The organism is Vibrio algivorus, from assembly GCF_030161215.1.
GTDB classification, from domain to species: domain Bacteria; phylum Pseudomonadota; class Gammaproteobacteria; order Enterobacterales; family Vibrionaceae; genus Vibrio; species Vibrio algivorus.
Window position 1 is genome coordinate 57,672 of sequence record NZ_BSPV01000006.1, and the last position, 230,686, is coordinate 288,357.

Genomic DNA, 230,686 nt, shown 5'->3' on the forward strand with positions numbered 1-230,686 from the left:
AACCCGCTAGAACGTAGGGTTTTTACACTAACACCTTGTGCCAAAATCGCAGGGTTAGCAAATAAATCTAACCGTGATTTAGCTCGCGTCACACCTGTATAAATTAACTCTCGGGTTAAAATTTGATTCATTTTATTCGGCAATAGCATCACAGTGTGAGCAAACTCACTGCCTTGTGATTTATGAATTGTCATTGCAAAGGCTAATTCATGTTTAGGTACTCGGCTCGGCAATACCCCTTTAATTCGCCCATCGGGCATTTCAAAAAATACACGTAACCGTGGTATTTCATCACTTTCATCTAATAGACAAATACCGATATCACCATTGTGTAGCCCTAGTGCGCTATCATTTTGACTAATCATCACTGGCCTGCCAACATACCAAAGCTCATTTTCAACTGGGTTGATTAACTTATTGCGAGCCAATGAACCTTCTACTAATTGGTTCATACTCTCCACTCCAAATTCTCCTTCTCGTACTGCGCATAATAATCTCGCTTGAGAAAAAGCTTTTAAGACGGCTTGAGCTTTTTGTTCCATCATAGCTTTGGTTGGCGCATCCAACGGAGCAAATAAATCCCCTTGAATGGCAGAGCAACCATCCGAATTGAGGGATTGGTTGAGCTGCTGGCAATAAGGTAAATAAGAGTCTGTCATCATCTGACATAACGTACTTTGTGCTTGAGCAAGATCTAGGCTTTCTAAGGAGTCATCAGTTAAAGAGTGACTACTTGATAAAGGCGCTTTAATAACATGCAAATGAATATCTTCAAACCCTTGTTGCCAAACCTTTTCCACTTGTTTCACTGATCCAGCATTAATCGCTTTTGCCAGTTGTCCGATCCCAGATCGCGCATGGAAGCGATAGCTTTTTTGCAGCATACATAGGCTATCGGCAATTTCGTTGCTTTTCGGAGCATCAGCATCAACCAGTGCCTGATAACCGGTTAGATCAGCAAGAATATGGCTAAACTCAGCTTGATAGCCTAACGAAGTAAACTGGCAGATATCGCCTAGAATTGCCCCAGCCTCAACCGAAGCTAATTGGTCTTTATCACCAAGTAAGATCAAACGAGCATGACTCGGTAACGCTTGCAGCAACCGGAACATCATAGGCAAATCGACCATAGAAGCCTCATCGACCACTAAGATATCTAAATGTAATCGATTCGATTGATTGTATTTATACTCAACCGTATTGGGTCTAGCGCCTAACAAACGATGGATAGTACTGGAATGCGCCGGCATCATAGCTTTGATCTCATCGCTGACTGGTAATTGTTCAATAGCCAACCCAATTGACTCCGTCAAACGCGCGGCGGCTTTACCAGTTGGTGCCACTAATTTAATAATGGGTACTTGTTTGGTGCTCGATGCTTGTGAAGATGATTGCTGTGAAACTAATCGCTGCTGAGATTGAGTAATTAATGCAGCCAACAATTTGGCAACCGTAGTAGTTTTACCGGTTCCCGGTCCTCCAGAAATCACAGAAAATTGGCGAGTTAACGCCACAGCCGCAGCCACTTTTTGCCAGTTCAAACACACAGATAAAGGCACTAAGGTATCAAGTTCATTAAGCTGTTCAACTTGCTGCGCTTGAGTTACCACGGCATCAATGCGGTTCCAATCTAGCCCATCAGTTTGTACGACATCGAGCATTTCACACACCAAACGCTGACGTTCAATCAAACTAACATGTTCACCACTTTGTAAACCATCCCAAAGATAATGGTAATCACGAGAAAATAATTCATCGAGCGATTGTTTCATCGCCGCAAACGCATTTGGCTCAATGCTTAATGTTTTCGCTCGTGCCATAAAGCCATCCGCCACTCGTGATTCATAATGCCAATAGCGAGTTAAGTACAGGCGATCTTGTTCAAGCACTAATGGCAATGGTAGCGGTAGTGGTTGTAAACTGGCTTGACTAATTTGTGCTAATCCAATCACTGCACCAGATTGTGCAGCATATTTCTCGACCAACGTTAACCAATTTATGCTTTGTAATTGAGATAATACATCAGCAAAACGGCTTATTAACTCTGGATATTGGCGAGTCCAAAAAGGTAAAGATAAGATCTCGTGAATATTCAGTTCATTTAAGCGTAAACAAATATGACCACGGCCAAATTCATAACTGACAAGACCAGAAAGTAGCGCGATATGATCCGCTTGTTGACGAAGTTTTAGGCTAGCGTCGTGATGGCTTAACAAACATTGTTGATGGATAAAGCGAGCAAACTGGGCGTCAATCGCACGAATTGCGTTCAGTTTTTCAAGTGATAGCAACAGGTCTAGTGCTGAATTGTCAACGGCAGTTGACGATTGCATGGTCTGGGTCATTATGCCAACTCTCCATCTAATAAGCGGTCAAATTGCTGCAAGAAAGCCTCGCTTGGTTTAGCTGAAAATACTCCGTATAAAGGAGGGATGTCATCTATTCCCTCATCTTGGCGAGCTTGGTTACTATCTTGTTTCGCAGTAAAACCACGTAAAAACAGATAATACACACCACCAAAATGCTGCTGATAATCGTAATTAGCAATCCGACTCTTTAAGAAACGGTACAACGCTAAAGCATAAATTTGATACTGAAAATCATAACGATGTTCAATCATGGCGTGATTAAGGTTGTCAGGATGATAATCTTCGATCGAATAACCAAGATGATTCGATTTCCAATCCAAAATGTAATACTTACCTTGATGCTCAAAAACTAAATCAATAAAGCCTTTCAACATACCTTTCGTCGGCATAAACCCTAAATCACCAGTAACTTTTGACAGTTCATCATGATCTTTTACCAAGCGGTTAAGCTGACTAGATAATAATGATTCAACCGGCAGTAAGAATTCCATTTCCACCAACCTTTGAGTTGAGTCTTTATCCCCTAAGCGCAGTCCATCACCATCTAAAGGTATTTGCATTACTTGAGTGATCATCGCTTGAATCGCAGGTAACCAGCGCAGATCATATTGCTCTTGTTGCAATAGTTCGGTAATGATCTGAGTGTTTTCTGGGCTGGTTGCTGCCTCGGTAAATTCGATCTCTTCGAAAATCGTATGCAGGAAAGTACCAGGTCTTGCACCTCGTGGAAACTCAAACATCGACCAAGGATCGACACTATTTTCCTCAGTCAATTCAGTAAGCGAGATAGGCTCTAGCTCACTACTACTTTTTACACTGTTATTTTCCTCTGCATCAGAATCTATCGGCTTTTGAGCATCAATCGCCGCATCAAAATCAGCAGCTTCACCTTGGTTATGCGCGACATGGTGACCTTGTTTAACCAGACTTGAATAACTGGTCATACGCCATTGGCGATCAATCGAAGCACCGAAGCGTTTGGCTTGCAAGTTAGGCTGCTCTGTTTGAATCGGTGAAAAACGCTCGCTTGGTTGTTGTGGAAAGTCCAACATCTCAACGCTCGTCACATTGTTGACCAATTGCTGACACGCTACCATTAAACCAGCACTTTCTTTGGCTTGATGATGCTGAAGGATCGCGCCAAGCGCACTTAAATGAGCGGTCGATTCATCCTTTTTACTGTTACCTTTTTTCAAGGGGGCAAGACCAATAATGCAACCGTACACTGCACGAGTAAGTGCAACATAAAGCAAACGCAGATCTTCGGCTAAGCGTTCTTTTTCTGCCAACGCTAAACCGTCATCGGGTTTGGATAAATCTAAAATAGTCTGCTGCTTATCGGCTTGATAATACTTGGCCACTTTGGCGGCTTTAAAATTATTAGCAAACGGTAGAAATACTAAGTCGTATTCCAAACCTTTTGATTTATGAATAGTAATAATTTGCACCAAGTTACGCTCAGATTCTAAACGTTGAATTTGCTCGCTAATTTCGCCATCGTTCTGTTCAATATTTTCGGCCAACCAACGAATAAGTGCACTTTCCCCTTCTAAAGATAAGCTGGCTTGTTGCGCCAATTCGGATAAATGCAGTAAGTCAGTTAACTTGCGCTCACCATGAGTTTCTAATAACCAACGCTCGGCAATCTGTCTTTGGCTTATCACTGCGCGCATCATTGGTAAAACGCCATGCTTTAGCCATAGTTGATGGTACTGCTCAAATTCATTGACTACGCTTTCCCAAGCATTTTCATCATGATTAAACTGATCAAGTTGCGCCATATTCAAAGCAAACAAATCACTGGCAAGAATCGCGCGCAATGAATATTCATCACTCGGGCTGGCCACTGCCATCAGTAATCGCAATACATCTTGTGCGACTTCACTATCAAACACGCTGTCCCGATTGGAAAGATAAACACTGGCAATTCCTTGATTAGCCAATGCTTCTTTAATTAATTTACCTTCTCGCCCCGTACGCACTAGCACCGCAATATCACCGGCTTGAATCGGATGCGCTTGAGATTTCTTATCAAAAAATTGTGCTTGTTGCTGCTGGGAAGCACTCAAAATATAATGAATTTGATAAGCGGTGTACTCAGCCATCTGATGATTATAATCTTGCGCCGCAACAGGTTGGCTAGCATCAGGTTGGTATAGCCATAAACCAATCGCCGGTTGAGTTTTACCATTTATCGTCCAATGCATATTGTCGGCTTTTGGGCTCGCTTTCACTGGAAGGAACGGAATATCATCATCGTAGAGAAATGGCCTATCATCAAAACTGAAAATGCCATTTACCCCTTGGATCACCGCTTCACTTGAACGCCAATTGGTGTCTAAGGTGTAATGTTCCGTTACTTCATTACGTGCCTGAATATAGGTAAAAATATCCGCGCCACGGAAACCATAGATTGCCTGCTTAGGATCACCAATCATAAACCAACCGGTTTGTGGCGCATTTAAGTAGATTTGGCGGAAAATCTGATATTGTTGCGGATCAGTATCTTGAAATTCATCGATCATGGCCACTGGATAAAGTTGACGAATACGGCTAGTCAATAAACCGTCTTGATCTTGTACTATCGCTTGCTCAAGCTGACTGAGTAGATCATCAAAAGACAGTTGTGCTTGACGCTGTTTCGCTTGTGCTAATAACAGACGACAACCTTGGATCGCTTGATATTTAAAAATCAGATCAAATTCAGGCTGATTGTCGAGCAATTCGTCGATCGCCACAAATGCAGCATTTTCAGCGACTGGACCTTTTTTAGCATCAGTAGCAGAAGTTAACGTGCTTTGTGCAAAACGAATTAGTTTATCGCAAATTTGGCCATCAATTCGCTCACTAGCCGCCCAGTCATGCACTTCATCTAACCAAGCTGGAAGACGAGTTTTATTGTATGGGTTACGCTTAATGCCCGAATCATCAATCAATCTAAACAGATCGTTACGGCTGGCATTCCAAAGCAACTTCACCTTTTCAATACGATCTAGGTGCTGCTGATAAAGAACCGGTAAATCGACATCTAGCTTAATGTTCGGAAAACTTAACGCTGGGCCTGACAGGTAGTGACCAACCTCACTTAATAGCTGCTCAGGACTACTCCATAACGATTGAATTTGCGCGGCCAATACCGTCGGCAACGGATAAAAATGACGACGCCAGTAATCGCTTACCACCTGTAATTTTAACTGACTTTCATCAGTGACAAATTCATTTTGAAAGCGACTCCCCGATTCAAAGGCATTTTGGGTGAGCATTCGTTGGCAAAAACCATGAATAGTGAAGATCGCCGCTTCATCCATTTGACGCTCAGCTTGCAGTAATATTTCAATTGCCGATTGTTTATTTTCCGTTTCAGCCAAGAGCGGCTCAAGTACAGGGTCGGTGGTTTCACCACGAGAAAACGCTATACGAGCTTCATGAATACGTTGGCGAATTCGACCACGCAGCTCTGCGGTGGCCGCTTCGGTAAAAGTTACGACTAAAATTTGATCAACGGTTAATGGTATTTGATGTGCCGCGCCATCTTTGCCGTGCCCAAGCAATAAACGTAAATATAATGCTGCAATGGTAAACGTCTTGCCAGTACCAGCAGACGCTTCAATTAAGCGAGCACCATGCAGTGGAAAAGTCATACTGTTGAGAGATTGCGCCATTAACTTTGTCCTAATTAGAATTCTTCGTTGATATTTCGTGAGGCATTTCTCACTTTGCGCCATGAATTGTCTTGGACAGCAAAACAAAACAGATTGTGAGAATGTACTCACATTTTTTATGCCATGTTCAGCTTACTATCCCGGCCATATCGGGCCACGGCCAATGGCTTATAAAGTAATACCCGTCTAATAACGATCTACTTACGTTACCGGCATTGTTCCTAACTCAGTGTTGCTAATGATAAAAAAGTAGACAGAAACAAAACGATCACCTCGACTCTCCGCCGCCCAGCAAGCGCCCTACACTATAATGACTTGCTGGCGGCATTTCTTTTTCTGAATCATTCACATGCTTATTCATCACGAGTCATCATCACTAAGATCTTGGCAATGTTCCATCAGTGGATATAACCATTGCTGCGCTTTTTGAAGTAATGATTCAGCAAGCTCGCGATCCCACTCTTTCCAAACTCGTTGAATATAGTGATCACTACCTTCTCCTAGCGAAACAAAATTATCGTTAAAGGTATTTTCCATTGCTTGATAAGCTTTTTGTCTAACGTCTTCATCCTCAAAACCAAGCCATTGTCCTTGCTTATCATAACCTTGCTCTATACCAGCAAAAGCGCATTTTGGAGCAAACCACAAGGGTTCATCCATACCTTGATAGTAGGCTTCCAGTAAAGATTTTAAATAGTGTTTGGCTTGTTCTGAACTTAACGGTTGTAACTCAAGCTGCTGAACCTTACCTTTTCGCACACCAAATAAGTGACTAGAGAGTGAGTGCCCACTTGCGTTTAAGCATAAATGTTCAAGCCAGTAGCCTAATAAATTCGCACTGTGAATTCCGCCACTCCGATAACGCAACATACCTCGTTGATATTGCCCTGTCAGCCAACCTGCTAGGTGATGGGTTTGTTTGCCACCACCTAGCGTTAATTCAAATTCAATAGCGATCTCCACATCGGCTTTAGGTTCGGCAAGATAAGGCAATAAGCGGGAAACTAAAGGTTGGATATTTGCTAATAAGCTTTGTGAGGCCAATTCACCAAAGCCCGACATCGGCAATTGCCCTTTCGCTTGATACTGCTGCAAATACGCTTTAGCGCAACTCTCAAAGTTTTCTAAGTTAGGCTCTGGTGATTGCAGCCATTGTTCAAGTAAATTTTCGCCAAACCAGTAATTATCAAGGCCATTAATGACAAAAGGTTCATCATCAATTTGATTGACCGATAATGGACTAATATCTAAATAACTCTTTAAACGTTGATTGAAGAAGTACTTCACTGGCAAGCGCCAAAAACGTAGCAATTCTTGCAGTTCAAGCCAATATTGCCCGTTGGCCTCTTTATCCAACTGTAAATAATAAGGCTCTAGTGGCTGAATAAATGGCAGTGTCTGAGTTTCACTTGCTGGCTGCTGACTCGCTTGCTGTACGGCTGGCAACCATTCTTTAGCATAACTCGCGAGCGCGGCATCACTACCATCAAACGCTTTGATACTGAAAGGCACTAAAGGATGAATATGCGTTAAATGTTCCACTAACGCATGACCAGATTGATCGCTTGGTAACTCTTTATGCTGAGAAAGCGTGTAGTTTTGTTGGCAATATTCCAATAATTCCGCCACCAGCACTGATGGCTCTTTATCGCTGTTATCTTGAATCGAACGGCCTACATAACTGATATATAAATACTGCTGAGCAGATAACAAAGCCTCTAAAAATAAGTAACGATCGTCATCTCGACGAGATCGGTCACCATGGCGGGTACGTCCGTTAATCAGATCAAAGCCTTCTGGCGCAACACTACGCGGATACAAACCATCATTCATCCCGAGCAAACACACTGCTTTAAAAGGAATGGAACGCATTGGCATCAAGGTACAAAAATTCACTTGCCCGGCTAAGAAGCGCTGACTGACTCTGGCATTCGAAAGGTGATTTTTCAGATATTGTTCGAGCACTTGCGGAGAAATCTTTTCATCTTGAGAAATACCAGCATCATGTAATTGTTGGCTGAGTTGTTGAATACATTCTCTTATTGAGCCAAGCACGACCTCGCCTTCTATCTCTACTAAAAAAAAGTCTTCTAGCATCGACAACAAATATTGCTGCCAATTAGAAAACGACTGTGCTTGAGATAAACAGTCGCGATATTGCTGTAATAAGCTAACAAAACTCGCTAATTTACCAGCAAGCTCTGCATCTAGGCCTTGCACTTCATCAAAGGCGGCAATCTGCTGCTCACCCATTTGATACAAGCCGGCCGATTCTGGCATAGCATAGCCGAGTAACATTCGCTCAATACCAAATAACCAAGTGTTTTGCTTATGACTAGGTAGTTCAAATTGTGGTGCGGTTTTCTCATCTAACCCCCAACGAATGCCTACTTGTTGGATCCATTGTGTGACTCGTTCAAACTCATCATCACTAATCGAAAAACGCTGCATCACCGCTGGAACTTCTAATAACTCAAGCAACTCAGTTGCCTGACAACGGCGCATTGGTAACGACATCAGGCGCATAAAGGCAAGTAGAATTGGGTTTTCTTGATCAACGCTGCGGTCAGAAATCGAATAAGGGATATAGCGCTCACCAGAGGCATTACCAGCACTATTCCCAAATACGGCCTGAATCGCATGACTGTAAGCGTTAATATCCGCTACCATCACAATAATATCGCGCGGGTTTAAGTCCGGATCGGCATCAAACATCGCCAATAAACGGTCATGCAGCACTTCAACTTCACGCATTGGACTATGACAAGCATGCAATTGTATTGAAGTATCATCTAGTGCAACCACTGGCTTATAACGACTTGTCGTCGCGGATAATTCGTCATCTTGGTGCTCGCGTAACTCTAAAATATCCTGCTGAATCGCATGCAATAAATTATCCGGTTTGCTTTCAATAAAGGCATCAATTTCATTAGCTTCCAGCTGAGATAATAAATACAGATTATCGCGACCTAATTTACCCATTGAAGCAAGTAGGCTATTCCCCACCGCGTCTTTGATATGCAAGGTTTCAGATTCTGTTAGCGCATTTTGTTCAATAGAACCTTTTAGCCAAGCCGATGATTGTTCGCTATGCACTATTTGACGAGATTTAGCAGCCAATTTGGCTAGGTATTTGCGATCGCGTACTTCTCCCCAATAGTAACGACAAGGGTTAGTAAACATTAGGTGTACATCGATATGTTCACCCAGAGCACGTAACGCATCCATATAACGAGGTGGTAATGCAGTAATACCAAACACAAATAAACGCTTAGGCAAACTCGCTTGTTGACTTAAATCGCCAACGTAGCTCTCCAGCATATCAATAAAGTGTTCATACAAATTGGCACGATGATAAGGCGATTGACCTAGCGAGACTGTTTGATCGTATAAGGCTTGCCATAAAATAGGCTGCCAAGGGTGCTCACCATTGAGCTCTTTAACGGTTTCTCCCGCCTCCCACGCAGCGATCCATTCAGGGCGATAAACTAAATAACCATCAAAAATATCGGCAATTTTTTCAGCTAATTGATAACGCTTAGACTGATCTTCATCCTGTTCTAAATAACGCTTTAACGGTGAGAATTCTTCACGTTCTAGTTGAGTTGGCAGTATTTGCATTAACTTCCAGGTCATTGCATCTTTATTGAATGCACTACGCTTAGGAACATCAGGCAAAACTTGTGTAAACAAATTCCAAATGAAAGTCGCAGGAAGAGGAAATTCGAGATTAGCTGCCACACCAAATTCTTTAGCAAGCTCCATTTTTAGCCATTGCGACATACCGGGGCTTTGTACCAAAATTTGTTCTGATTGGAATGGATTGTCCAACGGGTTTAAACGGATAAGTTCGACCAGTAAAGACTTTAAAACATCAACTTGATTGGAATGGTAAACAGTAAACACAAGGCACTCACGCTACGGGGTTTAGATACCCACAGGTTAGCATAAGTGCTTTGTTTAATTGAAATGTTTAGCTGAAATTATTCTTTCAATTATAAGCTCTCTAAAGTGTGAGAATTATGCTCTGAAACAAATGCTTTATGTGGAGTATAAAACATCCAGTAACGCAACCCTACATAAGCCACAATCAAAGTAGCAACCACTAGTTCTATCACTGCAAGAAACTGTATTTGATGGGCATATTGAGTTAATACTTCCATCGTTGACATCCAATGAGAAGTTTTAAATAACGCGGTAGCACCAATTACCATTGGAAAAGTAAAAGCGGCATAACCTGGGCTAAATGGTAGTTTCAGCAAAGTAAAAAATGAAAGATAAATTAGAATCGTCATCAAGATCGCAATCGACATTAATACCATCACTAGCAGTAATGATGGTTCAGAGCTGAAGGTCAAATAGCCAGCTAATGATAAGCTTGCAGGTGCAGCCATAACCGCCAAGGTTGGTTTTGCTGCATCAGGGACTTCTTGGCAGAAAATAAAGCGATAAATCATGATTGGCAACATCACTGCATAGCATGCTATACCAAAAACCAATACAGAATAAGCAATCCAAGAAAGTGCTGGGGTACCTGAGTACGAAACATCGGCCACAATGATACCAATCGGCGGTACAAACCAACTCGGCACCATATGGTGGACTTCAAATTCTTTTGCTCTGTGGTAAATAAATGTGGTTAAGAAAATAATATGTAGCGCTACCGCGAATAACCACAAACTGTCACCTAAAACTGGGTTAAAATGACCAATTGAGCTTGATACTATCATTGTTGCCATTGAGAATGTCGGCACGACACTGCCGACCACTGGATGGGCAAGATCATTGGCGAGCAATTTCGGGTGAAAGATAAACTTAATGGCTAAGATCAATAATAAAACCGACGCAATCCCTGCACTCCAGTGTTGAGCATGGCCGTTAAGTGTTAGGGCATTTTCCCAACACCAGCCTAAACTAGCGATACCGAGTGCCAAACCTGCCATTGGGGTTGGTGCACCACTTACTAAGTTTTTAAATGTCTGATTCATGATTACCTCACGGGGTATATGTTACCGATGCAGTAATAATAAACTTGCTCATTGTTTAGATATATCTAATTATATTTAACGCGCGTTAATAAAAACAAAACGAGATAAAACCTATGGCGAGCAATGTCACCCTCAAACAACTCAAAGTCTTTACTGCTTTAACTCAACAGGAAACCTTAACTGAAGCTGCCAAAAAGTTATTTCTGTCTAAAGCCGCGGTGAGCTTGTCATTAGGTGAACTAGAAAAACAACTCGGCCACGTATTATTTGACCGTGTGAATAACCGTTTAGTATTAAATCAAGAAGGCAAGCGCCTACTGCCTTTAGCCGATGAGTTACTACACCGCAGTGAAGATATACAACATATGTTTACCTTTGATCAGGCATTACACGGGCAATTAAAAATCGGTGCCAGTGATACGGTTGGCAACCAAGTTGTACCTTATCTACTACGTGATTTTCGTCAGCATTCACAACATCAACAGCAAAGCTTATTAATTTCCAATACCAGTTTAATTTGTGACAAGTTAACCGACTACGAACTCGATCTCGGCTTAGTTGAAGGTAAAGTGCAATCCGATCAGTTGTTAATGCAGCCTTGGAACCAAGATGAAATGTGCATCATCTGCGCACCTAGTCATCCTTTGGCAAAACAAGATACGGTACTTGCGAGAGACTTTGAAAATACTCAGTGGTTATTACGTGAAGCAGGTTCGGGAACTCGAGAATTTTTCTTACGCACCGTGGCACCACGTATTGAAATCTGGACCGAATCATTTCAATTAAATACTACAGAAGCCATTATTAACGCCACCTCTGCTAATCTTGGCCTAGCATGCTTATCTCGCTTAGCGGCTCAATCGGCTCTTGAAAATAGTCGCGTAGTAGAACTTAAAGTCCCCCTTGATATGACTCGTCGTTTTTGGCTATTAGTACATAAAGAAAAATACCAAAGCCCACTACTCAAAACCTTTATGCAGTTTTGCACTGATTGGAAAATGCTCGAATCATTGAAAAGCAGTGCCAAATAGTAGATAACTACTGGACATTAGTCACAAATAACTGTATAAAAAAACAGTTAAATTCATTCAAAAATTGCATACGAGGATAACCATGGCTGTAATCGTCAAGTACGTGGTGGAACGCAACGGAGAAGAAAAGATGACTTTTACTTCCAAGGCTGAAGCTGACGCTTATGACAAAATGTTGGATATGGCGGACGAGCTTTTCACTTTGTTGGAAAATAGCAAGATTATTGAAGATGATAACCAAAAAGAAGAGTTATCTATGTTCCTTGCCCAAAACAAAGATGAAGTACTCTTTGCACTAGGTGCGAAACGTCGCCCTACTGAGAAAAAAGCCAAAACACCAAAAGCAACTGAAGATAAAGATAGCGAAGCCGCTTAATCTTTAATCTCGTTCTAAAATTTTAATACCCAAATATGAGTTAAAAACATCTAGTTTTTTTACATATTTGGGTATTTTTACTATCACTTTTTACAACCCTTACAATTCTTTACAAAGCCATGATTTCTTTATGGATAAAGCTTAGCGCCTGTCACACTACTCTTATTTTCAAACTGCTATTGTAATTCCCTAATTCGCCCACATAAATAAACTAAGCGATCAGACAATACCCAAAATCATTAACGTTGCAGTGAATAAATGCCGTCAACAAAGCAACAGCTAATAATGCAAGGGTATACAACTTTTAGTTCTCATATTTTTTTGTCAGACTGAGGTTGCTTATGAAGTTTCTTTTACGCACATCAACCCTTATGTTGCTGTTGCTAACACGTACACCAGCGGTCGCTCTCGCGGCTCAATTGACGCAGTCGTCTTCTCAAACGCGTCCGCAAATCAATGAAGCTTGCCCACAAGCCTTTAAACATTCCTTAAGTGGCTTATACAGCATTCCTGATATTGCCCCACAACACTTCCAGCAATTTAGCAACGACTTTGAGGTCCTGTATCAACGGGCACCGATTGCTCAAAATGAGCTAGAAGTTTTATGTAAAAGTATCGCGCTGAATACCCAAACTACGCCTTTATTTTCAGGTGTGAAATCAAAAGAAAGAGCCAGCATAAAAATAGACAAAGAGTTAAATGGTGAAGCAAATAAAATCACTGATTTAGCAAGAGCGACTATTGTTTCCCAAAATATACCGAGCTTAGTGACGGCTTTTGAACAACTGCAACAACAAGCGACGATTATTGAAGTAAAAAACCGCTTTAAAAATCCCAACCCTTCTGGGTATCGTGATTTAAAAGTACTTGTCCAACTGCCTAAGTCGCAACTCATCACCGAAGTTCAATTTCACTTAGAAGAAATTGCCAAGATAAAAAATGGTGAAGAACATATTCTTTACGAACAAATTCAGCATATAGAACGCACCGCAATGCTTGAAAACCGAAATCTCAATGAGATTGAAAAAGGCAAGGTAGATCAACTTAGAAATCAATCATTAAGCTTATATCATGATGTTTGGCAATATTACTTAACGCCACCCGCTTTAGATCAGGCAGCGTAAGTGACAAATAGAATGGGGAGCGATATCAATCCCTTTAATTAATCACCTCTTAAAGAAAGCACCCTAAGTTGTATACAATTTTAATTTAAATTGTTTACACAAATCAATTAGAGTGCTATTACTATTTGCATCGTTCAATAATCAACCAACTCATCCTATGAAATCCTCTTCTATTGATTACACGCCATTAGGGCTATTTGCGTTTAGCTTGACCAGTATATTGGTGAATTTACATGGGCTCGGGTTATTTCCACTAAATGCATTAATCATTTCAATGGCACTTATTTTTGGTGGAGGAACTCAGCTTTTTATCGGATTGGTCGAGTACAAACAAGGTCATACTTTTGTGGGGATCACTTTTAGTGCCTACGGGCTCTATTGGCTGTCTTATGTCGGGATCTTATTATTTCCTTTATTGAATGTTTCTCTAACACCTCCAACAGCATTAATTGGGTGTTATTTCCTGTTATGGGGAATATTTACTAGCATCATGGCTATCATCGCTCGTCAATTAAGCTTGATAGATTTCGTCATTTTTACCTCTTTAGCACTTTTGTATCTTCTGTTAGCACTGCATCAATTTATTCCATCCCCATCCATTAATACAATGGCAAGTTTGGTTGGGATCTTATGCGGTTGTTGTGCTTTTTATTTAGCGGTTGCAAAAATACTCCAACAAGAACTAGGCGTATATTTTCTGCCCATTGGAATGAATCTTTTAACAAAGACCAAAGAATGACAAGCAAACATGAATAATAATGCACACCAATATTGATTATTTTCCTTTCAAGCCTTTCCACACTGGCTAGCAATCATTATGATTGGAAATAGCATTTATACCCAAGTGCCTTCAAGATGCAAAATTCAGAGCTATTATCCAAATCTTTTTCAATTTGCCTTGTCTAAAGCTTGTTTTATTGTTGCTGAAACTCGCACCTTGAAGTTACTTAGGTATACAATTCAATCGGTAAATTTGCGTTTACCCTTTACTTTATATGGAGAGATTTTTAAATGGCACATTTCGCACTTGCCTTTGGTACGGCTACCAAAAACCGTGATGGTAAAATCATCGAAGCATTTTTTCCAAGCCCTGTATTAACCCCATCAGACGCACTTGTTGCAGCGATAGCACAAGTTTCAGGATACTCAGAAGGCAACCAAGCGATTGAAATCAGCAATGAGCTTGCTGGTGAACTATCGACTGCATTTGCAGCAAATGGTGACATTGCTAATGCCGATTTTGCCGAAAAAGCCGCTCAATCTTCTCAGCCTCTAGTGTTAGTTATTCTTGCTAAAGATGAGCAACCAAGCTCAGTTGCGGAAGGTTTCCTAAAACTTCAACTTATTTCACATCGTTTAGCTAAACCACATGGCATCGTACTTGATGGTATCTTTGGTCTACTTCATAACATTGCATGGACGAACCAAGGCCCTATCGACTTACCAGAACTAGCAAGTCGCCAAATTGAAGCTCGCTTAAATGGCGAAACTCTCACTGTCGATTGTGTTGATAAATTCCCGAAAATGGTTGATTACATTGTTCCAACTGGTGTTCGTATTGCTGATACCTCCCGAGTACGTCTTGGTGCACACGTCGGCGAAGGCACAACTGTAATGCACGAAGGTTTCATCAACTTTAATGCTGGTACAACAGGTGTGAGCATGGTTGAAGGTCGTATCTCTGCTGGCGTTATGGTTGGCGAAGGTTCGGACATCGGTGGTGGTGCTTCAATCATGGGTACACTATCTGGCGGTGGTAAAGTTGTGATCTCAATTGGTGAGAACAGCCTACTAGGTGCCAACGCAGGTCTTGGTTTCCCACTAGGTGATCGTTGTACGATTGAGTCAGGTCTTTACATCACAGCTGGTACTAAAGTGACTATGCTTGACGCTTCAGGTAATGAAGTAGAAGTTGCCAAAGCGCGCGATCTCGCTGGCAAACCAGACCTACTATTCCGCCGTAACTCTGTAACCGGCAAGATTGAATGCTTAACCAATAAATCTGCGGTTGAGTTAAACAGCGAGCTGCATTCAAATAACTAATTATATTGGTGTTTGATAATAGAAAAATAGCTTTAGGGTTATGCTAGGTTAAATACCTACTAACCTGAACATGATAAAAAGCTGTACAGTTTAACCAATTGAAATCCCGTCACTTTAGCGGGATTTTTTATATCTAAACCAAGGAAGGGTTACTATATTCTAAAAGCTTTTAGAACATTATAGGCCAAATACTATAGTCGCTGTACAAGCCTATTTTTATGAGCAACTTTTTCAATTGAAGCAAGATCGAGTACACTACTCTGATAATCTCCTCATTAAATATTGTCTATGACCGTTTCTTCTTTTACACCTCACTCACAACCGATCATCACATCACTACTGGATACTGATGCTTATAAATTGCATATGCAGCAAGCGGTATTTCACCAATATCCTAACGTTGAAGTGGTCGCTGAATTTCATTGCCGAAGCCAGGAAGATTTGCGTCCATATTTCGAAGAAGTATTACAGCAAATTGATCACTTATGTCAGCTGAGGTTTCAATCCGAAGAGCTAAACTACCTTGCGCAACTCCCCTTCTTTGAAAACGATTACCTTGAGTACTTATCTTCATTTCATTTTCAACAAAGTAACGTCGAAGTACGTAAAGGTGACAATCAACTACAAATAACAATTCGCGGTAAATGGTTAGATGTGATTTTATGGGAAGTACCACTGCTAGCAATTATCAGTGAAATTCGAGGACGAACTCGTTACCCACAAGCTAATGTTGAACAAGCGAGCCAGCATTTACACCACAAGCTAAAATTACTCAAACAAGATAAATCAACCCTAGATATGTCTGGCTTTTCTTTAATCGATTTCGGTACTCGTCGTCGTTTATCTAAAGCAGTACAAGCTAATATTGTCGACCAGTTGATAGAGTATTTCCCTCAATTTGATGGCACGTCGAATTACTACCTAGCCTTTAGCAAAGGATTAAACCCCGTCGGCACTCAAGCTCATGAATGGTTTCAAGCACATCAGCAATTAACAGGCGATCTTGCCAGCTCACAACAATTAGCATTGCATAATTGGATAAAAGAATACCCTGATACATTAGGCATTGCGCTGACCGATTGCATAAACATGGATGCTTTTCTGCGCGATTTCACTCCAAGTCTTGCTAATACATTTCTGGGCTTACGCCATGACAGTGGTGACCCAATTGAATGGGGAGAAAAAGCAATTGCTCACTATGAGAAACTGGGGATAGATCCTAAATCTAAAGTGTTGGTGTTTTCAGATGGGTTATCACTTGCCAAAGCTATAGAGATATACCAACATTTTGCCCAACGCATTCAAACCAGCTTTGGAATTGGTACTAAATTAACCTGCGATATCCCAAATGTGGATAGCCTCAACATCGTACTTAAACTCACCGCCTGCCAAGGTAAACCCGTGGCGAAAATTTCCGATGAACCAGGAAAAAGCATGTGCCGTGATGAAGCATATTTACAAACATTGAAACAAGCTTTTCATTTAGCAAGCTAAGCCATTATTTGTGCATATTCACAAATTTATTACTTCATTATGACGAAAAAAGCCGACTAGGTTAATGTTTTAATATACATACTTTTCTATCGGCTTTTTTATGCACCTAGATACCCAACTTGCCCAGCAAATCGTTGATCGGACCATGGCTATTATCGATACCAACATCAACGTTATGAATGATCGAGGCATCATAATCAGTAGCGGAGAACCTGATCGAATTGGGCAATTGCACGATGGCGCTTTGCTAGCAATCCAACATGGTGACACCACTGAAATTACTCGACAAACTAGTCAGAACTTAAAAGGGGTTAAGCCGGGCATTAACTTAGTCCTAAAGCATGATGACACTATTATTGGTGTGGTAGGCATAACCGGAAACCCTGATGAGATCCGCAACTATGCAGCCTTGGTCAAAATGACTTCAGAGATGATCATCGAGCGATCATTATTGATTGAACAATTACAATGGGATAAACGCCATATAGAAGAGTTTATTTCTTCTTGGGTGAATAATGAATTAACCAAAGAGGCGCTTGAAAGCTGGGCACAACGCTTATCGATTAATATTGAACAACCACGAGTTGCCGTGTTAATTGAAATCAGCGAAACCTCTAACCAAAACCAGCTCGATACCATCAGGAAAATAGTGGAATTGCTTGAATACCCTGAGCGCAATAACTTAGTCGCTGTCGTTGCAATGAACCAAATCCTGGTTCTTAAGCCATGCCAACAAGCGGCTGAACGTTGGGACTACACTCTTGAAAGTAAACGTATTGATCAACTCATTCATAAGCTACAACAACACGACATTCACCACCTTCATATTGCACTAGGCGAATACTTTCCTTCCGTCATGGATATGCCCCTATCATTTCAAAGTGCTCAACAAGTACTCACGTTAGGCAAACACTACCAACCGAAACAAACCAAACATCTGTTTGAAGAACTGCGCATGCCAGTGCTTCTTTCACCATTAAAAGAAAACTGGCAAGGTGCACAGTTATGTAACGCGATTATTAAACTCAAAAACCAAGATCGTTCTGGTCAATTAATCAAAACTTTATACAGCTTATTTGAACATCAAGGAAACCTGTCTCAATGCGCTAATAGCTTGTATATCCATAGAAACACCCTACGCTATCGATTAAATAAAATTGAAAGCATTACTCAAATATCCCCACATAACTTCACCGGATTAGTCGAACTCTATATTGCTTGCCAGATCACACAATAATCGAAAAACTAGTCAAACGAACAAAATCAGTACAATTTATCGACATGTAATTTGGCTAAGTGTCCAAAGTAATTTTGGAAGACTTCATTGATAATAATAAAACTACGAGATCCCAACCCAAAATCGGAGAAACCGATCCTCTCGTAGCATAATAATTAAAACATGGAGTTACCCTACGATGAGTCTGATATTAATCCTCTTAGCCGTAATCGCGTTTATCGTCATTACGACTACAAAATTTAAAATTCACCCTTTCTTAGCACTGTTAATGTCTGCATTTATAGCAGCATTTGCCTACGGTCTACCTCCTGAGTCTATTGCAAAAACGATTGCTTCTGGCTTTGGTGGTATCTTAGGTTACATTGGTTTAGTCATTGTGCTAGGTACTATTATTGGCGTTATTTTAGAGAAAAGTGGCGCTGCAATTACTATGGCTGATAGTGTTATTAAGTGCTTAGGGCAAAGATTCCCCACCTTAACGATGTCTATCATTGGCTACTTAGTATCCATTCCTGTTTTTTGTGATTCGGGGTTTGTTATTCTAAACTCCTTAAAAGAATCATTAGCAAAACGCATGCAAACTTCTAGCGTTGCAATGAGTGTCGCTCTAGCCACCGGTTTATATGCTACCCACACCTTTGTACCACCAACTCCAGGTCCTATTGCAGCAGCTGGTAACCTAGGTTTAGAGTCAAATTTAGGTCTTGTGATTGGTGTAGGTATTTTTGTTGCAGCAGTCGCTGCTATTGCAGGTATGCTGTGGGCGAGTCGCTTCTCAGATGTAGAACCTGATGGTATTGAAAACGACGATCTAACGCCTGCTGAAAATCAAGACTGGCAAACACTGAAAGCATCATACGGAACTCTTCCATCACCAACTCAAGCTTTTGCACCTATTTTTGTTCCTATTGTCTTAATTTGTTTTGCTTCTATCGCAAACTTCCCTAGCCAACCACTTGGCAGTGGCAATTTTCAAGCAACTCTCGCTTTTCTCGGCCAACCTTTAACTGCGTTGTTTATTGGACTTTTATTAGCAACTCGCCTTCTAAAGTCAGAACAAAAAATTACTGAGTTTAGCGAAAGGATTAGCCAAGGTATTGTAGCTGCTGCTCCTATTCTACTCATCACGGGTGCTGGCGGTGCATTTGGTGCAGTTTTAAAAGCAACACCACTTGGCGAATATTTAGGGACTACTCTTTCAGCTTTAGGCGTCGGTATCTTTATGCCATTTATTGTGGCAGCTGCACTCAAATCGGCTCAAGGTTCTTCAACCGTTGCCTTAGTGACTACCTCTGCACTAGTTGCTCCTTTATTGGCTCAATTAGGCTTAGATTCAGAAATGGGGCGAGTATTAACCGTTATGGCGATTGGTGCTGGTGCGATGACGGTCTCTCATGCCAATGACAGCTTCTTTTGGGTCGTATCCCAATTTAGCCGTATGAGTGTAGGCTTGGCATATCGAGCTCAAACCATGGCAACCCTAGTTCAAGGTGTCACTGCTATGTTGTTAGTTTACTTATTAAGCCTAGTGTTACTTTAACTTTTACTTGAGGTCCTAGTATGAAAATCATTATTGCTCCCGATTCGTTTAAAGAAAGCTTAACCGCTAAGCAAGTTTGCCAAGCCATTGAAACCGGGCTGAAGCGAGTTTGGCAGGACGTTGAGTATGTACATATCCCACTAGCTGATGGTGGTGAAGGGACGGTGCAATCTTTAGTCGATGCGACTCAAGGAGAAATTATTGATTGTGTTGTAACAGGGCCTCTTGGCCACCAAGTCAACGCTTTTTATGGTCGACTAGGTGGCGAATTAGACCACACCGCTGTGATTGAAATGGCAGCGGCAAGTGGTTTACATCATGTACCGATTGCTCAGCGCGATCCAAAAATCACCACCAGCTTTGGCACTGGAGAGCTGATTGCACATGCGTTAGAAAATGGTGCTAAGAAATTGATAATTGGGCTAGGAGGAAGTGCTACTAATGACGGTGGAATGGGCATGTTAGAAGCATTAGGCGTTAAGTTTCTCGACAGTAACAGCCATCTTATTTCTGGTAATGGCATTGGCCTTACACAAATTAAATCGATCAATATTGACGGTCTACATCCTCAGCTTGCCGATTGTGAAATCGTGATTGCCAGTGATGTGGATAATCCACTGTGTGGAGAACACGGTGCGACAGCGACCTTTGGCAAACAAAAAGGGGCAACAGAAGAAGACACCAAGTTGCTCGATAACGCTTTAAGTGACTATGCTGACTTAATTGCTTCTCAACTGGAAAGGCAAGTTAAAGATAAAGCAGGATCTGGGGCTGCCGGCGGGCTTGGTGCGGCCTTCTTAGGATTTACCTCTGCCACTTTAAAACCGGGGATCGCCATTGTATTAGAAACGCTATCAATTGAAGATCATCTACAAGATGCTGATCTGGTGATTACCGGTGAAGGTAGAATTGACTGGCAAAGCGCCCACGGAAAAACCCCCGTTGGGATTGCTCAAGCGGCAAAGAAATTTTATCTTCCAGTAATCGCACTGGCAGGCTGTGTCGGCGATAACTACCAAGCGGTTTACGATCATGGTATTGATGCAGTGTTTGCAGCGATTCCAAGACCATTTGATTTAGAAGCCGCTTTTGCTGAAGCTGAAGTTAACATGGCGAATTTGGCAGAGAATGTGGCGAGAACAGTCAGGATAGGAATAAAAAGATAATCGGTTTTCGGTACTCGATTCGCGCTTTTGCTTTTCCGAGTTACGAGCAGCAAAGCGCCCGAGATTCGAGTATTAATAACGCCCTTCACTCTACTGTCATAAACTATAGTCAATATACCCAAATATTTTCTTTATCATTTTGACTTCATGTTCGACTTATTTAAAATCTTCTTTCTACTAGGCTGGGTAAGCTTTGGCGGCCCAGCGGCTCATATTGGTTACTTTCGTACTGCATTTGTTGAAAAACGACAATGGCTCACTGAGTCCGAATACGCTCAACTCATTGCTTTAAGCCAATTTTTACCTGGCCCAGGCTCTAGCCAAATTGGTTTTTCAATTGGTTATCAGCGTGGTGGTCTATTAGGCGGAATTGCCGCCTTTCTTGGATTCACCACACCTTCTATCGCATTAATGATCGCTATCGCTGCATTTAGCCAACAATGGTTAGATAACACTTGGATACAAGGTGTTATTCATGGGCTCAAATTATTAGCTGTCGTGGTAGTGTTTGATGCAACTTACACTATGTTCAAACAGTTTTGCCAACACAAACGACATCAAGCTTTATGTGTATTCACAACTTGTGTGTGCTTACTGTGGCCCTCTGCCATTAGCCAAATTATTTGTTTAGTCATAGCAGCAGGCATTGGCTATTTTTATAATGCCACTTCTATCCCAAATACTGTCACTAAGCACCCCGCAAGCAACACCTCAACAGCAAATTCAATCAACCTATCTCTATCGGAAAAATTGGCGTTAACGCTTTTTGTTGGTTTATTCTTGTTCTCCATTTCTTGGCCAACAACCAATATGCTCACAAGTATGCTGCAAGATTTTTTCTCAGCAGGTAGCCTAGTGTTTGGTGGTGGCCATGTCGTGTTACCACTATTGCAATCGACCGTGGGTAGCCAATTATCCAATGATACTTTTATGGCTGGTTATGCCGCCGCTCAAGCAATGCCAGGCCCAATGTTTACTTTTGCCACTTACCTTGGCTATGTATTGCTACCGAACATGCCAATTATTGGTGCGTTATTAGCCACACTAATGATCTTTCTTCCGGGGTTTTTATTAATTATTGGATTATTGAAACAATGGCAGAACTTTAGCCAACGTAGTCATGTGCTACCTATGGTCGCGGGCGTAAATGCCGCAGTAGTCGGCTTATTAATGGCAGCTTTATATCAACCTATCTTTGTATCGGCCGTGGGCCATTCACTCGATATGCTGGTGGTGGTCTCTGGTATTTTTGTATTACGTAGTATTAAAGTTCCGATTATTGCTCTTGTTACTTCATTTGCGACTGTCGGTTGTGGGATATCAGTATTTACTTATTAATATCTATACCCAAGTGACTTCAAAAACCTTACCTGATAGAAATAGTTACAATCAAATTGATGTTTCACTTCACAACATTTCACTGGTTGGACCTTAGTATTATTGTTCTTTGATCATTAATAGCCTAAAAGTGTTAATAACTTGTAATAAAAGGCGGAAATGATGACTGAACTTAATCAACAACAAAAAAATAACGCTCAATTTCCCCATGAAATGATTTTAAAATGGGCAGAAGAGCGACCTAATGATGTTTACCTCACTCAGCCAATTAACCGTGAAATTAAAGAATTCACTTATCGCGAAGTGGCCGATCAAGCGTTGAGCCTAGTGTCGGCATTAAGAGGTTTAGGTCTAGAGCCTAAAGATAAAGTTGCCTTACTTTCGAAGAACTGTGCAGAGTGGTTTATTTGTGATTTAGCCTTAATGCTAGGTGACTACGTCAGCGTACCTATTTTCCCTACTGCGGGCAGTGACACCATTGAACATTGCCTGACTCACAGTGAAGCTAAAGCGATAATTGTCGGTAAACTCGATGATGATGTAGCCACGCTAGAAGTGTTAGGCAAGCATCAGCAACTCATCTCTATTTCTTTACCTTATGACAGTGCACCAACATGCCAATATAATTTCAATACTTTAATTGACAGCCACCAACCTAGCACAGAGCGACCTCAGCACAACGACGAGACGCTGATGTCTTTAGTGTACACCTCAGGCACATCTGGCTTACCTAAAGGTGCAATGCTGACTTATGGCGGCTTCGCGTGGTGTGCATCAAAAATTGTCGAGCACATTGGTTTGCAAGAAAACGACCGACTATTTTCTTATTTACCACTCGCCCATATTACCGAACGTGTCTATGTTTTTGGTTCTTCTGTATTAGGAGGAGTACCAACCAGCTTTGCAGAAAGTCTTGATACTTTTATTGATGATGTTAAAGCTCACAAGCCGACTTTATTTATTTCTGTGCCTCGTTTATGGACAGTTTTCCAGCAACGTATTTTGGAAAAAATGCCACAGAAAAAACTCAACATCCTACTTGCAATACCTTTCTTAAATAGCATTGTGAAGAAAAAGATCATTGCAGGGTTAGGATTAGAAAATGCTCGCGTTTTAGGTTGTGGCTCTGCGCCGATTTCCCCTTCGTTATTACATTGGTATCGTAGTGTTGGAATGAATATTACCGAAGCATGGGGCATGACGGAAACCTTCGCTTATAGCACCATTAACTACCCATTCCGCGCTGATAAAATCGGTACAGTTGGCGCAGTAGGTCCAGGGGTTGATGTTCGCATTGCCGATGACCAAGAGATCATGGTTCGCGGTAAAGGTTTATTCGCTGGCTATTATAAAAATGATGAAGCAACAAAAGAGTCCTTTGATGATGAAGGATGGTTGCATACAGGCGATATTGGTAGCCTAGATGATGAGGGTTATTTATCGATTGAAGGACGTAAAAAAGACACGTTCAAAACCGCCAAAGGCAAGTTTGTCTCACCAGTGCCAATTGAGAAAAAAATCTTTGAGCATTCTCGAGTCGAAATGATGTGCTTAATTGGCTTAGGCTTACCAGCACCAATTTTACTGGTTATTCCTCATTCATTTAAGAACTTTGATCGTGATCGATATGAACGCAAAACAGTTAAGATAATCAATCAAATCAATGACGGTTTAGAATCACACGCCAAGATCAAAGGGGTTCTGATGATTAAAGAACCGTGGAGTATCGAAAATGGAATTCTAACGCCTACTCTAAAAATCAAGCGTCATGTACTAGAGAAAAAATATCACGACGTTGGAGCCAATTGGCCAAGTGATAAGTTTGTTGTTTGGGAGGAGTAACCTCGGGTCTCGGGTCTCGGGTCTCGGGTCTCGGGTCTCGGGTCTCGGGTCTCGGGTCTCGGGTCTCGGGTCAAATTTTTCCAAGCTTCCATTTACTGTCAATATCTTATTGTTCAAAATATTCTTATATTCCCTCTCCTACTTGCTATACTCGGCACATCTTATTTTATTGCAGGCTTGTCCTAACATGACCCAAAGTAACAACCCTCTACATGGAATTACTCTTGAAAAACTTTTAACGGAATTAGTACAACACTATGGCTGGGGACAATTAGGCCAGATGATTAACATTCGCTGTTTTCAATCGGATCCAAGTATTAAGTCGAGCTTAAAGTTTTTACGTAAAACTGAGTGGGCAAGAACCAAGGTTGAACAGTTGTATATTGATTTGAAAAAATAGTTGCGAGTTGCGAGTTGCGAGTTGCGAGTTGCGAGTTGCGAGTTGCGAGTTGCGAGTTGCGAGAAAAGTTTAAATGCTCGCAAATTATGTCAATGATATTTCTAAATTTTTATCCAGCAATCCCTTTAGGAGATCCTGAACTACGCTCCTACGTCGCTTTTCAGGATGATGCTTTTTGTTATTTCTACGCTCTGCTTTTCGGCTCTCGAGCAAAGCGTTCTCGTATCCCGAAACCACTTCGAGCAGTGAAACGCCCGAGATTCGAATCGCATTTTTCTTAACATTTCTGCGGTCTAAAAAACAAAAAACCCGCTATCTCTAGCGGGTTTTTATTAAGCTTTAATCAGCGAAAAGAATTATTTCTTCTCAGCTTCTTTACGTGCTTTAACGTCAGCAATTACTTGCTCTGATACGTTTGCAGGACATGGTGCGTAGTGTGCGAACTCCATAGAGAACTGACCACGACCAGAAGTCATTGTACGTAGAGAACCGATGTAACCGAACATTTCTGAAAGTGGTACGTCAGCCTTGATGCGAACACCTGTAACGCCAGCTTCTTGGTCTTTGATCATACCACGACGACGGTTAAGGTCACCGATAACATCACCAACGTGATCTTCAGGAGTGAACACATCTACAGCCATGATAGGCTCAAGAAGTTGAGCACCAGCTTTAGGCATAGATTGACGGAATGCACCTTTCGCTGCAATTTCAAATGCTACTGCAGATGAATCGACTGCGTGGAAACCACCATCAAATAGTTCAACTTCAACGTCTAACGTTGGGAAGCCAGCTAGAACACCGTGGTCCATCATGCCAGCAAAACCTTTTTCGATTGCAGGCCAGAATTCTTTCGGTACGTTACCACCAACAACGGTAGATTTGAACGTAAAGCCTGAGTTTTGCTCGCCAGGCTTAATACGGTAATCAATCTTACCGAATTGACCAGAACCACCAGACTGTTTCTTATGCGTGTAGCTATCTTCAATTTCTTTAGTGATAGTTTCACGGTAAGCAACCTGAGGTTGACCAACGATTAGATCTACACCGTAAGTACGCTTCAAGATGTCTACTTTGATATCTAAGTGAAGTTCACCCATACCTTTAAGGATGGTTTCACCTGAATCTTCGTCAGTTTCAACTTGGAAAGATGGATCTTCTGCAACCATTTTACCGATCGCGATACCCATTTTCTCTGAGCCGCCTTTATCTTTAGGCTGTACAGCAATCGAGATTACTGGAGTTGGGAATACCATTGGTTCTAGAGTTACTGGGTGCTTAGGATCACATAGAGTGTGACCAGTTTGCACGTTCTTCATACCAACGATAGCAATGATGTCACCTGCTTGAGCGAAAGATAGCTCTTTACGGTCATCAGCTTGCATCTCAACCATACGGCCAACACGCTCAGTTTTACCTGTAAACGAGTTCAAGATGGTGTCACCTTTGTTCAATTTACCAGAGTAAATACGAACGAAAGTTAGGGCACCAAAACGGTCATCCATGATTTTGAATGCTAGCGCTTTGAAAGTTTCATCAGCAGAAACGATAGCGTGATCGCCAGTTTCGTTGCCTTCTTCATCCATAAGAGGTTGAGGATCAACTTCAGTTGGAGAAGGTAGGTAATCAACAACCGCATCAAGTACTAGTTGCATACCTTTGTTTTTAAACGCTGAACCACAGTATGTTGGGAAGAACGCTAGATCACGAGTACCTTTACGGATACAACGTTTGATTTCTTCAACAGAAGGCTCTTCACCTTCCATGTAAGCCATCATTAGTTCGTCGTCTTGCTCAACAGCCGTTTCGATCATCTCTTCACGGTATTGCTCAACATCGTCAACCATGTCCGCAGGAACATCTTCAACAGTGTAGTTTTCTGGAAGACCAGTTTCGTCCCAGATGTACGCTTTACGAGAAAGAACGTCTACAACACCTTTGAAATCATCTTCGATACCGATTGGTAGAGTCATGATTAATGGAGTTGCGCCAAGTACTTTACGTACTTGCTCAGTTACACGGTAGAAATCTGCACCCATACGGTCCAGTTTGTTTACGAAAATGATACGTGCTACTTCAGATTCGTTCGCGTAACGCCAGTTAGTTTCTGATTGTGGTTCAACACCACCAGAACCACAGAATACACCGATACCGCCGTCAAGAACTTTAAGAGAACGATATACTTCTACTGTAAAGTCAACGTGTCCCGGGGTGTCGATAACGTTGAAACGGTGGTCTTTCCAGAAACAACTTACCGCTGCTGATTGGATTGTAATACCGCGCTCAGCTTCCTGCTCCATGAAGTCAGTAGTTGATTCGCCATCATGTACTTCACCCGTTTTGTGGATAGTACCAGTCAGCTTAAGGATACGCTCAGTCGTGGTAGTTTTACCCGCATCAACGTGCGCAAAAATACCAATGTTTCTGTATTTTGATAAGTCAGTCATTGTCTTACTCTATTAATAGGATATAAAGTTCGCGCAGAGTATAACACAATCTGTCAAGACTGATATCCCCTGCGTGCATTTGGATAAAAAATCTTTTTTCACTCGAGTGATACCTGAGTAACTTCGTCATTAATCCGTTAGCTTTTTCTCAAACTCTCGCTATTCTAATGGCTTCACATTATTCTATTTTAAATATATTCAAGCAAAGGAAGCGCATGAGTCAGTGGTTAAAAAAATGGATAATACGAATATTAATCTCTTTTTTCGTTTTTAGCATCGTCATCACTTTGCCACTTAAATTTATCAACCCGTTCGTATGGAGCTGGAAAGTGCAACGTGCTTGGTTTCCACCGGAACAATATCGTCACTACTCCCTCAGTGACTGGGTAAATTTAGACAATATCTCCCCATATATGCAACTGTCAGTGATCGCTTCAGAAGATCAACGTTTTCCAAAACATTACGGTATTGATTTTGTTTCAACTCAAAAAGCCATTGCAGACATGATTTCTGGCGAGCGCTTTCGTGGTGCCAGTACTTTAACCCAACAAACGGTTAAAAATTTATATCTCTGGCCAGGTAAAGATATCTTCCGCAAAGCGCTGGAAGCCTATCTCAGTTTATTGGTTGAGTTGGAATGGGGAAAATCTAGAGTTCTAGAAATTTATCTCAATATAGTCGAATTTGGCCCAGGCATTTTTGGCGTACAAGCTGCCAGCCTACATTATTATGGAATTCCAGCCAGCCAATTGTCGATGTCACAAGCCGCTCGATTAGCCGCAGTGCTTCCCAATCCATATAAGTTTCATGTGCAAAACCCAACACCTTATGTCTGGCAACGTGTCGATTGGATAGAAACTCAGATGAATCAGTTGGGATTAGGGTATTTGAAGGAAATGGATTGATGGGTTCCTGGTTCCTGGTTCCTGGTTCCTGGTTCCTGGTTCCTGGTTCCTGGTTCCTGGTTCCTGGTTCCTGGTTCCTGGTTCCTGGTTCCTGGTTCCTGGTTCCTGGTTCCTGGTTCCTGGTTCCTGGTTCCTGGTTCCTGGTTCCTGGTTCCTGGTTCCTGGTTCCTGGTTCCTGGTTCCTGGTTCCTGGTTCCTGGTTCCTGGTTCCTGGTTCCTGGTTCCTGGTTCCTGGTTCCTGGTTCCTGGTTCCTGGTTCCTGGTTCCTGGTTCCTGGTTCCTGGTTCCTGGTTCCTGGTTCCTGGTTCCTGGTTCCTGGTTCCTGGTTCCTGGTTCCTGGTTCCTGGTTCCTGGTTCCTGGTTCCTGGTTCCTGGTTCCTGGTTCCTGGTTCCTGGTTCCTGGTTCCTGGTTCCTGGTTCCTGGTTCCTGGTTCCTGGTTCCTGGTTCCTGGTTCCTGGTTCCTGGTTCCTGGTTCCTGGTTCCTGGTTCCTGGTTCCTGGTTCCTGGTTCCTGGTTCCTGGTTCCTGGTTCCTGGTTCCTGGTTCCTGGTTCCTGGTTCCTGGTTCCTGGTTCCTGGTTCCTGGTTCCTGGTTCCTGGTTCCTGGTTCCTGGTTCCTGGTTCCTGGTTCCTGGTTCCTGGTTCCTGGTTCCTGGTTCCTGGTTCCTGGTTCCTGGTTCCTGGTTCCTGGTTCCTGGTTCCTGGTTCCTGGTTCCTGGTTCCTGGTTCCTGGTTCCTGGTTCCTGGTTCCTGGTTCCTGGTTCCTGGTTCCTGGTTCCTGGTTCCTGGTTCCTGGTTCCTGGTTCCTGGTTCCTGGTTCCTGGTTCCTGGTTCCTGGTTCCTGGTTCCTGGTTCCTGGTTCCTGGTTCCTGGTTCCTGGTTCCTGGTTCCTGGTTCCTGGTTCCTGGTTCCTGGTTCCTGGTTCCTGGTTCCTGGAGGACAACTTCGCTTGCTTACCATATTAAAGCAAGTGAAGTTTTCTATTTTTATTACTGTAAATATTCAGCGACACCACCTAGGGACTAGGAACCAGGGACTAGCATCCCATCTCTTAGAAACCAGCCCCTAGAAACCTTATTCTTACAATTCCTCAAACGCTTCAATGGCTTCCGATAACTTCTTCACGCCATGGATCTGCATGCCAGCAATCCCACCTTTTGGCATGTTAGCGGCAGGGACTATCGCTTTTTTAAAGCCGTGTTTGTAGGCTTCCATCAAACGCTCTTGGCCACTTGGTACAGGACGAATTTCACCCGCTAAACCAACTTCACCAAACACCACGACATCTTTAGGTAATGGACGGTCTTTAAAGCTAGATAGCAGCGCCATTAATAATGCTAAATCAGCACTGGTTTCGGCAACCTTAACCCCACCAACCACGTTGACGAATACGTCTTGATCCGCCATTTGCAAGCCGCCATGCTTGTGAAGCACAGCTAACAACATTGAAAGACGGTTTTGATCAAGCCCCACTGCAACACGGCGAGGATTGGAAAGCTGTGAATAATCGACTAACGCTTGAATCTCAACCAAGATTGGACGAGTACCTTCCCATACCACCATCACTGAACTACCAGAGGTTTCTTCATCACCACGTGATAAGAAAATAGCTGAAGGATTACTGACTTCTTTTAGGCCTTGCCCCGTCATGGCAAATACACCAAGTTCATTTACCGCCCCAAAACGGTTTTTATGACTACGCAAAGTTCTAAAGCGGCTATCTGCGCTACCATCAAGTAATACAGAACAGTCAATAATATGTTCTAGCACTTTTGGGCCAGCTAAGGTGCCATCTTTGGTGACGTGCCCCACCAAAAATACCGCAACATTATTTTGCTTGGCATAACGAGTCAGGGTTGTTGCCGATTCACGGACTTGAGAAACACTGCCCGGTGATGATTGAACATCAGCAACGTGCATCACTTGAATAGAATCAATCACCATAATTTTAGGTTGTTCTCTTTCTGCTATCTGGCAAATCTTATCCACATTGGTTTCTGAAAGCATTTTCAAGTGTTCTTTAGGCAAACCAAGACGTGAGGCACGCATTGCCACTTGTTGTAGAGATTCTTCACCTGTGACATATAAGGTTGGCATTTGTGCTGCTAAACGACATACAGTTTGCAATAATAATGTACTTTTACCTGCACCTGGATTACCACCAATCAATACCGCTGCACCAGGAACAATCCCACCACCTAGTACACGGTCAAACTCTTTAAAGCCTGTCGAAAAACGTGGTACTTCTTGCAAATCAATTTCTGATAAGTTCTGCACTTGTGCATCAGACACCGAACCAGCATAACCAGATAAACGCTCATTACGCGCCACTTGAGGTGAAGCGGCTAAACGAACTTCTGTAATTGTGTTCCATGCACCACAGGCATTACATTGCCCTTGCCAACGTGGAAAATCCGCACCACAGTCATTACAGACATACGCTCGTTTTGCTTTACTCGCCATGAAGAAAGTACCTAAATTAATTGAAGATATTGGTTAATTGAATATAAGTGGTTATGCGTGGCTCGGCTTTTAATCTGTCGTCATTCAGTACATGAGCCTAAGCGAAGAAGATACGGAATCTCCTACAACATGTTGAGACTCAAATCGTGGAAGGAGATCCTGAACTGCGCTCCTACGTCGCTTTTCAGGATGACATTTTGTTCCATCTATTGAGAAACTCTATTTTCCGAGTAAGGAATCCGCTTTTCAGCTCCCGAGCGAAGCGTCCTCATAACACGAAACACGCTTCTCGAAACAAACCTTTTCCGAGCTGCTAGCAGTGAAACACCCGAAACTCGAGCAACGATCCCGCTTTTCGGCTCTCGAGCGAAGCGTCCTAGCAACACGAAACACGCTTCTCGAAACAAGTATTTTTGCTGTTACTACGGAATCGCCTTCCACCCTACACGCTTCTGCTGAACAAGTGCGGCAGATAATATACATAACACCCCGCCAAGGCCGGCATACCGGATCGCGGTTTTAGCTTGTTGTTCAACTTTAGGTTTCGCATGATAAGCCACCCCTAAACCGGCGGTTGCCATCATAACTAGATCGTTCGCGCCATCACCTACTGCAATAGTATTATGCTGCTCAACTTCGTATTCATCGGCAAGGGTCACTAAAATATCCGCTTTGGTTTCTGCTGATACAATATCGCCGAGGACTTTACCCGTTAATTTACCATCGACAATTTCTAAGGTATTTGATTGGGCGTAGTCTAACTCTAATGTTTCTTTTAGGTAGTCAGAAAAATAGGTGAAACCACCTGAAGCAATCGCAGTTTTCCAGCCTAACTGTTTTAAGGTAGTCACAAGCTCAGCTAAATCAGGCATTAAAGGCAAATTTTCACGCACTTGAGCTAAAATAGATTCATCCGCTCCTTTTAATGCGCCAACTCGCTCTCTTAAACTTTCTTCAAAATCCAGCTCACCTTGCATTGCTCGCTCAGTGATCTCGGAAACTTGCTCACCGACACCTGCCAACTTAGCAATTTCGTCAATACACTCAATTTGAATTGCAGTGGAATCCATATCCATCACAATTAAACCCGGCTTGGTTAATTCAGGCAGTACGCTGATAGATGCACAATCCAAACCAAGTCCATGAATAAATTCAACCATTTCAGGAATAAGCTCACCGCCCATTAATGCGACTTCATAATGCCCTACTTTCCATGAATCAAGCACAGGATTGAAGCGCCCTGTAAACACGTCAATTCGATCAAAATGACCAATCGCTAAATGTTCACCAAAAATGATCCATTGAGCTTTTTGTTTGTCTAAACTCGAATACAAACGAGATTCTGGCAACCTCTTAACCAACGACATACTTCGTTGAATTTTTAAACTACGTTGGGGAATGCTGAAAGATGCTGACACGTCCATGTTTTTGCCTTTTTTATCCAAATAATTAGAATTTATGCCATTGCAGTATTAGTATATTCAAGAGACTGAAACTCGTACCTTTAAGTTACTTGGGTATATTACCCAAACTGCAATGGTTAGGTTTTATGCGTTATATCACAATAATGCATAGCAACTTACCCTATTGCAATTTATTAACGCAAGCCCCAAACTAACAATTCACTTCTTTTCGTTAGTTATTACGATATAAAGGAAACTCTGATGCAAACTTCGCTGTTTTCTTGGCGTGCTTTTTTACGCTTTGTCGCGATCATCCTGCTAGGCGGAATGTTTACTTATACCATCATCAATAGCTTTGTGATTAGCCGTGATAATGAACACATCCAAACTCAGCAACTTGAAACCTTAACCAACCTTTTAATCTCGCAAGCAGCACTCAGTGCAACCGATATAATTGCTAATGATGATCAGGATAACTTACTCAAACTGGCCAACCAAATAGCCTCAGACGAATTAGTATTTGATGCCACTATTTATAATGCTGAAGGGATCAAACTGGTTGCCAGCGATGATGCCAAAGATGCTAGAGAAATTCTTGGTTTAGACACCCCATTAAAAACCGCTTCCATCGGCCGAGAGCAATTAGTTAAACCCATTTTTCATGAAGACACCATCATCGGCTTTATGAGGATTACTTTTGAAAAAGGCAAAGTTACCGCGATATCCGATCACCGCTATCGTAATAGTGATCACTTAATGTATATGATGCTGATCTTAAGCTTTATTGGGGGCATTCTATTATGCTTATTACTGCTTTATAAGCCAAAAGATCAAGTCGAAAATATTTTACTTAAAGATTTATAGAAGAGTTTCGAGTTTCGAGAAAAAATCAAACCTCTTGATGGTTAAATATCAAGAGGTTTTTTTAGCATTGAATATCGATTATACCAATCACACTAATTAGATGTTCAGATAGTTAGTACGATTAGTATTAATGCTTACTTGTCACCAAGTAGTACAGAATCTAGAGCAATATGAATCATATCGTTAAATGTAGTAGCACGCTCATCAGAGGTAGTTTGCTCACCATGTTTAATGTGATCAGATACGGTACAAATTGCTACTGATTTTGCACCATACTCTGCTGCAACACCGTAGATACCAGCCGCTTCCATTTCTACACCTAGAATGCCGTACTTATCCATTACTTTGAACATATCTGGATCTGGCGTGTAGAATAAATCAGCAGAGAATAAGTTACCTACTTTCACATCAATTCCACGGGCTTTCGCCGCTTCTTCTGCATTTTTAACCATTTGGTAATCGGCAATCGCTGCAAAGTCGTGATCTTTAAAACGCATACGGTTTACTTTTGAATCGGTACAAGCACCCATGCCAATCACTACATCACGCAGTTTGATGTCATCGCTTACTGCACCACAGCTACCCACGCGGATCACTTTTTTCACACCAAAATCTTTGATTAACTCAGTTACATAGATAGAGCAAGAGGCTATACCCATGCCGTGTCCCATTACGGATACTTTACGGCCTTTGTAAGTACCTGTGTAACCGAACATATTGCGTACGTTACAAACTTGTACAGCATCATCTAAAAAGTTTTCAGCAATGTATTGTGCACGTAATGGATCACCTGGCATCAGTACTACGTCAGCAAAATCGCCCATTTCAGCATTAATATGTGGAGTTGCCATGTTTGTATATCCTTTATTTTTGAGGCGCTGGTTCCTAGTTTCTAGGCCCTAGGAAAAGAAGAAGCATGTCACTTCCTCTTTCAGCAGCTTTCTTTGTTTACATAATAGAAATAATGAATCGCGAGTGGCCAGCTAATTACCTAGAAACTAATCACCTAAAAACTAGGGACTAGAAACTCGCAACCTTGAATTATAAAAACGACTTACCGTATTCCATATCAGACGTACCAAAGTACTCTGCTAAGCTTTGGCCAATATCAGCAAAGGTATCGCGACGACCTAATGATCCCGCTGGGATTTTAGGGCCTGATACTAAAACTGGGATATGCTCGCGAGTATGGTCACTTCCTGGCCAAGTTGGATCGCAACCATGGTCAGCTGTCAAAATTAAGACATCATCCGGTTGGAGCATCGCTTGAATTTCGGGTAAACGCTTATCGAAATACTCTAGTGCTGCCGCATAGCCTGCCACATCACGACGATGGCCGTAAGAAGAGTCGAAATCGACAAAGTTAGTAAACACGATAGTGTTATCACCAGCTGTCTTCACTTGCTCTAAAGTTGCATCAAATAATGCTTCTAAGCCTGTTGCTTTTACTTTTTTCGTAATACCGCAACCTGCGTAGATATCTGAAATCTTACCAATCGAGATCACTTCACCATTTTTTTCATCAACCAGTTTTTGCAGCACGGTTGCTGATGGTGGCTCAACCGATAAATCACGACGATTACCAGTTCGAGCAAATTCGCCAGGCTTATCACCGATAAATGGACGCGCAATCACTCGACCAATATTATATGGCTCAAGCTCTTCACGTACGATTTGGCATAGCTCAAGTAGGTTATCTAGACCGTAAGTTTCTTCGTGACAAGCAATTTGGAACACTGAGTCAGCAGAAGTGTAGAAGATTGGTTTACCGCTCTTCATATGCTCTTCGCCAAGCTCATCTAAAATCACAGTGCCTGATGAATGACAGTTACCTAGGTAGCCTTTCAGATTCGCTCGTTCAACAATCTTGTCGAGTAACTCTTGAGGGAAACTATTTTTCTCATCGGTAAAGTAACCCCAATCAAACAACACTGGCACACCAGCAATTTCCCAGTGACCTGATGGAGTATCTTTACCTGAAGATAACTCCGCTGCGTGAGCATAAGCACCTGTGATTTCGGCATTTTCATCAAGTCCAATCGGGAATGTTCCTGTTGATTCTTGAGCAGTTTTACCTAGTCCTAATTTCGATAAGTTAGGCAGACGCAAAGGACCACTGCGGTTTTCATTATCCGCTAAACCTTTATCACATTGCTCGGCAATATGGCCTAATGTATCGGCACCTACATCACCAAATTTATCAGCATCTTGCGTTGCGCCAACACCAAAAGAATCCAATACTAAAATAATCGCACGTTTCATGGTTGATACTCCTGCCAAACAGTGATCGTTATAGATCTTCTGCTCGGATTTGACGATAAACCTCTGGTGTCGGTTGATAAATATCATCAGACACCGTGATCGCTTGTTGTAATTCGTTAGCCGCTTGCTGCCATTGCGCTTCACTTCTGGCATGAATCATTGCTAATGGGGTGCGACTATCGGCTTGTTCACCTAGACGGATAAATTGATCAAAACCAACTGCATAATCAATGCTATCTGACGCCACTTTACGTCCACCGCCCATTGATACTACCGCCATACCTATTGCGCGAGTATCCATAGCGGTTACTGTGCCAGCTTGGTCTGCATATACAGGTTTAATCACTTCAGCTTTAGGTAAATAAGCTTCGTAGTTTTGTACAAAATCTCTCGGGCCACCAAAACCCGCAACCATTTTTCCAAAACATTCCGCTGCTCGACCATTATCTAGAACAGCTTGTAATTGAGTTCGAGCATCATCGGTACTCTCTGCTAAGTGACCTAATACCAACATTTCGGCGCATAAAGTCATAGTCACTTCAAGTAAACGAGGATTACGAACTTCATCGCGAGAGTTCTTCTCGCCCGTTAAAAATTGCACTGCTTCTTTCACTTCTAGCGCATTACCTGCTGATGAAGCCAATACTTGATTCATATCGGTAAGAATAGCAGTGGTCTTAGTACCTGCACCATTTGCCACAGCAACGATAGACTGGGCTAACGCTTCTGAAGCCTCGTATGTTGGCATAAATGCGCCAGAACCTACTTTGACATCCATAACCAACGAATCTAAACCTGCTGCTAGCTTCTTAGATAAGATGGAGGCGGTAATCAGAGAAATATTATCTACCGTTGCGGTGATATCGCGCGTGGCATAAACGCGTTTATCAGCCGGTGCTAAATCGCCTGTTTGACCAATAATCGCGACACCTGCCTCTTTGGTCACATCACCAAAAACTTCGTTAGAAGGCATGATGTTATAACCAGGAATCGATTCTAATTTGTCCAGTGTACCACCAGTATGGCCTAGGCCACGCCCAGAGATCATAGGGACAAAACCACCACAAGCGGCAATCATTGCACCTAACATTAATGAGGTCACATCCCCGACGCCGCCAGTTGAATGCTTATCGACGATTGGGCCTGGAAAGTTCATATGTGACCAATCGATCACCATACCGGAATCTCGCATCGCACACGTTAATGCAATACGCTCATCCATATTCATTTCATTGAAGAAAATGGTCATTGCAAATGCAGCAATTTGACCTTCTGAAATCGTGTCATTGGCAACACCTTGGATAAAGAAGTTAATTTCTTCAGCCGTAAGCACTTCACCATCACGCTTTTTTCGAATAATTTCTTGAGGAAGATACATAGTTATCACCCATTCAGATACGAGAAGAAAAGTAATACTTTGGCTACTTAGGCAACCAAAGTATTACTATCAATTAGGTAAGATTAGTAGCCGCCTTCCGCCGCTTTTTCACCTTTGCCTAACGTATTTAAAAGGTTTGCTAGTAGGCTTGATGCACCAAAGCGATAGTGCATATTATCGGCCCAGTCAGCGCCAAGGATCTCATCAGCCATTGCAAGATAAGCTTGAGCATCTTCAGCGGTACGTACGCCACCAGCAGGCTTAAAGCCAACGGTTTTCGCTACGCCCATATCACGGATCACTTTAAGCATGATTTCGGCGGATTCTGGCGTCGCATTCACTGGTACTTTACCGGTTGAAGTTTTGATAAAGTTTGCGCCTGCTTCAATTGAAATTTCTGAAGCACGTTTAATCAAGGCTTCTTCTTTAAGCTCACCGGTTTCGATGATCACTTTCAGTAGTACATCGCCACACGCTGCTTTACATTGCTTAACAAGCTCAAAACCTGTTTTTTCATCACCTGCAATTAATGTGCGGTATGGGAAAACCACATCAACTTCATCAGCACCGTAAGCAATAGCTGCTTTGGTTTCAGCAACCGCAATCTCAATATCATCATTACCGTGAGGAAAGTTAGTCACGGTTGCAATGCGGATCTCAGGAGTACCTTGTTCACGCAGCGTTTTCTTCGCAACTGGAATAAAACGTGGGTAAATACAGATGGCAGCAGTATTGCCAACTGGTGATTTTGCATCCTTACAAAGGGCAATCACCTTCTCATCGGTATCGTCATCATTTAATGTGGTGAGATCCATTAATTTTAGTGCACGTAAAGCTGCTGCTTGTAAATCGCTCATTTCTATCTCCGATATCAAAAAATTATTATGACAACTGTTCCTTTCACACTACTTCAAATACAAGTAACACGTTTAAAGTGTAGTGCGATTCTCTGCACTCTCCTCAAAACAATCTGTTTTAAGAAGTTGCCAGGATCAAGTTGTCTGAAATGAACGGACTTGGTTCCTTGAAGACTTAGCTCGTCAACTAATTAAGTTGATTAGTATAGCGAGCTAATTGCAATCCCTGTCACCGCACAACCAATTCACCAGTAAAGCCGGAGTTTGGCTGCAAACACATCATGTGTTGTGAATATATCTCACTAACAAGCTTATTGAATCCTTAATAAGCTCGATGGACAAATTAAATGAACATACATCGCTAGTGTGAATTTACTGATGATTATACTGATTTATTCCGTGAGGTCAGTCACTATCCTGAACGCAAACGGTTTGTATCTCAAAAAGCCTTAATTCCCATTTAAAAAATTGTGACTTTAACCAGTGGTACTTAGACGCAAAAAGCCGTAGCAAGTTAATGCTACGGCTTTACATTACATATTAATGGCGTCTATATAAAAAACCTTAACTTACATTGCTGATAGAGTTAAGAAGAAACCTGCAATCGTTGCTGCCATTAAGTTAGATAACGTACCTGCGGCAATTGCCTTCATACCCATACTTGCAATCTCAGAACGACGGGCTGGTGCTAGACCACCAAGACCACCTAAAAGAATCGCAATTGAAGAAAGGTTAGCAAAACCACATAGAGCAAATGAGATGATTGCTTTAGTCTTCTCAGACAATACAACTTGTGCGCCTTCTGCTAAGTAAGGAGCAAAGTTAGAGTAAGCAACAAATTCATTCAAAATAGTTTTTTGGCCGATGAAAGTACCGGCTATAGTTGCTTCAGACCAAGGAACACCGATTAACCATGCTAATGGAGCAAATAGGTAACCAAGGATAAGCTCCATGCTTAATTCAGGCATACCAAACCAGTTACCAATACCACCAAGAGCGCCGTTAACCAATGCAATTAGGCCAACGAAAGCCAATAGCATTGCACCTACATTTAACGCAAGCTGTAAACCAGATGATGCGCCGTTTGCTGCTGCATCGATAACGTTAGCTGGCTTATCTTCATCAGCTTGTTCGATATCGTCAAGTTGATCGATAGGCTCACCCGTTTCTGGCTTAATTAACTTAGCGAACAGTAGGCCACCAGGTGCAGCCATAAATGATGCCGCAATTAAATACTCAAGAGGAACACCCATTGCAGCATAACCTGCCATTACGCCACCAGCAACAGAAGCTAAACCACCACACATTACGGCAAATAGCTCAGACTTAGTCATTTTAGGTACAAATGGACGAACGACTAATGGTGCTTCTGTTTGACCAACAAAGATGTTAGCCGTTGCAGACATTGATTCTGCACGAGAAGTACCCAGCGCTTTTTGTAATCCACCACCTAATACCTTGATGACAAATTGCATAATGCCAACATAGTAAAGTACTGAAATAAGCGCAGAGAAGAAAATGATAGTCGGTAGTACTTTAAATGCGAAGATGAAACCAACACCCTCAACAGAGAAGTTCACTAAGTTACCAAAAAGGAACCCGATACCTTCGTTACCAAAGTCTATTACATACTGAACGCCATTAGTCATAGCGCTCAATACATCTTTACCCCATGGTACATACAGTACGAATGCGCCAAGTAGGAATTGGATGGCAAATGCGCCACCTACGGTTCTTAAATTAATTGCTTTGCGGTTGTCAGAAAGAAGTACTGCAATTGCAATCAGTACAAACATGCCAACAATGCTCATAACCAGGCTCATGGTATATGGCTTCCTTATTCTTAAGTGAGTTATTTAAAGTGGAGCTCGAAAAAGCGAAGGCGATTATACTCTGACAATACGTAACAAAGTAATACCAAAGTCACACTTATTCATGAAAATTAAATGAAAAACATAATATCGCGTGATCTACATCACCAAACGTTTGCTTTTTTCATATTGACAACAAAGCAAACGGTTGCCTTGCATTCATCAAATTTATTGCTCTATTTGAAATAACTGGCAACTGTTATACCAAAGTTGCTTGGCAATTTCCGATTTTTGCTCTTTACGTAATACGCATAATGAGTCAAATATGTCCAACAAATACGCAGGGTGATTCGGTTGACCTTGATAGCCAGAAATTGGCATATCTGGTGCATCAGTTTCAAGCACTAAACTGTTTAGTGGTAACTGAGCAATCGCCTGGCGAGTTTTATTCGCCCGTTGGTAAGTGATTACCCCGCCCACTCCAATATAGAAGCCTAATTTCACATATTCCAATGCTTGCTGATAACTTCCCGAAAAAGCGTGAATGACACCACCTTTTTGCTGTGGATTATTGCGTAAGCGTTGCAGGATCTTATCGTGAGATTTACGTGCATGGATAATAAGTGGAAGGCCGTATTTAATAGCAAGCTGTAGCTGGCCATCAAATAACAGATATTGCTTTTGTACATTCTGTTCGGTTAACAGTGGAATATCGAGCATAAAATCTAATCCGCACTCTCCTACTGCTACGCATTGTTTAGAACTTTGAGCTAAAGCGGCATCAAGTTTCTCAAGCGACGATTCATTGTGCTGCTCTAGAAAATAAGGATGCAAACCTAGAGAATAATAAAGTGAAATATGTTTAGCTGACAGAGACTGTAAGTGTTCCCAGCCTGATTGCTGAGTCGCAGGAATGATAATTTTACTAACGCCTGCCAGTTGTGCCTTTAATAATTCTTGATTGATATCTGAAAAAACAGGGAAGTCGAAATGGCAGTGAGTATCTATAAAGTTGTAATTAGGCATTAAAATCGTTTTTATCGCTCGGTTTTGTAGTATGTGTAGGATCAGGTCGATAAGCACAGCAACTACGTTTATGCTCTGGCGTTAAACCAAGTTCTTTGCACCATGCATCATAGCGCGCTAGCCAATGTTTTAATTTTGCCAATAACATCTCTCTCTCCAAACACGAAACACGAAACACGAAACACGAAACAATTAAAGCAAAAGGGTTGGCATTTAGCTAACCCTTTTCATTATTACTTGAAGTTACTTGAGGATAAAGATTAGTGCTCACGTGTTGCACGGAACTCAATATCTGGGAAGCGTTCTTTAGCCAAGTTTAAGTTAACCATCGTCGGTGCAACGTAAGATAAATTATCACCGCCATCCAGCGCTAAGTTAGTTTGATTCTTACGTTTAAATTCATCAAGTTTCTTCTCATCATCGCATTCAACCCAACGAGCCGTTGCCACGTTTACACTTTCATAAATCGCTTCAACGTTGTACTCCGATTTTAAACGTGCAACAACGACGTCAAACTGCAGCACACCCACCGCGCCAACAATCAGATCATTGTTTTGCAATGGTCGGAATACCTGTACCGCACCTTCTTCAGAAAGCTGAACTAAACCTTTTAGCAATTGCTTTTGTTTTAGCGGATCACGTAGACGAATACGACGGAATAATTCTGGCGCAAAGTTAGGGATACCCGCAAACTTCAACGATTCACCTTGAGTGAAAGTATCACCAATCTGAATTGTACCGTGATTGTGCAAACCAATAATATCACCAGCATAAGCATGTTCAGCACGCGAACGGTCACCCGCCATAAAGGTTACCGCATCAGAAATGTTGACCATTTTACCGGTACGAACATGGTTCATTTTCATGCCCTGAGTATAAGTACCCGATACGATACGCATGAAGGCAATACGGTCACGGTGTTTAGGATCCATGTTTGCCTGAATCTTAAATACAAAGCCTGAGAACTTTTCTTCTTTTGCTTCTACAGTACGCTCATTCGCTTCACGAGCAAGTGGTGCCGGAGCCCATTCGGTTAAACCTGTTAGCATGTGATCCACACCAAAGTTACCTAATGCTGTACCGAAGAATACTGGCGTTAATTCGCCTTTTAGAAATAGCTCATGATCAAATTCATGTGCTGCACCAATCACAAGCTCTAAATCTTCACGCAATTGCTCAGCGACTTCGCCGCCAATCGCCGAATCAAGATCAGGATTATCTAGACCTTTAATGGTACGCACTTCTTGAATGGTGTGACCTTGGCCTGTAGCGTAAAGAATCGTTTCATCACGGTGAATATGGTACACGCCTTTAAATTCTTTACCGCTACCAATCGGCCAAGAAACTGGTGCACAAGCCATTTTTAATTCGCTTTCCACTTCATCAAGTAAATCCATTGGATCACGAGTATCACGGTCACATTTGTTCATGAAGGTAACAATTGGCGTATCACGTAAACGAGTCACTTCCATCAATTTACGAGTACGGTCTTCGACACCTTTTGCCGCATCGATAACCATCAAACAAGAATCCACCGCGGTTAACGTGCGGTAAGTATCTTCCGAGAAATCTTCGTGTCCAGGAGTATCCAGTAAGTTTACTAGACAGTCGTTGTATGGAAATTGCATTACAGAAGTGGTTACCGAAATACCACGTTCTTTTTCCATTTCCATCCAGTCAGATTTGGCATGCTGGTTTGAACCACGACCTTTAACCGTACCGGCTTTTTGCAAAGCGTTTCCAAATAACAATACTTTTTCAGTAATGGTCGTTTTACCCGCATCCGGGTGAGAGATGATCGCAAACGTACGACGCTTACTAACTTCTGAAAGGAATGGCATGAAGGAAACCTTATAAACTGTTTAGCTTATCGCTGCATTCGCGCAGCAAAATAAATAATGAGTCACAAATGTGAGATGGGCGAATTATACGCAAAATTTGTGATAACTCTAGTTGAAAGCCCAAACTCATTATAGTTTCGGCTTAACCTTTTAATGATCATCCCCAAGAGGCTTCAAGATAAAGAATTCACACCTTGAAGTTACATGAGTATGATTAAGCGAAGGGATTAAAATCATCATCCAAGATTAAATTCATGATAATCGCATCTTCTTTACCATTACTGCTCTTTGTTGCAGGGTAGTAGTTAACACGACGATCAATTTCATTAAAACCAAGCGACTCATACAAATGATACGCGCCACGATTACTTTCTCGAACTTCCAACCAAAGACTCTCGGCATTGGCATTTTCACTATGTTCGATTAAATGCTCAATCAATGCCCGTCCATAGCCTTTACCTTGCTGTCTAGGATCTACCGCAATGGTCAGTAATGTCACTTCACCAACAATATTTTGGCTATACAGATAGCCCACCAATTGTTCACCAGCCCACAAGGCAAATTGATACTTACTTGAGTTAGCTGAATTTTGATGAGATAAGTCGCGGATCATAGATTCAGACCAAGGATGGCTATGAGCCACTTTCTCAATCTGCCAGACGGCATCTAGGTGCTCAGTTTGTAGTGGTGTAATACGGAGGTTATCAGTCATAAGAACAAATCTGCTGCCAAAGATCTCGGCGATTTTGAGTATTGCCATGAATCGTACTGAGTGCAGGAGAATGCAGCAGCTTCAATAATTGCCATTGAGGTAAATGGTCATTGTTTGAGAGCGAACCATCACATCCGGCAAACCACACCCACTTGAGATTATGCTGTTGCAGTTGGGTTAATTGCCCGGGAGTTAAATGTAATGCTTGCTCAGGCTGCAATTTCATACTAGCTAAGACTTTAATGAACAACGTAGCATCTTCACCTTGCGGACAAGATTCTGCTACCAGCAATAAAACGCAGTCATTTGGTAGGATAATACCAGGGGATTGATAACCTTCTAGCTTATCTGGATGAGCTACTTCAAAGGTTGAAATACCCATTTCCTTTAAATAGCTTTGTTGGCGTAATTCTGGTTGGTGTAGCTCTAAATTGGAATCGTCAAGCATGATATTACTAACCTTGGAACTCAGGGCTATATTCTACCAAGCCAGACTTACCTTCTAAAGCATTATCATCTAATGCGATGACTTGAAATGCACCTGAGGTAAATTCCGGCATTTGATTATAAATGGAAGTTAAACCAAATAATTCCGCATCTTTAAAACCAAAGCGCGAATAGTAGTTAGGTTCGCCGAGTACCACACAAGCTGAATACCCAAATTCAAGTAATGAATCAAAACCAGAGCGGATTAACTTTTCTGCAATACCTTGACCTCGGTAAGATTCTTTTATCGCAACGGGCGCTAACCCTTGCCAACCATAATCTTCACCATCAACAGTCACTGGCGTAAATAGAGCATGGCCAATAACTTCACCTTCATCACTACAGGCAACTAACGAAAGTGTAAAACGGCTATTTTCACGTAAGGCACGAACTAATTTCGCTTCTGCTGACGTTGGAAAAGCGGCTTTCAATAATGCATCTATCGTTAAAATATCAGCCGGAGCTTCGGTACGAATTTGCATGGTGTCTCTCATTATGGTTGTAAAATAAGGGAGTGAATTCTATACCGAATCACGCCATCATTCTCACTTTTCTCATATCTATTGTGGGCCAACTCAAAAAGCAGACATTTATTCTGGTTTAAGCGACTGAAGTTTGTAGTGGTTGCTCAACCAAGCCTTGCTGAACAAAGCTCGCTAATTTCTGCATAGTTTGAGTGACTGGCTTAGGTAGTGAATCTAAGTCTAAGCTGTCCATTAAATTCTTAACTTCTAGCCCAAGCTCTGTATCCCCTTCAATTTTTAGACGACGTTGAAAGAATAATGTATCGGGATCTTCTTTGCGGCCAGCAATCAAAACCATGTCATTCAAGCAACCAGAAAAACTAACATCTTGCTGTTGAGGTTTATCTGACACAATCAAATTACCATCATCAAAACTGATCATCCAACTTAGGCCGATATCATTAATCGAAACCTTTAACCAACGATCTTGCAGGAACTCAAAATCACCATCTTCTAACGCTTCATGAAAAACACGCTTTAGCCCTTCCAATAGCACTTTATTATGGATTGATTGCGGAATGAGTTTACTAGGAATAGAGAGTAACGACGCAGCATTAGCCACCGCTTGAGTACGAAAAAGTGAGAACATAATACCTCCATATAAAATATTCCACTTTACATAAATGTTAAATGACATACCTGTGTTGAATCAAAAAACCTCACATTTTTATAAAAAAACCACTTTATGGGTAGAGATATTGGACTGAAACCTGCCTCACATCAATTCTCATGGTGATAGATCCCATAAAATGACGCCCATTCTACAATTTATAAGGGAAAAAAGGATGGAGCTACTTTGCCCTGCTGGTAATTTACCTGCACTCAAAACAGCTATCGATTGTGGTGCTGATGCTGTTTACATTGGATTTAAAGATGACACCAACGCTCGTCACTTTGCTGGCCTTAATTTTAACGGTAAAAAATTAGATAAAGCCGTTCAATACGTACACGACCATAATAAAAAAATTCATGTCGCGTTAAACACATTTGCTCATCCAAATGGCTTTCAACGTTGGACCAATGCAGTCGATCAAGCGGTCGATATTGGTGTCGATGCTCTCATTATTGCCGACATAGCTTTACTCGACTACGCCTCAAATAAATATCCAGAAATGGAACTGCACTTATCGGTTCAAGCCTCAGCCACCAACAGCGCAGCCGTCAACTTCTACGCCAACAACTTTAATGTTAAACGTGTAGTGCTGCCTCGCGTGCTTTCCATGCATCAAGTAAAACAACTCTCACGTAATATCCCGCAAGGTGTTGAGCTAGAAGTGTTCGCGTTTGGCAGCTTATGCATTATGGCGGAAGGCCGTTGTTACTTATCCTCATATCTGACGGGTGAATCACCAAATACAGTCGGTGCTTGCTCCCCTGCTAAATATGTTCGCTGGCAGGAAACCCAGAATGGATTAGAGTCTCGACTTAATGACATTCTTATCGACCGTTATGGCGAAGGTGAAAATGCAGGCTACCCAACACTTTGCAAAGGCCGTTTTGATATCAATATTACTGGTGAAGATCAGCGTTACCACGTACTAGAAGAACCAACGAGTCTTAATACATTATCAATGCTGCCTGAGCTTTTTGCTGCCAATGTCGCTTCTGTGAAAATTGAAGGGCGTCAACGCAGTCCAGCTTATGTAGAGCAAGTTACTCGCACTTGGCGCTCTGCTATTGATCACTACCTTGCTAACCCTGAAGCGTATCAAGTTGAACCCCAATGGAATGCCACCTTAGCTAATGTATCCGAAGGTACACAAACCACACTCGGTGCTTATCATCGTAAATGGCAGTAAATAGGACAAAACAATGACTCAAGCAAACGACTTACAGTATTCACTTGGCCCTATTCTTTATTTTTGGCCAAAAGCGAACGTGGAAAGCTTTTATCAACAAGCAAAAAATAGCCAAGCCGATATTATCTACCTTGGCGAAGCTGTGTGCTCGAAACGTCGTGAAATGAAGCCTGCGCAATGGTTTGAAATAGCCAAAGACTTAGCTCAATCGGGCAAACAAGTAGTATTGTCTACCATGGCTTTATTAGAAGCACCGAGTGAAGTCAATGTAATGAAAAAATACATCGACAATGGTGATTTTGCGATTGAAGCTAACGATGTGTCTGCTATTCAACTGGCATACGAAGCTAAGGTACCTTTTGTGGTTGGCGCTGCAGTCAATGCTTATAATGCCCATACACTTAAAGTTTTTGCCAAACAAGGCATGATTCGCTGGTGTATGCCGGTAGAATTATCTCGTGACTGGCTAAGTAATACCTTAGAACAATGCGATCAAATCGGTATTCGTGAGCAATTTGAAGTAGAAGTGTTCAGCTATGGATATTTACCTTTAGCCTACTCTGCTCGCTGCTTTACTGCTCGCGCCGAGGATAAGGCCAAAGATGATTGTGAAACTTGCTGCATTAAATACCCCACAGGGATTCAAGTAAGCAGCCAAGAAGGGCAAGAGGTATTCAACTTAAATGGCATCCAAACTCAATCAGGCTATTGTTATAACCTAGGCAATGATTTGCAAAGCATGCAAGGATTGGTTGATGTGGTACGTTTAAGTCCTCTCGGTATTGAAACCTTAACTACCTTATCTGATTTTAAAGCCAATCAAGATAACCAAAAGCGCATTATTACCGATAGTAAACAATGTAATGGCTACTGGCATCAATTGGCGGGGTTAGTTCAAAACTAACGTTAATAGCCTAGATCTTTAAGTAAACTAGATCTTTAAATAGCCTAGACCTTAAATATAAGAAAGGCCTCAAAAATATGAGGCCCTTCTTCTATCTATTTCTTTAACCTAAAACCGTATTAAGCACTCAGTTTTGGTGCTTGATAAGTTTGCAGCGGTTGATTATTTGATTCTTGCTGTGGCGTTGGCTCACCTTCTTGAATTTCATTCGCCTTGCTATCTTGATCTTGGCTATCTTTTTGGGCTTCTTCAGCGCGTTCAGCTTGAATAGACTTAAAGATACGACCTAGTTCTAAGAAAGCGTAACGGTGCTCAGAAAACTCATAGACGTTCAATGAAATCGACAGTTTATAGAGTGCAATCGCGTTAGAGTAATCACCTTTATATTGGTAATTCTTCGCTAAATAGAAATACACTTCCGTCAGTTTTTGCGCCAGCTCGACATTATTTTGAGTCGTCATGGCAACCGACTCTAGGACTTCATTTTCACTCAGTTCACCCAGTATCATGCCGACAAGATCCCAACCCCATTGCTCATCTTTTTGTTGATAGCGTTGTTTTAAATCTGCCGTTGCTTGTTCCGCATTGTCTTCACGCTGAATGTAGTACAACCATAGTGCGCGATACGGATCAGAAGTATCTTTCTCGTAATTACTGGTCATATCCTGCAACGCTAAAGGATTACGTCCTGCGTAATACAAAGCAATCGCACGGTTACGCTCAGCATATTGATTATTTGGATCGAGCTCTAAACTTGAATCAAAGGCATCAAAGGCAGAGTCATAATCACTCATTTGGGTAAAATACACGCCAAGCACATTAAAGACTTCCGATTGTGCAGGATTGAGTTTTAGAGAGCGTTCGTAGTCGAGGCGCGCTAAATCAGCTAAACCGACACTATCTAAAAAGCGACCACGTTCAGCAAACATTTGAGCACGTACATTTTGGCTCACATCTTTGCGGGTTAGTAGTTGATTTAAGCGAGCGATCTGAACTTCTTGTTGAATAGAAGGCTGCAATGGAATCGCCATCGGCGGATATGCCCATGAATTAGAAGAGTTACCTTGGTTTGCACAGCCCATTAAAAAAAAGGCAGCAATAAGGCTAAACCATTTAACATATTTCACGAATAACGTGCTCCTCTGCAGTATAACTGTTCTCGTATATTCGAATATCACTTTAGTGACATGGTGTTAGCCACCAATATACACGTTGTTTCTCCTAGTAACCACTTCTTATACCCAAGTAACTTCAAGATACAGAATTCAGAGCTATCATCCAAACCTTTAGGCAAGGAAGATTGGCGAAGGAATGTAGACACCTTTCAAACCAATCTGACACGGCATGAAGGTTTGAATGAAGCTCCCGAAGGGCAAGTTAAAACAAGCTTTATGCGGCGTTAAATTGAACAGAGATAGAATGACTATGATCATATTCAATTTGTCTTGCCTAAAGCTTGTTTTATTCTTGCTGAAACTCGCATCCTGAAGTCACTTGGGTATATAAAGTAGAACAGGAATGAAGTAGGCCCAAACCTATACTCATACTAAAGAACCTTTTAAGTTCAAATGACCTTTTAAACGAGCATAAAAAAAGAGGAGCCGAAGCCCCTCTCTTTATCAGCGTCTAGATTAAGACAACTTACTCAGCTGATGGTTCAGCCGGTGCTTCAGTTGTTTCTACCGCTTCTTTCATACTTAGACGTACGCGACCTTGGCGGTCAATCTCAAGTACTTTAACTTGAACTTCTTGGCCTTCAGAAAGGTAGTCAGATACTTTCTCGATGCGCTTGTCAGCGATTTGAGAAATGTGTACTAGACCATCTTTACCTGGAAGAATCGTTACGAATGCGCCGAAGTCAGCCAGACGAGCAACTTTACCTGAGTAAATACGGCCCACTTCAACTTCAGCAGTGATTTCTTCGATACGACGGATAGCTTCTTTCGCTGCTTCACCTTCGGTAGCAGCAATCTTAATGGTACCGTCATCATCGATTTCAATCGTTGTTCCCGTTTCTTCAGTTAGCGCACGAATAACCGCACCGCCTTTACCGATAACGTCTTTGATCTTCTCAGCAGAAATCTTCATGGTGTGGATACGTGGAGCAAATTCAGAGATCTCTTCACGAGCACCAGAAATCGCTTCATCCATCACTTTAAGGATGTGCTTACGTGCGCCTTGTGCTTGGTTAAGCGCAATTTGCATGATTTCTTTAGTGATACCTTCGATTTTGATATCCATTTGTAGCGCAGTGATACCGTCGTTAGTACCGGCTACTTTAAAGTCCATGTCACCAAGGTGATCTTCATCGCCTAGGATGTCAGAAAGAACAACAAAGTCATCACCTTCTTTTACTAGACCCATTGCGATACCTGCAACAGAAGATTTAATTGGCACACCTGCATCCATAAGCGCAAGAGAAGTACCACACACAGAAGCCATTGAAGATGAACCGTTTGATTCAGTGATTTCCGATACAACACGAACTGTGTATGGGAACTCTTCAACTGAAGGCATAACCGCAGCAATACCACGTTTTGCTAGTTTACCGTGACCAATTTCACGACGCTTAGGAGAACCAACGAAACCAGTTTCACCTACACAGTATGGAGGGAAGTTGTAGTGTAGAAGGAAGTTGTCTTTCTTCTCACCTAGTAAGCTATCGATGATTTGAGCATCACGTTGTGTGCCAAGCGTTGCTGTTACAAGCGCCTGAGTTTCACCACGTGTAAATAGTGAAGAACCGTGAGTACGAGGAAGAACACCAGTACGTACATCTAGTGCACGAACCATGTCTTTTTCGCGACCATCGATACGTGGGTTACCCGCAATAATACGGCTACGTACTACGTTTTTCTCTAAATCGTGGAAAATCGCGTGGATTTCTTTTGGATTTAGTTCTTCATTTTCAGATAAAAGTTTTTGTTTTACTTCATCGCTAAGCTGATGGATGCGGTCATAACGAGCCATCTTCTCAGTGATTTGGTAAGCTTCGATCAATTGAGCTTCTGCTAATTCAGCAATCTTATTTTTAAGCTCAGTATTTTCAGCAGGAGCAGTCCAATCCCAAGCAGGAGTAGCTACTTCAGCAGCAAATTCGTTGATCGCAGAGATAACAACTTGCTGTTGATCGTGACCGTAAACAACCGCTGCTAACATTTCTTCTTCAGTTAGATTATCAGCTTCTGATTCAACCATTAATACTGCACCTTCAGTACCGGCAACCACAAGGTCAAGCTTAGATTCTTTAAGCTCAGTTTCGCTTGGGTTAAGTACTAGCTCACCATTGATGTGGCCAACACGAGCAGAGCCGATTGGACCATTAAATGGAACACCAGAAATCGCTAACGCTGCAGACGTACCAATCATAGTAATGATGTCTGGAGAGATATTTGGGTTAGCAGAAACTACCGTTGCAATTACTTGAACTTCGTTTTTGAATGCATCTGGGAAAAGTGGACGAATTGGACGGTCGATAAGACGAGCCGTTAGTGTTTCGCCTTCAGAAGGACGACCTTCACGCTTGAAGAAACCACCTGGGATTTTACCAGCCGCGTATGTACGCTCTTGATAGTTCACTGTTAATGGGAAGAAGTCTTGACCTTCAACCGCTTCTTTTTTAGCAACAACAGATACGAATACAGAAGTGTCATCCATACTTGCCATTACAGCAGCAGTGGCTTGGCGTGCAATTACGCCTGTTTCTAGAGTAACGGTGTGGTTACCGTACTGGAATTTTTTTACGATTGCTTTCACGTAAAGATCCTTAATTTAATAATTTCAAAGTATATCCATACTCTGTGACTACTTTACCAATCGCGACTAATAGCAGATTTTTCTAATGGTAACTCGCTCAATAATGAAAAGGCGGTACAGGAAAAGGCTGTTATTAGTCGCGACCTTCATGGTCGACATCGGTGACTGTAAAGTTAATCAGCAGAGGTTTATTTTAGTTTTTACGAATAGAACATTCATTAACTAGAACAAACGAGACGTAGTATAAACCACTTAGGCGGAAATGTCTTATTTCAGGGTGAGATAATATCGAAGTTGGCTAGATTGCACGCACAAAAAAGGAGCCGAAGCTCCTTTTTTTAGTATCTGTTTAATTTATCTTTGCTTGTTAAGCAAGCAGCAATATATAAAACAAATGCTTTCTAATCTTGGTATTAAACCAAACGGCGAATTAACGACGTAGGCCAAGACGCTTGATTAGAGCGAAGTAACGATCTAGATCTTTACCTTTTAGGTAATCTAGAAGTTTACGACGACGAGAAACCATACGTAGTAGACCGCGACGGCTATGGTGATCTTGTTTGTGATCAGCGAAGTGACCTTGTAGGTGGTTGATAGAAGCAGTAAGTAGTGCTACTTGTACTTCTGGTGAACCTGTATCGCCTTCAGCTTGTGCGTATTCTGCAACGATTGCTGCTTTAGTTTCTGCATTCAGAGACATAATGCTCTCCTAATAAGAGTGAGTGTATAAATGTGCCAGCCAATCTCTGATTCAGCCGACACGCGAAGCGCGGATTATAGGGAATTAGATAATCCAACGCAAGAGATTTTCAACGCAAGGAATTCGAGACTCATATTTCTTTCGGCCGCTGCGCTTCTCGTCACTCGAGCGAATCACAAGCAGCGTAGCGCCCGCAATTCGATTATCGAAAAACGACCAATCGCTTTGGTGCCACTTTACCATCATCATCAATGTTCGCGACACCAATGAAAGTACGCTCTTCCCCCATAGTCATACGAACCACACCTTCAGTCGGTGCGCCAGAAATTTGCACAGGTTGTCCATGTTGAGCTAATTCGGCTAATTCAGGAATCATATTAACTTCAGGGAGATCTTCTACCGCTGTATCCATTGGCAATAACAGTGGATCAAGCAACTCACGAGGCTCAATATCTTGGTCACGAGCTTGTTCTAACAGGGCTTCAAGTTGCTCAAGAGTCACCATTTTCTCATAAGGATAACGTGCAACACCAGTTCGACGAAGATAAGTCACATGCGCGCCACAACCTAGCATTTCGCCTAGATCATCAACAATAGTACGAATGTAAGTACCTTTTGAACAATGCACTTCCATTTCAACTTCATGACCTTCAAAGCGAATCAAGGTAATCTCAAACACCGTAATTTTACGAGATTCACGTGGAACTTCTATGCCTTGACGGGCATATTCATACAAAGGCTTACCTTGGTATTTCAATGCTGAAAACATCGATGGGATCTGATCTGTCGTACCACGAAACTTGGCAATACAACGCTCAAGTAAGCCACGGTCAATTTTCACTTCACGAGTTTGTACCACCTCGCCATCAGAATCAGAAGTATCCGTACGCTCACCTAGTTTAGCAATCACACGATAACGCTTATCTGAGTCCAATAAGAATTGAGAAAACTTCGTCGCTTCTCCTAGGCAAATTGGCAACATACCAGTTGCTAAAGGATCGAGCGCACCAGTATGCCCGGCTTTTTCAGCAAAATAGATGCGTTTTACTTTCTGCAACGCATCATTTGAGCTGATACTGGTGGGTTTATCTAGTAATAAAACGCCGTCAATAGGACGACCACGACGTCTACGAGCCATTACTCTTCTCCTTCGTCCTCACGACCAGCTTCTTTTTTACGTTTGTTATCTTTACTGACCACTTCGCTTACAAGGTTAGACATGCGCATACCTTCAACGAGAGTATTGTCATAAGTAAAACGAACTTCTGGCGTTAAACGTAGGCGAATACGCTTACCTAGTGCCATACGAACGGCAACTTCGTGCTCTTTTAAAGCTTCTAGGCTAGATTCTGGCGTTTGCTCACCAACACAAAGGAAGGTTACAAATACTTTGGCATAAGCCAGATCTCGTGATACTTCTACATCGGAAATGGTCACCATGCCGATACGTGAATCACGTACGTCACGCTGTAGGATAGAGGCTAGTTCTTTTTGTAACTGTTGTGCAACACGCTGTGCACGACTAAATTCTTTTGACATATCTTTTCTCACATCTGTTCACTCAAATTTTGAGTGTTTCTACAGAAAGAATGGGGAGCACATAATGCTCCCCATGGTGTATTAAACAACCGTTCGTCATATACCTTTGAAAGGTAATGAAACTTGATTAATCAAGAGTACGTTTAATCTCAACGATTTCGAATACTTCGATTTGGTCACCAGCACGAACATCATTATAGTTCTTAACGCCGATACCACACTCGTAGCCATTACGAACTTCTTGTACGTCATCTTTAAAGCGACGTAGTGACTCAAGTTCACCTTCGTAGATAACCACGTTGTCACGTAGTACACGAATTGGGTTACTACGCTTGATAACACCTTCAGTAACCATACAACCAGCAATTGCGCCAAGTTTAGGTGACTTGAAGACATCACGAACTTCAGCAAGACCAATGATCTCCTGCTTAAATTCAGGAGCAAGCATACCGCCCATCGCTTGTTTCACTTCATCAATCAATTGGTAAATGATTGAGTAGTAACGCAAGTCTAAGCTTTCATTTTCAACAGTACGACGAGCTGAAGCATCGGCACGAACGTTAAAGCCAAGAATGATAGCGTTAGATGCTGCTGCAAGTACTGCATCCGTTTCGGTAATACCACCAACACCTGAACCTACGATATTCACTTTCACTTCTTCAGTTGAAAGTTTACGTAATGAATCAGCGATAGCTTCAACAGAACCTTGAACATCTGCTTTCAGTACCACATTAAGCTCAGCAACTTCACCTGCTTCCATGTTAGAGAACATGTTTTCAAGTTTCGACTTTTGTTGACGAGCCAGTTTCACATCACGGAATTTACCTTGACGGTAGTTGGCAACTTCACGCGCTTTACGCTCATCACGAACTACAGTCGCTTCATCACCTGAAGCTGGTACGCCTGATAAACCAAGAATCTCAGCTGGAATAGAAGGACCAGCTTCAGTGATCTCTTGACCATTCTCATCACGCATCGCACGAATACGACCGTATTCCTGACCACAAAGTACGATGTCACCTTTGCGTAGAGTACCTGCTTGAACCAGTACAGTTGCAACAGGGCCACGACCTTTATCAAGACGAGATTCAACAACCACACCTGAAGCCATACCATCTGTTACTGCTTTAAGCTCTAAAACTTCAGCTTGTAATAAGATAGCTTCTAGAAGGCCTTCAATGTTAGTACCTGCTTTCGCTGAGATGTGGACGAACATGTTTTCGCCGCCCCACTCTTCAGGAATAACGTCGTATTGAGCCAGCTCATTTTTAACGTTATCTGGGTTTGCATCTTCTTTATCGATTTTGTTAACAGCAATAATTAAAGGAACATCTGCCGCTTTTGCGTGCTGAATCGCTTCAATTGTTTGTGGCATAACACCATCATCTGCTGCAACGACAAGCACAACGATGTCTGTCGCTTGAGCACCACGGGCACGCATTGAAGTAAATGCGGCGTGTCCTGGAGTATCCAAGAAAGTGATCATGCCATTGTCAGTTTCAACGTGGTAAGCACCGATATGCTGAGTAATACCACCCGCTTCACCTGATGCAACACGGCTACGACGAATGTAATCAAGCGTCGATGTTTTACCGTGGTCAACATGACCCATGATTGTAACCACTGGCGCACGAGGTGTTGCTTCTGTCGTGTTATCACGATCAGATAGAATCGCTTCTTCTAATTCGTTTTCTTTACGAAGTACTACCTTGTGACCCATTTCTTCTGCAACTAGAGCAGCCGTTTCTTGGTCGATCACTTGGTTGATAGTCGCCATAGCGCCCATCTTCATCATGGTTTTGATGACTTCAGTACCTTTCACTGACATTTTATTTGCCAGCTCAGAAACAACAATTGTTTCGCCAATCACAACATCTGCTTTTGCAACAGTGGCATTTTTATCAAAGCCTTGTTGCATAGACGTTGGTTTAGCCAATTTACCTTTACGATTGCGTCCGCCACGAGCGTTACGACCGCCAAAACGGTCATCTTCTTTTTTCGCTGGTTTTTTCTTCTTGCGACGACTTGCTTCACTACGACGGTCAGCTTCATCTTCAGCTGCGCGCGCATGTTTATTTGTCGTTACGTGGTAATCAGAGTTTTCAGATTCTTTTTTCTTCTTCTCTTCTTCAGACCAACGAGCTTCGTTTTCTTCTGCTAACTTACGTGCTTCTTCAACCAATTTTTGTGCTTCTTGTTCTGCTTTACGTTGAGCTTCTTCTTCCTGACGACGCTTCAATGCTTCTGCTTCTTTCTTAGCAGCGTCATGTTGCGCTTTTTCTTCAGGAGAACGTTTTGCGGCCGCTTTTGCTTCTTCAGCTTTCGCTTTTTCCGCAGCTTCACGTTTCGCGGCTTCTGCTGCTTCACGCTTGGCTTTTGCTTCGGCGTCAGCTTTTGCTTTCGCTTCAGCCTCTAACTTTGCTTTTTCTTCTGCTTCACGTTTGGCCGCTTCTGCTGCTTCGCGTGCTGCTAATTCTTCCGCTTCACGTTGGGCTTCTTCATCAACCGCAGAACGTTTCACGTAAGTACGTTTTTTACGGACTTCAACTTGTACTTCTTTGCTCTTACCGCCACCAGCAGACACACTTAATGTGCTTTTAGTTTTGCGTTGCAAAGTTAGGCGAGTCGGTTCTGAGTCACTTGTTGAACCGTTGCCTTTTTTTAGATGAGCAAGAAGTTTTTGCTTCTCATCATCAGTCACACTGTCTGTACTGGTTTTTTTCATACCAGCATCAGCAAGTTGTTCTACTAAGTGCTCAACTGGAGTACCAATTTCTTCACTTAGTGCTTTCACTGTCAGTTCTGTCATACTGCTTTCTCCTTGCTGAAAATTATTCTTCGTCGCCAAACCAGCAAATGTTACGCGCGGCCATAATTAATTCGCCTGCACGTTGTTCATCTAGGCCTTCGATACCTTCTAAGTCATCGGTGCCTTGGTCAGCTAAATCTTCTAAAGTCACTACCCCTTTAGCCGCGAGTTTAAACGCCATTTCGCGCTCTAAGCCGTCTAAAGCAAGTAGGTCTTCAGCAGGCTCTAAACCTTCAAATGATTCTTCTTGAGCAAGCGCTAACGTAGTCAATGCATTTTTCGCACGAGCACGTAACTCTTCAACTAGCTCTTCTTCAAGGCCATCAATTTCAAGTAATTCGTTTACTGGAACGTAAGCGATTTCTTCAAGAGTAGAGAAACCTTCTTCAACCAGTAATTCGGCAAAATCTTGCTCGATATCTAAATGCTTCATAAAGCCTTCGATAGCAGCAACCGATTCTTCTTGGTGCTTACTATTCAATTCAGCTACCGTCATTACATTTAATTCCCAACCAGTAAGTTGAGAAGCAAGACGTACGTTTTGACCGCTACGGCCAATCGCTTGAGCTAGGTTATCAGCTTCAACCGCAATATCCATTGAATGTGAATCTTCATCAACAATGATTGAAGCCACATCGGCAGGAGCCATTGCATTAATCACAAATTGCGCTGGGTTATCATCCCACAGAACGATATCGATACGCTCACCACCAAGCTCGCCAGATACTGCTTGTACACGTGCGCCACGCATACCAACACAAGCACCAACTGGGTCAATACGGCGATCGTTAGTTTTCACTGCAATCTTAGCGCGAGAACCTGGATCGCGAGCTGCTGCTTTCAACTCAATTAATTCTTCACCAATTTCTGGCACTTCAATGCGGAACAGTTCAATCAGCATTTCAGGCTTAGAACGAGTTAAGAATAGTTGGAAACCACGTGCTTCAGGTTTAACTGCATATAGAAGACCGCGAATACGGTCACCTGGACGCAAATTTTCACGTGGTAATTGGTCTTCACGTAAAATCACAGATTCTGCATTATTACCAAGATCAACGATAACAGCATCACGTGTTGCTTTCTTTACAACACCCGTAACTAACTCACCTTCATTATCGATGAATTGTTCAACAATTTGAGCGCGTTCAGCTTCACGTACTTTCTGTACGATAACTTGCTTAGCCGTTTGAGTAGTAATACGGTCAAAAGTTACTGACTCCATATCATCTTCAATGTAGCCACCAAGCTCAATTTCTTCGTTATCGTATTGAGCAGCTTCAATTGAAATCTCTTTCGTTGGGAATTCAACTTCTTCAACCACTAACCAACGACGGAATGTTTCAAAATCACCAGTTTTACGGTCGATTTCAACGCGCACTTCGATTTCGTGTGGGCTCTTCTTTTTTGTTGCCGTAGCTAAAGCAATTTCTAATGCTTCAAAAATACGCTCACGGGGAACAGCTTTTTCATTCGAAACTGCTTCAACAACCGCTAAAATTTCTCTGTTCATTGTTATCGCCTCTTCAGACTTAAAATTTTGGTATCAAGTTAGCTTTAGAAATATTACTTAAAGCAAATTGTTCTTCGTTGCCATCTAGGGTAATGGTAACAATTTCACCCTCAATAGCGGTAATTACGCCTTTCCACTTACGACGGTTATTGACCGCCATTTTCAATACCAAGTTTACATCGTGACCAATGAATTGCTGGTAGTGAGCAGGTTTGAACAGTGGACGTTCTAAACCTGGTGAGGAAACTTCTAAGTTGTATGCAACCGTAATCGGATCTTCAACATCCATCACCGCACTTACTTGGCGGCTAACTTCTGCACAATCATCAACATTGATGCCATTTTCATGATCAATAAAAATACGCAATGTGGAGTGTTCACCAGCTCGGATGAACTCCAAGCCAACTAATTCATAACCAGAAGCCGCCACTGGCGCTTCCAATAATTCGGTTAATTGTTTTTCTAAACCAGTCATACTCTCTCCGGAAATGAAGCTTTCTCCACATCCTGTTGCTTTAACAAATAAAAAAGCTAACAAAACCAAGAAGCTAAACTTAAAGCCGATCGTCCAGAAACAAAAAAAGGGCTTAAAGCCCAATTCAAACACCATGCATTATCCGCATAGTTAATAATTTGATCGGTCTATTTTAACCAACCAAGTTATGCAGATAATAAAAAACCCCGATAAGTCGGGGTTTTTTATTGCTGGACCCTGATATTACTAAGCATATATTTTAGCTTAGCTGTGCCAAAAGTTAGACTTTTAACACGAAAACTTATAACAGCATATCCTATTAAGGATTGGTTGCGGGGGCCGGATTTGAACCGACGACCTTCGGGTTATGAGCCCGACGAGCTACCAAGCTGCTCCACCCCGCGTCCGATTTTGCTTTCTATCTGAGCGCATTATACTCGCTGCTATAGACATTACAAGCTTTACAAACAATGGTGCCGAGAGGGGGACTTGAACCCCCACACCCTAAGGCACTAGCACCTCATGCTAGCGTGTCTACCAATTTCACCATCTCGGCAATATTCTTATTAAGAATAACAGTTGCTAAAGCAACAGTTACTGAGGAATCTCGTCACCATTCTTAGGTGCAGGGATTTCATCAGTAGCAACTTGTTCTTTATCTGTATTCTGCTCAACACTTAACTGTGGTGCAGCAAACTTAGATTCATGCTTAGCCGTTGACATGTGGCCAAGAACCAAACTAATAACAAAGAAAATTGTTGCGAAAATCGCTGTTGAACGGGTAAGGAAATTACCTGAGCCACCAGAGCCAAATACTGTATTTGAGGCTCCAGCCCCGAAAGAGGCTCCCATGTCTGCGCCTTTACCTTGCTGAATCAACACTAGGCCAATTACACCAAGCGCAACCAGTAGATAAATCACAAGTAGAACTGTTAACATTTTTCCACCTATGTTCTAAATTTCTGAGCTGTTGCTTTTGATTAAAAGCAACAACGCACCTCCCTAATGAGGCGGAGTGATACTAACCAAAGCAACACTAGCTGACAAGTGAAAATTGCCAAAAAAGTATAACTTGCGGTTCAAACGATTAAAAAAGGGACAAAATAACAATAAATAGGCCAATGGTAATTCACCACTAGCCTTAAGCTGTTTAGCAATTCTCTTTTACTTTTTCAGCAATTGCATTTGCCGAAGATTCAACTAACTGTGCATCTTCACCTTCAACCATGACTCGGATCAGTGGTTCAGTACCTGATTTACGTAATAGCACTCGGCCTTTATCACCTAACTGAGATTCAACGTTTTTCACTGAGTCTAGTACCGCTTGGTTTTGCAAAGGATCGCTATCACCAGAGAAACGAACATTCACCAAAACTTGTGGATATAACGTCATACCTGATGCTAAGGCACTAAGTGATAGTTTACTACCTACAACTGAAGCAAGTACTTGTAGTGCGGCTACAATCGCATCGCCAGTCGTAACTTTATCAAGCAAAATAACATGGCCAGAGTTCTCTGCACCAATTTTCCAGCCTTTTTCTAACAACTGTTCCATCACGTAACGATCGCCAACTTTTGAACGAACAAAAGGAATACCTAGTTGTTTCAAGCCGTTTTCCATGCCTAGGTTGGTCATCAAAGTACCGACTACCCCACCTTTCAACTCACCACGACGCAGAGCATCTCGAGCAATGATATAAGCAATCTGGTCACCATCAATTTTGTTGCCAAGTTCATCAACCATGATGATTCGATCACCATCACCATCAAATGCTAAGCCAAGATCAGCCTTTTCATCCAATACGCGCTGTTGAAGTGCACGAACATCAGTGGCTCCCACTTGGTCATTGATATTAAGACCATTTGGCTCACAGCCCATTGTAATCACATCTGCACCTAATTCACTGAAGACACTAGGAGCTATATGATACGTCGCACCATGTGCACAATCGACGACAATTTTTAGGCCTTTAAGACTTAATTCGTTAGGGAAAGTGCTCTTACAAAATTCAATATAACGACCAGCAGCATCTACCATACGCTTGGCTTTACCCAACATAGCGGATTCAACGCACTCGATGTCTTTTTCAAGTTCTGCTTCAATCGCCAGTTCAATATCATCTGGTAATTTGGTGCCTTCCGATGAAAAGAATTTAATACCATTATCGTAATAAGGATTATGAGATGCCGAGATCACTATTCCTGCTTCTGCTCGGAATGTTTGTGTTAAATAAGCCACAGCAGGTGTTGGCATTGGACCAGTTAATATCGCTTTTAATCCGGCAGCAGCCAGGCCGGCTTCTAATGCTGATTCAAGCATATAGCCAGAAATACGAGTATCTTTACCTATAATAACTTGTTTGGTGCCTTGTTTGGCTAATACGCGGCCCGCAGCCCAGCCTAGCTTTAATACAAAATCAGGAGTAATTGGGTAATCACCCACTTTGCCACGAACACCATCGGTACCAAAATATTTTCTCGTTGACATGATTTGTCCTTATTCCTCAAACGGCTTAACTAATGAACTATCATTAATTAAATTGAATTATCTATTAGTTTGGATCATTTCAAGAATACGCATGGCATCTTGAGTTTCTTGTACATCATGGACTCGAATAATTTGAGCCCCTTGCTGAGCAGCTAATGTCGCACAAACCACACTACCTATAACACATTCACTGGTTGGCTTACCTAAGGCTTTTGATACCATAGATTTTCTCGACATTCCGGCAAGGATAGGTAATTTATATTGATGAAAATGTTCAAGGTTTGCTAGTAAACGGTAATTATGCTCTAAAGTTTTACCAAAACCAAAACCTGGATCAATAATTATATTTTCGCGTTTAATTCCTGCAGTAATACATTGCTCAATACGCTGAGTCAGAAAATCATCGACATCTTGTAATACATCCTGGTATTCAGGGTTATCTTGCATGGTTTTAGGCTCACCTTGCATGTGCATGATACATACAGGAACATTTGCTTTAGCAACCACATCAAGCGCTCCTGATAAGCGAAGAGAACGCACATCATTAATAATATCTGCGCCACATTCAATGCTTTGCTTCATCACTTCCGCTTTACTGGTATCAATGGAAATCCAGACATCAGATTTTTGACGAATAGCTTTAACCAATGGAATAACACGGCTTAATTCATCTTCTAACGTTACTTCCTTTGCTCCAGGGCGAGTTGACTCTCCGCCGATATCAATAATACTCGCACCCGCTTCTATCATAGCGTCAACTTGTAAGAGTGCTTTATCAAGTTGATGAAACTTGCCTCCATCAGAAAAAGAATCAGGAGTGGCATTTAAAATCCCCATAATTTGGGGACGGCTAAGGTCAAGTTGTTTGTGATTAGAAATTAATTTCATAGCAAAAATAGTACTCAGAGTTGCTTAGGCTAGGTAGAAGACTCGATAACCTCAGCTTTGCTTAAATAAGGTGTAGGTTAATCTGGTGTAGGGTAAAAAGCAAAAAGCCCCGACTTTCATCAGGGCTTGGCTATGCTTATAAAAGATTATGAATCTTTATTTTTTGATTCATTGTCATCTTTTGACTGTTCAGAATCAGGCTTATATTCACCTTTAGTTTCGTCAGCCTTGGTTTCTTCTACCTTAGCTTCTTCTACTTTAGGATCGTGTGCCTTAGCAGTCGGCTCTGCAGGTTTCGCCTCACTATCAGTCCAGCCTTGTGGAGCACGAACGGTCTCTGCGCGATTCATCAAATCATCAATCTGACCTGCATCAATAGTTTCATATTTCATCAATGCATCTTTCATCGCATGCATGATATCCATATTGTCTTCTAAGATTTTCTTTGCACGCTCATAGTTACGATCAATTAATGCTCGCACTTCTTGGTCAATCAGACGAACGGTATCATCAGACATATGTTTAGTTTGTGTAACCGAACGACCTAGGAAGACCTCACCTTCGTCTTCTGCATAAAGCAACGGACCAAGTTTTTCAGAGAAACCCCACTGAGTCACCATCTTACGAGCAATATCAGTTGCACGTTCAATATCGTTAGAAGCACCTGTCGATACTTTTTCTGAACCATAAATAAGTTCTTCTGCCAAACGACCGCCATAAAGACTAGAAATCATGGACTCTAAATGTTGACGAGACATACTTACACGATCTTGCTCAGGTAAGTACATAGTCACACCTAATGCACGACCACGTGGAATAATTGACACTTTATAAACAGGATCGTGCTCAGGAACTAAGCGGCCAACAATCGCATGACCCGCTTCGTGGTATGCCGTTGATGCTTTAGTTTCCTCTGTCAATACCATTGAGCGGCGCTCAGCACCCATCATAATTTTGTCTTTAGCGAGTTCAAACTCAACCATAGAAACATTACGTTTGTTACCACGTGCGGCAAACAATGCAGCTTCGTTTACTAGGTTTGCAAGATCAGCACCTGAAAAACCAGGAGTACCACGTGCAATCAATGACGGCTCAACATTTTCAGCTAACGGCACTTTACGCATGTGTACTTTCAGGATTTGTTCACGACCACGAACATCGGGTAAGCCAACCACAACTTGGCGGTCAAAACGACCAGGACGAAGTAATGCAGGGTCTAGTACGTCAGGGCGGTTAGTTGCCGCAATAACGATAATACCTTCGTTACCTTCAAAACCATCCATTTCAACCAGCATTTGGTTTAGTGTTTGTTCACGTTCATCATGACCACCACCAACACCGGCGCCACGTTGGCGACCTACCGCATCAATTTCATCAATGAAGATGATACAAGGTGATGCTTTTTTCGCTTGCTCGAACATGTCACGTACACGAGAGGCACCCACACCAACAAACATTTCTACGAAATCAGAACCAGAAATAGTAAAGAATGGTACCTTCGCTTCACCTGCAATGGCTTTTGCCAATAAAGTCTTACCGGTACCAGGAGGACCAACCATCAATACGCCAGTTGGAATTTTACCACCAAGTTTTTGGAAACGACTTGGATCACGTAAATAATCAACCAGCTCTTTTACGTCTTCTTTTGCTTCATCACAGCCAGCAACGTCTGCAAAAGTCGTTTTGATTTGCTCTTCACCCATCATACGAGCTTTACTCTTGCCAAACGACATAGCACCTTTGCCACCGCCGCCTTGCATTTGTCGCATGAAGAAAATCCACACCCCAATCAATAAAATCATAGGGAACCAAGAAATGAAGATAGTACCTAATAAGCTTTGTTGCTCAGGTGGTGTACCCGATACTTTCACATTTTGGTTAATAAGATCGTCGAGAAGCTTATCATCATAAACCGGCATATAAGTTACATTGCGAGAATTATCAGTTCGAACAAAGGTAATTTCTCTATCCTTGAACTTTGCCTCACGAACTTGGCCTTGACCAACGTCTTTTACAAAGGATGTGTAATCAATCGCTTTTCCGTTACTGTCCCCAGGCCCAAAGCTCTGGAAAACTGACATCAAAACTACGGCGATTACTAGCCATAAAATTAAATTTTTTGCCATGTCACTCAAGGTGTCAGCCTCTCGGTCACTATTAATTAAAAGTAGATTACTACAGTTTATATCCTGTAGCTACGATATATACCTCACGAGAACGCGCACGTGAAGAGTCTGGTTTACGAATTTTTACAGCTTTAAACATTTCTCGTACATCTTTGACGTACTGGTCAAAGCCTTCGCCTTGGAATACCTTAACCACAAAACTACCATCAGGAGCTAGAACTTGTCGACACATATCCAGTGCTAATTCAACTAAATACATAGCTCTAGGTTGGTCTACAGCAAGATTCCCACTCATATTAGGTGCCATATCAGACATTACAACATCCACCATATCAGGTTGAATGCGTTCTAGTAAGGCTTCTAACACTGCTTCTTCACGAAAATCCCCTTGAAGAAAGCTAACACCTACGATCGAATCCATAGATAAAATGTCACAAGCTATTACTTGTCCATCATCGCCTACAATTTCAGCAGCATATTGAGACCAGCCGCCAGGTGCAGCGCCTAGATCCACCACTGTCATTCCAGGTTTTAAGAGTTTATCTTTTTCTTGAATTTCTTCAATTTTGAAAATAGCACGTGAGCGGTAGCCTCGCTTTTGAGCTTCTGCTACATATTTATCATCAAAATGCTCTTGTAACCAACGACCAGAACTGGCCGAGTGTTTTTTCTTACTCATTTTATTCCTACTGATTATTCAATACTTCCTGCACAGAGTGGCGGGAAGCTTCAGCTACTGCAGAAAACATCACAAGAGCCGTTGCGATCAATATCCCTATAAAAACTATTACGGAAAATATAGTCTTCCACAATAGATGGCGCTAAAATAGATGTTTTCAACCCTTATACTATAAAAAAATGGCCGCACAATGAACCTAAGCACCAAACAAAAGCAGCACTTGAAAGGATTAGCTCACAGTTTAAAACCTGTCGTGCTAATGGGCGCAAATGGATTGACTGAAGCTGTTCTTGCGGAAATTGAGCTTGCACTTGACCATCACGAGCTGATTAAAGTCAAAGTTGCTTCTGAAGACCGTGAAACCAAGTCACTAATTATAGACGCCATTGTTCGTGAAACTAAAGCGGAAAAAGTACAAACCATTGGTAAAGTTTTGGTTTTATTCCGTCAAAGCGAGCAGCGTAAAATTGAGATTCCTCGTAAGTAATCACTTACTTGCTAGCTTCAACTTACTCCAAATATAAGATCGCCTAGCGCGATCTTTTTTTGGTTAATATTTTATTTACAAAAAAGGCCACAGTCACTGCAGCCTTAACTAGGGTCTATTGAGCCTAGAGAATCAAATCACCTTCAAATGTCGATTAAATATAATCTACCTGAGTGATTTCGAAGTCTTTATCCCCACCTGGAGTTGAAATAACCACTTCATCGCCTTCCATTTTACCGATCAAACCACGAGCAATTGGTGAGCTTACTGAAATTTTACCCGCTTTGATATCCGCTTCATCATCACCGACAATTTTATATTTCACTTCTTTGTCAGTATCTATATCAAGCAAGGTTACTGTCGTTCCAAAAATAACTTTTCCAGTATTATCCATTTTAGACACATCAATTACCTGAGCAACAGACAACTTATACTCAATATCGCGGATCTGAGCTTCACAAATGCCTTGTTCTTCACGGGCAGCATGGTATTCAGCATTTTCCTTTAAATCACCTAATTCACGCGCTTCGGCAATTGCTGCCGAGATCAATGGGCGGCGTTTTAATAATGCTTCTAATTCTGTACGTAGTAATTGCTCACCACACACGGTCATTGGGACTTTATCCATTTTAAACCTCACTCCGACTTCAACTCCAAAGAGCGAACCTCAGACAAAAAATACCCACTCAACTTATTGCTGAGTAGGTGCCGTTAGAATATTTAATTGGCAACTAGTGTAATTAAACTTGGTTATTTCGTCACTATAAAAATAAGATCTCAATCACATTTCATTGAAAATACAGGCACTTTTAAAACTTTAATTTTTTTCTAAAACGCAACTATTTTTAGTTAATTTCGCGGCAAAAATCTAAAAAAAACAAACTTGTGACACCCATCACAAAAACAAAACCAACCCAGTAACTAATTGAATAAAATAAAAAACATCAAATTAAAAAGCTAAAAACAGGATGAAAACTTTAAATTTTAGGTATTTTGAGATCATTTGACTACCTTGAACAGGAACTTACACGGTACAACACACGCAGCAATTATTTATGCCAGCTATCAATATATGCACTATATATTAGTTGGATAAAATGAAATCCATGCATGCAACAGTGTGTATACAAGCAAGTTATAGAGTAGTCATTAAACTACCAATATTAATTTAAACGATTCGGATTAATACAACCATTCGTTTTATTTATGTGAATTCATAAATATTGTTTAAAATCAATAAGAAATTCACTACGTTAAAAAAGGAAAATGCAGTAAAATGCGCTCCCATAGGATGGCTTTCATCCTATATGGATAATTAAAAATCAGTTAGGATTAATACAATGAAAAAAACATTATTATCTTTAGCAGTGGCCGCTGCTTCAGTATCAACTGCCGCTTCTGCAGCAACTATCTACAAAGATGACACTTCTACTTTAAATATGGGTGGCCGTGTTGAAGTTCGTGCTAACTTCTCTGATGCGAATAAAACTGATGCAGATGATAACCAATATAAAGATGCTTCTCGTGTTCGTCTAAATATCGGCGGTGAACAAAAGCTAAACGATGACATTTCTTTCATCGGTTTTACAGAATTTGAAGTAACTGAAAACAGCGACCCAGTAGGTGATGACGCAGCTTTCAATACTCGTTACCTATACGCTGGTGTAACTTCACAAACTTACGGTGCTCTAACTTACGGTCACCAAGATAACGCATTTACTTACCTAACGAACTTCACCGATATGGCGGAAGTGTTCTCTGGTTACATCAACGAATACAACGTTGCAACGTCTGACCGTGCAAACAACGTTTTACGTTACGCTTTCAACACTGAAAAGCTAACTATTCAAGCAAGTGTTCAAGGTGACTCTGATTCAGATGGTACTCCTGTCACTCAAAATGCAGATGGTTTCGGTGTTATTGCTGCATACAAACTAACTGACGCTATCGAGCTTGGTTTAGGTTACGCGCAAACTGATGCAAATGGTACTGGTACAGACGTTGTAGACAGTGGCGACAACAACACTTATACAGCTGCTGCTCGTTACTCGAAAAACGGCATCTTAGTTGCTGCAACGTATGAAGGCGGTACAATCTCAACTGCTGATACATCTATTGCAGAAACAGACTTCAACGCTGCTGACCTTTACGCAGGTTACACTTTTGGTGATAACAACGTAAACATGACGTATAACTACTTCAATGCAGATAAAGATCAGTTTGATTCATTAAACATGAACAACGTTGCTCTTGAATATGCCCGTTACTTTGGTGAGCATGCAACTGTATACGGTGCATACCAATTAAACCTTCTTTCTGATGGCGACGCAGCTACTGACGCACAAACTGAAGACCAAATTCAAGTTGGTTTCCGTTACGCATTCTAATTCTGCGCCTCTTAGAGGTTAGATAAGAATCTTCAAACGCCTACTTATTTTAGTAGGCGTTTTTGTTTATACTTTGCGCTCCTCCACTTCATGGATTGAACTATGCGTTTCACCTCTGTTATTACCCTAGCAACTTCTTTTTTGTTCTCTGTTTCAAGCTACACTGCGCCCATCAAACCACATTTTCCAAGTAGTGATATTCTCCCATCAGGCACTCGCGTAGGCTTAATTGCTAAATCACCAAGCTCTACATTGTTGCAACAAAACAATGATCAATTATTTCCACCAGCAAGCACATTAAAGCTCATGACAGCACTAGCGGCTAAAATTGAATTGGGTGATAATTTTCGCTACTCCACACAGTTAGAGCAAAATGGTAAAGATCTCGTAATACGCTTTTCTGGTGATCCGAGCTTAACTTCCTCCGACATTAGCCAGTTACTAAAAAACGCTAATATATCGACGATTAACGGCAATCTTATTCTAAATAACAGTGCCTTTACTGGTTATGAAAAAGCAGTTGGTTGGCCATGGGATATTCTCGGGGTCTGCTACAGTACACCTTCAAGTGCGATTACCTTAAATGGCAACTGTGTGATGGCATCAATTTATACTAATGCAGATGGGAGCACTCGTGTATTCACACCAAAGCATCAGCCCGTTAATGTGAGTACTACTGCAACTGCAATTACGCGCAAACAACAAAAAGAACAGTACTGTGATTTAGAGTTGACTACGACTCCTGCTAACCATTACCGCTTATCAGGCTGTTTAGTGAAACGAGATCAACCACTACCTCTTAACTTTGCTGTGCAAAACTCATTTTTGTATGCCTCAGCAACATTGCACCAAATTTTAGACGAGCAAGGTATAAAGCTTAAAGGCAGTATTCAATTAGCCACGACTCTATCCAACAAACAACAAACCAAGAACACAAAGGTACTAGCGAAACATTTATCAGTACCGTTGCCTGTTCTACTAGAACACATGTTAAAAGATTCCGATAATCTATATGCCAACAACCTAACCAAAACCTTAGGCGAGCATTACTTTAATCAAGCTGGATCTTTTGCTAATGGCACCGATGCAATAAAACAAATTTTAAAGAAACAAGCCAAAGTCGATTTATCTAACGCCATTTTAGAAGATGGTTCAGGTCTTTCTCGTAACAACCGCGTATCACCTAATCAACTATATTCGGTATTAAAGTATATTAAAGCCAATGATCATAAACTGGATTTCATTCGCTTGATGCCAACTGCTGGTATAGATGGCACATTAAAGTATCGCTCCAGCATGAGAAAAGCGCCAATAAAAGGCAATATTGTCGCGAAAAGCGGCTCCTTATTTGCCACTCACAATATGGCCGGTTTTGTACTCAATGACCAAGGCGAGCCAACAACTATGTTTGTGCAATTGATAACGGATTATCACCCTCAAAACAACACCAGCACGATTCCACCACTGACGCAGTTTGAGCAAGCGTTTTATCAGAATTTGATTAAGGCGACGGTGGAGAAAGTTCCTAGTTCCTAGTTCCTGGTTCCTGGTTCCTGGTTCCTGGTTCCTGGTTCCTGGTTCCTGGTTCCTGGTTCCTGGTTCCTGGAGGGGTTGCTTTCTACGCTTACTATATAAAGCAAGCGCAAATGTCTATTTATTTCGGTAACTATTCAGCGACAACTGCCTAGGAACTAGGGACCAGCACCTAGAAACCCCATCCCCTACAAACAAAAACCCACTTTAGCTTCACAACTAAAGTGGGTTTATTTTAACGCTTTAGTAAAGCTACTTGATTAAGACAAAGACTCTTTCACTTTCGCATGCAACTCTTGTACAGACGTTACATTAGAGCGGTTGTCTTCTTTGTGCGCCATACAACTTGCGAAAGCCGCATTCAAGGTAGTGGTGTAGTTCACTTTCTCTTGTAATGCGCCGCGGCGTAGTACTTTTGAGTCTTCAATTGCTTGACGACCAGCTGCAGTGTTTACAATATAGGTGTATTCATTGTTCTTGATACGGTCAAGAATATGAGGACGCCCTTCATGCACTTTATTCACTAAACGAGGGTTAATACCCGCTTCGCCTAGTACGACTGCAGTACCGTGTGTTGCATCTAATTGGTAACCTAGTTTGATTAACTGAGATGCCAACTCGACGACACGCTCTTTATCTTCTTTACGAACAGAAAGTAATGCACGACCACCTTCAGGGTAAACATTACCAATACCCAGTTCTGCTTTTGCAAAAGCTTGAGCAAATGTTTTACCAACTCCCATCACCTCACCAGTTGAGCGCATTTCTGGGCCTAACAGTGGATCCACACCTAAGAATTTGTTAAATGGTAATACTACTTCTTTAACTGAATAGTAAGGTGGAATGATTTCTTTGGTGAAACCTTGTGATGCTAAAGATTGACCAGCCATTACGCGAGCTGCAATTTTGGCTAGTGGTGCACCTGTTGCTTTTGATACAAATGGAACCGTACGCGCTGCACGAGGGTTCACTTCGATTAGGTATACTTTGCCATCTTTCACCGCAAACTGGGTATTCATTAAGCCACGTACACCAAGCTCAAACGCGAGCTTTTCAACTTGTTCACGCATTACATCTTGGATTTCTTGGCTTAAAGTATACGCTGGTAGTGAACATGCTGAGTCACCAGAGTGAACACCGGCTTGCTCAATGTGCTCCATGATACCGCCAATCACCACTTGCTCACCGTCACAAATTGCGTCTACATCCACTTCAACCGCATCATCTAAGAATAGGTCAAGTAAGACTGGAGATTCATTTGAAACACTTACTGCTTCATTGAAGTAACGACGTAAATCTTGTTCGTCATATACGATTTCCATCGCACGACCACCAAGTACATACGAAGGACGAACTACTAACGGGTAACCAATTTCACGTGATTTCTCAATCGCTTGTTCCATTGTAGTCACAGTAGCATTTTCAGGTTGTAATAAACCTAAACGGTCTACAGCAGTTTGAAAACGCTCACGGTCTTCCGCGCGGTCAATCGCATCTGGGCTAGTACCAATAATTGGCACACCAGCCGCTTCTAATGCACGAGCCAGTTTCAATGGCGTTTGTCCACCGTACTGTACGATCACGCCTTTTGGTTTCTCGATACGTACGATTTCAAGCACATCTTCCAGTGTTACTGGTTCGAAGTATAAACGGTCAGACGTATCGTAATCGGTAGAAACCGTTTCAGGGTTACAGTTCACCATGATGGTTTCGTAACCGTCTTCACGTAATGCCAGTGATGCGTGCACACAGCAGTAGTCAAATTCAATACCTTGACCGATGCGGTTTGGACCACCACCCAATACCATGATTTTATCGCGGTCAGTTGGGTTCGCTTCACACTCTTCATCATATGATGAGTACATGTAAGCGGTATCTGAAGAGAACTCAGCAGCACAAGTATCAACACGCTTATAAACAGGGTGGATATTGTATTGCTCACGAGCACGACGAATTTCGCTTTCTGCTACACCAAGTAGTTTCGCTAAACGTGCATCACCAAAGCCTTTACGCTTCATCTTACGTAATACTTCTTCGTTTAGACCTGCGTAACCGCCCGCTTTAACTTCCTCTTCTAGTTTCACTAGCTCTTCGATTTGAACTAGGAACCAACGATCAACATTGGTTAAGTTAAATACGCCGTCAACCGACATGCCAGCACGGAATGCATCAGCGATGTACCAGATACGATCACAGCCAGCTTCTTTTAACTCTTGACGGATCTTAGTCAATGCATCAGGTGCATCTAGATCAACCATCTCATCAAAACCATTACGGCCAACTTCTAAGCCACGTAATGCTTTTTGTAGCGACTCTTGTTGATTACGACCAATCGCCATTACTTCACCAACCGACTTCATTTGAGTAGTTAGACGGTCATTGGCACCAGCAAATTTCTCAAAGTTAAAACGAGGGATCTTAGTCACAACGTAGTCGATGGTTGGTTCAAATGATGCTGGAGTTGCGCCACCTGTGATGTCATTCATCAGTTCATCAAGCGTGTAGCCTACTGCTAATTTTGCTGCGATTTTTGCAATAGGGAAACCAGTTGCTTTAGAAGCAAGTGCCGATGAACGAGAGACTCGTGGGTTCATCTCGATGATAACCATGCGGCCATCTTTCGGGTTAATACCAAACTGTACGTTTGAACCACCAGTTTCAACACCAATCTCACGTAATACTGCTAAAGAAGCATTACGCATTAATTGGTATTCTTTATCTGTTAATGTTTGAGCAGGTGCCACGGTGATCGAATCACCTGTATGAATACCCATTGCATCAAAGTTTTCAATCGCACATACGATGATACAGTTATCCGCTTTGTCGCGAACCACTTCCATTTCGTATTCTTTCCAACCAATCAATGATTCATCAATTAGAAGTTCATTAGTTGGTGAAAGGTCTAAACCGCGACGACAAATTTCTTCGAACTCTTCTTTATTGTATGCGATACCACCACCAGTACCACCCATGGTAAATGAAGGGCGGATGATACAAGGGAAGCCCACCATATCGAGAACTTTGTAAGCTTCTTCCATTGATTTTGCGGTATCAGCACGTGGACACTCAAGACCAATAGACTTCATCGCTTTATCGAAACGAGAACGGTCTTCTGCCTTATCAATTGCATCCGCTGTTGCACCGATCATTTCCACGCCAAACTCTTCAAGTACGCCGTGTTTTTCTAAATCAAGTGCACAGTTCAATGCAGTTTGACCACCCATGGTAGGTAATACCGCATCTGGGCGCTCTTTAGCAATAATGTTACGAACGACTTCCCAATGAATTGGCTCAATATAAGTTGCATCAGCCATTTCTGGGTCAGTCATGATGGTTGCTGGGTTAGAGTTAACCAAAATAACTCGATAACCTTCTTCACGCAGAGCTTTACATGCTTGAGCGCCAGAGTAGTCAAATTCACAAGCCTGACCGATAACAATTGGGCCAGCACCTAAAATCAGTACGCTTTTTATGTCAGTACGTTTTGGCATTTTCTACAACTCCCAATTATTTCTTATGTTGTTCGATTAATTCAATGAAGTGGTCAAACAATGGCGCAGCATCGTGTGGACCAGGGCTTGCTTCAGGGTGACCTTGGAAGCTAAATGCCGGCTTATCTGTACGATGGATGCCTTGCAACGAACCGTCAAATAGTGATTTATGAGTCGCACGTAAGTTATCAGGTAATGTCGCTTCATCCGCGGCAAAACCGTGGTTCTGAGAAGTAATCATTACGACATTACGATCAAGGTCTTTTACTGGATGGTTAGCACCGTGGTGACCAAACTTCATCTTGATGGTTTGAGCACCAGAAGCTAGTGCTAAAATCTGGTGGCCAAGACAAATACCAAAGATAGGTAAACCTTTATCTAAGAAAGTTTTGGTCGCTTCGATCGCGTAAGTACAAGGCTCTGGATCTCCAGGGCCATTTGATAAGAACACACCATCAGGATTTAAAGCTAATACTTCTTCCGCTGACGTTTCTGCAGGAACAACGGTTAATCGACAACCGCGATCAACTAGCATACGTAAGATATTACGTTTAGCACCGAAGTCATAAGCCACAACATGGTAAGGTAATTCGGCGTCATCTTTTGCTTCAGGTAAACCACCCGTTAACGTCCAAGATCCTTGTTTCCAAGAATAAGACTCTTTAGTAGAAACAACTTTTGCCAAATCCATGCCTTTAAGGCCAGGGAATTCTTTGGCTTTAGCAAGAGCCAATGCTTCATCTAACGATTTTTCACCAAAAGAAGAGCCGGCTACGATACAGCCGTTTTGCGCACCCTTTTCACGTAATACACGAGTTAACTTACGCGTATCAATATCTGCGATACCGACGATATTTTGTGATTTTAAGTATTCTGAAAGGGTTTGTTCACTGCGGAAATTTGAAGCTATAAGAGGAAGATCACGGATAACTAAGCCTTGAGCGTGGATTGAAGAGGACTCTTCATCTTCTGAGTTAGTACCGGTATTGCCAATATGAGGATAAGTTAGAGTAACGATTTGCTGTGAATAGGAAGGATCAGTGAGAATTTCTTGATACCCCGTCATCGAGGTATTAAAAACAACTTCTCCAACGGCGGACCCATCTGCTCCAATGGATTGACCGCGGAACACTGTCCCATCTTCTAGGACTAACAGTGCGGAATTACTCAAGATAACCTCCAGAATAAATATGCAAAATAAATGTATAAGCTCTCGCTCTTATCTTTCTAAATAACCATAATTATGGAATTTAGGTAAATTGGCGTTATTCTAGAGATGGTGGATAAATGTGTCAATAGTGTTAGAAAAAGAAATTTATAATAAAAGACAACTTACCCTATTTGTTTCATCAAAGGCTCAAAAATAACAATCTACCCATCTCTCAATAGCATTAACCACGTACAAAGCGACCAAAACATTAAACCAGTATTATTTTCACTCAATTAAAAATTAACTAACTAAATTTCATCAAAAACAGCCAATATAACCTTAAATTTTAAGCATCAAGAAAGATTTACCAACACAAAACAAAATAAAACCAACAAAACATTTTCACGTAATCGTTTCTTTACTCATACTAAAATACAAAAAAACCGCTCATTATCTGAACGGTTTCCAACTAAAATTAATACCTTCGGTATATTTCACTTATTCAAAACTGAATATATATACCTATACCCAAGTGACTTCAAGGTGCAGAATTCAGAGCTATCATCCAAACCTTTAGGCAAGAAAGATTGGCGAAGGAATGTAAGCACCTTTCAAACCAATCTGACGCGGCATAAAGGTTTGGATGAAGCTCCCGAAGGGCAAGTTAAAACAAGTTTTATTCTTGCTGAAACTCGCACCTTGAAGTTACTTGGGTATAAATCACTAGTTACAACTCATTTAACCCTAATACATCTTGCATGGTATAGAAGCCTGATGATTGCTTTTCTAACCAAACAGCCGCTTTAATTGCACCATTAGCAAAAGTCATACGATCAGTCGCTTTATGAGTGATCTCAACTCGCTCACCAATATCTGCAAACATCGCAGTATGTTCACCGATAATATCGCCTGCACGAATCGTTGCGAAACCAATTTCATCTTTGGTCCTTTCACCGGTAATCCCTTCACGAGCATAAACCGCAACATCACTGAGTTTGTTCCCCATCGCACCAGCAATTGCTTCTCCCATACCTAAAGCGGTACCAGATGGTGCATCTACTTTATGGCGGTGATGAGCTTCTATTACTTCAATATCACAGTAATCTCCCATCACTGTGGCAGCTTTCTCTAAAAGCTTGAACATTAGGTTAACACCAACACTATAATTGGGTGCCATCACGATGGCGATTTCCTGAGCGGCTTGATCGATAAGCTGCTTTTCTTCTTCAGAGAAGCCAGTCGTACCAATCACAATTTTTTTGCCATGTAATTTACAAAGTTCGATATTAGCTAACGTGCTGCTAGGCGCCGTGAAGTCAACAATCACATCAAAGCTCGAAATAGACTTTGATAAATCATCAACCAATGCAACGGAAAACTGCCCTTCACCACAAAGTTCACCAATATCAACGCCGATTAATGATGATTCAGGTCTTTCAGAACCGGCTCCGACTTGAGCGTTTGGATTTAAGTGGGTAGCTTTTACTAAGTTTCGGCCCATTCGACCTGCTGCGCCTGCAATCGCAATACGAACCATTGCATCTATCTCCTTTGATGATTTTGTTACAAGGAATGTAGCTTTTTTAGAAAAGAATGGGAAGAAGAAAAGCGAAAAGCAGACGCGAGGTTCGGGGACGTTTCACTCGGGATCTAAGAAGACTGTTGCGTGTTGCGTGTTGCGTGTTGCGTGTTGCGTGAAGAAGACTACTCTGAGCTGAAGCAACTGACAACAAATTAAAATTGCTGTGTTTTATAGATAATGTACAGCGTGATGCTTTTTACTCGCAACACGAAGCGAAGCGCTCTCGGAGCTCGTAACAAAAAAACGGGCCCCAAATGGGACCCGTTTTATCTATGAGAACGCAGCGTGCGTTACTTCTTAGCCAGCTTCTCTTTGATACGAGCTGACTTACCAGAACGCTCACGTAGGTAGTACAACTTGGCACGACGTACTGCACCACGACGCTTAACTTCAATGCTATCAACCATTGGAGAGTGAGTTTGGAAAGCACGCTCAACGCCTTCACCGTTCGAGATTTTACGAACTGTAAATGCAGAGTGAAGACCACGGTTACGCTTAGCGATAACTACGCCTTCGAATGCCTGTAGACGCTCACGGTCGCCTTCTTTAACTTTAACCTGAACTACAACAGTGTCACCTGGTGCAAATGCAGGGATGTCTTGTTTCATTTGCTCTTCTTCAAGAGCTTTGATGATATTACTCATGTGTCTATTTCCTAGATTAAACTGATACTAAATTTATTAGGCTAGTTGCTTCTATCTTTTTTCAAAGACCGCTGCTCACTTATGAACTGCGCCAGCAATTGTTCCTGTTCGTCAGTCAGAGCTAGGTTTTCCAGAAGCTCTGGTCTTCTAAGCCAAGTACGGCCTAGCGATTGCTTTAACCGCCAGCGACGAATGTCCTCGTGATTTCCAGAAGTCAGTACACTTGGCACCGTTTTCTGATTTAACAATTCAGGACGTGTGTAGTGTGGACAATCTAACAAGCCATTGGCAAAAGAATCTTCTTCTGCTGACGCAAAATCTCCAAGTACGCCCGGAACAAACCGAGACACTGAATCAATTAACGTCATGGCTGGGATTTCCCCACCCGTCATTACAAAATCTCCTATTGACCATTCTTCATCAACATAAGATTCGATAATACGCTCATCTACTCCTTCGTAGCGGCCACAAATCAGAATCAAGTTCTCATTGGTTGCCAATTCTTCAACTCCTTGCTGGTCGAGTTTACGACCTTGGGGAGATAAGTAGATTACTTTCGCCTTACCCGGTGAAGCTTGCTTGGCTGCATTAATGGCATCGCTCAAAGGCTGAACCATCATCAACATGCCAGGGCCACCACCGTAAGGTCTATCATCAACAGTGCGATGCTTATCATGAGTGAAATCACGAGGATTCCATGACTCTAATGATAAAAGACCTTTTTTAACCGCTTGACCAGTAACACCATAATCAGATACGGCTCGGAACATGTCGGGAAACAGGCTAATTATGCCAATCCACATTGTGTTTCTCGCTTATCTAGTTAGGTGTCTAGAATCCAGGATCCCAGTCAACTTCGATCCGTTGAGCTGTGCGATCAACGTTTTTGATCACTTGCTCTTCAAGGAACGGAATTAATCGTTCCTTTTGGCCAAAAGCATCTTTTAAGTTCGCTTTTACTACTAGAACATCATTCGAGCCCGTTTCCATCAAATCAGTCACTTCACCTAGGTGATAGCCTTGAGTTGTGTAAACTTGCATACCGAACAACTCACGCCAGTAGAATTCTTCTTCTGACAGTTCAGGTAGTGCGATTGGATCAATCAAGATTTCAACGTTGGCGTACAATTGTGCGTCTTCGCGAACATCTATGCCTTCAAGCTTACAAACATAACCATTATTATGGCGTTTCCAGCTTTCAACTTTATATTGAACCAATTGACCCTTTTGTTTAATAAACCAAGGGCTGTACTCAAAAATACTTTCAGCGTTGTCGGTATAGGAAAAAACTTTAAGCCAACCACGAATGCCGTAAGAAGAACCAAGCTTACCTACAACGATTTTTTCGTTTTGTTGTTCACTCATTGTTTTTACCTTCAACCTTTACAACTACTAATGTGCTAATAATTAAGCCGCTTTTTGAGCGTCTTTAACTAGTTTAGCAACACGGTCAGATACAGATGCGCCTTGACCAACCCAGTGGTTAACGCGATCTAGGTCTAAACGTAGACCTTCTTCTTGACCTTGAGCTGTAGGGTTAAAGAAACCTACGTTTTCAATGTAGCGACCAGTTGCTGCACAACGGCTGTCAGCTACAACGATTTGATAAAATGGACGCTTTTTAGCGCCGTGACGTGCCAAACGAATGGTTACCATGTCGTCCTCTTTTGCTTTCTCAATAATTAAATTAGCCCCAAACCTTGTTTCTGCACTCACAATGTGAGGATAAAAACGACTTGGGGCCTCGTGCCAAAATAAAGCCCCCGAATTTTACTCTTATTCAGAGTCAATGCAAGGGCTTTATATCAAAGTAACTTCAATATTGGTGAAGTTTCACTCAGCATTTAAGTGTGACAGAGTTAACACTTCATGTCACGGAGCGCATTTGGATGAAATAAATTAACGACCAAAACCTCCAAAGCCACCCATGCCGCCACCGCCGCCACCCATCATGCCTTGCATGTTACGCATCATGCCTTTCATTCCACCTTTCTGCATTTTTTTCATCATTTTCTGCATTTGGGTAAATTGTTTTAGCATGCGGTTAACGTCTTGAACTTGAGTGCCCGAACCGGCAGCGATACGTTTTTTACGTGAGCCTTTAATAAGTTCAGGATGTTCACGCTCTTTCATGGTCATCGAATTAATCATCGCTTCCATTTGCGTGAACATTTTATCATCGACTTGATCTTTTACATTGGCAGGTAAGTTACCCATACCTGGCAATTTATTCATCATGCCGGCCATGCCACCCATGTTTTTCATTTGGCCAAGTTGCTCGCGGAAATCTTCTAAGTCAAAGCCTTTCTTCTGCTTGAACTTCTTCGCCATTTTTTCGGCTTTGGCTTTATCAACATTCTTTTCTAGATCTTCAATAAGAGACAGAACATCGCCCATACCTAGAATTCGTGAAGCAACACGATCTGGATGGAAAGCTTCTAATGCATCGGTTTTCTCACCGACACCCAAGAACTTGATTGGCTTACCTGTAATATGACGAACTGACAGTGCAGCACCACCACGAGCATCACCATCAACTTTAGTTAGGATTACACCTGTTAATGGTAAAGCATCACCAAATGCTTTTGCGGTATTCGCAGCATCTTGACCTGTCATTGCATCAACAACAAATAAGGTTTCTACTGGCTTGATCGCTTGATGAAGGTCTTTAATTTCAGACATCATTTCTTCATCTACCGCTAAACGACCAGCAGTATCAAGAATCACAACGTCATAGAATTTCTTCTTCGCATGATCGATGGCAGCGTTGGCTATATCGATAGGCTTTTGGTCTGCACTTGATGGGAAGAAGTCAGTTCCTACTTCGGTCGCTAAAGTTTCAAGCTGTTTGATCGCAGCAGGACGATAAACGTCGGCAGACACCACCAGCACTTTTTTCTTATCGCGCTCGGTTAATAATTTTGATAATTTACCAACACTGGTGGTTTTACCCGCACCTTGTAAGCCTGCCATTAAAATGACAGCAGGTGGTTGGGCCGCAAGATTTAGTGCTTCGTTCGATTCACCCATCACTGACTCAAGTTCAGCTTGAACGATCTTAATAAACTCTTGGCCTGGGGTTAGAGATTTAGAAACCTCAATACCAACAGCACGCTCTTTTACTTGTTTTACGAAATCACGAACAACAGGAAGAGCAACATCCGCTTCAAGCAACGCCATACGGACTTCGCGTAAAGTATCTTTGATGTTATCTTCTGTTAAGCGCCCTTTACCACTAATATTTTTCAGCGTACCGGACAGTCTTTCGGTTAAATTATCAAACATGATTCTGCCTAATTAAACATAAGTTTTATTGAAAAAGCGGAATGAAGACACTGATGATTCAGGGATATTTCAGCTTTTTACTCTATAGTACTAGACAGTATAACGATGCAAGCTCGATGTTTCACTGACTTTCCTATTCTTGGCTATTTTTTCTTCAGTGATAGGGGGTAATTATCTCGTTTAAAATGATAGTATCCTTATTGAGTCTGACTATATACCCGCACCACCCATAAGAGTTATAATCACCTATCTGATGGATTTTTTTAATGAGTAATATGGAAAACTTGCTTTCAATCATTGCTGTTGTTTTATATTTTGCGGCGACTTGCATGATCGTCCCGGGGCTAGTGCACCGCTCTGGCATCAGAATTAAACTGGTATTTAGTTTAGCTATTCTCGCCATCGCTACTCACGGCTGGCTAATTAGCGATCTCATTTTTAACCCTAACGGGCAAAATATGAGTATTCTCAATGTCGCATCTTTAATTGGATTTATTATTTGTTTGGTACTGACAGTTTCGATGTGGAAAACACGTCTTTGGTTTTTATTGCCTGTCGTTTATAGCTTTGCTGCAATTAACCTGTGCGCTGCAAACTTTTTGCCAAGCACCTTCATGACCCATTTTGAAGGAAAAATTGAATTACTGATTCATATCACCATTGCACTATTTGCTTATTCAACACTTACCATCGGAGCTCTATTTGCTCTGCAATTGGCGTGGCTTGATCATCAGCTAAAAAGCAAAAAGTCATTGGTCATTAACCCTAACCTCCCTCCTTTAATGATGGTGGAAAGGCATCTTTTCAAGGTAATACTCATTGGTACGGTATTATTAACAGCAACACTTGTTACTGGAGCTATCTACACTGAAGGTATGTTCTCTTCACCCAATGCTCATAAAAGTGTCCTATCCTTTATTGCTTGGGTTTTATACTGCATTTTATTATGGGGTCATTACCAACAAGGCTGGCGAGGTAAGAGAGTACTTTGGTTATCTATTAGCGGTACTAGCCTACTCACACTTGCCTACTTCGGCAGCCGTTTTGTAAGAGAAATAATTTTAAACTAATTTGTTATCTCTTAATTATCCTTACCTATTGACAGGGTAATAAGATTTAGTCATAACTGCTAACCTCAAATTGTCACGTAGATGATTTGTATCTAATTATAATAATCAAAGGAAAACCTAGGTTTGGGTGAAATATCGACGGGGCTGTTGTTTGCCCTACTTGCAATACTTATTCTCATTTCTGCTTACTTCTCTAGCTCAGAGACTGGCATGATGTCGTTAAACCGTTACCGTTTACGCCATCTTGCAAATCAAGGACACAAAGGTGCTAAACGAGTTGAGTCTCTACTAGAACGACCAGATCGCCTAATTGGCCTAATCTTAATTGGTAACAACCTAGTCAACATTCTTGCTTCAGCCATTGCAACCATTATAGGGATGCGTTTATACGGTGATTATGGGGTAGCAATTGCAACAGGTGCACTCACCTTAGTTATTCTGGTGTTCGCCGAAATAACGCCAAAAACTTTGGCCGCGCTTTATCCAGAAAAAGTATCTTATACAAGCAGTATTTTACTTCGTATATTAATGAAGGTGCTGTCACCGCTCGTGATTCTTGTCAACTTCATCACCAATGGTTTATTACGTTTATTAGGTGTAAGAGCAGAAGACTCAACGGGCGATCCTCTTAGTTCTGAAGAGCTCCGTACCGTAGTAAATGAAGCAGGTAGCCTTATCCCTCGTCGCCACCAAGATATGTTGATCTCCATCTTAGATTTAGAACATGTCACCGTGAACGATATTATGGTTCCTCGTAACGAAATCACTGGCATCGACATTAATGATGACTGGAAGTCGATTGTTCGCCAACTTACTCACTCAGCTCACGGTCGAGTCGTTCTATACCGAGATCAAATTGATGAAGTGGTTGGAATGCTTCGCTTGCGTAAAGCTTATCGCTTAATGCTTGAAAAAAATGAGTTTAATAAAGAAACTTTACTGCGCGCTGCCGATGAAGTGTACTTCATTCCCGAAGCCACACCACTTAACGTTCAGCTATTAAAATTCCAGCGTAATAAAGAACGCATTGGAATGATTGTTGATGAGTATGGCGATATTATCGGTTTAATTACCTTAGAAGATATCCTTGAAGAGATCGTTGGTGAGTTTACCACCTCTATGTCTCCAAGCCTTGCCGATGAAATCACACCACAAAGCGATGGCAGTTACCTGATTGAAGGGAGTGCTAATATCCGTGATATCAATAAAGGCTTGAATTGGAAACTACCTACCGATGGCCCTAGAACGTTAAATGGTTTAGTTCTGGAGCATTTAGAAGATATTCCTGAAAGCTACCTCAGTATTGAAGTGGCGAATCATAAAATGGAATTAATCGAAATTGCTGAGAATAAGATCAAATTAGTCAAGGTCTACCCTTCGAAGAAGAAGCCGAAGAAGGTGCATTAACGTTTCTCGGAACTCGAGCGCTTCGCTTCTCGTTGCTCGAAGCTAGCTTACTCACTCTTCTGATATAAAAATAGCTCTTAATTTTTAACGTTAAGAGCTATTTTATTATCAAACCTGTGCTGTGCGAATAAACCTCTAGACTAGGAACTATCCTAATCTACTTTCAACTCTTGCAACATACTTTCAGGTAGGGCTAGCTCGTCATTTTTATTAACTTGAATGCCCGCTGCAATGATGTTTTTAGCGATCTCTTGAGCTTCATTCAAGGAGTGCATTGAATAAGTACCACATTGATATTCATTCAATTCAGGGATCTTATTTTGGTCTTCAACCTTTAATACATCATTCATCGCTGCAAGCCAAGCGTCTGCTACTTGTTGTTCACTCGGTGTACCAATCAAACTCATGTAGAAACCTGTGCGGCAACCCATTGGTGAAATATCGATAATTTCCACTTCACCACTATTTAAGTTAGCACGCATAAAACCTGCGTATAAATGCTCCAAAGTATGGATCCCTTTTTCAGATAAAATATCTTTGTTCGGAATACAAAAACGCAAATCAAAAACGGTAATAGTATCGCCTTTTGGGGTTTGCATGGTTTTGGCAACACGAACTGCTGGTGCGTTCATGCGAGTGTGGTCGACGGTGAAGCTATCTAATAAAGGCATTGGTAATTCTCCTAATTCTTTTCACACAATTGGTCCAATTAAAAAAACCAACTGCGGTTATCTTCCAGTTCAGCTTGGCACTTTTTCAACTGCCAGCCATAATTTTTTGCGGTTTGCTCTACTCGATGAGCGACTTTAATTAATGAAGGTTTATTCGCGTATGTCTTACGTTTAAACCCACCCCGGCCATCATGATAAGCAAGGTACTGGTTATAAGCATCCCATTTGGAAATACCTAGGCTCTTTTGAGAACCATCCATATACCATCCGATAAACATAATGGCATCGCCAAAGTCATCTCTTGAAGACCAAGAACTCACTTCATCTTGATATTCAGACCAGACAGGATCTTGGGCTTGCGCATAACCATAAGCACTACTGACTCTCCCCCAAGGAATAAAGCCTAAAAAGTAGTAACGTGGCGGCTTAGCATCACCTATAAAAGAGCTTTCTTGTTTCATAAATGCCATAGAAATTTGAATTGGTACACCGTACTCATCATTCATATCTAAGGCATCTTCATACCAATCGGGGTACTGACGAAAAATATCACAGATATTATTTTGATTATCTGGCGGTGGCGTTGCACAGCCAGATAATATTAGGATCATACTAAACAGTATGCTGGAGGATAATCCTCTCCCCCAATTCATGTTATGACTGACCTAAATAAGAAAAATAATCCGCAAGAAAATCATCAAAGCTTAATTGGTCAGCATTTTCCACCTCTTGCTGAGCCTGGCGAGAGCGAACAACTTCCGTTTCCATCATCTGTTGATTATAGACTTGATATTGATGCGCTAATAATTCATCTCGATATTGCTCACCAAGTTGGCAACCGACTTTACCAATACCGCCTGCTTGACGAATATTATTAAGTAAACGACCAGAAATAGTTAATTCAGGATCCTCGATCCATGAACTTAACGTTTGGCATACCGATTGGTAATCATTTCCACCATGTGCCTTATCCATTTCAACCGCAATCTCTTGTAACTGAGTAAACATTAATTTACCCCAGTGAACGAGAGTATTCGGCGCTTGGTCACAGCATAGTTTAAATTCTAATCCTGGCTTACGCCCCTCCAAGATGACATTATTCCAATTACTACGCCAACACTCTAAATCGCCTTCTTTCATTGGTGCAGACTCTTTTAAACCACACCAAGTGACAAATAAATCTAAAAATAAAACTTGCTCTTTATCCACCCCGACAGGGCTGAATGGATTAACGTCTAGTGAACGAACTTCAATATATTCAACTCCGCCACGTTTTAATGCTTCCGACGGTTTCTCTCCACCTTTGGCGACACGCTTAGGTCGAATTGGTGCATAGAGTTCATTTTCAATTTGCAAAACATTGCTATTAAGTTGACGGTGCTCGCCATCAACTTTCACACCGAGCTTAGCAAATCGCTCTGAAGGTTTATGCATAGCAGAGTTAAGCCCATCAAGGTACTCTTGCAAACTATTGAAACCAATATGCAAATCACTTTGAGCGCTATTGGTATAGCCTAGATCACTCAAACGTAGAGCCGTTGCGTAAGGTAAATACAACGTCTTACCTATCTTCTCAAAGTTCAGTCCAATTTCTCGACCTTGTAAGAATGAAGGGCATAATGCCGGTGAAGCACCAAATAGATACGGAATAATCCAGCCATAGCGGTAGTAATTACGAATTAAAGCAAAGTAGTCTTCTGATTTAGTATCCGCTCTTTGCTGTTCATTTTGTTTGCCATATAAGCTATCCCAATAGCTTTCTGGGAAAGAAAAATTAAAGTGCACGCCAGAAATAATTTGCATCAGACTTCCGTATCGGTGCTTCAAGCCTTGACGATATAAATTTTTCATTCGGCCAACATTCGATGTACCGTACTCTGCAAGCGGGATCTTATTCTCATCACTAACAAAACAAGGCATCGACATCGGCCACAACTTCTCATCACCCATTTTCGTCATGGTAAAGTGATGAACATCTTTGAGTTGCTGTAATAATACATCGACATCATTAGAAACCGGGGTAATGAATTCGAGTAAAGATTCAGAAAAGTCGGTGGTAATCCATTGATTGGTTAACGCCGAACCTAAAGTTTGAGGATGAGGTGTTAAGGCAAGGTGATCATTAAGATCATAACGTAACGCTTCACGCTCAATTCCGCGTCCAAATTGCTTAAACGTGTTTGGGTTACTAGCAACTTGCTCAAGGCGTGCAGAAAAGTCGGTCAAAATAGCACTCACTTATTGTGGTTTGCGATCCGAGTAGGATAATCATTCTGGAAAATAATTGCCATCAGGAAAACCTGACAGCAAAGAAAATAAAAGCTAGTTACACTCAGAAAACAATCCTTGATAACGAGCTATATATACCAATCAAAATAAGTAGCTGGGATAAATTAGCGCAGGAAAAAGGCTTGATAACAAGGCATAAAACTTCTGTTAGTAGTGGTTCTACATACACTTTTTTATAAACAGAAGTTATAACGCTATTAGCGAACTTTTTAACAAGCTAAGGTGGCCAGTTACTTATTACGATTGGTATCCTTTAACTTATGGGCACTAGCGCTTAACTTCAAGGTTTTGGACTGGGATTGCTAGTTTTTTCAATTCAGGCATTAACTTTTTAGCATCCCCCACCACAATAATTTGAAAATCTTGTGGCTGAAACCAAGTAGTGGCGGCTTTATCCAACGTAGCTTTATCAACAGTTTTCACTATTTCCGCTTTTTTATCGATAAAATCATCACTCAATGAGTAGTCTAAGATTGAATACAATAAATTGGCTTTCTGCCCAGGAGTTTCATATTTCAAGGCATCTTGTTGACCGACAGCTAGACGCATAAAAGCAAGCTCATCATCGGTCATACCGTCACGGCTGTAGCGCTTCAACTCTTTCAATAATTCTTGAATAGAGGCAGCGGTAGAGTCTGCTCGCACTTGAGCGCTATACAGCACTAAACCTGTTTCTTTAGTTCCATAAACTGCACCACCCGCACCATAGGTAAAGCCTTTGTCTTCACGCAAGTTTTGGTTGATTCGGCTATTAAAGTTACCACCTAAATTATAATTGGCTAGCTGGGTTAAATACATTTCCCCAGTTGCATCATAAGGCATACCAATACGTGCTAGTCGAACAACACTTTGTGGCGAATTAGGCTTATCCACTAAATAAATAGATTGCTTGGTTAGCGGAGAAAACTTGCCCACGCTTGGAATATGCACTTTTTTCCCAGTTAACTTACCTAAAAAGGTCAAAGCTTGTGATGCTTGCGATTGTTCAATTGCTCCAACGACTACCGCTTTCGCACCTACGGGTGTGTAATGGCTACGATAAAATTGTTGCACATCATTTAATGTTAAGCTCTTAAGTGAGTCGACACTGCCTTCTGCATCTCGGCTGAATAAGCTTCCTTTGTATAACACTTGCTTGGTTGCTTGTGATGCAAGCCACGATGGCTGCTGATGTGAATAAATTAACCCTTGAATAGTTTGGTTCTTCACGCGATCAAAGTCTTGCGGATTAAAGGCTGGTTTAAATAGCATTTCATCGGCAATTTTTAAGGTAGCATCAAGATTTTTAGTCAACGAGGTAATCACAATACTAGACTGATAACCACCGGACGAGAAACTCACACTACTACCTAGTTTATCTAACTCTTGTTGCAATTGCTCACTCGTGTGCTCTGTAGTGCCCTCTTGCAGCATTGCGGCAGTTAAACCGGCTAAACCTTCCTTACCCGACGGTACATAACGATTGCCAGCAGGAAAAGACACTTGAATAGCCACGGTTGGCGTTTCGGTCGTTGTTGTTCCAATAACTTGAATACCGTTGTCTAAATTAAAGCGATATAACTGTGGCATAGTACCGGAAACCGCTTGACCGACTTCTGGTACTAGTGAACGATCGAAGTTGTCTTTTGGTTGGCGGATCTCAAGTTGATCATCAGCAATTTTGGGATAGTCAGGCAGATCGCGCTTTGGCGGTGTAAAGGTTGGTTTTTTCACCTCAAGCTGAGTTTGGTTTTTCGGTACAACGCTGAGAACTACTTTATGCTTACCTCCAACAAATTGCTGATAAGCTTGTTCTACTGACTCCGGCGTCACATTCCGAATTTGCTCTAGCTCTGTCTGTAAGCGATCTGGTTGATTATAAAAAGTCTGGTTAGCAGCTAGTTGGGAGACTTTGCCACTTACACTTTGCAGAGCATAAATAGTGCCTGCCTCTGCTTGTCCAGTAATGGCATCTAGCTGTTCTTGTTTCACCCCTTCCGTTTTCACTTGTTCTAGCGCTTGATTTAATGCTTGATAGATAGGTGTTAAATCCCCTTTTTCACCAGAGTCGCCCATCGCATACACATATAAGGTACAAGATAACTCAGCGCAATCTTGGAAAGCTCCTGCATCTATAGCCACTTGGGTTTTCACTAAGTTTTGATACAAGATACTATTTTTACCATCGCCTAGAATAGCAGCTAGCGCATCAATTGACGCTTCTGAGTCAGCGCCTCGATACTGGGTTGGAAACGCCATCATCACCATCGGTTGGCGAATGCGGTCTTCTAGAGTAATAAAACGATCATTTGGTAAGCTTACTGGTTGCTTATCTGCATCGTTAACTTCTGGCCCTTTAGGAATCGTACCAAAATACTTATTAACCCAAGCGAGAGTCTGCGCTTCATCAATATCACCACCTATGGTCAATACTGCATTGTTAGGACCATACCAACGTAAAAAGAACGCTTTTAAATCATTTACATCAACACGGTCTAGATCTTCAACATAACCTATGGTTTGCCATGAATAAGGATGGTTTTTCGGATACAGAGCTTCGCCTATTCTTTCATACACTAGGCCATAAGGACGATTATCATAATTTTGTCCACGCTCGTTTTTCACCGTATCTCGTTGAATTTCGAATTTTCGCTGTGATACCGCATTAACTAAAAATCCCATACGATCCGATTCTAACCACAGCATTTTTTCTAGCTGGTTAGACGGTACCGTTTCAAAGTAGTTGGTGCGATCTCGGTTAGTCGTACCATTTAAACTGCCACCAGCTTCAGTAACGATCTTAAAGTGTTGCTGATCACCAACATGCTCTGAACCTTGAAACATCATATGCTCAAAGAAATGCGCAAAGCCTGAACGGCCAATTTTTTCGCGAGCAGAACCAACGTGATAGGTAACATCAACATGAACAAGTGGATCGGAATGATCGGGAGACAGAATAACCGTTAGGCCATTATCTAATTGATACTTGGAGTAAGGAATAGAGGCCTTATCTGGATCAGCAGGTTGCGATTCAATAAACTGAACACCTTGTGGCAAAGGTGGTGTTTTACTCCCCCATAGAGAACAACCAGACAAAATAAGTAGAGTTAAAACCAGTAACCAGTTTTTCATTTATATCAATCCCTTAAAAATCATCGCAAGACAAGCATAACGCAAGCCTTTACCAAGCATAATCGCTATGAAGCATAGCCATGGGTTCATTCTTAACCAACCTGCGGCAACACACAATGGGTCACCAATCACGGGTAACCAGCTCATTAATAACACCCAATAACCATAACGTTCAATCCAACGCTCTAGTTGTTGACCACGCTTTTGTCTTAATGTTCGGTTTGGCAGCAATAAGCCTAAATAATAATTGGTCATGCCTCCTAGTGTATTACCTAAGGTTGCCACCACAATGACACTATAGAGGGAAATATTATCTAACCTGAGTGCAGCATATAACGTTACTTCTGAACTACCCGGCAGCAAGGTAGCACTTAAAAAACCAGAGCTAAATAAAAACCATAGAGGATGCCCTGCAAGTAGCCCTTGCAAAGCTAAATAAAAATCAGACAACGAAAAGCCTAAGACTGCATATTCAATAAGATTTTGCCACGAGCTCGACCCGTTTCAATTTTTTTATGTGCCGTTACTACGTCTTGATAATTTAAAACTTGCTCAATCTCAACCTTGATCATACCTGCGCTGATCAATTTCACTAACTCTTCAAGCTGAGTGACATCCGGCTCTACTAGTATTCCCATACCAATAATCCCCATCTGAGAAGCGTGTTCACAAACACTCGATGCCGTAATGGTTGGAACAGTGATCACTCGACTCCCTGGGTGCAAATGCTTCATCGCTTGTATTGCCGTATCGCCACCAACCAGATCAATCAAAACATCAATATGACCGATTTCTTTGAGGCAATCAGTATTTGCGTAATCAAGCCCTGTAGCACCTAAAGAATTAACATATTCCAGGTTATCCGCACTGCATGTCGCATAAACTTTTGTTTTAGCAGCAACCGCAATTTGCACCGCAATATGACCGACACCACCAGCACCCGCTAAGATCACTACTGTTTCGCCTGATTGAATTTGAGCCTTTTCCAAGGCTTGTGCCGCGGTTTGACCAGCAAGAGGAATAGCTGCAGCTGCTTTTAGAGAAATATCTTCAGGTACTAGAGCCAGCTCACTTTCAGGCACGCATACATATTGGCTGTAACCACCTCCACGTAGTGGAAAACCAATAAAACCGGTAACCATGTCATTAAGATTAAATTTACGGCTTCCTTCACCCTGCTTTAATACAACACCAGAAATATCATAACCAGGAGTCCATGGTAGATTATTTTTATTGTGCTGAGCCGCCCAGCCTAGCCCTGCTCGGGTTTTTACATCGATAGGGTTTACACCAGCATATGAAACCTTAACTAATACCTCACCTTCTTGTGGTGAAGGTATATCGCTATCTAAAATTTCAAGTTGCTCTGGAGCACCGAATTGAGAAATTACAATCTTTGCATTTGAAGGCATGGGTTGTTGTCCTTTACGTTATGCCATCATTGATGACATCCACATTATTTTTACTTAACTGAAGTTATACCAAGCTAGACAATTAATAAACTGACATTGGTATACGCATATTATCCATACCCAAAGTAATTGGAGTTGCGGTGAGGCGACAAATGATTGGAGAGAATGAACGCCGTCAACAAAGCTGCAACTTCAAGTACAAAGGGTATGCGGGTAACTTTGATTAATTAAATATAAATTACCCTACTATTCATTCAACTAAAAGCAACTTAGAGTCCCTTTAGGGCAAAATGCAAAAAAGCCCCACACAAATGTGCAGGGCTTCAAAATATGGCGCGCTCGGAAGGATTCGAACCTTCGACCGCCTGGTTCGTAGCCAGGTACTCTATCCAGCTGAGCTACGAGCGCGCAAATTTTTTAGTACATCCAACATTATGTTAATTGAAATGGCGCGCTCGGAAGGATTCGAACCTTCGACCGCCTGGTTCGTAGCCAGGTACTCTATCCAGCTGAGCTACGAGCGCGCAGTATTTTCAATTATTCACAACATTCAATGTTTTGAATGATGGCGCGCTCGGAAGGATTCGAACCTTCGACCGCCTGGTTCGTAGCCAGGTACTCTATCCAGCTGAGCTACGAGCGCGCAAAGAATTTTTAAATTGTTCTACTTTTCAGTAGTTAAATCAAATAATGGCGCGCTCGGAAGGATTCGAACCTTCGACCGCCTGGTTCGTAGCCAGGTACTCTATCCAGCTGAGCTACGAGCGCGCAATGATTTGATCTCTAAAAGAGCACGTTGGGAAAACATTTCAGTTGCTAATCTAAAAGTTTCATCAACAAACAAATGGCGGTGAGGGAGGGATTCGAACCCTCGATGCGGCTACAAACCGCATACTCCCTTAGCAGGGGAGCGCCTTCGGCCTCTCGGCCACCTCACCGTCTTGCGGAGGCACATATTACGTTTTACCCAAAATATGTCAAACACTTTCTTGGCAAAAAAACCGAAAAAACGTTCAATAGGATAGTATTCAATCAAATCCGATAAAATATGACCTATTTATTATATTTTAACGATACTTATAAAAAATAAAGGCCAGCCATGCTGACCTTAACTACCACAATGCAAATTAAAAATTACCAGATGGCGCAGAAGTTGTACCTTTCTCCGCTTGAATTCGCATATAAATCTCTTCACGGTGAACCGATACTTCTTTTGGTGCATTAACACCAATACGTACCTGATTCCCCTTTACACCCAGAACGGTCACGGTGACTTCATCACCAATCATCAAAGTTTCACCAACTCGGCGAGTCAAAATTAGCATTGTCTACTCCTTGAGTAATCTCTATTTATTATTTCAATCATGCCATTATCCATGAAAAGTCATATCTAGGTAAATAAACTTCATGGCAAAACATATATTTTTAAGTAATTTGATGCCAATGATTGTTAAATGCTCCACTCTAGTAAGTTAAGCATAAAAAAAATCTATGTTGACACTCATTCCATTTACACAATCAATTAAAATTAAGGGCTTAGCGACCATTAAATCACAATTTTATGATCCAACCGAAATTTTAATTTAGTATAAGCTGACTAGACAGTTTAAGCCACAGTCGTTACGTTTCTGTTTATTTCGATAGTGTTATCCCTTTCTTACCGAAAAGGTTTATTCTCAAGTTATTTATACCCAAGTAACTTCAAGATGCGAGTTTCAGCAAGAATAAAACAAGCTTTAGGCAAGACAAATTGAATATGATCATAGTTATTCTATCTCTGTTCAATTTAACGCCGCATAAAGCTTGTTTTAACTTGCCCTTCGGGAGCTTCATCCAAACCTTTATACAGCGTCAGATTGGTTTGAAAGGTAGCTACATTCCGTCGCCAATCTTCCTTGCCAAAAGGTTTGGATGATAGCTCTGAATCCTGCATCTTGAAGTCACTTGGGTATAGATATATCAAAACTATCGTATATTTTGTCATCAAATCATAAAAAAGGCGACGTATTAACGTCGCCTTTAATACACATTTAATTTTTATTAATTAAAGCTTTTCAGTTATCCAAGCTTCAGCAGCACTCATCGCATCTGGTAGTGCAGCAGCGTCTGTACCACCTGCTTGTGCCATATCTGGACGACCACCACCTTTACCGCCAACTTGTTGAGCAACAAAGTTAACCAATTCACCAGCCTTAACTTGGCCAGTTAAATCCTTCGTCACGCCTGCAATTAAGCCAACTTTATCATCAGCCACATTACCTAATAAGATAATACCGCTACCGATTTGGTTTTTAAGCTCATCAACCATACCACGTAGTGCTTTGTTATCGGCACCATCTAATTGGCTGAGTAATACCTTAATACCTGAGATTTCTTTAACTTGGTTAATCAAGCTCGCTCCCGCTTGTGAAGCTAGCTTGTCTTTAAGCTGTTGAATTTCTTTTTCTAATTGCTTCGCTTTCGCTTGGCTTTCAGAGATCTTTTGCTCATATTGCCCATTTTGTGCTTCAATCGCATCCAGTGCAGCTTCACCGGTTACCGCTTCAATACGACGAATACCAGCTGCAATACCACTTTCAGATGTAATCTTGAATAAGCCAATATCACCGGTATTTGAAGCATGAATACCACCACACAGTTCCGTTGAGAAATCACCCATTGATAATACGCGAACTTCATCATCGTACTTCTCACCAAACAAGGCCATTGCACCTTTTTGTTTGGCAGACTCGATATCCATGATATTCGTTTCAACAACATGGTTGCGACGTACTTGTTGGTTCACCAAACGCTCAACTTCACGTAATTCTGTAGTAGTTACCGCTTCAAGATGTGAAAAGTCAAAACGTAAGTTCTCTGCTCGTACTAAAGAGCCTTTTTGCGTCACGTGCTCACCCAGTACTTTACGTAGTGCTGCGTGTAATAAGTGAGTTGCTGAGTGATTTAAAGTAATAGCATTGCGACGCTCTGCATCAACTTGAGCAGTAGTCTTATCTGATTTCGCCATTACACCTTCAAGCAACTTGCCGTGATGCGCGATAGCATTACCGAGCTTTTGAGTATCTTGTACTTCAAATAAGCCTGAATCGGTTTTAAGAGTACCAGCATCACCACATTGACCACCCGATTCTGCATAGAAAGGTGTTTCACCCAAAATAATGATGGCTTCGGTACCGGCACTGATACTATCAACCTCTTCGCCTTCAACGAAAATTTCACTAATTGAGCTTTCACCGGTTACACCGCTATAACCGCAAAAGTCAGTGTCAACATCTGTTTTAATCACTTTATTGTAATCAGTACCAAATTGACCCGCTTCACGCGCACGTTGACGCTGAACTTCCATCGCTTTTTCAAAGCCATCTTCATCAATCTCGACATTACGTTCGCGCGCCACATCATTGGTCAAATCTGCTGGGAAGCCGTAAGTATCGTAAAGTTTAAATACCGTTTCGCCATCAAGCACTTTCTCACCTTGCTGTGAGTCGATTGCATCAATCGCTTCATTTAAAATTGTCATACCGCGATCTAGAGTACGGGCAAAGTTTTCTTCTTCAATACGCAATACCTTTTCAACTACAGGCTGCTGTTTTTTCAGCTCGTCACCAGCGGTTCCCATTACCTCGGCCAATTTACCCACTAGTTTATAGAAGAAAGTACCTTGAGCGCCAAGCTTGTTACCGTGACGTACTGCACGACGGATAATACGGCGAAGTACATAACCGCGACCTTCATTAGATGGCATTACACCGTCAACGATCAAGAATGAACATGAACGAATATGATCTGCCACTACTCGTAATGATTGATTGTCGAGATCTTCTGTACCGATCACTTCTGCTGCAGCTTTGATCAATGTTTGGAATACGTCGATTTCATAATTCGAGTGCACGCCTTGCATGATGGCAGAGATACGCTCGATTCCCATGCCCGTATCAACAGAAGGCTTAGGAAGCGGCTCCATTGTACCGTCAGCATGGCGGTTAAATTGCATGAAGACGTTGTTCCAGATCTCGATAAAACGGTCACCGTCTTCTTCAGGTGTCCCCGGACGTCCGCCCCAAATATGCTCACCGTGATCATAGAAGATTTCTGTACAAGGACCACAAGGACCCGTGTCACCCATTTGCCAGAAATTATCTGACTCGTAAGCTTTACCACCCTTTTTATCCCCAATGCGTACGATACGATCAGCTGGAATACCTATTTCTTTATTCCAAATTTCAAACGCTTCATCATCGGTTTCGTAAACAGTAACCAATAACTTTTCTTTCGGAAGTTGTAATACTTCAGTTAAGAATTCCCACGCATAAGCAATTGCATCATGCTTGAAGTAGTCACCAAAGCTGAAGTTACCTAGCATTTCAAAAAAGGTATGGTGACGCGCAGTAAAACCAACATTTTCTAAATCGTTATGCTTACCACCAGCACGTACACAGCGTTGAGCGGTTGTTGCACGGGTATAGTTGCGTTTTTCTGCACCTAGAAAACAATCTTTAAATTGGTTCATCCCTGCATTGGTAAATAGCAAGGTTGGATCATTAGCTGGAACTAATGAAGAACTATCAACAATTTGGTGTCCTTTACTTTCAAAGAACGATAGGAACGCGCGGCGAACCTCATCTGTGCTCATGTACATGCAATTCTTCCGGAAATATTCGAGGTATAATTGTCGGCCATTGTAATGGATGACGACTCGTTAGTAAAACAAGTTGCTGTAGGGGTTTATTGATTATTTGAGAGTATTGAGTGGGTATATGCAAAAGCGATTAATCTTCATCATCAAAACTCGATAAAGCATATTGTATTTGGTCAAAGTCAAAGCCACGATATTGCAAAAAACGGACCTGTTTAGCGTAAGCTTTTTGATCGACAGCTTTTTGGCCTTTAAACTTTTTTTCCGCCGTTTCTTTTGCCAGTTCAAACCAATCTTGTGGCTCTTCATCAAACGCTAACTCAATAGTATGGTCAGCAACTTGCTTCATTGACAACTCTTGTTGAATTCGACGCTTACCGTGACCTTTGTAAACATGCTGCCTAACTTGGCTTTTTGCATAGCGAAGGTCATCCATCCAACCATTAGAGATGCAATACTCTAGTGCTTGATTAATTTCTTGCTCTTCAAACTCTTTTAACATTAACTTTTGCTTTAATTCAAACTCTCCATGATCTCGTCGACTAAGCAACTGCACGGCAACTTCTCGCGCTGAGAGTTTCATTTTTTTTCGATACATGGAAAACCATCTAAATTAAGAACTAGGTCTTTGTCACAAAGATATACCCGAAGTAATTGGAGTTGCAGTAAGGCGAGAAGTGAATGAGACCCCACAAGTTTCGCTTGTCTAAATGATTAGGGTGAATGAACACCGTCAACAAAGCTGCAGCTTCAAGTACTATGGGTATAGGTAATAAAAAGCCCTACGCAACTGGTAGGGCTCAATTTTATCTATCGGTTAAATCGGTAAATTAAAACTCATCACCAGATTCAACTTCAGCAGCTTCTTGTAGTTCTTCTTCTGCAACCACAGGTGCTAATAGCATTTCACGAAGTTTAGTATCAATTTCTTGTGCAATCGCTGGATTTTCACGTAAGTAGTTGCAAGAGTTTGCTTTACCTTGGCCAATTTTATCACCTTGGTAGCTGTACCATGCGCCTGCTTTCTCTACTAACTTGTTTTTCACACCTAGGTCGATTAACTCACCTTCACGGTTAAAGCCTTTACCATAAAGAATTTGTGTTTCAGCTTGTTTAAACGGTGCCGCAATCTTGTTCTTAACAACCTTAATACGTGTTTCGTTACCAACCACTTCGTCACCATCTTTTATCGCACCAGTACGGCGGATATCAAGACGAACAGAGGCGTAGAATTTTAATGCATTACCACCAGTTGTGGTTTCAGGTGAACCAAACATCACACCAATCTTCATACGAATTTGGTTAATGAAGATACACATACAGTTAGATTGTTTTAGATTACCTGTAAGTTTACGCATTGCTTGAGAAAGCATACGCGCTTGAAGCCCCATGTGGCTATCGCCCATTTCACCTTCAATTTCTGCTTTCGGAGTTAATGCTGCTACAGAATCGACAACCAAAACGTCAATCGCACCAGAGCGTGCTAACGCATCACAGATTTCAAGCGCTTGCTCACCAGTATCTGGCTGAGAAACTAATAACTCATCGATATTTACGCCTAATTTCTTCGCGTAAATTGGGTCTAGTGCATGCTCCGCATCAACGAATGCACAGGTTTTGCCCGAGCGTTGCGCAGCCGCAATTAATTCTAAGGTTAATGTTGTTTTACCAGAACTTTCAGGACCGTATACTTCTACAATACGTCCCATTGGTAAACCACCCGCACCCAATGCGATATCCAAAGCAAGAGAACCTGTAGAAATAGTTTCTACGTCCATAGTGCGGTTGTCACCCAATTTCATAATTGAGCCTTTACCAAATTGTTTTTCGATTTGGCCAAGTGCCGCTGCTAGAGCCTTTTGTTTGTTCTCGTCCATTCTAATTCCACCTATCAGATGCGTTAAACTTGTTCTTGTAAAGATGGGGTCATTATACTGTTTGTTTGTACAGTGTCCACACCTGTGTATGATTTTTTTACTTTTAAATCTTTTACAACGAATTTATTCCGTTTTGTCCAGCATATCTTCTAAATGTTCTAATGCATGCCAACAAGCTTGTAGCCGAACTTCCTCACGATTACCACTAAAATGCATGGTTTCGATTTCGAGCTCGCCTTGTGAATTCGCCCAGCCAAAGCAAACCGTACCAACCGGCTTTTCATCACTACCACCAGAAGGCCCTGCGATACCACTCACCGATATCGAAAATGTCCCCCTTGAATGTTGCAAAGCACCAAGTGCCATTTCTTTAACTGTCTGCTCACTAACCGCACCATGTTCTAACAAAGTAGTTTCGGAAACATCCAACATTTCCATTTTAGCTTCATTACTATAAGTGACAAAGGCACGATCAAACCAGGAAGAACTTCCAGAGGCATCAGTTATTGCCGTTGCGATTCCTCCACCCGTGCATGATTCAGCGGTCACTAATACTTGCGATTGCTGCTTTAGCTTAATGCCAACTCGTTTACTAAGAATATGTAATTCCGATAAATTCATGCTCAGCTCTCTTTTCTTTGTCATTCATTTTTGTGACGTTACTTAACTTTTTTGTTGTAATTCATTGTTAGAAATCACACCTAGATAATTTAACAACTCTTTCACAATAAGTTTCACTCTATACTCAATCAGTTGTCTTTATAACGAGAAAGGGAAGTGACCATGTTAAAGAAATTTGCTAAACAAACCCTAGTCGCAGTATCACTTGCGGTTTCAATCCCCGTTTTTGCAGCTAGCTATACAATAGGAACCGGTAGCCAGAGCGGTACATACTACCCACTTGGAGGCATTTTAGCCAAAATCTGGAGTGAGAATATTGATGATTTTGATATGCGCGCCGAAGTGACCGCTGCATCAGTTGAAAACACTATCAAGGTTGCAACGGGTAAACAACTCGTTGGTATTGCTCAAGGTAACGTGGTTCTACAAGCCAATGAAGGGGTAAAACCATTCCCAAGAAAGATGGATGTCTCAGTTCTGTTTGCACTTTATCCAAATGCGGTTCAGTTTATGGTGCCAGCTGACTCTGATATTCACTCAATTAGCGATCTAAAAGGTAAACGTATTTCTCTAGGTGCACCAGGTTCGGGTACACGCGTTAGTTCAGTCAATATTTTAAGTACACTAGGTATTAATGAGAGTGACGTAAAACCTCAATCACTAAACTATACAGCGACAACCAATGCGCTCGCCAATGGTCAAATTGATGCTGGCGTGATCGTAGGTAGCTTAGGAGTTGGTGCGATTACTGAATTAGCGCTAACACGTAATATTCGTATTTTGTCTTTTAGCGAAGATGACATGCAAAAGATCATTGCTGCCAACCCATCTTATCAACCATTAGAGGCGCCAGCTGAAACCTATAAAAACGTACCGGCATTTACTACACCAGCAGTATGGAATGTTCTGGTCGTAAATAAGAATATGCCACAAGAACAAGCTTATGAAATGACTAAAGTCGCGTTTGATAACATGAAGAAAATTCGCCAAGTGGTTGGTGTCACTAAATTCACAACACTTGAGAATATGAACAAACTATCCGGCATTGCACTACACCCTGGTGCACAGCAATACCTTGACGAGCAAATGAAAAAATAACTCTACCTTGGTATTTGAAGCGGCATGTTGCTATTGCCGCTTATTTATTCACTATACCCAAGTGAATTCAAGGTGCATGTTTCAGCAACTTGAAGTCACTTGGGTATATAACCCTGTTTTTTCATACGGAGTTTGAAATGACACAATCCAAACCGCTTAGCCAAACCGTCACTGATGGGTTTGTCTATTTTGCTGCGGCGGTCGCTGTTGGCTTATCTGTTTTTCAAGTATGGCAAGGTCTTCAACCCACTTTATCTGCTCCTATTTTTCGACCTATTCACTTAGCTTGGATCCTAACTTTAGCTTTCTTACTCTACCCACTGCTCAAACCCGACAATAAACCGATTGGGCTTTATTTATGCTCACGTCTGATTGATATTGTGTTCATTGTGGCGACTTGCTGGGCCACTTATCAAATCAGTATTTTTGACTACGATGACATCAGCTTTTTACTGGATGGCTTACAACCAATCGACCAACTCGCGGGCGTGATTTTAATCGTCGCACTTTTAGAAGCCACTCGCCGTACCGTAGGTTTTGTTATGGTGTTTATCGCGGGGTTATTTTTAGCCTACGCTTTCTTTGGCGACGCCCTACCAGCAGGTGTTGCTAGTAAAGGTTTTTCACTTGAAGAAGTGATCCGCTTTCATATTTTCTCTACCAATGGTGTATTCGGTGCCCCACTTGCGATTGCCGCTGGGGTCGTGTTTATGTTTGTATTATTTGGCGCATTTTTACAGGTTACTGGGGCTGGGCAATTTTTTATTGATGCCGCCTTTGCAATTGCTGGAAAATACAGAGGTGGTCCGGCCAAGGCGAGTGTTTTGGCTTCCGCTGCACTCGGTTCAATTTCGGGATCTGCGATTGCCAATACTGTAACAACCGGTGCTTTAACTATTCCCATGATGAAAAAACTCGGCTATAAACCGGAGCAAGCAGCCGGCATAGAAGCGGCGGCATCAACGGGTGGGCAAATAATGCCACCAGTGATGGGAGCTGGTGCATTTGTGATGGCGCAATTTACCGGCATTCCATACAGCGACATTTTATTGGTTTCGATTGCCCCTGCGATTCTATACTTTGTAAGCACCCTGCTTTATGTGCACTTAATGGCCTGCAGACTTGGACTTCAAGGTATGAGTGTCACAGATAAAATCGGCGTGGTAATGAAAAATGGCTGGCATTTCTTAGTACCTCTGGTCTTCATTACTACCTTGTTATTGATGAGCTACTCACCAGTGTTAGTTGGCATCGCTGGATGTGCCGCGATTTTAGTGGCGGCGATGTTAAGAAAACACAGTCGTATTACTTTCCCTGTTTTTCTGCAAGGCCTCAAAGAAGGCGCTATTTCGGCAGTTCCGATTTCAATTGCCTGTGCCACTGCAGGAATTGTCGTTGGTGTGGTTGGTCAAACGGGTATAGGGTTGCAATTTACTCAGTTCTTAATTGCTTTATCTGGCGGCTACTTATGGTCTGCATTAGGTTTAATCGCAATTGCCGCGGTGATCTTAGGGATGGGACTTCCTGTAACCGCAGCTTATATCGTATTGTCTGTGATGGCGGTACCTGCGCTCAATGATTTTGGTTTAGGACTATTAACCGCACACATGATCGTATTTTGGTTATCCCAAACCTCCAACGTCACTCCTCCTATTGCATTAGCCGCTTTTGCGGGAGCAGGAATTGCTGGAGCCTCGCCAATGAAGTCTGCCATTCAAGCATTCAAACTGGCGCAAGGCTTCTTTATTATTCCAGCAATGATGGCTTTCTCTGGCTTAATTTGGCTTGATGGTGAACTCACTCACTTTTTTATTGGCGTAATCACCACATTAGGTCTGATCTTTGCTTTTGCTGGAGGGATCGAGGGACGCTTAGCTAAACCATTAAATGCTATTGAACGTAGTTTATTACTGATTCTTGCACTAGGAATCTTATTTACCGACGATATTTATCGCTTAGCTTGTATTGCTTTGGTCGCGGTAATTATGCTGCTCAATGCCAAGCGAATAGAGCCAACCCTGTCTTAAACTAGGTATAAAAACGATAAAACAAACAATACTGGCCCATTTCAACTCGAACTGGGCCATTTTCATTGCTTTCTATGGATATGAAAAATATCATGTTCGGCTATTACTTATTCCCAAAGTTATTGAAGTGACCACTTCAAATACAATGGGTATTGATACTTCAATACAACTGTTTCAACACAACCTCGGGTGGTAAGCGTGGCCAAATCAGAAACTCATACTCCAATGATGCAGCAGTACTTGCGTTTAAAAGCAGAAAATCCAGATATTTTACTGTTTTACCGTATGGGCGATTTCTATGAATTATTCTACGATGATGCCAAACGTGCTTCACAATTATTAGATATATCATTAACTAAACGCGGCGCTTCTGCTGGCGAACCTATTCCGATGGCAGGCGTTCCTTTTCACGCCGTTGAAGGCTACCTAGCCAAATTAGTTCAGCTTGGGGAATCCGTGGCAATTTGTGAACAAGTTGGTGACCCTGCCACCAGCAAAGGCCCAGTTGAACGTAAAGTGGTGCGCATTGTCACACCAGGAACTGTCACCGATGAAGCGTTATTACCTGAACGTATTGATAACTTAGTTGCTGCAATTTACCAGCAAGATGAAAAATTTGGCTATGCTACTTTAGATATGACGTCTGGTCGTTTTCAATTATGTGAACCTCAAACCCTAGAGGCGATGCAAGCAGAACTGCAACGAACCTCGCCGAAAGAGCTATTATATCCAGAAGATTTACAAGCCATGTCTTTGCTTGAAAAATCAAAAGGCCAACGCCGCCGCCCTATTTGGGAGTTTGAACTTAATACCGCCAAGCAACAGCTTAATATGCAATTTGGTACCAAAGATCTCGTTGGTTTTGGAGTTGAACATGCCAAGCTTGGTTTATGCGCTGCTGGCTGTTTGATTCAATATGTTAAAGATACTCAGCGTACCGCTTTACCACATATCCGCTCTTTGACGTTTGATCGCCAAGATGACTCGGTGATCTTAGATGCTGCAACTCGTCGTAATTTAGAAATTACCCATAATTTAGCCGGTGGAACCGATAATACGCTTGCAGAAGTGCTAGATAAAACCGCGACTCCAATGGGTAGCCGCATGTTCAAACGTTGGTTGCATCAACCAATGCGCAATAACGACGCGCTTAATCAGCGCCTTGATGCTATTACTGAAATTAAAGACAACGCCTACTTTTCGGAGCTAAATCCTAGCTTAAAAAGCATTGGAGATATTGAACGTATTTTAGCTCGTTTAGCTCTACGCTCGGCTCGCCCACGAGACTTAGCTCGCTTACGTAATGCCATGCAACAGTTGCCAGAATTAAGCAGTATTACGCAAAATTTCGAACACCATCATCTACAAAAACTGGCTAAAGCTTGCTTACCAATGGATGAGATCTGTTCATTACTCGAACGTGCTATCAAAGAAAATCCACCTGTAGTGATCCGAGATGGTGGAGTGTTGGCTGAAGGGTATCATGCGGAATTAGATGAACTTCGTAACTTAGCCGATGGCGCTACTGAATACCTCGACAAAATGGAAGCAGAAGAGCGCGAACGTCACGGTATTGATAGTTTAAAGGTGGGTTATAACAATGTGCATGGCTTCTTCATTCAAGTCAGCCGAGGACAAAGTCATTTAGTACCACCTCATTATGTTCGTCGTCAGACTTTAAAAAATGCTGAGCGCTACATTATTCCAGAATTAAAAGAACATGAAGATAAAGTACTTAATTCAAAATCAAAAGCTCTAGCGTTAGAGAAACGTTTGTGGGAAGAATTATTTGATTTATTAATGCCGCACCTAGAGCGCTTACAAGAACTGGCCGCCTCTTTATCTCAATTAGACGTATTACAAAATCTTGCTGAACGAGCTGATTCGCTTAACTATTGTCGCCCAACACTAACTGATAACGCTGAGCTCCATATTGATGCAGGGCGCCACCCAGTAGTTGAGCAAGTGCTGGATGTGCCATTTATTGCCAACCCAGTAGAGCTAAATGCTAAGCGCCAAATGCTGATTATTACCGGCCCAAACATGGGTGGTAAATCGACTTATATGCGTCAAACGGCATTGATTGCTTTATTGGCCCATATTGGTAGTTATGTTCCAGCGGACGCGGCAACCATAGGCTCGATTGATCGCATCTTCACTCGAATTGGCGCGCAAGACGATCTGGCATCTGGCCGCTCGACTTTCATGGTAGAAATGACAGAAACCGCCAATATCTTGCATAACGCGACTAAAAACAGCTTAGTACTAATGGATGAAATTGGTCGCGGTACCAGTACTTATGATGGCCTGTCATTGGCATGGGCCAGTGCCGATTGGTTAGCCACCAAGATAAAAGCAATGACGTTATTTGCTACGCATTACTTTGAATTAACTGAACTGCCAAACCAAATTGATCATCTTGCAAATGTGCATTTAGATGCCATTGAGCACGGTGATAGCATTGCCTTTATGCACGCAGTTCAAGAAGGTGCAGCGAGTAAATCATACGGTTTAGCAGTGGCAGGATTGGCCGGCGTACCGAAATCGGTGATCAAACAAGCCCAAGCTAAATTACAACAACTTGAAGCACTCGGGCATCAAAAAGCCGGTAATGAAACGACCGAGCTTAACTCAGCAACCAAAGCCGTTGTGACCGAGCAACAATTGAGTTTAATCCCTGAATTGAGCGAAGTGGAACACGCTTTGGAAAACATAAACCCTGATGACATGAGCCCAAGAGAAGCATTGGATGCCTTATACCGACTTAAGAGCTTAATGGCCTAGGAAAAGCAAAGTTGAATTTCGTTTATCAATATATAAATAACGTCATATTCCGTACATGAGCCTAGGCGAAGAAGATACCGAATCTCCTACTGCATGTTGAGACTCAAATTGTGGTAGAAGATCCTGAACTGCGCTCCTACGTCGCTTTTCAGGATGACGTTTTTGCTAATAATTTATTCACCTGAAACTAGGTACTCGCTTTTTTCGAGATACGAGCCACGAACATACTTCTTCTAGGAACTAGCAACTAGCAACTAAGTACTAGGAACTTTACCAACAAAACAAAAGGGAAGCCCCAGTAGCTTCCCTTTATCAAGTTAATGACGATTTAAATCATTCGTAATCCGCGTCGAACAAAGATTCCATGCTCAAACCTTGTTTCATTAAGATCTCTCTTAAACGACGTAGACCTTCTACTTGGATCTGACGAACTCGTTCACGAGTTAAATTAATTTCACGGCCAACCTCTTCCAAAGTAGATGGCTCATAGCCTAAAAGACCAAAGCGGCGTGCCAAAACTTCTTTTTGCTTCGGGTTAAGCTCATCTAACCAATCAATCAACGACGACTTGATATCGTTATCTTGTGTCGAGAATTCAGGATCAGAGTTATGAATATCAGGAATGATGTCCAGCAACGCTTTATCGCCATCCCCGCCAATAGGTGTATCAACTGAACTTACACGCTCATTCAAACGAAGCATTTTGCTAACATCTTCCACTGGTTTATCGAGTTGGAAAGCAATTTCTTCTGCAGTGGGTTCATGATCTAGCTTTTGTGCTAATTCACGAGCAGTACGCAAATAGATATTCAGCTCTTTCACGACATGGATAGGCAACCTAATGGTGCGTGTTTGATTCATTAAAGCTCGTTCGATGGTCTGACGAATCCACCAAGTAGCATAAGTTGAAAAACGGAAACCACGTTCTGGGTCAAATTTTTCTACCGCACGGATCAGACCTAAATTCCCTTCTTCAATCAGGTCAAGTAGTGCTAAGCCACGGCTGTTATAACGGCGAGAAATCTTAACGACGAGGCGTAAGTTACTTTCAATCATACGCTTGCGTGCTGCTGCATCACCGCGAAGTGCTCGTCGAGCATAAAGTACTTCTTCTTCTGCCGTTAAGAGTGGAGAAAAACCGATTTCACTAAGATAAAGCTGAGTCGCATCAAGGCTTTTGGCCGAAACTTCATACTCTTCTTTTGCTTCTGTTTTTTGTGAAACCGCTTCGGCTTCAAGAGCCTCAACATCAAATTCAGAATCATCGATGTCGTTTATTTTGGTTACTGCATTGCTGATACTCATAAGCGCCTCCCCTTGGCGAATAAAGTTTTAGCAAGACATAACAACTTAATATGTCATTATTGTAAGTCACTTTATTTCAAGATAGCTCTAGTCCAAGTAGCTTTCTGGATTCACTGACTTACCTTTGTATCGAATTTCGAAGTGTAGTCGAACACTATTGGTGCCCGTACTTCCCATCGATGCAATTTTCTGGCCAGCTTTTACAGACTGACCTTCTGTTATCAATAAACTATCGTTATGGGCATAAGCACTGAGATACTCATCATTATGTTTAATAATAATCAAGTTCCCATAACCTCGAAGTGCATTACCAGCATACACCACAACACCTGCTGCAGTAGATACTACGTCCTGTCCTCGTTGCCCTGCGATATCTATCCCTTTGTTACCTTGGTCACCGACTGAGAACTTGCTAATTACTCGTCCTTTTGTTGGCCACACCCAGCGTTCTACCTTGTCATTACTCGATGTCGATTGTGTGACAGGTTTATTATTATTTTGTGTTGCTTGGGGTTCAACATACTCCTTTGGTTGTGATTTCACAACTGGGGAAGTATTCTGTTTTTGTGCCACTTTAGTCGTAGAGGTTGAAGCTACTAGGCTATCTCCAGCTCCCGTACCATCAAATGCTGGCGGGATGTAAACCGGACGCCATAAGTTTAATTTTTGACCTGGATGAATGGTATAAGGAGGCTTTAAATGGTTGAAGCTAATGATGTCATTAACATTTTTATCTGCCAGATAAGAAATTAAATAAACCGAATCACCTTTTTCAACGACGTAATAGCTCCCTTTATAGCTACCACGATCATTTTTAGCAGGATTTAATGAACACGCAGCTAAAAAAGTGAGAAAAAACAAAGCAATTAGTGCATTTCTTATCGACAACAACCTGAGTACCTTTCGTTTATTAGGCCAAATCGCCCGCGATTAGAGGAACAAAGCGAACGACTTCTACCAAAGTAGAAATACACTCTCCTGCTTTTTTTTCGATTTTTATCAATTCTTGATGCTCATCACCTATTGGCACAACCAAAACACCGCCTTCGGCTAATTGTGCAACTAGAGGCTGTGGAAGATGAGAAGCCGCCGCAGTAACAATAATCGCATCAAAGGGACCTTTCGATGGCCAACCTTGCCAGCCATCACCATGCTTAGTTGAGACATTGTAAATATCTAAATGTTTCAAACGACGCTTCGCATCCCATTGTAATGATTTAATGCGCTCTATTGAATAAACATGGTCAACCATTTTTGATAATACGGCGGTTTGGTAACCCGATCCCGTGCCAACTTCTAGTACTCGACTATTGGGCTTTAAATTCAATAGTTCTGTCATTTTTGCCACTATATAAGGCTGAGAGATTGTTTGACCGGCCCCAATAGGCAACGCATTATTATCATAGGCCTGATGACGCATAGCTTCAGATAAAAAGTACTCGCGGGGTAAGCTTCTCATTACCTCCAAAAGTTGGGGATCTTTGATGCCTTTATTCTGTAAAATAGAGACCAGTTGATCTGCTTTTATATTCTTCATTATTGCCTGTAATGTTTATTTTGGGCTAACCCAGTGCTTCATTTTTTCTATCGCTTCATGTGCCGTAAGATCAACGCGTAATGGTGTTATCGACACTTCACCTTTTTCTATAGTATAGAAATCGGTGCCTTCACCAGCATCCGCTTCTTTTCCCGGAGGACCAAGCCAGTAGATATCGGCGCCACGGGGATCTTTTTGCTTAATCATATCTTCCGCATGATGGCGAGCTCCAAGTCTAGTAACTCGAGTCGCACCAAGCTGATCTAGTGATAAATCAGGGACGTTAACGCTGATCAAGTGATTAGCAGGAACGGGATTCTTCACATGCTGCAAAACCAGATCTTTAGCAATTTGTGCCGCAGTATCAAAATGGGTTTTCCCTACCAGAGAAATCGCTATCGATTGAACTCCCAGAAAATGTCCTTCCATCGCAGCTGCAACAGTACCGGAATACAGCACATCATCACCTAGGTTTGCACCATGATTGATCCCTGAAACCACTAAATCGGGCATATCTGATTTTAATAACTCATTTAAAGCAAAATGAACGCAGTCAGTCGGAGTACCTTGTACTGAATATACATTAGGGCGAACTTGTGTCACACGAAGTGGTGTTTCTAATGTTAATGAATTTGAAGCGCCAGATCGATTACGATCCGGTGCAACTATGATGATCTCAGCGATCTCTGACAACACGTCAGCCAAAGTATTAATCCCTTGAGCATTTACACCATCATCGTTGCTTAATAGTATTTTCATTATTCTTCCTTGCTAAATGAAGTATTAGTGGTTGTCGATTAACTTTCGTAGACACGCTCGACTTCAACCGCATCGGCTACTTCTCTTAAAATCGAGGTAGCAAAGCACCCTGCCGGTAGAGAAAAAGATACGACTACATCACTGCTATCAACTTGCCAGCTCATATTATTGGCTTTTAATCCCACCACACGGCGATCATGGCGCATACGATTACCACGGATAAGCTTCATCAAATCTTCTTCAGCATCTAAGAATTGATTTTCAAGTTTCTGTGCTAATCCTTGGGTTGGAAGAGCATTATCTCCCGCCAATGCTGACGTTAAAAATACACTGCCTTGTTCAAGCTGAGATTGTAATGATTCTAGCGAATCCTCTTCTACTGATAGTATTTCGCCTTGAGTGTTTTGAACTAAATCGCCCTCAATTAGCTGGTTAAACAAGCCATTTTCAATTCGATGAGACAAGATATGATTGAAAATCCAAGAGCGTGCGGTAGACAAATACATACTACGTTTATTTTGGTTACGAGTACGCACATTATCACGCCCCCAACGACGAGCTTCCGCTAAGTTATTGCCATCACGGCCAAAACGTTGTGAACCGTAGTAGTTTGGTACACCACTTTGTTTGATCTTTTCCAAACGTTCAACCACATCATCAATATTCGTCACATCAACCAGACGAATCACGAACTGATTACCAACCAAATCACCTGGACGAAGTTTTTTATTATGACGAGCGGTCTCAAGCACTTTAATACTTGGGTACTGTTGCTCTAAAGCTTTAGCGTCAAAACTCATATCCGGCTTTGGTAGGTGCACGCTTAACCATTGCTCAGTTACGGCATGGCGATCTTTTAAACCTGCCCAGCCAACATTTTTCGATGGCACGCCGCACAATCTTGCGATTTCATTGGCAACAAAGGTCGTGTTTTCACCTTGCTTACGAATTCGCACCATCAAGTGTTCGCCGTCACCAGAAAATTCAAAACCAAGATCTTCAATAACTTGAAAATCCTCCGCTTTAGATTTTAGTTTGGCTTGAGCAGCAGGTTTACCTAGTAAGTATGCAAATGACGCTAAAATATCAGTCATGAATTGAGATCTTTTTATTTGTAAAAATTATTGGCGAACGATTAAAGCAACCGCTTCGCATGCAATGCCTTCTTTACGACCAGTAAAACCCAGCTTTTCAGTGGTGGTCGCTTTAACATTAATATTATCAATATCGGTTTCTAAATCGGCAGAGATAGCTTCTCGCATGCTTTGAATAAATGGCAACATTTTGGGTGCTTGCGCAATAATAGTGACATCAGCATTACCCAGTACGTAACCTTTTTGTTTAACAAAGCGATACACTTCTCGTAGTAAAGCTCGGCTATCTGCACCTTTCCACTTATCATCAGTATCTGGAAAATGTTTACCAATATCTCCAGCTGCAATTGCACCAAGCAAAGCATCGGTCAATGCATGCAGCGCAACATCACCATCAGAATGAGCAATTAGACCTTGTTCGTAAGGAATGGCGACACCACCAATGATGACTGGGCCTTCACCACCAAATTTATGCACGTCAAAACCATGACCAATTCGAATCATTACATTACCTATTATTTATTTACGCTGAGATAGGAAAAATTCCGCTAGAGCTAAATCTTCAGGCTGAGTGACTTTAAGATTATCGGAGCGACCTTGAACTAATAAGGGTTGGTAACCTGATAACTCCATTGCTGAGGCTTCATCAGTAATAACCTTTTGATTGATTAATCCATCGACTAAAGCTGATTTTAGTTCAATAAGCGGAAAAAGCTGCGGCGTTAATGCGTGCCATAATTGACTACGATCGACAGTTTGTTCAATGGTATTCAAACCATTTTGCGCGCAAGAACGTTTCATAGTGTCACGTACTGGCGCCGCTAAAATGCCACCGCGATGCGCTTGCTGACACTGATTAATTAATTTATTGATGTCATCATGAGTCAAGCAAGGACGCGCAGCATCATGTACCATCACCCAAGAGTATTGCTCAGCATGATATTGAGATAAATAGTTCAAACCAGACAAAACTGAGTCAACACGCTCTTGTCCGCCCACGACTCGGATAACATTATCAACCTGAGCGAGGGACAATTCAGAGAAATATTCATCCCCTTCACTCACTGCAATCACTACCAGTTCAATTTTCGGGTGTGATAATAAATTGTCGACGGTATGCTCAAGAATGGTTTTATCATGCAGTGACAAATACTGCTTGGGGTGATTGGTTTGCATGCGTTTACCAACCCCAGCGGCTGGCACCACGACAGCAAACTTCTGTGGAAAATCAATCATGATTACTTATCATCAGAGTTAAACGTAGTATTGGCTTCTGAATCATCACCAATAATTCGATAAAAAGTTTCACCATTTTTGATCATGCCCAATTCATGACGAGCACGCTCTTCAATAGCATCTAACCCTTGGCGTAAATCATCAATCTCTGCAAACATCAGATGATTACGCTTTTTCAAACTGTTATTCACTTCTTGTTGCACCGCAATATCAGAATGCACTGCTTGATAATCAAGAATGCCATTCTTACCGAAAAATAAATCATATTGCAGAGTTGCCAAGATAGCGATGAGCGCTAAAGTAAATATTCTCATCATCGACTCACTATCAAATAATTGCGCTAATGATACCTTATTCATAACAGCGGATCATGATTAAAAATAGATGGTTCCTAGTTTCGAGTTCCTAAGATCAAAAAAATCCCCGCCGAAGCGAGGATTTCAAAGTATCAATCAAACGAATTCAATGACGAATTATTGACCTTTAACTTCTTTAAGACCGTTGAAAGGAGCTTTAGCACCTAGAGCTTCTTCGATACGGATAAGTTGGTTGTACTTAGCAACACGGTCAGAACGGCTCATAGAACCAGTTTTGATTTGGCCTGCAGCAGTACCTACCGCTAGATCAGCGATAGTTGCATCTTCAGTTTCGCCAGAACGGTGAGAGATTACTGCTGTGTAACCTGCATCTTTAGCCATCTTAATTGCAGCTAGAGTCTCAGTTAGAGAACCGATTTGGTTGAATTTGATTAGGATAGAGTTAGCAACACCCATTTCGATACCTTTTGCAAGGATCTTAGTGTTAGTAACGAATAGGTCATCACCTACTAGTTGAAGTTTGTTACCTAGTAGTTCAGTTTGGTGCTTGAAGCCATCCCAATCTGATTCGTCAAGACCGTCTTCGATAGATACGATTGGGTATTGGTTAGCTAGGTCAGCTAGGTAGTGGTTGAACTCTTCAGAAGTGAAGATTTTACCTTCGCCTTTCATGTTGTAGTTGCCTGCTTCTTTGTCGTAGAACTCAGATGCTGCACAGTCCATCGCTAGAGTTACGTCTTTACCAAGAACGTAGCCAGCTTGCTCAACCGCTTCTTTGATTGCAGCTAGTGCAGCAGCGTTTGATTCTAGGTTAGGAGCGAAACCACCTTCATCACCAACTGCAGTGCTTAGGCCTTTAGCTTTAAGAACTTTAGCTAGGTTATGGAATACTTCTGCGCCGATGCGTAGAGCTTCTTTGATTGTTTTCGCGCCAACTGGTTGAATCATGAATTCTTGGATATCAACGTTGTTATCAGCGTGCTCACCACCGTTGATGATGTTCATCATTGGTAGAGGCATAGAGAATACGCCTGGAGTGCCGTTTAGCTCAGCGATGTGCTCGAACAAAGGCATACCTTTAGCCGCTGCAGCAGCTTTTGCGTTTGCTAGAGAAACAGCAAGGATTGCGTTAGCACCGAAGTTAGATTTGTTTTCTGTGCCGTCTAAATCGATCATTACTTGGTCGATTGCAGCTTGGTCTTTAGCGTCTTTACCCACTAGAGCAGTAGCGATTGCACCGTTTACTGCTTCGATAGCTTTAAGAACACCTTTACCTAGGAAACGTGATTTGTCGCCGTCACGTAATTCAAGAGCTTCACGAGAACCTGTTGATGCGCCAGATGGAGCAGCAGCCATACCTACAAAGCCACCTTCTAGGTGTACTTCAGCTTCTACTGTTGGGTTACCACGTGAATCGATGATTTCGCGACCTAGAACTTTAACGATCTTAGACATTGATGTTTCCTCTCGTTCAATTTAAATATAAATGTCAATTTAATGGGTAGTCGCACAACTAAAGCCACTACCCGTATCCCTTTTACATCTTACTTTCAAATTATTTCTAATTAGATCTTTTGCTAATTAGATTAGCTGCCAAAGGCAATTATTCAAATTCACCGCGTTGGTTTTGACCAGCCGCTTTTACAAAGCCTGAAAATAATGGATGACCATCACGAGGCGTTGATGTGAATTCTGGGTGGAATTGAGCCGCAACAAACCACGGGTGGTTCGGGTTTTCAATCACTTCCACTAGTTTCTTATCAGCCGAAAGACCGGACACTTTCAGACCTGCTTTCTCAATTTGAGGACGCAAGTTATTGTTCACTTCGTAACGGTGACGGTGACGCTCATGAATTTGAGTATTACCGTACAACTCGTACGCTTTCGTGCCTTTTTCTAGGTGACAAAGCTGAGAACCTAGACGCATAGTACCACCTAAATCCGATGCTTCAGTACGCTCTTCAACGTTACCTTCTTTATCTACCCATTCAGTGATTAATCCAACCACCGGGAATTTTGTTTCTTTATTAAACTCAGTTGAGTGTGCACCTTCCATACCCGCAACATTACGCGCATATTCAATCAGTGCCACTTGCATACCTAGGCAAATACCTAAATATGGAACTTTGTTTTCACGAGCATATTGAGCCGCAAGGACTTTACCTTCCACACCTCGGTCACCAAAGCCACCCGGTACTAGAATTGCATCGATGCCTTCAAGTAACTCAACACCTTTAGACTCAAGATCTTGAGAATCAATATATTTAATATTAACGCTTAAGCGATTTTTCAAGCCTGCGTGTTTTAATGCTTCGTTAACCGATTTGTACGCATCTGGTAATTCAGTGTATTTACCTACCATACCGATAGTCACTTCACCGGTTGGGTTCGCTTCTTCGTAAATCACTTGTTCCCATTCGGTAAGGTCAGCTTCAGGAGCGGTGATACCAAAACGAGTACACACTAGGTCATCTAAGCCTTGCGCACGAATCAGTTGTGGGATCTTATAGATAGAATCCACATCTTTCATTGAAATTACTGCTTTTTCTTGCACATTACAGAATAGTGCAATTTTCTTACGTTCGTTAGCCGGAATGATACGATCGCTACGACAAACTAAAATATCGGGTTGAATACCAATAGAAAGTAACTCTTTTACAGAGTGCTGAGTTGGCTTAGTTTTCACTTCACCTGCCGCAGCAAGGTAAGGAACTAAAGTTAAGTGCATGAATAATGCATTCTCACGACCAACCTCAACCGCTAGCTGACGAATGGCTTCCATAAACGGCAATGATTCAATGTCACCTACCGTACCACCAACTTCAACGATAGCGATATCATGACCTTCAGAGCCAGCAATGATGCGATCTTTGATTGAGTTTGTGATATGAGGAATAACCTGAATGGTCGCACCTAGGTAGTCACCTCGACGCTCTTTACGTAGAACATCTTCGTAAACACGACCCGCCGTAAAGTTATTACGTTTGCTCATCTTGGTACGAATGAAACGTTCGTAGTGACCAAGATCGAGATCGGTTTCAGCGCCATCTTCAGTAACGAATACTTCACCATGTTGAATCGGACTCATTGTGCCCGGATCCACGTTGATGTATGGATCTAGTTTCATCATGGTCACTTTAAGACCACGAGCTTCTAAAATCGCTGCAAGTGATGCTGCTGCAATACCTTTACCTAGAGAGGATACGACCCCACCAGTAACAAAAATGTAATTTGTCGTCATGCTTAACCTGAAATTGGTTGAATGAGGGAAATGGATTTCTTCTGGACGGGATGAAAATATACCAGAACCCCTTTTCCGCTACAACGTGAAATCTATCACACTCGATTAATTTATTTCTTGCTTCAAATCAATTTAGCTACCTCAGCAAAGAAAGCCACGTGTTACAGGTAGACAATATCTATATAAAACAATCAATAAGCATCAAAAGTGTTCGCTATATTCTTTTTTCTGCTAATTTTACGTTTTCCCACTGAATATCAAGTTCTTGCAAAGAGCAATCGGTCAATGATTTACCTTGCCCTGAGATGATTGATTCAACCCCTCGAAAACGACGCTCGAATTTCTGGTTTGCTTTAGCCAATGCTACTTCAGGGTCTTTGCCTAAATGCCTAACTAAATTGACCGTCGCAAACATCAAGTCGCCTAACTCTTCTTCAATACGTTGCTCGTTTTTATCAACCTGTAGAGCTTCTTCCATGACCTCATCAATTTCTTCATGAACCTTATCGACTACTGGGCCTAAAGTTCCCCAATCAAAGCCGTATTTAGCACATTTCTTCTGCAATTTATTGGCTCTTGATAAGGCTGGTAATGCTTTCGGTATAGAGTCTAGAATACTTTCTTCTACTTTGCCTTGCTGTAATTTTTCGTTTTGCTTTTCTTGTTCCCAACGAGCATTCAACGCATCCTCTGTTTCAATATTTTCATCTGCAAACACATGAGGATGGCGGCGTATTAATTTCTCGTTGACCCCATTCACCACATCATCAAAATTAAACAATTTCTGCTCGTTGGCCATCTGGCTATAAAAAATCACTTGAAACAGCAAGTCTCCTAACTCTTCTTGTAGGTTATTCCAGTCTTGATTGTGAATCGCATCCACTACTTCATAAGTTTCTTCTATGGTGTGAGGAACAATAGATCCAAAGGTTTGTTTTTTATCCCAAGGACAGCCATTTTCAGGATCTCGTAACTGCTGCATGATGGATTTGAGTTGTTCTATGGGTGATATCATGGTTTTCTCTTTATGTTCTTTCTAATAGCGGTGAGATTCAGATAGTAAAACACCGCTTATAAGGTTAAGCGGTGTTGATATTGGCACTGATTCGGTTATTTCAAACGCTTCACTCTTAATACATCTTTAAGCTGTTCAATCCGAGCAATAATTCGCGATAAAATCTCGACGTTTTGAACTTCTAAATTAAAGTCCATTATCGATATTTGACGTTTGTAATCAGTACGGCCATTCATACTGCTAACTTTCAGCTTCTCATTAGCAAACAATGCGGTGATATCTTTAAGTAACCCACCACGCTCTAGAGCTTCGATTCGAATTGTCAGAATGTACAACCCAGTAAAGCCACTTCCCCATACCGTTTCAATGATACGTTCTGGCGCGTGGTGTCTTAATTCTTCAAGCTGCTCACAATCGGTACGATGCACTGAGATTCCTCGACCTTGGGTAATATAACCACAAATTTCATCACCTGGTATCGGTTGGCAACAACGGGCCAAGTGGTTCATGAGGTTATCGACCCCTTGCACCACAACCGCATCTTTACGAGGGCGGCTTTGTTGCGCCACTTGTGATTCTTGCAGTTTCGCCAGTGCTTGTTGATCTTCTTCTTCCGCTGTTGGCTTATTGACTAAAGCGTTGATGTGATTCACGACTTGGTTAATACGTAAATCGCCACTGCCAATTCCAGCATATAGCTCATCAGGAGTGTTCACGTTAAAACGTTTTAAAGCGTACTGCTGGGCATCTTTTAACGTCGCTCCAATTTTTTGAAGTTCAGCTTCAAGAATATCTTTACCCGCTTCTAAGTTTTTCTCACGGCTTTGCTTTCTAAACCAAGCATTGATTTTGGCTCGTGCACGACCTGAATGCACAAACCCTAAATTAGGATTGAGCCAATCACGAGATGGGTTAGGCTCTTTTTGAGTAATAATTTCAACTTGATCGCCCATCGCCAGTTTATGAGTAAACGGAACAATGCGTCCGCCTACTTTCGCGCCGATACAGCGATGACCGACTTCAGAGTGAATATGGTAGGCAAAATCTAGTGGCGTTGCCCCCATAGGCAAATCAACCACATCACCACGCGGCGTAAAGGCATATACACGATCATCAAACACTTGGCTGCGTAATTCATCCAGCATTTCGCCAGAATCGGCCATCTCTTCTTGCCAATCGATCAGCTTACGTAACCAAGTGATTTTCTCATCATAACCACTACGGCCTGCCGAACTACCTTCTTTGTATTTCCAGTGCGCGGCAACCCCAAGTTCAGAGTCTTCATGCATTTGCTTGGTACGAATTTGGATTTCAATGGTTTTGCCTTCTGGACCAAGAACTACAGTATGAATAGATTGGTAACCATTGGGTTTAGGATTGGCAACATAGTCATCAAACTCACTAGGTAGATGCTTATATTTGGTGTGCACCATACCAAGGGCGGCATAACAATCTTGCAATTGGTCTGCGATAATCCTTACCGCTCGCACGTCGAACAACTCATCAAATGCAAGGTTCTTTTTCTGCATTTTACGCCAAATACTGTAGATGTGTTTGGGTCTGCCACTGACCTCTGCATTAATATTGGCCGCTTTCATATCTTTGGATAAATTGGTCACAAAATCATGAATATATTGTTCCCTGACAATTCGACGCTCAGAAAGCTGTTTAGCAATTTTTTTATAGATATCAGATTGTTGATAACGGAAAGCGTAATCTTCAATTTCCCATTTCAGCTGACCGATACCAAGTCGGTTAGCAAGCGGCGCATAAATATTGGCACACTCTTTTGCTGCTGCTTGACGAGTTTCATCAGGTTCATTTTTCACTTCACGCAAGTTACAAATACGCTCGGCAAGCTTTATGACTACGCAGCGAAAATCATCGACCATCGCTAATAACATGCGACGTACATTATCCACTTGCTCTGATGCTTCAGAATCATCAAGACTGACATTTAACTGGCCAATTGCGGCCATTTCTTCCACACCATCAATCAGTTTTACAATTTCTTTACCATACTTTTCAATTAAAGCTTCACGCTCAAATAATCCCGCCGTGACAATTGGAAAAAGCTGCGCTGCCAATAAAGTAGGTCGATCCATCGACAAGGTGATCAAAATTTCAATCATCTCGCGACCACGCCATAGCAGTAATGAACACTCTGAATGTCCGCTTAATAAGCTTTCACACTCTTGATAGACTTGCGTCAATTTATTGCTGGTCTTGCCATCTTGATGCAGACTTGCAATCCAAGATTCCAGTTCAAACTCTTCGTTCTTATTCAAATGTGCGCTTCTAACTGCGACCATTACACTATCCTGTTTATTTATCTAATCTTTAAAGGTGATGCTCATGCATATACGACAAATGGAGATTTTTTTTGTTCAATCATATACCCAAGTGACTTCAAGATGCAGAATCCAGAGCTATCATCCAAGTCTTTAGACAAGGAAGATTTATACGGAATGTAAACACCTTTCAAGTAAATCTATAACAATTAAAATAATTTCAGCTTCGTCGGCTTTTTATTCTTAAGATTCTTCTTGTCTGCTTTGGCGACTTTTTCAAATAGTGCCATTGATTCTAAATGACTGGTATGCGGGAACATATCGATCATACCTAGCTTTTTCAGCTGATAACCTTGTTTTTGTAGACTATGACTATCTCTGGCTAATGTCGCCGGATTACAGGAGACATACACTACGGTTTTAGCGCCTAAATCGGACATTTTATCAATAATGCCAGATGCCCCAGCCCTAGCCGGGTCGAGTAGTACTTTATCAAACGCCTTTTTAGCCCATGATGTTTGCGTGAAGTCTTGTTCTAAATCAGCTTGATAGAATTCTAAGTTATCTAAGTGATTAATTTGTGCGTTGGCTCTCGCCCTCTCGACCATAGCTTGAATGCCTTCAACGCCGACAACCGATTTAGCCTGTTGAGCTAACGTCAAACTAAAATTACCTAAACCACAGAATAAATCCAGTATGCGATCATTTTTAGTGACCTCTAACCATGAAATCGCCTGAGCGACCATTGCTTGGTTGACCGCTTGATTGACTTGGATAAAGTCTGTCGGCAGAAAATCAATTTTATTCCCTGTTTCAATGCATTGCAGAGGCGTACCACTTAAACAGTTTAGTTCACCACTATTTCCTAACAAGTAGATGGTCACTTCGTATTGTTGAGCAAACGTCAATAAGCCTTGCTGTTCTTGTTCGGTTAATGTCGCGGTGTGGCGCAACAGCAATGCTTTACGCTGTCCATCAAACACAACTTCAACATGCCCTAACGCTCGTGGGTTATCAAAGGCTTCTATCATGGACTTTATTTCAGGCAGTAACTCATTTAATACTGGCTCCAAAACAGGGCAATTCGTGACATTAGCAATTTGCTTACTGGACTTTTGTCTAAAGCCAAACTGTAATTGTTGTCGCTTACTATCGAACAACATACTGATGCGTGCACGACGTCGATACCCTATGCTCTTAGAACGGATAGTCTCATCCATAACAAGATTTGGTTGGGCAAATTTTGCCATTAAATGATACAAAGATGTGGTCTTATGAGTAATTTGATCATCATGATCCAAGTGCTGCATATTACAGCCACCACAAACTTGATAATGCGGACAAAAAGGGTCAACTCGCTGAGTACTCGCCTGTTGTATGTTGATTATTTTTGCGCGTGAATATTTGCTTTTGTCTTCAATCGGTTGAACCAATACTTTTTCTTGTGGTAGTGCGCCTTCCACAAACATCGGTTTATTATTGTAATACGCAATACCGGCACCTTGATGATCGAGCTTATCAATAGTCACCGTCTGGTGTTTTTGAGTATTGGTTGTATTTTTCTTGGCTTGGTAGAAATTGACCATTGGTGCAAAGTATCCATAAATATAAAAAGCATCATGCCTTTAAAGATGTCTTAATTCGTGATTATTCATAACAATGATTGTCGAACTGCGCCTAGTTGATTAAGCTAAAGGCACATTGGCGATAATCAGAGTTGCGTAGTGATAAAGTTCATCAAGCATTCAAAGCTCATTGGCGGTAAGAAACCTCTTAAAAACTTGGTTTCGATGAGTTTATCAATACAAGTAACACTCTCATTTTGCTATTTTCCCATATCCAGACAGGCTTGTAATTAAAGAATCATGACAAGGTATGGCTTGCGCGCCCGCGTAATTACATTAACGTTAGCACCGACACTGATCATTGGCTTATTATTAAGCACATTTTTCACTTTAAATCGCTATAACGATCTTGAGGCTCAGCTTATCACGTCTGGTACGGATATTATCGAGCCTTTAGCCATCGCCAGTGAATATGGCATGACCCAACAAAGCCGTGAAGCGGTACGTCGGCTGATCAGTTACGCCCATCGTAAGCACTCTGATATCGTGCGCAGTATTGCTGTGTTTGATACCCATCACGAACTATTCGTGACATCTAATTTTCACCCTAATTTTCAATCCCTTACTTTTGATAAAAGCAAACCTATCCCACTGCTTAGCTCGATAACTCAATCGCCAACAAATCCTAATTTAATGATCTTGCGCTCTCCTATCTTGGCGGAAGGTCAGTTTACCAGCCCAAGTGGTAAAGAAATTGCCCCTAATCAGGCCTTGGGTTATATCGCAATGGAGCTGGATTTATCATCATTGCGCTTACAGCAATACCAAGAAATCTTTGCAGCTTTAATTGTATTACTATTGGGTATGGGGTTATCAGGATTTTTTGCTTATCGATTAATGCGCGATGTTACCTTACCGATCTCTCATATGGTGAGTGTCGTTGATCGAATTCGACGTGGTCATCTCGATGTGCGAATTGAAGGTAAACTGCATGGTGAACTCGATACCTTAAAAAGTGGTATCAATGCCATGGCGATGTCACTGTCAGAATATCACGTTGAAATGCAACATAGTATTGACCAAGCCACCTCAGATTTACGTGAAACACTAGAGCAACTAGAAATTCAAAACATTGAACTGGATATTGCTAAGAAACGCGCTCAAGAAGCAGCCAGAGTTAAATCTGAATTCTTAGCCAATATGTCGCATGAATTGCGTACTCCACTAAATGGTGTCATTGGCTTTGCCAGACAAATGCTTAAAACTGAGTTAACCGCTAACCAAGTTGACTATCTACAAACTATCGAACGTTCTGCACAAAACTTGCTGTCTATCATCAATGACATATTAGACTTTTCTAAGCTAGAAGCAGGTAAATTACTGCTAGAAAACATTCCTTTCGATTTGCAAGAAACCTTAGATGAAGTGGTCAGTTTACAAGCAACTAGCGCCCATGAAAAAGGTTTAGAGATCACCTTAAACATTGATCCTAACATTCCTCAAGGCATCGTTGGCGACCCACTTCGTATTCAGCAAGTACTGACTAACCTAGTTGGTAATGCAATTAAGTTTACTGAACGTGGCAATATAGATATTGTTGCCGAGTTACGCTCGAGCAAAGATAAAAATGTCGAAGTACAATTTATGGTACGTGACACTGGTATTGGTATTTCAGAGCGTCAACAAGCTCAATTATTCCAAGCATTCAGTCAAGCCGATGCCAGCATTTCACGCCGATATGGTGGTACAGGTTTAGGGTTAGTGATAACTCAAAACCTAATTAATCAAATGGGTGGTGAAATCAGCTTAACCAGCCGCTTACACCAAGGCTCAACATTCTGGTTCGCTGTCACCTTCCAAGCCACAAATATGCCTATTGCACCGCAGATTGATACTTCTTCACTACTAGGTAAATCCGTTCTATTGGTTGAGCCTAACATGCCTGCTGCAGCCATTATTGAGCAGCAATTAACTCGCGTTGGCATGAACGTTACTTATCAAGCACAGTTAGCCGATAATCCTGATCGATTTGATATTGTATTGCTCAACTTACCGCCAAATATCCAGCACGATCAAAGCCAACTATTTTCTATGATCCAGCAAGGGCTGACCCTATCACCGCAACTTATCCTTGGGCTACCAAGTACGGAATTAGCATTAGCTGAAAATTTAATAAAGCTCTACCCAATTCAATGCATCGCTAAACCAATCGTGCGACGTAAACTTATTCAACTTATGCTGCCAAACCAAGCAAAGGCCACCTTACTGGCTGCTCCTCAACCTCCAAAAGCAGCCTTACCACTCAAAGTGATGGCCGTCGACGATAACCCAGCTAACTTGAAACTAATCTGTGCATTACTCGAAGAGCAAGTGGAAGATATTGTCACTTGTAGCAGTGGTTTACAGGCGGTTGAACAAGCGCAATTACAAAAGTTTGATGTGATATTGATGGACATCCAAATGCCAGATATGGATGGGGTAACCGCTTGTCAAAATATCAAAAAAACCGAGTTTAACCATCAAACACCGGTGATAGCGGTAACCGCTCATGCGATTGACGGTGAAAGAGAGCGTTTATTACAAGCAGGAATGGATGACTACCTGTCTAAACCGATTGAAGAGCATGTACTACATCAAGCACTGGTGCATTGGAACCCTTATGCAGAGCAAGGCACCATTGAAAAGCTGGATTTAAAGGAAAGCCAATTAGATAGCATCCCAGCTGTCTCCACTAGTCAGCAAGCAACTATTTCTTGTCTTGGTGGGTCTAGTATTGATTGGTCTACCGCCTTAAAACAAGCGGCCAACAAAGAAGCATTAGCCAAAGATATGCTACAAATGTTGATTGAGTTTTTACCTGAGGTAGACCAGTCGATAGAAAAAGCATTGATAGAGCCTAATGAACAACAAAACCAACTGCTTGCCACCATACATAAACTGCATGGCAGCTGCGCTTATAGTGGCGTGCCTAAGCTACAAACTCTGTGCGCAACCATTGAAACCGCGTTAAGAGCAGAGCAAGATCTTGCTGAAATAGAACCTGAGTTATTTGAGCTGCAAGATGAAATGGAAAAAGTAAGAGAAGATTCGAAGCAATACCTTACAGGATAAGGAGTTCCACAATAATAAAAAACCGAGTTCACTTCATTGGATATAAATGCACAACTCGGTTTTCATTATTTTACCTATGACAATTAAGCACTAGGATTCTAAAATCACCGTCGCCATAGCGTAACGCTTTTCATCGGAAATAGATAAATGGATATAGCTAACACCCTGCGTTTGAGCGATTTCTTTTGCTTTACCATGAAGTTTTAAAATCGGCTTACCCAATTCATCATTTGTAATTTCAAAATGTTGAAAACTCACCCCACAAGCAATGCCAGTACCGAGTGCTTTAGATGCTGCTTCTTTGGCTGCAAAGCGTTTTGCTAAGTAACGACCTTGCTGTTTTAAACCATGAAAAATCGCTAGCTCAGTCGGATGAAGAATACGCTCAACAAAAGCTTGCCCAGAACGCTGCAAGCTTTTTTCGATACGTTCAATATCGGCAATATCAGTGCCTAATCCAACAATAGCCATTATCGACGACGCGCTTCCTGCATGATGGCTTTCATATCAGCCACCGCTTTATCTAGACCATCGAACAAAGCGCGACCGATGATCGAGTGGCCAATATTCAATTCATAAATTTCAGGCAATGCAGCAATTGGTGCAACGTTATGATACGTCAAACCATGGCCTGCATTTACTTTGATGCCAATACTGTGTGCATAAGTGGCACCCGCAGCAATACGCTTTAATTCAGCTTGTTGTTCGCTATCTGATTCTGCATCCGCATAATGCCCCGTATGTAGTTCAATATAAGGTGCGCCACAAGCTTTAGCTGCATCTATTTGCTCATGAGAAGCATCAATAAACAGTGACACTTTAATACCCGCTTGAGTCAGTTTTTGCGTTGCCGCTTTAACTTTGTCTAATTGACCTGCAACATCCAAGCCGCCTTCAGTCGTTAACTCTTCTCGTTTTTCTGGCACTAAACATACATATTCAGGTTTGGTTTGAATCGCGATCTCAACCATTTCATCGGTAACCGCCATTTCAAGGTTCATACGAGTTTGAATGGTTTCACTTAAAATACGCACATCACGATCTTTAATATGGCGGCGATCTTCACGTAGGTGAACCGTAATGCCATCAGCGCCAGCACGCTCAGCAATTTCTGCTGCATGCACAGGATCGGGATACTTAGTGCCACGGGCATTTCTGACGGTTGCGATGTGGTCAATATTGACGCCCAAGTAAATCACACTCATGGTTAACTCCTTGTCTTCGGGATCGCTTTGTGCGGTGAAAGCGCCATAAATAGCTCCCGACTTTTTAATGGTTTACTGCCAAGATACGGCTTTAATGCCATTCGAGTAAAACGCTTAGCAGCTTGTAATTGTTGTTTGGTTAGGAAACGGCGCTCACTGATCGCAATCAATTCATCCCCAAGAAAGGTTAAGTTATCCTTTCTTACGCTCGCAATAAAGCCTTTTTGTTCTCGGTAACGGTAAGTCATGTTTTCAGACACAGGCTCGCCACTGCCGGCACAATGTAAGAAATCCACGCCATAGCCTAACGAGGACAGCAAGGCTAATTCAAAACGACGTAAAGCCGGCTCAGGGTTATCAGCCTGTGCCAGTTCAGTCAAAGAAGCTAGGTAGTCATGGAATAACTCAGGGTAAGCGGTTTCGCTTTCAATCACTCGGCTAATCAATTCATTGATGTACATAGCCGAATAAAGGTTAATACCATTGAGAGGGATACCTAAACTGATCGGTTCGGCTTGCCTAAGCGTGCGCATCGAGCCCTTGCCAAACCATTTAAGTAGTAGCGGTGTGAAGGGTTGTAACACCCCTTTTAGATTAGAACGTTTGCTACGAGCACCTTTGGCTAAAATGCTGACGCGACCGAACTCTTCACTAAACACATCTAAGATGAGACTAGTTTCAGTATAAGGACGGCGATGTAGGATAAAACAGCGTTGAAGTCCTAAAGCGTCAGACATAATTTTTCCGTAGCTCGAATCTCGAATGCCCGTTTCTCGAAGTTAGCATATCGAGAAACGAGTCTCGAGATTCCGATTAACGATTACAAATCATCAATATAGCCAAGCGAACGCAGTGCACGTTCATCATCGGCCCAACCGGATTTCACTTTTACCCAAGTTTCTAGATAAACTTTACGTTCAAATAGCTCTTCCATATCTAGACGAGCTTCACGACCGATAGTTTTGATTTTCTCGCCACCTTTACCGATCACCATTTTTTTCTGACCAGTACGTTCAACTAAGATCAAAGCATTGATATGAAAACCATCAGTTTCAGGATTATAATCGAAACGCTCAATCTCAACTGTCACCGAATAAGGCAATTCTTCACCAGTAAAACGCATCAGTTTTTCACGAATGATTTCCGATGCCATAAAGCGTTGTGAACGGTCTGTCACATACTCTTCTGGAAAATGGTGTACCGCTTGTGGCAAGGCTGCACGTACTCGCTCGCGAATCGCGTCAGTGTTGCGACCTTGTTTCGCAGAGATAGGAATAATATCGACAAAATCCATTTTCTCAGACAAGGTTTGCATGTGTGCCATCACTTCGGTGCGATCTTTTACATTATCAACTTTGTTGATCAGTAATACGGTTGGAAAATTGGCAGTACGCAATTTGTTGAGTACCATTTCATCATCCGCAGTCCACTGAGTGCCATCGACTAAAAACAACACCAAGTTAACATCGCTTAGTGAGCTATTGGCCGCGCGGTTCATCAGACGGTTAATCGCACGCTTTTCTTCGATGTGTAATCCTGGAGTATCCACGTAAATAGCCTGAAATGCACCTTCAGTATCTACCCCCATGATGCGGTGACGGGTAGTTTGAGGTTTACGTGAGGTAATCGAAATCTTCTGGCCAAGTAAATGATTCAGTAGGGTTGATTTACCAACATTAGGACGACCAACAATCGCAATAAAGCCACAGTGTTGTTCACTAGGGTCAACATCTTCTAGTGCAACTTGATTCGGCTGCGCTTCACCTGCAAAGTAAGCATCAAGATCGAACTCTTGCTCGTCTTGTGGATCGTTTTTATTTACCATTTGCTAATACTCCTAAAGCCAACTCAGCAGCAGCTTGCTCGGCTTTACGTCGGCTAGTGCCTTTACCTACTACAGGCTCCGCAACACCAGTGATCTCGCATGAAACGGTGAATTCTTGATTGTGCGCTTCACCTTTAATTTTTGCCACAGTATAAACAGGCAACGGTTTACGACGACCTTGCAAGAACTCTTGCAGGCGAGTCTTAGGATCTTTTTGCGATACTCCCGGTTGGATGTCATCCAAACGCGTTTGATACCAAGCAAGTACCACTTTACGTACCACTTCAATATCACTATCAAGGTAGCATGCACCAATAATAGCTTCGACGGCATCAGCTAAAATAGAGTCACGGCGGAAGCCACCACTTTTCAATTCACCTGGACCTAATTTTAAGTAGTCACCAAGCACAAATTCACGTCCTAACTCAGCTAAAGTATGACCTCTAACTAAAGTTGCACGCATGCGGCTCATATCCCCTTCATTAATATTAGGGAAGCGATGATATAACTCATCAGCAATAACAAAACTTAAAATTGAATCGCCCAAAAACTCTAAGCGCTCATTGTGTTTGCTGTTCGCACTGCGGTGAGTCAGTGCGAGATTTAAAAGACTGGCATCGTTAAATTGATAACCAATCTTTTTTTGTAATCTAGGAATCTGAGAATTCATACTCTCTCAATTATATTAGTCCGCCGATACGATTAAATCGCACGCCGGTAGGGATCCAAGAAGGCAATACGCTGTCAGTATCACGATCAAATTCAAAGCTAATCCAAATGGCGGTGGCTTTACCCACAAAGTTTGCTTCTGGAACAAAGCCCCAGTAACGACTATCAGCACTGTTATCACGGTTATCACCCATCATAAAGTACTCACCTTCTGGCACGACCCATTCATTGTGATACGGACGAGGCTGGTATGCTTGCACGTTATCGCGACGAATTGGGCTGACTAAAATATTATGCTCCACTTCACCAAGCTTTTCTTTCGCTTGAATCAATGGAATGCCATCTTGATAAAATGGACTTTCTTTTGCATCAAACTGTGCCACTGGTTTACAGGTATCAGTGCCGACAGCTTGAACACAAATTTGTTTATCTTCAGTATAGCGGATTGTGTCACCAGGTAGGCCAACCACACGTTTGATATAATCGATATTTGGTTGTGGTGGGTATTTAAATACCGCAATATCACCACGTTTTGGCTCCCCTGTTTCAATTAATTTAGATTGAAACACAGGATCTTTAATGCCGTATGAAAACTTTTCTACCAAGATGAAATCACCAACGAGTAACGTTGGCATCATAGAGCCAGATGGAATTTGAAATGGTTCGTAGATAAAACTACGTAATACCAAAACAAAGGCAATCACAGGAAAAATCGATACGCTATTTTCTACCCACCAAGGTTGCGGATAAATTTTCGCAGCCGCTTCCTTACTTAGTGGTTCTGTTGTTTTAGTCTCAACATCAGCAACCGCTTGTTGACGTTTCTTGCCCCAAACAAACTTTTCTAATACCCATACCACGCCAGTCACTAAGGTCACTAGCACTAAGATTAATGAAAATGTATTTGCCATCCGATTCGGCTTCCCTATGATCTAATACTGATTGTACTAATATGTTTGCTATAAATAACAAAAGTGAAAAGGCATTATCACCCTTTCACTTTATATAGTCATTTTCCTGTACTCACGGAAACAAACAGCGTCATTACCGTGATTAATCTTTACCGACGTGCAAAATAGCCAAGAACGCTTCTTGTGGTAATTCAACATTACCGATTTGCTTCATGCGCTTCTTACCTTCTTTCTGCTTTTTCAGTAGTTTTTTCTTACGGCTCACGTCACCACCGTAACATTTTGCGATTACGTTTTTACGCAATTGTTTCACGGTTGAACGAGCAATGATGTGGTTACCAATTGCCGCTTGAATCGCAATATCAAACATTTGGCGAGGAATGAATTCTTTCATTTTTTCAACCAATTGACGACCACGCGTTTGCGATTGATCTTTATGTGTAATGATCGCTAATGCATCAACCGTATCACCGTTCAGTAATACATCTACACGTACCATGCTAGAGCTTTCATAGCGGTGGAAATTGTAATCTAGTGACGCATAACCACGTGAGGTCGACTTCAAACGGTCAAAGAAATCCAATACCACTTCAGCCATTGGCAAGTCATAAGTTAATGCAACTTGATTGCCGTGATAAACCATATCAACCTGAGTACCGCGTTTTTCAACGCATAGTGTAATTACGTTACCTAGGTAGTCTGAAGGTACTAAGATATTACAGCGAGCGATAGGTTCACGAATTTCTTCAATATCATTAATCGCAGGTAGCTTAGCTGGACTATCGACATAAATGATGTCGCCATTGGTCTTTTCAACTTCATACACTACCGTTGGTGCTGTCGTTATCAGATCAAGGTCATATTCACGCTCTAAACGCTCCTGGATGATTTCCATGTGCAGCATACCTAAGAAGCCACAACGGAAACCAAAACCAAGTGCTGCCGAGCTTTCTGGTTCATAGAATAGTGATGCATCGTTCAGGCTTAATTTGCCTAGTGCATCGCGGAAGTTTTCATAATCGTCCGATGAGACAGGGAACAAACCAGCATAAACCTGAGGTTTCACTTTTTGAAAGCCTGGTAAACGCTTCTCACAACCGCCTTTCGCATGGGTCAGAGTATCGCCCACAGGTGCACCTAGGATATCTTTGATACCACACACAACCCAGCCTACTTCACCGGTATTTAAACCATCGGTATCCACTTGTTTAGGTGTAAAGATACCAATGCGATCCACTCCCCAAGTCTGGCCAGTGCTCATCACTTTAATCTTGTCGTTTTTCTTTAATTTACCGTTTTTGATACGAACTAAAGACACTACACCTAAATAGTTATCAAACCATGAATCGATGATCAATGCTTGCAGCGGTGCTTCAGGATCACCTTCTGGTGCAGGAATCGACTTAACGATTTCTTCTAACACTAAATCGACACCAATACCGGTTTTAGCGGAACAACGCACCGCTTCCATCGCATCGATACCAACAATATCTTCAATTTCTTCTGCAACACGTTCAGGATCAGCCGCTGGTAAGTCAATTTTATTCAGAATTGGCACGACTTCGAGATCCATTTCGATCGCAGTATAACAGTTTGCCAATGTTTGCGCTTCTACGCCCTGACCGGCATCGACAACTAACAATGCACCTTCACACGCGGCTAGAGAGCGAGAAACTTCATAGGAAAAGTCAACGTGTCCTGGGGTGTCGATGAAGTTAAGCTGGTAAGTTTCACCATCACTAGCTTTATAATCCAATGTCACGCTTTGCGCTTTAATCGTGATACCACGCTCACGCTCTAGATCCATAGAATCAAGCACTTGAGCTGCCATTTCACGCTCGGTCAGCCCTCCACAAACTTGAATTAAACGATCAGAAAGAGTCGACTTACCGTGGTCGATATGGGCGATAATCGAAAAGTTACGAATGTGCTTCATAGGCTGGAGACAATACTCAAATAAATGGTGGATTGGATATGAAATCCCTTTTGCTAGGTCAATTTCATTTTAGTGGCAGCGATTCTACCCAATTTCCTGCTGGGTAGCTATACCTAGGCGAAAATCTCAAATAATAGGTTGCCCTAAAACTCGGATCAAAGAGACTTCACTATCAACTTTTTTTTCTAACCACTGTGTCATAGGTTTGGCGAAATAGATGCCCAGACCACCACAAATGAAAAACATCAAAATGACAATACCTTCACCAAAGTTTAACCAAGGCCGTAACACTAACTGTGCGAACACACTACCCGCTATCATTGCCAATAAAGGTAATAAGTAAACGATTAGAGCAGAAAGTACTAAACTTTTTTCCGGTAAGCCGATTTCAACCACTTGCCCATTTTGTAATGCTTGGCTAGTCCGTAGTTTCCAAAAGTGCGCTTTGCTGCCTAGTGCTTTTGACACCATACCAGTACCGCAGCTTTTTTGTGATTTACAACTTTTACAACTGGTCTGCTGTTCACAACTCAACTGTACGGTATTCATTCCTTGCTCTTGTTCAACCGAAATAACGGTCGCTAAAGCGGTCATCATGGGGTATTGCCTTTATTATTAAATGTCACCGAATCTGCAATGCGCTTCGCAGTAGATGGTGGAATATCACCAATTACCGAGATCTCATGATTCTCTTTAACAAAAGTTTGCAGCGTGCGACGACCTTGACGATAAACCTGAGGTTTGTTGTCTGATGTTTTTATTTCCGACACGTAGACGGAAAAGTTGAACAAGCCATCACTGTAGAGTTGGCTTTCTACTATAGTATCCGTCACAGGCATACGGTAACGATTGAGGTTATTAGCTTCAAAGCCATTTGGCACCCAATTAACCTTCCAACTAGCATCCATATTTTGTGATTTAGGTAAAGTTAATACATCTGGTAATTTCGCTGAATTAAGCCCATCTAAAATCGTCGCAATATGGTCGCTCACCGCGTAAGAAATCGTTCGATATTGCTCTAAAACCTCACCATTGCGTTCAACCAAATCTGCTCTTAAAGGCAAACTAGTGCGTTCATCAATCCAGACAATATAAGAGTAACGTTGACCATCTTTGGGTACTACTCGAACCACCTGACAAGCAGTTCCAGCTTCACGAGAACGACCAATTTTCACAAAGTCATAAATATTGCTCAGATCTTTAATATCACTATCAATCAGAGGAATTAGCGGAGCAACCATGTTGCCTGAGCGGATTGAGAACGGGTCTAGACCTGGTTCGATATAGCTGATCTCATCACCACGACGGATCACTTCACGCACTGGGCCACTTAAATAAACCAGATGAGCTAAATTTTTGTCATTTTCAATTGCATGACGATAAAGTAATGGCTCAATACTATTCTTGCGCACTAAGATATAAGACAACTCATAATTGAGGGTCTTGCTGGCTTCACTCATTTTAAGCAATAAAGCCTCAGCAGAAGGCTTAATATCTTCGGCTGAGGCTGCTTGACTAAATAAGCTGAATAGCAACCAAGTACTAATCAGAATTTTTTTCATTTAAATACCGCTTCTATCGGGTTAATCGCCACGAAAGACATATTATTCACTCGTGTGATTCAAACGCAGTTGTAATTCATAATCTTGCATCAATTCATTAGCACGGCGATGTTGCTCCATCGCTTTAGCTTCAGACGATTGTGAACGTACAGAGTCGCGAGTCAGGCTAACAGGCTCTGCTGAACCAGCAAAAGGTATCGTTTGTAAAACTGGAAGCTGATCAGAATCAGAAGCAACGTTGGCATCTGAACCAGAGTATTGCTGAACCCCAAGAATCACAACCAATGAAACACACGCTGCCACACCGACTTGAGTCAAGTTACTTAACCAAGCAGGCATTCTTGCGCGAGCTTTCTCAGGTTTAGGTTGGGCCTCTAAAATTGGCGTAACCTTACTTGAAGATAAGTCGCTTGAAGACAATCGATTATGAGCGGGCTCATCCTCTAACGCTAAAGCAACTTTAGAAGCAATATCCCAATTGGGGTTACTCGGCGTTTCACCACGAAGCGTATCTCCGATCAAATGATAGTGACTCCAAGATTGCAAAGATTCATCATCTTGTTCTATCTCAGAAATCAATGATTGATCAATAAGCTCTCCATCCATGAGAGCTGAGATCTGCTGTTTATTGGTCATTTTACTCACCATTATTAGTCATTGTTATCGCTGAATCAGTGGGCGTATTTTCTTTTCCACTGCATCGCGAGCTCGGAAAATCCGAGAACGAACCGTACCAACCGGACAGTCCATCACCTCCGCAATCTCCTCATAACTCAAACCATCCAGTTCTCGTAAAGTCATTGCGGTTTTTAAATCTTCAGGCAGAGCTTCAATTGCATGAAAAACTACCTGCTTTAATTCTTCTGACAACGTTAAGTTCTCAGGGTTCGATATTTCTTTTAATGCACTTCCAGATTCGTAATATTCTGCATCTTCAGCATCGACATCACTGGCTGGAGGGCGGCGTGATTGAGCGACGATATGATTCTTCGCAGTATTGACCGCGATACGATAAAGCCATGTATAAAAAGCGCTTTCACCACGAAAGTTTGGTAACGCTCGGTAGGCTTTGATAAAGGCTTCTTGAGCCACGTCAGGCACATCGCCGGGATTCTTAATGTAACGGGAAATCAAACTACATACTTTATTTTGATACTTGGTGACCAAAAGGTTGAATGCTTGTTTGTCTCCGTTTTGAACCCGTTCAATTAAAACTTGATCAGTCAACTGCTCGCTCATTTCGAGCACCTACTCCTATTTGTTTTACTTTTTGTCTCAACGACATAAGCATTTCTTATTATACTAAAATGACCTTGGGGCTATTTTCTTATTAAGTAAACAACCTTTAGTGGCCACTAGGGTCTGTAGACCTTAGAGTATATTGTAGTATTGATGTATCACCGACCACTATTGTGACATGTGGCGGCGAGAAAAGTTCATTAAAGAACAACTTTTTCCATTTTAACCATAAAATGTGCTGTAATCGTCATCGAACTTTCTCATTTTTTTCATGAAAAAGTAAAAGAACACTTGAAACTCAGTTTGATATATATGCATATTAATGCTTCGTCAAGTGTGCGACCAGTCTCATTGCGCATCAATTGAGTGAATACAAATAAGTATCGAGTCCTATTTTTCGATACTAGCTTAGGAACTGAAACGAACTTATGAACACAAATAGTGAACATCAATGTGATGTACTAGTCATTGGTAGTGGTGCTGCTGGTTTATCGTTGGCACTGAGAGTTGCCCCTCATGGCAAAGTCATAGTATTAAGCAAAGGCCCTCGAAATGAAGGATCTACCTATTATGCTCAAGGCGGTATCGCAGCTGTATTTGATGAAGAAGACAGTGTTGAATCTCATATAGATGACACATTAATCGCTGGCGCAGGTATATGTGAAAAAGATGCGGTTAGCTTTATCACGGAAAATGCCAAAGAATGTGTACAGTGGTTAATTGATGGCGGAGTACCATTTGACCTTGATGAAAGCGATAAAAGTGAACATCCTCGACATCACTTAACGCGTGAAGGTGGTCATAGTCATCGTCGGATCTTACATGCTGCTGACGCAACTGGCATGGCAATGCAAACCAACCTACAAGATAATGTTAATAATCATCCCAATATCCACTTCTTAGAACGTTACAACGCTTTAGATTTGATTACTGAAGACCGAATTGGCGGCGATGCTAAAAAAGTTGTCGGAGCTTATATTTGGAACCGTAATCAAGAGCATGTTGAATCGGTTAGAGCGAAATTTGTAGTATTGGCAACCGGTGGTGCATCAAAAGTTTATCAGTATACTTCCAACCCAGATGTGTCTTCCGGTGATGGTATTGCAATGGCTTGGCGCTCAGGTTGCCGAGTTGCCAATTTAGAGTTCAATCAGTTTCACCCTACTTGCTTATTTCACCCTGAAGCACGCAACTTCTTATTAACCGAAGCATTACGTGGCGAAGGCGCTTATCTAAAACGTCCTGATGGCAGCCGTTTTATGCCTGATTTTGATGAACGAGGAGAACTAGCCCCTCGCGATATCGTGGCTCGTGCCATCGACTACGAAATGAAACGCCTTGGCGCAGATTGTATGTACTTAGATATCAGCCATAAACCTGCTGATTTTATTGAGAAGCATTTTCCAACCATCAATATGCGCTTGCTTGATTTAGGCATCGATATGACTAAAGAGCCAATTCCAATCGTTCCTGCCGCTCACTACACTTGTGGTGGCGTGATGGTCAATCAACAAGGGCAAACCGATTTAGCTAACTTGTACGCGGTTGGTGAAGTGACTTATACCGGTCTACATGGTGCGAATCGTCTAGCATCCAATTCATTATTGGAGTGTGTGGTTTATGCTTGGTCTGCAGCTAAAGACATCATCGCAAACCTTGATAAAGTTGACCTGCCACCAGATCTTCCATATTGGGATGAAAGTCAGGTAACAAACTCTGATGAAGAAGTGATCTTACAGCATAACTGGCATGAATTACGTTTATTTATGTGGGATTACATGGGGATAGTGAGAACCGATAAACGCCTTGAGAGAGCTTTACGTCGTATACAGTTATTGCAGCAAGAAACCCATGAATACTATAGCCATTTTAGAGTGTCCAATAATTTGCTAGAACTACGTAACTTATTACAAGTGGCTGAATTAATGGTTCGCTGCGCGATGGCACGTAAAGAAAGTCGTGGCTTACACTACACTTTGGATTATCCAGAACAATTAGAAAATAGCGGCCCAACGATTCTAGAGCCTGAAAAGTTTAGAACCAGTAATCCTTTATTTTAATACCCCAAACAACAAACTGCTGGCCTCTCTTTTTCAAAATTAGAGGCCTATATCCAAGTGACTTCAAGATGCAGAATTCAGAGCTATCATCCAAACCTTTAGGCAAGGAAGATTGGCGCAGGCATGTAGGCACCTTTCAAACCAATCTAACACGGCATAAAGATTTGAATGAAGCTCCCGAAGGGCAAGTTAAAACAAGCTTTATGCGGCGTTAAATTAAATAGAGATAGAATAACTATGATCATATTCAATTTGCCTTGCCTAAAGCTTGTTTTATTCTTGCTGAAACTCGCATTTTGAGGTTACTTGGGTATATTTTTATCTTGACGTTTCTTGGGAACTAGAACACAAACAGACAAATTATTTGCCCCTTCATCCAATACCACATTTAATTTCTTATATTCATCATTCTCAAATTGGCAACGCATTAAGCGCAATACTTGACCATTTTTTAAAAGCAGTTGCAGACCAAATTCCGATAACTGCCGATCTACCCGTATTAAGGGATGAAATAACTCAGGTTGAATAACCTTGTGATCGCAGCGAAAACTAAGATACTTAATATGTGAAAAAGATATAATTATCAATAGGATTGAAGCGGCGAGAGGAAGGGTCGAAACAGATATCGCCCAAATAGACAGGCAGCTCAGTGCAACAAACCCAATTTGAGCGATATATGTATGACGATAATAAAAAACAGCAGTTGTATTATAGCGCTTAGCGCACTTTACTAAGATTGTGGGCAACGATTCGATCCACAATTTTAGCGTGACCTAAATGCTCACTACGACCATGCCCCATGATCCAAGTAAACAGATCTGGATCATCGCATTCAAGTAACGAAACAAATGACTTTTGATCATCTTGAGTTAAATCATCAAAACATTCTTCAAAAAAAGGCATGATAACCACATCAAGTTCTAACATGCCACGACGGCAAGCCCACTTTATACGTGCTTTTTGTTCTGGTGTGTACATAACGGTTCCATCTCATAATGCATATTGGCCGAGTTTATCAGCTCACCTGTCTAGCAACTAGTGCAGCAATCACAATCACAACAAATGCTGACAAATATCAATTACGCCAGTACCATGGTGAATAACTTTATTGAACTATCAACTAGGACATTATGATGAATTGGAATAATACTTTTACCGCTTATCCTCTCGCATCAACACAAGCCTTTCCCGATTTGGTTCTATGTCACCTAGCCTCTTGGGGTGCAATCACCATAAACGGTGATGACAAGAAATCCTATCTACAAGGGCAAATCACTAGTGATGTGGTATCGCTCGAAGCAGACCAATCAACCCTAGGCGCTCATTGTGATGCCAAAGGAAAAATGCTGAGTACTTTCCGTCTATTTCACCACAATGATGGCTATGCCATGTTTCAACGTGCTTCTGCTATCGAAAAAGAATTAGTGGAAATAAAAAAGTATGCCATTTTTTCTAAAGTAGTCATCGAACAAAGCGCTGATGTTTGTCTTGGCGTTATCGGAAAGCAAGCTACCTCTATTATCGCTCAGTTATCAGGCCAATCTATTACTCAAGATAACTTACAAGTCATCGCTCTAGAATATGGTACAGCAGTGCCGATCAGTGCTAATCGCTGGTTATTGATGTTATCAAAGCAAAGCGCGGAACAACTTATTGAAAAAAATAGCGATATCATTTTATCCGATGAACGTTTATGGGATCACGCTGATGTGATAGATGCCCTACCGCGAATCGACCAACATGAACAACTCGAACACATTCCACAGGCAATGAACTTGCAAGCACTCGGTGGTATTTCGTTCCAAAAAGGTTGTTATACCGGACAGGAAACGGTCGCTCGAGCTAAATACCGCGGCATTAATAAGCGTGCATTATTCTGCCTACAAGGTGAACTCCATTCAGAACTAGGTGATAGCCTTAAATTAGAACGTCAAGTAGGTGAAAACTGGCGAGGTGCAGGTCAACTCAATAGTTACTATCAATTCAGTGATGGTAAATTGATCGCACTAGCGGTGTTACCAAATAATTTAGAAGCCGATACGGTATTTCGTTTAGAAGCATTCCCAGAGGCTCAACTAAGCTTTGCCGAACTCCCTTACTCACTTGAAGAAGAATAATAGAAATTATGCACTCTAATTGACTAGGTTAGTTAGAGTGCACATCTACCTACTCACAACCCTATAATCTCTACTCCGCCTTTAGCCCAACGCTCACTTAGCCCAAACATTCGCTCGTCAACCTTTCGAACCTAAATCTTCAGAGCAAAGCTTGATCGCTTCTCAATACAATTTTTTGCATTCACATTCATTAAATATCGATCTTACTCACACAAGAAAAAACAAACTAAAGAATTTTTAATCATTTATTTTGAATAAATATTGATCTAGCTTTTTTTAATGTATGATTTATTGGCAGGTTGATTCATGACTTCATTTGATTGAATGGATTAACCAGTAAAGTGTTGCGCTGGTTTCTCCAGCCATATCCACTTTGTATAATGCATCTGTGACTATTCGCCCACGTTATTTTTTCGTGGGCATTTTTTTGTCTAAATCATCAATAGAAACAATAAAACATCACCAATTATTCCATTAGCAGATATAAAAACTGAAACTATAGACAAAGTCAGTATTAAAATTTGATAGATACATCATTTTTCACATAAAAAATAAAAATTTAACAATATGGATGCATAAAACCAGTATAATTCTCTTAGTTACTATAAGGATGTTAGTATGAGATTATTTAATAAATATGTACCAAGAGCCGTCGCAAGGCATGTAAGCCGTTTTTTCAAAGGACGTATTTATATCAATGGTGTGGGTAAGTTTGAATTTGATAATGCAAAGTTAATCATTCCATCACAGGCGCAAGTTCAACATTACAAAATGGTCAAAGAAATCAATCAAGAAATTAATCGCATGCGCTGCGCCTAAATAAGCAAATGACTAAAAATGAAAAAGGTTGGCTACTCAAGCCAACCTTTTTTAACTTATTATTAGTGTATACCAAAATAATTGGAGTTGTAGTGAGGCGACAAGTGAATGAAGCCCCATGAGTTTAGCTTGCCTAAATAAGTAGGGGAATGAACGCTGGTAACAAACTGCAGTTTCAAGTACGACGGGTATATCTACAGTTGAGGGGATTTTGCTTGAACTAAGCGTGGTAACTTACCGCTAATGCCTAGTGCCCTTTTCATCATTTCTTCTTTCATTCCTGGCAAGTGACCAATAAATTGCATTCCAAGCCCACGAACTAACTTCTTAGCCGGGTTTTCCCCTTCAAATAAATCTTTAAATCCTTGCATCGCTGCGATCATTTTGGCCGCTTCCGCTTTACGCCAGCGTTCATAAGCTCTCAAATTGCGCTGTAACCCAATATCTTCCCCTTTTTGCCATAACGCCAACACTTCCTCTGCTAAGCTCGCAGCATCAAGAAGACCTAAGTTCACACCTTGCCCTGCTAATGGGTGTATGGTGTGTGCCGCATCTCCAACTAACGCCACTCGCTCGAGCACAAAGTTACGTGCATAGCGCATTTTCAATGGAAAAGCATAACGCTCACCTTCAACACTGCATAGGCCTAATCTAGTATCAAATTCACTGGTCAAAACTTGATTAAACGTTGTCTCTGAGCAAGAAAGCAAGGTATCAGCACGATTAGGGTCAGTAGACCAAACTAAAGAACATAAGTGAGGATCGGATAACGGCAAGAAAGCAATTGGTCCTTGAGGGGTAAATATTTGTCTTGCAACGCCTTGATGAGCTTCAGTCGTTCGAATATTCGCAACAATCGCGCTATGGCCATAATCCCAATGAGTTAATGGAATATCTTGGTTGTTTCTAACCCAAGAGTTCGCTCCATCAGCCCCCACGACTAATTTACTAGAAATAGAGTCACCACTATCTAGGGTTAACCAAGCTTCACTTTCTCCGATAGCCATCGTCGCACAACGATTGGGTATAAATAATGAAACATTCGACAACTCTTTCACCCGTTCAAGCAAGGCTAATTGAATGACACGATTCTCAACAATATGCCCTAAGTTCGACTGAGCTAAATCATTGGCTTTAAATTCTAAACGAGCAAAGCTGTCTTTTTCCCATACTTCCATAGCATGATAAGGCGCGATTCGACGACGGGTGATGCCATCCCAAGCGTTAATGTTTTTCAGAAAATTTTCACTAGCACGGCTCAAAGCGGACACTCGCGTATCGGGTGCATCATTTAATGACTCATCAGGCGTTTGCCCTTCAATTACCGCAATACGTAAATTACTCTCAGCAAACGAAGCGGCTAAGGCTAGACCGACCATACCGCCGCCAACGATGGTGATATCAAAACTCTGCATGTTATCGCTCCACTAATCCCATAGTGCGCTTGACTATAGGTTGCTTAATATAAGGTAAATGATTGATAGCAAGTAAACCTAGGTTACGACCGATACGCATTGCCGGCCAATGATTTGAAAAGCAATGTACTAAACTAGACGTCAATGACATCGTTTGCTTGCGATCGCACTCACGACGCTGTCGATAATGAGACAACATAGAATAACAGCCTATATCACCATGCAATTGATAAGCAGATGAGACTTCTTCCGCTAAGCTGATCACATCACGAATCCCTAAGTTAAATCCTTGGCCTGCAATAGGGTGTAAGGTTTGCGCCGCATTCCCCACAATGGCAAAGCGATGCGATACGACCGAGTCACGATAACGCAATAACAAGGGGTAGCAAGCTGGCTTACCGACTTTAGTGATCTTACCTAAACGCCAACCAAAATCTTTTTGTAAGGCTGTCATCAAGGTGGTTTCATCCGACTGCATAATCTGCTGCGCTCGCGATTCAGACATGCACCACACGACCGAACTTCGCCCTTGAGACATAGGTAAAAATGCCACAGGGCCACTTTCCGTAAAGCGTTCAAATGCTCTACCTTGTGGTTGTATTTCGGTACAAACATTTGCGATCACAGCAAATTGTTCAAAATCAATTTCTTGTAATGGGACATTAAGTTGCTGACAGCTTTCTGATAACGCACCATCGGCTGCTACCAACAAGCGAGTTTCAAACATTTGTCCATCATTTAATGATACAGTGACTTTATCGATTGTACGTTCGATATGCGCAACTTTCGCTGGGCAGAAATAATCGATAGTGGGACAATCATTCAATGCTTGCTGATAAATGCGGCCAACATTTTCAAGTTCAACCACATAACCTAAAGCCTCTACGTTCTCTTGCTCCGAGGTAATATTAGCGAGACCAAGATGACCACGGTCGGATACTTCAATATCGGTAATCGCGGTGACGATATTTTCAAAGTGATGCCATAATTTCAACCGCTGCAAAATACTTACTGTGCCATAAGATAGTGCAATAGCGCGAGAATCAAACCCCGGATGAGCTTGCGGTTGATTTATTTGATGAGCTTCAATCACAGCAATATGCAACTGCCCATTACACAAACGATCAACCGCTAGTGCTAATGTTGCTCCAGCCATTCCTGCGCCAATAATTGCAATATCATAACACTTCATAAGATGACCTTAATGTAAGGTTTTAGACTCAGCAGGAGTCACAGGTTTTGCTGCTAGCTCGGCATGAATAGTGAGTACACACACTTTGACATGCTCAATCACTTGCTCTAACAAAATCGCCTGTTCAGAAAAGTCGTCTTCCTCATCGATCCCTAGCTTAGAGATTTCTTCTAGATCGGCTAATGCTTCTTTGGTTTCGGCAGACAATTTCGTTAAGCTTGAACCAGCAAGGCCTAAACCAGAAATAAAGTGATTTACCCACTCTGAAACGGCATCAGCATAATTAAGCAATTCATCATCACTTGGCAACAACATGGTTAACTCCATGCTCGTACCACCCAACTCTCTCATCGAAAATGAGCAAATCGTTTCGGCTAATGTTGACGCACTCATAGGCCAACCCATTCCGTCGTTGGTGTAATCAAATAAGATTGTCTTCCAATTATCATTACTGGTTGAAATGCCACCGCTTAACATACCGACAATTAAGCCCTGTAATTCAGCTGGCGTTACCGATAGCGAAGCAGAAGTAAGCTCAGTTAAGGCTTGATTATAATCAGGTAGACGAATATCGCTCATGAGTAATCTCACTTGGTTGATAAATTTTATTTGAGTATATCAATTCAAAGCCAAGCCCGAAAATGTTAATCCCTAAATAACCTCAATCATCATCAATAAAATGAAGTAAATGACTCACTTTATAAGCGAATCGGTCAACATTCAGCAAAATAAAAACCAACACGTCTGAAATGCTTGAACATGTAAGGCAATTTAGCCTATAGTTTCCCCCTCAGTCGAACAATCTTAACCAATCGTTTTAATATTAAGATTGTATTTTTTCATCAGCTATTAAGAGTGCGCCCCAGTGGAAGTCGAAATATTAGGAAAACTCACTCGCGTCAATTGTCCACCGGGACAAGAAGAGGCCTTGCATGCTGCTGCTAATGAATTAAACCGACGCTTGAATCAAATGACTGAACGTACTAAAGTACACAACATTGAACAGCTACTGATCATCGCAGCTTTAAATGCTTGTTATGAAGTTCAAGAATTAAAAGATGAACTTAGCGATAGTCAGCAAATGTCACAGCGCATCGAACAATTATCACAAGCATTAGACAAAGCGCTAGCCAAAAACTAACACAATTGAATGAGTAAACTATACATTCAATAACGTATTCAAATTTACCCTGGAGTGTTTGTCAGAGGATTTAAGTCCCTGAGCCGATAAGCAACAACCCAGGATCGGTATTTGAGAACTATTGAGCAAGCTCGGCTCGTACCGAGAAGCCTACGGTTTTCATTGCGGATCCGCCTTGAACTCGCTGGTTCATAGGTCCATCAATTCTCAACGGCACTTTGGGGTATTCCTTATTATGAAATATCCAATTCAATCTAAACTTTCTCGTCCACAATTACGACAACTGATTCGTCAGCGACGCGCTCACTTAACACCAGATGAGCAAACAAACGCTGGCCTTGCACTGCTTGACCAAATCAAACGGCTCCCCACTATCCATGATGCCAATAATATCGCCATTTACCTTTCTGTTGATGGTGAAATAGAGACTAAACCAATTATTGAATGGTTGTGGCAACAAGGCAAAAAAGTCGTTCTACCTGTTTTACACCCGTTCTCTAAGGGGCACTTACTTTTTCTTAATTATCATGCTAACAGCCCACTTTGTCATAATAAATACGGAATAGCTGAGCCTAAACTCGATAAAACTCAGATCTGTCTAGTCAAAGATATCGATATTATCTTTACCCCATTGGTTGCCTTTGATCACACAGGACAACGTCTTGGGATGGGCGGAGGGTATTACGATCGAACGCTAGAGCAATGGTTTAATACTGGAAACGGCCCAATTCCCATAGGCTTAGCTCATGATTGCCAGCAAGTAGAACAGATTCCCGTAGAACATTGGGATATTCCATTACCAATATTTGTGACCCCAAGTAACATCTGGCATTGGGAAAAAGCAGAGAAATCGATATAAATTGAACAGAGATAGAATTTAATCACATTCAATTTGCCTTGCCTAAAGCGTGTTTTATTCTTGCTGAAACTCGCATCTTGAAGTTACTTGGGTATATAATCACGCCGATCAAAAAGGAATGTCGATAACTACACACTCAAAAGCAATCGATTACTTATCTATTTAGGAGTTCTCATGACACAAGATGAAATGAAAAAAGCGGCTGGTTGGGCTGCTTTAAAGTACGTAAAACCAGATACCATTGTGGGTGTGGGAACCGGTTCAACAGTTAATCACTTTATTGACGCACTTGCGACCATGAAAAATGAAATTGAAGGGGCAGTATCCAGTTCTGTTGCTTCAACTGAAAGACTAAAAGAGCTAGGTATTCACGTATTCGATTCGAATGAAGTGGATGGTCTGGACGTTTATATCGATGGTGCCGATGAAATCAACGCACACAAAGATATGATCAAAGGCGGTGGCGCAGCGTTAACGCGCGAAAAAATTGTTGCGGCCATGTCGAAAACTTTTGTGTGTATTGTGGATGGTACTAAAGCGGTTGATGTACTAGGTAAATTCCCACTACCAGTTGAAGTCATTCCGATGGCTCGCTCTTATGTGGCTCGTGAATTAGTTAAACTTGGTGGTACTCCTGAATACCGTCAAGGCATCGTAACCGATAATGGCAATATCATCTTAGATGTTCATAACCTATCGATAATCGATCCAAAGGCATTAGAAGATAAAATCAATAGCATTGCGGGTGTAGTAACCGTTGGTTTATTTGCACACCGTGGCGCAGATGTGGTCATTACCGGCACACCTGAAGGCGCAAAAATCGAAGAATAATCAACTGTTAAATTACTGATATTCACTTTTTAATAGTCAATAACAAAACGGTGCTTAAAAGTGCCGTTTTTTTATACTTTATTCATTAAAAACCTTACCCAATCTCACATTTTTTTGATATTTTAATTAAATAGTCGCACAAGGAATGTTCAGACAGCCACTAGGCGTGGTGATGCCATTGCATGCGCAAGAATCATTATTATCTATTAAGGACGACGTTACATGGCTAAAGTTTCTCTCGGTAAAGATAAAATCAAAATTCTCCTTCTTGAAGGCCTTCACCCATCATCTGTAGAAGTTCTACAATCTGCTGGCTACACTAATATCGAATATCACAAAGGCTCACTTTCAGAAGAAGACCTTCTTGAAGCAGTAAAAGATGTTCACTTTATTGGTCTACGTTCTCGCACCCAACTGACTCAAGAAGTATTTGATGCTGCAGAAAAACTTGTCGCAGTAGGTTGTTTTTGTATTGGTACCAATCAAGTCAATCTCAATGCAGCCGCGGCTCGTGGTATTCCTGTTTTTAACGCACCATTCTCTAACACTCGTAGTGTTGCAGAACTCGTCTTAGGTCAGATTTTACTACTACTTCGTGGCATTCCAGAGAAAAATGCTCTTGCTCACCGTGGTATCTGGAAAAAGAGTGCGGACGCTTCTTATGAAGCGCGTGGAAAACGTCTTGGTATCATTGGTTATGGGCATATCGGTACCCAGCTTAGTATTCTTGCTGAAAACTTAGGTATGCGCGTTTATTACTACGATATTGAAAATAAATTATCGCTTGGTAATGCCACTCAAGTCTCGACCATGAGTGAATTGCTCAATAAATCAGACATTATTTCTCTGCATGTACCAGAAACCATGAACACTAAAGAAATGATGGGCGCTGATGAATTTGCACAAATGAAACCTGGTGCGATCTTTATTAACGCTGCTCGTGGAACTGTCGTCGATATTCCAGCACTATGTGATGCTTTAGAGTCTGGTCACCTCGGTGGTGCAGCAATTGACGTATTCCCAGTTGAACCAAAAACCAATAATGACCCATTTGAATCACCACTAATGAAATTTGATAACGTGATTCTAACTCCCCACATTGGTGGTTCAACTCAAGAAGCCCAAGAAAATATTGGTATTGAAGTGGCTGGAAAACTAGCTAAATACTCAGATAATGGCTCAACTCTATCTTGTGTTAACTTCCCGGAAGTGTCACTACCAGAGCATACAGGCACATCTCGTCTACTTCATATTCACGAAAACCGCCCAGGTATTTTGACGCAAATTAACACCATTTTTGCAGAAGCAGGAATTAACATTGCGGCGCAGTATCTACAAACCAACGCTGAGATGGGTTATGTGGTTATCGATATCGAAGCTGAGCGTTCAGAAGAAGCACTAGAAAAAATGAAAGCAGTACAAGGCACTATTCGCGCTCGTATTCTACATTAATTTTGCTAGCATCTATAAAAACAAAACAGCGACCTCTCTTATAAGGTCGCTGTTTTTATTTGTATTTACTCAACTGCTCGCTAAGTAAATAACCTAAGACTGGGATTAATTGAATTGGTTAATTAACCATGTGGACTCTTTTAACCAAACCTAAGATTAAATAGGAATTAATTTTTCAGTTTAAATATCACATCAACTTGATCGCTAATCGTCATCTCTTCATCTTGATAACCTTGATCTACAGACTGAGATTCCATCGCTACCACCTTTGCCATCATTACAGGGCGAACCGAGTGGCTACGGTAGACAATCGACCACACACCATTTAACTCACTATCAAAGCCTTTCGCTAACTGCTGAGCTTTTTGCTTGGCATCCGCAATCGCCGCTTGGCGAGCTTTTTGCTTATACTGTGTTTCATCTTTCACTTTTAGATTAATGTTATTCACTCGATTTACCCCACTTTGCAATGCTAGATCGAGATAAGTATTCAGTTTATCTAATTGCTCTACCGTCACTGTAATGTCACGTACCGCTCGATACCCATTAAGCACAGGCTTACCATCTTTTGGGTAGTTATATTGTGGTGATAATTGTAAGTGACTACTTACGATCGATTTACGTGCCATACCTGATTTTGTTAAAGATGCGATAAAGGTTTCGACGACTTTATCTACCGCCGCTTTTGCTTGCTTCGCCTGGCTTCTATCAGCTTGAATCGCAACAGAAAACTCAGCCATATCCGGTTTTGCAATCACTTCCCCATAACCAGTTGTTGAAAGTGTCGGTGAATTAATATCATTAGCCATCGCGGTAGGTATCGCTATCAACAACGACAAACAAAGTGTAGTGAATGAAAGAAACCGTTTACTTACTCTTTTCATAACAACCTCCCAAATACCAAATCTAGTTATATACCCAAGTGACTTCAAGATGCAGAATTCAGAGCTATCATCCAAACCTTTAGGCAAGGAAGATTGGCGAAGGAATGTAAGCACCTTTCAAACCAATCTGACGCGGCATAAAGGTTTGGATGAAGCTCCCGAAGGGCAAGTTCAAACAAGCTTTATGCCGCGTTAAATTGAGTAGAGATAGAATAACTATGATCATATTCAATTTGCCTTGCCTAAAGCTTGTTTTATTCTTGCTGAAACTCGCATCTTGAAGTTACTTGGGTATATAGTCAATTCACAATACTCTAACAATAAAAAAGGCGCACTAGGCGCCTTTTGATGAATTGTTACATAAAGCTGACAAAATTAATCTTCAAGCTTATTTAAATGAACATCCATTTGAGGGAATGGGATTTCAATACCTGCTTCATCTAAGCCTTCTTTGATTGCTTGTAGAAGGTCAAAGTATACCGCCCAATAATCATCAGTCTTAACCCAAGGACGAACCACGAAGTTTACTGATGAATCTGCGAGTGCAACCACACCCACGGTTGGAGCTGGAGTTTGAAGTAAACGTGTTTCAGCTTCTAATACTCGAGTGATAACTTCTTTTGTTTTCTTCAAATCCGCTTTGTAAGAAACACCTATCACATAATCAATACGGCGAGTAGCGTGACGAGAATAGTTGGTTATAGCACCGCCAATAACACCACTATTCGGCACAACAATCATTTTATTATCAGGAGTTGTCAAAATGGTTTGGAAAATTTGAATAGATTCAACGCTACCTGCAACACCATTAATTTCTACATAGTCACCCGCTTTAAACGGACGAAAAGCAACAATCAATACACCTGCGGCAAAGTTAGATAGTGAACCTTGTAACGCTAGGCCAACGGCTAAACCTGCGGCACCAATAACGGCAACGACAGAAGCGGTTTGAACACCTACACGGCCCAATGCTGCAATTAAAACAATAACAAACAACAAGTAACGAACCAGTGAACCGATAAAGTGAACTACGGCTGGGTCCATTTGTTTCTTTTCTAAAACTTTAGAAACACTGTTACTGATTGCCTTAACAACAATATTACCAATGAAAAGAATAATTAGAGCGGAAATAATATTTACGCCGTATTGCACAAATAAGTCAGAGTTAGCGACAAACCAATCTGTTAGCTTTGGAGCAATAGCGTGAGCGACTTCTGTCACTTGGTCTTCAGCTGCCATGTTTCTTCCTTTATAAATTACATGAGTCGATGAATCTAAATTGGGGGTATGTACACAATATCGTCACCTAGTTACTTCTACAAAAGCAAAGAGTTATATTTATCGATACCAGACATAAACACAATATAGCCATTTTTTTTAACACTGGAAACCATTTGTTGCTATATGTATTCAAATATTTTTCTTTCTTATTAATTAATTCGTACAACTTAATTACAAAAAAACAAACAAAAAAGCCTCACATTACTGTGAGGCTTTTATCAAACGCTAAAAAGAGACGAATTATAGTACGTCGATAGCGTTAAGGTCAGCAAACGCTTTTTCAAGACGTGCAACCATAGACGTTTGACCAGCACGTAACCATACACGTGGGTCATAGTATTTTTTGTTTGGCGCTTCTTCACCCGTTGGGTTACCGATTTGGCCTTGTAGGTAATCGTGGTTGTCCGCTTCGTATTGACGAACGCCATCCCAACATGCCCACTGAGTATCAGTATCGATGTTCATTTTGATAACACCGTAACCAATTGATTCTTGGATTTCTGCTTCAGAAGAACCAGAACCACCGTGGAAAACGAAGTTTAGAGAGTTAGCTGGTAGGCCAAATTTCTCAGAAACGTGCGCTTGAGAATCACGTAGGATAGTTGGAGTTAGAACAACGTTACCAGGCTTGTAAACACCGTGTACGTTACCGAAAGAAGCCGCGATAGTGAAACGTGGGCTAACAGCGTTTAGTTTTTCGTACGCGTATGCAACGTCTTCTGGAGAAGTGTAAAGCTCAGATGCGTCCATATCAGAGTTATCAACACCATCTTCTTCACCACCAGTACAACCTAGTTCGATTTCGATAGTCATGTTCATTTTAGCCATGCGCTCTAAGTACTTAGCACATGTTTCAACATTCTCTTCTAGAGACTCTTCAGAAAGGTCTAACATGTGAGAAGAGAATAGAGGCTTACCAGTTTCAGCGAAGTGTTTTTCACCTGCGTCTAGTAGACCGTCGATCCAAGGAAGAAGTTTCTTAGCAGCGTGGTCCGTGTGAAGGATCACAGGTACACCGTAAGTTTCAGCAACAGCGTGTACGTATTTCGCACCAGCAACTGCACCTAGGATTTGTGCACCTTGGCCTTCAAGCTTAACGCCTTTACCAGCAAAGAAAGCAGCGCCACCGTTAGAGAACTGAACGATTACTGGAGCTTTTACTTTTGCTGCTGCTTCTAGTACTGCGTTTACAGAGTCAGTGTTAACAACGTTAACCGCTGGAAGTGCAAAGTTGTTTTCTTTTGCTACTTCAAAAACTTTCTGTACGTCATCACCAGAGATAACACCAGGTTTTACAAAATCGAAGATCTTAGACATGGGTTTAGTCCTATTTTTCTATCGTTTAAAATCCCGTTCAGAGAACGAAATCGTTAATGAAATAAACGTTTGCTTGATAACGGGGGCATTGTAGCAACAAACCGCCTCAATTCACATAGTGTGATCTACGCAACAGATAAAAATCTACAAACGTAAAAAAGGCGAGAATATTCTCCCGCCTTATTTTGGAACATTATGCTTTTGCACGCTCTTCAAGCATAGCAACTGCAGGTAATACTTTACCCTCTACAAACTCAAGGAAAGCACCGCCACCCGTTGAGATGTAAGATACATCAGCTTTAATACCAAACTTGTCGATAGCCGCTAGTGTGTCACCGCCACCAGCAACAGAGAAGCCTTCAGAAGCTGCGATTGCTTCAGAAATACCGCGAGTACCCGCTTCAAAGTTTTTGAATTCAAATACGCCTACAGGGCCATTCCAAAGGATAGTTTTTGCACCTTTTAGAATTTCAGCTAGTGCTGCAGTAGATTCTGGACCTAAGTCAAAAATCATATCGTCATCTTGAACTTCAGAAACGTGCTTGATTTCTGCTTCAGCGTTCTCATCAAATGCTTTTGCACATGCAACATCAGTCGCAACTGGGATTGCACAAGTTTCCATTAGCTTTTTAGCGGTATCAACTAGGTCAGCTTCGTATAGAGATTTACCAACGTTGTGACCTGCAGCTGCGATGAATGTATTTGCAATACCACCACCAACAACCAATTGGTCAGCTACTGTAGATAGAGATTCAAGAACAGTCAGCTTAGTCGATACTTTAGAACCACCAACGATAGCAACCATTGGGCGAGCTGGTTTGTCCATTGCTTTAGCTAGTGCTTCAAGCTCGTTAGCAAGAAGAGGACCCGCACAAGCGATTGGTGCATGCATACCAACACCGTGAGTAGATGCTTGAGCACGGTGAGCCGTACCAAATGCATCCATTACGAATACGTCACAAAGTGCTGCATATTTTTTAGATAGTTCTTCTTCGTTTTTCTTCTCGCCTTTATTAAAGCGAACGTTTTCAAGAACCACTAATTCACCAGCATTAAGCTCAAGACCATCTAGGTAATCTTTTGCTAATTTAACGTCGCAATCTAGTGCATCGTTTAAATAGTTAACAACTGGTTGCAGAGAGAACTCTTCGTTGTATTCACCTTCAGTTGGGCGACCTAGGTGAGAAGTCACCATTACTTTTGCGCCAGCTTCTAGGCAAGTTTTAATCGTAGGTAAAGACGCTAAGATACGAGCATCTGAAGTTACTTTACCTTCTTTTACTGGCACATTTAAGTCAGCACGAATGAATACACGTTTACCTGCAAGATCCAGGTCAGTCATCTTGATTACAGACATTATTTGTCCTCTCAATGTTAGTGAAATTAAAAATATTTAAAGCGTTATCACCGGGCATAATGCCCAATAATCAAATTTCTTATCTAGCAATTTCTATTCAGCTTAGCGACTAAATCGCTTTCCTGTAAACCGCACAGGGCTAATCATTTCATTACCCAATATACTGGGGGCGACTATTTATTATTTCAAGCTAAAAAATAATAAATCGACTATTTATTCGTCGCAAAAATCTTATTTTGAGTCAATCATTGTACCCATTACTAAGGCAGTATCGAGCATTCGGTTGGCAAAGCCCCATTCGTTATCACACCACACTAGCATTTTAACTAAACGGTGGTTGCTAACACGAGTTTGCGAGCCATCAACAATCGCACTATGCGAATCATGATTGAAATCAATCGAAACCAGAGGCGCTTCGGTGTAATCCAATATGCCGCCCAATGTACAACGAGATGCTTCTACGATAGATTGATTTACGTCATTAACATTGACATTTTTGTGAACTGTGACACTTAAATCCATCGCTGTGACATTAATTGTAGGCACTCGAACTGAAATTGCTTCAAATTTATCAGCAAATTTAGGGTAAATTCTTGCGATACCTAAATGAAGTTTAGTATCAACAGGAATGATAGATTGGCTAGCGGCCCGAGAACGGCGTAAATCGGAGTGATAAGCATCAATCACTTGCTGATCGTTCATAGAAGAGTGAATGGTGGTGATAGTGCCAGACTCAATACCAAAACTGTCATCTAATGCTTTAATCACTGGAATAATACAGTTAGTCGTACAAGAACCATTCGAAACCACATGATGTTCAGCAGCCAATGTTTCATGATTCACACCGTAGATAATCGTGTTATCGACATCATTACCACCTGGATGAGAAAACAACACTCGTTTCGCTCCAGCTTGAATATGCAATTGCCCATCGACTTGCGATCCAAACTTACCAGTACAATCTAAAACGATATCGACATTGAGATCTTTCCAAGGCAGAAGCTTGGCATCAGAGAGGTGTAATATACGAATCGAATCAAAACTTGACTCGCCCTTATCGCTGTGATGAATAAGAAGATGCTCTTGATCATGGGTAACTTTTTTGAAAAAACGACCATGACTCGAATCGTATTGCAGAAGATGTACCATTCCTTCGGGTTCAGCAAGTTCATTAATGGCCACTACTTGTATCGACTGATCTTTGCCACTTTCATATAAAGCGCGCAATACACTGCGTCCAATTCGACCAAATCCATTAATAGCAATTCTGAGCATAATCATTCCGTGGCATCAATCTAAAGTGGCAGTATGTTACCTCATCGTCTTTTAATACGCATTAAAAAAGCCGAGCAATCATGCCCGGCTTTCATCTTTCAATTATCTAAACCTTAAAGGATTAAGCAATTAACTCTTTCGCAGTTTCAACTACGTTTTCAACGGTAAAGCCGAACATTTTAAATAGCTCACCCGCTGGCGCTGACTCACCGAATGTTGTCATACCGATGATGCGACCGTCTAGGCCAACATACTTAAACCAGTAATCCGCAATACCCGCTTCAATTGCAACACGAGCCGTTACGTCTGATGGTAATACTGATTCACGGTAAGCTGCATCTTGCTTATCAAATGCATCGGTTGATGGCATTGATACGACGCGTACTTGTTTACCTTCCGCAGAAAGTTGCGCAGCAGCTTCAACCGCTAGCTCAACTTCAGAACCTGTTGCAATCAAGATTAGCTCAGGTTTGCCTGCACAATCTTTCAGAATGTAAGCACCTTTCGCGATGTTCGCTACTTGGTCAGCAGTACGTTCTTGTTGTGCTAGGTTTTGACGAGAGAAGATTAACGCTGAAGGCGCATCTTTACGCTCAATCGCCAGTTTCCAAGCTACAGCAGATTCAACTTGGTCACATGGACGCCATGTACTCATGTTTGGTGTCATACGTAGAGAAGCCATTTGCTCAACCGGTTGGTGAGTTGGACCATCTTCGCCTAGGCCGATTGAATCGTGGGTGTAAACTTGGATGTTTTGCACTTTCATCAAGGCTGCCATACGCATTGCGTTACGTGCGTATTCCATGAACATTAGGAAAGTTGCGCCGTAAGGAATGAAACCGCCGTGTAGTGCGATACCGTTGATGATAGCCGTCATACCAAACTCACGTACGCCGTAGTGTACGTAGTTGCCTGAGGCATCTTCAGCAGTCAAAGATTTAGAACCAGACCACATAGTTAAGTTCGATGGTGCTAAGTCCGCAGAACCGCCCATAAACTCAGGTAGAATTTGGCCAAATGCTTCTAGTGCATTTTGTGACGCTTTACGTGATGCAATGTTAGCTGGGTTTGCTTGAAGATCAGCAATGATAGCGCTTGCTTTTTCTTCCCACTCTTTAGGTAGCTCACCCGCCATACGACGTTTGAATTCTGCCGCAAGCTCAGGGTAAGCCGCTTCATAAGCAGCCAGTTTTTCATTCCAAGCCGCTTCTTTTGCTGCACCCGCTTCTTTTGCGTCCCATTCAGCGTAAATATCTGAAGGAATTTCAAATGGACCGTGTTCCCAACCAAGTTGCGCTTTAGTTGCAACGATTTCATCAGCACCTAGTGGCGCGCCGTGACAATCGTGCGTGCCCGCTTTGTTTGGAGAACCAAAACCGATCACTGTTTTAGTACAAATAAGCGTTGGACGAGGATCCGCTTTCGCAGCTGCAATCGCTGCTTCAATTGCGTCAGCATCGTGACCATCAACTGCTGGGATTACATGCCAACCGTACGCTTCAAAACGTTTAGGTGTATCATCTGCAAACCAACCTTCTACGTGACCATCGATAGAAATACCGTTGTCATCCCAGAATGCAACCAATTTACCTAGACCTAGCACACCAGCTAAAGAAGCCGCTTCGTGTGAGATACCTTCCATCAAACAGCCATCGCCTAGGAATGTATAAGTAAAGTGATCAACGATATCGTGGCCTTCACGGTTAAACTGAGCCGCTAATGCTTTTTCAGCTAACGCCATACCAACAGCATTGGTGATACCTTGACCTAGTGGGCCAGTAGTCGTTTCAACACCAGGTGCATAACCATACTCAGGGTGACCTGGCGTTTTTGAATGCAATTGGCGGAAGTTTTTCAGTTCAGAAAGAGGAAGGTCATAACCAGAAAGGTGAAGCAAAGAGTAAATCAGCATCGAACCGTGGCCATTTGAAAGCACGAAACGGTCGCGATCAAACCACTCAGGGTTTTGTGGGTTGTGATTCAAGTGACCACGCCAAAGAACTTCAGCGATATCGGCCATGCCCATTGGGGCGCCTGGGTGGCCTGAATTAGCCTGTTGAACACCGTCCATGCTAAGTGCGCGGATTGCATTTGCTAGATCTTTACGAGACGTCATGTCTGCTCCTGGATTTGCATAAGCGATTTATTAAGGTTGGGAAAGCTTGCCGAATACTTCAACTCACTTTTAATTCTGCGTGGTATTGTCGCAAAGCGACTGCATGACTGCAAACGTTAACCACTTGATATTTTCTCTTTTGGGGTTATTTTTTTTGCTTTTTTAGCATTGTCACATTATTTCCCCTCAATGCCCGACATTATGGGAACGCAATCGAATACGTCAATAGAGAGAAAGGCAAATTAATAAACATTTTCTCTACCTCCGTTATCTCACTTTTAAGACAACTAAATAGCAAAAAGAGAAAAAAGGCTTGTAATTCGACCAATCAAAACTAGAATAGACGTCTAGATGTAGAAACACCTACAGAATTTATTGTTTTTAAAAAGACGCGATTCATAGCATTAGCTATACAAGAACGCGTCTTTTCTAACTTAACTGCATTCATCAAGCGATGAATTGGCATGATTCACAGTGGAGCACTCACACATGGCTAAGCATTTATTTACTTCAGAATCTGTATCTGAAGGTCATCCTGATAAAATTGCTGATCAAATTTCTGATGCAGTATTGGATGCAATCCTAGAGCAAGATCCTAAAGCACGTGTGGCGTGTGAAACTTACGTAAAAACCGGTATGGTAATGGTTGGCGGTGAAGTCACAACTTCAGCCTGGGTTGATATTGAAGAAATTACCCGCGAAACCGTTCGCGAAATTGGTTATGTTCATTCTGATATGGGCTTTGATGCAGACTCTTGTGCTGTATTAAATACCATCGGTAAACAATCTCCAGACATCAACCAAGGTGTTGATAAAGCCGACCCTAAAGATCAAGGCGCTGGCGACCAAGGTATTATGTTTGGTTATGCATGTAACGAAACAGAAGTATTGATGCCAGCCCCAATTACTTACTCTCACCTACTTGTACAAAAGCAAGCTGAAGTACGTAAAAGCGGCAAACTTGATTTCTTACGCCCTGATGCAAAATCTCAAGTAACTTTCCAATACGATCAAGGAAAGATTGTTGGTATCGATGCTGTCGTACTATCAACTCAGCACTGTGATTCAATTACTACCCCTGATCTACGTGAAGCAGTAATGGAAGAAATCATCAAACCTGTACTGCCTTCTGAATGGCTAAATAAAGAAACAAAATTCTTTATCAACCCAACCGGTCGTTTTGTTATCGGTGGTCCAATGGGTGACTGTGGTCTGACTGGTCGTAAAATCATCGTAGATACCTACGGCGGTGCAGCTCGTCACGGCGGCGGTGCTTTCTCTGGTAAAGATCCATCAAAAGTTGATCGTTCAGCCGCTTACGCAGCGCGTTATGTAGCAAAAAATATCGTAGCAGCAGGCCTTGCGGATCGTTGTGAAATTCAACTTTCATACGCTATCGGTGTAGCTGAGCCGACTTCTATCATGGTAGAAACGTTTGGTACAGAGAAAGTACCATCAGACATCATTATCGAAGCAGTTCGTCAGCACTTCGACTTACGTCCATACGGCCTACAAGAAATGTTGAACCTACTTCAACCTATCTACAAGAAGACGGCTGCTTATGGCCACTTTGGTCGTGATGAATTCCCATGGGAAGCAACGGACAAAGCAGAAGCACTGCGTGGATTTGCTGGCTTATAATTCGTTTTCACGACAAACCACAGTACTTTCAAACCCTTGCTATTCGGTGAGGGTTTTTTTATTGCCCATCGGTTTTTTCCACTCATCAAATTTGAACAATTTTTAGTCATTAAATTTGTAATTATCCCAAACAACAGCAATATTTATATATACCCAAATAACTTGGGCTGCTGCACAGATTTGTTCCCTCATGAATTGCTAGGAGGATTTATGCCTCGTACTGCTAAACCATCAGATTTTAGAACACCAGATAATGAATATGCTCGCACCATACCTTGTGAGAAAATCGCTACATTCGCACCATTACAATGGCTGAAACTCGGCTTTCGCGATATTTTTAAAGCTCCTGTGATCAGCTTATTTTACGGCATTTGCTTTGCTGTTGCCGCTGCTGGTATTGAATGGCTAGTCTATTTGCAAGGTTCTCATTTAGTCATTTTCCCTAGCCTGATTGTTTATATGTTAATCGGCCCATTTTTAGCGCTAGGACTATACGATGCGAGTTGGCAAATTGAGAAACATCATAAACCTAAATTATTCCATTCAATAAAAGCGATTAAGCGTAATGGCGTTTCACAATGGAGCTTTGCTCTATTACTTTGTGTTGCGATGATCTTTTGGATGCGCATTGCTGCCTTGTTACATGCTTTATATCCAGAAATGCAAGGGGCCTCAATCGAAGCTTTCCTACCTTTTTTAATCAGTGGTTCTGTGGTTGGGTTTATTTTCTCATGTGTCATTTTTTCTATGTCGGCATTTTCGATTCCATTAATGATGGAAAGGCGAGTCGATATGATGACCGCCGTCTTTACGAGCTATCACGCCGTCAAAAATAACCTAAGTGCCATGGTAGTATGGGCGGGAATAATTGTTTTATTTATTGGTTTTGGTTTTGTCACAGCTGGTATAGGAATGATCATTGCGATGCCTATCCTAGGCTTTGCTACTTGGCATGGTTACCGACAAACTATCAGTCGTAAACATGAAATCCATCACCATATACCCAAATAACTTGGGTATAACATTAATTGTATCTACCTCTTATCTCTATTAACATTCGGCTCCTCTTCGGTTCTGAATGTTAGTAGAGAGTCATAGTGTCAGCCATTGTCATTCCTCAAAGTTTAATCCATCAATTGGAAAACAGCCTTCAGCTTCACCTAAAAAAAGCAGAGTTGGCCTTTGAATGTAGCTTTCCCACACCAGAACTTACATTTAATGTACGAGGAAAGGTGGCGGGAAAAGCTTACCTGCAACAATGGCGAATTCGCTTAAATCCAACATTATTTATTGAAAATCAACAAGCATTTATAGAACAAGTGATTCCGCATGAGTTGGCCCACCTTATCACCTACCATCAATTTGGTCGCGTAAAGCCTCATGGCAAAGAATGGCGATATGTGATGGCAAATATTTTTCAATGCCCACCTGAAATTTATCATGCTTTCGATGTTAGTTCGGTACAAGGGAAAACCTTTACTTATCAATGCCAATGTCAAACCCACCTATTATCAATTCGACGACATAATAAAGTGAAACGTCAACAAACTCGTTATCATTGCTCTTTATGTGGTACTCAATTAGAGCGATTAAACAAAGAAAAAGTGATCAATAGCCTATAAAATAGTTTGTATTGCTTTATGATTAAACCGTAAATCCCCTCTCCCTTTGAAGTAACGATAACTAACGCTATGAATGAATATCAACATATACTCGAAATTCACCCTAACCCATGCGTGATTCATATTGACTTCAAACCACTCTACGCCAACGATGCCTTTGCTCGGTTTAGTGGGCTAAAAAGCGCAGATCAAATTTTGGAAATGGCATCTTTAATGGTGTTGATTAACCCCGAAGAAAGAGAAGACGCACAGCTTCGTTACCAAAAAACCTTCACGGATCATCAAACTGAGCCTAAAGTAATTCCCCATACTGATTTATTGGGAAATCCAGTGATGGTTGAAATAACTGATAAATTAATCAATTGGTGCGGACAACTAGCTGTTTGTACCTTCATCAGTATTGTTACTGACACCATCAATAAAGAACGTCAACTAAAAAAACTCGCTGAGCAAGATCCCTTAACTCAGTTACATAATCGACGTTATATCATCAATAAGATAACAAAACTTCATCAGGAAGAGTTAGCCAAAGAGTTCTTTTTAGCCATTGTGGATATTGATTACTTCAAAAAAATCAACGATCAATATGGTCACTTTGTTGGCGATAAAACATTACAGCAACTGGCTGAATTACTCCGTGGGTTTGTTGGAGTAAATGACTATTTAGCCAGACTAGGTGGAGAAGAATTCATACTACTCATTCGCTCAAATTCGGCTCAACATGTTGTCGCACGTTTAGAGTCTCTACGTGCCTCCATAGAAAATCATCACTTTATGATTAAACAAGAAAATACCGATGATGAATTTAGAATTCGCTGTACGCTATCAATTGGGATGACACAAATCCAACAAGGTGAAAAAATAGATTCAAGCTATATTCGCGCCGACAAAGCACTGTATACCGCAAAGCATCAAGGTCGTAATCAAGTTATCATCAACGATTAATGCTATATATCGTAAAACATAGTGTGTGAAGTTAACCTTTCCCCTTGTTTTTTACTGTTAAAACATCCATGTTAAGAAAAGCAATTAAGCTTACACAGGTCATGACATGAGAATTCCAAGAATTTATCATCCCCAAGCTATCGAACAGCTAGGAGAAATCCACTTATCTGAAGACGCGGCGGGCCATGTTGGCCGAGTACTGCGTATGACTCAAGGCCAAGAAGTTTTACTATTTGATGGTTCTGGAGCAGAGTTTCCAGCGGTAATCATTTCTGTCTCAAAAAAGAATGTGGCCGTAAAAATCAAAGAGCGTATCGAGCGTAGCATTGAATCACCGTTAAACCTTCACCTTGGCCAAGTCATTTCTCGTGGCGATAAAATGGAATTCACAATTCAAAAGGCGGTCGAACTAGGAGTGAATACCATCACACCTTTAATTTCCGAACGTTGCGGTGTAAAACTCAACGCAGAACGCTTCGAGAAAAAACTGCAACAATGGCAAAAAATCGCGATTGCCGCCTGTGAGCAATGTGGTCGTAATATCGTACCAGTCGTTCGCCCTTTGATGCAGCTAGAACAATGGTGCGCAGAAGATTATGATGGGTTAAAACTCAACCTTCATCCTAGAGCAAAGTATTCAATCAATACTCTGCCAGCACCGGTCAGTAAAGTACGCCTACTCATTGGCCCTGAAGGTGGCTTGTCTGATGAAGAAATTCAAATGACTGAACAGTATCAGTTTGAAGAAACACTCTTAGGCCCACGCGTACTACGTACTGAAACCGCAGGCTTATCAGCAATTACTGCCTTACAAGTTCGCTTTGGCGATCTCGGTTAAGGTACACCCAAGTGACTTCAAGATGCAGAATTCAGAGCAATCATCCAAGCCTGTAGACAAGGACGATTGCTGAAGGAATATGAGCACATTGAAGTTTTTTGCGTATCAACATCTCAAATATCGCGATAAAAAAGCGGTATCAATGAATTCGCCAACTATGGAGTATCAATGATGAAAATTGGCATCGTAATGGACCCGATTTCAACCATTAACATCAAAAAAGATTCAAGCTTTGCAATGCTGCTAGAAGCCCAACGACGTGGTTGGGAAATCCATTATATGGAAATGTCAGATCTTCATTTAGAACAAGGTAAGCCTCTTGCTGATACCAAGATCGTAAACTTATTTGAAGATGCCAATAAATGGTATGAATTCACTTCAGAACAATCGATTGAGCTATCAGAGCTAGATGCAGTTTTAATGCGTAAAGATCCTCCGTTTGATACGGAATACATCTACGCTACCTACATTCTTGAACGTGCTGAAGAACAAGGCACTTTAATTGTAAATAAGCCGCAAAGCTTACGTGATTGCAATGAGAAACTTTTTACCGCTTGGTTCCCAGAATTAACGCCAACGACTTTGGTTACACGTAAAGCTGAAAAAATTAAAGCTTTCCGTGAACAACATGGTGATGTGATTTTAAAACCGTTAGATGGCATGGGTGGCGCATCGATCTTCCGTGTAAAACAAGATGACCCAAACGTTTCCGTTATCATCGAAACATTGACCAACCACGGCCAAAACTATGCGATGGCACAAACCTTTGTACCAGATATTAGTAATGGTGATAAGCGCATTTTAGTGGTGGATGGTGAGCCTATGCCATACTGCCTAGCGCGCATTCCTGCCAAAGGAGAAACTCGTGGAAATTTAGCTGCTGGCGGCCGCGGTGAAGCTCGTCCGTTAAGTGAAACTGACCTCAAAATTGCACAAGCTGTTGCTCCAACGCTAAAAGAAAAAGGCTTAATTTTTGTTGGTTTAGATGTGATTGGTGATAAGTTAACTGAAATTAATGTCACTAGCCCTACTTGTATTAAAGAGATTGAAGCTGCATTTGATATCTCCATCACAGGTAAGTTAATGGATGCTATTGAACGTCGTATCGCTGCGGCTAAGTAGTCTGAGCTTATTAAAATAGTATGGCAGCGAATACGTTGCCATACTCAAATTGCTTATGGAGAGCAGAATGAACCTAACCGATCACTTTCTAATTGCTATGCCTAGCATGAAAGACTCTCATTTTACTCGCAGCGTGATTTATATCTGTGAACACAATGAAGATGGTGCGATGGGGTTAGTCATTAATGATCCTGTCGGCATTGATATTAAAAATATGCTCGAACAAATTGACGTTCAGCCTGTTCACCCACGTATTTGCCAACAAAGTTTATCTGCTCCGTTATTAAATGGTGGCCCTGTCGCAACCGACCGTGGCTTTGTTCTGCACAATCGCAAAGATACCTATCAATCAAGTATTGAAATAACTGACGAGCTAGCGGTAACGACCTCAAAAGATATTCTGACGGTTCTCGGCACTGAGGCTGAACCAAAGAATTTCATTGTGACTCTAGGTTATTCTGGGTGGGATTCGGGTCAATTAGAACAAGAACTACTAGATAACTTCTGGTTAACTGCCCCAGCAAATTTAGCAATACTGTTCGATACTCCAGTACATATTCGTTGGAAAAAAGCAGTACAATTGCTCGGGATCAGCGTTTCACAATTATCTGGCGATGCCGGTCACGCTTAAATCTCGCGATAATCACACTTATAGAGAAACATCATGTCTAACCAAACCATAATGGCATTCGATTACGGCACCAAAAGCATTGGGAGTGCCATAGGCCAAACCATTACTGGCACCGCCTCACCACTTAAAGCTTTTAAAGCCCAAGATGGCATTCCAAAATGGGAAGACATCGAAAAACAAATCAAAGAATGGCAACCAGATCTTGTCGTCGTCGGTTTACCAACCGATATGCAAGGGAAAGATCTTACCGACATCACTACCCGAGCACGTAAGTTTGCCAACCGTCTGCATGGTCGCTTTGGCGTGAAAGTAGAGTTACATGATGAGCGTCTTTCGACTCAAGAAGCACGTGCAGAATTATTCTCGATGGGCGGTTATAAAGCTCTCAGTAAAGGTAACGTCGATTGCCAATCCGCTGTTGTGATTTTAGAAAGTTGGTTTGAGAATCAATACTAAGCCAATCAGCTTTAACGAATATACCCGAGTAACTTCAATACAAGAAAGAGTTGATATTAACTCTCAACTCTTCTTAAATACTCTATTCAAGTAAGCATAGTTGCGGAGCGCTCTTACCATGACCAAAAACAAAAGCATTCTGTTGATACTTGATAGCCAATAGTTTCGCGCTCATCAATTGGATATTTTGAATCCAAAACCCTTCTTCAATTGACCAGTCGGAAGAATCCGGTATCCCATCACCTTGATAAAACTCATAACCTAGCGCCTGTAATTCGTTTGATAATGCGATATTGGCTTGTTGATTGATTTGTTCAGGCGTTAAGTTTGAAAAAGGATTATAGGCGGTAATAATTGCCCATTGTTGGACTTCATTTTGCAGACAGTAATCGACAAATTGAGGATTAGGCTGCCCAATGAATAACTCAAAAGCCTGCTTATCGATTTCAACTTTATAACAAGTTTGCTGATAAGCCTCAATTAACGAGTTATCCATTTCGTCCTACTCCTACTGGTTTATCTTAATACCTTTCAGGGAACTGTTTTCAAACGTTGTATCACCAGAAGATTTAAGCATTAAACGTAAATCATTAGGCGAATCCGCACAATGCATTGCATCATCAAGGCTAATCTTATCCGCTTGTAATAGTTCAAATAAAGCTTGATCGAAAGTCTGCATACCGGCTTCTTTAGAACGTATCATCGTCGATTTAAGCTCCTGTAAATCCCCACGACGAATCAAATCCGATACACGAGGGGTATTAAGCAACACTTCAAACACCCCATGCCGACCATTGCCATGCTTATCTCTCACCAACTGCTGGGCGATAACCCCTTTTAAGTTCAAAGACAAATCAAATAAAAATTGCTCTTTTTGCTCTTTGGGAACAAGGTGCAAGATACGCTCTAAAGCTTGGTTGGCGTTATTGGCATGCAAGGTTGCCATACATAAATGTCCAGTTTCAGCAAACGTCATGGCATATTCCATGGTTTCACGGCTACGGATTTCACCAATTAAAATCATGTCAGGTGCTTGGCGTAAAGAATTCTTCAATGCCACTTCATAACTTTCTGTATCTAAGCCAACTTCACGTTGAGTGACGATACATTTTTTATGTTCATGAACAAATTCAATCGGATCTTCTACTGTCAGTATATGGCCGGTTTTATTTAAGTTGCGATAACCGGTCATTGCCGCCATCGACGTCGACTTCCCCGAACCTGTCGCACCAACCACCAGCACCAAACCACGTTTAGCTGTCGATAAGTCTTTTAATACTTCAGGTAACTGCAACTCTTCCATACTAGGAATACGAGTTTCAATACGACGAACTACTGCACCTGGCAATTCTCTCTGGAAAAAAGCACTGACACGAAAGCGCCCTTCACCGTGCACGACAGCAAAGTTTGCTTCATGAGTTGACTGATATTCTTCGCGTCTTTCATTATCCATCATTTCAAATAGTAAGGCTTCTACCCCACCTTTATCTAATGGCTCACCATGTGCTTTAAGCTCACCATCAATACGAAACAAACATGGTGCACCAACCGTCAAATAAATATCTGACGCTTTAGATGACACCATAATTTCTAGGACTTGTGAAAGTTGCATGTAATTTCCTTTAGATTAATACGGTGACATTAATATAGTGATGTGGATGCTAAAGTTTCAATTTTGCTTTCAACTTCTTCTTGAGTCACTAAACCTTGCATCAATAACTGGCGAGCGGCTTGTTCCATAGTTTGCATCCCCATAGACGATCCGGTTTGGATCATCGATAGCATTTGAGCAACTTTATCTTCACGGACTAAATTACGAATCGCAGGGGTTGCAATCATCACTTCATGACAAGCGATACGTCCACCCACATCACCACTACGCTTTAATAGCTTCTGAGCAATAACCGCACGTAAAGATTCTGACAACATAGAACGAACCATATTTTTATCAGAACCAGGAAAAACATCGATGATACGATCTATGGTTTTCGCAGCTGAGCTGGTATGCAGAGTACCAAAGACTAGGTGCCCAGTTTCTGCCGCAGTTAATGCCAAGCTGATCGTTTCTTTATCACGCAGCTCACCGACTAAAATCACATCGGGGTCTTCACGTAACGCTGAACGTAAAGAAGCTTCAAAGCTATGGGTATCACGGTGCACTTCACGTTGGTTTACCAAACATTTTTTATTGGGATGAGTAAACTCGATAGGATCTTCAATGGTTAAAATATGCTTTTTGTGATTACGGTTAATGTAATCTACCATCGCGGCTAAGGTTGTTGATTTACCTGAACCGGTTGGGCCTGTTACCAATACTAAACCTTTTTCATAGTTAGCAATTTTTTCGAAAATCTCAGGAGCAGAGATATCTTCAAATGATGGAATTTCAACGGGAATGGTACGAAATACCGCAGCGCAACCACGAGATTGATTGAAAGCATTGACACGAAAACGGCCAATATTGGGTAGTTCAAATGAAAAATCGATTTCTAGTTTTTCTTCAAACTCGCTGCGCTGAGCATCGTTCATAATATCGAAAACGAGTGCATGAACATCTGAATGGGTAAAGGCAGGCATTTCCAATTGTCTGATGTCACCATCAATACGTAAGATTGGAGGAACGCCAGCAGAAAGATGTAGATCTGATGCATTATGCTTTACACTAAATTCCAATAACTCAGCAATATCCATTTATATTCCTTATCGAAGAAAAACTATGATGTGTTCTGATAAAAATAGTATTCAAAAAAACATTGAACAAATTAACCAGCAGATTCGTACTGCTGAACAACAATATGGTCGCAATTCTAACTCAGTACAATTGTTAGCGGTAAGTAAAACGAAACCCATTACAGCATTAGAAGAAGCTATTACCGCAGGTCAGAAATGTTTTGGTGAAAATTACGTCCAAGAAGGCGTTGAAAAAATACAACATTTCTCTCAACACTATACCCAGAGTGACCTTGAATGGCACTTCATTGGTCCAATCCAATCGAATAAAACTCGACTGATCGCAGAAAATTTTGATTGGGTACATTCCGTTGATCGTGAAAAAATCGCCCAACGCCTCAATGATCAACGTCCTGATGGAAAACCATTGCAAGTTTTGATTCAAGTGAATACTAGCGGTGAAAACTCGAAATCAGGTACTGATCGTGAGCAAGTTTTTGCCTTAGCTCAGTTGATAAATGACTTACCTAACCTCACATTAAGAGGATTGATGTCAATTCCTGAAAATGTATCTGATCATGCCTCGCAACTAGCGGCATTTCAGCAACTGGCAGAATTGAAGCAAGCATTACAATCACACTACCCACAAATCGATACGCTTTCGATGGGTATGAGTGGTGATATGCCGGCAGCTATTGAAGCGGGCAGCACTATGGTTCGTATCGGCACTGCTATTTTTGGTGCTAGGGATTACCCCCAAGCCACTTAAAGGTGCGCTTTTCAGCAAGAATAAACAAGCGTCATAAGCGAACCAACGATATACTCGCATAAAGACTGAATATTAGGACGGAATAGATATGGAACAGCGTAAAATCAGTTTTATCGGCTCTGGCAATATGGCACGTTCCATTTTTGCTGGCATGCTTTCAAGTGGCTATAAAGCAGGTAATATTACGGCCACTGGTCGTGATGAAGACAAGCTAAAACACCTCGCTGATTGTTACGGGATCCACACCACTACTGATAATGTTGCCGCCGTAGAACAAGCTGAAGTCGTCATTTTATCCGTTAAACCTCAAATGATGGCCGATGTATGCGCTGACTTTCAAGGGCTTGATCTTAGCAACAAATTAATTATATCTATTGCAGCGGGTATTTCTGCAAAACGCTTAAATGAAATGCTGGGGCAGACAATACAGTTAGTACGTGTGATGCCCAATACCCCATCATTAGTGGGTAAAGGCATGAGTGGTTTATTTGCTACCGATAATGTATCAGAAGAAGATAAAGACTTTGCCGGTGATCTCATGTCAGCAGTTGGCGAGATCTGTTGGGTCGATGAAGAATCTGGTATTAATAACATTATTGCTGCAGCTGGCAGTGCACCTGCTTACTTCTTCTTATTTATGGAAGCGATGCAACAAGAAGCCATGGCACAAGGTTTCAATAAAGATACCGCTCGCCTACTAATTCAACAAGCTGCCTTAGGCGCAGCTGAAATGGTCGTGGCAAATCCTGAACTCGATTTATCGACCCTACGTGAACAAGTAACATCAAAAGGCGGCACCACCGCTGAAGCGCTAAAAACATTTAACCAACATAACCTTTCTGACATTGTATCCAAAGCGATGCAAGCCGCGGTTAACCGTGCTGAAGAAATGGAAAAACTAATTTAATTTCGATTTAAATATTAATAACAAGGTTTGCAGTAATGAACTCAATGACTTTTCTAGTTTCTACCGTATTCGACCTCTACATTATGGTCGTAATTTTACGCGTATGGTTACAATTGGCACGTGCTGATTTCTATAATCCATTTTCACAATTTGTAGTGAAAGCAACCCAACCTGTGGTTGCCCCTTTGCGCCGCATTATTCCATCAGTAGGTAATATTGATTTAGCCACGATTATCTTTGCCTACGTACTTAGTGTACTTAAGTTCACCTGCTTAATTTTAATTTCAAATGGCAGCTTAGTATTTAGTCCAAGCTTTTTAATGTTTGGTGCACTTTCGTTGGTTAAAGCCGCAGGCGGATTACTATTCTGGGTATTATTGATTCGCGCCATTCTTAGCTGGGTTAGCCAAGGCAATAGTCCTGTTGAATATGTGATGGTTCAATTGACCGAGCCTATGCTGGCCCCGATTCGTCGAATCCTTCCTCCAATGGGCGGTTTCGATCTTAGCTTACTCGTTCTATTCTTAATTCTACAATTTGCCAACTACCTAATGGGTGATGTAGTCGGTCCGATTTGGTATCAGCTTTAATCTATGGCCATCCCGGTACAACTCGCAGGAAAAGACTTACTACTGCGAGTTTACATTCAACCCAAAGCAAGCCGAGATAACATCGTCGGCTTGCATGGGGATGAAATAAAAATTGCTATTACCGCTCCGCCAGTCGATGGAAAAGCTAACGCCTACTTAACTAAATACCTAGCCAAGCTTTGTAAGGTATCAAAAGGCTCAGTGAGTATCGAAAAAGGCGAATTAGGCAGACATAAAACCATTCGAATTACCACTCCAAGTGTTATACCCGAGCCGATAAAAAATCTACTTTGATAATCTAGTTCGATAAGGAAATCTCATGAAAAAATGGATCGTTATCGCCCTACTTACTTTGTTTTCTTTACCAAGTATTGCTGGGCAATTTAAAACCATTAAAAATAGTGAAGTACACTACTCTGCTTTTAATTCCGCTATGCTGACTCCAGAAGTGGCCACACAATATAAGTTAAAGCGTAATGGTTATTCGGCAATTTTAAATATCAGTGTGTTAGACACCAGTAAACTCGGTAAACCGGCAGTAGATGCAAAAGTCACAGGCAGCAGTAAAAACCTAATAGGTCAAACCAAACAACTTAGCTTCAAACAAGTGAAAGAAGGCGAAGCAATTTATTATTTAGCTGAATTTCCAATCACCAATGAAGAACAACTCACCTTTAATATTAATATTGATGCAGGCAATACGGGCAGCGGTCCGATCAGCTTCACGCAAAAATTTTATGTTGAAGAATAAATAACACAGGATCTCCAATGAAAAAGCTCGTTCTCGCCACTGGTAACCAAGGCAAAGTCAAAGAAATGGCTGACCTACTTTCTGAATTTGGCTTTGAGGTTGAAGCGCAAAGTCAATATAAGGTTTCCGAAGTGGCAGAAACCGGCACTACGTTTATCGAAAATGCCATTATCAAAGCTCGCCATGCGGCAAAAGAAACGGGCTTACCAACGATTGCTGATGATTCCGGTTTAGAAGTTGATGCCCTACAAGGCGCTCCGGGGATCTACTCTGCACGCTATTCGGGTGAAGGGGCGACCGATCAGCGTAATCTAGAAAAGCTATTAGAAGAAATGAAAGATGTGCCTAATGAACAACGTACTGCCCGTTTTCATTGTGTATTGGTATTAATGCGCCATGAAAACGATCCAACACCTTTGGTTTGTCACGGTCAATGGGAAGGCAAAATCTTAGAGCAAGCGCAAGGTGAAAACGGCTTTGGTTATGATCCTGTCTTTTGGGTACCGGAAGAGAATTGCTCATCTGCCGAACTTGAATCAATTCGTAAAAAACAATTGTCTCACCGTGGCAAAGCACTGAAAAAGTTGTTTGCCGCTCTGTCTGATTATCCTCAATTCATTGCCTAAGGCTTGCTTGTGTTAACGCCTCCACCACTGAGTTTATACGTCCACATCCCATGGTGTGTACAAAAATGCCCGTATTGTGATTTCAATTCTCATGCTCAAAAAGGCGAGATCCCAGAAACCCAATACATTGATGCTTTGCTTGAAGATCTCAAAACTGATATTGAAAAATACCAACTTGAGCAAGCCCCTCGTTTATTGCATTCCATCTTTATTGGTGGCGGCACACCAAGCTTAATTTCACCTTCTGAGATTGGTCGATTGTTGCAAGGTATTAAAGCTTTACTACCATTTGAAGACAATATTGAAATCACTATGGAAGCCAATCCGGGCACCATTGAAGCAGAACGCTTTGCTCAATTTCAAACTCAAGGGGTAAATCGTATTTCTATCGGAGTGCAAAGTTTTGAAGAAGAAAAACTGCAAGCCCTAGGGCGAATTCATGGTCAACAAGAAGCGATTAATGCCGCTCATCTTGCTCATAAGATCGGTTTAAATAGTTTTAACCTAGACTTGATGCACGGATTGCCCAATCAAACCCAGCAACAGGCACTGGCAGATTTAGATAAAGCGATTGAGCTTAATCCTTATCACTTATCTTGGTATCAATTAACCATTGAACCCAACACTCTGTTTTACTCCAAACCACCAATTCTGCCTGATGATGACGATTTATGGGATATTTTTGAGCAAGGCCATCAGCGATTGACCGACGCAGGTTACGTACAATATGAAATATCAGGCTACAGCAAGCCCGGTTATCAATGTCGCCATAACCTCAATTACTGGCACTTTGGTGACTACCTAGGCATTGGCTGCGGCTCTCATGGCAAACTGAGCTTTAGTGATGGTCGTATTATTCGCACCACTAAGGTCAAGCATCCAAGAGGCTATTTAGCGGCTTATCAAAACCTAGTCAAACATTACTTAGATACTGAAACCTTAGTTGAAGGTGAAGATCGCCCATTTGAGTATTTTATGAATCGCTTTCGATTAATTGAACCTTGCCCGAAAGCTGAGTTTGTAGAGCGCACTGGACTTGAGCTTTCCATGATTGAAACACAAATCCAAACCGCAATAGACCAAGGATATTTAACCGAAACGGAAAGTCATTGGCACATTACCCAAAAAGGTAAATTGTTCTTTAATGACTTGGTGGAATTGTTTGTATAAAGGTTCCTGGTTTCGAGTTTCTAGGAAAGCAGAGTTAAATTTTGTTTCTCGATATATAAATAACGTCATTCCGTACATGAGCCTAGGCGAAGAAGATACGGAATCTCCTACAGCATGTTGAAACTCAAATTGTGGTAGGAGATCCTGAACTGCGCTCCTACGTCGCTTTTCAGGATGACGTTTTGTTAATATATTCACTTGAAACTTGGAACTAGTATCCTCTTCTAAAAAATTGAACGCCCCAATTCTGTTGAAAGCAACTCAAGCGCGGCCGTACCGGCTAGCGAGTTACCGGATCGATCTAACTCTGGTGACCATACTGCAATACTCATCTCACCTGGAATCACCGCAACAATACCGCCACCAACACCTGATTTACCCGGCATGCCAACACGGAATGCAAACTCCCCAGCACCATCATAAAGCCCGCAAGTGGCTAATAAAGCATTTAAACGCTTAGTTTGATTCGGTGCAATAATTTGCTTTTTAGTTTGTACCGATTGTCCCTTATTGGCGAGGTAGCTAAAGGTTTTAGCTAAATCGACGCAGCTCATTTTAAGCGCACAAGCATGGAAGTAGTTATTTAAAACCGGGATCACTTCATTTTCAAAATTACCAAATGAACGCATTAAGTAGGCAATCGCAGCATTACGATCGCTGTGCTGCATTTCAGAGGCTGCTACAACTTTGTCATACACAATATGCGTATCACCAGAAAGTTGACGAGCAAACTCTAATAAGCGCTGACGAGGGGCCGACAAACGAGACTGCAGCATGTCAGCCACGACAATCGCCCCCGCATTAATGAAAGGATTACGCGGAATACCTTGTTCGACTTCTAACTGAATCATGGAGTTAAAAGCTTGACCTGATGGCTCTTTACCCACTCGGCGCCAAATTTCTTCTGATTCATACAACCCCATCGCTAACGTGAGGCTTAAAACCTTAGAAATAGACTGAATAGAAAATGGCTCATCTGCGTCCCCGGCCTTCACTACCTTGCCATCATTGGTATAAACCGCGATAGCCAATTTATCATTCGGAATACACGCTAAAGCGGGAATGTAATCTGCCACTTTCCCCTTCCCAATTAATGGGCGAACTTGCTCTAAGATATCATTCAGTAATTCAGTCGTAGCTTGTGGCATAGCGGTTCCTATTTAGGGGTAATTCACACTTTTCTTGTATCAGATCATATTTCAAGCAACTTGAGTTTTTTATAGTAGTGATATTTGTAAGACAAGTTCACTCACATAAAAATTATTAAATCAGTCGCTGTTTCAACGAGCAGAATATTGCTGGTTATTTATCGCTGCAAGGATGGGATGTAATCGTGAAAATCATTATTAATGGTCATACTTTCAGTGTTGATGGAGAACAAAATCTTCTCAATGCTGCGAAACAACATAATATCGACATTCCTTCTCTATGTGGCACGAATAGGCAAGGAGAAAAAATTGCCTGTGATTTATGTGTAGTGGAAGTTTCCGATGGTAGCACTCAGCGCGCTTGTGAAATGCAAGTCTACAATGGATTACAAGTCACCACTGAATCTGCTGCATTAAGTGCACACAGGAAGCAAGCGTTGCAGGCGATATTATCAGATCATTACGCAGACTGTGAAGCGCCATGTAAAGTAGCCTGCCCTGCGGGTGTCGATATTCAATCTTACCTTTACCATATCTCCCAAAATGATCATCAAAAAGCGATTGAAGTCATCAAACGTACCCTACCAATGCCACTATCCATTGGCCGTGTATGCCCTGCATTTTGTGAAACGGAATGTCGCCGTAACATCATTGATGAACCACTGGCAATTCGTCAATTAAAGCGTCACGCTGCAGATGCCGATCTTGCCGCTCAAGAAACCTATGTTCCCCCCAAAAAAACAGCAAAACAAAAACACATTGCGGTAGTAGGTAGCGGCCCTGGAGGGTTAACTTGTGGCTACTATCTTACCAATGAAGGCTATGAGGTAACGGTATTTGAATCCATGCCCAAAGCCGGTGGTTGGCTTCGTTATGGCATTCCAGAGTATCGATTGCCGAAAGAGATTCTTGATAAAGAAATTGAATTAATGTGCCGCAATGGCATGAAAATTGAACTTAATCAAAAGCTAGGGGATGACATTACCTTAACCGGCCTAAGTCAAAAATATGATGCGGTTTGCCTTGCAGTTGGCGCCTCAAAAGCAGTAGAAATGCATTATCCTGGCTCCGACCTTGAAGGTTGTTATTTGGGGGTTGATTACCTAAAAGATTACGTTATGGATCATCATTACACCACGGGCAAAAAAGTCGCCGTCATTGGTGGTGGTAATACGGCTATTGATTGTGCAAGAACCGCTGTGCGTGATGGTGCTGAAACTACCTTAATCTATCGCCGTACTCGTGATGAAATGCCTGCAGAAGATTACGAAATCTTAGAAGCTGAACACGAAGGCGTACAATTTTTAATGCTGACTAATCCGGTAGAAAATATCGCCGATCAACATGGTCGAGTTTGCCAAATAAAATTAGAAAAAATGCAGCTTGGTGAAGCCGATTCATCAGGTCGTCGTCGCCCTGAAGCAACTGGAGAGTTTTTCATCCAAGAGTTTGATACCGTGATTGCTGCTGTATCTCAAAAACCCGACCTTAGCTTTTTAGATAATGATAATATTGAACTGCCATTATCTCGTTGGAATACCGCTGAAGTTGATGAAAATACGATGCATAGCGGAAATGAAAATATCTTTAGTATTGGGGATTTCCGTCGCGGACCGGCAACCGCAATTGAAGCCGTCGCCGATGGTCGTATCGCGGCAGAAGCCATTGATCGCTATTTTCAAGGCACTATGGAACATATTCCCGTCCGCCAATACGATTCTAAAAAAGAGAAATCCGTTAACCAGATCGATCCGAAACAATTTGAAAGTATTCAAAAAATCGCTCGCGTTGTCATGCCTGAATTGCCTATTAGCCAGCGTCAAGGTAGCTTTGAAGAAGTCGAAACCGGCTTTGCTAATCAGCAAGCAATGGATGAAGCTGCACGCTGTTTAGAATGCGGTTGCCAAGCCAATACGGATTGTGCTCTGCGTGATTACGGTACCGAATATGGCGTGATTGATGAAGAGCTTGATAAGTCAATGCAACAAAAGTTTGCTATTGATAACAGCTCTGAATTCATTACCTTTGATGCTAATCGCTGCATCAGCTGTGGTCAATGTGTACAAGCATGTAATGACAGTGGTGTTCATGGCGTTTTAAGTTTCTTGAAGAACCTTGATGGTACACCAATGATGCGCCCAGAAGCACGTGCGGGGTTTGGTAGTGAAGCCTGCTCGATGGGAGATTCAAATTGTGTCCAATGTGGCCTATGTGTACAAGCCTGCCCAACAGGAGCGTTAGTTGATTCTCGCGATAAGTCCGAAAGCCGCCTTGATATCCTCACTCCGGTTGAAACTATCTGCACCTATTGTGGGGTTGGATGTAAACTCACCATGTTTGTTGATCAAACCAACAATAAGATCCGTTACGTGCAAGGAGCCGACTCTCCGGTAAACCAAGGCATGTTATGTGTGAAAGGTCGCTTTGGCTTTGATTTTATAAATAACAATCAGCGCTTAACAACACCACTTATTCGACGTGATGGTGAATTGCAGCCTGCTAGTTGGCAAGAAGCGATTCAATTCGTTGCCGATAAATTCAATCATATCAAACAATATTCAGGCTCAAATGCCTTAGCGGGTTTTTCATCAGCCAAAACCACCAACGAAGATAACTATGCGTTCCAAAAACTAGTACGCCGTGAATTTGGTACTAATAATTTAGATCACTGTGCGCGCTTGTGTCACGCTTCAACAGTAACAGGGTTAGAAGCGACCCTAGGCAGTGGCGCAATGACCAATGACATCCCAAGCATCCAACATTCCGATGTAATCTTTATTATTGGCTCAGATACCACCTCTGCTCACCCAATTATTGCCTCACATATAAAACAAGCAATTCGTCATCAAGGAGCTCGCCTGATTGTGGCCGATCCCAAACGCATTGATATGGCCGAACATGCTCAGGTTTATGTCGCTCAGCGTCCGGGGACCGATGTGATGCTGTTAAACGGTATCATGCAGCAGATTTTATTAAATAATTGGCAAGATCAAGATTATATAAATGCCAATACTCAAGGCTTTGAAACACTCAAAAAAGAACTTCTAAAACCAGACTATGCACTTGATAAAGTCGAACTAGTCACAGGTATTAAAGCTGAAGATATTAAACAAATCGCACACACTATTGGTACGGCCAAGCGTACCGCTGTTTACTATTCAATGGGGATAACACAGCACACAACTGGTCATGATAATGTGGTGTCGATTTCTAACCTACAACTACTATGTGGCAACATTGGTATTGAAGGTGGTGGCATCAACCCACTACGAGGTCAATCTAATGTGCAAGGCGCTTGTGATATGGGGGCTCTACCGACCGACTTCCCAGGCTATCAAAAAGTCACCAATCCCGAGATTCATGCCAAATTTGTTGAAGCTTGGAATGCGCCACAGCTTTCTAATCAAAAAGGTTTAACCCTCACAGAGATCATTGATGCGGCTTGCCACCAACAGATTAAAGGCTTGTTTGTCATGGGTGAAAACCCTGTATTAAGCGATCCGAATCAAGCGCATGTGATTGAAGGATTAGAAGCGCTCGACTTCTTAGTCGTTCAAGATATTTTCTTAACTGAAACCGCTCAGTATGCTGATGTTGTGTTACCTGCTTATTCATTTGCAGAAAAAACTGGTCACTTTACTAATACTGAACGACGTGTTCAGCGGTTAACTCCAGCGGTAAAAGCTCCTGGAGAGGCCAAAGAAGATTGGTGGATCATCCAACAAATTGCCAATGCGATGGGTAGTGATTGGGATTACCAATCTGTCTCAGACATTACCGCTGAAATTACTCAGGTCACACCTCAATATACAGGCATCACATGGGATAAAGTCGGTCGCGATGGCGTGCAATGGCCATGCAATACAACAAGTCCAGACGGAACTCGCTTAATGCACAGTCATGGCATTATGCGTGGCAAAGGTCAGTTAATTGCAACACCATTTAGATATGCCGCAGAACTACCTGATCCTGAATATCCATTAATCCTCACGACAGGGCGAGTATTAGAACAATTCCATACCGGTACCATGACTCGTAAAACCAAAGGGTTAGATAACCTCGCAGGGCCCCGCGCCATGATCAGCGTACAAGATGCTGAAGCGTTAGAGATTAAAAATGGTGAGCGATTACGAGTATCAAGTCGTCGAGGTGAAATTGAAATCGACGCTTTTGTTACCAAACGTATGCAGCAAGGTGTGGTATTTATTCCTTTCCACTTTGTAGAAGCGGCAGCAAACCGACTAACAGTCACCGCCACCGATCCACACGCTAAAATACCAGAGTTTAAAGTAGCGGCTATCAAAGTAGAGAAATGCTTAATTAATGAAGCTGAAGCGGTCTAAAACAACTGCAACTAAAACGGTTATATACCCAAGTAACTTCAAGATGCGAGTTTCAGCAAGAATAAAACAAGCTTTAGGCAAGGCAAATTGAATATGATCATAGTGATTCTATCTCTGTTCAATTTAACGCAGCATAAGGCTTGTTTTAACTAGCCCTTCGGGAGCTTCATCCAAACCTTTATGCCGCGTCAGATTGGTTTGAAAGGTGCTTACATTCCTTCGCCAATCTTCCTTGCCTAAAGGTTTGGATGATAGCTCTGAATTCTGCACCTTGAAATCACTTGGGTATACTTTAAACAAAAAAACCAACCGCGCGGTTGGTTTTTTATATCTTAACTGTTAATCATTTATTAGCTATGGCGACGGAATTTAATATCCCAAACACCGTGACCTAAGCGATGACCACGAGCTTCAAATTTAGTTAATGGGCGCTCATCCGGACGAGGAATAAAATCACCATCAGTGGCAATATTTTCAAAACCTGGAGCTTCATTCATCACTTCAATCATATGCTCAGCGTAGTTTTCCCAATCAGTCGCCATATGGAAAATGCCTTCACCAACAATGAGTTTCTGGCGAACCATTTCGGCAAATCCTAGTTGAACAATACGACGTTTGTGGTGACGCTTTTTGTGCCAAGGGTCTGGAAAAAATAATTGTAATGTGATCAAGCTATTATCAGGGATCATGTGTTCAAATACCTCGACTGCATCGTGGCACATTACACGCAAGTTAGTCACACCAGCTTCTTGTGCAGACGCTAAACAAGCTCCTACACCTGGGCTATGAACTTCAATACCGATAAAGTTTTTTTCTGGTGCGTTCTTTGCCATTTCAACTAATGACGCGCCCATACCAAAACCAATTTCCAATACCACTGGGTTATCGTTACCAAATACTTCTTTCCAATCTAGACGCTGTTGAGCAAACTCGATACCCATAGTTGGCCAGCACTCTTCAATCGCTTTTTCTTGGCCTTTAGTTAAGCGCCCTTCACGGCGAACAAAACTGCGAATTCTGCGAACAATTTTGCCTTCTTCATTTACTTCGTTGGTTGTTACTTCTGTCATGGTTTCGCCTGAAGATTATGCCAAGTTTGATAACTTAGCGATTGAAAATAATTATCGGTTTTAAAATAGTGTTGGCTATTCAAAATTAGGGTGAGAATTATCCAAAGATACGCTCAAGGTGCAAGCTTTTATCATAGAATTAATCGACTTTCTCGTCACTTTACTGCTAGTTCATCAAATAGCCATTTAATTTACATGGTTTACTAAACTGTATAGCTATGATGCAATCAACGCCAATTAAAATTCAAATAAAGAGTGACCCGTGAGTACATTTTCTGATTCCATTTTAAATTGGTATGAAAACTTTGGCCGTAAAAGCTTACCTTGGCAGCAAAATAAAACGGCATATAAAGTTTGGCTATCAGAAATTATGTTGCAACAAACTCAAGTCACCACCGTTATTCCCTATTTTGAACGCTTCCTTGAGCGCTTTCCTAGCGTGACAGATTTAGCCAAAGCCCATCAAGATGAAGTTCTCCATCTTTGGACTGGTCTAGGCTATTACGCCCGTGCTCGCAACCTGCACAAAGCGGCTCAAATTGTCGAACAAGACTATCAAGGTGAATTCCCGACCAATATAGAACACATGAATGCTCTTCCCGGAATTGGCCGTTCAACTGCTGCGGCGATTTTATCTTCGGTTTATAAGCAACCTCATGCCATATTAGACGGTAATGTAAAACGTACTTTAGCGCGTTGTTTTGCTATAGAGGGTTGGCCGGGACAAAAAACTGTTGAGAATCAATTATGGGAGATAGCAGAAAAACATACACCGAAACATGATGTCGATAAGTATAATCAAGCCATGATGGATATGGGCGCAATCGTATGTACTCGAAGTAAACCTAAATGTGATTTATGCCCAATCGAACAATTCTGCCAAGCCAAAGCTCAACAGAGGCAACTTGATTTTCCGGGCAAAAAGCCAAAAAAAGAAAAGCCAATAAAAGAAACTTGGTTTGTGATGCTCTATCACAATAATCAAGTTTGGTTAGAACAACGTCCGCAAAGTGGCATTTGGGGAGGGTTATTTTGTTTCCCTCAACATTCAAATCAAACTATTGAAAACTTGCTGGACAGTAAAGCAATTACTGAAAGTATGATTAACAATAAAAGTACATTAACGGCCTTTCGTCATACTTTTAGCCATTATCACTTAGATATCACACCAATCTTAGTAAAATTAAATAAACAGCCAAGCTTGGTGATGGAAGGTCAGCAAGGTCTTTGGTATAACTTATCTCAACCGAAAGAAATAGGGCTCGCCGCACCAGTGAAACAACTGCTGCATAGCTTGCCTTACGAGCTTAATAGCAAATCCAATAAGTCGTTGGTATAACATTAATTCAATCTCTCAAGGAGCTCCCATGAGCCGTACTGTAAACTGTGTTTTCTTAAAGAAAGAAGCGGAAGGCTTAGATTTCCAACTTTACCCTGGCGAACTCGGTAAGCGCATTTTCGATAACATCAGCAAAGAAGCTTGGGGCCAATGGCAGCATAAACAAACCATGCTGATCAATGAGAAAAAATTAAATATGATGGATCCAGAGCACCGTAAACTACTGGAAACTGAAATGGTTAATTTCTTATTTGAAGGAAAAGACATCATTATTGATGGTTATACCCCACCGAGTGAATAATCGGATATATCCCCAAATAACTTCAAGGTGAGAGTTATTTGGGTATAATACAACCAACTTTTGTAGCAGGCATTGCTCTTCCCGTTTTGGGAAATCGAAAGCAATGCCTGTTTTGTTTTTAAGTAAATTTGAATTCGACATGAATAAAAAACTTTGGCTCTTACTCATCACTTTTTTCGCTCTTTCTGGCTGTAGCCGAGAATTTATCGAAAGTATTTATGATGTCGATTACACTCCTACTAACCGCTTTGCCAAAAACCTTGCCCCACTTCCAGGCCAATTTGCCAAAGATACCGCCGCTTTAGATAGCTTGATGAATCAGTTCTCCGGTCAAGTAGCCAATAAATGGGGACAAGACAATATCAAGATGGCAGGTGCTAAAACCTACGTTAAATATACTGATGGCTATTTAAACCGAGCCGATATTGACTTTGATAATGGTACTGTCACCGTCGAAACGATCGCCTCGACCGATCCTACAGGTCACTTAAAACAAGCGATTGTGACTACCCTACTCACGCCAAATAACCCCGCGAATGTCGACTTATTCTCATCCAAAGAAATCGCAATGGGAGGTAAACCTTTTTTATCCGATCAGGTGGTTGATCAGAACGGCCAATCCATTCAGTGGTCGTGGCGTGCTAGTCAATTTGCTGATTATCTTATAAAAAACAAGCTTAAGACCCGCACTGTTGATTTTAAAAAATCTTATTATGTCACCATCCCTATGGTAAAAAATCACTCAAAACTACGTAGCTATCAATATGCTGATATCGTACGTAAAGCCTCAAAACAATATGGCATTCCAGAAGATCTTATCTATGCCATCATCAAAACGGAAAGCAGCTTTAACCCTTACGCTGTAAGTTGGGCTAATGCTTACGGATTAATGCAAGTCGTACCAAAAACGGCCGGACACGATGTCTTTAATATTGTGAAAGGCAAATCTGGTATGCCTACGCCGAAATATTTGTATAACCCAGCCAATAATATCGATACTGGTACAGCTTACTTTTATATTTTAAAAAACCGTTATTTGAAAGGCATAAGAAATTCGACTTCACTGCAATACAGCATGATTTCAGCTTATAACGGTGGCTCTGGTGGCGTTTTTAATGCCTTTGGGGGCGGTAAGACCAATGCGATTAATAAGATTAACCGCTTACAAACCAATCAAGTTTATTGGGCGCTGACCAAAAAGCACCCGAATGCCGAATCGCGTCGTTACCTAGAAAAAGTAACGGCTTACCAAAAAGAATTTCATTCAATGAAGTAAAATTTGTATCAAAAAACAGCAAATCACACTTTTTTGCTTAAATTGACAGCAAACAAACCTTTTTTTCTAGTTTTTTACAAAAACAAGTTGACGATGAAGCAGAAAATCCGTTTAATAGCGCTCCGTTGCCCGGATAGCTCAGTCGGTAGAGCAGAGGATTGAAAATCCTCGTGTCGGTGGTTCGATTCCGCCTCCGGGCACCACAATTTAGATTGTTGGTGTTTAACAAAACACGGACAAGCAATAAATATAGTGTGCCGACTTAGCTCAGTAGGTAGAGCAACTGACTTGTAATCAGTAGGTCACCAGTTCGATTCCGGTAGTCGGCACCATTTATTGCCTCGATAGCTCAGTCGGTAGAGCAGAGGATTGAAAATCCTCGTGTCGGTGGTTCGATTCCGCCTCGAGGCACCATTATTTAGTTAACAACTGATTAAATTAATTAGTGTTAAAAGAATAATTCCCCTTTAGTTCAGTTGGTAGAACGGCGGACTGTTAATCCGTATGTCGCAAGTTCAAGTCTTGCAAGGGGAGCCACTTTAAAAACCTCATCATCTGATGAGGTTTTTTTTCGCCTCAAATAACTGCCATTGACATACCCTAGCCCTAGATACTCTCTACTTAGCTGACTTTTTCTAACCTATGTAATCTTTATGTCAATTAGCTTCAGTTTTAAAGCGAGTATTCAATTTTACTTCGATAGGTGAAACTTAAGATAAATTTCTTCGAGAGAGCGTTCAAACTAACAATTTTCTATTCTGCCTTTTTCTCATCCCCTACCACACTCCATGCCATTCAATAATAAATGGAGGTGTGTATGAATTATTCACTTTTTCAAGCCAAATTATGTTTATCCACTAGCGTCATTGGCTTAACTTTACTATCAACTAACGTTCAAGCCCACGGTTACTTAGACTACCCACCAGCAAGACAACAGGTCTGCGATATAGATGGTGGTTATTGGGATTCAACCGATGGTAGTACCATTCCCAACGCCGCTTGTCGTGCCGCGTTCTTAGAATCAGGCTGGACGCCATTTGTACAAAAACCTGAGTTTTCAACTTTAGTCTCTAATTACAATGACCAAGCCGCTGTAGAGGCCACGATTCCTAACGGAGAATTATGCTCAGCTGGGGATAAAGCCAAACATGGTATCGACCTACCTTCACCTGACTGGCAAAAGACCAAACTTGATTTAACCAACAATGGTAAGGTCACTTTACAATACCGCGCCAACACACCGCATAATCCAAGTTTTTGGAAAGTCTACTTAACCAAACCAAGTTATGATTCAGCAACTATGCCTCTGGCTTGGAGTGACCTAGATTTAATCGCGGAATTTGGCAACTTAGCAACCGTAGAATTAAATGGTAAAAAGTACTATCAAATGGAAGTCACATTGCCGGAAGACAGAAACGGTGATGCCATTTTATATACTCGCTGGCAACGTCAAGATCCGGCAGGGGAAGGTTTTTATAACTGCAGTGATATTTCATTTACTGGCAATGATGGTGAAACCGATCCCAATAATCCGCTAGATGAATGGATCAGTAGCGGTAACTACCTAGCCTCGACCATTGACGCAAATGCAGGCGATACCGCTTGGCTACGTATCTTTGATGAAAATGGCCAAGAGATCGTATTTGAAAAGTTCCCTATTGATAATGATACGGAAAGTGTATGGGCGGAGACATTAGCGGCAACGGTAAATCAAAAATACCCACAAACAGTGCAAATTGGCCTAAAAGATTCAACATCACAAACTATTCAATATCAAAACCAAGATTTATATAGCAATTTAGTTTATCTCACCCGCTCGAATTACAGTTATCAACTAGAAATCAAAACAGGCAACCAAGCTCCAGTAATTACGACTCCAAGTAATTTAACTGTTCAAAGTGGAGAAAGCTTAGTGTTTGAGGTTTCAGCCAACGATGCCGACAATGATCCACTTATATTCAGTGTCGACAAAGGCAGTATAATTACTCAAAGCGACACCAGCATTACCGTCAATTATCAAGCCCCTGAAACCACAACAACTCTCAATGAAAATATAGTAGTTTCAGTTGGCGATCCAATTACCACTAGCCAATCCACTATCTTCATTACGGTAACCCCATTAGATGATGGTAATAATAATGGAGAAACGACCTGGGACAGCACTATCGCCTACAACAGCGGTGATATCGTGTTATATGATGGTGTGAGCTACACCGCTAAATGGTGGACTCTAGGTGACCAGCCTGACACATCAAGCGCTTGGCAAGCTGCCGCAAGTAATAATTCTGAGTGGCAGACCGATAAAGTCTATACATCTGGTGATACTGTAAGCTACCTAGGGGCTTCTTACAAAGCACAATGGTGGACACAAGGCGATGAACCCACCTCTGGTGGACCGTGGGCCAAAATATAATATTTAATTCCATCAGATAAGCTGTAACGAAAAAAGGAGAGATAGTTTCATCGCTACCTCTCCTTTCTATTATCTATTCGAGCTATCATGTATTCGATGATAATGACTCACTTAGCTTACATTTTCGGCATTCAGTACGATGAATTGAACTCAAGCTAAACTTATAGCCAAGCTACTCTTATTCTCATTCGTTTTCACACCAATAATTCCCTACAAATAAACGGCAAAATTTGCTAAAAAAACGTTCTATTGTGTGGAGAAACACGCAATGGCGACTATAAATTACTCAAACGAACATTTTTTTATATTTTACTGTTGACGTTAGTCACGAAAAACCGTTTAATACCCCCCGTCGCCCGGATAGCTCAGTCGGTAGAGCAGAGGATTGAAAATCCTCGTGTCGGTGGTTCGATTCCGCCTCCGGGCACCACTATTTATAGTTTGGTGTCTTGATGAATTTGACGTCAAATTGAAAATACAGTGTGCCGACTTAGCTCAGTAGGTAGAGCAACTGACTTGTAATCAGTAGGTCACCAGTTCGATTCCGGTAGTCGGCACCATTTTTTCTAGCTTAATGACTAGAAATAAAAAGAATAATTCCCCCTTAGTTCAGTTGGTAGAACGGCGGACTGTTAATCCGTATGTCGCAGGTTCGAGTCCCGCAGGGGGAGCCACTTTACAATTATTTGAATCAATTATTCAGATAATTAAGAACAACAAAAAAAGTGCGCCGACTTAGCTCAGTAGGTAGAGCAACTGACTTGTAATCAGTAGGTCACCAGTTCGATTCCGGTAGTCGGCACCATTTTTCTAGCCTAACCACTAGAAATAAAAAATAATTCCCCTTTAGTTCAGTTGGTAGAACGGCGGACTGTTAATCCGTATGTCGCAAGTTCAAGTCTTGCAAGGGGAGCCACTTTAAAAGCCCGATCAGTTTTGATCGGGCTTTTTTCTATCTATTCCCTTCTTAGATAAGTTTTGACACTTTCCTTCAAATTATAATTATTCGACTAAACTAGTGGCTTTTGACTGTGTATACAAAAGCAAAAAGCTCCAGTGCTTGCGGAAACGACTAATTACATGCTCCTTACAATATAAGTATAAATAAATTTACATTTAGAAATATATTCTTACAAAAAGCCTCTGAATTGATATATATCAAGATCACCAGAGGACAATTTTTATACCGTATCATTCATCAAATGAATACATCAGGAAGGCAAGATGATAAATCGTATAGCTCTTTTAACGCTAATTACTAGTACGCTAGCGGTGACCCCCGCTCTTGCGGATGCCAATAAAGGATTTTATATCGGTGGAGGTATTGGGGCTGCTGCATTTTCTTCACCTGATCTAGAAGATGATGCAGATGATCTAGGTGGAAGTATTGATTTTGATCATTCAGGTTTGGCTTACAATATTTATACTGGCTACCAATTCAATCGTATTATTGCTTTAGAGTTAAGCTATAACAATTATGCTGATACCAAAGTAAAATTAGATCACCCATCAACAAAACCCACTGAAGGTGAATTTGCTACTGAAGGCATGTCACTAAGTGCAAACCTTGGATATACATTTAATAATGGTTTACGCCCATTTGCTTTAGTTGGACTTGGTTATATCTCAAATGATAACTACTTTGATGATGGACAAGTCAGTTATCACGGTGGTGGCGGTTTAGATTACACACCTAACGCTTTACCAAACCTAACGTTCAGAGCCGCATACCTCTTTGACTTTTATGAATTAGATCTCGAGGATGACCACACTGCCATCTCTGGAATGGTTATGGCCGGTGCAGCCTATCGCTTCTAACCGTCAACCTTATTTAGGACAGGTTATAAAAATAAAGAGTGGATGTGTCTTTCCACTCTTTGCTATTACTTAACCTTTTACTATTACTTATCTTTCTAAGCCACCAATACAAACGTATTTAGTCTCTAGGTACTCTTCCAAACCTTCTTTAGCGCCTTCTCGACCATTCCCCGATTGTTTCATACCACCAAATGGCGCCACTTCAGTTGAAATGATACCTTCGTTCACTCCGACCATACCGTACTCTAGGTTATGTGCGACACGCCAAATACGATTCATGTCTTGACTATAAAAGTAAGCAGCTAATCCATAGATGGTATCATTAGCCATCGCAATCATTTTATCTTCTTCAGAAAAGCGAATAATCGGTAATACTGGACCAAAGATCTCACCTTGAACTAATGGCCTATCGTGCTCAACATCCACCAATACAGTTGGTGCAATAAAGTTACCGTCTAGCGATTGCTCTTTATTTACTTGTCTTGCCCCTCTACCTTTCGCTTCTTCAATTAAATCAGAAACCCTCTGCTTCGCCTCTTTTGAAATAAGCGGGCCAATATCGGTCGACTCATCAAGTCCATTGCCGACTTTAAGCTTATCGACCTCCGCTACCAGCTTTTCAATAAATTCATCATAAACTGCATCTTGAACATAAAAGCGATTAGAACACACACAAGTTTGACCTGCATTACGAAACTTACTGGCAATCGCCCCTTTGACCGCACTATCAATATCCGCATCATCAAATACGATAAATGGTGCATTACCTCCAAGTTCCATTGACGTACGCTTAATAGTTGAAGCGCACTGCATTTGTAATTTACGCCCTACTAGAGTCGAGCCAGTGAAGGAAAACTTACGAACAGAAGGATGGTAGGTAAATACCTCTCCTACATCATGTGCATTTTCGCCCAAAACCATACGTAGAACGTCTTTAGGGATGCCGGCTTGGTATGCCAGCTCAGTTACCGCAAATGCTGTCAGAGGCGTTGATTCAGAAGGTTTACAGATAAAGCTACAACCAGCTGCTAATGCCGGTGCAGCTTTACGAGTGATCATAGCTAATGGGAAATTCCAAGGCGTAATTGCCGCTGCCACACCAATCGCTTGTTTTACCGTTAAAATAGTTTTGTCATTACTCGCTGATGGAATAGTGTTACCGTAAGCTCGACGGCCTTCTTCAGCAAACCATTCAATAAAAGAGGCTCCATAACGTACTTCACCTAACGCTTCTTTTAATGGCTTACCACCTTCTAAGGTAATCAACATGGCGAGATCATCTTCATTTTGTAAAATCAATTGATGCCATTTCTTCATTAACTGACAGCGTTCTGCAACAGGCTTTTTCTGCCAGACCTTTTGCCCAGCTTCCATATCAGCAACATCATGCTCAATTCTCGCTTGGCAAGAAACAGGCACAGTGGCGAGCAAACTATTATCGAATGGATTGAATACTTGCTGTCCTTTGCCATCCGTTAACACCGAGGTAAGGAGTGTTTGATTTTTTAATTGCTTCATATTCATCCCTTTTTTGTTTTTAACATATTCAGTTTAGCTGAAATTAAATCGATAAGACGGCTTCATAATGCGCTCAATGAGAATGAAAATCTATCAACTAAGCTCACCACTTCAAAAAATGAAGTCGCCCTATATCGATTAAGGAGAAAGAGAAAATAAACTAGTTAAATTACAGATGCAAAAAAGGCGCTCAATTGCTTGAACGCCTTTTTCTAAATTTGGTAGCGGTGGGCGGACTTGAACCGCCACGCCCGAAGGCAACGGATTTTGAATCCAGAAACCTTAGTCATTAGGCGCATAATACGATCAATAAACCCTTGTTGCAATTGGCCTTGATAACATGTGGTCATGCTTGGTTTTGGTCGGTTTACCCATTTTTTACCCATTTTTTTCACACCGTTACCCATCGCACACCATCGCAGCCAACTGGTTATTAATAGCGTTTATTCTCTTTTCACTGCGGTCTAAATAACGTTGTGTCGTCGCAATGTCACCTGAACCGTTACCGTGACCAATCCAAAGACTAGCCGCCATCATATCAATGCTATTAGCCACTTTCTGGACTGCTGCCTTGCGCGCACTATGCAACCCTAAACGAATCCCTTTTAATGCTTCTCTGCATCGACCAGATACAGCTTTCAGCGCTTCACCTACAGTCTGAACTATACGGTAAACACTCTGCCTAGAAACTGGCTCATACCCCTGCCCTTTAGCGCGATTACTGCGGAGTTCGCACGCCGGGAATAGATAGCCACCAACCGCGCCATATTTCTCAACACGGGCCTTTAAGATTCGTTTTGCTTCATGGTATCGACTGAAATCAATCACACGCCCTTTAGGTGCTGAACGCTCAACCTCTACACGCACCTGCTCAACGTTTGTCGCGTAGTGTTGTTCTCGCGCTTGGTTATACTCTTCGAAAAGATCATACTCTTGAGCTAAGGCTTCGAGTTGGTCCACTGTTGTACACATTCGAACCAAAAGCGGCGCAAGCTCGCCACCAATAGCAGAGCGCAAGAACCTACGCCCCTCAATAAGCCATTGTTTTTGTATTTGCTTGTTGGCCGTTTTCGTAACATAAGAGCGTACCTGTTTTGAATCAGATAGAATTATAATTCCACGTTCGAGATCAATGTGCTCGGCGCGCAACTCACGCGCTTCGATATTTCTCAAACCAAAATCTAGACATAGTTTCGCCATGTCGTACCAAAATACGCCACGTTCTTTCATCAATGTTAGGTATTTAGAGTGAAGTTCTGCGGGGATTGCATCGACTGCTTGTGTAGACATAGCTTAACCCTCCACTTTAGTTAAACTTCGAATAATTTGCCTACGAGTGAGCAAATGAGCGATGCGTTTTAAATCTTCAAGTGTTATTCTCTGCTGCATATTGAAGCCCTCCATCGGCTTTGATATATGCCCCTTGTTACTTTGGCGAGTCAAGGGGCTCTTTTTTATTTGATACTGTGCGCCCTAGTGAGTACACTGTAGATATAGTTTTATATAGGTGTGCGCACATGTCAACAGGTAATGTAAATAAAAATAGTCAATCAGTGAAAAAGAACATCCGTTTCGAGCATGAATTAGTAGAAGCCATTGAAAAAAATAAAAATGAACTCGTGCCTTTTTCGGCGTGGGTTAAACAGGCGTGTCGAGAAAAATTAGAAAGGGATTGCTCTTAATATTGAAGCAAAAAAAACGCCCCATTTACGGGGCGCTCAATTTTTTAGTAATCGCCTGGCTTCGGTGTTCATTGCCCGATAATCATCAATGAGTATTTTATGCGGGCAATCATTAGGTAAACCGGTGAGAAAAATAGACGGTATGTCGTGCTCCGATAACCATCGTCGTGGGTGAACCAAGTAACTATCATCGGCTACTGCTCGCGCCAATTCATCGATCAATTGGTAGTCCATGACCTCTAGCCTCCGATAAATCCAATTTACCGCCGTTTGTGAATGAATATCTATATTTTAAGTCGGTGACCCATACAGATTTAGGATCGTTTGAAAACGGATAATCCCCCGCGTTTGGATATAAAAACCCCCAAACCTTTGAATAATAACGCAAACGGTCGTTATTCCAGTGAATCCCATCTATGCCGTAAATAAAACGTTCTAGCTGGTTGTTGTTACGTGTCCAAAGTCTGTTAGCCGCGTTCACTAAAGATTTACGGTTTTTCGGTGGCTTGAGTGAGATAATTTCGTAAAGTTCTACATTTGAACGCCAGACTATCCCTGTCTCTAAACCAAACGATTTAACGCCGTATAACCACCAAGCCACCGCATATCGTCGCTGATAATGTGATAATTTTTGCCACTCTTTTAACTGATCATCAGTCATGCAATATCACCTCAAAAAAGGTGGGGCGCACCGCTACTTAATGACCAAAAAAATTAACGGCACGCCCCAAAATAAAACCAATACTTTTTATTCAGTTGGTTACTCGGTATCTTTTTTTTTCTTCGGCGTTTCATGCTCAATCGCTCGCTGCTTGTTGCGCTGCATATAAAACTGGCCGTTGTTCCCTGAATTCCGACCACGCAACATTTTATTTAGCCCGGTTGAACTAGCCCCGCTTCCGCTTGAATTGGTGAACTTACCCATAGTTATTCGCCCCCTTTATCATCAGTGAACAACTTCCAACCATCCGCTAGACGCTGCTTGAATGAATCGTAAGCATGTAATTTAGCCGGTTGTGAATCGTTGGATTGTTTAGGCGGTTCACCTTTCCAAGCGTCAGCCATGGTGCGCTTGTGTTTTTCATAAGAAGATAACTGACTCATAGGCTCGGGCGTTGCATCGTTAACCTTGGCGGAGAACGAACGCATACGGCGCACGCCATCATAAACGCGCTTTGCTGATTGATCATTGGGTGCGCTTACACCTGCCACTTTCGCGCCATCGGTCAGTTTATTAATGGCATCATCCACGCTCATTAAGTTGTCTGCATCATCAAACGCTGTTATCAAGCCGTTTTGCAAATCCGTGGCTAAGTCGCCTGTAAAATCAAATCGGTTAACGTGTAGTTTCATAATTCACCCCTTACATATTTACAAGATGCGGGTTAGTAGCTCGTTTAATGTCATGCTCAGTCGGTGCTGGGCCTTTACGCTCAAAATTAACCGGCATGATGAAAGATTTTCTCTCAACATCACGGCGTTTATTAAACAGTTCGGTGCATTGCTCGATATATTCACCAGAAATTTCTAAAGCCTGACACAGCATTTTTAAATGGTGATATTTCATCGCATCGACCGAAACAAAAACAGGCTGCTTTCGCTCAAAAACATCAACACTGCAAAGTGCGATCAACTGTGCACCGTCCTTTTCTCGGACAAGAGATTCAAACGTGGTGAACTGTGTTATATCAGCCAATTTTTGAGAAGCTCGGGCAACGGTCACCGGATTAAGTCCATGGGCATCATCAAAGCCCCAAGCCTTTACAGCGTCGCGTAATTTGTCTGTAATTTCATTTATAGCGCCATCAATTTGAGCTAAGAATGGCTGCACGTCAGTTTTCGTTTTCGCGTAATCAGTTTCTAACTTGGATTGCTCGGCTTTTAATTGAGCTAGGCGAGACAGAATAATTTTTCTGTCTTGCTCGTTTTGTTCCAAAATTTCATCAAGTTCGGTTAAATCGATCATTTTGAGTCTCGCTTATCTTTAACTGTTGCTGCTGCTTCAAAGTATTTGCGCATCACAGTTAACGCATTAATGTGAGTGTCGTTATCCTCGTGTAGTGCTTGGCGCACGCAATCATTAATAAATTGGGCGCGTTCAATGCCACCACGCGACGCCATGCGCTTTATTTGATTCGCCTTTACCCGCACGCAAGGCGCATTATGCCCGCTCATGTTGTTACGCATCTGGTGCACCAACTCGCAAAGGCTTTCCCACGCTTCATTGCGAACGGCACGTAATGGGTGCATATTTTGTTGAATGAGCGAACCAAGGTAGATCATCGCCTCTTGGTTATCACCGGCGAGTAATGCGGCCATTGTTGTGTTCACGTTTGGGTTTCGCATCAAATCGCCCCCTCAAGTGGCAATGCGATCAGGTCGCCTTTTTCAATTAAATGTTTACAGAATGCTGAGTTAACCGCCGACGGCGTGGCGTTTGTTGGTTCAGCGTGGCCGGGGATAACCTGCAAAGCGTATTGCTCGCCAGTTTCTTGATCACGAACGTTCAGCGTTATTAAACGTGCGGCCATGTTTTTCAACCGGCAAACACATTGATCGATAGGTAGTTGCTCGGTTTTTGGCCCGTAGGTTTTCGGTGCTTTGAAAATAGTATCCATTGATATTTCACCTTTTATGTCTAATGTTGCGATATTTACAAGTAGACAATAGTCCCTATCACCTTTGACGGCAAGGTTAAATATAACTTATTTTTCAATAACTTAACTGACGATAACGTCAACCGATAGAGGGAAATGATCCGGTATATTTATAATGTAACTTTCGAGCGCGGCGGAAAATTATAGCCACGGTTTTAGCAGTCTGTGGCGGTGATTTATGGGGCGTGAAGTGTAGTGCGCGTGTTCTGCGTTACCGTGAAAACCAAACTTTTACATTTACGGGGCGCAATCGGGTGATCAGCTAAAAATAGATGTTTAGACATTAGTTGGGATTAGCCAGTGTTTTTATGTGACTAGACAGGATAGACAAGTAAAGCAGGGCAAAACCCTATTCTATTTATATTTGTTTTTTTTTGTACAAATTCTTTTCTCACTACTTTTAACGTTTATCTTGTCTATCCTGTCTGTTAGGTGGATAAGGCCAATAAATACAATAACATAACCTAGACAAGTAAATTATTTTTCCTGTCCTTTACTTGTCCTCTTCCTGTCCACCGACACAAAAACCCCTGGCTAACTAGACAGGAACTAGACAGGATAGGACAAGTAAATAATTTTTCCTGTCTAATTGGATTACATAAAAATAATTATACAGGCGTAAAAAAACCCGCCGTAGCGGGTCACTTTTATTAAATGAAGTCGTTTATTGTTTTGCCAATGGGGAAACAATACAAGGTATGCTTAATACCGTTAACTGTGGGGCGAGATTCAACTCGTTTAAATCCTAAATCATCCAGTGCTTTGGAAAGAGATTTACCACCACTTAGGCGATATTGATAACCAGAATCGATATCACGACGTAAAAGCTCGGTTGTGGAAAGATGCCCGTTAATAACAAGTAACTGACCTAAAGAGCCTAATCTCTCCGTTATTGCCAGTGTGTTCTCAGGTAATGCAGATTGCATCATGCGCATCTTAGCTGGTGTCATAGGCGCCTCGCTAAATGAAAGGAATTTATCACTTATCACATGATCTTTTAAAAACCAATGAACGCCGCCATTGTCTTCGTGTTTTAGATAGTGGTAAACCTCTTCGTGGTGAATCTTCGATTGAGCTTTACACACCGGTTTATTGAGCCATTGCGACTCTATCACCCACCAACGACGATCATTTTTTTCTAACGGAATACAATCACGGTGGTTAGTACAAACAAAATAATTGGTGTAGTTATCAACAGTTACGCCATTCATATATTTTACGGTCAATCTAAAATCTTCGTTAGTGATAACCGGTTTTAATCTGTTGCCGATGGTGTAACGATCTTTGCCAGATACGTATAACTCTTCAATCACACCTACTGCCCCCTCGTTTGCCCAACCGTTGAAGCGTTCTTGTATCGCATCATTCGTGATCTGAGCAACGTTAGCCTTACCTATGGCATTTTTTATGAAATTAGCAATTGTAGTTTTACCATCACCAAAATCACCTACTACAACGGGGGCGAAACGGTTTAAAACACCTATTTTCTGAACTTGCCATGCCATCCAGTCGAGAATTAACATTTCTGTCTCTTCATCACCGAACACCCATTTAAGATGCTTTTTAATTAGTTCTCCGGCACGTTTAGTATCAACGCGCTCCGGTGAATAATGTACATAGGTGTTCAATGCTATAAGCCCTGTCTGCTTATCTCTATAAACGTCCCGACTTTCTAGCGGATTATAAAAAATACAGTCAACTGTAGGTATCTTACCTTTCACGTATTTACTGGCATTACCTTCACCATTAGGGACTACATTATGAAATCTATTATCGAATGATCGTTGTGTTAGAACGTTCTTCAATGCCTTATGTTGATATTGCCCCTCTGGTGTCATAACCCATTCTTCCACCCAATTTGCAGAAATCTCAAATAGGTTAAACTCACAATCCACATTAGGTAACGTAGGCGAGTTATGTTGTTGTGGTATCGCACCATCACCGAACGCCACAGCGCCAACATGCGGTTTAACGGTATTTCGTGGTTGCGTTGCTGCTTTCCGATTCGCACTATTGAACGTCGCTTCAAAGCCCTCACCACCGCATTGCGTGTATGCTGCTAATAGGCTATTGCGCACTGTTTCAAACTGGAGGAATCCTCCATAAGCCAACGACAAAAACTCAAGGCTCAATTCGTTTAATTTTGAGTTACGCCCGGTATCCTCACCCATAGTCGCCAATGCGCTGCAAGCATCAGTCAGGTGTCGTATTGCGTGAAAGTTTTCTTCCGTACATGTTTTAAGCTCACCTATCTGCGTTGTAACCGTCTTTGGTTTTAGGACCTCATCAATGATGATTTGAGGAACTAATGGCAGATAGTCAACATATGGCAATACACCATTACGTAATTCTTTGTTCGGCTTTAAATAGGCTAATTGGTTACCTGTTTTAAAGTCTACACCACGTATAAAATTACCGTTGTTGGAGTCCATAATTTGCGAACGATCAAACCCATCAGGCAAACGGAAAAAGAAATGCTTACTGTCCTTTTTCGGGTCGTTTTGTACCTCAGCACCGCGCAATTCCACCTCACTGATGCCAAGTTTTACAGCTAGTTCAGCAATGCTAATAACTTGGTCTTTGTATGCGTCCCAGTCGACCAAAACAACGTTATCTAGCGCAATAGCTACAAAGTCAGCCGTTGCCCATTTAGGATCATCTGCTGTGTACCTTTGGCCTGCGGCATAGGGGGAAGGCTTACCGATAGACTTATAGTAAGGAATAGGTCGGTAGCCGAAAAGGTTAGCCATTGAGGCTGTATCCTTAACCCAATCAGTTAACGGTTTGACCATTCTGTCACTTAGGTTATAATTGTCAGCGGTAGAGGACTTGCCAAAGTTTTTACCACTTAGAGAACCCGGCGCATCGAGTTGCTGCTCGAATGCGCCGCCTCCATTTTCATCAAGCATTATGCTCACCTCGCTGCTCTGGTAACATCCCCGCCATAAACAAACCAAACAAAGGCGCATTGATATAACCTTTACGGCCTACACGTCTATAGCAACGATTAAGAGCAGGATTGTGCTCTCGCTTCCAGATTAAATTCTTTATCTGGGCATGGGTAAATTGTGGGAATTGCTTAGGCACATCAATAGCCGGGATCCAATTGTTTAAATCCATCGCCAATTCATCAAAATTGTTATTCATTTTATTCAATCCTCAGTAGTCGCTTATATATCGGATTAGGTTGTAATAATCCGTTGTGGTCGGGTGGACTATATCTAAGAGCTAATTTTGACGATTTAGTCAAAAGATAAAAACGTGACTTAAATCACACAAAAGAAATAAATCCTCAGTTGACCATACCGTCAAATAGTGATAATAAATCATCCAAACACCCTATCTATCAAGGTTGATTTATGGCCGACACAAAGATGGGAATAACGTTTTGTCATTTCTAATGAACGATGTCCTAAAACTTCGGCAATCTCTAATAACGTAGCCCCATTTCTAGCCAGTGTTGACGCTGCAGTGTGCCGTAAATCGTGAAAACGACAATTATTGATACCCGCCCTACTTTTTGCATCAGACCAATGACAATCGAAGTTTCTGAAATAATCACCAAGGTTCGAATTATGAGGGAATACGTAACCAGTAGATTTGAACCGGCGAAGCTCATCAACTACGGACATAGTTAACGGTAGCAATCTCTTATCACCGTTTTTCGTATTATGTAACGTAGCGAGTCGGTTATTTAAATCGATGTCGTGCCAAGTTAGTGTCAATAACTCAGTTCGTCGAGCTCCAGTAGTGAGCGCCATCAATACGAGTAAATATAATTTATTCCACTCAGACGAACGGCACGCTATAAGTAGGCGCTTTTGTTCATCGTCAGATAGAAATCGAGTAGAACCTTTAGATTCTTTTCGCTGTTGAATTTCACGGGCGGGATTATGGCGAATATCGAACTCATTACTAATGAATGTAAAGAGTGAGCTAATAGATGCTTTATAACGATTTACTGTTGCCGGGCTTAATCCTTGGTCAGTAAGTTTATCTAGTTCAGCTTTCAATACTGAACGTGTGATTTTACCAACTGGCTTATCTTCAAATACATTAATAAAGTATCCCAACCGTTGATTAATAGACGGATCTCTTCCGTCGTACTGTTCAAGGTATTGAGTTACAGCATTTTGAAATGTAAGTGTGTTTAATGTGTAGTTTGTTAGCGAAGAAGCTAGAGAGTCATCAAGCGTAATTTGAGCTAGGAATTTTTCAGCATCTTTTTTACGTTTGAAACATTTAGAAACGCGACGACCGTCACGCATAAATTGAACGCGATAGGTTTTACCCCGAACACCGCTTAGAGTTTGGATAGTAGCCATTGTAGTTACCTCAGTGCACAGATTTACACAGAATAAAGTAACGACTACGATTTGAGGATTTGTTGCTAAACTTCTAACCCTTTGACCACAAAAGGAAAAGAAGTGGTAGCGGTGGGCGGACTTGAACCGCCACGCCCGAAGGCAACGGATTTTGAATCCGTCGTGTATACCAATTTCACCACACCGCCAAATTGTCACTCAACTAGCCTATAACGCTAAGGAGTGATTGGAATTATACGTATGGAATACACTGGCGCAAGTGTTAAATTTTCAAAATGGTTTAATCGCTGATATTTTCACCATTAATGCTAATTAGATACAAGTTTCAACTTTAAATGTCTTATACAAATAGCTATTCTGCTGACACCTTTTATAAATTAGATCGCTTATGAATTCTCAAGTACATACCAAGCCTGCTGGTTTTTTACGTCGTTTGGCGGCGATATTTTATGATGCTCTGATTATTATTGCGGTGGAAATGATCGCTGTCGGCATTGTAATAGCCACCATGGAAGCCCTTCTATCTCAAGGCATCATCAATTACGGATCATATATTGATGCCAGTGACTTACTCAATCACCACCCTGTTTGGAGCATTCTATTTCATGGTTATGTAGTATTTGTATGGGTTGGTTTTTTAAGCTTCTTCTGGATGAAAGGACAGACTCTCGGCATGCGAGCTTGGAAGCTAAGGCTACAAAATGAAGATGGCAGCAATATACGCTTCGGACAATCTCTAATTCGTATCTCAACATCTTTATTTGGCTTAGGCAACCTTACTGTACTATTTGATTCAGAAAAAAGAGCCTTGCAAGATATGTGGGCAAAATGCCAAGTAGTTCATTTACCCAAAGCGGTATAGTACTCTCTAACCTATTCTTTTAAAGTCCTAATTAACCTTAGGTTTGGATGAAGACCCCGAAGAGCAAGTTAAAACAAGCTTTATGCCGCGTTAAATTGAACAGATATAGAATAACTATGATCATATTCAATTTGCCTTGCCTAAAGCTTGTTTTATTCTTGCTGAAACTCGCATCTTGAAGTTACTTGGGTATATAGAGCTACATTAAAAAGGGATGCACTTGGCATCCCTTATTTATATTGGCGACTTTACTTTTAGGCTTTCCGCCTCATAAGCATCACGGCAACCGCCAAGAAAATCACACTCGGAGCTAATGCCCCTATTATCGGTGGTATACCGTATACCAAACTCATCGGGCCAAATACTTCACTGGAAATGTAGAAAGTAAAACCTGCAATAACACCCGATAAAATTCTCGCGCCCATGGTTACACTACGCAGTGGACCAAAGACAAACGATAATGCCATCAACATCATCACGGCTATCGATAACGGTTGGAAAACTTTACGCCAAAAAGCTAATTCATAACGGGATGGATCTTGTTCTGAATCCCTCAAATAAGTCACGTAGCTGTATAAACCCGTTAATGATAACTCTTCTGGTTTAACCGTTACTACCGCGAGCTTGTCCGGTGTTAATGTAGTTTGCCATTCATAATTTGGCTCTTTCACTTTACTAAGCTGAACGTCATCTTTCATCTTAGTAATTTGGACATCTTTCATCATCCAGCGGTTGCCTTCTTCGTAACGAACCGTTTGGGAAACCAGAATATCATTAAGCTTTTTCTCTTGGTCAAACTGCCAAATAGTCACGCCCTTTAATTCATTTTCACCATTAACTCGGCCGATATAAATGAAGTTATTACCATCACGCGCCCAAACACCATCTCGAACCGAAACAATATCACCACCAGCGATCGCCATGGCACGTGAATCTCGTGCTAATTTTTGTGCTTGCGGTGAGCCCCATTCACCAAGGATCATCACCATTAACATCAATGGCACTGCCGTCTTCAATACTGAAACACCGATATTTAATTTAGAAAAGCCTGACGCCTGCATAACCACAAGTTCAGAGCTAGCAGCTAGCATCCCAAGACCAATCAAAGCACCAAGTAAGGCAGCCATTGGGAAGAACATTTCGATATCGCGAGGAATACTTAATACCACAAAGTACAAAGCTTCCATTAAGTCGTAAGTCCCCCGACCAACTTTACGTAACTGCTCTACATATTTAATGATGGCAGACAAACCTACCAAAGTTGCAAGACACAAAGAGGACGTGGCAATAATGGTTCGGCCAATATACCAATCAAGAATTTTAAACACGGCTCAACTTCCTTTTTCTCAATTTATCTCTGAGTCCACGTACGAATAAGCTATCTAAACTATTGAGAATAATCCCTGCAACTAACAAGCAAGCATTAATCGACCACATTCCCAATGCTGGCGGAACACTACCATCTTCAATAGCCGATTTCATGGCACTGATTGCTAAGAAGTAAGCTAAATAAATCAATACAGCAGGACCTAATTTGGCGAAACGCCCTTGTCTAGGGTTAACCGCCGATAAAGGTACTACAACTAAAGTGAGTAATGGGATACAAACAATTAAGCTCAGTCGCCATTGAAACTCAGATTTGGCTTCTAGGTCATTGATGCCGATAAGATCTTTAGTAGGAATAGCTTCCCATTTGCGCTTTTTCTTTTGCACATCGCGTTGACCAATCAACGCTGAGTATTCTTCATAATCCGTATTACGGTAATCTAGAGAATTAGGAATCCCTTCATAACGAACACCATCTTTCAGAGTTAACATTTGGCGACCATCAGGAAACTCTTGCACGACACCAGAGTTAGCAAACATTACGCTTGGGCGAATAGAGTCTCTTGGCTGTGCTTGAGCCACAAATACATTAGTCAGTTTTTTATCTTTAATATCATCAACAAAAACCACAGCACTACCGTCTGGTGCGGGTTGAAACTGGCCTTTTTTGAGTAAATCTATACTACTGGTTGCGGTAACTTGCTCAAGAAGTTGGGTTACTTTTTCTTGGCTCCAAGGAGAAAGGTATAAAGAGTTAAAGGCGGCAATGGCTCCAGTGATCACGGCAAGGTATAAGGCGGCATGCACCAAAAACTTATTACCAATCCCGGTAGCATTCATTACCGTGATTTCACTTTCGGCATACAAGCGGCCAAAAGTTAGTAATATGCCTACATATAAACTCAAAGGCAGCATTAATAGCCCCATAGCAGGCATATTTAGACCAACAATCGACATAATCATACTGGCGGGAATATCCCCATCAGATGCATCAGCTAATACACTGATAAATTTTTGGCTCAAAAACACGAGAAAAAGCACAAAGAAGACGGCAAATTGGCTTTTGAGTGTCTCGCGGATCAAATATCTAACAATAATCACGCAGCATTACCTATACAAAACTTGTTTTTTTGACGGAATCACTATAGTTTTCCGATGAGTCTATTATTTTTAATGTTTTTTAACTATATTAATCTATAAATATCGAGTGAATTATCAAAGCCACTCGATTTACTATTTCTAACTAAATCTTGTGTTGCTTAATTCTAGAACAATTTGCTCAATGGCAACGAAGAATAAGCATTATCCAACATTTAGTTCTATTTGTCTTTAGGATGTAGGAGTACGCATGGAGTTCAGTGTAAAAAGTGGCAGCCCAGAAAAACAACGCAGCGCTTGTATAGTCGTTGGTGTGTTTGAGCCACGTCGCCTTTCTCCTGTCGCCGAGCAACTAGATAAAATCAGCGACGGCTATATTAGTTCATTACTGCGCCGAGGTGACCTAGAAGGTAAACCGGGTCAAATGCTGCTATTGCACCAAGTACCGGGCATGTTATCTGAACGTGTTCTGCTTGTTGGCTGTGGTAAAGAGCGTGAACTAGGCGAACGTCAATACAAAGATATTATCCAAAAAACTATCAGTACCCTAAACGATACTGGCTCAATGGAGGCAGTATGCTTCTTAACAGAGCTACATGTCAAAGGTCGTGATACTTATTGGAAAGTTCGCCAAGCAGTTGAATCAACAAAAGATAGCCTTTACACCTTTAATCAGTTTAAGAGCAATAAGCCTGAAACTCGCCGTCCACTACGTAAATTAGTTTTTAATGTACCTACCCGTCGCGAGCTTAACTTAGGTGAAAAAGCGATTTCTCATGGTTTAGCGGTTTCATCAGGTGTTAAAGCATCGAAAGATCTTGGTAATATGCCACCAAATGTTGCAAACCCTGCTTATCTCGCTTCTCAAGCACGTCGCCTAGCCGATGATTTCGAAACCATCACCACCAAAATTATTGGTGAAGAAGAGATGGAAAAACTCGGCATGCACTCTTACTTAGCAGTAGGTCGTGGCTCGCGCAATGAATCTATGATGTCAATCATCAACTATAAAGGTAACCCAGATCCAGAAGCCAAGCCGATTGTGCTAGTCGGTAAAGGTTTAACCTTTGATTCAGGCGGTATTTCATTAAAACCAGGCGAAGGCATGGATGAAATGAAATACGACATGTGTGGCGCAGCCTCTGTTTTCGGCACAATGAAAGCACTCGCGAAACTAAACCTACCAATTAACGTAGTTGGTGTGTTAGCGGGCTGTGAAAATATGCCAGGTAGTAATGCTTATCGTCCGGGTGATATTTTAACCACCATGTCAGGACAAACGGTTGAAGTATTAAATACGGATGCCGAAGGCCGTTTAGTGCTTTGTGATGCATTGACCTATGTTGAACGTTTTGACCCTGATTGTGTTATTGACGTCGCAACCTTAACGGGCGCTTGTGTCATTGCACTAGGTCATCACATCAGCGGCGTGGTTGCTAATCATAACCCACTGTCGCATGAGATCGTCAACGCATCAGAGCAAGCGGGTGACCGAGCATGGCGTCTACCTATGGCTGATGAGTACCAAGAACAACTGAATAGCCCGTTTGCTGATATGGCCAATATCGGTGGTCGCCCAGGTGGTACTATTACCGCAGGGTGTTTCTTATCTCGCTTTACTAAGAAATACAATTGGGCACATCTTGATATTGCAGGTACAGCTTGGAAATCGGGTGCACAAAAAGGCTCAACCGGTCGCCCTGTGCCATTATTGGTACAATTCTTAGTGAACCGCGCATCAGGCTCGCAAATCTTAGAGGAATAATATTTATCTCTTTGATGAGCTAATCGTATAAAATGGGGGCCTCTGTGGTCCCCTTTCATTTTAGTCTGACATAAAATCAACCTATGGCTATTGCAACTTTTTACATCATTGAACCAACCAGCTTGCAAGATACCGCTACTGGCCATATTGATTATGTGGTGTATTTAGCCAGTTATTTTGCTTCTCAAGGCGCAAAAGTATACGTCAACGCACAAGATAAAAGCCAAGCTGAAGCCATAGATGAAGCCTTTTGGCAAAAAGAACCTGAACAGTTTCAATCGCATAACTTATCGGGAGAAGGTCCTCAATATGGAACTCCTATTGAAATAGGTTTTAGTCAAATAAAGCCAAATCGTAACCGTCAGTTAGTCATCAATATGGCCAATGATAATACAATTTTTGCTCAGACCTTTAGACAAGTGGTAGACTTCGTCCCTTGCGAAGAAAAAGCAAAGCAACAAGCTCGAGAAAGGTATAAAATCTACCGACAAGCTGGCTTTGAAATGCAGACAATTAACATTAAAAACGTTACTCGTAGCTCGGAAAAGCAAAGCACGTAAATCGAGTAGCTAATAAATCGAGCAGCGAAGCGCCCTAGCAACGAAAAAGCGCAGCGCTCTAGACTCGCAAAACATTATTTTTCACGCTCAACGTATCGATAAAAGAAGACTATGGAAAAGACATATAACCCAACATCTATTGAACAAGCGCTATACCAGCGTTGGGAAGAGGCTGGTTACTTCAAGCCTCATGGTGATACTTCAAAGCAAGCTTACAGCATTGTCATTCCACCACCGAACGTCACCGGTAGTCTTCATATGGGACACGCCTTCCAAGATACCATCATGGATACTTTAATCCGTTGTGAGCGCATGAAAGGCAAAAACACACTTTGGCAAGTCGGTACCGACCACGCCGGTATCGCAACTCAAATGGTCGTTGAGCGTAAGATCGCAGCAGAAGAAGGCAAAACAAAACACGATTACGGTCGTGAAGCTTTTATTGATAAAATTTGGGATTGGAAAGCAGAATCAGGTGGCAACATCACTCGTCAGCTTCGTCGCCTTGGCGCATCGGTTGATTGGGATCGTGAACGCTTCACCATGGATGATGGCCTATCCGATGCGACTCGTGAAGTTTTCGTACGTCTTTATGAAGATGACCTGATCTACCGTGGTAAACGTCTGGTTAACTGGGATCCAAAACTGCACACTGCCATTTCTGATCTTGAAGTTGAAAATAAAGACAAAAAAGGCCACATGTGGCACTTCCGCTACCCATTAGCAGATGGCACAGTGACCGCTGAAGGTAAAGACTACATTGTCGTGGCAACCACTCGTCCTGAAACCGTACTTGGTGATACTGGTGTTGCGGTTAACCCTGAAGATCCTCGTTACAAAGATATCATTGGCAAAGAAATCATCTTGCCTATCGTTGATCGCCGCATTCCAATCGTGGGTGACGAACACGCTGATATGGAAAAAGGCACAGGTTGTGTGAAGATCACTCCTGCGCACGATTTCAATGACTATGAAGTAGGCAAACGCCACCAACTTCCAATGATCAACATTTTAACGCTAAATGCGGATATCCGTGATGCGGCTGAAGTGTTCACTACAACAGGTAAACCATCAGACGTATACAGCAATGATATCCCTACTCAATACCAAGGTATGGAACGCTTTGCAGCACGTAAAGCGCTAGTTGCAGAAATGGATTCTCTTGGCTTATTAGAGGAAGTGAAAGATCACGATCTGACGGTTCCTTACGGTGACCGTGGCGGCGTGGTTATCGAACCAATGCTAACCGATCAATGGTACGTTCGCACCGCACCTTTAGCGGCTCCAGCGGTTAAAGCAGTTGAAGATGGCGAAATCCAATTCGTACCTAAACAATATGAAAACATGTACTTTGCGTGGATGCGTGATGTACAAGACTGGTGTATCTCTCGCCAACTTTGGTGGGGTCACCGCATTCCAGCTTGGTATGATAACAACGGTAACGTTTATGTTGGTCGTACTGAAGAAGAAGTACGTGAGAAAAACAACCTCGATTCAGTGATTGTGCTACGCCAAGACGATGACGTATTAGATACCTGGTTCTCTTCTGCACTTTGGACTTTCGGCACGATGGGCTGGCCTGAAAAAACTAAAGATCTTTCAACTTTCCACCCAACTGATGTATTGGTATCTGGTTTTGATATCATCTTCTTCTGGGTTGCTCGTATGATCATGATGACCATGCATTTTGTGAAAGATGAAGATGGTAAGCCACAAGTACCATTTAAAACCGTTTACATGACTGGCCTTATCCGTGATGAAAACGGCGATAAGATGTCTAAATCAAAAGGTAACGTACTTGACCCAATCGATATGATTGACGGTATTGATCTTGAGTCTTTAGTTGAAAAACGTTGCGGTAACATGATGCAGCCTCAGCTTGCGAAGAAGATCGAGAAAAACACTCGTAAAACCTTTGAAAACGGTATCGAACCTTATGGTACTGATGCACTGCGTTTCACCCTAGCAGCGATGGCTTCAACTGGCCGTGACATCAACTGGGATATGAAGCGTCTTGAAGGTTACCGTAACTTCTGTAACAAACTATGGAACGCAAGCCGTTACGTATTGATGAACACAGAAGAACAAGATTGTGGTTTTACTGAAGGTGCCGAGCTTGAATATTCTCTAGCGGATAAGTGGATTGAATCTCAATTTGAAATCGCGGCGAAAGAATTTAACGCCCATATCGAAAACTTCCGTCTAGATATGGCCGCTAACACGCTATACGAGTTCATCTGGAACCAATTCTGTGACTGGTACTTAGAGCTGACTAAGCCGGTTTTATGGAAAGGTACAGAAGCAAAACAACGTGCTACTCGTCGTACCCTAATTACTGTATTAGAGAAAACATTGCGTCTTGCTCACCCTGTGATCCCATACATCACAGAGTCTATCTGGCAGAGCGTGAAACCTCTTGTTCCAGGCGTTGAAGGCGACACCATCATGACTCAGGCAATGCCTCAGTTTGATGAAAACAACTTCGACCAAAAAGCACTAGATGATATTGAGTGGGTAAAACAATTCATCACTTGTATTCGTAACCTACGTGCAGAATACGATATCGCACCAAGCGTACCGCTTTCTATCATGCTAAAAGCCGATGACATTGATGCTAAACGTCTTGAAGATAACCTAGCGGTATTAAGCTCGTTAGGTAAACTTGAAGATGTAAAAGTACTAACAGAGGGTGAAGAAACACCTGCATGTGCAACTTCATTAGTAGGTAAATCAACCATCATGGTGCCAATGGCTGGTCTAATTGATAAAGATGCGGAGTTGGCTCGCCTTGATAAAGAAGTGGCAAAAACTCAAGGTGAAATTAAACGTATCGAAGGTAAACTAAACAACCAAGGCTTTGTAGCTAAAGCACCAGAAGCGGTTGTTACAGCAGAGCGTGCGAAACTTGAGGGTTACCAAGAAACTTTGGTTAAACTAGAAGAGCAAAAAGCAACGATTGCTGCGCTGTAAGTTTCTAACTAGCAAATAAAGTAAGAGAGATCGTAGTGAAAACTGCGGTCTCTTTTTTGTTCCTAGTTCCTAGAGGGCAGCTTTCCATGCTTACTATAAAGCAAGCGCAAATGTCTATTTATTACGGTAAATATTCAGCGACAACCGCCTAGGAACTAGGGACTAGGGCCTCGAAACCTTTCCTCTCATCAATAGCTTTTACCTATCAAACAAATAATCATAAACTTACTTTACGTAATGAGAATTATTCGCAATAATGTATTCAACAAATCAAAGACATTATTCGGAGTCATTATGAAAAAGACATTCACATTCGCTATTTTACATTTCACTGTCGCTTTTACTGTTGCTTATGTATTAACGGGTGACATTATCTTAGGTAGTTTAATCGCGATGATTGAACCAATGGTAAATACAGTTGCCTTCTACTTTCATGAAAAAGCATGGCAGCAGCCTAAATGGGCTCGTTTGGCTATGTTAAAGCCAAGCCGTAAAACCGCTAGCTTCGCTGTTTTACACTTTAGTGTTGCATTTCTAGTCGTTTACTTACTAACAGGTGATGTGTTTGTCGGTGGTTTAATAGCTGCATTAGAGCCAAGTATCAACACGGTTGTGTTCTATTTCCACGAACGAGTGTGGCAACGTAATGAAAAAGCAAAAATCAGCTTACATTGCCACCACCATGAATTACAGCAGCATAGTATTGAAGTTTCAGAAGTAAAAGACGACCAGGCACGAGCCTATTAATCCTAGGGCCTGTTGATTTTTCGTGATGATTTTTGCAGCGAATTGTTGGGTATTTGAACAAGGCAGAGGCTCCGTGGTGTAGCTAGCCTACACGAGGAGCCGATAACGCAGTGCAAATGACCAACAAACGCTGCCCGAAGGGTTCGGCTAAAAGCATTTTATGCTTCGTTAAGTCTCATTTACTTAGAATAACTAGGCTACAATCGACTTGCCTTGCCTAAAATGCTTTTATCTCGAACAAAGTTTAACCACGAAAGTTCAACAGGCCCTAGAATCAACATTTAAAACAACAAGCGCCCACGACCCACTACTCCGAATAAGATAGTGGGCGTTTTTGTTTTTCATATTTATTTTCATAGCCGAGAAATATTGAAGTACACTCTCTACTATTACTCATATCCTTAAGAATCAAGCCGTACTATGCCTTACACTATTCGCCCTATTCAGCCGCAAGATAACCCTCAAATTGCTCAAGTTATTCGTGATGTTTCCGCAGAATTTGGCTTAACCGCCGATAAAGGCTATAGCGTGGCCGATCCAACTTTAGATAGCTTATTTGAAGTCTACCAAGCGATGCGTTCTCACTACTGGGTAATGGTCAATCAAGACGGTCTGGTTGTGGGTGGAGCAGGAATTGCCCCGTTAGTAGGTAAGCCTGAAGTATGTGAATTACAAAAGATGTATATTTTAAATCATGCTCGTGGCCAAGGTTTTGCTAAAAAATTAATAGATACTTGTTTTGAACACGCTAGAAAAATTGGCTTTAAGCAGTGTTATTTAGAATCAACCGCAGAGCTAAAAGCAGCTCTAGCATTATATCAAAAGCTTGGCTTTCAGCATCTAGATGGGCCTTGGGGAAATACCGGTCACAGTGATTGTGAAGTAGTGATGGCTAAAGCATTGTAATAACGATTAAAATTGCCAAGGTTATAAAGGATAATGACTAACACTTTGAGTTTCCGATAGCGCTACGTTAAACGTAAAGTGATAGCCATCTAAGTGAACGTAAAGTTCCGTCTGACCAGATAACGCTTGATTGGTTTTTTGTTCAATCACCGCTTGCCTAGGGGCATCGAGCTGAAAAACTGCCGTAACGTGGTCGTTTCTCACATCTAAAGGTATGGTGTACATCATCCCTTCGTATTTTATTTGAGTCGACACTAATCCCGGCTTTAATGTCGAATAATACACATCTACCTTTAGTTCACAGCCACCACCATGATGCCAAATTTGCTCAGTCACCACATGCTGTAATCGAACATTGCGAACCAAACGTAAAAATGGTGTTCGTTTAATTCCACTGACAATTGGTTCGTCATTGACTGGCTCGCCTAAATGGCAAACTGATACTTCTTCCTCAATCAAGAAATCATCATCAGCTTCTAAAAACAGAATTTCAATCCGGTTTTTACCTAGGTTAAGGTAAGGTTGAATATCTTTTTGGTAACGGTATTGGCTACCATCACAGTCAAACACTGCTACCCCACCAACTCGTACCTCTGCATAACGATCAATACCGTCGATAACAAGATCAACACCAGCAAGATCCAACATTGACTGATCAACCTCGATATCATGCATTAAATGCCATTCTTGCTGATCTATATCTTGCTCACTTAGATGACCAGGTAATACCGAACTTAATTTAGCAGGAAAAGCGATATCGGCTTGAGGAATAGACAAATCAGTAAGCGGGGATATCTGCCAAAGGCCATCGAGTAAAAAATGCATAATCGTCCGTGAATTAGTTGTAAGTATACCCAAATAACTTCAGATACAGAGTTCACTTGGGTATATACCCAAGTGACTTCAAGGTGCAGAATTCAGAGCTATCATCCAAGTCTTTAAACAAGGAAGATTCGCGTAGGAATGTAAGCACCTTTCAAACGAATCTGACGCAGAATAAAGGCTTGGATGAAGCTCCCAAAGGGCAAGTTAAAACAAGCTTTATGCTGCGTTAAATTGAACAGAGATAGAATGACTATGATCATATTCAATTTGCCTTGCCTAAAACTTGTTTTAATCTTGCTGAAACTCGCACCTTGAAGTTACTTGGGTATAAATATAAAAATACCAGCCATATTCAGCTGGTATTGATTAACTAGGAAGTTGCTTATTCGCTATCGTAGTCGTCATTCTCTTCATCATAAATCGCATCCTCACCTTCATAGAAAGTGCCCCAGCCATCATAGATGATGTCAAACTTTTCAGCTAAATGGACAAGTTTCTCAACCTGCTCATCAATAAGATTAGCATCTAAAGCCGATTGCATGATCGCATCACAGCACAATACTTTAGTGCCATCTTCGTCTTCCGTTTCTTCGGCTTCTAAAACTTCAAAGCCCATTTGGAACGCTTCCATCACCGCTTTTTCTAATGTAGCGAAATCTTCAGCGAATAAATGGTGCTCAATATCGTAAAGCGCATCTGGATCACTACCATCTTCAATTAATGCTGCGATAATTTCACGTGTTTCTTCTTTTTGAAATTCAATCAGTTCTTCTACCGACATGTAATCGTCTTGCATCGATTGATCATTATTAGACATAGCTTAAGCTCCAGTGTGGGCGAATTTTCAATGTAGATTAATACTGTGTATTTTGCCATGAAAGCTCACACTAAGTAAGCGTTAATATGAAGGGTGTAGATGATAAAATATCAACTATATCCAACTAACTTCAAAATGCAGGATTCAGAGCTATCACTAAAATTTATTTATACGATTCACATTAATATTAACCTTGCATTTAAATTAAATAAAAATTCACTTTATCGGCATTTTTATGTATAAATAACTTTTACCACCGACTCACAAGGACGTAGTTATGGCTTTCAACTTACGCAACCGAAATTTCTTAAAACTATTGGATTTCACGCCAAAAGAAATTGATTTTTTACTCAGCTTATCTCGCGATCTAAAACGCGCCAAATACGCAGGCTGTGAAAAAAAATCACTGGTAGGTAAAAATATCGCACTCATTTTTGAAAAATCATCTACCCGTACTCGTTGCGCTTTTGAAGTTGCGGCGTTTGATCAGGGTGCGCAAGTCTCCTACCTCGGCCCTTCTGGTTCACAAATTGGTCATAAAGAATCAATGAAAGATACCGCGCGCGTTTTAGGCCGAATGTATGATGGCATTGAATATCGCGGTTTTGGACAAGCGATTGTTGAAGAACTTGGTGAGCATGCTGGCGTACCAGTATGGAATGGCTTAACCGATGAGTTTCATCCTACTCAAATTTTAGCTGACTTCCTTACCATGCAAGAGTACAGCCAAGACAAACCATTAAATGAAGTGAGTTTTGCTTACTTAGGCGATGCACGAAACAACATGGGTAATTCATTAATGGTTGGCGCAGCTAAAATGGGAATGGATATTCGCCTGGTTGCACCGAAAGCGTTTTGGCCGGAAGAAAGCCTAGTCGAAACTTGCCAAACAATCGCCCAAACTACTGGTGCTAAAATCACACTCACCGAAGATGTGACCGAAGGTGTTCAAAGCTGTGATTTCTTATACACCGACGTTTGGGTTTCTATGGGAGAATCTGCAGATGCTTGGGATGAACGTGTTGCCTTGATGACCCCTTATCAAATCAATATGGCTATGATTAAAGCAACCGAAAACCCAAATGTGAAGTTTATGCACTGCTTACCCGCTTTTCATAATGATGAAACTACAGTAGGTAAAGAGGTTGCCGAAAAATACGGCATGAAAGGCTTAGAAGTCACTGAAGAGGTGTTTGAATCAGACTACTCTATTGTCTTCGACCAAGCAGAAAACCGTATGCATACGATTAAAGCGGTTATGGTAGCGACTCTCGGTGAATAGCCTCAATAAATAGAAATCAAAGCGTACAATAATTCGCTTAGAGCGATAGCAAACGCTTGCGCTTACTTTTATTGGGAGTATAATTTCTGCCAATTATCAAAGGAGTGAGCAATGCGACTGTTAAGCCTAAATATCAAACTTTGCTTCAAGCAAATGGGCTTATTTAATTCTGTTATTGCTTTTATTCTTTCATGATCAAGCCTCCTTATTTGGGAGGCTTTTTTGTATCGGTGAATCTAAGGACAAATCATGGCGAACTCGCTCTATCAAAAGCATATTATTTCCATTCCAGAACTGTCTCGTCAGGAGCTTGAATTAATCATTCAAACTGCCGCACAAATTAAAGAGAACCCTCAACCTGAGTTAATCAAAGGTAAAGTCGTGGCAAGTTGCTTCTTTGAACCGTCCACTCGTACTCGATTGTCTTTTGAAACCGCCATTCAACGTATTGGTGGTAGTGTGATTGGCTTTGATAACGCAGGGAATACTTCTCACGCGAATAAAGGTGAAACGCTTGCCGATTCAATCCGTATCATATCTTCTTATGTTGATGCCTTTGTGATGCGCCATCCACAAGAAGGTGCCGCTCGCTTAGCCTCTGAATTTTCCAATGATATACCTATCATCAATGCTGGTGATGGTTCAAACCAACATCCAACACAAACCTTACTCGATCTGTACAGTATCTATGAAACACAAGGCACCTTAGATAATATCAACATCGCGTTTGTCGGAGATTTAAAATACGGCCGCACCGTACACTCATTAACCCAAGCCTTGGCTAAGTTCAGCAACGTGCGTTTTTATTTTGTGGCTCCAGAAGCGCTCGCAATGCCTGATTATATTTGTGAAGAACTTGATGATGCAGGAATTGAATACAGCTTGCATACCGATATGGATGAAGTGATCCCTAAACTGGACATTTTATACATGACACGCGTACAAAAAGAACGTTTTGATGAGTCAGAATATGCGCATATCAAATCAGCCTTTGTATTAACGGCTGCGGCATTAAAAACCGCTAAAGATAACTTGAAAGTGCTTCATCCACTGCCTCGTGTGGATGAAATAACGGTTGATGTTGATAAAACCCCATACGCTTATTATTTTGAGCAAGCAGAAAATGGTGTTTATGCACGTACTGCACTGCTCGCACTTGTTCTAAATCAGACTTTATAATCACGGAGGCTTTCCATGTCTAAGCAATACCAATTACAAGTTGAAGCCATTAAAAACGGCACCGTGATCGACCATATTCCTGCGCATATTGGCATCAAAGTACTAAAGCTATTTGAAATGGATAATTCAAATGAAAAGGTGACCGTTGGCTTAAACTTGCCATCGTCGGCTCTTGGCGCTAAAGATTTACTTAAAATCGAAAATACCTTTATTACCGAAGAGCAAGCGCAGAAGCTCGCTTTATATGCACCTCATGCCACCGTTAACCAAATTGAAAACTATCAAGTAGTCAAAAAACTTGCCTTAACCTTACCGAAAGTAGTCACTGACGTATTCAACTGTGCAAATAGTAATTGCATTACTCATAATGAACCGGTTTCGAGTAGTTTTTCTGTGATTGAAAAAAATGATGATATTCGCTTAAAGTGTAAGTATTGTGAGAAAAGTTTTTCTCGCGAAATCATGACTGAAAAATAAGTTTTATGCCCATGTATCATGGGTCTATACCCAAGTAACTTCAAGATGCGAGTTTCAGCAAGATTAAAACAAGTTTTAGGCAAGGCAAATTGAATATGATCATAGCTATTCTATCTCTATTTAATTTAACGCAGCATAAAGCTTGTTTTAGCTTGCCCTTCGGGAGCTTCATCCAAGCCTCTTCTTTTTTATAATAGAAAGGCTGCGTTAGATTCGTTTGAAAGGTGATTACATTCCTGTACGAATCTTTCTTGTTTAAAGACTTGGATGACAGCTCTGAATTCTGCATCTGGAAGTCACTTGGGTATATTTATCAATAACAAGGAAAAGATAATGACTAAAGTACTGCATACTGAATCGGCACCTGCAGCAATTGGGCCATATGTTCAAGGCGTTGATCTTGGCTCTATGGTAATGACTTCAGGCCAAATTCCAGTTAATCCGACAACGGGTGAAGTACCAGCAGAAATTACCGCTCAAGCTCGTCAATCTTTAGATAACGTTAAAGCTGTTGTTGAGTCTTCAGGTTTAACTGTAAGTGATATAGTTAAAATGACTGTATTTGTAAAAGACTTAAATGACTTTATTGCTGTCAATGAAGTCTACGGTGCATTTTTTGACGAACATAACGTTGCTAACTACCCTGCCCGATCTTGCGTTGAAGTAGCTCGTCTCCCAAAAGATGTAGGCATTGAAATTGAAGCGATTGCTGTGCGTAAGTAATACTAAAATTGTCAATAACATTAAATGAGAGGCCTATGCCTCTCATTTTTTGTTCAAAAAACCCTCAACATCATAGTGCTAATTGTCATGGTAATGTTAGAATGCGGTGGAATATATGCGCAAGGTAAGTATTACTAATGAAATCGATAACCTCATCCTCTCTTCAACTAACATTAGCTTTGATACTTATGGCGGTCTCAACTTTTGCCCAATCGTCGCCTATTTTGATCTTAGAATCGCCAACAGGACAACAAATTACCCTAAGCCGTGAAGAGCTTGAAAGCCTGCCTCAGACGACCTTTACCACCTCGACCCCTTGGACTAAAGGTACTCATACCTATCAAGGACCTAAATTAAGCTTAATTACTGATAAGCTAAAACCTTTATCTAATGGCATTCGAATCTATGGCATCAATGGTTATTCCTATGACATCAATATTCACGACTTACAAAAATATCCATTTATCTTAACCCTTCGACAAGATAAAAAAGTGATGTCATTACGTAATAAAGGACCATTTTGGTTACTGGTGCCTTTTGACCAAACCCCTCAATGGCTCTCACACGATGAACTACATAATCAATTAGTCTGGCAGATAAACAAAATTAAGGCGTTATAATGCATCGGTATATCTCACGACACATAATGATCAATACTGCGTTTATCTTGCTACTATCAGTACTTACTAGCGGCTTTTTGTGGAGCTTCTACCTACAAAAAGAAAATAACCACAATATCGATCGCTTCTATCGCTCGACCAATTGGTACGCTAACCGGATACTCTACCAATCGGAAAAATTTCTATACAAAAACGAATTATACCAATTGGATGCGATTCCCTTATCAGAATTAACCCAAAGTTACGATCTGGTTTGGAACCGCCTACAACTCTTTTTAGAAGCGAGCGCTACTGAACTTTTACGCACTCGCCACCCACAAGTTACTAAAGACGTAGAAACACTTTTTAACAGTATAAAAGCGCTAGATAGTGACCTTAACAAGCCAAGTAAACTCCACTCCAAGATATTTAACGACAAAGTAATTAAAGTTCAAGATGACCTATTAAACTTAAACTATTCACTGAGCCAAGTACTTGCAAGTAGTATTAGCGAAGGTACACGTAGAAATAACGACCTGATTCAGTTTTGGCAGTTATCTGTTTTTATTATTACCGTATTACTTTCAACTACTTTACTTCGAATGAGCCGACATTCAGCAGAACTTGCCCAACTCGATCCATTGACTCAGTTAGGAAATAGACGCGCCTTATCAGACTACCTAAAAAAACAATTAAAAAGCACCTCAACTGTCAGTTTATGCGCTATCGACCTAAAACGTTTTAAACAAATCAATGACCACATTGGTTATCAAGTGGGCGATCTAGTTTTAATAGAGTTTGCTCAAAAGCTTGCTGCAATAAAACAATGCAAAGCTTTTCGACTAGGTGGAGATGAATTCATACTTGTTCGAACTCAAGCAGATATTCCCAATAATCTAGATGTTCGAGTTAAAGAATTACAACAACAACTTGAGTTTAATTATCGGTCTGAACAACACCAATTTCCGGTTCGTGTTCGCCTTGGTATCAGCTACTCAAATAAAAAGAATCAACCTAAGGCTAATGAATTACTCGACCAAGCACTTCTTGCGTTGGATAAAACCAAACAAGCCGCCGGTAGAGACTATGCTTTTTATGATATAGCAGCTTCATCTGTCTCATTTTAAAAAATAAAAAAGGAACGAAATCATTCGCTCCTTCGTTAATTATTAGCTTACAGACTGATTAATGCGCAGCTGCCGCCGCTGATGCATTTGGACTTGATTTAATAAATGGTCCTTTAGAAAACCAAATAATAACCACTAACGCAAAGAACAACCAACCTAGCATATAGAAGTAATCAATCGTTGAATTCATAAAAGCTTGAGTGGTGATGATATGATCAACTGCCGCTAAATTAGCTTGTGTCTCTCCCCCCATCTTATGTAAATAATCCACTGCTGCAGGCTCATAATTACTCACATGCTCAGTCATTGTCGCATGATGGAAATCCGCTCGACGAGTCCATAACCACGTGGTTAATGAAGAAGCAAAACTTCCGCCTAGTACACGCAAAAAGGTCGTTAAGCCCGAAGCATCTGCAATTTGTTGACCATTCAAGTTTGATAAAAATATCGTGGTTAGTGGCATAAACATAAATGCGATACCAATCCCCATAAATAATTGCACTTGAGCAATCGAGTTAAAATCAACAAACGTATTGAAATTAGCGCGTAAGAAGCATGACACCCCAATCACCACAAAAGAAACCGTTGCCAATATTCTCATGTCGGCTTTATGGGCATATTTGCCCACTAACGGCGTGAGTAAAAATGGCAATATTCCCATTGGCGCAGAAGCTAGTCCCGCCCAAATTGAAGTGTACCCCATATAAATCTGTAACCACTGAGGCAAAATAATATTAATGGCAAAGAAAGCTGAATAACTTAGTACCAATGCCAACGTACCTACTGTGTAATTACGATCTTTAAACAGGGATAAATTTACAATGGGATGTTCATCGGTTAACTCCCAAATTACAAATGAAATCAGAGCCACCACCACGATACACGTCATTACTACAATGTGGGTCGAAGCAAACCAGTCAGCATTATTACCTAAATCGAGCACAACTTGCAGCAAACCGACACCGAGTACTAGCAAAGCTATCCCAATAAAATCAATTGGCATTTTCGCCGTCACATCAACACGATCTTTCAATTGCTGCCAAACCACTAAACAACAAAAAATACCAATCGGTAAGTTGATGAAAAAGATCCACGGCCAAGAATAGTTATCGGTTATCCAACCTCCAGTAATCGGCCCGATAATCGGTGCAACAACCGTAACCATCGAAATCAAGGCTAATGCAGCACCACGCTTAACCGATGGGAAAATGGCCAATAATAAGGTCTGACACATCGGAAACATAGGGCCAGCAAAGAAGCCTTGTAGAGCACGAAATACGATAAGCTCAGGCATGCTGGTCGCAATTCCACAAAGGAATGATGAAAAGGTAAATAATGCCACCGATAAAATAAACAACCGAAGTTGTCCTATACGACGAGAAAACCACCCTGTAAGAGGTAGTGCAATAGCATTACACACCGCAAAAGAAGTGATAACCCAAGTACTTTGCTCTGAACTTACCCCTAAGTTACCCGCGATAGTTGGCAATGCAACATTAGCAATCGTACTATCAAGTACCTGCATAAACGTCGCTAATGCAAGTGCAATAACCGCCAGTGGCAGACTAGGAGGCGTATATGTTTGATCGTTCATGAACGCCTCTATTTCGCAGTCGTTGTTGCGCCAACACTTGCTACACCAACATTTTCATGCAAAATCTTAGCTACGAGCTTATCCACCTCTTCAAGAGAATTATGATAAACATCAGTGTCATAACGAGCATGTTTATTCACTTGTTTTGCTAATAATTGGCCATCAGTATCTTTAATATCGACTTTAGCCACCATAGATAAACCAATACGTAATGGGTACTTATCTTGGTTTTGCTCGTCTAAATGAATTTTCACTGGCAAACGCTGAACAATCTTAATCCAGTTACCACTAGCATTTTGTGCAGGCAGAAGAGAGAACGCGCTACCGGTACCAATACCTAGGCTTTCAATTTCACCAGTGTATTGCACTTCTTCACCATAAAGATCGGAAGTTAAGGTAACCGGTTGACCAATACGCATATCTTTCATTTGGCTTTCTTTAAAATTGGCATCAACCCATACTTGGTGTAGTGGCACAATCGCCATTAATTGACTACCAGGCTGAACTTGGCTACCAAGTTGCACAGCTCGCTTAGCCACATAACCACTGACAGGTGCAACAATTTCAGTACGCATATTATCTAAGTAACTTTTGCGTAATGCTGAAACTGCCGATTTTACACCTGGGTGCGTTTCTAATACTGTGTTATCAACTAAAGCCACTGTCATTTGTAATGATTGCTCAGCGGCTTCTAACTGGCTTTTCGCGCCTTCTAGTGTGTCTTGATAGTGAATCAAGTCTTCTTTCGAAATCGCGCCTTTCGATACTAAATTTTTACGACGGTTATAGTCATTTAAGGCTTGGCGATATTCTACTTTGCTAGTTTCAACTTTCGCTTTAAAGTTATCCGCAGCGGCATACATACTACGAACTTCGCGCACTTTACTTGCTAATTTAGCCTCAGCATTTTGCAGTGCAATTTGGGTATCGTTAGAATCCAATGCCACCAACACTTGACCTTTTTCCACATAATCACCGGTATCAGGAATAACTTTGGTCACCGTGCCTGCAATTTGTGGTGAAACCGTCACAAGGTTGCCATTCACATAAGCATCATCTGTTTCTTCTACAAATTTTGCATAGATTTGATAATAAGCAAACCAACCACCACCAATTACCAATAACGCAACCAATAGAATAAGAAAAGAGGTTTTGCGTTTACTTTTCGATTTTACAGCAGCTTCAATATTTTGTTTGTTTTCCATGATTCAACCATTTAATCATTAATATTTTTGTTGCTTCAATAACGTTTGGTTAAGGCAGCAATCGCTCTAATAAACCACTCAACTGTTTCACTTCATCAGCAGATAAATCGCCTACCAGTAATGGGCTCACTTGAGTTTCAATAACCTCAATACATTCGGTTAATAGTGATTCACCAGAAGGTGTTAATATCAAAATGACACTCCTCTTATCTTCTGGGTTTGGCTGTTTTTCCACTAGCGATTTTTTAACTAAACGCTCAACCATACGAGTCATAGACCCGCAATCAATTGCAAGTAACTTGCTAATTTCTGCTGGTGAATTTTTTTTCTCAAACTCAATAGCAGCAAGCACTTTAAATTGAGCAGGAGTGACATCGAGTGGCATGAAGAATTGTGAAAGTAATCTATCTTTATGATGATTAACTAAACCAACAAGTTTTCCTAATGGAATGCTCGATGCATGAATATAAGGAGAAGTAGTCATAAGCACCTTTATGTTTCAATTTACTTGCCTAGGCAAATACATGGCCAGCATTTTATTTGCCTAGGCAAGTATTTGTCAATAAATATTTCAAATTGTAACAATGGAATTACACATGATTCAGGCTGAAATTCGCATCTTAAGGTGGGTTAGGTATAAGATAGGGACATTCGTCCATCATCAAAAAGGACCTCCATACGATGCGATTCTTCAAAATCAATAACGGCTTTATTCAAGAAATAAGTTATGACAAACAACAAGATCTACAACCTCTTATTGAGCAAGCTGATTGGATAGATGCCCACGATCCTAGTGATGAAGATCGTCAGTTTTTATCACAACAACTAGGCATTCAAATTCCCGGTACTAATGATGTAGAAGAGATAGAAGCATCCTCACGTTATTTTGTCGATCATGAAGGTTTGCATGTCCACTCCCTGTTCCTCTCGCCGAGCGAAGGTCGACACACGACCGTCAATATTGCTTCAATTTTGCAAAAAGACCGACTCATTACCATTCGTGAAGGAAGTATTGCTGATTTTCGTTTATTGCGTTTACGAGCTCGTAAAGGTCAAGTTCAATCTGATGATGTTCAATCACTGTTTATCACTATTTTGGAACAAAAAGTTGAGAATCATGCCGATACCATTGAGGATATACACCACCAATTAGAAAAGATCAGTTATACCGTACTGGAAGATGAGGAAGCTGATTGGGAAGAATGTATTAGCCGCCTTGCACGACTCGAAGACAGTAATGGTAAAATTCGTTTATGTTTAATGGATACTCAGCGTGTCATTTCATTCTTATTACGTCACTTAAAATCGACACCAGAACAGCTGGAAACATTACGGGAAATTGTACGGGACATTGAAACTTTAATGTCTCATACCACTTTCTTATTTGAGAAGATCAACTTTTTAATGGATTCCGCGCAAGGCTTTATCAATATCGAGCAAAACCAAATCATCAAAACCTTTTCAATTGCTGCGGTAGTATTCTTACCACCAACATTAATCGCCAGTATTTATGGTATGAACTTCCATGTTATACCTGAGTTAGATTGGACCTTTGGTTATCCCGCTGCTTTAGTCTTAATGGTCGCTTCAGGTTTTGCACCTTACTTTTACTTTAAACGTAAAGGCTGGTTGTAATTCAAATTAGTCTCCAAGTAACAAAAAAGCCAATGAACAAAATTATTCATTGGCTTTTTCTAAGTTTGAATCACGGTTAAAATAGAATTACTTCGCGTTACGCTCTAGCACTTCAGCATCTAGCTCTTCTAACTTAGCTTTCATTTGATTGCGGCACAGTTTCAGTATCTCTCGAACATTCTCTTTATTGTAGCCTTCAACGTTAATCGGTGGCAGCATTTCAACTATCACATGACCGTTATTCCAGCGATTCAACTTAAGGTTGTCCGTTGAGCTACATACGATTGGCACAATTGGTACCTGTGCGGCAATAGCAGCATGGAAAGCACCAGTTTTAAACGGCAATAAGCCACGGCCACGAGAACGCGTCCCTTCAGGGAACATCCACACCGATACTTTGCTCTTCTTAATTTGATCGGCTACTTGGCTAATAGTGTCCATCGCTTTGCTACGATTGGCACGGTCAATTAAAATATTACCCGTCAACCAATAAAGCTGACCAAATAATGGTAGCCAGACTAAGCTTTTCTTACCGACCGTCACTACATTTGGCGTCACCGCAGCTGAAATAGTAAATAAATCCCAGTTATTTTGATGGTTACCTAAATAGATGTGTTGCCCGCGTTCATAAGCATTGTCTGGAATTCTCAGCTCAAGCTTAATACCGAAAACTTTAGACATTCGGGCAAACATGCGGCCAAAAGTAAAAACATGGCGAGGATTACGTGGACTGAATAAACAGTAACCACAACCAAAAATAAACATGAAGACAGCAAATATCGCGACAGCAATAATGCGTAGTAAAGCAATCATTCAGTTTCTCCAATCACATAAAGCGCAAAGCAAATCGCCAATGCCCTATACAATAAAAAAGCCGAAACCACTAGGCTTCAGCTTCCATTGCCAAAAAAGTAAGCGCTGTGAAGCACACACTTTCTCAGCCTATTATTTAAAACGCTCGATATTAGCACCTAGAGCATTTAATTTATTTTCAATACGGTCATAGCCACGGTCGATATGGTAAATACGATCAACAATGGTTTCACCTTTAGCGATACAACCAGCAATAACAAGGCTTGCAGAAGCACGAAGATCGGTTGCCATCACTTGAGCACCCGTTAAGCTTTCAGTATCACCACAAATAACGGTATTACCTTCAATCTCAGCTTTAGCGCCCATACGCATTAATTCTGGTACATGCATAAAGCGGTTTTCAAAAATAGTTTCTGTGATCACGCCGCCGCCTTTCGCCATCATATTCAGCAAAGTAAACTGCGCTTGCATATCCGTTGGGAAACCAGGATGTGGCGCTGTACGTATCGTTACCGCTTTTAATTTGCGACCAGTCATATCTAAGCTGATCCAATCTTCACCGGACTCTACTTTCGCACCTGCTTCTTCAAGCTTAGCTAAAACAGCTTCAAGTAAAGAAGCTTTAGTATTACGGCATACTACTTTGCCACCAGAAACGGCAGCCGCAACTAAGAACGTACCAGTTTCAATACGGTCAGCGACAACTGAGTGTTTACCACCAGCAAGACGTTCAACGCCTTCAATTGTAATAGTACCTGTACCTGCGCCAGTAATTTTTGCACCAATGGCATTTAAGAATGCAGCGGTGTCTTCAATTTCAGGTTCACGAGCCGCGTTTTCTAATACCGTTGTACCTTCAGCTAAGGTTGCTGCACTCATTACGGTAATGGTTGCGCCTACCGACACTTTATCCATCACGATATGAGCGCCTTTCAAGCGACCATCAACTTCCGCTTTTACGTAACCATCTTCAAGAGTAATGGTTGCACCCAATTGCTCTAGACCATGAATATGTAAATCAACCGGACGTGCACCGATAGCACAGCCACCAGGTAAAGAAACTTGTCCATGACCAAAACGAGCCACTAATGGACCTAATGCCCAAATGGAAGCACGCATGGTTTTTACTAAATCATACGGAGCACAATATTCGTGGATCGGGCCAGAATTGACACTTAACACTTCACCGTTGCGCTCAACTTCCGCACCAAGGCGCTTAAGTAATTCAATTGAAGTATCGATATCACGTAATGCAGGAACGTTTGCGACTTCAACCGGACCTTCCGATAAAATAGCGGCAAACAAAATTGGTAACGCTGCATTTTTAGCCCCTGAAATGGTGACTTCACCTTGTAGTGGGCCTGAGCCGTGTACTCTAAATTTTTCCATTAGTATAAGAACCTTGCTTCTTTATTTTTATTCTTTACTTCTTTTAAACAAAAAGTAAGCAAAAGCGATTGAGTCTATAAAGACATTAGCTTTTTATCACGCGCCCACTCTTCGGGTGTATACGCTTTAATTGACACGGCATGAATATCATTTCTTTGGATATATTCCATCAGCGGCGCGTAAATTAATTGTTGTTTTTTAACTCGGCTCATACCTTCAAAAGATGAGTCAACCGCAACGACTTCGTAATGGCTGCCTTCACCTTTCACGTGAATTTCTTGTAATGACAAGGCGTCATCTAATATTTGTTTTACTTGGATAATGTCCACGTAACCCTCTAATTTTTTAATCGTCGGTAACTTGAATATGCTCAGCAAATAGCTCATCAATATTGCTAAGTTTAAATAATGTATATAGCTGACTTGGCATAAAGGTCAGCATTATATGACAATTTTGATTTTTTGCATGCTGTAATAAATGAATAAGCATTGCCATGCCTGCAGAATCCACTCTATCGAGCTCTTTTAAGCATACTTCATATCGCGCAATTTGTGTCTGCCAAGCTTGTAGTTGAGACCACAGCTCAGGTACAGTATCACGAGTCAATTGGCCAATGATAGAGGCCTGCTGCTCACCGTTTTCTTGCCAATGACAACTCTGCACTATTTTTTACCTTCAAAAACAATGTCTTTTTGTGCCAATTGAGCTAACTCTTTAGTGACCGCAGGAATACCATCCTGACGAATTTTACTATTCCATTCTGATTGCTTACTTGAAAGTAAACTAATTCCTTCTGCCACCATATCGTAAGCTTTCCACTCTCCAGTCTTGGTATTTTTTAATAAAGTAAACTCAAGTTTAATATTTGGGCGGCTGGTATCGATGATCTCAACCGGAATAGAAAGAATACGCACATCATCATTTACGGTTTTTTCTACTGCAAATTGAATCGTTTGATCGGTATATTGAGTCAAGACTTGTGCATAAGAGGTGATTAAATAAGCACGAAATTCTTGTATAAACTCTCCGACTTGTTGTTTATCTGCCCCTCGTAAGTTCGGGCCAAGTAATTTCAGTGCCGTATATTGATAATTTACGTACGGCATCATTTCTTGCTCTACGATGGTTTTTAAGTAATTCGGATCCGCTTGCACTTTTGACTGCTCAGCTTTAAGGCGATCAAACGTTTGCTCTGCAACCGAATGCATCATTTTATATGGATTACTACTATCAACTGTTGCGGCATTAGCGCTAAAAGCAAAACCCACAAACGCCAACAGTAACGCTGTTTTTTTTATCCAAGACATAGCTAACTCCTTATGACACCCAAGTAACTGGGTATATTATTCAGACTCTTTGCTGCTATATAAAAATTGGCCAATTAAATCTTCTAACACTAACGCAGACTTAGTATCTTCAATAAAATCACCATCCACCAAGGTACTGCTCACCCCTTCCATCACAAAGCCTGGCACTAGGCTAATATACTGTTCGCCAATTAAACCTGAAGTCAGGATTTGCGCACTTGAGGTGTCGGGATACTCCCCAAACTTTCGCCCAATTGACATACTAACAACTGGAATGTAATTCTGAGTATCCAAGCTGATATCAGTAACTTGCCCAACCACAACTCCTCCAACTTTTACCGGAGAGCGAACTTTCAAGTTACCAATATTATCAAAGTGTGCTTTTAAGGTATAACTATCACTTGGGCCAATACTGGTGACATTCGCCACCTTAAACATCATCACTAAAATCGCAATAACGCCCAATAATACAAAACTGCCTACCATAAATTCTAAACGACGATTTGTTTGCATGATTTACTTCCAATATAAATTCAAAATCAATGACCGAACATCAAAGCAGTCAGAATAAAATCTAGCCCTAAGACGGCTAATGAAGAATGTACAACCGTTCGAGTGGTAGCACGGCTAATACCTTCTGATGTAGGGATACAATCATAGCCATTAAATAAAGCTATCCAGATAATGGTTATCGCAAATACCATACTCTTGATGACACTGTTACCAATATCATAACCAAGGCTGACCGAAGATTGCATTGCCGACCAATAACTACCAGCATCAATGCCTTTCCACTCTACACCGACAATCTGTCCCCCCCAGATACCAACCGCCATAAAGATCATAGCAAGCAGGGGCATCGACACGACTCCTGCCCAAAAACGTGGCGCAACCACTCGACGCAGTGGGTCTATCGCCATCATCTCCAAGCTAGATAGTTGCTCAGTTGCTTTCATCAAACCTATTTCAGCCGTTAAAGCAGAACCCGCTCGTCCAGCAAACAATAATGCAGTCACCACTGGGCCTAACTCACGCAATAAAGACAGTGCCACCATTTGACCTAAGCTGCCCTCTGCACCGTAATCCACTAATATAATGTAGCCTTGCAAGCTCAACACCATGCCAATAAATAAGCCTGACACAATAATAATGGCTAGAGATTGTACACCAACGCTGTAGAGCTGATTGATAAATAAAGGAAAATTTTTACTCAATTGAGGTTTACCAACAAGTGCCCCCCACAACATCAAAGAAGCTCTTCCCCAAGCTTCCGCTAAGGCAATCGTACGTGCGCCAATTCGGGCGACCTTATTGATTATAGGGTGACTGTCTTTTATGGGATCACGGTTTTGCTCTGGTTTATTCACAACCCAATATATCCTTTTCAATGGGTGAAGCAGCAAAGTGGAACGGAACCGGGCCATCTTCTTTCCCAGTTAAAAACTGTTGTACACGCTCATCGGTACTCTGATTAAGCTCATCAGGAGAGCCTTGGGCAATCACTTTTCCGTTAGACAATAAATACACGTAGTCGGCAATACTCATTACTTCTGGCACATCATGGGAAACCACAATGGAAGTCACGCCAAGAGCATGGTTAAGGTTTTTGATCAGCTCCACCAGTACCCCCATTGTGATAGGATCTTGTCCAACAAACGGCTCATCATACATAATTAAATCAGGATCCAACGCAATCGCTCTCGCTAGCGCAGCTCGCCTAGCCATACCGCCAGAAAGCTCACTTGGCATCAATTGCGCCGCTCCTCGTAACCCAACCGCTTCCAACTTGAGCTTTACTAAGGTTTCAATTAAAGATTCGTTCAGTTCGGTATGTTCTCGCAAAGGAAAAGCGACGTTATCGAATACATTCATATCAGTAAATAAAGCACCAGATTGAAATAGCATGCTCATTTTTTTACGAACTTGATATAAGCGCTGACGATTTAAAGCTGGAATATTATCGCCATCAAACCATATCTCACCTTGATCTGGTAAAATCTGGCCACCAATCAAACGCAACAATGTCGTTTTACCAATACCCGATGGCCCCATGATTGCAGTGATCTTTCCTTTCGGGATCGACAAATTCACATCATCGAAAATCACTCTTTGATTACGCTGAAACGTCAGAGATTTTATCGATACCAATTCCGCTGTCATAACTTTCCTTTATAATCACTAACAAAAGCAATACATTGGCGCATCATATACCCAAGTAACCTAAAAATGCGAGTTTCAACAAGAATAAAGCAATGTTTTCATTCAATTGAACCTAATATTTTTATTTTTTCTTGTTAGTAAATAGAAGCCAAATGACTAATAAATATGTCAAGAGACTTTCTTTTTGTTGCTTGAAACGTCAAAATTGCGCCCCTCATATTGAGGATAGTTAGCTTGTCCCTTAATCTACTCGATATTTCGTCACTTTTAACTCACTTTAGTAAACAGGAATCATCATGTTACTTGCTGTTGTATTACTCGTTGTTGGCCTTGCACTATTAGTATGGAGTGCTGATAAGCTGGTTTATGGCTCAGCAGCCGTTGCAAAGAACATGGGCATTTCCCCATTAGTCATCGGTATGACCATTCTAGCAATGGGCTCATCTGCACCAGAGATGATGGTATCAGCCACTGCAGCGCTGGAAGGCAAAACCGATACCGCGATTGGTAACGTACTGGGTTCAAACATTGCCAACATTGCATTGATCTTAGGTATTACTGCAATGATTAAGCCTTTATCCATTAGCTCAACTATTTTACGCCGTGAACTCCCTTTAATGATTATCGTGACCTTAGTCGCTGGTGCGTTAATGTGGGATGACTACCTAGGCTTTACTGAAGGTCTTGTGTTGATCGCTTTATTTGCGGCCTTTATTTTGGGTATGCTTAAGATTAGTCAGAATGAAAAAGGGGCCAAAGATATCTTGTTAGAACAGCAGGAATCTGAAATCCCTGAAGGTGTTGATAATAAAATTGCTATTTTTTGGGTTGTAGTCGGTTTAATTCTATTACCGATAGCCGCTGATTTATTAGTAGATAATGCAGTGATCATCGCTAAATACTTCGGTATGAGTGATTTAGTGATTGGTTTAACTATTATCGCCATTGGTACGAGTTTACCTGAGCTTGCTGCATCACTTGCCGGTGTTTTTAAAGGCGAAGATGATATGGCTGTAGGTAACATCATTGGCTCAAATATCTTTAATATTTTAGCAGTAATGGGAATTCCTGCTCTAATTAACCCATCAATATTAAGTGAATATGCCATGAACCGAGACTTTTGGGTCATGCTAGGCGTATCATTACTCTTAGTTGTGATGGCTTTAGGTAAATCTCGTAGTATCAACCGCACTGAAGGCGGGATATTATTGCTGTGCTTTTTAGCTTATCAAGGTTATCTGTTTTACAATATCAGTGCCTAAAACAAGAAATAGCAAATAGGCGGCTACACTGTCGCCTTTTTATTGAATTATCGTTAACTGACGAGTTCAGTTAAGCAACAATCTCCCCAAACTAGGAATAACATTGATGTCAACTTCTTTTGATTACCGCTCTGTTGCCCAAGATGTTTTATCAATTGAAATGCGAGGCCTACAACAGCTAGCACAGTATTTTAATGACGAGTTCCAACAGGCTTGCGATATGGTGCTTAACAACCAAGGGAAAGTCGTGGTAATGGGTATGGGTAAATCGGGTCATATTGGTAACAAAATTGCCGCCACCTTAGCCAGCACAGGTACTCCTGCATTCTTCGTTCACCCAGGAGAAGCAAGCCATGGTGATCTCGGTATGATAGGCTCTGATGATATTGTATTAGCGATTTCAAACTCTGGTGAATCCTCAGAAATTCTCGCGCTTTATCCAGTACTTAAACGTCGTCATATTCGCATTATAGGTATGACTGGTAAGCCGGAATCTAACATGGCAAAACTGGCTGACGTACACCTACAAATCACGGTTCCAGAAGAAGCTTGCCCACTCGATCTTGCACCAACATCAAGTACTACTGCCACTTTAGTGATGGGCGATGCCTTTGCCGTTGCATTAATGAAAGCACGCGGTTTCACCGCTGAAGACTTTGCACTATCGCACCCAGGTGGCGCTTTAGGCCGTAAATTATTACTTAAACTGTCTGATATTATGCATTCAGGGGCAGCGCTACCAACGGTAGGACAAGATGCACTGATTCGTGATGCTTTACTAGAAGTGTCACAAAAAGGATTAGGTATGACAGCAATTGTCGATAACGATATGACGCTACTTGGTATATTCACTGATGGTGATTTACGCCGCTTACTCGATCAACGTATTGATGTACATACCACGCCAATTAGCCAAGTCATGACCAAGAACCCAACCGTTGCAACCCCCAATCTACTGGCTGTGGAAGGGTTAAATATTATGCAAGAAAAAAGTATCAATGGCTTAATGCTATGCCAAGATGGTAAATTAGTCGGTGCACTGAATATGCATGACTTATTAAAGGCTGGAGTAATGTAATGAGCCAAATGACACCGACCCCATACGGACAAGCTCCAACGGCTATAATGAATATAGCAAAAAACATCAAACTATTAATTTGTGATGTCGATGGCGTATTTTCAGATGGCTTGGTGTACATGGGAAATCAAGGTGAAGAGCTCAAAACCTTTCACACTCGCGATGGCTATGGCGTTAAATCATTAATGCAAGCAGGGATTGAAGTCGCCATCATTACCGGTAGACAATCTCAAATCGTTGAAAACCGAATGAAAGCTTTAGGCATCACTCTTATCTACCAAGGCCAAGATAACAAACTTATCGCCTATGAAGATATTTTGAACAAACTAAAGGTTTCACCACAGCAGGTTGGTTATATTGGGGATGACCTGATCGATTGGCCAGTGATGGAAAAAGTAGGCTTACAAGTCTCTGTTGCTGATGGCCATCCATTATTAGTGCAACGCGCCAATTATGTCACCCATATTAAAGGCGGTCACGGAGCGGTACGTGAAGTATGTGATTTAATTTTACAGGCAAGAGATGAACTCGAAGCGTATCAAGGACTCAGTATATGATGAGCTTATCTAGACTCATTTATTTACTATTAATTTTTGTGGCATCTTGGTCGGCTTATTATCTTTATGAGCAATCGGCAGATGACGTAGAACTTATTGCACCGAGTTTAGAAGCGCCACTGTTTACCGGTAAAAACCTCACTAACACGACTTATGATATTGATGGGTTGCGTAACTATAAAATGTACTCGGACTCTTTAGAGCACTTTGCGCAAGATGGCCACACTGTCTTCTATAAACCTAAGTTGGTGGTTTACCGAGAGGGCAGTACAGAAGAGTGGGTTATTACTTCAGATACTGCTGTGTTATCAAAAGAGCACATATTGACGCTACAACATAATGTGGTAGCACGTAATGTGATTGAAGGCGCTAGCTTTGATCATATGACTACAGAAGAAATGCTCATTGATTTGAATAGCAAGGATTTTTCAACCGACACCACAGTTACAATGGTTGGGCCCCAATTTACAAATATTGGCAATGCGATGAAAGGTAACTTTGATACCAACCTCGCTACGCTTTTTAATCAAGTTCAAGGTACCTATGAAAATATTACACCGTAGCTCTTTATACCTTAGTGTATTGTTTTGCTTATTCGCTTCCGCTTCATCATGGGCACTGAGCAGCGATCAAGAACAACCAATCCATATTAGCTCTGATAGCCAAGATTTGGATATGAAAACCAACAAGGTTACCTTTATTGGTAATGTGAAACTGACTCAAGGCAGCATTATCTTGACTGCTGATAAGTTAATCGCTTTTCGTGATGCCAAAACCGGTGAACTCACCGAATTGCAAGGCTTTGGTAAACCCTCTCACTTCTCACAAAAAACCGATGACGGTAAGCTATTAAAAGGCCAGGCAAATACTCTGGTGTATACCGTTGCCAGCGACCAACTTGTGATGACCACTAATGCTGAATTACACCAAGACGATAGCGTTATCAGAGGTAAAGTGATCACTTACCATATTTCTAGCCAAAACTTAAAAGCAAGTAGTGGCGATGGCGAGCGAGTATCAACGGTGATTCAACCTGCGCAATTGGAACAGAAATAATTATGGCGACTCTAAAAGCAGAAAAACTGGCTAAAACTTATGGCAACCGAAAAGTAGTCAGTGATGTAGGCTTAGAAGTAAAATCTGGCCAAATTGTCGGCTTACTTGGGCCTAATGGGGCTGGTAAAACAACCTCTTTCTATATGATTGTTGGCTTAGTATCTCGTGATGAAGGTACTATCAGTATTGATGAAACCGACATCAGTATTTTGCCAATGCACCAACGTTCTCGTATGGGGATTGGTTACTTACCTCAAGAAGCATCGATCTTTCGTAAACTGTCTGTCGAAGATAACATCATGGCAGTACTACAAACCCGTGATGAGTTAAGCAAAGCGGATAAGCAAGATCGTTTAGAAGAACTATTAGATGAGTTCCATATTCAACATATTCGTAAAAGTGCGGGGATGGCGCTTTCCGGTGGTGAACGTCGCCGTGTTGAAATTGCTCGCGCATTAGCGGCAAACCCGAAATTTATTTTATTGGATGAACCTTTCGCTGGGGTCGATCCTATTTCGGTTATTGATATCAAAAAAATCATTGAACACTTACGTGACCGTGGTTTAGGTGTACTAATCACCGACCATAACGTACGTGAAACATTAGATGTATGTGAGCACGCCTATATTGTGAGCCAAGGCCACTTGATCGCCAACGGTACTCCAGAAGAAGTCCTAAATAACGAACAAGTGAAAAAAGTATACCTAGGTGAGCAATTCCGCTTATAACAGCTCTTTAGCGCCAACTTGGATGATGTGAGCGAAGGAATCGCCGTTATGCATCATTCAAGACACCATGAATAAGGATATTCCAGAACAAAAGGCTCTGAGTATTGCATGAAGTCATCATTACAACTTAAGTTTGGTCAACAGCTTTCCATGACCCCTCAGTTACAGCAAGCGATACGTTTGTTGCAACTCTCAACACTCGATTTACAGCAAGAAATTCAAGAAGCCCTAGATTCCAACCCACTATTGGAAGTCGAAGACGAATTTACCGAACAAACTGACGACGCCCATCAAAATAACGACAATACCGACTCAGTGGAACATACCCAACAAGATACGATCAGTGCACAAGACAATGAACTTGAAGTACCAGATAGTACCGAGCATATCGAACAATCAACCATTAGCGATGAGCTTAGTATTGATGCTAGTTGGGAAGATGTTTACAGCGCTAACACTGGCAGTACAGGAATTAATAGCGACGACGAACTCCCCGTCTATCAAGGTGAAACCACACAAACACTGCAAGATTACCTAGAATGGCAGTTAGAGCTCACCCCTTTTAGTGATACCGACCGCACCATAGCTCTTGCTATTCTCGATAGTCTCGATGAATACGGCTATGTCACCGAAAGCTTAGATGATATTCAGCAAAGCCTTGGCAATGATGAGATTGAGCTCGATGAGATTGAAGCGGTACTTAAACGTATTCAACAGTTTGATCCACTCGGTATCGCCTCACGTAATCTCCAAGAATGCTTATTGCTGCAACTCGCTATTTACCCAAAAGACACCCCTTGGCTCGATGAAGCAAAAATGGTGTTACACAATTATATTGATTACTTAGGTAACCGAGATTACAAACTCATCTGTAAAGAAGCTAAACTGAAAGAAGATGAGCTAAAACAAATTTTAACCTTGATTCAACAACTCGACCCTAGACCTGGCAATCATGTCGGGGGTGATGACATCGAATATGTGGTACCCGATGTATCTGTGTTTAAAGATAGAGGTAAATGGACGGTTACTATTAACCCCGACAGCGTACCGCGCTTAAAAGTTAATCAACAGTACGCTGCTTTAGGCAAAGGCAATAGTAACGATAGCCAATATATACGCACTCATGTTCAAGAAGCCAAATGGCTGATTAAAAGTTTAGAGAGTCGAAACGAGACCTTGCTCAAAGTTGCTCGTTGTATAGTTGAACATCAACAAGATTTCTTTGAACATGGTGAAGAAGCGATGAAACCAATGGTTCTCAACGATATCGCACTCGATGTCGATATGCATGAATCAACGATTTCTCGTGTAACAACACAAAAATATATGCATACACCAAAAGGAATTTTTGAGCTTAAATACTTCTTCTCAAGCCACGTCAGCACTGAAGCGGGTGGTGAGTGTTCATCAACCGCAATTCGCGCTTTAATTAAAAAGCTAGTGGCCGCTGAAGACATCAAGAAGCCGTTAAGTGATAGTAAAATTGCAGCCCTTTTAGTTGAACAAGGAATACAAGTAGCAAGACGAACGGTCGCTAAATATCGTGAATCGCTCGGCATTGCACCTTCTAGTCAACGGAAACGCCTACTCTAAGATCGGTTGATTCTAAGATAGGCAGTACTCAAGTGATTTGAGTATCTAACTAAAGAGGAAAGTTTATGCAAATGAATATTACCGGACATCATGTCGAATTAACCGATGCGTTAACCGAATATGTGAACACCAAATTCCAAAAGCTAGAACGCTTCTTTGACCATATCAATAACACTCATGTTGTACTAAAGGTTGAAAAGTTAGATCAGATCGCCGAGGCGACACTACACGTCAATCAAGGTGAAATTCATGCTTCCTCGCAAAGTGAGAACATGTACTCCTCAATTGATGATTTAGTCGATAAACTCACTCGACAACTCAATAAACACAAAGAGAAACTAAGTAGTCATTAACTATGCAATTAAATGAAGTATTGTCACTGGACTGCACTAAAGCCGCAGTTCAGTGCACTAGCAAAAAACGCGCACTCGAAATCATTAGTGAAATCGCAGCGCAGCACAGTGGCCTAGATTCAAATCGCTTATTTGAGTGCATGTTGTCTCGTGAAAAAGTAGGAACCACCGGTATCGGTAATGGTATCGCAATCCCTCATGGTCGCATGCTAGATAGTGAACAAGCCATTGCAGTATTACTACAATGCGAGCAACCTGTCGATTTTGATGCAATTGATAGCCGCCCTGTCGATATTCTCTTTGCACTACTTGTGCCTGATGAGCAATGTAAAACTCACCTAAAAACGTTGTCATTAATGGCAGAAAAACTTAACGACAAAGCGACCTTAAAGCAATTACGTCACGCTCAAACCGACCAAGAGCTATACAACATCATGGTTGGTAATGAATGAATACGGATCAGTCTAAACCATTACATATCACTATAGTCAGCGGCCAGTCAGGCGCAGGTAAAAGTGTTGCTCTGCGCGTATTGGAAGATCTTGGCTACTACTGTGTTGATAATCTTCCCGTTAATTTACTGGATGAGTTTGTCGCCTCGGTTCGCAGTAGCAAACAAAACGTCGCAGTAAGCATTGATATTCGTAACCTACCGCAAGATCCAACCGCGGTTTCAACGACACTACAAAACCTTAAGCAATCGTATGATGTTAATGTTCTATTTTTAGATGCCGACCAATCAACCTTACTCAAGCGTTACAGTGAAACCCGTCGCCTACATCCTCTTTCAATGCACAAAGAAAAACTCTCTCTTGAGCAAGCGATCCAATTAGAGAAAGATCTACTGCTTAATCTAAAAGAAGAAGCTGACTTAGTGCTTGATAGTAGTAACCTGTCTTTGCACGAATTAAGTGAGACAGTTCGAATCCGGGTACAAGGCCGAGACTCCAAAGAATTAGTCATGGTCTTTGAGTCATTTGGCTTTAAATATGGCTTACCAAATGATGCCGACTATGTTTTCGATGTACGCTTTTTACCTAACCCTCACTGGGTGCCAGAATTAAGACCACTGACTGGGCTTGATCAACCCATCATCGATTTTCTTGGTGCAGAGTCAGATGTCCTAGAATTGCAATCAAGCATTGAATGCTTCATCAAAAAATGGCTACCGCTATTAGAGAAAAATAATCGCAGCTATCTCACCGTGGCGATTGGTTGTACTGGCGGAAAACACCGCTCTGTCTATATTACCCAACAACTTGGCGAGCATTTCAAAGCACTGGGTCATCAAGTGCAAGTTCGTCATACTAGCCTAGAGAAACATCATTCATGAGCCAACAACAGACTAAGTGCCAGCAAACTGTATTAATTCAAAACCGCTTAGGCTTACATGCTCGAGCGGCAATTAAATTGGTTGAATTGGCACAAAGTTTTGATGCAGTCATCACCATCAGCGCCGATGATCGTGAAGTAACCGCTGATAGTGTCATGGGGCTATTATTGCTTGATTCAGCACAAGGCCAGCATATTGATATCACCGCGGAAGGTAGCCAGGCCGAACAAGCACTATCCGCAATATGTGCATTAATCGAACAAAAATTTGATGAAGAAGAATAAATAGCCATTCATCAAATTTTAACCTCCCCTCCTAGTCTTCCATTCAAAGCAAAAATACCGCTCTCAAAGTACTATAAGCTATGACATTTACCGTTAAATTAAGCTAATATTCACACCTCAAATATTATAGATGTCATTCAGGTGTATTTAGGAGGCGTGTCATGGCTGAACAACTAGAGTTTGAACTCACCCATCAAACCCTCCAAGAAGTAAGCGAAGCCATTGATGATGGTCGCTTTGTCCATGTTCGTCGCCAACTGCAAGACATGGAACCTGAGGATATTGCACATCTTTTAGAAGCCTCTCCGCACAAAAGCCGTGACGTACTCTGGCAACTGACTGATCCTGAAGATTACGGTGAAATCCTTGATGAGCTTTCCGAAGACATTAAAGACAGCATCGTCTCGAAAATGGCCCCAGAGAAACTGGCCGAAGCCACCGAAGGTATGGACACCGATGATGTCGCCTATGTCTTGCGTAGCTTGCCAGACGATGTATCACGTGAAGTCCTTGACCAAATGGACTCTGAAGATCGTGAACGTGTCGAAACTGCCTTATCTTACTCAGAGGACAGTGCCGGTGCGTTAATGAACACCGACGTTATTACTATTCGTAGTGATGTTGATGTTGATGTTGTTTTGCGTTATTTACGTATGAAAGGTGAGCTACCAGAAGCTACCGATGCTTTATATGTCATTGATAGTGAAAGTAAGTTAATTGGTCATTTATCTCTAACCTCACTCATCACATCGCAAATCGATACGCCAATCACCGAATTAATAGAAGATGCCGATGAAGCAATTTCGGTTTATACCAGTGCGACGGATGTAGCCAGCTTGTTTGAACGTCGTAATTGGGTGTCAGCTCCGGTGGTTAATGAAGAAGGTCAACTAGTCGGTCGTATCACTATCGATGACGTGGTCGACGTTATCCGTGAAGATGCCGAGCACTCAATGATGAGTATGGCGGGTCTAGATGATGATGAAGATACCTTTGCCCCTGTGGTTAAATCGGTACGTCGCCGTAGTATTTGGCTTGGTGCTAATGTACTAGCTGCACTCGCTGCTGCTTCAGTATCCAACATGTTTGAAGGAACTTTGGCACAAATGGCCTCAGTTGCCGTACTAATGACCATCGTACCGTCCATGGGTGGCGTTGCCGGTAATCAAACCGTAGCACTGGTTATTCGCGGCTTAGCATTAGGTCATATCGGTAATACCAACCAACGCTCATTACTATTAAAAGAAGCCGCAATTGGTTTTCTCAATGGTGTGCTATGGGCCTGTATTATTGGCGGAATTGTGGTGCTTTGGAAAAGCAGCCTAGTACTCGGTATTATCATGGCCGTTGCTATGCTAGCCAACTTACTGGCTGCAGGTATTGCTGGTGTGAGCATTCCTATCTTACTTAAGAAAATGAACATCGACCCAGCACTCGCGGGTGGAATGGCACTAACCACCGTCACCGATATGGTTGGATTGTCAGCTTTCTTAGGCCTTGCGACCTTGATGATAAAGATGAATATGATTTAAAGAAGGTGACTAGTTTCTAGGAAGAGCAGTTTCGGATCTCTTTGCTTGGACGCTACGCTGATCGTCTATCGAGAGAATCAATTTAGACCGTCATTCCAAAGTGAGGAAGAAACTATTTGGAATCTCCTATAATGGTTGGAGATCCTGAACTGCGCTCCTACGTCGCTTTTCAGGATGACGGCTTTTTCCCCAGAAACTCGTAACTAGGAACCGCTCTTTCATCTTTTCCTAGCTACGAGAAACGAGCACTCGAGAATTGTCTATCTATTCCCCGGCAACCTTCATCGAATCAATCAAAATCGATCCAGTCTGAATTTGCGAACGCGTTTCCACATCCGTGCCGACTGCTGAGATATTGTTGAACATATCTTTCAAGTTACCAGCAATGGTGATTTCGGAAACAGGATATTGAATAACGCCATTTTCTACCCAAAACCCTGCTGCACCACGTGAGTAATCACCGGTCACCATATTAACGCCTTGCCCCATCAATTCCGTCACGATAAGACCAGTGCCCATGTCTTTAACCAGTTGACCAAAGTCTTGTCCGGTTGATTGAACAAACCAGTTATGGATACCGCCAGCATGGCCAGTAGGTGTCATCCCCATCTTACGTGCTGCATAACTAGTTAACAGGTAAGTAGACAGCACGCCATCACTAATGATTTGGGCATCTTTGGTGTAGACACCCTCACTATCAAATGCACCAGAAGCTAAACCACGTAATACATGAGGCTTTTCTGCGACATTAAACCAACTCGGTAAAATCTGTGTATCCAAACGATCAAGTAAGAAAGACGATTTACGGTAAAGGTTACCACCGCTGATCGCCATCACTAGGTGACCTAGCAAACCAGTTGCGACATCTGCCTGGAATAGAACAGGGAATTGTCCGGTTTTCACTTGGCGGGCATCTAATCGGTCGATAGTTTTCTTAGCCGCTTGCAAGCCTACACTTTCTGGCGTCCATAGATCATCTTTATGGCGTGCAATGGTATAGCTGTAATCACGCTCCATTTCACCCGTTTTTCCTGCACCAATCACGCTACAACTCAAGCTATGACGGCTCGATGCATTGCTCACTAATAATCCATGGCTATTCCCGTATACTTTTATACCGTAATGGCTATCGTAACTTGCGCCATCACTTTGCTTGATTTTATCGCTATATTCTAATGCTGCTTTCTCAGCACGAATCGCCATTTCAGAGGCATAATCAGGGTTTGGCTCATCCGGGTGGAACAGATCCAAATCAGGGATCTCTTTCACCATTAATTCTTTTGGCGCAGGTCCCGCGTAAGGGTCAGGAGAAGTAAACTTAGCAATATCTAATGCAGCGGCTACGGCTTTTTGAATCGCATGATCACTCAAATCAGAAGTAGAAGCACTACCTTTACATTGACCACGGTAAACAGTAATACCTAACGCACCATCACTATTAAATTCAACATTTTCAACTTCACAAGCGTGAGTCGTTACGCTAATACCAGTGGTTTTTGTGATCGCAACTTCAACCGCATCGGCGCTGACTTTCGCAGTCTCCAACGCTTTGGCGACGGCGGCTTCCAATTCAATTTTTTGCTGTGCGATTTGCTGTTTTGCGTCCATATCCACTCTTATCTAATTTATTTCACTATTATTTCCCCTAGGATAACAAGAATTTCGCTTTCTCCCCAGAATTCTTGCTAAAATAGCCCAATATCCCCCAATAAAAAAATAAGTAGAGATTATGGCTCGTAAAAACCAAAAGGCACCTTGGGAAGAAGAAGAGGAAATCATCTGGGTAAGTAAAACTGAGATGAAAGAAGATATGGAAGCCCTACAAAAATTGGGCGAAGAGTTAGTAGGTTTAAAACCTTCTGCCTTAGAGAAGTTTCCATTAGGTGATGACCTACGTGAAGCAATTGCCAATGCACAACGTTTTAAAAACGAAGCAAAACGCCGCCAATTACAATACATTGGTAAGCTAATGCGTCAAATTGATCCAGAACCAATTCAAGCGGAACTCGATCGTCTACGCAATAAGCATTCGCAAGCAACAGCAGAACTACACAAGCTAGAAGAAATGCGTGATCGTATTATTACTGAAATCGATCCTGCAATTGAAGAAGTGATGGAACAACACCCAGATGCGGATCGCCAACGCTTACGTCAGCTCGCACGCCAAGCGCAAAAAGAAAAAGGCGGCAATAAGCCACCTAAAGCGTCGAGAGAGATTTTTCAGATCTTGAAAGCGTTGAAAGAGCTTTAAAAGATAAAAGAAAGTTGCGAGTAGCGAGTGCGCTACGCTTCGAGAGCCGGGAAAAAGTAAAAGCATGCTCAGTCCCGGTTTATTTTTGTGGCAAGTGCTTAATTCAAACTTTAAATATTTTCTCACTACACGTAACACGCTACTCGAAACAGCTTTTCGCTCTTCGGCTCCCGTGCGTAGCGTCCCCGTATCTCGTGTCTTATTGCGTCCCACCCACCGTAATCGAATCTAACTTCAAGCTCGGTTGACCGACTCCTACAGGCACACTTTGTCCAGCTTTACCGCATACGCCAACACCTTTATCAATTGATAAGTCATTACCCACCATTGAAACCTGCTGCATCGCTTCAATGCCAGAGCCAACTAATGTCGCGCCTTTAACTGGTCGCGTAATTTTACCATCTTCAATTAAGTAAGCTTCTGAGGCTGAGAACACAAACTTGCCAGAAGTGATATCAACTTGGCCACCACCAAAGTTAGGTGCATAAAGTCCTTTTTTAATAGTTGAAATGATTTCTTCTGGAGTATGCTCACCTGGCAACATGTAGGTATTGGTCATACGCGGCATAGGTAAATGGGCATAAGATTCACGGCGTCCGTTACCGGTTGGTGATACGCCCATTAAACCAGCATTGTGCTTATCTTGCATGTAGCCTTTTAATACACCATTTTCAATCAGCGTATTGTATTGACCTTCTACACCTTCATCATCGATATTCAATGAACCACGTAGATCTTTTAAGGTTCCATCATCGACAATCGTACATAAATCTGAGGTAACCTTTTGGCCTAGCTTGCCAGAAAATACTGATGATTCTTTACGATTAAAGTCACCTTCTAGGCCATGCCCCACCGCTTCATGTAATAGTACACCCGGCCAACCAGAACCTAATACGACAGGCATAGTACCTGCTGGAGCTTCATCGGCTTCTAAGTTAACCAGTGCCTGACGAATCGCTTCATCAGCAAAATGAATCGCTTGAGTTTTACCATCTTCCATTGTTTGCATGAAAGCTTGATAGCCATAACGACCACCGCCACCCGCACTACCACGTTCACGACGTTCACCACGTTGAGTTAAGACAGAAATTGATAAACGTACTAATGGACGAACATCGCCCGCATAAGTGCCATCGGTTGCTGCAACGAGCACTTGCTCATACACACCACTAATGCTCACTGACACTTCTTGGATTAACGGCTCTTTGCTACGAATGTAGGCATCAATTTGTTTTAATAGCTCAATTTTCTGTTGCTTATCGAGACTCTCTAGTGGATTAACCGCTTGATAGGTTTGCGGCGTCACACTGCGAGTAAAGGCTTTAACTTGGGCATTTTGTCCTTGTTGAGCAATACCACGTGCCGCAATCGCGCTTTGTTGTAGGCCATTAATATCAATTTGATCAGAATAAGCAAAACCTGTTTTCTCACCGGCAATCGCTCGAATACCGACACCACGATCAATGTTAAACGAACCATCTTTAATAATGCTGTCTTCTAATACTAATGACTCATGCCAGCTAGACTGAAAGTAAATATCCGCATAATCAATATGACGAGTGGCAATGCTCGCTAATGTTTTTTGAATATCACTATCGGTTAATCCCGACGGCGCTAATAATTCGCTTTCTACCTTAGTAAGTGTCATAGGTACTCTATTGTTTAGGTTTTAATTGGCGGACAAATCGAGCGTGTTGCATCACAGGCATGCGTTGTCGAATGTCTTGGTTAATCTTGATATCAATGGTAACGGTTATATAGCCTGCTGTCTCGGATAAACATTCAACTATCTGCCCCCACGGATTAATCACCATTGAGTGTCCCCAAGTTTGGCGACCACAGGGATGAATTCCGGTTTGCCCTACTGCGACAATCCAACATTGGGTTTCAATGGCACGCGCTCGCAATAAAGGCTCCCAATGAGCCCTACCAGTGACATAAGTAAAGGCAGCTGGGACCACAATTACATCGGCACCGTCTCTAGTTAGTTGTTGAAACAATTCTGGAAAGCGCAAATCGTAGCAAATGGAGAGCCCTAAGTTAGCAAAGGGGGTTGGCGTGACCACAACTCTCTCACCAGCCAGAAAGGTTTCCGATTCACGATAACGCTGATGACTATCACTAACATCAACATCAAACATATGCAGCTTATCGTAATCCGCTTGTAGCACTCCCTCTGAGGAAAACACCAAGCAAGTGGTTTTGACATCATTATCGATGCGAACAGGAAAAGATCCGACAACTAGCCAAACGCCATAGTCACTGGCTAATTTCGCTAAGGCTGATTGCAGAGCTCCTTTACCTAAAACTTCTGCGTGTTGATGATAATCCTCTCGGTGACCAAAAATAATGGCATTTTCAGGCAAGACTACCCAATCAACTTGCTGGCCTTTCATTGCTTGTAGTTGTTGCTCAATAAATACCAAATTACCTTGGGGATCGGAACCTGAGGTCATTTGAATTAACGCGACTTTAGACATATTCACACTCCTTGTGAAATCTAGACCTACCGGGCTATTTAGATGATTTATCTAACTGGTATTCACCACGACTACGGGAGATTTCTTTTACTTCCGGAGCATCCAGGGGACCTTTCACAGAATATTGAACTTTGGTAAATACATCAACAACCGGTGATAGTACTTTGGTAATAGCAAAAATTGCCACCGCAGTTTGAGGGGCAACCGCAAAAGCAGCCACCAAAGGTACACTCGACGTTAAGTCGGGAATAAAGGTGACTTCCGCATCCACTAAACGAGTATTAAGATCGGCTTGCCCTTTTAGCATTAAATCTCCAGCAGAACCATCCATTTCAAGATCGTTAGTGACAAAGATACCGCGCTTGATATCACCACTCCCTTTAATAGAATCAAACGTCATACCGTGATCAAACACACCAGTAAAATCTAACTGCATCTTACGAACGATCGAATCCAAGCTGAATAGACCCAACAAGCGAGCAGCACCATTGACATCGGTGATCACACCATCTTTAAACTCAGTTTTCAAATGACCATTTAAGGTATCGGTTTTCACTGACCATGGCGCACCATCCCAATTAGAACTCATAGAAAGATCAAATGATGCTTTTTGAATACCAGAATTAATGCCAAAGCGAGCCATCACCTCGGAGTTATTCTTACCTGTTAAGCTCAAATTAAAATCAGAATGACTCTTCTCACCAGATAACTCCCACCAGCCCTTTGCCTGTAAGTGGTTTGAACCCGTTTTAAAGTCCAAGTTTTTCCACACGAGCTTATTTTTATCACGTTGAAGTTGCATATCAACCGTGCCAACTTTATAACCTTGTAGCCATAAGTCGCCAATTTTCAATGATAGGTTTGGCATATACTGATGAAATTGACGATCAAATTCACTGATCAAAGGTTCATCTTCAGCTTTACCTGAAATCAGTTGAGCATCTTGATTTTCTGGCTTGTTATCCCACTCCGGAATAAAAATATGTACTGACTTTAGATCTAAGCTTAAATCTTTTTTATTGCGGTAATGGCCACTACCGACAATTTCACTACTCGATAAATTAATCTGCCAATCTTGCGGCTTATGAATGGCATCTAATTTGACTTGATGCCAATCTAAATCGCCAAGCACCAAAGTTTTTGTATTAATATTAATCACTTCTGGTACAGGTATCGCCGGCATATCGATGCTTGCTGTTTTCTGGAGACTAACGTCATCACCATTTGTGGCGGGTGAACTTTTAGATGAATGATCGGTAACAAGTGGATCCGCATCTGCCGGCTTAATATTTAATGCATGATCTTTATCCATGGCAAAATCAAACCATTCATCGGCATTAAATTTATTGGTATTGATCGACAGGTAATGCCCACCAATCGGGCTAACCTTAAACTCTCCCCGCCCAACAATTAAGTTGGTCGCACTTAACACTGGCGTTTTTGGGTGAATATCAATATCAGCCTGATACTTCACATTCGGGAGTGTAATTCTTGCATTAACCGTCTCTTGATTACCGGCTGCTTGTAAACGGCCTTTACCTTTAATTCCTAGAGCCTTTCCTAGCGGCGCAGGGTATTGACTGGTTAAAAACTCTAAATCTGCATTACCATCTACCTGATAAGTAAAGCCTATATCACTTAAGTGTAAATCTACCCCTAAATTCCATGGAGCATTACCTGCTAAAGGCTTCAACCAGGTCGAGTCAATTTGTTTTTTCAGTTCGGGGATATCAGTGTCACCAACAACATCCACCTTCACGGCATAACCTTGACCTTGGGTATGACTATTAAAATCTAATGCGATAGGTTGATTTAATAAATTCGCTTTTAAACCTGAGCCTGTCACAACATCGTTTTTAAAATCAATTTTGCCGTTTGCTTTTTCAAGTTGAATTGATGGAGTCTGTACGGCAATCGGATTATCTTTTAATTGCGCGAAACCACTCACATCAGGATCACTACCATCAAATGGAATGTTTAAACTAAACTCGGAATTGACTGTTCCTGAAACTTGCACTGCTGTCAAAGCTGCGCCAACTGAATCAACTAATGGCGTTGAAGTCATATAATCACGAACAGCTTCTCCATCGGCTTGTGCTTTGGCATTGATTTCAATATGCCCATCTGGAGACAAATCTGGGATCACCCCATCAATATGGCTAGCATGTACATCCATTAATGTTGCAGAATCCGAATTTAAATACATGCTGGCATTTTCAAATAACAAGTCGAGCTGTAAATCTGTGATTGCTGGCCATGCGGTATCAAAACTAAAACGAGCATTTTGTAAGGGCACTTTAGCCTGAAAAATACCTTTATGGTTGAGATAGGGAAAATCGTTTAAAGCGCCGTACCAAAGAATTTGTGCCGTTTTCGCTGTCCCTCCTTGAATTGCCGCTGACAGATAATCTGTTAGATCACGACCCAG

General features: G+C 41.6%; 202 protein-coding genes, 17 tRNA genes and 1 other RNA gene (2 of these 220 only partly in view). 90 read left to right on the plus strand and 130 right to left on the minus strand.

Features of this window, described 5'->3' with window-relative positions:
* The 4 genes from recD to QQJ93_RS09325 form a co-directional block, all read right to left on the minus strand.
* On the minus strand, positions 1 to 2,345 hold the 5' portion of the coding sequence (gene recD, locus QQJ93_RS09310) for an exodeoxyribonuclease V subunit alpha (RefSeq protein ID WP_284186080.1). The gene continues 34 nt to the left of window position 1, outside the view; the window shows 2,345 of its 2,379 coding nt (coding positions 1–2,345); it begins with the start codon at positions 2,343 to 2,345; its stop codon lies beyond the left edge, outside the window.
* Positions 2,345 to 6,031 carry an exodeoxyribonuclease V subunit beta gene (gene recB, locus QQJ93_RS09315; protein ID WP_089122470.1) on the minus strand — a complete coding sequence of 1,229 codons (3,687 nt, stop codon included), beginning with the start codon at positions 6,029 to 6,031 and terminating at the stop codon, positions 2,345 to 2,347. The genes recD and recB overlap by 1 nt, the downstream gene beginning before the upstream one ends.
* Positions 6,032 to 6,391: 360 nt before the next feature.
* On the minus strand, positions 6,392 to 9,937 hold the full coding sequence (recC, locus tag QQJ93_RS09320; protein ID WP_089122469.1) for an exodeoxyribonuclease V subunit gamma: 3,546 nt from the start codon (positions 9,935 to 9,937) through the stop codon (positions 6,392 to 6,394).
* Between the two features lie 89 nt (positions 9,938 to 10,026).
* Positions 10,027 to 11,019 (minus strand): TDT family transporter, encoded by a 993-nt coding sequence (locus tag QQJ93_RS09325; protein WP_089122468.1) that lies wholly within the window; start codon positions 11,017 to 11,019, stop codon positions 10,027 to 10,029.
* 113 nt (positions 11,020 to 11,132) lie between these two features.
* Here QQJ93_RS09325 and QQJ93_RS09330 point away from each other — a divergent pair, with 113 nt between their 5' ends.
* The 12 genes from QQJ93_RS09330 (at position 11,133) to QQJ93_RS09385 (ending at position 24,610) form a co-directional block, all read left to right on the plus strand.
* Positions 11,133 to 12,050, plus strand: a complete 918-nt coding sequence (locus tag QQJ93_RS09330) for a LysR substrate-binding domain-containing protein (RefSeq protein ID WP_089122467.1) — start codon at positions 11,133 to 11,135, stop codon at positions 12,048 to 12,050.
* A gap of 82 nt (positions 12,051 to 12,132) precedes the next feature.
* Positions 12,133 to 12,426, plus strand: coding sequence for a YebG family protein (locus QQJ93_RS09335; RefSeq protein WP_089122466.1), 294 nt, complete (start codon positions 12,133 to 12,135; stop codon positions 12,424 to 12,426).
* A 341-nt stretch (positions 12,427 to 12,767) separates the two neighbouring features.
* Positions 12,768 to 13,550 carry a nucleotidyltransferase family protein gene (locus QQJ93_RS09340; protein WP_089122465.1) on the plus strand — a complete coding sequence of 261 codons (783 nt, stop codon included), beginning with the start codon at positions 12,768 to 12,770 and terminating at the stop codon, positions 13,548 to 13,550.
* Positions 13,551 to 13,662: 112 nt separating this feature from the next.
* A complete protein-coding gene (locus QQJ93_RS09345) occupies positions 13,663 to 14,289 on the plus strand; it encodes an acetate uptake transporter (RefSeq protein ID WP_089122464.1) in 627 nt (208 codons plus the stop codon).
* A 272-nt stretch (positions 14,290 to 14,561) separates the two neighbouring features.
* Positions 14,562 to 15,593 carry a 2,3,4,5-tetrahydropyridine-2,6-dicarboxylate N-succinyltransferase gene (gene dapD, locus QQJ93_RS09350; protein ID WP_089122463.1) on the plus strand — a complete coding sequence of 344 codons (1,032 nt, stop codon included), beginning with the start codon at positions 14,562 to 14,564 and terminating at the stop codon, positions 15,591 to 15,593.
* 288 nt (positions 15,594 to 15,881) lie between these two features.
* A complete protein-coding gene (pncB, locus tag QQJ93_RS09355) occupies positions 15,882 to 17,087 on the plus strand; it encodes a nicotinate phosphoribosyltransferase (protein WP_089122462.1) in 1,206 nt (401 codons plus the stop codon).
* A 100-nt stretch (positions 17,088 to 17,187) separates the two neighbouring features.
* Positions 17,188 to 18,324 carry a sugar diacid recognition domain-containing protein gene (locus tag QQJ93_RS09360; protein WP_089122461.1) on the plus strand — a complete coding sequence of 379 codons (1,137 nt, stop codon included), beginning with the start codon at positions 17,188 to 17,190 and terminating at the stop codon, positions 18,322 to 18,324.
* Between the two features lie 178 nt (positions 18,325 to 18,502).
* Positions 18,503 to 19,864 carry a GntP family permease gene (locus tag QQJ93_RS09365; RefSeq protein WP_089122460.1) on the plus strand — a complete coding sequence of 454 codons (1,362 nt, stop codon included), beginning with the start codon at positions 18,503 to 18,505 and terminating at the stop codon, positions 19,862 to 19,864.
* 20 nt (positions 19,865 to 19,884) lie between these two features.
* Positions 19,885 to 21,030 (plus strand): glycerate kinase family protein, encoded by a 1,146-nt coding sequence (locus tag QQJ93_RS09370; RefSeq protein WP_089122459.1) that lies wholly within the window; start codon positions 19,885 to 19,887, stop codon positions 21,028 to 21,030.
* A gap of 147 nt (positions 21,031 to 21,177) precedes the next feature.
* Positions 21,178 to 22,368, plus strand: a complete 1,191-nt coding sequence (chrA, locus tag QQJ93_RS09375) for a chromate efflux transporter (protein WP_089122458.1) — start codon at positions 21,178 to 21,180, stop codon at positions 22,366 to 22,368.
* A gap of 213 nt (positions 22,369 to 22,581) precedes the next feature.
* Positions 22,582 to 24,210, plus strand: a complete 1,629-nt coding sequence (locus QQJ93_RS09380; protein ID WP_162497281.1) for an AMP-binding protein — start codon at positions 22,582 to 22,584, stop codon at positions 24,208 to 24,210.
* 187 nt (positions 24,211 to 24,397) lie between these two features.
* Positions 24,398 to 24,610, plus strand: coding sequence for a VF530 family protein (locus QQJ93_RS09385; protein WP_089122456.1), 213 nt, complete (start codon positions 24,398 to 24,400; stop codon positions 24,608 to 24,610).
* Positions 24,611 to 24,966: 356 nt separating this feature from the next.
* Here the strand turns inward: QQJ93_RS09385 and fusA are convergent, their stop codons facing one another.
* Entirely contained in the window at positions 24,967 to 27,057 is a 2,091-nt protein-coding gene (gene fusA, locus QQJ93_RS09390) for an elongation factor G (RefSeq protein ID WP_089122455.1), read from the minus strand.
* Between the two features lie 215 nt (positions 27,058 to 27,272).
* On the opposite strand from fusA, the gene mtgA reads away from it, so the two are divergent.
* Positions 27,273 to 27,962, plus strand: coding sequence for a monofunctional biosynthetic peptidoglycan transglycosylase (mtgA, locus tag QQJ93_RS09395; RefSeq protein WP_089122454.1), 690 nt, complete (start codon positions 27,273 to 27,275; stop codon positions 27,960 to 27,962).
* Between the two features lie 1,079 nt (positions 27,963 to 29,041).
* On the opposite strand, the gene radA is transcribed toward mtgA, so the two are convergent.
* Entirely contained in the window at positions 29,042 to 30,424 is a 1,383-nt protein-coding gene (gene radA, locus QQJ93_RS09400; protein WP_089122453.1) for a DNA repair protein RadA, read from the minus strand.
* 422 nt (positions 30,425 to 30,846) lie between these two features.
* Complete coding sequence (gene serB, locus QQJ93_RS09405; RefSeq protein WP_089122452.1) at positions 30,847 to 31,848, minus strand: phosphoserine phosphatase; 1,002 nt, start codon at positions 31,846 to 31,848, stop codon at positions 30,847 to 30,849.
* A 240-nt stretch (positions 31,849 to 32,088) separates the two neighbouring features.
* Here serB and QQJ93_RS09410 point away from each other — a divergent pair, with 240 nt between their 5' ends.
* On the plus strand, positions 32,089 to 32,691 hold the full coding sequence (locus tag QQJ93_RS09410) for a YtjB family periplasmic protein (RefSeq protein ID WP_089122451.1): 603 nt from the start codon (positions 32,089 to 32,091) through the stop codon (positions 32,689 to 32,691).
* Between the two features lie 134 nt (positions 32,692 to 32,825).
* Here QQJ93_RS09410 and deoD read toward each other — a convergent pair whose 3' ends face one another.
* The 12 genes from deoD to ubiT all read right to left on the minus strand — a co-directional run bounded on the left by deoD (position 32,826) and on the right by ubiT (position 44,177).
* On the minus strand, positions 32,826 to 33,542 hold the full coding sequence (deoD, locus tag QQJ93_RS09415; protein ID WP_089122450.1) for a purine-nucleoside phosphorylase: 717 nt from the start codon (positions 33,540 to 33,542) through the stop codon (positions 32,826 to 32,828).
* A gap of 190 nt (positions 33,543 to 33,732) precedes the next feature.
* The gene (gene deoB, locus QQJ93_RS09420) at positions 33,733 to 34,953 is read right to left on the minus strand and encodes a phosphopentomutase (protein ID WP_089122449.1); all 1,221 of its coding nucleotides are present in this window, start codon (positions 34,951 to 34,953) and stop codon (positions 33,733 to 33,735) included.
* 28 nt (positions 34,954 to 34,981) lie between these two features.
* A complete protein-coding gene (deoA, locus tag QQJ93_RS09425) occupies positions 34,982 to 36,331 on the minus strand; it encodes a thymidine phosphorylase (protein WP_089122448.1) in 1,350 nt (449 codons plus the stop codon).
* An 83-nt stretch (positions 36,332 to 36,414) separates the two neighbouring features.
* On the minus strand, positions 36,415 to 37,188 hold the full coding sequence (gene deoC / locus QQJ93_RS09430) for a deoxyribose-phosphate aldolase (RefSeq protein WP_089122447.1): 774 nt from the start codon (positions 37,186 to 37,188) through the stop codon (positions 36,415 to 36,417).
* A gap of 569 nt (positions 37,189 to 37,757) precedes the next feature.
* Positions 37,758 to 39,011, minus strand: a complete 1,254-nt coding sequence (locus tag QQJ93_RS09435; protein ID WP_089122446.1) for a NupC/NupG family nucleoside CNT transporter — start codon at positions 39,009 to 39,011, stop codon at positions 37,758 to 37,760.
* A 216-nt stretch (positions 39,012 to 39,227) separates the two neighbouring features.
* On the minus strand, positions 39,228 to 40,025 hold the full coding sequence (locus QQJ93_RS09440) for a TatD family hydrolase (RefSeq protein ID WP_089122445.1): 798 nt from the start codon (positions 40,023 to 40,025) through the stop codon (positions 39,228 to 39,230).
* Positions 40,018 to 40,173, minus strand: coding sequence for a DUF5363 family protein (locus tag QQJ93_RS09445; protein ID WP_170143414.1), 156 nt, complete (start codon positions 40,171 to 40,173; stop codon positions 40,018 to 40,020). The genes QQJ93_RS09440 and QQJ93_RS09445 overlap by 8 nt, the downstream gene beginning before the upstream one ends.
* 112 nt (positions 40,174 to 40,285) lie before the next feature.
* The gene (prfC, locus tag QQJ93_RS09450) at positions 40,286 to 41,866 is read right to left on the minus strand and encodes a peptide chain release factor 3 (RefSeq protein ID WP_089122444.1); all 1,581 of its coding nucleotides are present in this window, start codon (positions 41,864 to 41,866) and stop codon (positions 40,286 to 40,288) included.
* A 214-nt stretch (positions 41,867 to 42,080) separates the two neighbouring features.
* Complete coding sequence (gene rimI / locus QQJ93_RS09455; RefSeq protein ID WP_089122443.1) at positions 42,081 to 42,578, minus strand: ribosomal protein S18-alanine N-acetyltransferase; 498 nt, start codon at positions 42,576 to 42,578, stop codon at positions 42,081 to 42,083.
* Positions 42,571 to 43,026 carry a DNA polymerase III subunit psi gene (locus tag QQJ93_RS09460; protein ID WP_089122442.1) on the minus strand — a complete coding sequence of 152 codons (456 nt, stop codon included), beginning with the start codon at positions 43,024 to 43,026 and terminating at the stop codon, positions 42,571 to 42,573. Before QQJ93_RS09460 ends, rimI begins: the two co-directional genes overlap by 8 nt.
* Positions 43,027 to 43,033: 7 nt before the next feature.
* A complete protein-coding gene (locus tag QQJ93_RS09465) occupies positions 43,034 to 43,546 on the minus strand; it encodes a GNAT family N-acetyltransferase (protein ID WP_089122441.1) in 513 nt (170 codons plus the stop codon).
* A gap of 118 nt (positions 43,547 to 43,664) precedes the next feature.
* Positions 43,665 to 44,177: a ubiquinone anaerobic biosynthesis accessory factor UbiT gene (gene ubiT / locus QQJ93_RS09470; RefSeq protein WP_089122440.1), complete on the minus strand. Its 513-nt coding sequence runs from the start codon at positions 44,175 to 44,177 to the stop codon at positions 43,665 to 43,667.
* A 196-nt stretch (positions 44,178 to 44,373) separates the two neighbouring features.
* Here ubiT and ubiU point away from each other — a divergent pair, with 196 nt between their 5' ends.
* Both ubiU and QQJ93_RS09480 read left to right on the plus strand, forming a co-directional pair.
* Complete coding sequence (gene ubiU / locus QQJ93_RS09475) at positions 44,374 to 45,387, plus strand: ubiquinone anaerobic biosynthesis protein UbiU (RefSeq protein ID WP_089122439.1); 1,014 nt, start codon at positions 44,374 to 44,376, stop codon at positions 45,385 to 45,387.
* 13 nt (positions 45,388 to 45,400) lie between these two features.
* Positions 45,401 to 46,291 carry a U32 family peptidase gene (locus QQJ93_RS09480; RefSeq protein ID WP_089122438.1) on the plus strand — a complete coding sequence of 297 codons (891 nt, stop codon included), beginning with the start codon at positions 45,401 to 45,403 and terminating at the stop codon, positions 46,289 to 46,291.
* A gap of 119 nt (positions 46,292 to 46,410) precedes the next feature.
* Here the strand turns inward: QQJ93_RS09480 and nlpI are convergent, their stop codons facing one another.
* The 15 genes from nlpI to rlmE form a co-directional block, all read right to left on the minus strand.
* Positions 46,411 to 47,373, minus strand: coding sequence for a lipoprotein NlpI (gene nlpI / locus QQJ93_RS09485; protein WP_431313594.1), 963 nt, complete (start codon positions 47,371 to 47,373; stop codon positions 46,411 to 46,413).
* A gap of 559 nt (positions 47,374 to 47,932) precedes the next feature.
* On the minus strand, positions 47,933 to 50,047 hold the full coding sequence (gene pnp / locus QQJ93_RS09490; RefSeq protein WP_416376214.1) for a polyribonucleotide nucleotidyltransferase: 2,115 nt from the start codon (positions 50,045 to 50,047) through the stop codon (positions 47,933 to 47,935).
* Positions 50,048 to 50,477: 430 nt separating this feature from the next.
* Positions 50,478 to 50,747: a 30S ribosomal protein S15 gene (gene rpsO / locus QQJ93_RS09495; protein WP_027697596.1), complete on the minus strand. Its 270-nt coding sequence runs from the start codon at positions 50,745 to 50,747 to the stop codon at positions 50,478 to 50,480.
* A gap of 202 nt (positions 50,748 to 50,949) precedes the next feature.
* Complete coding sequence (truB, locus tag QQJ93_RS09500; RefSeq protein WP_089122435.1) at positions 50,950 to 51,885, minus strand: tRNA pseudouridine(55) synthase TruB; 936 nt, start codon at positions 51,883 to 51,885, stop codon at positions 50,950 to 50,952.
* Complete coding sequence (gene rbfA, locus QQJ93_RS09505; protein ID WP_089122434.1) at positions 51,885 to 52,286, minus strand: 30S ribosome-binding factor RbfA; 402 nt, start codon at positions 52,284 to 52,286, stop codon at positions 51,885 to 51,887. Before rbfA ends, truB begins: the two co-directional genes overlap by 1 nt.
* A gap of 127 nt (positions 52,287 to 52,413) precedes the next feature.
* Positions 52,414 to 55,095: a translation initiation factor IF-2 gene (gene infB / locus QQJ93_RS09510; protein ID WP_089122433.1), complete on the minus strand. Its 2,682-nt coding sequence runs from the start codon at positions 55,093 to 55,095 to the stop codon at positions 52,414 to 52,416.
* A gap of 22 nt (positions 55,096 to 55,117) precedes the next feature.
* On the minus strand, positions 55,118 to 56,605 hold the full coding sequence (nusA, locus tag QQJ93_RS09515; protein ID WP_089122432.1) for a transcription termination factor NusA: 1,488 nt from the start codon (positions 56,603 to 56,605) through the stop codon (positions 55,118 to 55,120).
* Positions 56,606 to 56,624: 19 nt separating this feature from the next.
* A complete protein-coding gene (rimP, locus tag QQJ93_RS09520) occupies positions 56,625 to 57,080 on the minus strand; it encodes a ribosome maturation factor RimP (protein ID WP_089123545.1) in 456 nt (151 codons plus the stop codon).
* 327 nt (positions 57,081 to 57,407) lie between these two features.
* A tRNA-Met gene (locus QQJ93_RS09525) sits at positions 57,408 to 57,484 on the minus strand.
* A gap of 67 nt (positions 57,485 to 57,551) precedes the next feature.
* Positions 57,552 to 57,636 (minus strand) — tRNA-Leu (locus QQJ93_RS09530).
* A gap of 38 nt (positions 57,637 to 57,674) precedes the next feature.
* The gene (gene secG, locus QQJ93_RS09535; RefSeq protein ID WP_089122431.1) at positions 57,675 to 58,019 is read right to left on the minus strand and encodes a preprotein translocase subunit SecG; all 345 of its coding nucleotides are present in this window, start codon (positions 58,017 to 58,019) and stop codon (positions 57,675 to 57,677) included.
* Positions 58,020 to 58,230: 211 nt separating this feature from the next.
* Entirely contained in the window at positions 58,231 to 59,568 is a 1,338-nt protein-coding gene (gene glmM / locus QQJ93_RS09540; protein WP_431313590.1) for a phosphoglucosamine mutase, read from the minus strand.
* Positions 59,569 to 59,625: 57 nt separating this feature from the next.
* On the minus strand, positions 59,626 to 60,456 hold the full coding sequence (gene folP, locus QQJ93_RS09545) for a dihydropteroate synthase (RefSeq protein ID WP_089122429.1): 831 nt from the start codon (positions 60,454 to 60,456) through the stop codon (positions 59,626 to 59,628).
* Positions 60,457 to 60,602: 146 nt separating this feature from the next.
* Entirely contained in the window at positions 60,603 to 62,582 is a 1,980-nt protein-coding gene (gene ftsH / locus QQJ93_RS09550) for an ATP-dependent zinc metalloprotease FtsH (RefSeq protein ID WP_089122428.1), read from the minus strand.
* Between the two features lie 49 nt (positions 62,583 to 62,631).
* The gene (rlmE, locus tag QQJ93_RS09555; protein ID WP_089122427.1) at positions 62,632 to 63,261 is read right to left on the minus strand and encodes a 23S rRNA (uridine(2552)-2'-O)-methyltransferase RlmE; all 630 of its coding nucleotides are present in this window, start codon (positions 63,259 to 63,261) and stop codon (positions 62,632 to 62,634) included.
* 190 nt (positions 63,262 to 63,451) lie between these two features.
* Here rlmE and yhbY point away from each other — a divergent pair, with 190 nt between their 5' ends.
* The gene (yhbY, locus tag QQJ93_RS09560; protein ID WP_089122426.1) at positions 63,452 to 63,748 is read left to right on the plus strand and encodes a ribosome assembly RNA-binding protein YhbY; all 297 of its coding nucleotides are present in this window, start codon (positions 63,452 to 63,454) and stop codon (positions 63,746 to 63,748) included.
* Positions 63,749 to 63,902: 154 nt separating this feature from the next.
* On the opposite strand, the gene greA is transcribed toward yhbY, so the two are convergent.
* The gene (gene greA, locus QQJ93_RS09565; protein ID WP_089122425.1) at positions 63,903 to 64,376 is read right to left on the minus strand and encodes a transcription elongation factor GreA; all 474 of its coding nucleotides are present in this window, start codon (positions 64,374 to 64,376) and stop codon (positions 63,903 to 63,905) included.
* A gap of 712 nt (positions 64,377 to 65,088) precedes the next feature.
* On the opposite strand from greA, the gene QQJ93_RS09570 reads away from it, so the two are divergent.
* Together QQJ93_RS09570 and dacB are read left to right on the plus strand one after the other, a co-directional pair.
* On the plus strand, positions 65,089 to 66,135 hold the full coding sequence (locus QQJ93_RS09570) for a porin (RefSeq protein WP_089122424.1): 1,047 nt from the start codon (positions 65,089 to 65,091) through the stop codon (positions 66,133 to 66,135).
* 102 nt (positions 66,136 to 66,237) lie between these two features.
* Complete coding sequence (dacB, locus tag QQJ93_RS09575; RefSeq protein WP_089122423.1) at positions 66,238 to 67,671, plus strand: serine-type D-Ala-D-Ala carboxypeptidase; 1,434 nt, start codon at positions 66,238 to 66,240, stop codon at positions 67,669 to 67,671.
* Positions 67,672 to 67,928: 257 nt separating this feature from the next.
* Here the strand turns inward: dacB and carB are convergent, their stop codons facing one another.
* The 8 genes from carB to ffh all read right to left on the minus strand — a co-directional run bounded on the left by carB (position 67,929) and on the right by ffh (position 77,820).
* Positions 67,929 to 71,159 carry a carbamoyl-phosphate synthase large subunit gene (carB, locus tag QQJ93_RS09580; protein WP_089122422.1) on the minus strand — a complete coding sequence of 1,077 codons (3,231 nt, stop codon included), beginning with the start codon at positions 71,157 to 71,159 and terminating at the stop codon, positions 67,929 to 67,931.
* A 16-nt stretch (positions 71,160 to 71,175) separates the two neighbouring features.
* Positions 71,176 to 72,330 carry a glutamine-hydrolyzing carbamoyl-phosphate synthase small subunit gene (gene carA / locus QQJ93_RS09585; RefSeq protein ID WP_089122421.1) on the minus strand — a complete coding sequence of 385 codons (1,155 nt, stop codon included), beginning with the start codon at positions 72,328 to 72,330 and terminating at the stop codon, positions 71,176 to 71,178.
* A 706-nt stretch (positions 72,331 to 73,036) separates the two neighbouring features.
* The gene (gene dapB, locus QQJ93_RS09590) at positions 73,037 to 73,846 is read right to left on the minus strand and encodes a 4-hydroxy-tetrahydrodipicolinate reductase (protein WP_089122420.1); all 810 of its coding nucleotides are present in this window, start codon (positions 73,844 to 73,846) and stop codon (positions 73,037 to 73,039) included.
* Positions 73,847 to 74,181: 335 nt separating this feature from the next.
* Positions 74,182 to 74,535 carry a 50S ribosomal protein L19 gene (gene rplS, locus QQJ93_RS09595; RefSeq protein WP_027697614.1) on the minus strand — a complete coding sequence of 118 codons (354 nt, stop codon included), beginning with the start codon at positions 74,533 to 74,535 and terminating at the stop codon, positions 74,182 to 74,184.
* A 41-nt stretch (positions 74,536 to 74,576) separates the two neighbouring features.
* Positions 74,577 to 75,338 (minus strand): tRNA (guanosine(37)-N1)-methyltransferase TrmD, encoded by a 762-nt coding sequence (trmD, locus tag QQJ93_RS09600; RefSeq protein ID WP_089122419.1) that lies wholly within the window; start codon positions 75,336 to 75,338, stop codon positions 74,577 to 74,579.
* Positions 75,339 to 75,366: 28 nt separating this feature from the next.
* Positions 75,367 to 75,900 (minus strand): ribosome maturation factor RimM, encoded by a 534-nt coding sequence (gene rimM, locus QQJ93_RS09605; RefSeq protein ID WP_089122418.1) that lies wholly within the window; start codon positions 75,898 to 75,900, stop codon positions 75,367 to 75,369.
* A 42-nt stretch (positions 75,901 to 75,942) separates the two neighbouring features.
* A complete protein-coding gene (gene rpsP, locus QQJ93_RS09610; protein WP_027697617.1) occupies positions 75,943 to 76,191 on the minus strand; it encodes a 30S ribosomal protein S16 in 249 nt (82 codons plus the stop codon).
* Between the two features lie 243 nt (positions 76,192 to 76,434).
* Positions 76,435 to 77,820 carry a signal recognition particle protein gene (ffh, locus tag QQJ93_RS09615; protein ID WP_089122417.1) on the minus strand — a complete coding sequence of 462 codons (1,386 nt, stop codon included), beginning with the start codon at positions 77,818 to 77,820 and terminating at the stop codon, positions 76,435 to 76,437.
* Positions 77,821 to 78,095: 275 nt separating this feature from the next.
* Between ffh and QQJ93_RS09620 the strand changes: the two genes are divergently transcribed.
* Positions 78,096 to 78,890 (plus strand): cytochrome C assembly family protein, encoded by a 795-nt coding sequence (locus tag QQJ93_RS09620; protein WP_089123544.1) that lies wholly within the window; start codon positions 78,096 to 78,098, stop codon positions 78,888 to 78,890.
* A 123-nt stretch (positions 78,891 to 79,013) separates the two neighbouring features.
* Positions 79,014 to 80,297, plus strand: a complete 1,284-nt coding sequence (locus tag QQJ93_RS09625; RefSeq protein WP_089122416.1) for an HlyC/CorC family transporter — start codon at positions 79,014 to 79,016, stop codon at positions 80,295 to 80,297.
* Between the two features lie 152 nt (positions 80,298 to 80,449).
* Here the strand turns inward: QQJ93_RS09625 and luxS are convergent, their stop codons facing one another.
* The 16 genes from luxS to pncC form a co-directional block, all read right to left on the minus strand.
* Complete coding sequence (gene luxS, locus QQJ93_RS09630) at positions 80,450 to 80,968, minus strand: S-ribosylhomocysteine lyase (RefSeq protein WP_089122415.1); 519 nt, start codon at positions 80,966 to 80,968, stop codon at positions 80,450 to 80,452.
* 38 nt (positions 80,969 to 81,006) lie between these two features.
* Entirely contained in the window at positions 81,007 to 81,579 is a 573-nt protein-coding gene (locus QQJ93_RS09635) for a transglycosylase SLT domain-containing protein (protein ID WP_244943660.1), read from the minus strand.
* A 43-nt stretch (positions 81,580 to 81,622) separates the two neighbouring features.
* Entirely contained in the window at positions 81,623 to 83,194 is a 1,572-nt protein-coding gene (gene gshA, locus QQJ93_RS09640) for a glutamate--cysteine ligase (RefSeq protein WP_089123543.1), read from the minus strand.
* A 330-nt stretch (positions 83,195 to 83,524) separates the two neighbouring features.
* Entirely contained in the window at positions 83,525 to 86,368 is a 2,844-nt protein-coding gene (locus tag QQJ93_RS09645; RefSeq protein ID WP_089122413.1) for a M16 family metallopeptidase, read from the minus strand.
* On the minus strand, positions 86,369 to 86,818 hold the full coding sequence (locus QQJ93_RS09650) for a YqaA family protein (RefSeq protein WP_089122412.1): 450 nt from the start codon (positions 86,816 to 86,818) through the stop codon (positions 86,369 to 86,371). It lies immediately after the preceding gene.
* An 8-nt stretch (positions 86,819 to 86,826) separates the two neighbouring features.
* Positions 86,827 to 87,780 carry an NADP-dependent oxidoreductase gene (locus QQJ93_RS09655; RefSeq protein ID WP_089122411.1) on the minus strand — a complete coding sequence of 318 codons (954 nt, stop codon included), beginning with the start codon at positions 87,778 to 87,780 and terminating at the stop codon, positions 86,827 to 86,829.
* A 331-nt stretch (positions 87,781 to 88,111) separates the two neighbouring features.
* A tRNA-Arg gene (locus QQJ93_RS09660) sits at positions 88,112 to 88,188 on the minus strand.
* Positions 88,189 to 88,227: 39 nt separating this feature from the next.
* Positions 88,228 to 88,304 (minus strand) — tRNA-Arg (locus QQJ93_RS09665).
* Positions 88,305 to 88,346: 42 nt separating this feature from the next.
* Positions 88,347 to 88,423, minus strand: a tRNA-Arg gene (locus QQJ93_RS09670).
* Positions 88,424 to 88,471: 48 nt separating this feature from the next.
* A tRNA-Arg gene (locus QQJ93_RS09675) sits at positions 88,472 to 88,548 on the minus strand.
* Positions 88,549 to 88,625: 77 nt separating this feature from the next.
* Positions 88,626 to 88,718: transfer RNA gene (locus QQJ93_RS09680), tRNA-Ser, on the minus strand.
* A 189-nt stretch (positions 88,719 to 88,907) separates the two neighbouring features.
* On the minus strand, positions 88,908 to 89,105 hold the full coding sequence (gene csrA, locus QQJ93_RS09685; protein ID WP_089122410.1) for a carbon storage regulator CsrA: 198 nt from the start codon (positions 89,103 to 89,105) through the stop codon (positions 88,908 to 88,910).
* Between the two features lie 719 nt (positions 89,106 to 89,824).
* A complete protein-coding gene (gene alaS / locus QQJ93_RS09690) occupies positions 89,825 to 92,419 on the minus strand; it encodes an alanine--tRNA ligase (RefSeq protein ID WP_089122408.1) in 2,595 nt (864 codons plus the stop codon).
* Positions 92,420 to 92,549: 130 nt separating this feature from the next.
* Positions 92,550 to 93,014: a recombination regulator RecX gene (recX, locus tag QQJ93_RS09695; protein WP_089122407.1), complete on the minus strand. Its 465-nt coding sequence runs from the start codon at positions 93,012 to 93,014 to the stop codon at positions 92,550 to 92,552.
* 232 nt (positions 93,015 to 93,246) lie between these two features.
* Entirely contained in the window at positions 93,247 to 94,293 is a 1,047-nt protein-coding gene (gene recA / locus QQJ93_RS09700; RefSeq protein WP_089122406.1) for a recombinase RecA, read from the minus strand.
* A gap of 123 nt (positions 94,294 to 94,416) precedes the next feature.
* Positions 94,417 to 94,914 carry a nicotinamide-nucleotide amidase gene (gene pncC, locus QQJ93_RS09705; protein WP_089122405.1) on the minus strand — a complete coding sequence of 166 codons (498 nt, stop codon included), beginning with the start codon at positions 94,912 to 94,914 and terminating at the stop codon, positions 94,417 to 94,419.
* Positions 94,915 to 95,076: 162 nt separating this feature from the next.
* Here pncC and QQJ93_RS09710 point away from each other — a divergent pair, with 162 nt between their 5' ends.
* The 3 genes from QQJ93_RS09710 (at position 95,077) to mutS (ending at position 100,823) form a co-directional block, all read left to right on the plus strand.
* Positions 95,077 to 96,012 carry a TAXI family TRAP transporter solute-binding subunit gene (locus QQJ93_RS09710; protein ID WP_089122404.1) on the plus strand — a complete coding sequence of 312 codons (936 nt, stop codon included), beginning with the start codon at positions 95,077 to 95,079 and terminating at the stop codon, positions 96,010 to 96,012.
* Positions 96,013 to 96,149: 137 nt separating this feature from the next.
* Positions 96,150 to 98,039 (plus strand): TRAP transporter permease, encoded by a 1,890-nt coding sequence (locus QQJ93_RS09715; protein ID WP_089122403.1) that lies wholly within the window; start codon positions 96,150 to 96,152, stop codon positions 98,037 to 98,039.
* A 225-nt stretch (positions 98,040 to 98,264) separates the two neighbouring features.
* Complete coding sequence (mutS, locus tag QQJ93_RS09720) at positions 98,265 to 100,823, plus strand: DNA mismatch repair protein MutS (RefSeq protein WP_089123542.1); 2,559 nt, start codon at positions 98,265 to 98,267, stop codon at positions 100,821 to 100,823.
* A gap of 333 nt (positions 100,824 to 101,156) precedes the next feature.
* Here mutS and rpoS read toward each other — a convergent pair whose 3' ends face one another.
* From rpoS to rlmD, 13 genes are all read right to left on the minus strand, one after another.
* Positions 101,157 to 102,128, minus strand: coding sequence for an RNA polymerase sigma factor RpoS (gene rpoS / locus QQJ93_RS09725; RefSeq protein WP_089122402.1), 972 nt, complete (start codon positions 102,126 to 102,128; stop codon positions 101,157 to 101,159).
* An 87-nt stretch (positions 102,129 to 102,215) separates the two neighbouring features.
* Positions 102,216 to 102,995, minus strand: a complete 780-nt coding sequence (locus QQJ93_RS09730) for a peptidoglycan DD-metalloendopeptidase family protein (RefSeq protein ID WP_244943664.1) — start codon at positions 102,993 to 102,995, stop codon at positions 102,216 to 102,218.
* Positions 102,996 to 103,038: 43 nt separating this feature from the next.
* Positions 103,039 to 103,665, minus strand: coding sequence for a protein-L-isoaspartate(D-aspartate) O-methyltransferase (locus QQJ93_RS09735; RefSeq protein ID WP_089122400.1), 627 nt, complete (start codon positions 103,663 to 103,665; stop codon positions 103,039 to 103,041).
* Between the two features lie 15 nt (positions 103,666 to 103,680).
* Positions 103,681 to 104,424 (minus strand): 5'/3'-nucleotidase SurE, encoded by a 744-nt coding sequence (surE, locus tag QQJ93_RS09740; RefSeq protein WP_089122399.1) that lies wholly within the window; start codon positions 104,422 to 104,424, stop codon positions 103,681 to 103,683.
* Positions 104,425 to 104,462: 38 nt separating this feature from the next.
* On the minus strand, positions 104,463 to 105,518 hold the full coding sequence (gene truD, locus QQJ93_RS09745) for a tRNA pseudouridine(13) synthase TruD (RefSeq protein ID WP_089122398.1): 1,056 nt from the start codon (positions 105,516 to 105,518) through the stop codon (positions 104,463 to 104,465).
* 27 nt (positions 105,519 to 105,545) lie between these two features.
* Positions 105,546 to 106,022, minus strand: a complete 477-nt coding sequence (ispF, locus tag QQJ93_RS09750) for a 2-C-methyl-D-erythritol 2,4-cyclodiphosphate synthase (protein WP_089122397.1) — start codon at positions 106,020 to 106,022, stop codon at positions 105,546 to 105,548.
* 15 nt (positions 106,023 to 106,037) lie between these two features.
* Entirely contained in the window at positions 106,038 to 106,754 is a 717-nt protein-coding gene (gene ispD / locus QQJ93_RS09755; protein ID WP_089122396.1) for a 2-C-methyl-D-erythritol 4-phosphate cytidylyltransferase, read from the minus strand.
* Between the two features lie 2 nt (positions 106,755 to 106,756).
* A complete protein-coding gene (ftsB, locus tag QQJ93_RS09760) occupies positions 106,757 to 107,068 on the minus strand; it encodes a cell division protein FtsB (protein WP_089123541.1) in 312 nt (103 codons plus the stop codon).
* Positions 107,069 to 107,227: 159 nt separating this feature from the next.
* Positions 107,228 to 108,526, minus strand: coding sequence for a phosphopyruvate hydratase (eno, locus tag QQJ93_RS09765; RefSeq protein WP_089122395.1), 1,299 nt, complete (start codon positions 108,524 to 108,526; stop codon positions 107,228 to 107,230).
* A 148-nt stretch (positions 108,527 to 108,674) separates the two neighbouring features.
* Positions 108,675 to 110,312 carry a CTP synthase gene (gene pyrG / locus QQJ93_RS09770; RefSeq protein WP_089122394.1) on the minus strand — a complete coding sequence of 546 codons (1,638 nt, stop codon included), beginning with the start codon at positions 110,310 to 110,312 and terminating at the stop codon, positions 108,675 to 108,677.
* A gap of 214 nt (positions 110,313 to 110,526) precedes the next feature.
* Complete coding sequence (mazG, locus tag QQJ93_RS09775) at positions 110,527 to 111,327, minus strand: nucleoside triphosphate pyrophosphohydrolase (RefSeq protein WP_089122393.1); 801 nt, start codon at positions 111,325 to 111,327, stop codon at positions 110,527 to 110,529.
* 95 nt (positions 111,328 to 111,422) lie between these two features.
* The gene (relA, locus tag QQJ93_RS09780) at positions 111,423 to 113,639 is read right to left on the minus strand and encodes a GTP diphosphokinase (protein WP_089122392.1); all 2,217 of its coding nucleotides are present in this window, start codon (positions 113,637 to 113,639) and stop codon (positions 111,423 to 111,425) included.
* Positions 113,640 to 113,827: 188 nt separating this feature from the next.
* A complete protein-coding gene (rlmD, locus tag QQJ93_RS09785) occupies positions 113,828 to 115,204 on the minus strand; it encodes a 23S rRNA (uracil(1939)-C(5))-methyltransferase RlmD (protein WP_089122391.1) in 1,377 nt (458 codons plus the stop codon).
* Positions 115,205 to 115,483: 279 nt separating this feature from the next.
* Between rlmD and barA the strand changes: the two genes are divergently transcribed.
* The gene (gene barA / locus QQJ93_RS09790; protein WP_089122390.1) at positions 115,484 to 118,294 is read left to right on the plus strand and encodes a two-component sensor histidine kinase BarA; all 2,811 of its coding nucleotides are present in this window, start codon (positions 115,484 to 115,486) and stop codon (positions 118,292 to 118,294) included.
* 90 nt (positions 118,295 to 118,384) lie between these two features.
* Here barA and acpS read toward each other — a convergent pair whose 3' ends face one another.
* The 11 genes from acpS to rpoE form a co-directional block, all read right to left on the minus strand.
* Positions 118,385 to 118,765, minus strand: coding sequence for a holo-ACP synthase (acpS, locus tag QQJ93_RS09795; protein WP_089122389.1), 381 nt, complete (start codon positions 118,763 to 118,765; stop codon positions 118,385 to 118,387).
* Positions 118,765 to 119,499 carry a pyridoxine 5'-phosphate synthase gene (pdxJ, locus tag QQJ93_RS09800; RefSeq protein WP_089122388.1) on the minus strand — a complete coding sequence of 245 codons (735 nt, stop codon included), beginning with the start codon at positions 119,497 to 119,499 and terminating at the stop codon, positions 118,765 to 118,767. Before pdxJ ends, acpS begins: the two co-directional genes overlap by 1 nt.
* Positions 119,500 to 119,501: 2 nt before the next feature.
* Positions 119,502 to 120,236 (minus strand): DNA repair protein RecO, encoded by a 735-nt coding sequence (recO, locus tag QQJ93_RS09805; protein ID WP_089122387.1) that lies wholly within the window; start codon positions 120,234 to 120,236, stop codon positions 119,502 to 119,504.
* A gap of 83 nt (positions 120,237 to 120,319) precedes the next feature.
* Positions 120,320 to 121,324, minus strand: coding sequence for a GTPase Era (gene era, locus QQJ93_RS09810; RefSeq protein WP_089122386.1), 1,005 nt, complete (start codon positions 121,322 to 121,324; stop codon positions 120,320 to 120,322).
* Positions 121,314 to 121,994: a ribonuclease III gene (rnc, locus tag QQJ93_RS09815; protein ID WP_089122385.1), complete on the minus strand. Its 681-nt coding sequence runs from the start codon at positions 121,992 to 121,994 to the stop codon at positions 121,314 to 121,316. The genes era and rnc overlap by 11 nt, the downstream gene beginning before the upstream one ends.
* Before the next feature lie 10 nt (positions 121,995 to 122,004).
* The gene (lepB, locus tag QQJ93_RS09820; RefSeq protein WP_089122384.1) at positions 122,005 to 122,904 is read right to left on the minus strand and encodes a signal peptidase I; all 900 of its coding nucleotides are present in this window, start codon (positions 122,902 to 122,904) and stop codon (positions 122,005 to 122,007) included.
* 142 nt (positions 122,905 to 123,046) lie between these two features.
* A complete protein-coding gene (gene lepA, locus QQJ93_RS09825; RefSeq protein WP_089122383.1) occupies positions 123,047 to 124,840 on the minus strand; it encodes a translation elongation factor 4 in 1,794 nt (597 codons plus the stop codon).
* 126 nt (positions 124,841 to 124,966) lie between these two features.
* Complete coding sequence (locus QQJ93_RS09830) at positions 124,967 to 125,437, minus strand: SoxR reducing system RseC family protein (protein ID WP_089122382.1); 471 nt, start codon at positions 125,435 to 125,437, stop codon at positions 124,967 to 124,969.
* Positions 125,434 to 126,402 carry a sigma-E factor regulatory protein RseB gene (gene rseB, locus QQJ93_RS09835; RefSeq protein ID WP_089122381.1) on the minus strand — a complete coding sequence of 323 codons (969 nt, stop codon included), beginning with the start codon at positions 126,400 to 126,402 and terminating at the stop codon, positions 125,434 to 125,436. Before rseB ends, QQJ93_RS09830 begins: the two co-directional genes overlap by 4 nt.
* A 42-nt stretch (positions 126,403 to 126,444) precedes the next feature.
* The gene (locus QQJ93_RS09840; RefSeq protein ID WP_089122380.1) at positions 126,445 to 127,038 is read right to left on the minus strand and encodes an RseA family anti-sigma factor; all 594 of its coding nucleotides are present in this window, start codon (positions 127,036 to 127,038) and stop codon (positions 126,445 to 126,447) included.
* A gap of 24 nt (positions 127,039 to 127,062) precedes the next feature.
* Positions 127,063 to 127,641, minus strand: coding sequence for an RNA polymerase sigma factor RpoE (gene rpoE, locus QQJ93_RS09845; protein WP_089122379.1), 579 nt, complete (start codon positions 127,639 to 127,641; stop codon positions 127,063 to 127,065).
* A gap of 428 nt (positions 127,642 to 128,069) precedes the next feature.
* On the opposite strand from rpoE, the gene nadB reads away from it, so the two are divergent.
* On the plus strand, positions 128,070 to 129,701 hold the full coding sequence (gene nadB / locus QQJ93_RS09850) for an L-aspartate oxidase (RefSeq protein ID WP_089122378.1): 1,632 nt from the start codon (positions 128,070 to 128,072) through the stop codon (positions 129,699 to 129,701).
* A gap of 717 nt (positions 129,702 to 130,418) precedes the next feature.
* Here nadB and QQJ93_RS09855 read toward each other — a convergent pair.
* Positions 130,419 to 130,679, minus strand: a complete 261-nt coding sequence (locus QQJ93_RS09855) for an FAD assembly factor SdhE (RefSeq protein ID WP_089122377.1) — start codon at positions 130,677 to 130,679, stop codon at positions 130,419 to 130,421.
* 155 nt (positions 130,680 to 130,834) lie between these two features.
* On the opposite strand from QQJ93_RS09855, the gene ygfZ reads away from it, so the two are divergent.
* Both ygfZ and QQJ93_RS09865 read left to right on the plus strand, forming a co-directional pair.
* Complete coding sequence (ygfZ, locus tag QQJ93_RS09860; protein ID WP_089122376.1) at positions 130,835 to 131,818, plus strand: tRNA-modifying protein YgfZ; 984 nt, start codon at positions 130,835 to 130,837, stop codon at positions 131,816 to 131,818.
* 618 nt (positions 131,819 to 132,436) lie between these two features.
* Complete coding sequence (locus QQJ93_RS09865; protein ID WP_089122375.1) at positions 132,437 to 132,637, plus strand: DUF1107 domain-containing protein; 201 nt, start codon at positions 132,437 to 132,439, stop codon at positions 132,635 to 132,637.
* Positions 132,638 to 132,831: 194 nt separating this feature from the next.
* Here QQJ93_RS09865 and QQJ93_RS09870 read toward each other — a convergent pair whose 3' ends face one another.
* From QQJ93_RS09870 to QQJ93_RS09880, 3 genes are read right to left on the minus strand one after another with little or no spacing between them, the layout of a single operon-like run.
* Positions 132,832 to 134,052 carry an FAD-dependent 2-octaprenylphenol hydroxylase gene (locus QQJ93_RS09870; RefSeq protein ID WP_089122374.1) on the minus strand — a complete coding sequence of 407 codons (1,221 nt, stop codon included), beginning with the start codon at positions 134,050 to 134,052 and terminating at the stop codon, positions 132,832 to 132,834.
* A 1-nt stretch (position 134,053) separates the two neighbouring features.
* Positions 134,054 to 135,244: a 2-octaprenyl-6-methoxyphenyl hydroxylase gene (gene ubiH, locus QQJ93_RS09875; protein WP_089122373.1), complete on the minus strand. Its 1,191-nt coding sequence runs from the start codon at positions 135,242 to 135,244 to the stop codon at positions 134,054 to 134,056.
* Between the two features lie 9 nt (positions 135,245 to 135,253).
* Positions 135,254 to 135,823 carry a YecA/YgfB family protein gene (locus QQJ93_RS09880; RefSeq protein ID WP_089122372.1) on the minus strand — a complete coding sequence of 190 codons (570 nt, stop codon included), beginning with the start codon at positions 135,821 to 135,823 and terminating at the stop codon, positions 135,254 to 135,256.
* 286 nt (positions 135,824 to 136,109) lie between these two features.
* Here QQJ93_RS09880 and zapA point away from each other — a divergent pair, with 286 nt between their 5' ends.
* The 5 genes from zapA to serA all read left to right on the plus strand — a co-directional run bounded on the left by zapA (position 136,110) and on the right by serA (position 139,527).
* Positions 136,110 to 136,385: a cell division protein ZapA gene (zapA, locus tag QQJ93_RS09885; protein WP_089122371.1), complete on the plus strand. Its 276-nt coding sequence runs from the start codon at positions 136,110 to 136,112 to the stop codon at positions 136,383 to 136,385.
* Positions 136,386 to 136,428: 43 nt separating this feature from the next.
* Positions 136,429 to 136,614: non-coding RNA, 6S RNA (gene ssrS / locus QQJ93_RS09890), on the plus strand.
* A gap of 6 nt (positions 136,615 to 136,620) precedes the next feature.
* Positions 136,621 to 137,244, plus strand: a complete 624-nt coding sequence (locus QQJ93_RS09895; RefSeq protein WP_089123540.1) for a 5-formyltetrahydrofolate cyclo-ligase — start codon at positions 136,621 to 136,623, stop codon at positions 137,242 to 137,244.
* A gap of 174 nt (positions 137,245 to 137,418) precedes the next feature.
* Positions 137,419 to 138,075, plus strand: coding sequence for a ribose-5-phosphate isomerase RpiA (gene rpiA / locus QQJ93_RS09900; protein WP_089122370.1), 657 nt, complete (start codon positions 137,419 to 137,421; stop codon positions 138,073 to 138,075).
* 222 nt (positions 138,076 to 138,297) lie between these two features.
* The gene (gene serA / locus QQJ93_RS09905) at positions 138,298 to 139,527 is read left to right on the plus strand and encodes a phosphoglycerate dehydrogenase (RefSeq protein ID WP_089122369.1); all 1,230 of its coding nucleotides are present in this window, start codon (positions 138,298 to 138,300) and stop codon (positions 139,525 to 139,527) included.
* A gap of 167 nt (positions 139,528 to 139,694) precedes the next feature.
* Here serA and QQJ93_RS09910 read toward each other — a convergent pair whose 3' ends face one another.
* The 7 genes from QQJ93_RS09910 to tkt form a co-directional block, all read right to left on the minus strand.
* The gene (locus QQJ93_RS09910; protein ID WP_089122368.1) at positions 139,695 to 140,411 is read right to left on the minus strand and encodes an oxidative stress defense protein; all 717 of its coding nucleotides are present in this window, start codon (positions 140,409 to 140,411) and stop codon (positions 139,695 to 139,697) included.
* A gap of 79 nt (positions 140,412 to 140,490) precedes the next feature.
* Positions 140,491 to 140,637, minus strand: a complete 147-nt coding sequence (locus QQJ93_RS09915; protein ID WP_284186081.1) for a hypothetical protein — start codon at positions 140,635 to 140,637, stop codon at positions 140,491 to 140,493.
* A 149-nt stretch (positions 140,638 to 140,786) separates the two neighbouring features.
* Positions 140,787 to 141,650: a small-conductance mechanosensitive channel MscS gene (gene mscS, locus QQJ93_RS09920; RefSeq protein WP_089122367.1), complete on the minus strand. Its 864-nt coding sequence runs from the start codon at positions 141,648 to 141,650 to the stop codon at positions 140,787 to 140,789.
* Positions 141,651 to 141,932: 282 nt separating this feature from the next.
* A complete protein-coding gene (gene fbaA, locus QQJ93_RS09925) occupies positions 141,933 to 143,009 on the minus strand; it encodes a class II fructose-bisphosphate aldolase (protein WP_089122366.1) in 1,077 nt (358 codons plus the stop codon).
* Between the two features lie 193 nt (positions 143,010 to 143,202).
* Positions 143,203 to 144,366 carry a phosphoglycerate kinase gene (locus QQJ93_RS09930; protein WP_089122365.1) on the minus strand — a complete coding sequence of 388 codons (1,164 nt, stop codon included), beginning with the start codon at positions 144,364 to 144,366 and terminating at the stop codon, positions 143,203 to 143,205.
* 231 nt (positions 144,367 to 144,597) lie between these two features.
* The gene (gene epd / locus QQJ93_RS09935; protein WP_089122364.1) at positions 144,598 to 145,641 is read right to left on the minus strand and encodes an erythrose-4-phosphate dehydrogenase; all 1,044 of its coding nucleotides are present in this window, start codon (positions 145,639 to 145,641) and stop codon (positions 144,598 to 144,600) included.
* A 121-nt stretch (positions 145,642 to 145,762) separates the two neighbouring features.
* Positions 145,763 to 147,757: a transketolase gene (gene tkt, locus QQJ93_RS09940; protein WP_089122363.1), complete on the minus strand. Its 1,995-nt coding sequence runs from the start codon at positions 147,755 to 147,757 to the stop codon at positions 145,763 to 145,765.
* Positions 147,758 to 148,246: 489 nt separating this feature from the next.
* Here tkt and metK point away from each other — a divergent pair, with 489 nt between their 5' ends.
* From metK to ruvX, 8 genes are all read left to right on the plus strand, one after another.
* Positions 148,247 to 149,398: a methionine adenosyltransferase gene (gene metK, locus QQJ93_RS09945; RefSeq protein ID WP_089122362.1), complete on the plus strand. Its 1,152-nt coding sequence runs from the start codon at positions 148,247 to 148,249 to the stop codon at positions 149,396 to 149,398.
* 210 nt (positions 149,399 to 149,608) lie between these two features.
* Positions 149,609 to 150,409, plus strand: coding sequence for a DUF2189 domain-containing protein (locus QQJ93_RS09950; protein ID WP_089122361.1), 801 nt, complete (start codon positions 149,609 to 149,611; stop codon positions 150,407 to 150,409).
* Between the two features lie 101 nt (positions 150,410 to 150,510).
* Positions 150,511 to 151,020, plus strand: a complete 510-nt coding sequence (locus tag QQJ93_RS09955) for a SprT family zinc-dependent metalloprotease (protein WP_089123539.1) — start codon at positions 150,511 to 150,513, stop codon at positions 151,018 to 151,020.
* 69 nt (positions 151,021 to 151,089) lie between these two features.
* A complete protein-coding gene (locus QQJ93_RS09960; protein ID WP_089122360.1) occupies positions 151,090 to 151,965 on the plus strand; it encodes a GGDEF domain-containing protein in 876 nt (291 codons plus the stop codon).
* Between the two features lie 106 nt (positions 151,966 to 152,071).
* Entirely contained in the window at positions 152,072 to 152,803 is a 732-nt protein-coding gene (gene rsmE / locus QQJ93_RS09965) for a 16S rRNA (uracil(1498)-N(3))-methyltransferase (protein ID WP_089122359.1), read from the plus strand.
* Between the two features lie 168 nt (positions 152,804 to 152,971).
* Entirely contained in the window at positions 152,972 to 153,925 is a 954-nt protein-coding gene (gene gshB / locus QQJ93_RS09970) for a glutathione synthase (RefSeq protein WP_089122358.1), read from the plus strand.
* A 67-nt stretch (positions 153,926 to 153,992) separates the two neighbouring features.
* Positions 153,993 to 154,556 carry a YqgE/AlgH family protein gene (locus QQJ93_RS09975; RefSeq protein ID WP_089122357.1) on the plus strand — a complete coding sequence of 188 codons (564 nt, stop codon included), beginning with the start codon at positions 153,993 to 153,995 and terminating at the stop codon, positions 154,554 to 154,556.
* Between the two features lie 33 nt (positions 154,557 to 154,589).
* On the plus strand, positions 154,590 to 155,012 hold the full coding sequence (gene ruvX, locus QQJ93_RS09980) for a Holliday junction resolvase RuvX (RefSeq protein ID WP_089122356.1): 423 nt from the start codon (positions 154,590 to 154,592) through the stop codon (positions 155,010 to 155,012).
* A gap of 82 nt (positions 155,013 to 155,094) precedes the next feature.
* Here ruvX and QQJ93_RS09985 read toward each other — a convergent pair whose 3' ends face one another.
* The 3 genes from QQJ93_RS09985 to QQJ93_RS09995 are packed head-to-tail and all read right to left on the minus strand — an operon-like array spanning position 155,095 to position 157,703.
* A complete protein-coding gene (locus QQJ93_RS09985) occupies positions 155,095 to 155,508 on the minus strand; it encodes a DUF3293 domain-containing protein (RefSeq protein WP_089122355.1) in 414 nt (137 codons plus the stop codon).
* 12 nt (positions 155,509 to 155,520) lie between these two features.
* Positions 155,521 to 156,624: a PilT/PilU family type 4a pilus ATPase gene (locus QQJ93_RS09990; protein ID WP_089122354.1), complete on the minus strand. Its 1,104-nt coding sequence runs from the start codon at positions 156,622 to 156,624 to the stop codon at positions 155,521 to 155,523.
* Between the two features lie 29 nt (positions 156,625 to 156,653).
* A complete protein-coding gene (locus QQJ93_RS09995; RefSeq protein WP_089122353.1) occupies positions 156,654 to 157,703 on the minus strand; it encodes a type IV pilus twitching motility protein PilT in 1,050 nt (349 codons plus the stop codon).
* A gap of 28 nt (positions 157,704 to 157,731) precedes the next feature.
* Here QQJ93_RS09995 and QQJ93_RS10000 point away from each other — a divergent pair, with 28 nt between their 5' ends.
* The 7 genes from QQJ93_RS10000 to hemW all read left to right on the plus strand — a co-directional run bounded on the left by QQJ93_RS10000 (position 157,732) and on the right by hemW (position 162,495).
* Entirely contained in the window at positions 157,732 to 158,451 is a 720-nt protein-coding gene (locus QQJ93_RS10000) for a YggS family pyridoxal phosphate-dependent enzyme (RefSeq protein ID WP_431313595.1), read from the plus strand.
* Between the two features lie 88 nt (positions 158,452 to 158,539).
* Positions 158,540 to 159,358 carry a pyrroline-5-carboxylate reductase gene (proC, locus tag QQJ93_RS10005; protein WP_089122351.1) on the plus strand — a complete coding sequence of 273 codons (819 nt, stop codon included), beginning with the start codon at positions 158,540 to 158,542 and terminating at the stop codon, positions 159,356 to 159,358.
* 35 nt (positions 159,359 to 159,393) lie between these two features.
* A complete protein-coding gene (locus QQJ93_RS10010; RefSeq protein WP_089122350.1) occupies positions 159,394 to 159,948 on the plus strand; it encodes a YggT family protein in 555 nt (184 codons plus the stop codon).
* A gap of 3 nt (positions 159,949 to 159,951) precedes the next feature.
* Complete coding sequence (yggU, locus tag QQJ93_RS10015; protein ID WP_089122349.1) at positions 159,952 to 160,242, plus strand: DUF167 family protein YggU; 291 nt, start codon at positions 159,952 to 159,954, stop codon at positions 160,240 to 160,242.
* 25 nt (positions 160,243 to 160,267) lie between these two features.
* On the plus strand, positions 160,268 to 160,699 hold the full coding sequence (locus QQJ93_RS10020; RefSeq protein WP_089122348.1) for a DUF4426 domain-containing protein: 432 nt from the start codon (positions 160,268 to 160,270) through the stop codon (positions 160,697 to 160,699).
* A 17-nt stretch (positions 160,700 to 160,716) separates the two neighbouring features.
* Positions 160,717 to 161,325 (plus strand): XTP/dITP diphosphatase, encoded by a 609-nt coding sequence (locus QQJ93_RS10025; protein WP_089122347.1) that lies wholly within the window; start codon positions 160,717 to 160,719, stop codon positions 161,323 to 161,325.
* 9 nt (positions 161,326 to 161,334) lie between these two features.
* Complete coding sequence (hemW, locus tag QQJ93_RS10030) at positions 161,335 to 162,495, plus strand: radical SAM family heme chaperone HemW (protein WP_089122346.1); 1,161 nt, start codon at positions 161,335 to 161,337, stop codon at positions 162,493 to 162,495.
* 224 nt (positions 162,496 to 162,719) lie between these two features.
* Here the strand turns inward: hemW and glsB are convergent, their stop codons facing one another.
* Complete coding sequence (gene glsB / locus QQJ93_RS10035; protein WP_089122345.1) at positions 162,720 to 163,643, minus strand: glutaminase B; 924 nt, start codon at positions 163,641 to 163,643, stop codon at positions 162,720 to 162,722.
* 182 nt (positions 163,644 to 163,825) lie between these two features.
* On the opposite strand from glsB, the gene fdhF reads away from it, so the two are divergent.
* Complete coding sequence (gene fdhF / locus QQJ93_RS10040) at positions 163,826 to 167,986, plus strand: formate dehydrogenase subunit alpha (RefSeq protein ID WP_089122344.1); 4,161 nt, start codon at positions 163,826 to 163,828, stop codon at positions 167,984 to 167,986.
* 350 nt (positions 167,987 to 168,336) lie between these two features.
* On the opposite strand, the gene trmB is transcribed toward fdhF, so the two are convergent.
* Positions 168,337 to 169,056, minus strand: coding sequence for a tRNA (guanosine(46)-N7)-methyltransferase TrmB (gene trmB / locus QQJ93_RS10045; RefSeq protein ID WP_089122343.1), 720 nt, complete (start codon positions 169,054 to 169,056; stop codon positions 168,337 to 168,339).
* A gap of 262 nt (positions 169,057 to 169,318) precedes the next feature.
* Between trmB and mutY the strand changes: the two genes are divergently transcribed.
* The 14 genes from mutY to QQJ93_RS10115 all read left to right on the plus strand — a co-directional run bounded on the left by mutY (position 169,319) and on the right by QQJ93_RS10115 (position 176,203).
* Positions 169,319 to 170,395, plus strand: coding sequence for an A/G-specific adenine glycosylase (gene mutY / locus QQJ93_RS10050; RefSeq protein WP_089122342.1), 1,077 nt, complete (start codon positions 169,319 to 169,321; stop codon positions 170,393 to 170,395).
* A 28-nt stretch (positions 170,396 to 170,423) separates the two neighbouring features.
* The gene (locus QQJ93_RS10055; protein WP_027697699.1) at positions 170,424 to 170,696 is read left to right on the plus strand and encodes an oxidative damage protection protein; all 273 of its coding nucleotides are present in this window, start codon (positions 170,424 to 170,426) and stop codon (positions 170,694 to 170,696) included.
* A 139-nt stretch (positions 170,697 to 170,835) separates the two neighbouring features.
* On the plus strand, positions 170,836 to 171,972 hold the full coding sequence (gene mltC, locus QQJ93_RS10060) for a membrane-bound lytic murein transglycosylase MltC (protein WP_089123538.1): 1,137 nt from the start codon (positions 170,836 to 170,838) through the stop codon (positions 171,970 to 171,972).
* A gap of 127 nt (positions 171,973 to 172,099) precedes the next feature.
* Positions 172,100 to 172,175: transfer RNA gene (locus QQJ93_RS10065), tRNA-Phe, on the plus strand.
* Between the two features lie 53 nt (positions 172,176 to 172,228).
* Positions 172,229 to 172,304: transfer RNA gene (locus QQJ93_RS10070), tRNA-Thr, on the plus strand.
* Positions 172,305 to 172,310: 6 nt separating this feature from the next.
* Positions 172,311 to 172,386 (plus strand) — tRNA-Phe (locus QQJ93_RS10075).
* Between the two features lie 47 nt (positions 172,387 to 172,433).
* Positions 172,434 to 172,509: transfer RNA gene (locus QQJ93_RS10080), tRNA-Asn, on the plus strand.
* Positions 172,510 to 172,789: 280 nt separating this feature from the next.
* On the plus strand, positions 172,790 to 174,385 hold the full coding sequence (locus QQJ93_RS10085) for a lytic polysaccharide monooxygenase (protein ID WP_089122341.1): 1,596 nt from the start codon (positions 172,790 to 172,792) through the stop codon (positions 174,383 to 174,385).
* Between the two features lie 354 nt (positions 174,386 to 174,739).
* Positions 174,740 to 174,815 (plus strand) — tRNA-Phe (locus QQJ93_RS10090).
* 54 nt (positions 174,816 to 174,869) lie between these two features.
* Positions 174,870 to 174,945, plus strand: a tRNA-Thr gene (locus QQJ93_RS10095).
* A 38-nt stretch (positions 174,946 to 174,983) separates the two neighbouring features.
* A tRNA-Asn gene (locus QQJ93_RS10100) sits at positions 174,984 to 175,059 on the plus strand.
* Positions 175,060 to 175,114: 55 nt separating this feature from the next.
* Positions 175,115 to 175,190 (plus strand) — tRNA-Thr (locus QQJ93_RS10105).
* A gap of 35 nt (positions 175,191 to 175,225) precedes the next feature.
* Positions 175,226 to 175,301: transfer RNA gene (locus QQJ93_RS10110), tRNA-Asn, on the plus strand.
* A gap of 308 nt (positions 175,302 to 175,609) precedes the next feature.
* Positions 175,610 to 176,203, plus strand: coding sequence for an outer membrane beta-barrel protein (locus QQJ93_RS10115; protein WP_089122340.1), 594 nt, complete (start codon positions 175,610 to 175,612; stop codon positions 176,201 to 176,203).
* Positions 176,204 to 176,290: 87 nt separating this feature from the next.
* Here QQJ93_RS10115 and QQJ93_RS10120 read toward each other — a convergent pair whose 3' ends face one another.
* Positions 176,291 to 177,721, minus strand: coding sequence for an NAD-dependent succinate-semialdehyde dehydrogenase (locus QQJ93_RS10120; RefSeq protein ID WP_089122339.1), 1,431 nt, complete (start codon positions 177,719 to 177,721; stop codon positions 176,291 to 176,293).
* A gap of 399 nt (positions 177,722 to 178,120) precedes the next feature.
* Entirely contained in the window at positions 178,121 to 179,011 is an 891-nt protein-coding gene (locus tag QQJ93_RS10125) for a site-specific integrase (protein WP_089122337.1), read from the minus strand.
* A gap of 227 nt (positions 179,012 to 179,238) precedes the next feature.
* Between QQJ93_RS10125 and QQJ93_RS10130 the strand changes: the two genes are divergently transcribed.
* Positions 179,239 to 179,403: a YlcI/YnfO family protein gene (locus tag QQJ93_RS10130; RefSeq protein ID WP_089122336.1), complete on the plus strand. Its 165-nt coding sequence runs from the start codon at positions 179,239 to 179,241 to the stop codon at positions 179,401 to 179,403.
* Between the two features lie 211 nt (positions 179,404 to 179,614).
* Here the strand turns inward: QQJ93_RS10130 and QQJ93_RS10135 are convergent, their stop codons facing one another.
* The 10 genes from QQJ93_RS10135 to QQJ93_RS10180 all read right to left on the minus strand — a co-directional run bounded on the left by QQJ93_RS10135 (position 179,615) and on the right by QQJ93_RS10180 (position 186,573).
* Positions 179,615 to 180,064: a hypothetical protein gene (locus QQJ93_RS10135; RefSeq protein ID WP_089122335.1), complete on the minus strand. Its 450-nt coding sequence runs from the start codon at positions 180,062 to 180,064 to the stop codon at positions 179,615 to 179,617.
* Positions 180,065 to 180,163: 99 nt separating this feature from the next.
* Positions 180,164 to 180,328 (minus strand): hypothetical protein, encoded by a 165-nt coding sequence (locus QQJ93_RS10140; RefSeq protein ID WP_160117464.1) that lies wholly within the window; start codon positions 180,326 to 180,328, stop codon positions 180,164 to 180,166.
* Between the two features lie 2 nt (positions 180,329 to 180,330).
* Positions 180,331 to 180,756 (minus strand): hypothetical protein, encoded by a 426-nt coding sequence (locus QQJ93_RS10145; RefSeq protein ID WP_089122334.1) that lies wholly within the window; start codon positions 180,754 to 180,756, stop codon positions 180,331 to 180,333.
* 10 nt (positions 180,757 to 180,766) lie between these two features.
* Positions 180,767 to 181,369 carry a hypothetical protein gene (locus QQJ93_RS10150; protein ID WP_089122333.1) on the minus strand — a complete coding sequence of 201 codons (603 nt, stop codon included), beginning with the start codon at positions 181,367 to 181,369 and terminating at the stop codon, positions 180,767 to 180,769.
* Positions 181,366 to 181,749, minus strand: a complete 384-nt coding sequence (locus tag QQJ93_RS10155) for a hypothetical protein (RefSeq protein WP_089122332.1) — start codon at positions 181,747 to 181,749, stop codon at positions 181,366 to 181,368. The genes QQJ93_RS10150 and QQJ93_RS10155 overlap by 4 nt, the downstream gene beginning before the upstream one ends.
* A complete protein-coding gene (locus QQJ93_RS10160) occupies positions 181,749 to 182,021 on the minus strand; it encodes a hypothetical protein (RefSeq protein ID WP_089122331.1) in 273 nt (90 codons plus the stop codon). Before QQJ93_RS10160 ends, QQJ93_RS10155 begins: the two co-directional genes overlap by 1 nt.
* Before the next feature lie 689 nt (positions 182,022 to 182,710).
* On the minus strand, positions 182,711 to 184,969 hold the full coding sequence (locus QQJ93_RS10165; RefSeq protein WP_089122330.1) for a primase-helicase family protein: 2,259 nt from the start codon (positions 184,967 to 184,969) through the stop codon (positions 182,711 to 182,713).
* Entirely contained in the window at positions 184,962 to 185,207 is a 246-nt protein-coding gene (locus QQJ93_RS10170; protein ID WP_089122329.1) for a hypothetical protein, read from the minus strand. Before QQJ93_RS10170 ends, QQJ93_RS10165 begins: the two co-directional genes overlap by 8 nt.
* Positions 185,208 to 185,386: 179 nt before the next feature.
* Positions 185,387 to 186,385: a tyrosine-type recombinase/integrase gene (locus QQJ93_RS10175; RefSeq protein WP_089122328.1), complete on the minus strand. Its 999-nt coding sequence runs from the start codon at positions 186,383 to 186,385 to the stop codon at positions 185,387 to 185,389.
* A gap of 103 nt (positions 186,386 to 186,488) precedes the next feature.
* Positions 186,489 to 186,573, minus strand: a tRNA-Leu gene (locus QQJ93_RS10180).
* Positions 186,574 to 186,773: 200 nt separating this feature from the next.
* Between QQJ93_RS10180 and QQJ93_RS10185 the strand changes: the two genes are divergently transcribed.
* A complete protein-coding gene (locus QQJ93_RS10185) occupies positions 186,774 to 187,247 on the plus strand; it encodes an RDD family protein (protein ID WP_089122327.1) in 474 nt (157 codons plus the stop codon).
* 254 nt (positions 187,248 to 187,501) lie between these two features.
* Here QQJ93_RS10185 and lptG read toward each other — a convergent pair whose 3' ends face one another.
* Both lptG and lptF read right to left on the minus strand, forming a co-directional pair.
* Positions 187,502 to 188,575, minus strand: a complete 1,074-nt coding sequence (gene lptG, locus QQJ93_RS10190) for an LPS export ABC transporter permease LptG (protein ID WP_089122326.1) — start codon at positions 188,573 to 188,575, stop codon at positions 187,502 to 187,504.
* Positions 188,568 to 189,674, minus strand: a complete 1,107-nt coding sequence (gene lptF / locus QQJ93_RS10195; protein WP_089122325.1) for an LPS export ABC transporter permease LptF — start codon at positions 189,672 to 189,674, stop codon at positions 188,568 to 188,570. Before lptF ends, lptG begins: the two co-directional genes overlap by 8 nt.
* Positions 189,675 to 189,921: 247 nt before the next feature.
* Between lptF and pepA the strand changes: the two genes are divergently transcribed.
* From pepA to QQJ93_RS10220, 5 genes are all read left to right on the plus strand, one after another.
* A complete protein-coding gene (gene pepA, locus QQJ93_RS10200; protein ID WP_089122324.1) occupies positions 189,922 to 191,436 on the plus strand; it encodes a leucyl aminopeptidase in 1,515 nt (504 codons plus the stop codon).
* A gap of 83 nt (positions 191,437 to 191,519) precedes the next feature.
* Positions 191,520 to 191,996 (plus strand): DNA polymerase III subunit chi, encoded by a 477-nt coding sequence (locus QQJ93_RS10205; RefSeq protein WP_089122323.1) that lies wholly within the window; start codon positions 191,520 to 191,522, stop codon positions 191,994 to 191,996.
* A 111-nt stretch (positions 191,997 to 192,107) separates the two neighbouring features.
* Positions 192,108 to 194,966, plus strand: a complete 2,859-nt coding sequence (locus QQJ93_RS10210; protein WP_089122322.1) for a valine--tRNA ligase — start codon at positions 192,108 to 192,110, stop codon at positions 194,964 to 194,966.
* Between the two features lie 294 nt (positions 194,967 to 195,260).
* Positions 195,261 to 195,713, plus strand: a complete 453-nt coding sequence (locus QQJ93_RS10215) for a DUF2061 domain-containing protein (protein WP_089122321.1) — start codon at positions 195,261 to 195,263, stop codon at positions 195,711 to 195,713.
* A gap of 420 nt (positions 195,714 to 196,133) precedes the next feature.
* A complete protein-coding gene (locus QQJ93_RS10220; protein WP_089122320.1) occupies positions 196,134 to 196,619 on the plus strand; it encodes a GNAT family N-acetyltransferase in 486 nt (161 codons plus the stop codon).
* A 21-nt stretch (positions 196,620 to 196,640) separates the two neighbouring features.
* On the opposite strand, the gene QQJ93_RS10225 is transcribed toward QQJ93_RS10220, so the two are convergent.
* Together QQJ93_RS10225 and rraB are read right to left on the minus strand one after the other, a co-directional pair.
* The gene (locus tag QQJ93_RS10225; protein WP_089122319.1) at positions 196,641 to 197,444 is read right to left on the minus strand and encodes a glycosyl hydrolase 2 galactose-binding domain-containing protein; all 804 of its coding nucleotides are present in this window, start codon (positions 197,442 to 197,444) and stop codon (positions 196,641 to 196,643) included.
* A gap of 382 nt (positions 197,445 to 197,826) precedes the next feature.
* Positions 197,827 to 198,261: a ribonuclease E inhibitor RraB gene (rraB, locus tag QQJ93_RS10230; RefSeq protein WP_244943661.1), complete on the minus strand. Its 435-nt coding sequence runs from the start codon at positions 198,259 to 198,261 to the stop codon at positions 197,827 to 197,829.
* A 277-nt stretch (positions 198,262 to 198,538) separates the two neighbouring features.
* Here rraB and QQJ93_RS10235 point away from each other — a divergent pair, with 277 nt between their 5' ends.
* From QQJ93_RS10235 to QQJ93_RS10260, 6 genes are all read left to right on the plus strand, one after another.
* On the plus strand, positions 198,539 to 199,543 hold the full coding sequence (locus QQJ93_RS10235) for an ornithine carbamoyltransferase (protein WP_089122318.1): 1,005 nt from the start codon (positions 198,539 to 198,541) through the stop codon (positions 199,541 to 199,543).
* A 249-nt stretch (positions 199,544 to 199,792) separates the two neighbouring features.
* On the plus strand, positions 199,793 to 200,722 hold the full coding sequence (gene pyrB, locus QQJ93_RS10240; protein WP_089122317.1) for an aspartate carbamoyltransferase: 930 nt from the start codon (positions 199,793 to 199,795) through the stop codon (positions 200,720 to 200,722).
* Between the two features lie 15 nt (positions 200,723 to 200,737).
* Entirely contained in the window at positions 200,738 to 201,199 is a 462-nt protein-coding gene (gene pyrI / locus QQJ93_RS10245; protein ID WP_089122316.1) for an aspartate carbamoyltransferase regulatory subunit, read from the plus strand.
* Positions 201,200 to 201,532: 333 nt separating this feature from the next.
* Positions 201,533 to 201,922, plus strand: a complete 390-nt coding sequence (locus QQJ93_RS10250) for a Rid family detoxifying hydrolase (RefSeq protein WP_089122314.1) — start codon at positions 201,533 to 201,535, stop codon at positions 201,920 to 201,922.
* A 188-nt stretch (positions 201,923 to 202,110) separates the two neighbouring features.
* Positions 202,111 to 202,542, plus strand: a complete 432-nt coding sequence (locus tag QQJ93_RS10255; RefSeq protein ID WP_284186082.1) for a putative pterin-binding protein — start codon at positions 202,111 to 202,113, stop codon at positions 202,540 to 202,542.
* Positions 202,542 to 203,648 carry a GGDEF domain-containing protein gene (locus QQJ93_RS10260; RefSeq protein ID WP_089122312.1) on the plus strand — a complete coding sequence of 369 codons (1,107 nt, stop codon included), beginning with the start codon at positions 202,542 to 202,544 and terminating at the stop codon, positions 203,646 to 203,648. The genes QQJ93_RS10255 and QQJ93_RS10260 overlap by 1 nt, the downstream gene beginning before the upstream one ends.
* Before the next feature lie 58 nt (positions 203,649 to 203,706).
* On the opposite strand, the gene QQJ93_RS10265 is transcribed toward QQJ93_RS10260, so the two are convergent.
* Genes QQJ93_RS10265 through QQJ93_RS10275 form a run of 3 tightly spaced genes read right to left on the minus strand, consistent with a single transcriptional unit; the run spans position 203,707 to position 206,931 of the window.
* On the minus strand, positions 203,707 to 205,242 hold the full coding sequence (locus tag QQJ93_RS10265; protein WP_089122311.1) for a DHA2 family efflux MFS transporter permease subunit: 1,536 nt from the start codon (positions 205,240 to 205,242) through the stop codon (positions 203,707 to 203,709).
* Between the two features lie 8 nt (positions 205,243 to 205,250).
* Positions 205,251 to 206,447, minus strand: a complete 1,197-nt coding sequence (locus QQJ93_RS10270; protein ID WP_089122310.1) for an HlyD/EmrA/EmrK family protein — start codon at positions 206,445 to 206,447, stop codon at positions 205,251 to 205,253.
* Between the two features lie 49 nt (positions 206,448 to 206,496).
* Positions 206,497 to 206,931 (minus strand): MarR family transcriptional regulator, encoded by a 435-nt coding sequence (locus tag QQJ93_RS10275; RefSeq protein ID WP_089122309.1) that lies wholly within the window; start codon positions 206,929 to 206,931, stop codon positions 206,497 to 206,499.
* Positions 206,932 to 207,128: 197 nt separating this feature from the next.
* Here QQJ93_RS10275 and corA point away from each other — a divergent pair, with 197 nt between their 5' ends.
* Positions 207,129 to 208,082: a magnesium/cobalt transporter CorA gene (gene corA / locus QQJ93_RS10280; RefSeq protein ID WP_089122308.1), complete on the plus strand. Its 954-nt coding sequence runs from the start codon at positions 207,129 to 207,131 to the stop codon at positions 208,080 to 208,082.
* An 87-nt stretch (positions 208,083 to 208,169) separates the two neighbouring features.
* Here corA and QQJ93_RS10285 read toward each other — a convergent pair whose 3' ends face one another.
* From QQJ93_RS10285 to mlaF, 8 genes are all read right to left on the minus strand, one after another.
* A complete protein-coding gene (locus QQJ93_RS10285; protein ID WP_089122307.1) occupies positions 208,170 to 208,895 on the minus strand; it encodes a 1-acylglycerol-3-phosphate O-acyltransferase in 726 nt (241 codons plus the stop codon).
* A gap of 132 nt (positions 208,896 to 209,027) precedes the next feature.
* The gene (gene murA, locus QQJ93_RS10290) at positions 209,028 to 210,284 is read right to left on the minus strand and encodes a UDP-N-acetylglucosamine 1-carboxyvinyltransferase (RefSeq protein ID WP_089122306.1); all 1,257 of its coding nucleotides are present in this window, start codon (positions 210,282 to 210,284) and stop codon (positions 209,028 to 209,030) included.
* A gap of 74 nt (positions 210,285 to 210,358) precedes the next feature.
* Entirely contained in the window at positions 210,359 to 210,613 is a 255-nt protein-coding gene (gene ibaG / locus QQJ93_RS10295) for a BolA family iron metabolism protein IbaG (protein ID WP_027697725.1), read from the minus strand.
* Between the two features lie 16 nt (positions 210,614 to 210,629).
* Positions 210,630 to 210,947, minus strand: a complete 318-nt coding sequence (locus QQJ93_RS10300; RefSeq protein ID WP_089122305.1) for an STAS domain-containing protein — start codon at positions 210,945 to 210,947, stop codon at positions 210,630 to 210,632.
* Positions 210,947 to 211,591 (minus strand): phospholipid-binding protein MlaC, encoded by a 645-nt coding sequence (gene mlaC / locus QQJ93_RS10305; protein WP_089122304.1) that lies wholly within the window; start codon positions 211,589 to 211,591, stop codon positions 210,947 to 210,949. The genes QQJ93_RS10300 and mlaC overlap by 1 nt, the downstream gene beginning before the upstream one ends.
* 36 nt (positions 211,592 to 211,627) lie before the next feature.
* Complete coding sequence (gene mlaD / locus QQJ93_RS10310) at positions 211,628 to 212,104, minus strand: outer membrane lipid asymmetry maintenance protein MlaD (RefSeq protein ID WP_089122303.1); 477 nt, start codon at positions 212,102 to 212,104, stop codon at positions 211,628 to 211,630.
* Between the two features lie 26 nt (positions 212,105 to 212,130).
* The gene (gene mlaE / locus QQJ93_RS10315) at positions 212,131 to 212,907 is read right to left on the minus strand and encodes a lipid asymmetry maintenance ABC transporter permease subunit MlaE (RefSeq protein ID WP_089123536.1); all 777 of its coding nucleotides are present in this window, start codon (positions 212,905 to 212,907) and stop codon (positions 212,131 to 212,133) included.
* Positions 212,908 to 212,950: 43 nt separating this feature from the next.
* A complete protein-coding gene (gene mlaF, locus QQJ93_RS10320) occupies positions 212,951 to 213,751 on the minus strand; it encodes a phospholipid ABC transporter ATP-binding protein MlaF (protein WP_089122302.1) in 801 nt (266 codons plus the stop codon).
* Positions 213,752 to 214,047: 296 nt separating this feature from the next.
* Between mlaF and QQJ93_RS10325 the strand changes: the two genes are divergently transcribed.
* The 12 genes from QQJ93_RS10325 (at position 214,048) to mgtE (ending at position 223,527) form a co-directional block, all read left to right on the plus strand.
* Entirely contained in the window at positions 214,048 to 215,013 is a 966-nt protein-coding gene (locus tag QQJ93_RS10325; protein WP_089122301.1) for a calcium/sodium antiporter, read from the plus strand.
* A gap of 106 nt (positions 215,014 to 215,119) precedes the next feature.
* Positions 215,120 to 216,091 (plus strand): arabinose-5-phosphate isomerase KdsD, encoded by a 972-nt coding sequence (kdsD, locus tag QQJ93_RS10330; protein ID WP_089122300.1) that lies wholly within the window; start codon positions 215,120 to 215,122, stop codon positions 216,089 to 216,091.
* Positions 216,091 to 216,648, plus strand: coding sequence for a 3-deoxy-manno-octulosonate-8-phosphatase KdsC (gene kdsC, locus QQJ93_RS10335; protein ID WP_089122299.1), 558 nt, complete (start codon positions 216,091 to 216,093; stop codon positions 216,646 to 216,648). Before kdsD ends, kdsC begins: the two co-directional genes overlap by 1 nt.
* Complete coding sequence (lptC, locus tag QQJ93_RS10340; RefSeq protein WP_431313591.1) at positions 216,645 to 217,211, plus strand: LPS export ABC transporter periplasmic protein LptC; 567 nt, start codon at positions 216,645 to 216,647, stop codon at positions 217,209 to 217,211. Before kdsC ends, lptC begins: the two co-directional genes overlap by 4 nt.
* Positions 217,192 to 217,704 carry a lipopolysaccharide transport periplasmic protein LptA gene (gene lptA, locus QQJ93_RS10345; protein ID WP_089122298.1) on the plus strand — a complete coding sequence of 171 codons (513 nt, stop codon included), beginning with the start codon at positions 217,192 to 217,194 and terminating at the stop codon, positions 217,702 to 217,704. The genes lptC and lptA overlap by 20 nt, the downstream gene beginning before the upstream one ends.
* 2 nt (positions 217,705 to 217,706) lie before the next feature.
* Positions 217,707 to 218,432 carry an LPS export ABC transporter ATP-binding protein gene (gene lptB, locus QQJ93_RS10350; RefSeq protein ID WP_089122297.1) on the plus strand — a complete coding sequence of 242 codons (726 nt, stop codon included), beginning with the start codon at positions 217,707 to 217,709 and terminating at the stop codon, positions 218,430 to 218,432.
* Between the two features lie 150 nt (positions 218,433 to 218,582).
* Positions 218,583 to 220,025, plus strand: coding sequence for an RNA polymerase factor sigma-54 (locus QQJ93_RS10355; protein WP_431313596.1), 1,443 nt, complete (start codon positions 218,583 to 218,585; stop codon positions 220,023 to 220,025).
* 65 nt (positions 220,026 to 220,090) lie between these two features.
* The gene (hpf, locus tag QQJ93_RS10360; protein ID WP_089122295.1) at positions 220,091 to 220,378 is read left to right on the plus strand and encodes a ribosome hibernation promoting factor; all 288 of its coding nucleotides are present in this window, start codon (positions 220,091 to 220,093) and stop codon (positions 220,376 to 220,378) included.
* Between the two features lie 2 nt (positions 220,379 to 220,380).
* Positions 220,381 to 220,830, plus strand: coding sequence for a PTS IIA-like nitrogen regulatory protein PtsN (gene ptsN / locus QQJ93_RS10365; protein ID WP_089122294.1), 450 nt, complete (start codon positions 220,381 to 220,383; stop codon positions 220,828 to 220,830).
* Positions 220,827 to 221,711, plus strand: coding sequence for an RNase adapter RapZ (rapZ, locus tag QQJ93_RS10370; RefSeq protein ID WP_089122293.1), 885 nt, complete (start codon positions 220,827 to 220,829; stop codon positions 221,709 to 221,711). Before ptsN ends, rapZ begins: the two co-directional genes overlap by 4 nt.
* On the plus strand, positions 221,708 to 221,995 hold the full coding sequence (locus QQJ93_RS10375; RefSeq protein ID WP_089122292.1) for an HPr family phosphocarrier protein: 288 nt from the start codon (positions 221,708 to 221,710) through the stop codon (positions 221,993 to 221,995). Before rapZ ends, QQJ93_RS10375 begins: the two co-directional genes overlap by 4 nt.
* Positions 221,996 to 222,156: 161 nt before the next feature.
* Positions 222,157 to 223,527, plus strand: coding sequence for a magnesium transporter (gene mgtE / locus QQJ93_RS10380; protein ID WP_089122291.1), 1,371 nt, complete (start codon positions 222,157 to 222,159; stop codon positions 223,525 to 223,527).
* Positions 223,528 to 223,791: 264 nt separating this feature from the next.
* Here mgtE and pmbA read toward each other — a convergent pair whose 3' ends face one another.
* Positions 223,792 to 225,135, minus strand: coding sequence for a metalloprotease PmbA (pmbA, locus tag QQJ93_RS10385; RefSeq protein ID WP_089122290.1), 1,344 nt, complete (start codon positions 225,133 to 225,135; stop codon positions 223,792 to 223,794).
* A 121-nt stretch (positions 225,136 to 225,256) separates the two neighbouring features.
* Here pmbA and yjgA point away from each other — a divergent pair, with 121 nt between their 5' ends.
* Positions 225,257 to 225,778, plus strand: coding sequence for a ribosome biogenesis factor YjgA (gene yjgA, locus QQJ93_RS10390; protein WP_089122289.1), 522 nt, complete (start codon positions 225,257 to 225,259; stop codon positions 225,776 to 225,778).
* A gap of 199 nt (positions 225,779 to 225,977) precedes the next feature.
* Here yjgA and tldD read toward each other — a convergent pair whose 3' ends face one another.
* The 3 genes in view from tldD to QQJ93_RS10405 are tightly spaced (at most 34 nt apart) and all read right to left on the minus strand, a layout consistent with a single transcriptional unit that may run on beyond the window.
* The gene (gene tldD, locus QQJ93_RS10395; RefSeq protein WP_089122288.1) at positions 225,978 to 227,426 is read right to left on the minus strand and encodes a metalloprotease TldD; all 1,449 of its coding nucleotides are present in this window, start codon (positions 227,424 to 227,426) and stop codon (positions 225,978 to 225,980) included.
* A 7-nt stretch (positions 227,427 to 227,433) separates the two neighbouring features.
* Positions 227,434 to 228,258 carry a carbon-nitrogen hydrolase family protein gene (locus QQJ93_RS10400; RefSeq protein ID WP_089122287.1) on the minus strand — a complete coding sequence of 275 codons (825 nt, stop codon included), beginning with the start codon at positions 228,256 to 228,258 and terminating at the stop codon, positions 227,434 to 227,436.
* Between the two features lie 34 nt (positions 228,259 to 228,292).
* Positions 228,293 to 230,686: the 3' portion of a YhdP family protein gene (locus QQJ93_RS10405; RefSeq protein WP_089122286.1), read on the minus strand. Its footprint extends 1,551 nt past the window's final position; only the last 2,394 of its 3,945 coding nucleotides appear in the window; its start codon lies beyond the right edge, outside the window; it ends in the stop codon at positions 228,293 to 228,295.

Coding starts and splice junctions, on each gene's coding strand:
- recB (WP_089122470.1), bottom strand. CDS start 6,031: ATGGCGCAATCTCTCAACAGTATGACTTTTCCACTGCATGGTGCTCGC.
- QQJ93_RS09325 (WP_089122468.1), bottom strand. CDS start 11,019: ATGAATCAGACATTTAAAAACTTAGTAAGTGGTGCACCAACCCCAATG.
- QQJ93_RS09330 (WP_089122467.1), top strand. CDS start 11,133: ATGGCGAGCAATGTCACCCTCAAACAACTCAAAGTCTTTACTGCTTTA.
- QQJ93_RS09335 (WP_089122466.1), top strand. CDS start 12,133: ATGGCTGTAATCGTCAAGTACGTGGTGGAACGCAACGGAGAAGAAAAG.
- QQJ93_RS09340 (WP_089122465.1), top strand. CDS start 12,768: ATGAAGTTTCTTTTACGCACATCAACCCTTATGTTGCTGTTGCTAACA.
- dapD (WP_089122463.1), top strand. CDS start 14,562: ATGGCACATTTCGCACTTGCCTTTGGTACGGCTACCAAAAACCGTGAT.
- pncB (WP_089122462.1), top strand. CDS start 15,882: ATGACCGTTTCTTCTTTTACACCTCACTCACAACCGATCATCACATCA.
- QQJ93_RS09360 (WP_089122461.1), top strand. CDS start 17,188: ATGCACCTAGATACCCAACTTGCCCAGCAAATCGTTGATCGGACCATG.
- QQJ93_RS09365 (WP_089122460.1), top strand. CDS start 18,503: ATGAGTCTGATATTAATCCTCTTAGCCGTAATCGCGTTTATCGTCATT.
- QQJ93_RS09370 (WP_089122459.1), top strand. CDS start 19,885: ATGAAAATCATTATTGCTCCCGATTCGTTTAAAGAAAGCTTAACCGCT.
- chrA (WP_089122458.1), top strand. CDS start 21,178: ATGTTCGACTTATTTAAAATCTTCTTTCTACTAGGCTGGGTAAGCTTT.
- QQJ93_RS09380 (WP_162497281.1), top strand. CDS start 22,582: ATGATTTTAAAATGGGCAGAAGAGCGACCTAATGATGTTTACCTCACT.
- QQJ93_RS09385 (WP_089122456.1), top strand. CDS start 24,398: ATGACCCAAAGTAACAACCCTCTACATGGAATTACTCTTGAAAAACTT.
- fusA (WP_089122455.1), bottom strand. CDS start 27,057: ATGACTGACTTATCAAAATACAGAAACATTGGTATTTTTGCGCACGTT.
- mtgA (WP_089122454.1), top strand. CDS start 27,273: ATGAGTCAGTGGTTAAAAAAATGGATAATACGAATATTAATCTCTTTT.
- radA (WP_089122453.1), bottom strand. CDS start 30,424: ATGGCGAGTAAAGCAAAACGAGCGTATGTCTGTAATGACTGTGGTGCG.
- serB (WP_089122452.1), bottom strand. CDS start 31,848: ATGGACGTGTCAGCATCTTTCAGCATTCCCCAACGTAGTTTAAAAATT.
- QQJ93_RS09410 (WP_089122451.1), top strand. CDS start 32,089: ATGCAAACTTCGCTGTTTTCTTGGCGTGCTTTTTTACGCTTTGTCGCG.
- deoD (WP_089122450.1), bottom strand. CDS start 33,542: ATGGCAACTCCACATATTAATGCTGAAATGGGCGATTTTGCTGACGTA.
- deoB (WP_089122449.1), bottom strand. CDS start 34,953: ATGAAACGTGCGATTATTTTAGTATTGGATTCTTTTGGTGTTGGCGCA.
- deoA (WP_089122448.1), bottom strand. CDS start 36,331: ATGTATCTTCCTCAAGAAATTATTCGAAAAAAGCGTGATGGTGAAGTG.
- deoC (WP_089122447.1), bottom strand. CDS start 37,188: ATGAGCGATTTACAAGCAGCAGCTTTACGTGCACTAAAATTAATGGAT.
- QQJ93_RS09435 (WP_089122446.1), bottom strand. CDS start 39,011: ATGAGCCTGGTTATGAGCATTGTTGGCATGTTTGTACTGATTGCAATT.
- QQJ93_RS09440 (WP_089122445.1), bottom strand. CDS start 40,025: ATGCCTAATTACAACTTTATAGATACTCACTGCCATTTCGACTTCCCT.
- QQJ93_RS09445 (WP_170143414.1), bottom strand. CDS start 40,173: ATGTTATTGGCAAAATTAAAACATTGGCTAGCGCGCTATGATGCATGG.
- prfC (WP_089122444.1), bottom strand. CDS start 41,866: ATGCCATTCCTTTCAGAAGTTAGTAAGCGTCGTACGTTTGCGATCATC.
- rimI (WP_089122443.1), bottom strand. CDS start 42,578: ATGACTGATAACCTCCGTATTACACCACTACAAACTGAGCACCTAGAT.
- QQJ93_RS09460 (WP_089122442.1), bottom strand. CDS start 43,026: ATGCTTGACGATTCCAATTTAGAGCTACACCAACCAGAATTACGCCAA.
- QQJ93_RS09465 (WP_089122441.1), bottom strand. CDS start 43,546: ATGCAAATTCGTACCGAAGCTCCGGCTGATATTTTAACGATAGATGCA.
- ubiT (WP_089122440.1), bottom strand. CDS start 44,177: ATGTTCTCACTTTTTCGTACTCAAGCGGTGGCTAATGCTGCGTCGTTA.
- ubiU (WP_089122439.1), top strand. CDS start 44,374: ATGGAGCTACTTTGCCCTGCTGGTAATTTACCTGCACTCAAAACAGCT.
- QQJ93_RS09480 (WP_089122438.1), top strand. CDS start 45,401: ATGACTCAAGCAAACGACTTACAGTATTCACTTGGCCCTATTCTTTAT.
- nlpI (WP_431313594.1), bottom strand. CDS start 47,373: ATGGGCTGTGCAAACCAAGGTAACTCTTCTAATTCATGGGCATATCCG.
- rpsO (WP_027697596.1), bottom strand. CDS start 50,747: ATGTCTCTGAATGCAGAAACTAAAGCAGCAATCGTTGCAGAATACGCA.
- truB (WP_089122435.1), bottom strand. CDS start 51,885: ATGGCTCGTAGACGTCGTGGTCGTCCTATTGACGGCGTTTTATTACTA.
- rbfA (WP_089122434.1), bottom strand. CDS start 52,286: ATGTCAAAAGAATTTAGTCGTGCACAGCGTGTTGCACAACAGTTACAA.
- infB (WP_089122433.1), bottom strand. CDS start 55,095: ATGACAGAACTGACAGTGAAAGCACTAAGTGAAGAAATTGGTACTCCA.
- nusA (WP_089122432.1), bottom strand. CDS start 56,605: ATGAACAGAGAAATTTTAGCGGTTGTTGAAGCAGTTTCGAATGAAAAA.
- rimP (WP_089123545.1), bottom strand. CDS start 57,080: ATGACTGGTTTAGAAAAACAATTAACCGAATTATTGGAAGCGCCAGTG.
- secG (WP_089122431.1), bottom strand. CDS start 58,019: ATGTTAACAGTTCTACTTGTGATTTATCTACTGGTTGCGCTTGGTGTA.
- glmM (WP_431313590.1), bottom strand. CDS start 59,568: ATGTCAACGAGAAAATATTTTGGTACCGATGGTGTTCGTGGCAAAGTG.
- folP (WP_089122429.1), bottom strand. CDS start 60,456: ATGAAATTAATTTCTAATCACAAACAACTTGACCTTAGCCGTCCCCAA.
- ftsH (WP_089122428.1), bottom strand. CDS start 62,582: ATGGCAAAAAATTTAATTTTATGGCTAGTAATCGCCGTAGTTTTGATG.
- rlmE (WP_089122427.1), bottom strand. CDS start 63,261: ATGAGTAAGAAAAAACACTCGGCCAGTTCTGGTCGTTGGTTACAAGAG.
- yhbY (WP_089122426.1), top strand. CDS start 63,452: ATGAACCTAAGCACCAAACAAAAGCAGCACTTGAAAGGATTAGCTCAC.
- greA (WP_089122425.1), bottom strand. CDS start 64,376: ATGGATAAAGTCCCAATGACCGTGTGTGGTGAGCAATTACTACGTACA.
- QQJ93_RS09570 (WP_089122424.1), top strand. CDS start 65,089: ATGAAAAAAACATTATTATCTTTAGCAGTGGCCGCTGCTTCAGTATCA.
- dacB (WP_089122423.1), top strand. CDS start 66,238: ATGCGTTTCACCTCTGTTATTACCCTAGCAACTTCTTTTTTGTTCTCT.
- carB (WP_089122422.1), bottom strand. CDS start 71,159: ATGCCAAAACGTACTGACATAAAAAGCGTACTGATTTTAGGTGCTGGC.
- dapB (WP_089122420.1), bottom strand. CDS start 73,846: ATGGTTCGTATTGCGATTGCAGGCGCAGCAGGTCGAATGGGCCGAAAC.
- rplS (WP_027697614.1), bottom strand. CDS start 74,535: ATGAGTAATATCATCAAAGCTCTTGAAGAAGAGCAAATGAAACAAGAC.
- trmD (WP_089122419.1), bottom strand. CDS start 75,338: ATGTGGATTGGCATAATTAGCCTGTTTCCCGACATGTTCCGAGCCGTA.
- rimM (WP_089122418.1), bottom strand. CDS start 75,900: ATGAGTGAACAACAAAACGAAAAAATCGTTGTAGGTAAGCTTGGTTCT.
- rpsP (WP_027697617.1), bottom strand. CDS start 76,191: ATGGTAACCATTCGTTTGGCACGTCACGGCGCTAAAAAGCGTCCATTT.
- ffh (WP_089122417.1), bottom strand. CDS start 77,820: ATGTTTGATAATTTAACCGAAAGACTGTCCGGTACGCTGAAAAATATT.
- QQJ93_RS09620 (WP_089123544.1), top strand. CDS start 78,096: ATGGAAAACTTGCTTTCAATCATTGCTGTTGTTTTATATTTTGCGGCG.
- luxS (WP_089122415.1), bottom strand. CDS start 80,968: ATGCCTTTATTAGATAGCTTCACCGTCGACCACACTCGCATGAACGCA.
- QQJ93_RS09635 (WP_244943660.1), bottom strand. CDS start 81,579: ATGATCCTAATATTATCTGGCTGTGCAACGCCACCGCCAGATAATCAA.
- QQJ93_RS09645 (WP_089122413.1), bottom strand. CDS start 86,368: ATGAAAAACTGGTTACTGGTTTTAACTCTACTTATTTTGTCTGGTTGT.
- QQJ93_RS09655 (WP_089122411.1), bottom strand. CDS start 87,780: ATGCCTTCAAATGCAAAGATTGTAATTTCTCAATTCGGTGCTCCAGAG.
- csrA (WP_089122410.1), bottom strand. CDS start 89,105: ATGCTAATTTTGACTCGCCGAGTTGGTGAAACTTTGATGATTGGTGAT.
- alaS (WP_089122408.1), bottom strand. CDS start 92,419: ATGTACATGAGCACAGATGAGGTTCGCCGCGCGTTCCTATCGTTCTTT.
- recX (WP_089122407.1), bottom strand. CDS start 93,014: ATGTATCGAAAAAAAATGAAACTCTCAGCGCGAGAAGTTGCCGTGCAG.
- recA (WP_089122406.1), bottom strand. CDS start 94,293: ATGGACGAGAACAAACAAAAGGCTCTAGCAGCGGCACTTGGCCAAATC.
- pncC (WP_089122405.1), bottom strand. CDS start 94,914: ATGAATTTATCGGAATTACATATTCTTAGTAAACGAGTTGGCATTAAG.
- QQJ93_RS09710 (WP_089122404.1), top strand. CDS start 95,077: ATGTTAAAGAAATTTGCTAAACAAACCCTAGTCGCAGTATCACTTGCG.
- QQJ93_RS09715 (WP_089122403.1), top strand. CDS start 96,150: ATGACACAATCCAAACCGCTTAGCCAAACCGTCACTGATGGGTTTGTC.
- mutS (WP_089123542.1), top strand. CDS start 98,265: ATGATGCAGCAGTACTTGCGTTTAAAAGCAGAAAATCCAGATATTTTA.
- rpoS (WP_089122402.1), bottom strand. CDS start 102,128: ATGAGTATCAGCAATGCAGTAACCAAAATAAACGACATCGATGATTCT.
- QQJ93_RS09735 (WP_089122400.1), bottom strand. CDS start 103,665: ATGAAGAATATAAAAGCAGATCAACTGGTCTCTATTTTACAGAATAAA.
- surE (WP_089122399.1), bottom strand. CDS start 104,424: ATGAAAATACTATTAAGCAACGATGATGGTGTAAATGCTCAAGGGATT.
- truD (WP_089122398.1), bottom strand. CDS start 105,518: ATGACTGATATTTTAGCGTCATTTGCATACTTACTAGGTAAACCTGCT.
- ispF (WP_089122397.1), bottom strand. CDS start 106,022: ATGATTCGAATTGGTCATGGTTTTGACGTGCATAAATTTGGTGGTGAA.
- ispD (WP_089122396.1), bottom strand. CDS start 106,754: ATGATTGATTTTCCACAGAAGTTTGCTGTCGTGGTGCCAGCCGCTGGG.
- ftsB (WP_089123541.1), bottom strand. CDS start 107,068: ATGAGAATATTTACTTTAGCGCTCATCGCTATCTTGGCAACTCTGCAA.
- eno (WP_089122395.1), bottom strand. CDS start 108,526: ATGTCTAAGATCGTTAAAGTTCTAGGTCGCGAAATCATCGATTCACGT.
- pyrG (WP_089122394.1), bottom strand. CDS start 110,312: ATGACGACAAATTACATTTTTGTTACTGGTGGGGTCGTATCCTCTCTA.
- mazG (WP_089122393.1), bottom strand. CDS start 111,327: ATGATATCACCCATAGAACAACTCAAATCCATCATGCAGCAGTTACGA.
- relA (WP_089122392.1), bottom strand. CDS start 113,639: ATGGTCGCAGTTAGAAGCGCACATTTGAATAAGAACGAAGAGTTTGAA.
- rlmD (WP_089122391.1), bottom strand. CDS start 115,204: ATGGTCAATTTCTACCAAGCCAAGAAAAATACAACCAATACTCAAAAA.
- barA (WP_089122390.1), top strand. CDS start 115,484: ATGACAAGGTATGGCTTGCGCGCCCGCGTAATTACATTAACGTTAGCA.
- acpS (WP_089122389.1), bottom strand. CDS start 118,765: ATGGCTATTGTTGGATTAGGCACTGATATTGCCGATATTGAACGTATC.
- pdxJ (WP_089122388.1), bottom strand. CDS start 119,499: ATGAGTGTGATTTACTTGGGCGTCAATATTGACCACATCGCAACCGTC.
- recO (WP_089122387.1), bottom strand. CDS start 120,236: ATGTCTGACGCTTTAGGACTTCAACGCTGTTTTATCCTACATCGCCGT.
- era (WP_089122386.1), bottom strand. CDS start 121,324: ATGGTAAATAAAAACGATCCACAAGACGAGCAAGAGTTCGATCTTGAT.
- rnc (WP_089122385.1), bottom strand. CDS start 121,994: ATGAATTCTCAGATTCCTAGATTACAAAAAAAGATTGGTTATCAATTT.
- lepB (WP_089122384.1), bottom strand. CDS start 122,904: ATGGCAAATACATTTTCATTAATCTTAGTGCTAGTGACCTTAGTGACT.
- lepA (WP_089122383.1), bottom strand. CDS start 124,840: ATGAAGCACATTCGTAACTTTTCGATTATCGCCCATATCGACCACGGT.
- QQJ93_RS09830 (WP_089122382.1), bottom strand. CDS start 125,437: ATGATGACCGCTTTAGCGACCGTTATTTCGGTTGAACAAGAGCAAGGA.
- rseB (WP_089122381.1), bottom strand. CDS start 126,402: ATGAAAAAAATTCTGATTAGTACTTGGTTGCTATTCAGCTTATTTAGT.
- QQJ93_RS09840 (WP_089122380.1), bottom strand. CDS start 127,038: ATGACCAATAAACAGCAGATCTCAGCTCTCATGGATGGAGAGCTTATT.
- rpoE (WP_089122379.1), bottom strand. CDS start 127,641: ATGAGCGAGCAGTTGACTGATCAAGTTTTAATTGAACGGGTTCAAAAC.
- nadB (WP_089122378.1), top strand. CDS start 128,070: ATGAACACAAATAGTGAACATCAATGTGATGTACTAGTCATTGGTAGT.
- QQJ93_RS09855 (WP_089122377.1), bottom strand. CDS start 130,679: ATGTACACACCAGAACAAAAAGCACGTATAAAGTGGGCTTGCCGTCGT.
- ygfZ (WP_089122376.1), top strand. CDS start 130,835: ATGAATTGGAATAATACTTTTACCGCTTATCCTCTCGCATCAACACAA.
- QQJ93_RS09865 (WP_089122375.1), top strand. CDS start 132,437: ATGAGATTATTTAATAAATATGTACCAAGAGCCGTCGCAAGGCATGTA.
- QQJ93_RS09870 (WP_089122374.1), bottom strand. CDS start 134,052: ATGCAGAGTTTTGATATCACCATCGTTGGCGGCGGTATGGTCGGTCTA.
- ubiH (WP_089122373.1), bottom strand. CDS start 135,244: ATGAAGTGTTATGATATTGCAATTATTGGCGCAGGAATGGCTGGAGCA.
- QQJ93_RS09880 (WP_089122372.1), bottom strand. CDS start 135,823: ATGAGCGATATTCGTCTACCTGATTATAATCAAGCCTTAACTGAGCTT.
- QQJ93_RS09895 (WP_089123540.1), top strand. CDS start 136,621: ATGAAATATCCAATTCAATCTAAACTTTCTCGTCCACAATTACGACAA.
- rpiA (WP_089122370.1), top strand. CDS start 137,419: ATGACACAAGATGAAATGAAAAAAGCGGCTGGTTGGGCTGCTTTAAAG.
- serA (WP_089122369.1), top strand. CDS start 138,298: ATGGCTAAAGTTTCTCTCGGTAAAGATAAAATCAAAATTCTCCTTCTT.
- QQJ93_RS09910 (WP_089122368.1), bottom strand. CDS start 140,411: ATGAAAAGAGTAAGTAAACGGTTTCTTTCATTCACTACACTTTGTTTG.
- QQJ93_RS09915 (WP_284186081.1), bottom strand. CDS start 140,637: ATGATCATAGTTATTCTATCTCTACTCAATTTAACGCGGCATAAAGCT.
- mscS (WP_089122367.1), bottom strand. CDS start 141,650: ATGGCAGCTGAAGACCAAGTGACAGAAGTCGCTCACGCTATTGCTCCA.
- fbaA (WP_089122366.1), bottom strand. CDS start 143,009: ATGTCTAAGATCTTCGATTTTGTAAAACCTGGTGTTATCTCTGGTGAT.
- QQJ93_RS09930 (WP_089122365.1), bottom strand. CDS start 144,366: ATGTCTGTAATCAAGATGACTGACCTGGATCTTGCAGGTAAACGTGTA.
- epd (WP_089122364.1), bottom strand. CDS start 145,641: ATGCTCAGAATTGCTATTAATGGATTTGGTCGAATTGGACGCAGTGTA.
- tkt (WP_089122363.1), bottom strand. CDS start 147,757: ATGACGTCTCGTAAAGATCTAGCAAATGCAATCCGCGCACTTAGCATG.
- metK (WP_089122362.1), top strand. CDS start 148,247: ATGGCTAAGCATTTATTTACTTCAGAATCTGTATCTGAAGGTCATCCT.
- QQJ93_RS09950 (WP_089122361.1), top strand. CDS start 149,609: ATGCCTCGTACTGCTAAACCATCAGATTTTAGAACACCAGATAATGAA.
- QQJ93_RS09960 (WP_089122360.1), top strand. CDS start 151,090: ATGAATGAATATCAACATATACTCGAAATTCACCCTAACCCATGCGTG.
- rsmE (WP_089122359.1), top strand. CDS start 152,072: ATGAGAATTCCAAGAATTTATCATCCCCAAGCTATCGAACAGCTAGGA.
- gshB (WP_089122358.1), top strand. CDS start 152,972: ATGATGAAAATTGGCATCGTAATGGACCCGATTTCAACCATTAACATC.
- QQJ93_RS09975 (WP_089122357.1), top strand. CDS start 153,993: ATGAACCTAACCGATCACTTTCTAATTGCTATGCCTAGCATGAAAGAC.
- ruvX (WP_089122356.1), top strand. CDS start 154,590: ATGTCTAACCAAACCATAATGGCATTCGATTACGGCACCAAAAGCATT.
- QQJ93_RS09985 (WP_089122355.1), bottom strand. CDS start 155,508: ATGGATAACTCGTTAATTGAGGCTTATCAGCAAACTTGTTATAAAGTT.
- QQJ93_RS09990 (WP_089122354.1), bottom strand. CDS start 156,624: ATGCAACTTTCACAAGTCCTAGAAATTATGGTGTCATCTAAAGCGTCA.
- QQJ93_RS09995 (WP_089122353.1), bottom strand. CDS start 157,703: ATGGATATTGCTGAGTTATTGGAATTTAGTGTAAAGCATAATGCATCA.
- QQJ93_RS10000 (WP_431313595.1), top strand. CDS start 157,732: ATGTGTTCTGATAAAAATAGTATTCAAAAAAACATTGAACAAATTAAC.
- proC (WP_089122351.1), top strand. CDS start 158,540: ATGGAACAGCGTAAAATCAGTTTTATCGGCTCTGGCAATATGGCACGT.
- QQJ93_RS10010 (WP_089122350.1), top strand. CDS start 159,394: ATGAACTCAATGACTTTTCTAGTTTCTACCGTATTCGACCTCTACATT.
- yggU (WP_089122349.1), top strand. CDS start 159,952: ATGGCCATCCCGGTACAACTCGCAGGAAAAGACTTACTACTGCGAGTT.
- QQJ93_RS10020 (WP_089122348.1), top strand. CDS start 160,268: ATGAAAAAATGGATCGTTATCGCCCTACTTACTTTGTTTTCTTTACCA.
- QQJ93_RS10025 (WP_089122347.1), top strand. CDS start 160,717: ATGAAAAAGCTCGTTCTCGCCACTGGTAACCAAGGCAAAGTCAAAGAA.
- glsB (WP_089122345.1), bottom strand. CDS start 163,643: ATGCCACAAGCTACGACTGAATTACTGAATGATATCTTAGAGCAAGTT.
- trmB (WP_089122343.1), bottom strand. CDS start 169,056: ATGACAGAAGTAACAACCAACGAAGTAAATGAAGAAGGCAAAATTGTT.
- QQJ93_RS10055 (WP_027697699.1), top strand. CDS start 170,424: ATGAGCCGTACTGTAAACTGTGTTTTCTTAAAGAAAGAAGCGGAAGGC.
- mltC (WP_089123538.1), top strand. CDS start 170,836: ATGAATAAAAAACTTTGGCTCTTACTCATCACTTTTTTCGCTCTTTCT.
- QQJ93_RS10085 (WP_089122341.1), top strand. CDS start 172,790: ATGAATTATTCACTTTTTCAAGCCAAATTATGTTTATCCACTAGCGTC.
- QQJ93_RS10115 (WP_089122340.1), top strand. CDS start 175,610: ATGATAAATCGTATAGCTCTTTTAACGCTAATTACTAGTACGCTAGCG.
- QQJ93_RS10120 (WP_089122339.1), bottom strand. CDS start 177,721: ATGAAGCAATTAAAAAATCAAACACTCCTTACCTCGGTGTTAACGGAT.
- QQJ93_RS10125 (WP_089122337.1), bottom strand. CDS start 179,011: ATGTCTACACAAGCAGTCGATGCAATCCCCGCAGAACTTCACTCTAAA.
- QQJ93_RS10130 (WP_089122336.1), top strand. CDS start 179,239: ATGTCAACAGGTAATGTAAATAAAAATAGTCAATCAGTGAAAAAGAAC.
- QQJ93_RS10135 (WP_089122335.1), bottom strand. CDS start 180,064: ATGACTGATGATCAGTTAAAAGAGTGGCAAAAATTATCACATTATCAG.
- QQJ93_RS10140 (WP_160117464.1), bottom strand. CDS start 180,328: ATGGGTAAGTTCACCAATTCAAGCGGAAGCGGGGCTAGTTCAACCGGG.
- QQJ93_RS10145 (WP_089122334.1), bottom strand. CDS start 180,756: ATGAAACTACACGTTAACCGATTTGATTTTACAGGCGACTTAGCCACG.
- QQJ93_RS10150 (WP_089122333.1), bottom strand. CDS start 181,369: ATGATCGATTTAACCGAACTTGATGAAATTTTGGAACAAAACGAGCAA.
- QQJ93_RS10155 (WP_089122332.1), bottom strand. CDS start 181,749: ATGCGAAACCCAAACGTGAACACAACAATGGCCGCATTACTCGCCGGT.
- QQJ93_RS10160 (WP_089122331.1), bottom strand. CDS start 182,021: ATGGATACTATTTTCAAAGCACCGAAAACCTACGGGCCAAAAACCGAG.
- QQJ93_RS10165 (WP_089122330.1), bottom strand. CDS start 184,969: ATGCTTGATGAAAATGGAGGCGGCGCATTCGAGCAGCAACTCGATGCG.
- QQJ93_RS10170 (WP_089122329.1), bottom strand. CDS start 185,207: ATGAATAACAATTTTGATGAATTGGCGATGGATTTAAACAATTGGATC.
- QQJ93_RS10175 (WP_089122328.1), bottom strand. CDS start 186,385: ATGGCTACTATCCAAACTCTAAGCGGTGTTCGGGGTAAAACCTATCGC.
- QQJ93_RS10185 (WP_089122327.1), top strand. CDS start 186,774: ATGAATTCTCAAGTACATACCAAGCCTGCTGGTTTTTTACGTCGTTTG.
- pepA (WP_089122324.1), top strand. CDS start 189,922: ATGGAGTTCAGTGTAAAAAGTGGCAGCCCAGAAAAACAACGCAGCGCT.
- QQJ93_RS10205 (WP_089122323.1), top strand. CDS start 191,520: ATGGCTATTGCAACTTTTTACATCATTGAACCAACCAGCTTGCAAGAT.
- QQJ93_RS10210 (WP_089122322.1), top strand. CDS start 192,108: ATGGAAAAGACATATAACCCAACATCTATTGAACAAGCGCTATACCAG.
- QQJ93_RS10215 (WP_089122321.1), top strand. CDS start 195,261: ATGAAAAAGACATTCACATTCGCTATTTTACATTTCACTGTCGCTTTT.
- QQJ93_RS10220 (WP_089122320.1), top strand. CDS start 196,134: ATGCCTTACACTATTCGCCCTATTCAGCCGCAAGATAACCCTCAAATT.
- QQJ93_RS10225 (WP_089122319.1), bottom strand. CDS start 197,444: ATGCATTTTTTACTCGATGGCCTTTGGCAGATATCCCCGCTTACTGAT.
- rraB (WP_244943661.1), bottom strand. CDS start 198,261: ATGTCTAATAATGATCAATCGATGCAAGACGATTACATGTCGGTAGAA.
- QQJ93_RS10235 (WP_089122318.1), top strand. CDS start 198,539: ATGGCTTTCAACTTACGCAACCGAAATTTCTTAAAACTATTGGATTTC.
- pyrB (WP_089122317.1), top strand. CDS start 199,793: ATGGCGAACTCGCTCTATCAAAAGCATATTATTTCCATTCCAGAACTG.
- pyrI (WP_089122316.1), top strand. CDS start 200,738: ATGTCTAAGCAATACCAATTACAAGTTGAAGCCATTAAAAACGGCACC.
- QQJ93_RS10250 (WP_089122314.1), top strand. CDS start 201,533: ATGACTAAAGTACTGCATACTGAATCGGCACCTGCAGCAATTGGGCCA.
- QQJ93_RS10255 (WP_284186082.1), top strand. CDS start 202,111: ATGGCGGTCTCAACTTTTGCCCAATCGTCGCCTATTTTGATCTTAGAA.
- QQJ93_RS10260 (WP_089122312.1), top strand. CDS start 202,542: ATGCATCGGTATATCTCACGACACATAATGATCAATACTGCGTTTATC.
- QQJ93_RS10265 (WP_089122311.1), bottom strand. CDS start 205,242: ATGAACGATCAAACATATACGCCTCCTAGTCTGCCACTGGCGGTTATT.
- QQJ93_RS10270 (WP_089122310.1), bottom strand. CDS start 206,447: ATGGAAAACAAACAAAATATTGAAGCTGCTGTAAAATCGAAAAGTAAA.
- QQJ93_RS10275 (WP_089122309.1), bottom strand. CDS start 206,931: ATGACTACTTCTCCTTATATTCATGCATCGAGCATTCCATTAGGAAAA.
- corA (WP_089122308.1), top strand. CDS start 207,129: ATGCGATTCTTCAAAATCAATAACGGCTTTATTCAAGAAATAAGTTAT.
- QQJ93_RS10285 (WP_089122307.1), bottom strand. CDS start 208,895: ATGATTGCTTTACTACGCATTATTGCTGTCGCGATATTTGCTGTCTTC.
- murA (WP_089122306.1), bottom strand. CDS start 210,284: ATGGAAAAATTTAGAGTACACGGCTCAGGCCCACTACAAGGTGAAGTC.
- mlaC (WP_089122304.1), bottom strand. CDS start 211,591: ATGTCTTGGATAAAAAAAACAGCGTTACTGTTGGCGTTTGTGGGTTTT.
- mlaD (WP_089122303.1), bottom strand. CDS start 212,104: ATGCAAACAAATCGTCGTTTAGAATTTATGGTAGGCAGTTTTGTATTA.
- mlaF (WP_089122302.1), bottom strand. CDS start 213,751: ATGACAGCGGAATTGGTATCGATAAAATCTCTGACGTTTCAGCGTAAT.
- QQJ93_RS10325 (WP_089122301.1), top strand. CDS start 214,048: ATGTTACTTGCTGTTGTATTACTCGTTGTTGGCCTTGCACTATTAGTA.
- kdsD (WP_089122300.1), top strand. CDS start 215,120: ATGTCAACTTCTTTTGATTACCGCTCTGTTGCCCAAGATGTTTTATCA.
- kdsC (WP_089122299.1), top strand. CDS start 216,091: ATGAGCCAAATGACACCGACCCCATACGGACAAGCTCCAACGGCTATA.
- lptC (WP_431313591.1), top strand. CDS start 216,645: ATGATGAGCTTATCTAGACTCATTTATTTACTATTAATTTTTGTGGCA.
- lptA (WP_089122298.1), top strand. CDS start 217,192: ATGAAAATATTACACCGTAGCTCTTTATACCTTAGTGTATTGTTTTGC.
- lptB (WP_089122297.1), top strand. CDS start 217,707: ATGGCGACTCTAAAAGCAGAAAAACTGGCTAAAACTTATGGCAACCGA.
- QQJ93_RS10355 (WP_431313596.1), top strand. CDS start 218,583: ATGACCCCTCAGTTACAGCAAGCGATACGTTTGTTGCAACTCTCAACA.
- hpf (WP_089122295.1), top strand. CDS start 220,091: ATGCAAATGAATATTACCGGACATCATGTCGAATTAACCGATGCGTTA.
- ptsN (WP_089122294.1), top strand. CDS start 220,381: ATGCAATTAAATGAAGTATTGTCACTGGACTGCACTAAAGCCGCAGTT.
- rapZ (WP_089122293.1), top strand. CDS start 220,827: ATGAATACGGATCAGTCTAAACCATTACATATCACTATAGTCAGCGGC.
- QQJ93_RS10375 (WP_089122292.1), top strand. CDS start 221,708: ATGAGCCAACAACAGACTAAGTGCCAGCAAACTGTATTAATTCAAAAC.
- mgtE (WP_089122291.1), top strand. CDS start 222,157: ATGGCTGAACAACTAGAGTTTGAACTCACCCATCAAACCCTCCAAGAA.
- pmbA (WP_089122290.1), bottom strand. CDS start 225,135: ATGGACGCAAAACAGCAAATCGCACAGCAAAAAATTGAATTGGAAGCC.
- yjgA (WP_089122289.1), top strand. CDS start 225,257: ATGGCTCGTAAAAACCAAAAGGCACCTTGGGAAGAAGAAGAGGAAATC.
- tldD (WP_089122288.1), bottom strand. CDS start 227,426: ATGACACTTACTAAGGTAGAAAGCGAATTATTAGCGCCGTCGGGATTA.
- QQJ93_RS10400 (WP_089122287.1), bottom strand. CDS start 228,258: ATGTCTAAAGTCGCGTTAATTCAAATGACCTCAGGTTCCGATCCCCAA.